Raw genomic sequence first — 230,686 nt, 5'->3', positions numbered from 1 at the left:
AGTCCGGATTGCCCGCGCCGGTGGGAAGACCGGCAATATGAAATAGATCCTTAACGCCGAGCCGCAGCCCTGCCAGGCTGCCGGTCGCCAGGGTCGGCGCGGGAAAATGACCGCGCCACGCATAGACCCGCTGATCAAACGACATCAAAACGTTTCCTGCCAAGGGGCCATGCCCGATGCATCGCCCACATCTTTACATCAGGTCGGCGCCAGTGGCGCCGACAAACAAACCGTTATTACAGATCCGCTGGCATAGGAGCCTTACAGGTCCGCTGGAGTAGGAACCTTGTCTTTGTAGACATCCCAGTTGCCAAGGATCTTGTCCAATACCGCCGTTCCTACAATATAGGCGGATTCGAGCGAGGCATCGAGTCCAGCGTAGCCTTCATTTTCCGCCAGCAGACTTTCCGCAGCGGTCACGCCCGGCGGCGGCATGGTGTAGTTGCTGCCGGTACGCAATACCATCACGCGGTTTTTATCCACCTTGCCGATGTTGTGCAAAAAGCTGAGTGATAAAAACGTCCCCGTATCTTCCATTGCCGAGGTGACAAATTCGCCCTTGCCTTCGCTCCAGTAATCCACCCACTTGTTGGCCCAGTCATTCATGATGGCGCCGTGCCAAAAGGTCATCGCAGCCAACTGGTCACCCTTCAATACAAACGGCGGCTTTTGTGCATTGGGATGTTCCGTGTAAAGCGCACGCGTATCCGCAAGGCCTGGTAAATCCGGCAAGCTAATGTCTTTGGTTAACTGATACGCCCACTCCGTTAATTCAGGATTCAAGCGCAGCATCTCACCCGTGGGTTCCGGTTTGTTCGGGTCATAAGGTTTTTTCGTATGACGAGCAAAATAGCCAGTCTCCCAACCCTCGGGAATTTCGCGTGCATCAATTTCGTGCGCGAGATCGCCATCCACCAAATATTCTGCCCAGGCCGCTGAACCGATAGACGCATCTTCCGGGTCTATGCCGGCAATACCTGCCACTAACCAATAGGCTTTGGATAAATCAAAACGCGGGTCCATACCCAGCGCCATGGTGGCCGAGGTTGAATAGGCCGTGCCAATACCTGTGACAATGGCTAACACACCGGTTTCCTCATTCATATAAATGTCATGAAAGGAATTGGGAAACGGAAATTTTTTGGTCAGCTTTTGCCGCTCTTTCCACAACTGGAATTCACCGGCTTTATCACCTTCGTCTTCACCAATTTCAAACATGGTGACAACCACAAACTTCACCGGAATCGGTGTTGGCTCTTTCGCCGATTGCGGTGCACAACCGGCCAGCAACAGGAACAACGACAGTATTACGGCAACAGAGAAACGCGGAGAGTTCATCATTCGTGATCCTTTTTCTTTTGCGAGGTCATTTCAGGGTGATTAATCAAGCCATCGGACACACGGGGTTTACCCTGTAAAGCCGCAACGCGTGGCAATGAGGCGAGAACGATGTCGAGGCTGAGCGGATTGATGCGCGGGTATAATTCTTCCATCAACGAAAAATCCCACTCACCCATCCCTTCTGCCGGGTTGGAGATCACAATGATGTTGGCGTAATTAATACCGAGCATACGCGAATAGGTTATCTCGGTACCGACACTCATGGTCACCATATCGCCGCCCCATTTTTGCATCATCTTGATCTCAGCTATGGTTTCAAAACGACCGCCACGGGTTTGTACAACCACACCGCCGTCATGAATTTTTATGCCTTGATACTGTTTATCTTTCTTTGTTGACTTGATTGCAGCCACTGCTTTTTTTGTTTCATCCAGCAGGATGTTGCGAATATCAGTATCCATAGCCGGCACATAACGCGGCAACGGAATCGCATTGGGATCGCGATAGACTTCGGTGGGAATACGCAAGGGACGGTCCACATTCATCTCAATAAAATCATCGGGAATGATGTAGTCGTACACGCCCATTTTTTTATTGATCGCACCGGCCGTCGCACCACCGATGGCCTCTTCTACACCGAGATCGTAAAGCGCTACCCAGGTTTCCAACCACTTACCTTCACCGTGAACATGCACGTAATAAAAGGGAATACCCTGCCATTCGGCATAATAAATTTTGGGGGAAGTGCCGACTTTGGTTTCAATGGTGAACTCCTGTTTAATCAAGCCTTCACGGTGAAAAATAATATCGTTCAAAAAAGTACCGCCAAGCACCGCAATACGCGCCTTGGGTACATCCGCGGGAACCGCGGCGCTGACGGCGAACGGGAAGAACAGGGTGAGTGCCATAACGGCCACAAAAGCTTTACATCGTGTTACCAGCATGGTTAGAGCCTTTTGATGAATACATTTCAGGCGAGCTATTACGCACTCGCCGAACGACTATGATTGGTTGCGAGTAATCCAGTTATGCTGACGGCGCAAGTCTTCGGCATATTTGAGCCAACTACTCGCTTGCTTTTCCGTGTAGGCGAACGCGCGCGCTTTCTTGAAGGCATCCATGCCCTGATCAAAGCGGGTCTGCTCCGTCATGGCAATGCCAAGAATTAACCAGGCTTTACCCGGCTCTTCCAATTTCATATCAAGCGCCTTACGCAACGCCGCTTCGGCTTTTTTCCACTCCGCTTTTTCAATATAGATATTTGCAATGCGCAGATAGGGGTCGCCCTCTTTGGTCAACTGCGCCAATTCTTCAAAGGCAGTGATAGCCGGGGTATTTTCACGCGCGGCCAGCCAGGCGTTCGCCAACAAGTCAATGTAAGTTTTATCGCGTGGCAATGCGTCTTTTTGCAGCGCTGAATCCAGCAGGCGCGCACCGTGCTCAGGAATGCCGTGCGTCACTGCTAACTGCACCATGGAACGAATGGAGTTCTCTTTTTCCAATACGCCCGCTTTCCAGGCCAGCTGCAACGTTGCAAGCCCTTTGATTTCGTTGTCCATCAGTACATAAACGCTGGCCAGCTGCTCCCAGTAATCCGCTTTAGCGGGCCACTTGATCAACGCGCCTTTCAAGGCTTCCGCCGCTTGCGGATAATCTTTCAATTCAAAGTTGCAGGCGATCAACAATTGGTACCAACTCTCACGCGGCTCTTTGCCGGATTCGATCGCCTGTTTCGCATAGGGAATCGCTTGTTTGTATTTACCGGTCTGCGCAAAAATATTCGCCATAAAAATCGCCTGATCGGGCGTAGGCGCTTCAAGGGTTTTAAACCACTCCTCGGCAAACACCAGCGCTTCATCATACTTTTCCTGCGCCGCATACAACTGCGCCACCATGTAGCCGACGTTGTATTTGACGTTTTCTGGCAGACGGTTTAAGGCAAGGCTGCGTTTGAGGTGGTCAATCGCCTGTTGATAATTGTTGCGGCCCATTTCGGTGTAGCCGAGCATTTGCAGTACCAGCGCTTCGTCGAGGGAGTCTTTTTCGACTTCGCTGTGAAGTGTCTTTAGCGCTGTGAAGGCTTGATCGGTCTGGTTGGCGGAGATCATCTCCTGGATGCTGGTGAGCTCTTTGTAGGTTTTACTACTGACGGAGTTGGGGGCTGACCAGCTGTAGGTTGTTAGCAACAATCCGCCGATGAGCAAACTGAGTTTTGCTACACGTTGGAAATTGTTGGTGATTGATGTGAGTTTGCTTGAATACATCTTTTATTCCCGAATAAATAAGTACGTTCTTACTTATAACTACAGAATTATTCCACTTGGTTAGTGTGGGCAGGGATCACGGAGAGGGGTGCGAGACACGCCGTGAATACATCCCTGTAGGCTCAACACCGGCATGCCTACGCGCTCCCGGCGCTTCGGCAAACTTCCCACATCCATGTGGGTCGTCCATGCGGGTGATGGTCTCGCACCCCTCTCCGCAATCCCTGCTGTGCCATCTGATTTAAATTTTTCTGCTGAACAGTAAAACTGCATTAAATTTTCCGACCATTTCCGCATATCCAATGAAGCACACAAACCCATTCCAATATGGATCTATTTCTTTAAACAAGAGCGCTACAGATGTGAATTACTAATACGCTTTTCACTTCAGAGTCTCGCGAGATACTTGCAGGAGGAATCCGGTGTTTTGTTCTGAGACCATCACCCGCAGGGATGCGGGTGTTGAGCCTACATGGATGTATTCACGGCGTGTCTCAGAACAAAACACCGGATTCCAAACACACCGCCCACTATTGCCCCAATTTAAACTCAATCGTCTGCCGCGCCCTCTGCGCCTCCGGCTTCCCATTCACAATCTTCGGCCTAAACTTCCACCGCTGCATCGCCTGAATCGCCGCCTGATCAAACAAACGCGGCGGATCAGACTCAATAACCGACACCTCAGCCACAGTCCCATCCGGACGAATCGTCACCGCCATGGTCACCGATCCTTCAAGCTTCGCCTGCTTCGCCCGCTGCGGATACGCCGGCGGCACACGCACAACCGGAATCACATCCGTATCGAAACCCGCCATACCATCGCCAGCCTGGAGCGTTCCCAAAAACGGACCCGAACCTTTATTCACCGGCACACCGATCTTTGGCATATCCATGCTCAAATTCGTGTTCATGTTCATCATCTGATTACTCAGGTCGGGTGCATCCGGCGGTGTCTCTGGTGGTGGCGGTGGATCGGGTAGACGACGGTCTTTGGTGTTGATGTCATCTTTTGAAGTATCCACACGCACAAAATTTAAATAGGTGTGATTTTTGTTTGGTTCTTCAAACAAACCGTCAGTCGCAATCAACACCTGCATCGCCACGAATATCACCAGGCTGAACAATACCGCCGCGACCAGACTGGAAGAATATTTCGCTAGCATCAGTCATTCTCCGCCGCCACAGACACCGAGGTTGCGCCCGCCATGCGCGCCTGATCCATCACATCAATCAAGGTGCTGGTATTGGAATCCTGGTCGGCGACGATGATGACCGCAGCACCGGGATTTTCTGCCAGGGATTTTTCCACGTTCGCACGAATCGCGCGTTTGTCGATCTGGCGTTTGTCCATAAAGATCTGGTTCGCGGCGCTGATGCCGATCTGGATGCTGTTGGATTCGGTTACCACAGCGGTTTCCGCTTCGGGACGCGTCACGTCGACGCCTGATTCTTTTACAAAAGTGGAGGTGACGATGAAAAAGATCAGCATGATAAACACCACGTCCAGCATGGGCGTTAAATCGATCTGGCTTTCTTCTTCGTCATTGAGTAAAAAACGGTTGTCACTCATACATGTCTCACTTGTCGTTAAGGCGAAGTTCAATATCGCTGTCAGTGATACGTGGGCATCTCGGCAGCGGCGGTGCGCAGTTCACGTTTGTAACGGCGGTCCAGTTCGGTGGCGAAGGGAATCGCGAGGAGCGATATCACCATGCCCGCCATGGTTGGAATCGTCGCTGCGCTCACGCCATTGGCCATCGCGCGCGGATTACCGGAACCGAGATAAGCCATGACTTCAAATACCTGGATCATCCCGGTTACGGTGCCAAGTAAACCGAGCATGGGCAGCAATGCAATCAAGGCCGGAATCAATTTCAAATGCCGCAGCATCTGGCAATCCAATTCCGATAACAGTTGACGACGATGCTGCTCGGCAAACCATGATGACTTATCGGCGCGTGCCTGCCAGATGTCGATGTTGCGTTTACGCAGTGGTTGATACTCGCGGTAAAAAAACCAGTAGCGCTCAAAGATCACACACCACAACCAGAAGGACACAAAAAAGATCACCCACAATACATTGCCGCCGGTGTTGAGAAAGTCAGTTAAGGAAGAGAATATTTCCATGACGGCGACCTCCCCGATCAAGCCTTGGCTTTGGCAATATCAACCGCTTTATCAGCGATCATGCCGGATGCTTGTTCACCGATAACTTTGCTGAGTTGCTGCGCGCGGCTGCTAAGCATATTGCTCGACAGCAACAACGGAATCGCCACACACAAACCTTGCACCGTAGTGATCAACGCTTGCGAAATGCCGCCGGCCATCAATTTCGGATCGCCTGTACCAAATAATGTAATTGCCTGGAAGGTGCCGATCATGCCGGTCACTGTACCTAACAATCCCATCAGCGGCGCGATAGCGGCCATGACTTTAATCGTGGACAAACCTTTACGCAGTTCCGCCAGATCCTTAAAGATCACTTCGTCCAATTTTTTACCCAGTACATCAAGGTCGTTGAGGTGTTTGTTCTCGAAGTACGCCTGCATCATGCGACCCAGTGGATTGTTGCTGGATGGGTGATCCATATCTTTTAACTGCGCATTCATGCGTTTGGAGATGCGTGATAATTTGATCATGCGTTCGATCACAATCAACATACCGATGATGCCGAGCAGGATAATGGCATAACCCACTTCCTGACCTTGTTGCACGCGTTCCATAAAGCTGGGCGATTGCACCAATAAACCCAGTAAGGCACCCCGTGAAGGATCAAGTGCAAACCCGACATCACCACCGCTTGCTGAACTCAATGACGCAGCGGTTGATCGAACACTGCCACTCGGTTGGCGCGCCAGCTCAACCAACTGCTGACTGTCCGCCACATAGTTAAGGTATTTATCATCGGTAACGATGTTGAAGGTGCCTACGCGGGTCACCGGTGCGGTATAGGCTTCACCACTGGGTTTCACCACGCTGGTTTCAAAGCGCGTGACATTGGCCGACTCGGAAATTTCCTGCAGCATCAATCGCCACAGTTGTTGCATTTGCGGAATCGTCGGCACTTCTTTGGTATTGGCTAATTCTTCAATTAACACTTTGCGTTCGGGATATTCCACAGAGATCAATGAATCGAACAACATTTGTTGGGTATCACCGGCCATTTGGCGAAATACACCGAAGAGCTCGCCCAGATTACCGGTGCGACGGTCCAGTTGGGTGGTCAACTCGCCCAGCTGAACTTCGTTTGCATCGAAGACCACTTTCATTTCATCGCGCAATTTTTCCTGCCGAACCAGGTCGGCCTGCACTTCAGCCAGCAAGGCTTTTTGATCGCTGGCGGCCGCGCGAAAACGTTGCTCACGCTCACTGTTGTGCGCTGCTTCGGCACTAACTTCTTTACTCACCTGTTGATAGAGAGTTTTTAATGAATCGCTAGTCTGCGCAGCACTTGTGACGGAAAAACCCAACGCACAGATACTTAAACAGCTACTGAAGGCAAATTTGACAATCGATTTCATAAACGGAATTCCTTACTGGGCAGGCGCGTTAACAGGAAGCGTCAGCAACTCCGGCGGAGTTTGCTTGCGCGCGATACGCAAACCATCGCGCACGCTGGTGCGATAACCTGAGTCGAGTAATTCCCAGGCGCCACGGCTGTTATTCCAGCGGCCACTTTCGTTCCCATCAAGGGTTTGGTAAAACAGGCCAACACGACCGATGCGCAAAAAATCAACCGTGCGCGCGTCGTTTTCAATCACCAGTTCACCGCGATAGGCTTCAATAGTGCGACCGTATTCCACTTCTACCAAATAGGCTTCCATGATGCGGCGATACTTTTCACCGGCGGTGACATCAGCGCGATCAATCAGCGTGCGCAGATTAGCGACGCGATCCTGGCGCTCTTCTTTCAGAAAAGGCACATCCGCGGCTAAGAGTTGTTCAAGGGTTTCGGTCATCTTCAACATCAACGGCAGTGCGCCGGTTTCAATGTTGTCGATCTCCGCTGTTTGCTTTTGAATACTGGTAATCTCGGCTTTCTGCGAGGCAATCAGTTTTTCCATTTGCTGGTTGTAAATCGTCAAGCTTTCCAAACGCTGTGACGCAATGCGGTAATTCTGTAAATCGTCAGTCGTTTGATCAGCCAGGCTATCAATACGTTTTTGACTGGCCACTGCATTTTTATCAATGCTTTCCTGTTTTTGCAGGCTATCTTCGACCGCCACCGCCGGCAGGGAAAACAGGGTAACTGCTATGAGCGCAGCTCCCAGGGGTTTACGAAAAACCATAATCGACCTCTGTTTTAGTAGGGGGCTTCAAACCTGAAGCCCCTTGACACGCAAACGATTAAAACTTGAATGACGCGCTGGCGACGAAGTGACGCGGCAATTCAGGCAGTACGATGGTGCTGCCGAACAGGTCCGGGAAGTTCGCGCGGAAGTATTTTTCGTCAGTCAGGTTTTTACCTTGCAAGCTCAAACTCCAGGTATCGGTGTTGTAACTGATGCCGGCGTTAAACAAGGTGTATGAAGGTAATTTCACCGCTTTGGAAAAACCTGAATAGGTTGAGTCGGCATGGACCGTACTGGCTGTAAAGCGATAGCCGTTACCAAAATCATAGGCACCGGTCAGGCTGTACATGTTTTCCGGAATACCGGATTTCAGTGCATCCGTTTCATTACCTACCAAGGTCAAACCTTGCATCACGTAACCGTAAAACAATGACGGATCAGTCACACCAGTCAGGTCACCCGCACCCTGGAAACCAAACTGAGTACCACCATCCAGTGCGGTCAGGTTGGTAATTTCCAGATGCGTCATTGCCGCCGTCAGCGTGAAATTACTGGTAACGAGGAAGCGGGTTTCAAATTCGTAACCCTCACTTTCCGTGGTGTTGTTACTCACCTGATCTTGCGCACTGAAGTTGGTGCGGGTTTGATTGAACCAGGCCGCCGAGAAGTACAGACGGTCATCCAGGAAACTGCCTTTGATACCGACCTCTTCCAATTCGGAATCAGCAATGGCATTGCCATCGGTAATCAGCCCGGGAGAAATCTCCGACCCCTGCCCCATCACGATGGTGGCCTGTTCAGACACAGTGACATAAGGCGTTAAACCAAACGGCAAGGTATACGACAAGCTCGCTGTCCAGGACACACCGTCATCGGTTTCGCTGGCTGTCACGCTGTCTGGCGTACCACGAATTTTTTCGCCGACCGAAGTGGATGTCATATCGAGATAATCGTAACGCGCCCCCAACAACACACCGACATTTTCAGCGATGGTGTAGTCCGCCAAAAATGCCAGACCGTAGTCGGTATAGTCCCCGACGAGATAATTGGAATAATCCGAATCCGTGACGGTTGCCAATAACTTCCGATCGAGAGCTGTAGAGGGTCCACTCAAATCGCGACGGTCAAAGTATTCGTAATCGAAATCGTCCCCTTGTTGGAAATCGGTGTAACGAATGCTGGGCGATATCTGGTAGCTGGCTTTTAACCAATCCGCATGTTCTGCTTCAAAAGCGAAGATCAATTGATCTTCAAACGCGTAGCTGTCGACAAACTGTGAAAAGCCGTAGGCATTTTCGTTGATGTTTTCCAGTTTTTCGTAAAAGGCTTTGTTGGTGATGGTGAAACTGTCGCTGACACTGTGAATGACATCGAAGTACAAGGTAGTAACGGTAGTTACCAATTGGTCCTCAGGGGACACCAGCGTTTGATTGCCTTTCAACTTGGTCGTGCCGGCATCTTCCAATGCCCAGGCCGGGTCCATATTTGCATCCGTTGCAGCACCGGCAGGAACGAAAAAGTTATTCCAGCCCTCAGCAAATGTATCTTTCCAGGCATCGTATTCGTCCGGTGAATTGTAACCATCACCATCCAGATCCACCGGTTGAGCCGTACCGGTAATATAGGTACCGTTATCAATGAGATCCTGGGTTAAACGGTTCCAACCTGCTACCTGATTGCCATCGTATTCGTGGTACATACCGCCGAATTCAATGCGGGTGCTGTCAGAAAAATCCATATTGAAGGAGGCTTGCAGGATATTCTGGTCGGTGCCGGAATTGTCGTAGTAACTGCCGGAGTTTTCGGTCTCAGCATAAATGTAATAGCCGAGACTTTTCTCACCAATTGCACCGGGACCACCCACTTCTGCAGACAAAACATTTTTATCCCAACTGCCACGCGTAATCGAAATTTCACCGGCCGGTTTTTCCAGATATTGTCCGGTTTCAGCGCGCGCAGACTTGGGCTCGAAGTTCAGATAACCACCAATTTTTGATGGACCATAAATCGGCGATGCCGGGCCACGCACAATATCGATACGGTCAGTTGCACCAATCGGTGTTGGATAGTTACCGGGGTTGTTCACGCGGCGTACGCCACGGAAATACACTTCACCCGGCGTACCGCGTACATCGAGAGAACCGGCAACACCAAAGAAGGATTGGGTAAACGCACCGGGTGAAATCAATACAAGATCATCAATATCGGTGATGTTGTAACTTTCCATCATGTCGGCGCTGACCGAGGTCACACCGCGGGGTGTTTCGAGGATGGTTTTTCCAAAACCAAAAACCGACTTCACTGGCTCTGTCGGCATAACACCCATGGTATCTTCCACCTGCCCTTCGGCGGTGTAAGTTTCCAGTTCAACAACGTCTTCCTGAGCCAGCGTAGCAGGTACAGCGAGCGCGCAACTGAGGCTTATCAGCAGCGCGAGTTCTTTACGCTTGAAACGGTTGTGTGTGGTCATAACATGTGCACTCCAGAGGTCTAATAATATTTACTGTGACGCTATTCATGGTTTAGCAAGCGCCATGCCATTTCCTGTCTAACTGGTTACGTTTTTAAATAAACGTATTTATTTCCTTTTAAATCAATAATATGCAACTTTCAAAATACGGTTCAATCGTTTATTAATCTGAAATTCCGGTGTCTTTCTGTTCTCCGACCGGGCCATCGCCCGGCCTTTGTTGAAGCATGATGCTGGGCCGTGCACCAAATCGTGGCTCGATTTTTTGCACGGCAAACTGATTACTTAAATGTGCACACCTGATAGCGCTTGCAGGTAAAGCTGTAGGTCACAGGCGCAACATTTTTCAGGCCGCTAACACCGCGTGCTTTAACGGTTTTTTCAAACTGGCTGATACGTTTGTTGTAGGTGTCGAGCAACCTCGCTTTTACCTCGTCTTCAACAAAGCTGTATTGCAAGGAGTTACGACTGAGCAGCATCAACTCATCCCAGGACAGATTAAATTCTTTCACCGCCACAAAAAATTCATCGGTAATATTGGAATCCCACATACCGCGATCATCGGTCGATAAAGCCACCGGAATACCGAGTCGCAAATACTCTGGAAAAGGATGCTGGGAATACTCACTCACATATTCCAGCAAGAGATTGGAGATCAGATTGATTTCAACCAGGTAGGGTCCGTGGCGCATTTGCCGCAGCAGATCATTGTCGGTAATCAGGTTTACGCCGTGGCCGATTCGATCAGCGCCGAGCATCAAGGTATCGCGGATGTGAAAATTGGGCTCATCCACCTCGCCGGCATGTACCGACAACCGAACATTGTTGTATTTTTGCCGCAATTCGCGCAGAGTTTTGGTGAAACGTAAAGGATGACCTTTGTCATTATCTTCACGCCCCACCATGTTCACAGCCAGATACAAATCGCGGTTGCGCGATACAAAGTCGTAGGCATTAATCAGTTGTTGTTCTGCGTTAGGTGAAAAACGCAGGATGGATTCCTGCAGCCTGACGGTTACGCCCGTCGCCTTCGCATCCGCTTGTGCGAGACGATTGCGATAGATCTCGGCAACTTCATCCGCAGGAATCGACGTACCGTCCGGTTTAATAAAACCGCCGGCTCCCATCATGGATTCGAGATAAATCAGCCCCTCATCGCCAAAGGCTTTCATATTCAGATACAGGATTTCAGCCATCATGTAAGGGCTGGCCATTAATTGATCGAGGCGCTGCCAATGGGTCTGAAAGAATTCATCGCGACCTTCGTGGTCATGGGTTAATCGAATACTGTCCAACCATCCGGCTTTTTCATCAGCACTTAGTTCTTCGAGGCGTTTGTATTCCTGTTTTTCACAATCGGGCAAAGCTTCATAAGTTGCTTCAAGCAAGTTGTTAAATAACAGCAAATAAGGACGGCGACCGAATTCATTGCCCCCGTAGGGACGGCAATTGTTGATTTTGACTTTGGTGTAGAACCGATAGCCATGGGCTTTTTGGCTCAGCGCCAGGTCGTACCACCACTCAGACAAGGCCGAACCACTCATGTGATTGTGCAGGTCGCCGCCTTTGGGCATGGCATACAAAAAGGTGTAAAGCTCCTGATCAGACGCGCTTGATTTGAACTCCTCAAACCATTCATTTTTTGCCAATGCAGCAGAACTGGCCATAATCAATAAACAACCAACGAGCCAATGCGCTGCCAGACTGTTTCTTAAAGACAGAGAAGATGACATAGGAAAATCCACACAAGAGAAGAGTTTTGTTAACAACAAAAGAATGGAGAAATGCGAGGTGGACTAATGCAATAGTGATACCAGATAGGTGATGCAGCGCCATTACTGATATAGCGCCGGCAATTAGTTGTCCAAACGGTCGAGATTTGATTAAAACTGGTGCATGAATCGAGCCTTTGCCCAGTAATATAGCGGGCACGCGCTTTTGGTTGAGGGAAATCCTGACCGGGGCGCTGGCATAGAATTTGATTAGATTGTGTTGAGTAAGCGTGTTAGATAAAAGGTGGTGTCGGATTGCACTGCGCTAATCCGACCTACGGGTAATATGCAAATCACTCAGTTAACATGTAGGTCGGATTAGCACAGCGTAATCCGACAAAGCACTCCAAAAGAGTCACAAAAAGCCAGTCAAACTGGCTCCTGATAAAACCCAACAACAACGGAAATCCCATGAACGAAAAAACACCCTACCCACGCGACCTCATCGGCTACGGCGAACACCCACCCCACGCCAATTGGCCCGGCGGCGCGCGCATCGCGGTGCAGTTTGTGATTAATTATGAGGAAGGGGGCGAGAACTGCGTACTCCACGGCGATCCGGCTTCCGAAACATTTCTCTCGGAAATCATCGGGGCACGCGCTTATGAAGCGCGCCATATGAGTATGGAATCTATCTACGAATACGGCAGCCGCGCCGGCTTTTGGCGATTGCATCGTCTGTTTAAAAAATATCAGATGCCGGTGACTGTGTATGGCGTATCCATGGCCCTGGAACGTAACCCGGATGCCGTAGCAGCCATGCTCGATGCGAATTGGGAAATTGCCAGTCATGCCTGGCGCTGGATCGACCATCAATTTATGCCGATTGATGTTGAACGCGAACAAATTCAAAAAGCGATAGACATTCACACACGTGTGACCGGTTCGCGCCCCCTGGGTTGGTACACCGGTCGCGACAGCCCCAACACCCGCGCACTGATTATTGAACAGGGTGGCTTTTTATATGATTCAGATTCCTATGCGGATGACCTGCCCTATTGGAATCATGACTATGGCAAGCCGCATTTAATTATTCCCTACACGCTCGATGCGAACGATATGCGCTTTGCTTCGCCCCAGGGGTTTAATTGCGGTGATCAGTTTTACACCTATTTAAAAGACAGCTTCGATGCGCTCTATGCCGAAGGCCACAGCACACCCAAGATGATGAGCGTCGGTTTGCATTGTCGCATCATCGGCCGGCCGGGACGCATCCAGGCACTGGAGCGGTTTCTGCAATATATATTGAAATTTCAGGATATCTGGGTCTGCCGACGCATTGATATTGCGCAGCATTGGCATGAACATCACCAACCGACTTAACTAGCTATAATCTAACTATTTATAACTTAACTACCTATAACTTAACTGCCAATAACTTAACTGCCAATAACGACAACAGCCCGGTGCCAACCGGGCTGTGAATTTTTGCTAACAGATCAAGCAACTTGCCGTGCGTGTTTCCCTTCCGCCAGTTCTTCCAGAACTTTTTTGTTAAACGCCTCAAGATCTTTCGGTGTACGACTGGTGACCAATCCTTTATCCACTACAACTTCTTTATCCACCCATTTTGCTCCGGCATTACTCAGGTCATCTTTCACTGATGGGTAAGATGTCATGGTGCGACCATCGACAACACCGGCACTGATCAACACCCAGGGTGCGTGGCAAATAGCGGCAACCGGCTTGTGTTGTTCAAAAAAATCGCGGGTAAAACGCAACGCATCCTGATTGGTGCGCAGACTGTCCGGGTTATACATGCCGCCGGGGATAACCAGCATATCGTAATCCTCAGCTTTCACTTCGGTAACCAATTTATCTACCGGACAAGTACCGCTCCAGTCTTTATTAGACCATCCGCGAATTTCGCCTTTTTCCAGCGAAACCACATCCACTTTTACACCCGCTTCGATCAATGCCGCTTTAGGTGATTTCAATTCAGATTCCTCAAAACCATTGGCGGCCAAAATAGCCACACGCTTACCTTCAACATGCCTTTTCATAAAAACCTCCTATGAAAATTAAGTGTAGTGTGCAAAGCGTGGGACAGAAGGTAAGGCTCATCGTTCACTGAAATACGTGGTATGAAATGTCACAGTGTCTTAGCGAACCAATCCGTCGTCGACTGCAAGACGGACTCGGGAATGGTCTGGTCTTCAGCCAAGGTATTTTCATTGCTGTCTGCCAACACGTTAAACATATGATCCGCATCCTTGACCAACATTAACGATGCTCTGGCCGGTCCGATTGAATTAACCAGACGCGTCGATGACACCGGCGGCACCAGCGTGTCCTCTGTGCCCGCTACCGCCAACAACTTTCCTTGATAATTTTTCATATCGGTAAAACTGGTATTATTTTTGATTTCATTAAACCACTGCAAACCAAAATTTAACGGCTCTTCCCGCCAAGGGAATTCCACCACAGCAAAACCATTGTCTTTAGCTTCTGCATAATATTTATCAAAAAAAGATTCGAATACCGTAACCCCGTCGCCCACCACGCTGGACCAGGTCACCATTGCTTTAATTCGCTCATCCTCTGCGGCAACCAGTTGCGCGATCAAACCGCCCTGACTGAAACCAACCAGTCCCATTCGATCAAGATCGAATATCTCCTGGCGCACTAAATAATTCAGTGCTGTTTTAGTGTCGTGTTTGGCAGTGGTTAAATTATAGAGTTTATAATCGGCGAGGCTGTCGCCAGTGCCGGCAAAGTCAATACGCAATGAGGCGTAGCCACGTTTGGCCAGTGAAACCGCGAGGCGTTGGTATAAATTGCCAACTTCATTTTTCTGGGAGGCCGTGCCGTGCAACATAACAACCACAGGAATTTTTTGACCGGCTTTGAGTTTTGGTTTGACGAGAATACCCGGCACATAGTACATACCGGCATTAAGTTGTACTTCCTGTTCGGTGTAGGTGTAGCTGGGCGTTTTTTCGACCGATGCGCAACTGACCAGCGCCAGTGCAACAATTCCCATTAACAGAGCAACTGCTTTTCTGATTTTCTTCATGGTTTGACTACTCGTAGCTGGATTGTTGATAGTGAAGATACCCGGATGCCGATTCCTGATACAGGGAGTCCTTACGAGAATTGTTCGGGATGGGTAGATCGAGAGTTGATTGCAAGAAGTATTCCTGAGATGGATGTGGCACTGAGCCTGGTGGACTGATGTCCTTCTGAAACCCTCACGTCAGGGATGACGTGAGGGAGCTACAGGGATGTATTTATGCGTTTTCAGAAGGACATCAGTTTATCAGGCGGCCTTGTTGGTGCCACGATGGAGGAGATCCAGACCGAAGAGGGGTGCGAGACACGCCGTGAATACCTCCTTGTAGGCTCAACAGCGGCATCCATGCCGCTGATGGTCTCGCACCCCTCTTCGGCCTGGTTCTTTGTGCCACTTTTAAACGGTGTGAATTAAATATTTATAAAAAATATCTATCCGGAAAAATCTACACTGCCCTCAACAATAATCATATTAGCTGTGGCATATTGATTTCGTAAGGCATGAATCGGTGCATATTCAGCGCAGGTGGCCCAATAGTGGGCAGTTTCTTTATTTGGGAATTCCATCACCACCAAACGTTGGGGTTGCCAGGTTCCAGAAATAATTTGTGCATCAGCACCGCGAACCAGATAGCGTCCACCGCAAGCTTTTACGGTTGGAGTAATTTGCGCGAGATAATCGCGGTAATTTTCATGATCGTGTACATCAATATCGACAATCACATAGGCAGCCACTTAATGCTCCTCCAACCATAACAAGAGCGCCTGGCGTTCTTCGTCTGTCATGGACGTGAAATTTCCAAGTGGCATATAGCCGGAGTTGATGGCTGGAATTGCTCGGGTTTTTACCACAGTTAAATGCTCCAAGGTATCAATCAGCAAACCCGCTGGTGGAGCATTGAAGCCTGGTTGCGTGGGAGAAGAAGCATGGCAATTGGAGCAATGAGTGGTGAGAATGGTTTGAATCTGCATTTCGCGTGACTCAGTCAATTGTGGTTGTTCACCAGCAGATTCACGCGCGGTTGTATTTTTTGTAAAGCCCATGATTATCGCAACCAACACCATACCCAGAGCAGCAGATATCAGAATGCTCGGCTTGATAATATCGCGATGTTTCAGGTTAAAGAAATGTCGCCCCCAGGCTAGCAAGCTGCCAATAGTAACCAAGGCCAACCAGTTGTAGGGATGCCCGTAAACAAAGGGGTAATGGTTGCTGATCATGCAAAAGATAACGGGCAAGGTCAGGTAATTGTTGTGGGTAGAACGGAGTTTGGCGAAGAGTGCGGTATTCAAATCCGGCTCGCGGCTTTCACTGACAGCAGCGATAAATTTGCGCTGCGCGGGCATAATGCCCCAGAACACGTTGCCAGCCATCCAGGTGGCAATCATGGCGCCTACATGTAAATAGGCAGCGCGAGCGGAAAATAATTGGTGGGCGAGCCAACTGGCCAAGGTGATCAGTACCAACAGAGCGAACGCAAACGCCAGGCCTTTTTTTACCAGCGGTGTGCGGAGCAGTAATTCATAAAGCAATTGTCCAACAGCAATAAAAAGTATGCTCGCCACAACGGCAGTGCCGGGTGATTGTAACCAGGTATTGTGACCCACCAGGTAGGATTGCGCTTGCACGTAATACATCAGGATCAGCAAGCCGGTGCCGCTTAACCAGGTGCTGTAGGCTTCCCATTTAAACCAGTGCAATTTTTGGGGCATGGCTTCCGGGCGCAAATGGTATTTGGCAACCTCGTAAATACCTCCGCCGTGAATAGCCCAAAGATCGCCTTTGATACCTTTATCCGTTTTCCATTGCGGCGGCTCGCGCAAACTCAAATCCAGCCAAATAAAATAAAAGGATGCACCGATCCAGGCAATTCCCGCCACTACATGAAACCAGCGAAATGCCAGGTTCAACCATTCCAGAATCATTCCATCCATTGCAGATCTCCCTGAGCGCGCGGCGAACGACGAAACGCCAATTTCCCCATTACATAGGTGCGCGCGATATTTTGTTCGTCGCCGAGCGTCATCAATGCAAACAGGACTTCGTTCAACGTAGTCGTTTTTTGCTGACGACTTTGTTGTAACAGTGTGGGAGCCAGATCCAACAAAATAAAATCCGCTTCTTTTCCCGGTACCAGGTTGCCGATATAAGCATCCAGTTGCAGCGCGCGGGCGTTACCCAGAGTCGCCATATAAAGCCCTTTTAACGGATGTAAATTCTGACCTTGCAATTGCAGCACCTTGTAAGCTTCGGCGAGAGTACGCAACAATGAAAAACTGGTTCCACCGCCGACGTCTGTCGCAATACTCAAACGCACGCCCGCGTCTTCCAGACGTTGGACATCCAGCAATCCGCTGCCGAGAAATAAATTGGACGTGGGACAAAACGCAATACCGGATTGCGTCTGTGCGAGGCGCTCAAGCTCTCGGTCACTCAAATGAAGACCATGGCCAAAAACACTGCGTTGCCCCAACAACCCGTAGCGATCATAGACATCCAGATAATTCACTGCATCCGGGTACAGGGATTTAATCCAGGCAATTTCCTGTACGTTTTCTGATAAGTGAGTTTGCAAATAAAGTCCGGGATAATCGCGGTAAAGCTGACCGGTAATCTTTAATTGCACCGGCGAACTGGTGGGCGCAAAACGCGGCGTCAACGCATAGTGCAAACGCTTGGTGTGATGCCAACCTTCAATCAACGCGCGGCAATCCCGTTCACTGGCTTCCGGTGTGTCCAACAATGCCTCCGGCGCATGGCGATCCATCATCACCTTGCCGGCAATCATGCGCAGGTTACGCTTGGCAGCCGCCTTGAAAAATTCTTCGGTTGATTGTGCAAAAACCGTGGTGTAAACCATGGCGCTGGTCGTACCGTTTTCCAGCAACAACTTTAAAAACTGATCTGCCGCTTGCGCCGCAAATGTTTTATCGGCGAACTGCAATTCTGTTGGAAAGGTGTAGTTATTAAGCCAGTCCAGCAACTGTTCCCCGTAAGATGCAATCACATCGGTCTGGGGATAATGAATATGGCTGTCGATAAAACCTGGCATCAACAAATGATCGGGAAAATATTGACATTGAGCCAAATCAAAGCCCTGCTCGATCATGGTTTCGACACTGGCAACCGTTTTTACCCGGCCGTGCTCAACCAGTAAAATACCATCATCAAAATATTCAACGCCCTGACCAGTAACAGGATCTGGCACATCGGTGAAATGCAAAATACGCGCACGAAAAGCGCTGATATCCGGTGAACTCATAGAAGCCCTTAACAACGCCTTAGCTCAACTGCCGCGATAGGTTGAATAACCATACGCATTCAATAATAACGGAACATGGTAGTGCTCATCTGCCCTCACCACATGAAACGAGATAACAATTTCCGGGTAAAAGCTGCTTTTTTCCTGTTTGGCAAACCAGTCACCTACAGCAAAATGCAGCCGATAAAAACCGCTTGTTAACGTGAATTTGTTATCCCATTGCGTCACACGACCATCGGCATCCGTTTTTGCTGTAGCCAGCGGCGCAGCAGAATCCGGTTCATAAAGCGTTACCCATACACCGGTAGCTGGCTTACCTGTATCCAGATTAAGAATGTGGGTGGTGATTGGTGGTTTATTCATAACATCTCACTGTAGTAACTGTTCAAGACGCAGACGGGTAATACTCCCCTGCTCGTGCGCACCATTCATTAGCTCCATCACCCGACCGTTATCGATGCGCGCTTTTAATAACATTAGCATTTCCTCAGCCGACTTCCCGGTAGCACACACAATAAAAATAAAACCATAGCGACGCTCGTATTCAATATTGAGATCGTAAAGCGCTTGCAAGACTGTCTCACTGGCATCCATAACCTGCCCCTGCTCCGCCGTTGCACGGCCCGCATAACGCGAACGCAATAATTCAATGTCGCCGATGCGTGCGTGGCCTTTAAACGCCTCAAGAATTTCGGCCTCATCCGCATCACGCCACACATCATCGGCCGCGCGCAGCAACTGTTCCTTACTATCAAACGGGCGCAAATCGGCAACACGCGACGCCCAGTTGTGGCAATGGCAGCACTCATAAAGCAGCGCCGTAGCGTCAGCTTCATTTAACGCATTAAATTGATCCAGATTCATCATCAATCCTCACCTCCCGTTATCCGCGCAGGCTGCTGAAGAATATGCTTAATCTCCTTCCAGGACGTAGACCGACCTTTCGTTGTCGACTGCCCCTGGTAATACAACCCCTGCAACTGCGCTGCAATAGAAACCGCCACCTCCATCGGCAACTTGCCCTTAACCTCGGGCAAACCAATCGGGCTGTAAATCTGCTGAACAACCGCCTCATCAAAACCTGCATCCGCCAACCGCTTGCGAAAACGTAACGCCTTGGTCTCTGAACCGATCAACCCCACATACCGCCAACGATCCTGATGCAGCAATTCTCTGCATAACTGAAAATCCAAACCATGATCATGGGTAAACACAACAAGCCAGGCGTTATCCGATAAAGACGCAACCGCCTCCACCGGATTCGCATACAACTCAAACCGACAATTAATCGGCAAAGGCATAACCAACTGATCCGCGCGACTGTCAACAATCGTCACCCGACACGGCAACCCCGCCAAAATCGTCACCAACGCCTGACTCACATGTCCCGCCCCAAACAACACAACCTGCCAATCACGCGCCGCAAAACACTCCAGCATCACCGTGACATGCCCACCACAACACTGCGCCGCCTCAGCAGCCAGCGGAAATGGCTTGAGCACCTGACAATTCTGATTCTCCTGCAACAACTCCCGCGCCTGCTGCACAATCAAAAACTCCAACTGGCCACCACCAATAGTGTCGTAACTCCGCTCAGCATCAACCACCATCTTGCTGCCACCATCACGCGGCGTGGAGCCTTGCGTGTTGATAATCGTTGCAATCACATAACCATTACCAGCTTGCTGACAATGTTGAATTGCGGATGACCAATTGAGATTTTTCATATCATATTTTCTCAATGTAAATAATCTTTGTTTTTGCTTTCAAAATCTCTCAACACGCACAATGCTCAAAGAGCACTGCGATATTCCCTCTGAGACCATCACCCGCATGGATGCGGGTGCTGAGCCTACAGGGATGTATTCACGGCGTGTCTCAGAGGGAATATTGCAGTGCGACTCTCACTGATCCGAGAGCATGAATTTCTCACATTCCTGCACTGCCCAAAACACCCTCTCAGGCGTCGCCGGCGTATCCAACCGCGGACTAAACCGATACCCCGTCAAACTGGAACACGCATCCCGCAACGCCGCCCACACCGAAATCGCCAACATCAGCGGCGGCTCACCCACGGCCTTCGACAAATGAATCGTATTTTCATTGTTAGCCTCATCATACAAAGCCACATTAAACACCGGCGGCACATCAAATGCCGTCGGAATTTTATAATTCGCCGGACTGTTGGAAATAATTTTTCCCGTGTCATCCCACAACAATTCCTCAGTGGTCAACCAGCCCATCCCCTGGATAAAACCGCCCTCAATCTGACCGATATCAATCGCCGGATTCAGCGAACGCCCCACATCGTGAATGATGTCCACCCGGTTTACGCGATACTCACCGGTCAATGTATCGATCGTTACCTCACTCACCGCCGCACCGTTGGCAAAATATAAAAACGGTTGTCCTTTGGCGGTTTGGCGATCGTAAAATATCTTCGGCGTGCGGTAGTAGCCTGTGGCAAATAACGGCACGCGATTCAAGTAAGCAAGTTTGATAAATTCTTCGAAGCTGTAAACCTCATCACCCACCAGCACCTGATTGCCAATAAACCGGATTTTCTCTGCTGGTGTGTCGAAATGTTCTGTTGCAAAGCCAATTAAATCTGCCTTCACTTTATCGCAGGCGTCTTTTGCGGCCATGCCGTTTAAATCCGTACCGGAGGATGCCGCTGTGGGTGATGTGTTGGGAACCTTGTCGGTGCGCGTTGACGTCACCATGACCCGTTCCACAGACACACCAAACGCACTGGCGACGATCTGCTGGATCTTGGTGTAAAGCCCCTGCCCCATTTCCGTACCGCCGTGATTGATCAACAGGGTTCCGTCGGTGTAAATATGCAGCAAGGCGCCGGCCTGGTTCAGGTGTTTGGCGGTGAAGGAAATACCGAATTTTACCGGCGTCAGGGCAATGCCTTTTTTTAAGGTGGAATGGGTGCAGTTAAATTCTGTGATGGTTTCCCGGCGTTCGCGATAATGAGATTTCTGCTCCAACCGTTCAACCAATTCCGGCAGCATGTGCTGTTCAACTTTTTGGCCGTAGGGTGTTTCATCGCGCCCCAGCTGGTAGAGGTTTGCTTTGCGCACATCCAGCGGGTCTTTGCCTAAATACCGGGCAATATCTTCCATCAAGGTTTCAACAGCCATCATACCTTTGGGTCCGCCGAAGCCGCGAAAGGCTGTGTTGGAAACTGTATGGGTTTTGCACCTCAATCCGAGGATGCTGGCGTTATTTAAAAAATAGGCGTTGTCCGCGTGAAACATGGCGCGGTCGACAATACCTTCAGACAGGTCCGGTGAAAAACCGCATTTTCCTGCCAGCACCATGTTCACGCCCAGCAAACGGCCATCATCGTCAAAACCAGCGTGCCAGCGATTTAAAAAATCATGACGCTTGCCGGTTTGCACCATGTCATCGCGGCGCGGCATACGGTAACGAATGGCGCGTTTCAAACGCTGTGCAAAGACCGCAGCCATACATGCCAAAGGCGCTGCCTGACTTTCCTTACCACCAAAACCGCCACCCATACGGCGAACTTCCGCCACAACACGGTGTAACGGAATGGCTAATACTTCCGCCACCAGTTTTTGAATTTCTGAGGGATGTTGCGAAGAACTGATGACATGAATACCGCCATCTTCGGTGAGCCGCGCTTCGCTGATTTGCCCTTCAAGATAAAAATGTTCCTGACCGCGTACATAAATTTCACCGCTGAGTTGATGCGGTGCTTTTTCAATAGCGGCATCGGGATCGCCCATGAATAACCGGTGCTGCGGCAGAACAAAACTTTGTGCTGCAAGCGCGTCGTCTATCGTGAGTTGCGCCGGCAGGATTTCATAATCGATAACGGCCTGGTTCACCGCGCGTTGCGCCGCGTCAAAACTGGTAGCGGCTACAGCAAAAATCGGCTGACCGATGTACTCCACAATATCGCCAGCCAAGAGTGGGTCACCACCGTAAACCGGTGCAACATCAACTTTTCCAGGAATATCACTTTGCGTAATCACATCGATCACGCCAGGAATTTTTTTTACCAGTGTCAAATCTATTTTTTTAATTCGTGCATGAGGCACAGTGGCTTGCCCGGTCGCCACAAACAGGGTACCTGGCAGTAGCGGTAAATCATCAACATATTCTGCTGAACCACTCACATGTTTGCGCGCAGATTCGTGCGCAATAGAACTTCCTACACCACCCTGCGCTCCCAGGCCAGTTTGAGGTGCAACCTCGATCAGCGGCTCGATCAGTTTACGCATGATCAAACACCCCCTCTGTTGCAGACTGGCCATTCATCTGTGCGATGAATTCATAGCAGGCTTTCTTCATCAAGTTGCACGCCATGGCCATACGGTAATCGGCGGAGGCGCGTACATCGCTCATGGGCGAGAATTCGCTGCGCAATATATCGCAGGCCTGCTCAAGCGTTTGCGATAAAACCTGCCCATCGCGTTGCCAGGTCGTTTGATTAAGAAATTTTTCCGTGGCGTAGCCACGCTTGGGAATTGCAGCCATACCACCAAATGCAATACGCAGTTGTTGTTGGTCATCGAGCAAAAAGGCGCCCATCACTGCCGAGATATCGTCTTCATAGCGTTTACTGATTTTGTAAAGCCTGATGGCATCACCCAATGCGCTGCGTTTGATGCGAATTTTTGCGAGGTATTCACCGGCAACCAGGGTCGTTTGTTTATAGGCACTATAAAAATGATTCACGGACTCGCTGCGATAATCTCCGGCTGCGTTACCGATGATCAATTCTGCCTCCAGTACTAACAGATAAGGCGGCGTGTCGGCGATGGGTGACGCATTACAGATATTGCCGCCGAGCGTGCCGCGATTGCGAATTTGGCGCGAACCCAGACGGCTGAGTAATCGTACAAACATCGGCGATATGTCGCGCAGCTGGTGCTCAACCTCGGTATAGGTAGCAGCAGCGCCTATCTCTACATAATCGCTTTGCACAGTGACGGTATTCAAACCGGACACGTTATTAAGATCGATTAATTGCGGCAGCGTCTTATAGAGTTGCGTTACCTCCAGCATCAGATCCGTGCCGCCGGCGACCAGACGGGCATCAGGGCATTGTCTTAACAATGCCTGGAGTTCTGCTTCATCGGACGGCTGAGCATAAAAACAGTCAACTTCTTTCAAGACCGGATTGCCCGCTAAAGGTGCATCCGCCTTCCACTCCTGCACAATATTGATCATTTGGGCAGGTTTTTTAAGGGACTGGATTCCCGCATCAATAATCGGCCGATAGCCGGTGCAGCGGCAGAGGTTGCCTGAAATTGCATCAATAACCGCGTGACGCTGTTCTTCAACAGGTTGCGCGCTCAATGCATCACTGTTCAGCTGTAAACCTGCCAGTGACATCACAAAGCCGGGCGTACAGAACCCACATTGGGAACCGTGACATTGCACCATCGCTTCTTGCACGGGATGTAACTGTCCTTCATTGCCCAGCCCTTCTACCGTGACAACATGCTTACCGTTCAAGCTTCCGAGCGGGCAAATACAGCTGTTGACGGCGCGATAAACCCGGCCATCAGGACCTTCACTGCCGACCAGAACCGTGCAGGCACCGCAATCCCCTGACGCGCAACCTTCTTTGGTTCCGGTCAGGTTTTGCTCGCTGCGCAGATAGCGCAGCAGCGTCATATCCGTTGCTACCGATTCGATAGTGACGGGGATATTGTTTACGACAAACTGCACGGGGTTTCCTCCGATCTGACCATCAGCATCACCTTAATAAATTCGACTTCTTATCAAGCAAAGCAAAAGTCTGGCCAAATAGACAATTTTTTGGGAAAGAATTTGCCAGGCCAGGTGGCATTTAGGCCGTGGCATATATATTGCTATACCAATCCTATCTTTTTTGTCCAGTTAGTCAGGTTTATGTCAGAGAAAAACAATACACGATTGGAGCTGCTGTCCGTCACCAAGGCCTACCCAGGCTGTATCGCCAATAATGCGGTGAGCCTGAAGGTGGCGCCTGGAGAAATTCATGCCCTGCTCGGCGAAAACGGTGCTGGCAAAAGTACCCTGATGAAGATTATCTACGGGGTGGTTAAACCCGATTCCGGGCAGATGATGTGGAACGATAAAGAGGTGGCGATTACCGGTCCGGCTCACGCACGCCAGTTGGGTATGGGTATGGTGTTTCAACACTTCTCACTCTTCGAAACACTGACTGTTACCGAAAATATCGCTTTGTATCTGACGCCAGCGGAATACGGCACCTTGGCAAAGCTGCGCGAACGAATTATCGCGGTGGGTGAAGAGTATGGCCTGGCGATTAATCCTGATCGCGAAGTGCATACTTTATCGGTAGGCGAGCAACAACGGGTGGAGATTATTCGCTGCTTATTGCAAGACATCCAGCTGTTGATCCTTGATGAACCGACCGCAGTGTTGACGCCGCCGGAAGTCGAACAATTGATTGCTGTACTGAAAAAACTTGCCCGTAAAGGGTGCAGCATTTTGTTTATCTCGCACAAATTGCACGAAGTTAACGCGCTTTGCGATCGCGCGACCATATTGCGCGGCGGCAAGGTGACCGGCTCTTGCGTCCCCCGCGAAACCTCCGCGAAAGACATGGCCCGCCTGATGTTGGGTGATGAACTTGAGTTGCAGGAATCCATGCCGCCAGGCACCGCCGGTTCACCTGTATTTGTTATGCAAAACATTGCGGTAAAACCGCAGGACACGTTTGGCATTCACTTACATGATATTGATTTGTCATTACACGCTGGCGAAATAGTCGGGCTCGCTGGCGTTGCCGGCAATGGTCAGGACGAATTGGTCGATTTAATTAATGGCGAGCTGGTGGCCGATAGTGGCACATTGTATTTTCAGGAAAAAAATATTGCGTCATTGAATGTACAACAACGGCGGCGGCTCGGTATAGGTACTGTGCCCGCTGATCGAATTGGGCGCGGTGCGGTTAGCACCATGAGTTTGGCTGAGAATAATTTACTCACCGGTTATGTCACGCACGGTGTGCAAAAAGGTTGGGTAAACTGGCACAGCATTCGCGCGCGTGCAGCAGATATTATTGCGCGTTACAACGTGAAAGCGACCGGCGTTGAGAGCAGTGCCCGCAGTCTGTCGGGTGGCAATTTGCAAAAATTTATTATCGGCCGGGAGATTATGCAGAACCCCAAGCTGTTGATCTGTTTTCATCCCACCTGGGGTGTCGATGTAGGCGCGGCGAATTTAATTCACCAACAATTAATCCGACTGCGCGATACCGGTGCCGCCATTTTGATCATCACCGAAGATCTGGATGAATTGTATTTACTGGCTGATCGCCTCGGTGCCATTTGCGGCGGGAAATTATCGCCCGTCCATAAAAAACAGGATGTTCCGCTGGAACGCCTCGGCCAGTGGATGACCGGTAATTTCCAGGAGGAGGCGAACCATGCGCATTGAAAAACGCTTGCAGGATTCGCGCACCATGCTGTACCTCTCGCCGCTACTGGCGCTGGTACTGACACTGCTATCCGGCGCCTTGTTGTTCGCACTACTTGGCCGCCCGCCATTGCTCAGCCTTTACACGTTTTTTATCGCACCGGTCAGCGATCTGTATGGCTTGTCTGAACTCGCCGTTAAAGTCACGCCTTTGTTGCTCTGCGCCATTGGTTTAACCCTGTGCTTCAAAGCCAAAATCTGGAACATCGGCGCCGAGGGACAATTCGTATTCGGTGCGCTTGTCGGCGGTGCTGTCTCGTTACAGTTAACAAACAGTGAAGGTTTTTGGGTGCTGCCGCTGGTGATCTTCAGCGGTGCGCTCGCCGGTATGTTGTGGGCCGCTATCGCCGCTTTACTGCTCACACGCTTTCAGGCTAACGAAATCCTCACCACCATCATGCTCAATTACATTGCGGTTAATTTATTGTTGTGGGGTGTGCACGGCCCGCTGAAAGACCCGGATGGTTTTAATTTTCCCGAGTCCGCTCTCTTTGCCACACAAACCTTGCTACCAGTCGTGTTTGAAGGTTATCGCATCAGCATCGCCCTGTTTATTGCACTACTGATGCTGGTTGTCATTTGGGTCATACTCGCGCGCACTTTGCTTGGCTTTCAATTAAGAGTCATGGGCGAAAACCGCACCGCCGCAAAATTTGCCGGCTTCAACAGCACGGCGTTGATCTGGTTGCTGCTGTTATTCAGCGGTGCCATGGCCGGCGTCGCCGCCATATCAGAAGTTAATGGCCCGGTCGGGCAACTGATTCCCACATTATCATTGGGCTATGGTTATGCCGCGATCATCGTGGTGTTTATGGGCCGCATGCACCCGTTGGGAATTTTATTAGCCAGCGCGTTGCTGGGCCTCACCTACCTCGGTGGCGAGATGGCACAAATAGAATTGGGTTTACCGAAATCCATTACCGGTTTATTTCAAGGCATGTTGTTATTTTATTTACTGGCCTGCGATTTATTGATTGGCTACCGGGTCGTGTGGAATAACAGCACACAAAAAGTTGGCGCAACAACCGCCATCACAAGTGAATAGGTTTTAGTGTTATGGATTTACTCTTGATCGAAAATATTCTTTTCGCCATGGTGCGCACCGGCACTCCACTGCTACTTGTTGCACTGGGCGCAATGGTATCGGAACGCTCCGGTGTATTAAATTTGGGACAGGAAGGCATGATCCTCGTCGGTGCCGCCTGCGCATTTATCGCCGCCTACAGCGCCGGCAACCTCGGCTGGGGCGTACTGGCCGGCGCCGTAGCCGGCGCACTGGTCTCACTCATCTTTGCCTTTATCGCCTTGACGCTCATCTCCAACCAGGTAGCAACCGGCTTGGCCCTGACAATCTTCGGCACCGGCTTAAGCGCTTTTCTCGGTGCAAGTTACGTGGGCCAATCGTTAATTGGATTAACACCGCTGCACATTCCTTTATTGCACCAACTACCACTCATCGGCAAAGCGCTGTTCGCGCAGGATATGCTGGTGTATCTCTCATTTATGTTGTTCGCAGCGATTTATATCGTAATGCGCTACACCCGTTTGGGTCTGATCATCCGCGCCGTCGGCGAAAACCCGGAAGTCGCCCACGCCCTCGGCTATAAAGTATTGCTCGTGCGCTATTCCGCCGTGGTATTCGGCGGCGCCATGGCGGGCCTGGCAGGTGCGTATTTATCTCTGGTGTATACACCTATGTGGTCGGAAGGTATTGCCGCGGGACGCGGTTGGATTGCGTTAGCCTTGGTGGTGTTTGCCAGCTGGCGAACGGAACGGGTTTTGTTAGGCGCCTGGTTATTTGGTTTTGCGAGTATTCTGCATTTGTTGTTGCAGGGTTATGGTTATGAAATTTCACCCAATTTATTGGCGATGTTGCCGTATGTGGTAACGATTTTGGTGTTGGTGATGATGATGCGTCGCAAGCAAGGTAACGGGTTGTTTGCGCCTCGGTCTTTGGGGCAGCCTTATTATCCTCAGAGGTAGTTTTTTGGTGTTTTTAATGTGGATTGGAGTGGGAATTGGGTAAAGGCCTGTGAGACACGCCGTGAATACGTCCCTGTAGGCTTGACGCCGGCATCCTTGCCGGCGACAGTCTCACAAACCTTTACCCAATTCCCTTTGGCCGATGGTGCATCATTCTAATGCTAAAAAGCCACGAAAGTTGGTCACCTGTTGTTCAACATACTTAGGTTTCCGTTACCTTTCTTGTTGGGAAATTAATACCCAAAGATTTAGAGATATGGCAGCGTAAAGAATTGATTTGAAATAGCAGCACAAGAAATTTCAGTTTCTTTTTTGTACTGCTTTTAAAAAAGTTAAGTGAACACTGAACTCGCAGCATGAGTTCGGTGGTTGTTATGGAGACCATCACCCGCATGGATGCGGGTGATGAGCCTACAAGGATGTATTCACGGCGTGTCTCCATAACAACCACCGAACTTATGCCCACACTGATACAGAAATTATTTTCCCTACAGAGGAATAAAACATGAAACTACGTCACTTATTCGGACTGGCAACCGCCACACTGATCAGCTGGAGCACCGTCCTCTACGCCGAACCACTCAAAGTCGGCTTCGTCTACGTCAGCCCCATCGGCGACGCCGGATGGACCTACATGCACGACGAAGCACGCAAAATAGTCGCCAACGAATTCGGCGATAAAATCGAAACCTCCTACGTCGAAAGCGTCGCCGAAGGCGCCGATGCCGAGCGTGTCATTCGCAATATGGCCTCACGCGGCTACGACCTGATATTCACCACCTCCTTCGGCTACATGAACCCCACTATCAAAGTGGGTAAGATGTTCCCCAAAGTAAAATTTGAACACGCCACCGGCTATAAAACTGCACCCAATGTCGGTAACTACCAGGCGCGCGATTATCAAGGTCGCTACCTCGCCGGCATGGTCGCCGGCGCCATGAGCAAAGATGGTGTGATCGGATACGTCGGCGCATTTCCTATTCCTGAAGTTATTCGCGGTATCAATTCATTTATGCTCGGCGCGCAGCAGATGAATCCGGATATTAAAATGAAAGTGGTGTGGGTCAATACCTGGCACGACCCGGCGCGTGAGCGTGAAGCGGCGGAGAGTTTAATTTTGCAAGGTGCCGATGTATTAACCATGCACACAGATTCGGCTGCCGTTGTGCAGGCCGCCGCGGCAAAGAATGTTTATGCCGTCGGTTTTAATTCCGATATGACCGCTTACGGCCCTAAAGTCCATTTGACTTCTTCTACCCAACATTGGGAAAGCATTTATCGCGCAAAAGTTCAAGCCGTGTTGGACGGCACCTGGAAATCGGAATCTATCTGGCACGGCCTGAAAGAAGGCGTCGTGGATATTTCGCCGATCAACCCTATCGTACCCAAAACCGTGGTGGAAAAAGTTGAACAATATAAAGCCGACATTATCGCCGGTAAGCGCGATGTGTATCAGGGGCCGATCTATAATCAAGCGGGTGAGCTGATGGTCGCCGAAGGCAAATTCCTGAATGACGAGGAATTGCACAAGCAAAACTGGTATGTGAAGGGTATAGAAGGCAAAATACCCCAGTAATATTTAATCGCCGTGCTTGTCGGGCCTCCTGGCCCGTCAAACAGAAAGGACACAGTAAAACTTCAGCGAGAAACAATAACGATGGCCAACAAGATTTTGGAAAAAACTCTGGATTTTGATCCCACTGGAACCCCGACCGGAAAATACAAGCCGGGTAAAATTCGGGATCGTAACCTGACAAATATTATCAACGCTGCCGAAGAAGAATTTGTCCAGAATGGTTACCGTGGCACCAGTATTCAGGCGATAGCAGATCGCGCTGCTATTCCCAAAGCGAATGTGCATTATTACTTCAAAAGTAAATCCAATTTGTACATTGCGGTGTTGGATAACCTGATTCACCTGTGGAATGACTTTTTCGACAATATCAAAGAAGAAGATGATCCCGCTGTGGTGCTCGATGAATTTATCCGTAAAAAAGTGGAGCTATCCTATACTCACCCGCGCGCATCAAAACTTTTTGCGATGGAGATGATTCAGGGAGCACCCCATTTAAAAGATTATATTCGTACCGAGATGCGCCAATGGGTGCGTACCAAAGCGCGAATTATCGAGAGCTGGATTGAACAGGGGCGTATGGCCAAAGTTGATCCGGTGCAGCTGATTTTTCTGATCTGGTCTTCCACGCAACATTACGCCGACTTCGACGTACAAGTACTCACCATCATGAACCGCGCCGAGTATGAACCGGATATGGTGCGCGACATTTCCAATTTTCTCAGCGATATTATCCTGAAGGGTTGCGGCCTGGAACCACCGGCCCGTGCACCCGTATTAACTGACGTCAATTCATGAATACAACGCTTGTTCGTGGCATCGCCTCCGATGCCACCTGGATCAAACATCCGCTCGCCTGCTGGACCGGGAATTCCCATGATGCTGGCAATGGCATTGTGATTCGCGGCAGCCGGATCGTCGAGTTGGTTGCGCGCGGCCAGGAACCGCAAACACTTTATCAGCACACCTTTGATGCATCCGGGCATGTCGTGTTACCCGGTCTGATTAATTGTCATCATCATTTTTATCAGACCTTGACCCGTGCACTACCTGCTGCTCTGAACAAAGAATTATTCCCCTGGTTGCAAGCACTTTACCCGGTGTGGGCCAATCTCGATGACGACGCCATCTTTGCCTCCACACAATTGGCGTTGAGTGAATTATTGTTGTCCGGTTGTACCACGACGGCGGATCATCACTATGTATTCAGCAGCATCATGCCTCACGCCATTGACGTTCAGGTCGCGGCCGCAGAAGCTATCGGCAACCGTGTGACGTTAACGCGCGGCTCCATGAGTCTCGGTCAATCCGCTGGTGGCCTGCCACCGGATTCTGTGGTGGAAAGTGATGCGCAGATATTATCCGAGAGCGAACGGTTGATTCGCGCCTATCACGATGCAACGGAAGAATCCCGATGTCAGATCGCCCTCGCGCCCTGCTCGCCATTTTCTGTTACGCCGGATTTAATGCGCGAGACTGCCAAACTTGCGCAACAAAAAAATGTGCTGCTACACACGCATCTCGGTGAAACAGAAGATGAAAATACATTCTGCCTGAAAAAATTCGGACAACGTCCGGTGGATTACCTAGGTGATGTCGGTTGGCTGAATGATCGCGTATGGTTGGCTCACGGCATTCATTTTAATGATGAAGAAGTGCAACGACTGGGTCACGCTTGTATCGGTGTTTGCCACTGTCCGTCATCCAATATGTTGCTGGCATCCGGCATGTGTTGCACCCTGGATTTACAAAAAGCCGGTGCCCCGGTTGGGTTGGGTGTGGACGGTTCCGCCTCCAATGACGGTTCAAACATGATGCAGGAAGTACGTCAGGCCATGTTGCTACAAAAACTGCGTTACGGTGCTGCGCAATTCTCCCACCTGGATGCGCTCGCTATGGCAACGCAAGGCAGTGCCCGTTTATTACACCGGCCTGAACTTGGTGAAATCGCGGTCGGTAAACAAGCGGATCTGGCGTTGTTCTGCCTCGATGAACCACGCTTTTCCGGTTATGGTGACGCCCTGGCTGCATTGGTGTTATGCGGCGCCCACAAAGCGGACTACGTCATGGTAGGTGGCGAATGGAAAGTAAAACAAGGTACCCTGCTGGAACAGGATATCCATGAAATTGTGGCTCGCCACACCCACGCTGCCAAACAACTCACCCGCCGCTTAACCGCTTGACCGCCCTGACGAATCCCGGCTTATGTTGGGATTCGCACAGCAGCACCCTGCGTCCAACCGTAAAGTAAAGAAAATTACTATGGCTGATTGGACGCAAACGTCACATCAAAGGTTATTTTTTTATTGATGACATTACGTCCCCTGCGCCTGAAAACTCAGGAAGCGTAATGATGGAAACGGATGTAAAGCAACTGCGCGAAAACTTTTTGCGCACGCGAAAACTTAGTGAGCATCTGTCAAACCTGTTAACGGCAGATGATCATATGCTGCAATCCATGCCAGACGCCAGTCCAACCAAGTGGCATCTGGCACATACCTCGTGGTTTTTCGATACATTTATTCTTAAACCCCGTCAGGCCAATCCCGCTTTTCCCGATGAATTTGCGTATTTATTTAATTCCTATTACAACGGCGTCGGCCCGCAATTTCGCCGCGCGCAACGCGGATTGATTTCGCGGCCCAGTCTTGATGAAGTCTGGCAATACCGTTTCGCTGTCGAAGAAAAAATACAACATGTATGGAATGCGTTAACGCATGAAGAATTGCAACTGGTTGAGCTGGGTATCCATCACGAACAACAACATCAGGAACTTATCGTCACCGATATCAAGCACGCGCTCTCTCATCAACCACAGTGTCCTGCCATCCTGACCTCGCCCACCGGGACACCAACAGGTGCGGTCGGTATGCAATGGCAAGATTTTCCCGCTGGTGAATACCGTATCGGCTGCGATAAAGGTTTTTGCTTCGATAACGAAATGCCTCGTCACCTCACGCATATTGCAGGTTTCCGTTTGGCGAATCGTCCGGTGACCAACGGTGAATTCCTGGCGTTTATTAAAGACAAGGGTTACCAGCAAGCGGCGCTGTGGTTATCTGAAGGTTGGGCGTGGGTAAACGAAACGGGCACAACAGCGCCCTTGTATTGGCAATACCTGGATGATGAATGGCATGTGTACACCCTGGCGGGTTTGCAACCGCTGCGTCTGAATGAGCCGGTGTGTCATATCAATTATTTTGAAGCCAACGCTTTCGCTGCCTGGTCCGGCAAACGCTTGCCCACTGAATTTGAATGGGAAGTTGCATCAACCATTGCTAACAACAACAGCCATTTTTTAGATCTGTCACGACTCCACCCACAACCGGCAGACAAGCAACCCGGCTTACTGCAAATGTTTGGTGACGTCTGGGAATGGACCCAGAGTGCTTACCTGCCCTATCCCGGTTATCGCCCTGCACCTGGAGCGGTCGGTGAATACAACGGCAAATTTATGGTGAATCAATGGGTGTTGCGCGGTGGCTCCTGCGCGACACCGGCAGACCATATCAGGGCCAGTTATCGTAATTTTTTTCCTGTTAACGCCCGTTGGCAATTTTCCGGAGTGAGGCTCGCTGATGAACTCGATTAATGCAAAAAAAATAACGGAAGGTGCAGCCTATTATAGGGACACGCAGTTTCTGCAAGATGTGATCTATGGCCTGAGCCAATCGCCAAAAACCTTGCCGTGCAAATATTTTTACGATGAACGCGGCTCTATTTTATTTACCGAAATTTGTAAAACCGAAGAGTACTACATCACCACCACCGAGCTCTCCCTACTGGATGAAATCTTGCCGGATGTTGCTCGACTGATCGGACGAAATGCCAACATTATTGAATATGGCAGCGGCGAAGGCCGTAAGATTCGTCACCTGTTAACGGCTTTGGATAGTCCCAAATCTTATACACCGATTGATATCTCGGCGGAAATTTTACTGCGCTCCACCAGTCAGCTGAAACGGGAATTTCCACACATGATTATTCATCCGGTGGTGGGCGATTACATGACGCACATCCGCTTGCCAGAGGTCGTGGCATCCGACCGATTCAACCCGCGGGTGGTGTTCTTTCCTGGCTCTACTATCAGTAATTTCAGTCGGGAAGAAGCAACCGAATTTCTGGACCGCATCAATGCGTTGTTAAAACCTGGTGACGGTCTGTTAATCGGTGTTGATTTATTAAAATCACCCAGTCGTTTACATGAGGCTTATAACGATAAAGAAGGCGTAACGGCAGATTTTAATTTAAACCTGTTACGCCGTATCAACAACGAATTGGGGGCTGATTTTGATCGCCACAAATTTGAGCATTATGCTTTCTTTAATATGGCACTGTCGCGCATTGAAATGCATTTGGTGAGCCTGGCAACCCAGACAGTAAAAATCGCTGACAAACGGTTTCATTTCAAATGCGGAGAAACCATTCACACTGAGAATTCCTATAAATACACGATTGAAGATATCGCCAAACTGGGCATTGCCTGTGGCTTCAACCACATTAAGGCCTGGACTGATCACCAGGCCTTATTCAGTATCCATTACTTGACGCGCGCGTGATCAACCTTTACTGATTGATCACCTGCCGAAATTCAGCAAATATTTTTTCGGGCTGCGTTTTACGACATACCTTAACCGCAGGATAGCGCGCATCCTTAATCAGGGTTCCGGCTGTCTTTGCATCCAGATGAACACGCGCTTTGCCATCCCACCGCTTATCCGGCATCCGCATATCAGTGGTTTGTTCCCAGGGTTTATCAGTCGCCTGGTAAGCCACTTTCAATGACTGCATATCCCCTTCACACAAGCTGCTATCCATCGCGATCAACACCGCGAGCGTGTCCCAGAAATAATATTCGCCAGAAGCAATAAACCAATCATTTTTATCCAACACCTGATCCCAGAATTTTGCCGATGTTGTTTTAACCGCTTGTTTAAAATCTTTGGCTACCTTATTCGTGACGCGCACCGAGTTAGTCACATCCAACCCCACCAGAACAACGGGTAATCCGGATTGCATTACCTTATCCGCCGCGAGCGGATCAACAAAGATATTCCACTCTGCCGTCTTATTCGGATGACCATCGGTAAAATTCGGCACAATAATATTTCCCGGCACATCAACATTACCGCCCATAATCACCAGCTGCTCCACCCGCGCTTTATCCGTTGGATAACGCTCCAGCCACTGCGCAATATTCGTCAAAGGCCCCGTCGCAACCAAGGTAACCGGCGTTGCGGAATCCTGCAGCGCCTTGTGAATCACCTCAACCGCATGTGCCTTGGCAACTGTTCGCTGACTTTTTTTCACCGGCACACCCGAAAGCGTATCCGAATCAACCCGCCAGGCCTCGGGAAAAACAAAATAACCATCCAACGGCCAATCATCACCGCAGGCAACAGCAATACCCTGAGCAACATTCCCCGGGAGATCCGACAACGAAAGCGTATTAGCAATACCCGGCTGACACCGGGTTTCACCGCTGGCAGAAATAGTAATCGCAATCACATCCGCCTCGGGATGATGCAGTAAATACAACAACGCCGCCCAATCATCAATGGCCATGTCGTTGTCGAAGATGATGGGTTTGGCTTGTGATACTGAAGAAAAACAACCTAGCAAAAGCAAACAAAACGTTATCCAGTATCGCCCCATAATTTTTTCCAAAAAAACCGTTAAGTAATTTAATGAATATGATTTTTCTTCAACACACTTGAAGCTCACACACTACAAGTTTGGCGTTAGGCCATTGGGTTTCGAAACCCTCAATTCAGGGATGAATTGAGGGAGCCACAGGGAAGTGTTTATGCGCTTTCGAAACCCAATGGCCTAACGACAAACGAACTACGAAGCACCGCTTCAACACTTATTTACCCGGAATCGTCGTTTTGTACTTATCCCAATCCCCCAACAATGCCTGCACCACACGACTACCTAACCCATAAGCCGCCTCAATAGCCGGCATACCCTTATCCGGATAAGGCGCCGTCGTACTCCAGGCAGCCGTTTTACCCGGCGGCGGAAAACTGTAATTACTCACCGTACGCAACACCAACACACGCTGCGTATCCACCAAACCGCTTTTAGCCAAACGATGCAACGCCGTCAGCGACCCATTGTCTTCCATATTCGTCGTCATGAAATTGCTATCTTTACCCGCGTGCAAATGCATCCAGTCATTAGCCCAGTTATTCAGCAACTCACCATGCCAATACGTACTCGAACCAATCGTATCGCCGATAGTGACAAACGGTGGCCGCTGTGCCTGCTCAAACCCTTTGTACTGCGCACGAAAACTTTTCATCGCCGGCGTATCAGCAACGGGATGATCCTTAGTAAGTTGATACGCCCAATCCACCAACTGCGGATTCAGGTTGTACACGATGGTATCAACCGTCCAACCGGTGGATTCCTGATTCGGCTCTTTCGCACCCAACGGAATCAAACCATATTCCCACTCCTTCGGAATTTCGCGGCCATCAATCTCGTAAAGTAAATCACCATCCACCACATGCTTCGCCCACACACCCGTACCAAGCGACACATCCAACGGATCACCACCACCGATGCCGGCAATCACCCAATAGGCTTTGGAAAGATCAAAACGCGGGTCCATACCCAAGGCCATCACCGACGCCGTGGCATTCGTCACACCACCGCCGGTGCACATTGCGAGCACACCTGCCTCATTCATGTGCAAATCGTAAGCACCCAAGGGAAACGGAAACACCTTGTCCAGCTTCTGCCGTTCAATCCACAACTGATATTCACCGGCCTGGTCACCCGTCACATCACCCGTCTCAAACATACTCACCACCACCACTTTCACAGGAATGGCGGCACTTACGCCGATACTGAGCGCTAGGCCCAGCACCAACAAAAAGGATTTACTGATCGAGTTCAACACACACTACCTCTGCTTTCGATGGTTTAAAGATTTGCACTGTCGCGACAGCACCCAAGCGGTTATGCAAATATTTGACCAATCGGACAGAAAATTTAGTTTGGAGACTTTAACCGGCAAGTTTGGCGTTAGGCCATTGGTTTCGAAAACGCATGAATACATCCCTGTAGCTCCCTCAAGTCGTCCCTGACTTGAGGGTTTCGAAACCAATGGCCTAACGCCAAACGGAGTACGAGGCACCTAAGGAATTAACGGACTTATGTCCAATTTCGAGATTTTTATCGCTATCTACAACCAAGGATTGTTGGCGTTTAACCGATATGACTGCTAGATTTTCAGGGCTGTCCCGTCAGCAATCCGAATAACGAGCAACGCCAGCAGATCTGGCCACCCCTTCGGGATCTATCAAAAAACCAACAGGAGCCGAGGATGCCGCCAAGTTCACCCGCCAGAACTGCCGTACCGCCTCACCAGAACGCGCCGGAAAACCCATCGACTATCGACCTCAGCACTTTCGACATCAGCGTCAGCCAATTACTGGGATACGACTATGTATTCCTGTGCAGTCCGGCCGCCGCGGCTTGCTTCAACCAACTACCAACCGCAAAAGACGCTATATCCCAACTCATTAAAGCCCTGGATATCACACCCCAGCAAACCGTGTTCATCACCCTTGCTGAACAACACGATGAAGGTAACCTCCACTTTACTCGCCACGATGTCACCTGGAACCAGGGTCAGATTGAAGCCTTGCAGCACACGGTGATTGAAAACCCTGAACAGCAGGACTTCATCAACATGATCTGGCAATGCAGTTCAGAGCAGACGCTTTAATCACCGCATGCCGCTCCTGTCTGGAATCTTGTGCTAGAGTAAATTCATTAAAACAATGAAAGAGCGCTATGGAGAATTGCCAAGAAAACAAATTAAAAAACATCGCGCCAAGAGTGATAAAGCATCATTGAATAACGGGGCATAGACACCCGAATCAACCACAGGAACACCAGCATGACTCTTCCCACCAGATCATTGCATTTGGTTTTTGGCCTATGCATGAGTATTTTTCTCAGCGCTCTGTCGTTTCATGCGAGCGCCCAGGAAAAATCTATCACCATCAATATGAAATCCAATGTGCAGACTGATTACATGAATGGTCTGCTCAAGCTGGCGTTAAGTTACAGCGGCAAGGAATATGTTTACCACAGCACCAGTGAAGTCTATTCGCGTCCACGCCTCATGGAGTCGGTAAAAAATGGCAGCGTCTCGGTGATGTGGGGCGGAACCTCGGAACAGATGGAAAAAGATTTTATCCCCATTCGCATAGATGCGTATCGCGGGTTGATGAATCACCGTTTGTTGTTTATCCGCGAAGGCGATCAGCCGCGCTTTGATGAGGTAAAAACACTGGATGACCTGCGCAAGATCAAGTTTGGCCAGGGACGCAGCTGGCAGGATGCGGCGATATTGGAACAGGCCGGATTCACCGTGGTAAAAGCCACCAAGAAACCCAGTTTGTATTACATGCTCGACGGTGGTCGTTTCGATGCTTTTCCGCGCGGCGCCAATGAAGTCTGGACGGAATTGTCGGCCTTCCCTGAACTGCCATTAACCGTCGAAAAAAATCTTGTCATTATTTATCCCTTACCCACCTATTTTTTCGTGAGCCCGCAAGATCCGGAATTAGCAAAAGACCTGGAAAATGGTCTGGAGGCGGCTATTGCGGACGGTTCCTTTGATCAGTATTTTTTTAACAGCCCGGAAGTCAAAGAAGCGCTGACTAAAGCCAATTTGAGCAAGCGCCGTGCGTTCCGTATTGATAATCCGTTTTTGCCTAAAGCGACGCCGTTAAACCGTAAGGAATTATTTCTGGATTTGACGAAGATTCAAAATGAAGAATCAGAAGCAGAGTAGATTTATCAGTAGGTCGGATTAACCAAAGGCGTAATCCGACCCCAGTTAAAAACTCAGGAGAGGCGGGTTTTGAAATCTTCGTAGCCGAATTCACGAATAACATTCAGTTCATCCGTGCGTGAATCCCACAGTGCGATAGACGGTAAATTAATACCATTAAAAGTCGTGGTCTTTACCATGGTGTAATGCGCCATGTCATCAAACATTAACCGCTGACCGGGATGCAGAGGCTCAGCAAAACTGTAATCGCCGATAACATCACCCGCCAGACAAGTCATGCCGCCCAAGCGATAGGTATAGGGAAATTCTTCCGGCATACCGGCGCCCAGAATATCGGCGCGGTAAGGCATCTCCAGCACATCCGGCATATGGCAGGTGGCTGACGTATCGAGAATCGCCTGGTGCATGCCATTCCATAAAACATCCAGCACCTCCGCCACCAACACACCGCTGTGAATGGCCACCGCTTCACCCGGCTCCAGGTACACCTGCACATCGTAACGGCGCGAAAAATCCTTAACCACCTGAATCAGTTCGTCGACTTGATAATCATCGCGACTGATATGGTGACCGCCACCGAAATTGATCCATTCCATCTGTGCCAGATAGGGACCGAATTTTTCTTCTACAGCAGCCAGGGTACGTTGGAGTGGCGGTAAATCCTGTTGGCACAGCGTATGAAAGTGCAAACCGGAAATACCATCCAACAAATCGGCATTGAATTGCGATAAAGGTACGCCCATCCGCGAACAAGGCGCGCAGGGGTCATAAAGCGCAACCTCGCCTTCCGAATGTTCAGGGTTGATACGAATACCGAAATGCAATTCAGGACGATCTTTCTTTGCCGCCATGGCCAAAGGTTTAAAACGTTGCCATTGTGAAAACGAATTAAACACAACATGATCAGCAACGCGCAGGATTTCAACCAGATCCGCTTCTTTGTAAGCAGCGGAATAGCAATGCACTTCCCCGCCAAATTCTTCGCGCCCGAGGCGCGCTTCATTCAAGCCACTGGCACAAGTGCCCGACACATACTGCTTGAACAAAGGCGCCAGACTCCAGCAGGAAAAGGCTTTTAATGCAGCCAGCACTTTCGCACCACTTTCTGTTTGCACGCGATTAAGGATTTTTAAATTCGCCTCAACTGCAGCAACATCCACCACAAAACAGGGCGACGGGACACGCGTGGGGTCAAAGCGGGAAAAGGTCTGGCGCATATCGCTATTCTTTCATTTCATCAATATTAACGGCGGATACATCGCCCACTTGCCAGGGCAACCCGTAAACATTCAAGTCTTCCATAAACGGATCAGGATCAAACTGTTCCATATTCCATACGCCGGGTTGTCTCCATTTGCCTTGCAAGATCATCTTGGCACCGATCATCGCCGGCACACCGGTGGTATAGGAAATCGCCTGGGATTTTACTTCCGCATAACAAGCTTCGTGATCACACACGTTGTAGATAAACATGGTGCGCTCAACGCCGTCTTTAATACCCGTGGCCATACAACCGATGCAGGTTTTCCCTTTGGTTAGCGGGCCGAGGCTGGCAGGGTCCGGCAGAAGCGCTTTCAGGAATTGCAGCGGAATAATTTCCTTGCCTTCAAACATGACCGGCTCAATGGAGGTCATACCGACGTTGCCCAGCACTTCCAGATGCTTGAGATAATTGTCGGAGAAGGTCATCCAGAAACGTGCACGTTTGATCTCGGGAAAGTTTTTGGCAATGGATTCCAGCTCTTCGTGGTACATCAAATAAATTTTCTTGGGACCGATCTCCGCCGGGAAATCATAAACGCGATTCACCGACAACGGATCTGTCTCACGCCATTCACCGTTTTCCCAGTAACGCCCTTTGGCAGTCACTTCACGGATATTAATTTCGGGATTGAAATTGGTCGCGAAGGGTTTACCGTGGTCACCGGCATTGCAATCAATAATGTCGAGGTAATGAATCTCGTCGAAGTAATGTTTTTTCAGGTAGGCGGTATATACATTGGTAACGCCCGGATCAAAACCGGAACCTAACAATGCCATCAAACCGGCATTCTTGAATTTATCCTGATAATCCCACTGCCAGGAGTATTCAAATTTGGCTGTCTCCGGCGGTTCGTAGTTGGCGGTGTCGAGGTAGTCGATACCGGCTTCGAGACAGGCGTCCATGATGTGCAGATCCTGATACGGCAGTGCCACGTTGATCACCAGATCCGGTTTTTCCTTGTTGAGCAAGGCAACAAGTTCCGGCACATTGTCTGCATCCACCTGGGCGGTTTTAATTGGCCGGTTTAATTGTGCGGCCAGGGCTTTGCATTTTGCTTCGTTGCGACTGGCCAACACTATCTCGGAAAACACGTCCGGCAGCTGCGCACATTTATGCACCACCACACCGCCGACACCACCTGCACCAATAATCAGGACTTTTGCCATCACTTTCTCCATTGACAGGATTTACTGATAAGTTAATAGAAATTTTTGCGCGTTTTATTCGGGTATGTTATGTCGGGTTAGCGCAGCGTAATCCGACAAGCATCCGCTTAACGCTCGAAATAGGTATAACCGCGCAAGCTATCGGTAAAGGCCGCCAACATCTGCTGGCGATCAGCAACGCTGATGCGGCCATCACGCACAGCTTGTTCTGCAGTGGTGCGGAACGATTGATACATGGCGTTAGGATCGTACTCGACATAACTCAATACATCAGCGATGCTGTCGCCATGCAGTTCGTGCACGAATTCAATACTGTTATCTGCATTGATGCGCACACTGGCCACATTGGTATCGCCAAATAAATTATGCAGGTCACCGAGCGTTTCCTGATAGGCACCGACCAGAAAAACACCGAGATAATATTCTTCGCCAGCCTTTACGGCATGCAATGGCAAGGTACTGGTTTCGCCTTCCGGACCGGCAAATTTTTGCAACTTGCCGTCACAGTCACAGGTTAAGTCCGCGATAATCGCCTGGCGTGTCGGTTCTTCGTGGAGCCGGTGAATCGGCATTACCGGAAACACCTGCTCGATCGCCCAGGAATCTGGCAAGGATTGAAACACGCTGAAATTACCATAGTAAATATCCGCCAATTGTTGCGGCAATGTTTCCAGCTCCTGCGGAATACGTTTCATCTGCGGTAATAGCTGCGCAATTTTTTGCAGACCGGCGAGATAAAGATTTTCGCCCAGCGCGCGGTGGCGCAAGGAAATATCACCGCGATGAAACAGGTCGCGAATCTGGTCGCGGTAATAAATCACATCGTTGTAACATTCCTGCAAGGTGTTGGGTTTAATCACCGAGAGTGAGTGCCACATATTCTCAATCATTTCATGAGAGTCGGCCGGCAAGTGTTCGGGCAGCGGCGCCGGTTCAAAATGCGTGACATCAAGAACGTTAAACAAGAGTACGGCTGTGTGCGCAACCGTCGCGCGCCCGGACTCCGTCACAATAATGGGATGAGTAATGTTATGTTCGTCGAGGGATTCCTGAATCGCCTCCACCACGTCAATACAATATTCCTGCACCGAATAGTTTCGGCTGTGGCCGCTGGTGCTACAGGTGCCATCGTAGTCAATGGCCAGACCACCACCCAGGTCGATATACCCCAGAGGCGCGCCCTCACCGACTAATTCAATGTAATAACGACAGGCTTCCAACACACCGGCACGAATGCTGCGGATGTTGGGAATTTGTGAACCAAGATGAAAGTGCAGCAACTGGAAACAATGCAACAAATCCGCCTCGCGCAGACTATCGACCACAGAAACCAATTCGTTGGTATTTAAACCAAACAGGCTACGATCACCACTGTCTTCGCTCCAATGGCCTTCCACTTTGGTGGACAGTTTCAGCCGCACACCAATCAAGGGGTCAACGCCCAGTGCGCGACTGCGCTCGATGACGATAGGCACTTCGGCCAGTGTCTCCAGCACGAAGAAACATTTGAAACCGAGCTTGCGCGCCTGCAAACCCAGATCAATAAATTCGGCGTCTTTGTAACCGTTGCAAATGATGACGCTTTCGCGATCCTTTAACGTTGACAAGGCGATCATCAATTCTGCCTTGCTGCCCGCTTCTAACCCGTGGTGGTAACGCTCACCGAAACGCGCGATCTCCGCAATGACGTGGCTTTGTTGGTTAACCTTGATAGGAAATGCGCCGCGATATTGGCCTTGATAGCCGCTGGCCTGAATGGCTGAGGCGAAAGAATCATTCAATGTGCTGATGCGTGTATCAACGAGGTTTTCAAGACGCAGTAACACCGGCATATCCAGGCCGCGCTGCTGTAACCCTTGGGTAATCTCCATAAGCGAGATGGATGATTCACCACCGTTGACCGGCACCCTGACAATAACCTCACCGGAATCAGAGACGCCGAAATAGCCATTACTCCACTCATCAATGCCGTAGAGTTCGGCGGATTTACGTGAGGTCCAGTTGGGAGGGTTGTAGGATTTATTCAACGATTGGATACCTTAAAGTTGAGTGATTGATGGAATAGCGTCAGCTGACTGACGCACGGTCATATACCGGTAACCTCAATGACACCACAGCGTCGCCAAGTTCCTGCAGCTTGCAACACAAGCTTATACAAATTCGGGGTTTATGCGGATTCGGGCGCAATTGTCCACATTCTCGTTCAAAAATAAAGCTTTTTCATGACGATGACGGGTAATTGCAGATGAAAATGGCTCTCAATAATGCGCCGCGCTATTCTGGCATTACCTTAAAGAGAGTGACAAGTGCAGAATACAATTGTTACAAAGCGAAGAGAGAGGATTACTGGAAAACCAGGTGTAACAATTCAGTGCAAGAATAATAATCGTGCAGCACCAATCAGTGTTCAGCCCAATCAGTGCGACGCCGATGAAGAATGAGCCCCAGCATGCCCACAGCGACCAGCATCAGGGTGGTCGGCTCAGGAATCGACGCGCGACTGCTTGATGTAGTGTCGACCTCGACAATCACGTTCAAGGCCGCCGTATCCAGCAAGGTCGCATCGGCGTCTTTTGAATGACCACTCATCGCGACCGATGACACGCTGGCAAAGAGTTCTCGTTCAAACACATCCATATCAAATAAAAAATCCCTGCCATACATGGGCGGTCTTTGATGCGTTAATTTAACAAAGGATTTTAATGAAAAATCCCGTACCGATTGCCCACCTAAGGCGAGGTCACGTGGGAATAGCGCCCTGTCACTTGCAGTTTCAAATTCGCTGCCGAACACAGGGCGAAGGGATGAAGGCTGACTCGCTACATCAATATCAGCTTGATCAACAAACGGACGAGCCTGAACGCTCATCATCACTAACGTGAATACCATGCCAACCAGATACCGCTGTAAATAATGCGGCTCCGTTATTTTCGTACAATGCCATTTCATGTTCATGCGCCGACTCCTGTCTTCTCGTATTCACCGGGCCTTTCAGGCAATAACAATTCAGGCAGTAGCAGTTTTTACACCAACCTGAAAAGTTAACCGTGAATCAATCAGTTAAAACCTGACACATATTTTTCTATTGACGCTTGCGTAAAAAATGTCGACTCACTTCCGTTTGTATTATCGAACCGGAAGCAACGCCAGGGATTGTCGGTGCATTTCATGGAGGGGTCAGTGTGTTCAGTAACATATCATGAGGCACCTGGACGAAAATAAATAACACGGTAAGTCAGTAACAGACTCGCCACAGTTAAACCCACACATAACGCAATCCAGAAACCAGCAGCGCCCATGGGCTCAACCAACCAATGGGTAAACGTGAGGACATACCCTAACGGCAAGCAAATTGCCCAGAACGACAACAGCATGATAAACATGGGAATACGAGTATCGCGGTAACCACGCAAGGTGTTAATCATCGTGACCTGAATCACGTCTGCAATTTGAAAAATCGCCGCAAATAAAAACAGCCTGACAGCGACATCAAGCACGGCGAGATCACCCGTATATAAGCTGGCAATAAATTCGCGGCCGAACAACAACACCGGCACATTGATCAGCGAAATACCCAACGCCAACACCAACACACTGCGCGCCAGTAATTGCGCGCGCGCCTGAGCCTGGGCACCCACCAAAAAACTGACACGTAACGTAAGCGCCATACCCAGACTCAAGGGCACCATAAACAGCAGCGAGATGGCATTAAGAACAATTTGGTGCCCCGCCACTACCTTCGGCCCCAAGGGTGCAAGAAATAGCGCAATGACGGCAAACATGCTGACTTCTACAAACATCGTAAAACCAATCGGCACGCCCAAACGCAAGACATGTTTTATCTCTTGCCAATCCGGCAGCACACGATCCGCCAGCAGGTGAAATGTCGCATAGGTTTTACTGCGATTGAGGTATACCAACAACGCGAGCACGGCGATCCAATTGGAAATAGCCGTGGCCCAGCCACAACCCACTCCACCCATTGCCGGCAAGCCGAGTTTGCCGTAAATAAAAATATAATTGAGCGGCAAATTAAACAGCGTACTCACCAGCGAGAACGCCATGATGACGCGGGTATGGCCGAGTCCATCGGTGAGCCCGCGCAACGCCGTTAACAACAATAATGCAGGTACGCCCCAGCAAAAAGCGTCAAGGTAACCCTGCGAAATTGCCGCGGTACGCGTATCGAGTTGCAATAAATCCAACACCGGGCGCGCATTGACCAATAAAAGAATCATCACCAATGCACAAACAGCCGCAATATATAAACCTTGCCAGGTAACCGGCATGATCCGCTGTAATTGTTCGGCGCCACGGTGCCCCGAGATAATCGGCTGCAACGCACTCAGGACGCCCATAAAAAATAACAGCACCGGCACCCATAAACTGGTGCCGATACCCACGCCCGCCAAATCTTCCGCACTGGCGTGACCGGCCATCACCGTGTCGATAACACCGTTGGCCATCTGCGCCAATTGCGCGACCAGAATCGGACCGCCGAGGATGGCCAGGGTTTTCCATTCATCGAGCACCTGCGTCAGCCAACTGGCTTTAAGATCAGCAGGTTTTAATTCAGGCATGGGTATTTCTGGCGTATGTATTTCTTGTGTAGATACATCGGGTTCTTGCACGGGTCGAATTCCTGATGACAGCAGATAGAAAAAAGCGGTGTTTATTACGGGGGAAAATTAACAGCACATAACAATCATGAAAATGCATACCAGAACGGCACAATGGAGATCGCCAATATAAATACGATCGCGATCACTTGCGCCAGAAAGCGTATCGGATGCGCGGCAATTTTTTTGGCTAAGGTAGGCGTTTCTCCCCGCGCTTCTAACTCCGCATAAAGCTGTTGTTGATGTGCTGTGCGTTGTTGTTGGTAATCGTCCAGTAATACCTTGGCTTGCTCATATTGCGTATCATCAGGTAACCAGATGGCGTCCAGCCCGACCCGCCACATGCCAGCATTGGTTTCGTAAAAAAAAATCTCGTGGTCACGCAGCAGCTGGCGAACCTCATCCGCTTCTTCGTTCGGAACATTATTGAGTTTAAAAAGCAGTTTTGACATGGTGTTTTCTTATTCAGCATTAAAATTGACGGCCAGCATTTTTACATTATTGTTACTTAACGTAAACGCACGCGCGTACCCGCTGCGATATCCTGACCGGGGTAAAGAATAGCAGTTTCACCTTCGGCAAGCCCATCTACTATTTCCATCATTAATCCACTGCGGCGACCGGGGATTATTTCACGCCGTTGCGCGCGGCCATCTTCTATGACATACAGTGCCCACATATTGCCCTCACGAAATATCGCGCTGGCAGGAATTTGCAGCACATCATCGCCTTCCCACAAAATAAAGCTCGCCTCCACCCGATAACCATCGCCCAGTGTTGCCCAGTGCTCTCGCTCAGCGTCAATATCCACGATGACCCAGACACGTTGTTCTTCTACGCCCAGGGCCGAGTAGCGAGTAAAACCGGCAGGGTCAATCCGACGAACACGACCGGGCAAACTTGCCTCGCCGCCCCACCGCTCTAATTCCACCCGCATACCGGGAGTGAGACGTACAGCATCCGGCGAAAGCACATCAACTTCCACTTCCAGACTAGCCAGATCGCCCAACATCAAAATTGGGTCACCCGCCTGCACCATGCCTTCGCTCTGCCGTTGACGGGCCAACACCAAGCCACCGACGGGCGCAGCCACTGCAAATGGGCGCCGGGATTGTTCTCCGCCGTCGATTGCCAAGGTCGCGCGCGCATTATCCCGCTCGTGGCGAGCCACCTCCGCAGCGAAGCGGCTGGAACGCAACGCCGCATCTGCCCGGCGAGCTTCCGCCTGGGCTCGATCAAGGTTGTCCACCGGCATATGGCCCGCCGCTACCAGGCGCTTCACACGGGTCAGTTCAGTGTCAGCCAACTCTGCCCGCGCCTGCTCGGATTCCACCTGGGTTAAGGCGGCCTCCAACGCTGCTTCAGTGCTTGCCAGTGCTGCTTCAGCCTGGGCACGACTGCGAGCGTCCAGAGGTGTTGTCGGGGTCGGGTTAATAGTGAACAACGGCGAGCCTTGTTGTACGGCATCGCCCGGCTCAAGTAGTACGCGATTTAAATAACCTGTTATCGGCGCTGAAACCTGATAACGATCCGGCAACCGTGTACGCCCCTCTTCCTCTACCATCACGCGAAAATGGCCGCGGGTGACAATGGCGTTATCCACCAATACAGGAGGGCTGCGGAAACCATACATCAGCGCAAGCAATATCAGAAAACCAATACCGCCTAAAAAAACGTTGCGCCTGTTAAGTCGAACCATGATAGCTCCTGGATTTTCATTTCCGTTGGGAGTTCGTTTTTATCAGCCAGATCATTCTGCCGCTTTGAGGGCCGACACCATATCCAGCTTCATTAGCGACCGGCCGATCATCAACGCAGACAGGAACGTCGCAATCAAGACCACCACGGCGGCCACTGCAAAAGTCTGCGGTGTCAGGATAAGCGGCACCCGATAAAGATCTGTTTGCATGCCCCAGGTCAGCAGCCAGCATAAGCCGGTTCCCAACACAAAGCCTACCGGCATTGCCAGCACGGTTAGCAGCAAGAGTTCACCCAGCAAAATAAACGCAATCTCAGCCCGGGTGAAACCTAATACGCGCAGGCTTGCCAGCTCCCGGCCCCGTTCGGCAAATGCGATACGCGCATTGTTATACACAACAGCGAAGCCAATAGAGCCAGCCATGAACATGCTGAATATCGTAAATACCAGGATGGTTTCGTCCATCATCCGGGAGAAGGCCCGAATGGTATTCTCGCGCAGGGTCACACCCGCGACACGCGGCACCTGATCCAGACGCCGATTCAGTGCCGGCAATGCCTCTGCATCCACTGCCAGAAAAACACCGCTGATGGTATCGCTCTCGCCGAGCAGGCGTGTCAGCGAGGTTTTATTCATATACGCACCGACTCCGACGAATTCGGTAACCAATCCCGTCACAGGGATTTCCAATAACGGCCGGCGACCTTCCTGGATTTTTACCTGCAACCGATCTCCCGGCTTTACTCCCAACAAATATGCCAGATGATCCGTAAGCAATATCCCCTCACTCGGAATCGCCGCGGGCTGCAATTGCGCGTCCAGCACCGTAAACAGCCGGCTATTCTGTGTGTAGCCTTGTACGGCGCTGCGATATTCGCTGTGACCGTAGTGAAGGATTGCAGGCGCTGTGCGGAAACCTTCCGCATAACTTACCCCAGGCATTGCCAGAAATTCATAAAGCGCGCGACCCGCTGCAGGCTCACTGAAGGTAACGGTGACATCCTGCTTCTGTGCGAGACGGAATTGCACGTCCAACATGTAAGCAATGGAGCCTTTCTGAAATCCAGTAAGCATCATCATGGCCACCGCCAGACCGATGCCCAAAATAGAGAATCCCGCTTTTAATGGCTGACGCTCGAGGTTCCTCAAAATAATTCGGGTAGGCTGGCTCAGCCACTGTATGCCCAACCGCTCTATCAAGGTGCGCCGGAAATGTGCCGGCGGCTCCGGGCGCATAGCTTCTGCCGGCGGCAAACGAAACGCGCGATAAACTGCGCTGAGAGTGCCTGCCACAGTAGCACCACCAGCAATCAAAACAGCGGTGATGACAACCGCCGGACGTAAACGGAATGCCAACCAGGGAAAGCGAAAGAACTCTTGATATATACCGGCTAATCCACTTGCCAACCAGGTTCCGAGTAACACCCCGAGAATCGCACCCACCATAACAACACATAAGACCAACGCCAGGTAGTGACTGGCCACCATAAGGCTGTTGTAGCCGAACGCTTTAAGCACGGCGATCTGTTCGCGCTGGGTACGAATCAGGCGCGCAGCGACCACGTTTAGCAGAAAAGCCGCCACACCAATAAAGATCAGCGGCAGAAAGCGCGCCATCACTTCTATTTGCTTCAGTTCCTGTTCCAGATAACGGTGAGAAATCTGATCTTCACGCTCGTAAGCACCCAAACCGCCCCATGGCTCCAACAGTTGGTCAAGGTTGCTGATCACACTGGCGTAGTTAAATCCCGGCGACAGGGTTAATACAACATTATTGAATGCGCCATCCATACCAAACGCCGCCTCTAAAGCGGTACGGTTCATCCACACGATGGCGTAGCGGGAAAAATCAGGGAAGAGATCACCGGGACGAATTTGGTAAATGTATTCCGGCGATAGAGCAATACCAGACACCAATAGGGCTTGATAACGGCCGTTAATTACTACCGCCAGGTGATCACCCGGTTTCAGTAGATGAGCTTCTGCAAAAGCCTCGCTGACAAGTACCTGGTCGTCTCGATAATCGCTGGGCAATTGACCTTGACGCAAAAATAACCGATTGAGTTGAGGCTGGTCGGCATCCGGGATGGAGATTGCCAAGCCAGTAATAGGCTCATCAAATCCAGCCATGCGAATATTTAAAGGTGCCTGTACCCGCGTTTCCAATGTAGCTACGCCGGGAATATCCCGCAGCTGTTGCGCCACCGCTTCAGGTGCACGTTTTAGATTGGCAAATACCTGGGCAAAACGCTGGCTCTGATAAACACTCTGCTGACTCAGGCGCAAGGACTCCAATGCGGTGTACGACATCACATACATTGCAACACCGGTAGCAATAACGGCAGCAATCGCCAGCCCCTGACCTTTAAGTGTCCATAGATTACGCAGCAGCTTGATGTTCAGGGCGCGCATTAGCGGTTACCACTGCAAGGTGTCCGGCGAGACGGGATGGGGATTCTCAATCACCTCACTCACCCGCCCATCACTGATGCGAATAGTGCGGTGAGCGATATCGGCAATGACTGCATTGTGTGTAATGACGGCGGTGGTGGTGCCCAACTCCCGGTTAATATTGCACAACACTTCCAACACCTTAATGCCGGTTTTGGAGTCCAGCGCCCCGGTCGGCTCATCGCAAAGTAAAACCTCCGGCCGCTTGGCAATGGCGCGAGCAATGGCTACTCGCTGTTGTTCACCCCCTGACATTTGGGCCGGGAAATGATCCATCCGCGTTTCCAACCCAACAAGACTCAAAGCCTCAGCAGGCTCCATGGGATCGCGCGCAATCTCGGTGACAATAGCGACATTTTCGCGCGCGGTCAGGCTGGGGATGAGGTTGTAAAATTGAAAGACAAAACCTACGTGGTACCGCCGAAACGCCGTCAGGGTCTTTTCATCCGCATGGCTCAGATCCGTATCGCGATACCAGACCTCACCCGATGTTGCCGCATCCAAACCACCCAGGATATTCAACAAGGTAGACTTGCCGCTACCGGATGCGCCCAACAACACCACGAACTCATCCGCATAAAGTTCGAGATCCACGCCACGCAACGCCCGAATCTCAACCTCACCCATGCGGAAAATCCGGGTAAGATTGCGGGTGCGGAAAACGGGTGCTGTTATTTCATTCATTGAAACCCATCCTATCCCGGGCTTTATTTAAAAGACTTGCGATGGATCAAGAATCCACGGTGGGTGTCAGGCGACTGTTAATTCCACTGAATTTTTTTGTCGACAATGTCTCTGACTTTACGTACTCAACAGACGTATACATACAAGCGGGCTAATGATGAATCTCGTTTTTCTTGGCACCTCTGCCGGCACCCCCACCAAACAGCGCAACGTCACTGCACTGGCACTGGAGCATGGCGATGATCGCGGCTGGTATCTGTTCGATTGCGGCGAAGGCACCCAACATCAGTTATTGCACACCCGCTTCTCCCTGTCGCGATTGCGTGGCATCTTTATTACCCACGTCCATGGCGACCACACCTTTGGATTGCCCGGCCTGCTGGCCAGCGCCTCCATGGCAGGGCGTACCGATCCCCTGCCCCTGATCGCCCCGGCGCCGCTCAAGCCGTTTGTTGAACTGGCCACCGGTGCTACCCAATCCCGCTTAAGTTATGAGCTGCAATTTATTCCTGTCGATGTTGACGACTTCCTATGGCAGGACAACGACATTACCGTTACCACGGCCGAACTTTCCCACCGGGTGCCCTGTTTCGCCTACCGCGTCACCGAAAAAAATCTGGAGAAAAAATTACTGACGGAACGCCTGGAACGAGACGGCATTCCTGCGGGACCCGTGTGGGGACAAATTCATCGCGGCGAAACCGTTATGCTGGAGGACGGGCGAATCATCCATTCTGCTGATTATGTTGCTGTCACCCGTCAACCCAGGCGTATTGTTGTTGGCGGTGATAATGACAAGCCGGAGCTGTTGCGCGATACGTGCGTCGACGCTCAATTATTGATTCACGAAGCCACCTACACCCAGGTAGTTTCCGACCAGGTTGGCCCCGATCCTCAACACAGCTCTGCCGCACAGGTGGCACGTTTTGCCCAATCCGTTGAATTACCAAACCTGATACTGACCCACTTCAGTTCCCGTTATCAATTCACGCATAAAAATGCTCCGTTGATTGATGAGATAGAGCAGGAAGCGCGGCAATTTTATGAAGGCAACTTACAGCTTGCACGAGATTTTGCGGAGTTTGAGTTGAGAAAGGATTTTAGCTTGATCAAAACTGAAAGCAGCAATGTTGGCAACAGTGTTGCCAACAACCGTTAACAACATTGGCAGCCCCGCTGATCGTTAGATAATTTTTTCCTCTTACCGCGAAAACACCACCGTTTTATTGCCATTCAACAACACACGATGCTCCGCATGCCAGCGCAAGGCGCGGTTAAGTACTACCGCTTCAATATCGCGACCGATCTCCGCCATGTCGTCCGGGGAATTAATATGCGAAACACGTTCGACGGCTTGTTCGATAATCGGGCCTTCGTCGAGGTCCGCCGTTACAAAATGCGCAGTGGCGCCGATCAGTTTTACGCCGCGTTCATACGCCTGGTGATAGGGTTTTGCGCCTTTAAAGCCGGGCAAAAATGAATGGTGGATATTGATCGCGCGGCCGTTGAGTTTGCGGCATAAATCATCGGAGAGAATTTGCATGTAACGTGCAAGCACCAGGCAATCGGCTTTCTGGTCTTCGATCAATTGCCAGATTTTTGCTTCCTGCTCCGCTTTGGTGTCGGCAGTCACCGGCAAATAGTGAAAGGGTAATTCGTACCATTCGGTAAGATCCTTCATTACCGTGTGGTTGGACACTACACCCACAATATCAATCGGCAGCGTGCCGCTTTTCCAACTGTTAAGCAGGCTGTTCAGGCAGTGGCCCCATTGCGACACGGCAATCAATACACGGGGTTTGCAGTCGCTGTCGAAGATGTTCCAGTCCATCTTGTACTGTTCGCCCAAGGGCTGGAAGATGGCTCTAATCTGTTGCAGGCTGTAACCCGCCGGGCATTCAAATACGGTGCGCATAAAAAAGCGGCGGCGGTCGACGTCTTCGAATTGTGAGGATTCTTTGATGTTGAAACCCAGGGTTGCGAAGAGTGTGGCCACAGCGGCCACAATGCCTTTGGAATCCTGACAGCTGAAGGTTAGAACAATTTCGTTAACGCCGGACATCGTGGTGGTTTCCCTGAATCATGTAGCCGCTGATGCGGTGAGTAAAAATTGCTGCCAAGCCTACGGGATTGCACCCCGGCTGTTCAAGTAGTGGTTTTCTGGAATGAGGGATTGGCCATTACCGGAAACTCGTCGGATTACGCCTTTGGCTAATTCGCCTACAATGTGCCCATTCTCATTCGGGCACAACCACGTGATTCGACAATACTTATGCAAGATTCCCTATTCAACGATGAACCAACCCCCAAGCCCAGCAAAAAATCCGGCAAAACCGTTGAGCCAGCCACACCCGACCCGGCGTTGATCGACCTGGCAGACAAGCTTCCGACGCATCTGCGACTGGGCACGTCCTCGTGGAATTATCCCGGATGGGCCGGCTTGGTCTGGGACGGGGAATATCCTGAAACGAGCCTGTCCCGCCAAGGCCTGCAGGCCTATGCACAACACCCGCTGTTCCGCACGGTCAGCATCGATCGCTCATTCTACCGGCCGTTAAACGTCGCGCAGTTTGCCGAGTATGCCTCACAGGTACCGCCGGATTTCCGGTTTGTGGTGAAAGCCCCAAGCCTGGTAACCGATGCATTAGTGCGCGATGAATCCGGCCGGGGCATGCGACCGAACAGCCACTTTCTCGATGCCGCGCAAGCGGTACAACTATTTGTCGAACCAGCGTTGGAAGGCTTGGGCCACAGGCTGGGGGCTCTGGTCTTTCAGATCAGCCCACTGCCCGGCCATTGGCTGATGCGCATGCCGGAACTGATCAATCGCCTGCACACCTTGTTGAAGGCCATCCCGAACCTGAACGCCATCGCACCTGATGGCGTAGTCGCGGTAGAAGTGCGCGATCCACAGTGGCTGACGCCAGCATTTGTGAATGCCTTGCGCGATACCGGCGCAACCTACTGCATGGGACTGCACGCGAAGATGCCACGCATTGCTGAACAATTGCCGATTCTGCGCGCGCTCTGGCCGGGACCGCTGGTATGCCGCTGGAACCTCAACCCGCTGCACGGCGCTTACGGTTACGAAGACGCGCAACAGCAGTATTCTCCTTACGACAAGATCATCGATCCCGACCCGGAAACGCGCGAGGTCCTAGCACGCGTCATTACCGGCACCGCCAACGCTGGCCACAACGTCTACGTCACCCTCAGCAATAAAGCCGAAGGCTCCGCACCACTGTCAGTGATCGAACTCGCCAAAACCATCCACTCAAGTAGGTCGGATTAGCGTCAGCGTAATCCGACGTTGACCTATCAAAAGCATTATCGGATTACGGCGCTTTCGCGCCTGATGCGACCTACGGGAGATAGAAACTCAAGCGTGGAATTCTCCCGTCAGGGTGATGTGAGCCTGCCCCGAAAGATGCACGCGATCGCCTTGCAACGTGAGGTTCAACAAGCCAGTACGTGCGGATGCCTGCAAGGCACGCAGACGTGTCTTGCCCAGTCGCTGACCCCAGTACACTGCCAGGAGGCAATGAGCCGAGCCGGTCACCGGGTCTTCGTTGATACCGACACGGGGCGCAAAGAAACGGGACACCATATCGAGGTCAGGTGCATCGCCGGGCGCCGTCACTATCAAACCGCGCATAGGCAGGCTGGCGAGCAGGCGCAAGTCCGGTTGCAACCGACGCACCTGCTCCGCCGAGTCGAACACCACTAACCAATCCTCTCGCCCCTGCCCAACCCACGCCGGGCGCTCACCCAGCGCATCAATCAATAGTGAAGGGGCGGACTCCATTTCCTGCGGCGAGTCAGACGGAAAATCGAGAGTGATACCGTCGTGCGTCCGGCTGGCGCTCAGTAAGCCGCTGCGGGTATGGAACTCCACCACGGACTCGGTTTCCTGGCCGCTATGCCACAACACATGCGCCGCGGCTAGGGTCGCATGACCGCAGAGATTCACTTCAGTGGTCGGCGTAAACCAGCGCAGAGTCCAGCCTCGCCCCGTTTGGAGGTTACGGGAAACAAACGCGGTTTCCGACAGGTTCATCTCTGCCGCTACCTGCTGCATCCACTGGGCCGACTTTTCCTGTTCCACAATACAAACAGCCGCCGGGTTACCGGTAAACGGCCCGGTGGCAAAGGCATCCACAATATATAAGGCTTGGCTCATCGCATTCTCTCCCAGCACAAAAACGCCACTCCAGGGGCTTCAATAGTTACAGTTTCAGATAAACGTCACCTGCGCAAGCTGTCGCGCGTATGACACTAGCCGTGTCGGATTACGCTGGCGCTAATCCGACGGCATTTAGGCTGGCAACAACACAGCCAGCAAAAACGGCAAAGTCACAAACGCCACTAGGGTAGAAATCACCACCATGGCCGCAATCTCCTGGGGGTTTCGGTCGTAGCGTAACGCCAATAAATAATTAAACACCGCCACCGGCATGGCGGATTGCAGCAGCACCACACTGCGCGAAACACCTTCCACATTCAGCAGCCAACAACTCAACCAACCCAGCGCGAGGCCACCAAAAATCCTGGCGATGCTGAAGCCGAAACTGCGACCCAAAGTGACAATTTTAAGTGTGGCGAGGGAGACACCGAGGGTGATGGTCATCAGCGGAATCGCAAAGCCGCCGATCAGGGTAACGGTGTTATCGATCCAACGCGGCAAGTGGGTGCCGGTCACCAGCATCGCCAGCGCGATAATCATGGAATGGATTACCGGCTGACGCGCCATATCTTTAAAACGATCACCCCAACCGCCTTCCGAAACCAGCAGCAATCCCACCGTAAAGGTGGCGATCATCATCACCATAAACGAACCGAGCGCCAGCGCAAGGCCGAGTTGACCGAAAGCAAACAGGCACAAGGGCAAACCCATGTTGCCGTTGTTGGGGAAGATCAACGGCGGCAGATAGGTGGGAATATCCAACTTGAAACTGCGCAACATCAACCATCCCAATACCCCCATGGCAAACATGGCCACGGCCGTGGCCAGCATCACTTCACCCATCACCGCTGCATCCACCTCCACCTTGCTCATTGCCGAAATAATCAAACAGGGCGTGCCCACATACATGACGATGCGCGAGACGAAGTCCGCCGGGTAAGCTGTGCCGGAGCGGCCCCAGATAAAACCGATCAAGACGCTGATGACGATGGGTGCAAGGATGGCGAAGAGTTCGCTGAGCATAATTCAACCTTGAAAAAACCGGGTGAGAAAGCTGCGCATCTTAACAGGCTAATGAGGGCCAGGGTTTTGCATCAGCGGAAATAGGCTGTCATCAAAGCTTCGTCATTTTGTCGCAGAACTGCCATATGCATGGCGTTTAATTCGCTGGTTAACAAAATCAAACAATACAACCGTCCAGCTGGAGTCCTCACCTCATGATTGAAAAAAATACCCCGCTTGTGATCGACAACAGTGGCGAAGAGCCGCTATCCAATTTTTCTGACAACCCCACATTTGCTGCCATTCTGGATGCGCGCCAACAGCGTCGTGCTTTCCTGAAAGGTGGCGTCGGTGCAGCTGTTGCCACCTTTATGGGTATCAGCCTGGTTGGTTGTGGTAGTGATGACGATGACAATAACTCCAGCTCTTCCTCGTCGTCTTCCAGCACGGCAAGTAGCTCAACCAGTTCCTCATCCTCATCTGCTGCACCAATGCTAGGATTTACCGCAATTGCCGCCGCTCGCCCGGACACCATCCTTGTACCTGAAGGTTATACCGCCACCGCTTTTGTACCTTGGGGCACTCCCCTGACTGGTAGCCTCCCCGCCTTTAATGACGATGGCAGCAACACTGGGGCAGATCAGGAACAACAGGTTGGCGCACATCATGACGGCATTTTCTTCCTGCCGATGGATGCTAAAACAACCGGCACCAATTCCGATGAAGGCCTCCTGGTTATGAACCACGAGTACTTTGACCCCAACGTATTTCATACCAACGGCCCTACCAGCGTTGACGGCAAAAGACCGACCGATGAAGTCCGCAAAGAAGTTGCTGGTCACGGTGTAAGTGTTATCCACATTCGCAAAACCGATAATGTTTGGGCAGTGGTAGAGGGCAGTGTATTTAACCGTCGTATTACCGGCGCAACACCTATGGATATTCGCGGCCCGGTTATGGCATCGGCCAAACTCTCCACCAAATACAGCCCCAACGGAACCGAGACCCGTGGCACGCTCAATAACTGCGGCAGCGGCCTGACACCCTGGAATACCTACCTGACGGCTGAAGAAAACTGGGCGGGTTACTTTGTCAATAAAGACGCCACTATGCCACGCGAACATTCGCGCTATGGCGTACCGGACGATCATGGTCGTTTTTATTGGGAAACAGCAGAATCTGGTGAAGATTTGTATGCCCGTTTTGACGCGAGCACGCTGGGCGCAACCGCAGCGGATGACTACCGCAACGAACCCAACACCTTTGGCTGGATGGTAGAAATCGATCCGTTTGACCCGGAAAGCAAACCGCAAAAACGTACAGCTTTGGGTCGTTTTGGCCATGAGGGCGTTATCTTTGCTCCGGCAGAAGAAGGCAAGCCCATTGTGTGTTATTCCGGTGACGACTCCACCAACGAATACATCTACAAATATGTATCGGCAGACAATTATTACGCTGCCATTGCTGGTGGTTATTTGCTGAATAACGGCACGCTGTACGTAGCTAAATTTAACGAAGACGGTTCTGGCGATTGGCTGCCATTGGATATCAGTAACCCGGACTTTATTGCCAAAGCGGCCGACGCTGAGGTGACCTTTGCTGATCAGGCCGATGTGCTTATCAACACCCGCCTCGCGGCCGATGTGATGGGCGCGACCAAGATGGATCGCCCGGAGTGGGGTGCCGTGCATCCGGACACCGGCGAGGTGTACTTCACACTGACCAACAACAGTGGCCGCACCGTTACCGATGCAGCTAATCCACGCCCTGAAAACCGCACTGGTCATATCATCCGTTGGCGCGAAAACGCCGATGCCAATACCTTTGAGTGGGATATCTTCCTGCTGGGTGGCGATGTAGGCACCACAACGGGCGAGATCAGCCTGACTGCCGACAACCACTTTGCCAGCCCTGATGGTTTGTGGATCGACTCACGCGGCGTGCTCTGGATTCAAACGGACATGAGCGGTTCGCAACAAGGCGACGGCCCATTCGGTAACAACCAGATGCTCGCTGCCGACCCTGTGACCAAAGAAACCAAACGCTTCCTGGTCGGCCCGATGGATTGCGAGGTGACTGGCGTTCACGCCACACCGGATCTCAAGACCATGTTCGTCAACATCCAACATCCCGGCGATCGCTCAGCGGTGGGTGATTTCACCAGCCACTGGCCAGGCGGCGGCACCTCTCGCCCCCGCTCTGCCACGGTTATCGTGACCAAAAACGATGGCGGAATGATCGGTAGTTAAAAACTCTTTAGGAAAGGATTGATAAGGGAAACATGGCATGGAAGCTGGTAAGGACGACACTTAAAAATTCACAATCAATGACCGACATGCGGGCTGATGGATCAGCCCTTTTTATTATGTCTTCTCCTGACTTACCCGCACTCCCCCATTGCCGCTTTAAACGCATCACGATATCGCCGCGACAGCGTTAACTCCTCTCCCGTATGTAAAAACACACCGTAATCTCCCGCTTCGGTGGGCTGAATATGGTTGATGCTGCCAAGGTTAACAATCAGTGAGCGATGTATCCGAATAAACATGTCCCGCGGTAATAAAGACTCCAGGCGACTAAGAGTGATTCGCATGGGGTATACGCTGTCTTTTACATGCAAATTAGCGTAATTGCCGGAGGCTTCAACCCAACGGATATCGGACACTGCCACCAGAAACTCCTTACCCAGCTTTTTGACCAACAGGCGGTCCGGTAGCGGCGTGGATGAAGTTTCGCTTTCATCCATGTAACTCGCCTCACCTTGCAAACGTCGGACGATAAATTGATAGCTGGTGCCTACCAATAAAATAATCAGGTAGGTCATGGCATCCTTGCGATATTCGTACAGCAACTCATAACCCAGATCGCCAAAGTTGTAATCAGAACCCATCATCCAGTACACCAACTCGCGCAGCCCCACCATGCCCGACACATGGATCAGGGAAAACGGCAGGGTCAGGAGCGCGTGAGCCACCAATAGGCCAGCCAAGCCCAAACGTGCCTGGAGCCAGGCGTGGATGCGCAGTATCGGCCAGACGCTCAGCAGGACGATAAGGGTGCTGGATGCTTCCCAACAAAAGGGTTCCCACGCGGCAATATTGCTGTCGTGACGGCGAATCTCCATCAACGAGGTCGTGGCAAGCAGCAGCGTGTTCAGAAATCCCCACGCTATCAATAGCACCGGTTGCCAGAGGTGCTGGTGGGCGAGGAAGTGGGTTTTTAACCGTGTGGCGGTGTTGTCGCTGGTGTTCACTCTAGATATCCAACCTTCGCATAAAAACTCTCCGCCGTTTGCCCCGGCTGGCTGCCGGTTATCACAACCCCTTGTCATTCAATCACTTACCGGGACGATCCAGGTTCGGTTGCGGGCACACTGCGCACTTGAGGCCGGCAATTGTGCGGGCATTCATCGTCCCCTGTCGGAGATTATTCATGACTATTGCTCTACCGCAAACCCCGGTTCATTGGTCCCAGCAACGACGTCATGCACTGGATTGGCTGCGTGTGCTGGCCTTTGGGCTGCTGATTGTGTACCACCTGGGCATGGCTTACGTGGCCGACTGGGGCTGGCATATCAAAAGCGTGTATCAGAGCGAACTTCTGCAATACCCGATGCTCTGGTCCAATCAGTGGCGCATGTCGCTGCTGTTTCTGATCAGCGGTGCGGCGGTATCCTACCAGCTCCACCGATACCACGGCTGGAGATTTATACTTGCCAGCACGCGCAAACTGCTATTGCCCCTGGTCGTGGGCAGCCTGGTGATTGTGGCACCCCAGTCATTTGTGGAGTCGAAGATGGCGGGTGCTATTCCTGACATGGGTTATCTGGAGTTCTGGCGCCACTACCTGGGGTTTCCATTCGGGTTCGGTGATCCTTTACCCCCGGCTTACGGCCGATTCTCCGGCTCCAACGTCATCTGGAACCACCTCTGGTATCTGCCTTACCTGTTTGTATACATCGTGCTGATCTGGATGATTTATCCGGTTTTCAATCGTCCCGCTGTTGCAAATCAAGCAAGGCTCTTGGCCGACAGGCTGCCCTTGAGCCTGCTCTATGTGCTCCCAATCCTGGTGCTCTTCGGCATAGGCGAATGGCTGTGGGAGCAGTTTCCCACTACCCATAAACTGGTAGACGACTGGTACAACCACGCTCGCTACTTTGCCGTTTTTCTGCTTGGCTTCGGGTTCGTTCGTAGCACACGGCTGTGGGACAGCCTAGGTAAGCTGTGCCTGCTGTCATTGATCCTCGCGCTCGCTAGCTACGCCGCCATTGTGTTTTATGTTCGTGGTGGCGAGCTCAGCCACTACTGGGCCGCACTGGCAACTGTGGAGGGTCCACTGCGTGGATTGATCTGGTCCGCCAACGGCTGGCTGTGGATTATGGCCATTATTGGCTACGCTCAGGTCTGGTTAAACCGGTCCTCGCCACAGGTTCGCTATGCCAATCAAGCCGTCTACTGTTGGTACATCCTCCATCAAACTTTTATTGTGTTGGGTATTTATTGGCTGCGCGCTTATTTCCTTGATTCGCCCTTCGGTCCGATCCTGGAGCCAATGATGGTGGCGGCTTTTACCTGTTTTGGATGCTGGCTTGGCTATGAAACGATCAAATGGATTCTGGGTGTTCGCTTGGCGTTTGGCATCTTCATTCGGCCCACAAGGACTGTGACGCCAAACACGCGTGTCATCATTGAGTAGCGTTGAATGAACAGTTATTCCGCTGCAGTAAAAGTTTGGGGAATAACTCACGATTTTGAGCATAAGTAAAAAGTCTAAATGGAGCCGGGATCGGGTATGTCTGCCCAATCCCCGTTATAGCGCGGTTACAACGAATTACCCACACTTTATCCACAACCAGCCCCCAGCTTTCTCCGCTTGCAATAAACAAAAAACCGCATTATCTTGTAGCCCACATGTGAAACACCCCTATATATGGGGTTTAGCTGTGGCGCAGTCACCCTGACTCCCACAATTGATTCACAGCCATTATTGCGTGTAAACCGGTCCTGCAAATTGAACTACTGGATCAGGTGCACGTGGTTTTTTTGAGTTGTATTAACCGCTTAGCACCCAAGACTTCATGCACTACTTGAACTTTGTGCATGGACATAAAGAAAGATACGCCGAAGCGCCACCCGGCGTGCCAGTACTCAATAGACGGATCTGCACCAGGCAACTCATACAGTGGTTTCCAATCCACAGTGATGACACGGCTAAAACACGGCTAAAGAGGTACCAGCCATGACCGCGAAACCCAACAATTAGCGCTGTTCAAGCGCTAACTGATTTAACAACTATTGATCCAGACGTTATTGACTCAACAGCTGTTGCTTAATCATTTTTATATAAACGACTTACAAACATTCACTCCCTCGACGGAATCAGGCGGAGCCACCTATGCATACAGAAACTGATATTACCCCGGCCACCGGCACCCAATCACAAGCAGAACACCACCACGGCACCAACCTTTCGGCCACCGCGCCGGGTCAGTTGCGCGTCATCAAGCGCAATGGGACTGTAGTTCCTTTTGATGCCAGCAAGATCGCCGTGGCCATGACCAAGGCGTTTTTGGCCGTTGAAGGCGGCACCGCTGCTGCATCGAGCCGGGTACACGAAACCGTCGACAATCTCACCAAGCAAATCACTGCGACCTTCAAGCGTCGTATGCCCTCCGGTGGCACCATCCATATCGAAGAAATCCAGGACCAGGTTGAGCTCATCCTGATGCGTTCCGGTGAACAAAAGATCGCGCGTGACTATGTGCTGTACCGTGAAGAACACGCCCGTATGCGCGCCCAGAAACGCGCCCAGGCCGTATCCGCCGACCCGGATTACCCAAGTATTAATGTGGTACTGGAAGATGGCACCCGCGCGCCGCTGGATATTGGCCGCATGCGCACTATCGTCAGCGAAGCCTGTGTGGGCCTGACCGGTGTGGATGAAAAAGCCATCCTCGATGAAGCCATGCGCAACCTGTATGACGGCGTGAACCTGAAAGACGTCAACACCTCGCTGGTGATTACCGCCCGCGCCCTGGTGGAAAAAGAACCCAACTATTCCTTTGCCACTGCCCGTCTTTTGCTCGACAAACTGCGCGCCGAAGCCCTGGGATTCCTCGGCGTGGCGACTCAAGCCACCCAGTCCGATATGGAGCTGTACTACGCCCGCGCCCTGCCCGCTTACATCCAGAAGGGTGTAGAGCTGGAATTGTTGTCGCCGGAGCTGCTGAACTTTGACCTGGAAGCGCTGGGCAAAGCACTGATCGCGGACCGCGACCTGCAATTCACTTACCTCGGCCTGCAAACCCTGTACGACCGCTACTTTATCCACAGCAACGACGTGCGCATTGAACTGCCGCAGGTGTTCTTTATGCGTGTGGCCATGGGCCTGGCAATTCAGGAAGAGAACCGCGAAGAACGTGCCATTGAGTTCTACCGCCTGTTGTCGTCCTTCGATTACATGAGCTCCACCCCGACCCTGTTTAACTCCGGCACCCTGCGTTCACAGCTGTCGTCCTGCTACCTGACCACCGTGCCCGATGACCTGCACGGCATCTATGGCGCCATGCAAGACAACGCCATGCTCAGCAAATTTGCCGGCGGCCTGGGCAACGACTGGACCCCCGTGCGCGCACTGGGCGCCTACATCAAAGGCACCAACGGTAAATCCCAAGGCGTTGTACCCTTCCTGAAAGTGGCCAACGATACTGCGGTGGCCGTCAATCAGGGTGGCAAGCGCAAAGGCGCCGTGTGTGCCTATCTGGAAACCTGGCATATGGATGTCGAGGAATTCCTCGAACTGCGTAAAAACACCGGTGACGACCGCCGCCGCACCCACGACATGAACACCGCCAACTGGATTCCCGACCTGTTCATGAAGCGCGTGTTCGACGACAAGAGCTGGACCCTGTTCTCGCCCAATGACGTGCCCGATTTGCACGACCTCTACGGCAAGGCATTCGAAGCGCGTTACGAGCATTACGAACAACTGGCCGCCCAAGGCAAGATCAAGGTCCACAAAACCATCCGCGCGCTGGACCTGTGGCGCAAGATGCTGGGCATGCTGTTTGAAACCGGCCATCCGTGGATGACCTTTAAAGACCCGTGCAACCTGCGCAGCCCGCAGCAACACGTGGGCGTGGTGCACTCGTCCAACCTGTGTACCGAGATCACCCTCAACACCAAGGCCAACGAAGAAATCGCTGTGTGTAACCTGGGTTCAGTGAACCTGGCGCAACACATTGTCGACGGCAAGCTGGACCAGGCCAAACTGGCAAGCACCGTGAAAACCGCGATCCGTATGCTCGACAACGTGATCGACATTAACTACTACGCCGTGGCGACCTCCAAGGCCTCTAACCTGCGTCACCGCCCCATCGGCCTGGGCCTGATGGGCTTCCAGGATGCGCTGTACCTGCAACGTATTGCCTATGGCTCCGATGACGCCGTGCAGTTTGCCGATACCTCCATGGAAGCCATCAGCTACTTCGCCATCAAAGCATCGTGCGAACTGGCGCAAGAGCGCGGTAAATACTCGACCTTCGATGGTTCCTTGTGGAGCAAGGGCACACTGCCCATCGACTCTATCGACCTGCTGGTACAAAACCGGGGTGAAAACTACATCAAGGTCGACCGCAGCCAGACCTTCGATTGGGACACGCTCCGCGAAGAGGTGAAAACCAAAGGTATGCGTAACTCCAACGTGATGGCGATTGCGCCGACGGCGACTATCTCCAACATCACCGGCGTTACGCAATCCATTGAGCCGACGTATCAAAACCTGTACGTGAAATCCAACCTGTCCGGCGAGTTCACCGTGGTCAACCCGCACCTGGTACACGACCTGAAAGAACGCGGCCTGTGGGACAGCGTGATGGTCAACGACCTCAAGTACTACGAAGGTTCGGTGCAAAAGATCGACCGCATCCCGGCCGACCTGAAAGCCATCTATGCCACCGCGTTTGAAGTCGAGCCGCGCTGGATTGTGGAAGCCGCCAGCCGTCGCCAGAAGTGGATCGACCAGGCACAAAGCCTCAACCTGTATATCGCGGGTGCCAACGGCAAGAAGCTGGACATCACCTACCGTATGGCCTGGTTCAGTGGTTTGAAAACCACCTATTACCTCCGTGCCCTGGCCGCAACCACCACGGAAAAATCCACCATTAACACCGGCTCGCTCAACGCGGTTTCCTCCGGTGGTGGCAGCAACGGCGTCGCCGCGGCACCTGCCAAGGAAGCCAGCAGCTTCAGCGAAGCCGCCCCGGTACCCAAGGCGTGCTCCATCGACAACCCCGACTGCGAAGCATGCCAATAACCCGGATTCGGTCGGATAACCCCGACCGCCCTCCGGTCAAACTAAAACGTAGGTCGGATTAGCCGCACAGCGGCGTAATCCGACAAATAAGCCCGATCAGGGCACAAAACACTTGCAACCAGGCCCAGGCCCTGGCGACTTAAAACCCTCAACAGAAAGGACCAAACCCATGCTGAGTTGGGACGATTTCAACAACGAAGAAACCCCCAAAGCAAAATCGGCCCCCGCCTACCGCGAGCCGAAAGCCCCCGCACGCCCGGCAGACACTGAAGCCCAGGCTGCCGCACCGGCAAACAACCCCAACGAAAAAGTCAGCCCCGAACTGGCCAAAGCCCGCGCTGCATTGGCTGACCTCGACCCAACCCCCGGCCTCGAAGAACTGGAAATGGGCGCCGCGCGCATCCAGGTTGACGACAAGATGATGATCAACTGCCGCGCCGACCTTAACCAGCTCGTACCCTTTAAATACGACTGGGCCTGGCAAAAATACCTGGACGGCTGCTCCAACCACTGGATGCCGCAAGAAGTGAACATGACCGCCGACATCGCCCTGTGGCGCAGCAAAGACGGCCTCACCGAAGACGAACGCCGCCTGGTCATGCGCAGCCTCGGCTACTTCTCCACCGCCGACTCACTGGTCGCCAACAACCTCGCACTGGCGATCTACCGCTTGATCACCAACCCCGAGTGCCGCCAGTACATCCTGCGTCAGGCGTTTGAAGAAGCCATCCACACCCACGCCTACCAATACTGCATCGAATCCCTGGGCATGGACGAAGGCGAAGTCTTCAACATGTACCGCGAATTACCCAGCGTTGCCAACAAAGCCGCGTGGAGCCTCAAGCACACCCAAAGCCTCGGCAACCCCACCTTCAAAACTGGCACCCCGGAAAACGACCAGGAACTGCTGCGCAACCTCGTGGCTTTCTATGTGGTCACCGAAGGCATCTTCTTCTACTGCGGCTTTACCCAAATCCTCAGCATGGGCCGCCGCAACAAGATGACCGGCGTCGCCGAGCAGTTCCAATACATCCTGCGCGACGAATCCATGCACTTGAACTTCGGCATCGACGTGATCAACCAGATCAAACTGGAAAACCCGCACCTGTGGACGCAAGAATTCCAGCAAGAAGTTATCCAGATGATCCTGCAAGGCACCGAACTCGAAATCGCCTACGCCCGCGACTCCATGCCCCGCGGCGTCCTCGGCATGAACGCCGCCATGATGGAAGAATACCTCCACTTCATCGCCAACCGCCGCTGCTCGCAAGTTGGCTTGAAAGAGCAGTATCCAGGTGCACAGAATCCCTTCCCGTGGATGAGTGAGATTATGGATTTGCGGAAGGAGAAGAATTTCTTTGAGACGCGCGTGATTGAGTATCAGACTGGTGGGGCTTTGAGCTGGGATTAAGTAAGGGCTAGCGGCGAACGACACAACCTGTGTCATAAGCGACGCATCCGATGTCATAGCGCGACACATCTCATGACATGAGAAATAAAAAGCCCTCCTTTTGGAGGGCTTTTTACCAATGGTGTAAAGATTTCAATAGATTCATGGAAAACTCGGCAATCCAAACCCCTACAACTATTTTAAAAGCCTCCTTATTCTCAATATGGGCAGCAGAAGCTCTGGTGTTAACAACTAACACTCAACACATATTATTTTTTAGAAAGAACCCAATCTTCTATTGTCTTTTTATGCCACATATAGTCGCAATCGTTTCCTATCACATCCTTAATTCGCTTTTGACTCGCTTCAGATGGATCTACAACTACCACCTCCGCAGGCCCCGTAGGTGCCTCTCGCGTACCATCGGCTTTGATAATCCCCTCTGTCTGATTATGAAAACCACATCTCAATATAAAACGTGCATGAAAATCTGCACTAGCCAAAGAATAACCTAGAAAATTAATTTCATGCGCCTCGCTAATGATATGAACTGTTTCTTGCCAAAGCCGCCTGTACAAAGCCCCTCGGAACTGCTTTATCTGTACTGGTGGAATAATTAAAGGCATATACGTACGCTTTGTTGAAAAAACGCCACGATAATGCATAAAAGCAAAGAATGGCTTTTCTTTGCTTCCTGTTAATCTGTATTTTTTATCTTTCTTTATATAGCGGCCCGTATCTCCCTCATACCAGTTAAGAGATCCATGAGGCTTAATTAAACGAACCCCATCACGACGTCGTCCAAATCCATAATTCCCCCGATCATGGGATTCACCAAATAGAAGCTCATCTAACACCAAATCCCAATTAAATGAAATAATCTGCGCCTGCTCTTGTTGAATTCTATCTACAAATTTTTCTAGCCATAATGGCTTATTTCTTAAAGATTTTTTTTGCAATTCATGAAACCAACTTGCCAATTCAAAGAGAAATTCTTGCCTTATATTGACCAAATCATCAGCTTTAAAATTTCCATCAGTAATCCTACTCGCTCTAAATAATTGTTCATTTGCCTGCATTTCAGATAACAACAATTCCACATTAGGGAAGGTATCTTTATCTTTTATATTAAATTTTGGATGATGAAAGCTAATTATTCTTTCTATCTCATGAAATAAAGATGAATTATCTAATTTTTTAAGAAATTTTGGCAGCAAATTAGTAATTGTTGGAAATCCAAGCCCAGCGGAGAAGCCAGCTCCAATCACATATACAACTCTTTTTTTTCTATTATTCTTCTTCATTTTTATCCGAACCAAAAAATTGTGCTAATTCAATTAAACTTTAATTCTAATATACTCACCAATATTGATTGCGATCCATCTCGCCTGATTTATTGCAGGTATTGATTGATCATATACAGTGGGCTATGAGGCATTCCCCCTAATTGTAAACAACAGCTATCTCTATCGTATAGGAAAGCTCACTTGGGCGAAGTTCAGGCATGTGAGCTTATCTTGAACAGCAGCTCTAACACAGCTCTAAATATAAGTATCATCCGCAACTAAGCCTGAATTCAACTCCTGCATGCCTTCCAAATAGTGCCGCCCAGCGGTCGTGGTAACTTCTTCTTGGCAGCTCTCTTTCTAATCTAACCTCGCCACATATTCCAACAAGATAGAGCTAAATTTAGCCACAATAACTAAAAATTATTAGCCAGCCGTAAAAATACCATATATTGTGTTTTGTAAGTATATATACACAATATATGGTATGAAATGTAAGTTTTCCTATTTCCCCTGAAAAGTAGGTGAAACCAAAATGAATTTTGCTCGCCCTGAGGAGTTTTTTCGGATGTTTCATCCTAGGGATGGGCAAGCTGGAAATCTTGTTTTGCACAGGAGGCGGCAAAAGTCTTATGTGCAAACCCAAATATCTACTATTGACCTTGCAAAAATATCGCGCCAAGCATGCGGATTAGAAGAGATATATTTTTCAACCGCAGCCTTTTCAGGCCAGCCACTACTACTCAATTTTTCTCACTCCAACTGTCTTCACCTACAAGTGCCAAAAGTGGAATGGAACACTTACATTCTGTTAACGTTAAGATTAGAAAATAAGGGTATTCCACTACCCACCGCCACGGTATTCGACGGGGAAAAATACACACTGCTTTGGATACTCGAAACCCCCATCAAGAACCATGAGTTCTACATATATACACTGCTTCAACAAGCTTTACATGAAGCTGCTATAGGATTTAATCCAGAAAAATGTAACCTTGACATCGCATTTTTGGTCAGGATGGTTGGCTCAGTTAATCGAAACACTCGAAAGCATGTCGGCTTGGTTAATGATTATGGAAAAGTCTATAGTCGTTCATATCTTGAAGGCGCTATCCTCAAATCGAAGCAGCTCACCGCAATCGAAGTTCTAAATCTACAAACTCAAGCAGGTATTACTTTAGAGTTGATGTCACTAATTGGTGATCGTTGGTTCAGCACAGCACAAAACCCTGAACTATTCTATGACTGGTTGATTTTTTTTGGATCATCGCTTTGCAACTTCTGCACACCTGAGCAGCTATTTAAAGAACTTTGCGCAATCGCAGAATCATTGGAAGCAAACCAATGGAAGAAAATCTGTGAAAAATATTTGGTGCTTATAAAATCAATCATTGAAACAGCACGGCTTGGTTATATCAACTTTGAAGGGATACATCTCTCCATAAACGAACCTAATTGGAGAGACATGATAAAAGGTAAACTTGCTATTACCTCGGCGGAGCAAGAACACCTAGGACTTCAAGTATTAGGTAATCAGTCAAGCATCTCGCCTCACTTGCATAGAATAAATAAATCTGTGCATCCTATAGGAACCACTGAATTTGTCCCTTTAGGGAGGTTTCTTCTTCAAAAGGTTTAGTTCGAGCCAAGATCGATTCTAACTACAAGTGAGTTAGAGCTTTAGGATAATTCAAGTACAGTTGTCCCTAACTAGATCCGTCATTTTACATAGCACTATTTACACCTGAGCTAATCAGTTAATAATCAGGGAAAGTAGCCTCGCCATTCATTGCCTCTTTTGAGATCTTTGAACACTAACCTAATACACTGTATCATTTCTCGACCAATACAAAAGTCATCTCCAATTGTACAGTCTTTCCTCTGTCTGATTTGACTCATCAGCCCTTCGGATGGATGTGACAATGAGGCCCACTATGTATCGCATTTTAATTTATCTCGCCTGCCTGCTCCTTTCTCTGCCCTGCTTCGCTCAATCTAACGAGAACGCACCGCTCATTATCGGGACCAAGGTAGCGCCACCGTTTGTGATAAAAGAGGAGGATGGCACATTCTCCGGAATCAGCATTGAATTATGGCAACGCATTGCGGAAGAGATGGGACTGCAGTATGAATTTCGCGAGACGCCCTTATCGGAGCTTATCAGCGGCCTGCAAGATGGCACATTAGATGTTTCCGTGGCCGCATTAACGGTCACGGCGAAGCGGGAACAACAAATAGATTTTACTCACCCTTTTCACACCACCGGTTTGGCTATCGCGGTTACCCGTCAGGAAAGCTCGGTCATCGATATGTTTCAGCGTTTCTTCTCCTGGAAATTCATGTTGGTTATTGCGGCTTTGTGTGGGCTATTGCTGTTGGTAGGCGTTTTTCTTTGGCTCGCCGAGCGCCATAAAAATCAGGCCATGTTTGGCGGTTCACCCGCCGAGGGTATTGGTTCAAGTTTTTGGTGGGCGGCAGTGACAATGACCACTGTCGGTTATGGGGATAAAGCACCCATTACCCTTGCCGGACGTGTCGTGGGTTTAATATGGATGTTTGCCGGTTTGATTATTGTGTCGAGCTTTACCGCCGCAATCACCACGAGCCTTACCGTCAGCCAACTGGATTCCCGTGTGCGCGGGTTGGATGATTTGCCGAACGTTCGTGTCGCAACAGTAAAAAATTCTGTCAGCGCTGAATTTTTGCGTGACAACGGAATAGGCTTTTCCCCACAACCCAATCTGGCAACCGCCACTGAGGGCCTCGCAAAAGGACAATTTCAAGCGGTCGTTTATGATCGGCCAATATTGTTGCACCTATCTCACCAACAATATCCAAAACGCACCGATGTGCTAGCAGAGACATTCGAACGCCAGGATTATGCTATTGCCGTACAGCAAGATAGTCCGTTGCGTGGCCCATTGAATCTGGCACTCTTGCGCGTAATTGCCAATGACGATTGGCAGACGGTGTTGACGCGGTATTTAGGCAATGATCGTCACTAGTTAATTATCACATTGACGGAACATTGTTGAACGATGAACCAGGGTAGTTGTATGTTGTTGTATAGAGACACACTGGACCGTTTCTTCGACTGGAAGATCAATGCCGCCCTATGAGCGGCATTGATCTTTTTCGATGTTATCTGTTCAGATACACTTTGAAAATTTCTTCATTGCTGTTGTTAGGCGTACTATCCTTGTCACCGTTGTTTGAGGTTGTCATCCATAAATCACCTTCAATACTTGGTTCTACAGTCCGTATCCTGCCGTAAGTGCCCACAAAAAGTTGCTGCGAATTGGTGAGGTCGCTGCCGTTAATGTCGTGGCGATAAACGCGGTTTCCGCGCAGGCATGCGATGTACAGTACGTCTTCCAGAATCGCTATACCACTACATGATGCATCTGCCGTTCTGTACGTCTTCCTGGGCGCTATGAAGCCCGGTGTAGCACATCCGCTACCGGATTTAGACAGCGTGCCTTCACAAATCGGCCAGCCATAGTTACCGCCTTTTTCCAGCAGGTTCGTTTCGTCAAGCGAGCCGTCGCCGAATTCCTGCTGCCATAAGCGACCTGAAGAATCAAACGCTAATCCTTGCGGATTGCGATGACCATAGGTCCATACATAATTACTGAAAGGATTATCGGAGGGTACGCTGCCATCGGGGTTCATTCGCAATATCTTGCCATTGAGGCTATTGATATCTTGTGCGCTGTTGGCTGCCTGGGCATCACCGGTTGCAACATATAATTTTCCGTCAGGGCCAAAGCGCAGTCTGCCTCCATCATGAAATTTATTGCGTAGAATGCCGGTTAACAAAACTTCTTGCGTTGATAAATCCAGTTCGTCGTTTATATATTGAATCCGCACAACACGATTGTCGGTAGCGCTGGTGTGGAATATATAAAGCCATGGGTCGTCGGCTGGGAAATCCTGGGTAACCGCAAGACCTAGCAATCCACCTTCGCCATCAGTACTTTCCACGTTCGGCACAGTGCCGACAGTTGTCTTGACGCCATCATGCAGTCGAATAATGTCGTGCGCATCGCGACGGCTATACAAAATGGAACCATCTGGCAGCGCTACCAATCCCCATGGGATATCAGTATCGGTTGTGACTTGTTCAACCGAGCAAACCGGGCTGGAACAAACGCTACCGGTGGTCACGCTAATATTGGCGCTACGTGCGGAAACATTTTCTTGCCCATCACGTGCTGCTATCGAGTATTGGTAGGTTGTATTAGCTGTTAATCCCGAATCAACGTAAGTCAGGTCAGGTGTGGTGCCGACTTTTGCGTTATTGCGATAAATATCGTAACCCGTCACTTGAACGTTATCGGTGGATGCCGTCCAGCTCAGCGTTATCGAAGTGCCGGTCGCGGCGCCTTCAACGTTTGTCGGAGTTGTTGGTGGCGTCACATCTGTTTCACATTGCGGAACGCCCACTTGAAGTGTGGTACTTGCTTGCGACACATTGCCAGCCGCATCAACAGCATTAACATATAAACCCCAGTTCGCTCCTGGCTCCAGGGTTAACGCAGCGGAAAGTTTTGTACCGTCTACGTTCACCATAAATTGACCATCGTGATAAACGTCATAGGCTGAAACGGCAATGTCGTCTGTCGCTGCATTCCAACTCAAGGTAGCCGATGTACAGGTGAGATTGGACAATCTCAGATTGGTGGGCGGCGTAGGTGCTGTGGTGTCATTCACCCCATTCGCGATTTGACAGGATTTAAAAGTGCCTACCGCCGGATCGCCAAATACGCTGTTTCTGCATTCCACTTGATTCGTAAATTCGCCTTGTCTCCACCGGGTATCAGCACCGTAGCGGACAATTTTTTTGCCACTGAATGTACATGTTTGATTTTCATTTGCACATGTTGTCCATTGCGGTTCCGCAATTTCGCAGCGCTTATACGTACCAGGTAAGGGATCGCCAAAAGTCGCGTTATTGCAGCTGACAGAATTGATCTGTAAACGCTGGGTCCACACTGTGCCAGCGCCGTAGCGAACTAATTTCGCACCTGAAAACGTGCATGTATTATTTTCGTTAGCGCAATACTGCCAAGAGGTAGCTTGGGCGTTGGCAAGGCTTGCACTCGCTAACAGAAACGCCGTAAGGCAACTTTTCAGGAATAGTATTTTCAAGAACAGCGCTGATGGTGTTAATCGCATTGGCATAAAATTCTCCGTAGTTAATCGGTGTTATTGCATGATTTGAAATAAAAAGCGGAGTGCAAAGAACGAAACGTAAACATCGGGGGGCTTTTCTTGTTAGGTAGAGGCATGATCCTCAAAGATCTTTTTAAAGACTGTGTGCAATGCCACATAGCGTGATGATTATTGAATCAATGCGTAAAAAACCCGGATTGCAAAATACGAGGAAAAGACCTGATGCTGGCCTGATGGTTCTAGCCAATATTCAGCTTGAATTGAGGTGCAGAGAATTTTGAAAACTCGATATGAAGATGCTGAAATCAGCCAGCTAATCGAAGTGGTATCTGCCTGGTTAATATATTAAGAAAAGTAAATTGCCAACTACTGATCATTTTCGGAATTCTGGATGTCCCGAGGAGATGTTAGTCACACACCACTTGATCACGACCATTCACCTTGGCTTCATAAAGCGCTTTATCCGCCCGTGCAATTAAACTTTCCAAGGTGTCATCTTCTCGCCGTGACGTGGCGCCGCCTGAGGCAGTCAATTTGCCTACCCCGGGAAACAGTTCTCGATTAATTGCATTGCGCAACCGCTCTGCCACCGTCAACACATCCTGTTCTGCAATCCCGCGAATCACAACCAGAAATTCTTCACCGCCCCAACGAATCAAATAACCGTCACTGCGTAGTGCGCCACTCACACGCGTTGCAAATTGTTGTAACACGCTATCGCCTATCAGGTGACCGTGGGTATCGTTAATCTGCTTGAAGTGATCAATGTCCAACATAATGATGCTGCCGGCGACGCCGCTACGCATAAAATCATCGAGCAATCGCTGGCCGCCCCAACGATTATATTGTCGCGTCAGTTCATCGCGTTCGGCCAGTTTGTGCATATGGGAATTATCATGTTGTAAGCGCTCAATTTGCAGACGCGCCCGGTATTGAAACGGCAGTAAAACCAATAACAATAAAATAGCCAAACCATAACTCATAAACATTTCCTGGCCGCGCGGTGACCAGAATTCCTCTTTATGTGTCAATAAATAACCCAGGATCGGCACCGCGTTTAACGCCCAGGCCGCGATCATAATCGGAAAGGCGCGCCGCGGTGGAAGTATGACCATCACCAGCACAATCAGAATAATGAGGAAGGAGGAAATAGGCGGGAAAATGTTAATCAGCAGAATATCGGGAGATTGATTCGCGCGCAGGCTGTAATACCAGGCCGGTAACGACAGTGCGGCAATGCCTACAACAAAAGCTGAATAGACGACGTGTAAGAGGCGCTTCGGCTGACATATTAGCCAAATCGCAAGTGCAAGATTCGCGAGACTAACCAGGGGCGGGATGACTAAATCCATAAGCTCTGGTTCCGGCTCCAGGTAGTGCAAAACGCTGGCTGCCAGGCCCATAAGCCCGGTCAGTGTTAGCAGCACCAGTACTCCCCGATAAAAAGTACGTTCATCAATAGGTTTGTTCTGCATTCTCTACCTGTTAAACCATCGAGCTGGAAATTGGGCCGCTTTACGCAATGCCGGACGTTATGGGCTGACGCCAAGCATCTTATAGCCTTAGGGTAAAATGACAAGCCATGAAGTAGGGATAATCGGGTAGGATTCTCTAAATGGGGCGGCCGGATTTTTGGACCCAGGGAGCATCGCTTTTGAAAGTGAGCTATAAATACGCATACCTGCCGAGCGAGCGACTCATATGAATATTGTCTATAGTATGCCGGATGAAAAGATAGCGGCGTTAGCCTTTGCGGAGCGGCTGCAAGATACCCTTGCCAAAAAAATCCTCGCAGCGGACGCCGTTGCATCCCGGGCAGAGGCAATCCACCTCAGCCGGTTTTATTGGCGACTGGTCGCTCATTCAGCACAAGGTGGAGCATCCCCGCCCTGCGAAAGCGGTACTGAATTTTGGATAGAGAAACTTCACGATTCGATTGGCGATTATCTCAAAAGAGCCGGGTACGCAGCTGAGTGGAATGAAGAAGAAAATAATGCGGGTAATCTTTAAAGAAACAGAAGATCACGCAAACCAGCTTTATGGTTTTCCTTGAACTTGTTGGGATAAGCCTATATTTTTTGTAGAATTCCGCTTATCTTACAAACAACAAACCGAGCAGATACCCATACGATGAACATCTACTCCATAAAGCCGGATACTGAACAATGGATCTGTTCGATACTGCGGGACGCGCTTCCAAACGTGTTGGCTGTATATGCCTTTGGTAGCCGTGCTCAAGATACTGCAAATGAACATAGCGATCTGGATCTTGCGGTTCTTGTTGAGGGTTATGCAGACCCTCTACTGCTTTGGGAGATGGCTAATCAACTGGCGAACAAGCTGGGTTACGAGGTGGATCTATTGGATTTGCGCGCCGCATCGACTGTTATGCAATATCAAATTATTACGACGGGGCGATGCGTCTGGGCAAAGGATGTTCAGGCGGGGCTATATGAGGCTTTCATCCTGAGTGAGAAAACCGATCTGGACACAGCCAGAGCAGAGTTGTTGCATGAAATAAGAGAAGACGGGGCTGTTTATGGTAAATGACGTTCTCATTAACAAAGCTTCCAGTATTGAGCGATGCATCAAAAGAGTACGCGAGGAATACGCGAAAGCAGGCCCCAACTTTGCCAATGACTATAGCCGCCAGGATGCAGCCATTCTAAACATACAACGCGCCTGCGAAGCTGCGCTTGATATGGGCCAACATATTATCAGACAGGAACGATTGGGCATTCCTCAAAGCGCCAGAGATGTATTTACGCTGCTGGCGCAAGCAAGCTGGATTGACGCCGATCTCGCGGATGTCATGAAGCGAATGATCGGGTTTCGCAACATCGCAGTTCATGACTACCAAACATTGCTACTGCCTATTGTTGAGAAGATAATAACGATTCATTTAAATGACTTTCTTCAGTTTTCATCATGCGTATTAACGAAAAATCATGCGCTGAATAAAGAATAAAATACTTTATCAAGTAAATTTTTATCATTGACAATCATTGTACCTAAAAATAACAGGATGACTATCATGAGTAAAAACCAAAAACTTGGCTGGGGTTTTCTGGCAATTGGCTTTTTGATTATTCCCTTATCCTATGCGCTTTTTAGCCGCGAGGCGTTTGTTATCGCTACCTGCGTCGGGTTGATGGCGATGACGTTTGGCGGTTTTCAGTTGTTGATCAACAAACCCTATGCTCCCCAGACAGCTACGGTGTCTAAAAGCCGTAAAGTTAACCGCCGCCGCTAAAACGGCAGCGGTTGCATTCAGAAGCTGGCTCGACACTGTATTCACTGAAGGATTCATCCATGAAATTTCTCTGTCTCGCTTATGAAGATGAAAACATTTTCCATCAAATGCCGCACGATGAATGGTTACGTTTGCGTGATGAAACCCTGGCTTATGTGGATGGCTTGCGCCAAAACGGTAAGTTGATTATGACCGAGCCGCTGCAAAGTGCACGCAAGGCTAACACCGTGCAAATTCGCAACGGCATTTCTTCCATTACCGACGGGCCTTTTGCGGAAACCAAGGAGCAGTTGGGAGGGTTTTTCCTGATTGATGTTAAAGATCAGGAAGAAGCTGTGCAGATCGCCTTGAACTGGCCGTCCGCCCGCTTAGGCAAGATTGAAGTGCGGCCAATCGAGTCAGGGCTGAGCACTGACACGCGGTATAACTAATTGATGCCCAGCATGAGAAAGAGCCCGCTATCAGGCTCTTTTTCTTTCAGGCTTTATAAATCTGCTTCAAACTGTATCACCTGCCCTGCTACCAACCGGTCACTTTCAATCGTCAGCACAGGCTCGCTGCCACCGGCATTAATCTCCACTTGCAGCGATTCATCGGGCAACAAGCCTTTTAATGATTGTTCAGCCCGCACACCATTGATTGCCACATAGGCGTCATAATAAATCGGCGCGATGCCGCGATTCTCAACAGTCACCACCGAATGCGATGATGATGCTTGAAAGGCTGTGATATGGAATTTATAACCGTTCGCCATGCCCGCTTGTTTGATGCGCTCATTGCTCTGGTATTCCGGCTGATCGTTGCCGATCATGTAGGTGATGTTGAATTCTTCGCTTAACGCCTCGTAGGTTCTGCCGTACATGCCCTCAACGTTGAGCGCATTTTCCTGATCATAATCGGAGTAGTAGCTGAGTTCACCGCCGTGGGGTGAATGTGCATAGCGAGCGGTATGGCTGAATACTCGCCACATATCCGCGTTGTAGTCCGCGTGTTCGCTGTGCATGAATGAATCGTCGAAGTTGCCGAACTGCAGCGCCCGCAATTCAGCATCGTTGGCGATCGGCGTATTGCTGCTGTCACCGGCGTCGATCGAGATACTCCAATGCAACTCATCGAAAACCGTATCAAGATGTTTTAGAAATGTTGTCTGGAAGGCTTTGGATGGAAAATTTTCTCCCAACCGGACCTCGGGATCGTAAATGTGGTACTCGCCCCACAATCCGAAGCCTACCTGCAAAAATGCGATACGCGGATCATGGTCGTAGCGCGCGGCAAAGGCGGTATAGAAATCCAGGTGTGCCTGTTGTAACTCAGGGTGCGACCAGTCGGGAAAACCTGTGTCCTCTCCTTCGCTGGATTCGATAGTTTCGTGGTAATTGCTATCGTCTTTGATGTAATCCGGCACCGCCGTTTCGCGCCCCGGATAAACGTAGTACCAGCGCAGGATTACCTGTTTACCGCGCCCACTCACTTGCGCCAGTAAATTATCCACCATGCTCCAGTCATACTGGTTATCACCCGTCACCACATCACTGGGGCGTACATAGGCGTACTCAAGTTGAATGTAGTCGTCTTCGGTTTTTAACACACTGCTATTGTGTGAATCCGCCCATAACACAATGCCGGTCATCGGTTGCACTTTGGTAATCTGGCTTTGCAGGGGAATATCAGATAGCGTACTGTCGGATGAGCTGGAGAAGCCTTGGCTCGCGCTGCTGATTGATGAGCTGAGCGAAGCACTACTCACTGACGATGGTATTGACACCGAGCTACTGACATCGCTGGAGGAGGCTGAAGACACGACAGGTGTTGAACTTGCGGAAGAACTGGAGCGTTCACTGGCAGGCGAACTTGATGAAGGGCCATCCGAGGATGAACCGCCGCCGCAGGCAAACAATGACAAAATACACACGGTGCCGATCAATCGGGTAATTGTTGAATACATGTTAATTCCTGTTATAAAAAGCTGTAGTCGATTAAGCTATGCCCAGTGTTTCAAATTCCGGCTTCTGTTGCTATGAACTGATCAACACAACACCCAAGGAATTTTTATATGCTGCTGGCGTCAATAAAACGATAGCCTTAACGCCTGTGGTGTTCATCATTGCCGCCAACAAAACCGACAATTATTGATAAGAGGTTTGCACAATGAAGCTGCTCGCATCGTCCCGCATGTCCGCACTTGTCAGCGTGTTATTTTTTTCCTGTGCTGCCTTCGCAGACACCTCACATGACATTACCGAAAAGACCAAGCAGGTTACCGAAAAACAGGTCACCATTACTGAATGGACGGTTCCCTGGGAGAAGTCCCTCCCCCGCGATCCCTGGGTCGGCGGTCCGAATACAATCTGGTTTGTCGGCCAAAACAGCGATTATGTAGCCACGCTCAACCCCGGCAGTGGCGAATTCAAACGCTACGCGTTGGATGCGGGCACCGGACCGCATACGGTGATCGCCAATAAACGCGGCGCCTGGTATGCCGGTAATCGTGCGGAGCACATCGGCCTGGTCAATCCCGAAACCGGTGCTATCGAGAAATTTATGTTGCCCGGCGAAGGGCCTCGCGATGTGCACACCATGGATTTTACGCGCGGCGGCGATATCTGGTTTACCGTGCAGGGCGGCAACCAGATTGGTTTTCTAAAAACTGACACCGAAAAAATTACATTGCACGAGGTGGCTACCAAAAATGCGCGTCCTTACGGTTTGTTAGTCGACAAGAATGATAAACCCTGGATTGCACTTTTTGGCACCAACAAACTCGCCACCATTGAAGACGGCAAGATTATTGAAATCACCTTGCCCCGCGCCGAAAATCGTCCGCGCCGGCTGGCGATAACCCCCGACGGCATGGTGTGGTATGTCGATTATGCCGAAGGTCATCTGGGGCGTTATAACCCCTCGACCGGCGCTATTGATGAGTGGCGCACGCCCGCGCAGGAAAAATCCCGCCCTTATGCTGTAGCTGCCGATCAACAAGGCCACGTGTGGTTTGTTGAAACAGGCATGCAGCCCAATCGCCTGGTGAGCTTTGATCCGTCCAGCAATACCTTTGGTACCCCAACGGAAATAAAAAGCGGTGGCGGTACCGTGCGGCATATGGTGTATGACGAAAAAGAAAATGCACTCTGGTTCGGTACTGATACCAATACGATTGGTCGAGCGACCTTGCCCTGATAATCAATTCGTTAATAAAACATGCTATGTCTACCGCGCTAAAACACAAACTGTATATCATCATCTTTGGCACCGACACGCCGGCGGGGAAACTCTTCGATGTGGTATTGATTTATACCATCCTGTTGAGCGTGTTAGTGCTGGTACTCGATTCTATTGAATCCGTCGCGTCACAATTTGGTAGCCTGCTGTTGGCCGCCGAGTGGTTTTTTACGATTGTGTTTACCATAGAATATGGTCTGCGCATCTACTGCTCACCGGGTCGCTGGCAATACATACGCAGCTTTTATGGCATCTGCGATCTGGTGTCGATACTGCCGACCTACCTCAGCATCTTTTTTCCGGGTGCAAATTATCTTCTGGTTGTTCGTTTACTGCGGGTGTTGCGCATCTTCCGAATCCTGAAGCTGGTGCGCTATATGTCCGAAGCGAACCTGTTGATCAATGCCATGCTCCACGCACGCCGCAAGATTTTTGTCTTTTTTGTGGCGGTACTCATACTGGCGATTATCTTCGGGTCCATCATGTATCTGGTTGAAGGCCCCGGCAACGGCTTTACCAGTATCCCCAAAAGTATTTATTGGACCATCGTAACGATTACCACTGTCGGTTATGGCGATATTACGCCGCATTCGGTCCTGGGGCAGATTGTCGCTGCTGCAGTTATGCTGACGGGTTATTCGATCATCGCTATTCCTACCGGTATCCTCACGGCCGAACTGGCACAGGAGATGGCGCGCGAGCGTCGTGCCATCAGCTGCCCCAGTTGTTTGAAATCAGGCCATGATAATGACGCAGCCTATTGTAAAGCGTGTGGGAAATCTCTGACGCGCGAGCCCTAGGGAAACGCTAAAAAATTACCAGCGTTGTCAGCACTGCGTTAAAAACTGACTGGAAAATAGTCTTGTAGTCAATTAGGCTGATAAAGCCCCTCTCGTTTATGACGAGGATGTATCTTGCTACCCGACCTCACCAGCCTCAGCATCCTGGGACAACTGATTCAGACTTTTGGAGTGATCAGTATTGCATTACTCTTCAATCTGCTCTTCAGGGTCCTGCCCCGTACTTACTTTCGCTGGTGGGTACGCGCTTGGTTAGCACTTTCCCTGGCACTGGTTGCCCTGCAAATCGCGTTTCGCTGGCCCGAACTGGCCTGGCTAACCTACGGGTACTTTTTTGGCGAATATCTCTTTGCTATCTTTCTCTGGCTCGGTTTCATCAGCTTTCCCACGGGTAAATATCCTTATTGGTCGCGCTTACGCTGGCTGCTGCCCCTAGCTATCATCTGGTCCGGTGTATTGCAGGCATATGGCGATGATTTCTCCGCGCAATTTCGTTTGCATGCCATAGCCTTTTCCCTCTCGCTGGTACCCGCATGGATCGCTCTATTAAATATGACCTTGCCGATACGCTACCCCTGGGTGAAATTGCTCGCCCTGCTCTCATTGTCGCTCTTGATCCTGGCATTTTTTGCGAATGGCCTTCGTTTATTCTCAGCTGAATATCTAGGTGAGATGCTGGCAAACAATTACAGCGCGTATCAGTCGATCTTCGATCTGATAATCGAAGTCATGCTGGCCTTCAGTTTATTGACAATTGCCGCCGTCAACATGAAAGCTACCCTTGAGCGGGCCAACCAATTATTACAAACCGAGCGGGATAATATGGCGCTACTGGCGCACCAGGATTCCCTGACCACCTGCTTTAACCGCCATGCCTTAACCGAACTCAAGAAACGTCTGCGCCAGCGCCACGGTGTGGTGGTGATGATTGATATCGACAACCTCAAACCGATCAATGACCTGCATGGCCACAGCGTTGGCGATCAGGCCATTTGCTGTATCGCGCGAACGCTCAGGGAATCCATGCGCGCCCATGACTATTTGTTTCGTTATGGCGGTGATGAATTTGTTCTGGTGTGTTTTGATTTACCGCTCGCCGAGGCTGAAAAGCGCATGCAACTTATTCGTGAACAGCTCAGTGTATTGTCCGAGCGGGATAAACTTACCTACTCCGTCTCCTGGGGCATAGCAACATTCACCGACGAACGTGACTTTGATTCAGCTATACTCACGGCCGATAAAGCAATGTACAACCGAAAAGCCGAAACACATCAACATCATTAATTTCCTATTTATCGGAGACTGTGACGAACATGACCCTTAGCCTGGGCGTATTTATTATTGTGGTGCTTATTTTTGCTATTCAGGGTTTGCGTAAAGGTTTCTTTGGTGCCTTGGGCGGCATCATCAGCCTGATCGCCGGTTACGCGGCTGCGATTTATGGGCTTAAACCAGTCGCTAAACTGCTCCAGGATATGACCGGGCTTGACGGATTGCTGCTGTATTTTTCGGCGGGATTAATCGCTTTCATCGTCGCAAGTTTGGTGGTGGGCGTCGTGTTCAGCTTTCTGGAGCAAGCGGTTTCTACCAACGCCGGCTTGTCCGGTATGTCACGTTTGGGTGGTATGTTGGTGGGTACCGGCGTTGGCTGCCTCCTGGGTGTACTGGTGGTCTATGGCATCAGTATTTACCAGGAATTAAAACACCCCGACAAATTTGATAACGATACGCTGATCGCACAAAAAACCCGCGGCCTGATGAGTCAAGCCACAGCAAAAGTCCTGGAACAGACCTACCCGGAAGCAGCACCTCTGGCCATTGCGTTTGTGGAAGATCCGGTGGAGATGGGCGAACATCTGAATCAGGTGCTAAGTAACGAGGCTTTCAAGCAGTTACTGCAAGACCCACAATTTCAATCACAGCTTGAAGAGGGAGATATTGCAACGCTGCTACAAAATCCGGACTTTCAACAACTGGCCCAGGACGAACATCTGCAACAGCTGTTACGCCACAGTGACATTGCCCATGCTGAGAATGTTGACGAGATACTGGCCATGCAGATGAGCAATATCTGGCAAAAAGTGCAGCGCAAAAAAAATGATGAACGCGTTCAAGCCATATTGAATGACCCTGACCTGCAACATAAACTCCAGAGTAATGATCGCATGGCCTTATTACGTGACCCACAAGTACTGGAATTGATGGAACTCTTGTTCACCGATGAGTCTACTGAAAAAGAATGACACTTCGCTCAAGAAGACAAACCATTAGCAGGCGGATTTGTGATAGAACAACATCCTTTTCATTATTTTTTACCGCAACACACGCAGCGTTTAATCATCGGCAGTTTTCCCTGCTTTAATGGTCGAGACTACGGCGAGTGGTTTTACAGCGGCAGCGGGCGAAATGAGTTTTGGCGATTATTGGGTGACGTGTTTAACATGCCGACGCACACCCTGGGTGATAAAAAAAATTTGTGCGAACGCCATGGCATCGCGTTGACAGATATTGCTTACCGCATCGAACGAAAGTCGAACAACTGTGCGGATGCTAACCTGCGTATCCTTGATATTAATCACACCGGCATAATCGCCTGCCTGGCTGCACAACCACGCATCATTTATTTCACCAGCCGGTTTGTTGAGCGACATTTTTTAAAGCACTACCCGCAGCCCCACTGTGAAACCTGCGTACTTTTATCGCCCTCCCCCGCTGCCAACCGGCATCTGGCAAGCCTCGTGGAATACAAGCAACTGCGTGCCGCGCAGTGCATCAACTCCCCCTATGAGTTTCGCCAGCGCAAATATCGCCAGGCTTTGCTTGATGATTCACAAAAATGCTGATGCCCCCCCGCTTTCTCGATTGTTTAAAACTGAACTTATGTCGCGAACAACCCACCAAGCTATTGCAGGATACCCACCGCTACGCCACTATACCCGGCAGTTTTTTATGATTTCACATCGCCATTAACGGGAGTGTTATGACGACGGCAAAAAGATTGATCCCCCTGTTGTTGCTCAGCCAGGTGTATACCTCTGCTTCAGCAGCCCCCACCACAGCAGAGGCCACGCTGTCCGCCGATGCGTTTGCGAATTGTTTAACACGTCTTGGTGAACGCGCAAAAGCTGAAGGAATTTCAGACGCCACCATTAACCAAAGTTTACTTAAGGCAACATTCAATACGCGTGTCATTGAGTTGGACAGACAACAACCGGAATTCACCACGACCTTCGCGGATTATCTGAACCGTCGCGTTACCGATCAACGTGTCATCCAGGGTCGGGAATTGTTAGCCAAGCATCGCGCCTTGCTGTCCCGCGTTACGCGGGACTATGGTGTGCCCGCACATTATCTGGTCGCTTTCTGGGGCTTGGAAACCAACTACGGCAGCTTCTTCGGAAAGATGTCGGTGGTGGATTCATTGAGCACGCTCGCGTGCGATGAGCGCCGCAGCGATTATTTTGCCGGTGAGCTCATGGCCGCCTTACGTATTCTGGATGAGGGTGCAATAGCACCCGAAAAAATGGAAGGCTCATGGGCCGGCGCCATGGGTCACACGCAATTTATGCCGTCCGCCTTTTTACGTTATGCCGTTGATTACGATGGCGACAAGAAGCGCGACTTATGGAACAGCACGCCGGACGCTATGGCATCGGCAGCAAAATTTTTACAAAGCCTGGGTTGGCAACAAGCGGATCGCTGGGGTCGGGAAGTGAAACTCGCCGTAGACTTTCCCTATCTTGAAGCCGGATTAAATCAACGCAAGTCACTTGCTGAATGGCAAAAATTAGGCGTCCGCCAAACGGATGGTTCGGCGTTACCGCAAGCGGATATGCAAGCCTCACTTCTGGTACCGTCGGGACATCGCGGACCAGCTTTTCTGGTTTACGATAATTTCCATGTCATCATGCGCTGGAACCGCTCGGAGTATTACGCCTTGGCCGTGGGTTATCTCGCAGACCGCATCGCCGGTACCGGCAAATTGATGCAACCGCCACCGGAAGATGCACCGCGCCTGAATCGCGCACAAGTGATGACGATGCAAGAGCAACTCAACAAAAAAGGGTTCGACACCGGCACACCCGACGGCATCCTCGGCCCCGGCACCCGCCGCGCCGTCAGCCAATTTCAACACCAACAAGGCATGATCGCCGATGGCTTTGTCGATAAAAGTATCCTCGGTTTGTTAGGTGTGGATTTATAAATATACAAACTTTCCTCTGTAACAATTTATTCATCAACCAATAAAAAACGCCGCGAGTATTTTCCTCGCGGCGTTTTTTATTGGACCATCATCCTCACGAATGACGGTTGTATCAAACGATTAACAACCCAGGTTGTTGCCCGGTGTTCCACCCAGTATCTGGATGAAGCTTTGATACGAGTTGATCCGGCTTTGCACTTGACCCGGATTACCGCCGTTACATTCCAACGAACCATTGATGGTGCGAATGGTTTCGCCGAAGCCGTAACCGCCGGTGATGGATGAGTGAGCCGGACGGTAACCAGCACCGCTTTGCGTCATCCAGAACCAGAGCGCGGTGCGCCATGCAGTCGTCGCGTTTTGTGAAACCTGATCAGGGTTAGCCCACAAATCCAGGCCGAGCGCTTGACCAGCGGTACAGTAGTTATAGTTCCAACTCAATTGGATTGGACCACGACCATAGTAGCGTTTGCCTGGTGCACAAACTCCGCAAGGCGTTGCACCACCGGAACAGTACTCACCTTGAGCAATCTCGTTGATATAAACCAGACCGCCGGTTTCGTGAGAGAAGTTCGCCAGTGCTGCAGCGGCTTCACGTTTTCTCACCTGAATATCACCAGTATTGGCAAATGCCGGGAAGGTGTTAGCAGCAGCAACCAGACCGCTGTAGGTATAGAACGAGTTGCGGTTCGGGAACATTTGATTGAATTGTGCCTGGTTCACGATTGCAGCAAAACCAGTACCACCACCAGTCGATGACGAAGAACTGGAATTGTTACCGCCCGAACAAGAGGCTACAGGCTCCCAGAACCAGGTGCTGATTGTTGGATCGTAACCGGGGTTGTCGTGCTCGGCCATGAAGTAAGAACCGTTGAAAACCACCACATTGCCAGCGTAGTAGTTCGTTCCCGCTGTCCATTGCGGACAAGAACCACCGTTGTTGTTGCTGGATGAACTGGAGCTATTATTGCCGCCCGGACAGGAAGCGACCGGCTCCCAGAACCAGGTGCTGATCACCGGATCATAGCCAGGGTTAGCGTTCTTAGCGCGGTAATAAGCGTTGTTGTAACGCACCACGACGCCAACATTGTAGTAAGTACCAGCTGTCCAGTTCGCACACGAACCACCACCATTATTGTTGCCAGAAGAAGAGCTGGATGAACTGGATGGGCCACCGGTGCTGCCGCAAGCACCGAGACTGCTCCAGGCATTATTCCAGGCCCAACCGGCACCTGGTGCATAGGGACCACCCACACTACACCAACCACCGACCGTACATTGATAGGCAACACCGAGATTTTGCACAATGTTGCCGTTGTTGTAACTGGCACCATCAGAATACTGTGCCACACCGGAACAGTTATACGCATAAACGTGACCAGCAAATAGCATAGTCGCCAGTAACCCTAGAGCTTTTTTTATATTCATCATCTTTTAATCCTTCGTATTTTCCCGTCTGCGCGGGAGAAAATTGAATCAATTGTGAATCGCAGTAACCACTCACGATTCATCATGGTCACAGCCATACCATTTTTATTTTTCAGTCCTGTGCAGAAAACTCCGTGGGGATACTGCTCTTATAAAAACGTACATCATGACTGTGCGAGAGGTGTGACTTGTTGCTTGACCGAATACCACACAAGACACAACAAGCAGGTAAACATAACTACCGCCAACGACATTAAACCCGGTGGACAACGTTGTCAATTAAAACCAATTCAGATTGCACAAGATTCATTATTCAAATAGTCCCACAATTAATCGTAAAAAAATGGGACAGAAAATTACGCGAACGCCTCATAACAAATGACAGTAAAAATTCTGCCAAATCAGGTTATGAGCAATAACAAAAAATGAAATTTTTATTAAAAACGAAAAGCCAGCCTTAGCTGACTTTTCGTTTATGTGTGTACCTTTATCTGTTACCTATATACCTGTTATCTGTATAACTACCTGATCAATTACAGCTGCGCAGATAACTCCAGGCATTGGTCCACGCCCAACCCACGCCGGGCTCGTAAGGACCACCGATGGTGCACCAGCCACCCACGGTACATTGATACTCACTGCCCGCATTACGTACCTTCGCCCCTGTTGCATAGGTTGCACCCTGTACAAATTGTGGAGAGGTGCAATTACCACCGCCAGTTGATGAAGAACTGGATGAACTGCTCACCACAGATGAACTGCTGGATGAAGAAGGACCACTGCCGCCACAACTGCCTTGGTTAATCCACACGTAGTTGGAACCCGTGCCTGCAGATGGGTTATCACCCTGCGTCCACCACTGTGCCTGATAGCGGATGTTGTTCAACTTGACCTGTTGCCCACCGGTATAAATGCTGTTGGCATTCCAGGTTGGCAAATTAGTACAGATGTTGGTTGGCGAACTGCTGGAGCTTGACGAGACGCTTGAGCTGCTGGAATTATTTCCGCCGCTAAATACAACGTCAGAGCAGGAATAAAATGCCTCCGGGCTATCGGAACGTTGCCATACACCGTAGATCACATGGCGGCCGCTACGCGAAGGAATATTGCAGGTGTGAGCGGGATTATTTAACGCACCTTCCGGTGGCGTTTCACAAATCAGGCTCAGGTCGCTCCAGCGTAAAGGCGTGGTGGGGTTGTAACCGTTATTGGTAATGTAATAACGATAATAAAGTGTTTGGTGAGCGGCTGAATTGTTCCAGCGAAAGGTGTAACTACCCGCCGAGATATTGGTGGCAGTCCAGTCGTTGCGTGCAAGATCCTGACCTTTGAAATAATTGGGATCGCCGCCACTACACAATTGTCCGTTGGGAACTTTTGATTGGTGATTGCCGTTGGCATCGCCCTGGCGAATCCCATTCCAGTCATACAAACTGGAGGCGCCACCCGCCGCGGAGATTGCCTGGCAGCCAGCAGATTGCGGTGTTTGCGGACCTTCCTGATAACAGCGCCAGATCCTGCTCGCCGGTGCTGTCATGGTGCCGTGTGCCACTACGACTTGGGTAGTACCAAGGAATAACCCGCCGACGCAACCCGTCAACACCAGGGCTCGGTTCAGCGATTGTAACAACGATATATATTTCATCTTACAATCTCCTGTCGATTTATAATTTGGTTTTTAAAACAGCTACGCATCACTCTCTGCAGCGCCAACCTAGCCCCGATGGACAACGTTGTCAATTTTACTATTTGATCCACTGCTCAAAACAATAAAATGTTGTGCCCAGCAATTCATTTCAGGTTCTTTCATACTGAACCTGAAATTCCGGATAGCCGATTCGTTCACGCTGAGGAATTCTGCATTCAATCCGCGTGCCATACACCGCGAAAAAACCTCGCAAAAATGTATTATTTTTCTGTTATTCCTTTTCTCTGCAATACTGACAGGTAGTTTATTTCATTAAATGCGTATAAAAATGATACTTTGTATCACACCAACAAAAAGATAAATGCGCCACATCAATTTGACAACGTTGTTTAAATATGAGGAAAAACAGCGGATTAGCGTGAAGCGACAGAACACTTGATGACACATGAACATCAAAGAAAATCAACGGCGAGTAAAAGCCTCCAGCCACGTCAGGCATGGGTTAAATAACAGGAACACTGGCCGCTCATTCAGAAATAAAAGCACTGCGAATGTGCAGTGTTATTGGAAACCTGCCGATTTGCACAGAAAAGTTACACTCGGTGCGGGAAATTTGGTAACAACTCCACAGAAAGCAAACAATGCATAACCTTCCGCAGAACAGACAGCCTGCACAGGCTTATAATTCTTCACAGTCTTTGGATGTAAATCCCGCTATCCTTCAACACCCAAACACTCTTCAAGGAGCTATTCATGAAGAAAATCGCTACTCTGATGTGCGGCTGTCTTTGCTTCAGCGCCCAAGCCGACAACGAACACCCGCTTATCAGCGCTTACCCCGAGGCGAAGTTACGTAAACAGCTGACCTACGATTACGAGCACTTTCAATTTCCCAACACGCTGGTCAATGAAAATAACGACTATGAAACCCTGGCCGTGACAGGAGATTTGTATCAGTATTTTTATATTATTGAGGGCGTATCAACCCTGAAGGTCTATGAAAACTATGCGTCTGCATTAAAAAAACTGGGCTTCACTATTACGTTTTCCTGTCTGCGCGATGCCTGTGGTAACGACCGCACAACCAAAGCCTTGGGCGAACACCTGTCGCCGGAAGGCGCCGTCTACAATTACTACCACAACCCCTATTATCTTCTTGCAGAAAAGGACGCACCCAAGGGTAAGGTTATCGGCGCCTGGTATATCGGCGGTTACGAAGATGAAACGGCCGTACAACAAGTGATTGTGGAAACCGAGCCTCTGGAAGATAACCTGATTACTGTCGACCCTTCTTATCTATCCGGTAAGCCGCAAGCGACATCACCCACGGAAACGGCCGACGCCAAAGAGCTGAGCAAGGATCATCAACTGTTCGCCCGTTATCCTGGTGCTTCGTTGCGCAACCACGAAATAATCGATTATGAAACCATGATGTTGCCGGCTGCTCCGGGCTCGGCGGACCAAACTCCACTGTCCCTCAGCGGGGATCTGGCGCGCCATTTTTATGTGGTAAAAGATACGTCCACGTTAAAGATCTATGAAAATTATAAACAGGCATTGGATAGCGCCGGTTTCAAGGTTCTGTCCCGCTGTGAACTGGACGCCTGCGGCAAGGACCGTGAAGCTCAGCAGTTGGGTAATAAAATTTCCGTTGAAGATAATGTTTACAACTATTATCGGAAGCCCTATTACCTGCTGGCTAAAAAAGTGATTGATGACCGCGAGGTCTATGTGGCGTTATTTATCGGCGCCTATGAAAGTGAAGCTGCTGTACAACAAGTGATTGTCGAAACGGAAACACTCGCAACCGATCTCATCAAGGTCGATGCGGACTCTCTCAAGCAACAGATCGATGCGACCGGAAAAGCACTTATCTATGGAATCTATTTTGATACCGGCAAGGCCTCCGTTAAACCGGAATCCAACGACACGTTGGTCGCTATTGCGACGCTGTTAAACCGCAACCCGGCCCTGTTGCTGTACGTTGTCGGCCATACCGATGATACCGGCACAAGGGAAAATAATCTGACACTGTCGCAGCAACGTGCAGCAGCGGTCGTTGATAGCCTTGTGAAGCAACACGGTATTGCAGCGGCCCGCTTGCTCGCGCAAGGTGTGGGGCCTTTTGCACCAGCCGCGTCGAATGATAATGAAACAGGAAGGCAAAAAAACCGCCGGGTGGAATTGGTCAAACGTTTGCAATAGTTTTTGAAGAGGATTTTTGAAGAGGCTTCCTGCTGACACGAGCCAGGTCTGCGATCTAGCCCGTGTCATCCCCCGATTCCATATCCGCATCAGGAAGCGAAAGATTTTTTATCGCCAATACCTTGTCGATACGCATACCATCCATATCGACAATCTCCAGCGTCCAGGGCTCCAATACCACCTTGTCGGTAGTGACTGGCACGCGACCCAATAAATACATAAACAGGCCATTCAGCGTTTCGTATTCACGGGTTTTTTCACCCGGCAAGTCGGTTAGCCCTAAACAATCTTTTAATTCAGGGGCAGACAACAAACCATCCAGCAACAAGGAACCATCCTCGCGCTGAATCACCATAAGATCGTTGCCGTGAGACGGATTAAATTCACCAGTCAATGCTTCCAGCAGATCCTGCAAGGTGACAATGCCTTTCAAATCGCCGTATTCATCCACCACAAAAACCATTTGGGTATTGGTTGCGCGAAAATGCTCAAGCAATGCCATGCCGGTAAAACTTTCGGCAATAAAATGACATGGCTGGGCAAGGGTTTTGATATCAATTTCCTGGCCGGAGATGGCCTGGGCAAATAATTGCTTGGCGTTTACCACGCCGATTAGCTCATCCATATGTCGGTGGCAAACCGGAAAGCGCGAATGAGGCGATTCCATGATGCGCTGCATATTTTGTTCAAGTGAGAGCGCGGTATCCAGAAAAACAATATCGGTACGCGGCACCATCATCGAGGATACCGGCCGCTCATCAAGGCGAAAGACGTTGCGCACCATCGTGTGCTCACTCTGCTCGATGACCCCGGACACCGAACCTTCTTTGAGCATTGCATGGATATCTTCTTCAGTGACGCTGGCATCCCCGACATCCTTAAAGCCGAGAACGCGCATCAACCATTGAGTTGACAGGGACAACAGCACCACGAAGGGTTTGGTACTGGTAGCCAAGAGCAACATCGGGCGCGCGACCAGGCAAGCAATTCGCTCAGCGCTGATCTGGCCGATCCGTTTGGGTACCAGTTCACCGACGATGATGGAGAGATAGGTCACCACAACGATCACCAGAACGGTCGACGTGATACTGCTGCTCTTGGCCGCCATGCCCAGCTCCTGCAGCCACAGCGCGAAGGGGTCAGCCAGCAAGGCTTCACCGAAGATACCGTTCATGAGACCGATGGAGGTAATGCCAATTTGTACCGTGGACAGGAACTGCGTAGGGTCTTCAGCCAAGCGCAACGCCGCTTTGGCGGAAGCACTTCCCTTGGCACTCAAGGCGGCAAGGCGGGACTTGCGCGCAGTCACTATTGCAATTTCTGACATGGCAAAAACGCCATTCAGGAGGATAAGACCAGCGAGAATCAGGAATTCCATAATGATGTTATGTAGCCCAGGAAGTCGGCAATCCTACCAGCAAACCTCCCCCACCTGTCAAAAATGAAGCTGGCTTCTCAATATCGCGCAGGAACAACGAATCGGTATAAGGAGAGGACTTGCGCGCTAAATCTACAGGCTTTAGACTCGACCGAGGTTTCAACACGAAACTCGCAGCGAAGGAATATCACCCTGCCAATAGTTGAATCAGATAGACGTTGTCATCTTTTTGATTGAACAGATGCGGTATGCTGAACCAATCACCTTGCAACGACTGCAACAGGCCGCCAGGCCATCCGGTTGACGGAACGACATTGAGTAGCTAATACGCGCCCACAAACGGCTGTTTGTGATCAGGAAAAACCTGTAAAGGTAAACTCCAACGGCGCCAGATAAATACAATAAAGGCGAATCATTGTGAATAACAAACCTATTGATCTAAAAAGTGTGCTCTTCACCCTCAGCCAGCTGCAATCTACGCTGGAAGTGCTCTCCCAACGGGTTCAACCTGTACCCCAAGGCGCCTATGACATGGGGACATCGCCACGATTGTCCGCTGAAAATCTGCAGACTTACCCGGCGCAGGAAAAAAATCGCTCCTGAGTAACGACCGCATGTTTGATTCACCCGCATGACTGTATGCCCATGTGAAATTTGCCCGTATGATGCGGGCAAATTTGATAGAGCTTGTCTATAATTCGGCGAAACATTCCTGCCCCGAATTGTATATGCATTATGTGGATGATCTCCTCCCATCAGGTTTTCCTTATTGCCGTTGGCAAACCAGCGACTGACGGAGTCGGTCATTGAAGACTGTCTCACCTGCTCGCCTGCGACCCGTCATGCTGGTGTTGTGGGCAATGGTGATCAGCATCGCCGGTGCAACCTTCGCGCTCAATGAAAAGTCCGTGGCTGAGCGTATGCATCATCGTTACGGCGACGATGGCCTCACGTTATTTAATACCTGGCGAACGCTTGTTAAAGACAGCGCAGGCTTGCCCGAACAAGAACAACTTAAACACGTTAATGATTTTTTTAATCGCCATATTACTTTTCGTGATGACCAGCAACAGTGGCACCAGCAGGACTATTGGGCCACACCGCTGGAAACGCTCGGCGTACGCGCGGCTGATTGCGAGGATTACACCATCGCCAAATATGTCACCTTGTTAAAGCTGGGTGTATCACGCGAACAACTGCGTCTGATATATGTAAAGGCGCAGATCGGCGGTCCCCACAGCAAGGTTTTTCAAGCCCATATGGTGCTTGGTTATTACCCTGCCCCGCAGGCTGAACCCTTGATACTGGATAACCTGGTATCCACCATTGAGCGGGCGGGAAAGCGTTCAGACCTGCGTCCGGTATTCAGTTTCAATAATGAAGGTTTATGGATTGGCAATCGTGGCGAATCCCGAGCCGACCCGGGAGCCCGGTTATCGCGTTGGCGTGATGTATTAAATCGCATGCAAGCCGACGGGCTCTATCCATGACTTTACCCGTAAGGTCTCGCGCGCATTTTTTTGGAGAGATGTATGTCCCTGATTAAACAATTATGGCTGGCTATTCTTGCCATATTATTACTGGCATTGGGTGGCAGTTTCGCCATTAGTATGATGTCGGCCAAAGCGTATCTGGAAGCGCAGCTGCACTTGAAAAACATCGACAATGCAACCGTGCTGGCATTATCCATGACGCAGATGGAGAAAGACCCCGTTACCCTGGAGCTGCTTATCTCCGCCCAGTTTGATTCGGGTCACTATCAACATATCGCCCTGGTTGATCCCGGCAACCAGGTGATGATCGAACGTCATTACGAAGGTGATACCACGCCCGCCATTCCCGCCTGGTTCACCCATCTTGTTTCACTCGACGCACCGCCGGGGGTTGCGCAAGTGCAGGACGGCTGGCAGCAGTACGGCACGCTCATCGTTGAAAGCCATTCCCGTTTTGCCTGGCAGGCACTCTGGGAGGGAACCCTTGATTTACTGCAATGGTTTCTACTCGTCGCCCTGGGTTGCGGCTTGATCGGTACCTTCATCCTGAAATACATCTCCCGCCCGCTGGACCTTGTTGTGCAACAAGCGGAAGCTATCGGTGAGCGGCGCTTTGTGACTTCCACCGAGCCGCGTACAACAGAATTTCGCCGTCTGGTGCGAGCGATGAATAGCCTGTCTGACAATGTAAAAACCTTGCTGGAAAAAGAAACCCGCCAATTACATATTTTGCAACAGGCATCGCAACAGGATTCACTCACGGGATTGGCTAACCGGGCGCACTTTTTAAATTTGCTCGACAGCCAGTTAACCCGCGAAGATGCGGAAACCCAGGGAACCTTGATCATACTGCGCGTTACTGAATTGGCCGCATTGAATCATCAAATGGGCCACAACTCGGTCGATCAATTTTTACGTGCTATCGCTGATTGCTTGCTGGCGTTCGGCCAGCAACTTTCCCATAGCCACGTCGGCAGATTAAATGGTAGCGACTTTATTTTGCTGGTGCCCGGCCACCTCAATGCGGAAAAAATCGCAAGCGATCTCGCGCAACACCTGGCGAAGGTGTTAACCGGACATTCATTGCAACATATTTCTTTGCCTGTCGCAGCCTGTCGCTACACAGCAAACGAAAGCCGCACGGTATTGATGAACAAACTGGATGGCGCCCTGGCTCAGGCAGAGATAAAAGGCAGCCACGCCGTCGTAACCTTGCAGCAGGACAGCACTTCCCGTCACCCCACACTTAACGAATGGCGCAGCGCCATTCTGCAAGCTCTCGCCGCAGAACAATTGGAGCTGGCAAGTTTTCCGGTAAAGCAGGTAGACGGATCAATCCTGCATTTCGAAGCACCCATGCGCCTTCAGCTCGACGGCCAATTACAGCCGGCAGGTTATTTTGTCCATTGGGCTACCCGTTCCGGCTTGATGCCGCGCATTGATCTGGCCGTCATCCGTATGGCGCTGCATCAACTCCGGCATATGCAATTGCCTCTGGCGGTTAACGTGTCTGCCGAATCGTTGTGTGATGCTGAATTTCGCACACAATTACTTGAACTCCTGCACAAGCAATCGACGCAGGCACAAGATTTATGGCTTGATTTCCCTGAATCCTGCGCGCTGCGCTATGCCGCTGAGTTTCGGGCATTCAACGCACAGCTGCGCCCCTTCGGTTGTAAAACAGGATTGGAACATGTGGGGGCTGAATTCAGTCGCATCCGTGAATTACAGGATATGGGGATACACTACATCAAGGTCGACAGCGCCATCGTGCGCGATATTCATGACAACAACGGCAATCAACAATTTTTACACAACCTGAATAAGATTGGTCACTCGCTAGGTTGTGTGATGATTGCCGAGGGCGTCATATCTGATGAGGAAAAGGCGGTATTATTTAAACTTGAGATTGACGCTGTAACCGGTCCGGGTGTGTAGCCCTTGCGAACACAAAATTAAAGCCCCAAATCGTCTTCATCATCAAGCAAGTCGATTGCTTTTGTTTGGCTGCGCCATTGCCGGCGCGAAAGGAGTTTTTGTTGTGCGGCGTCAGGCAAGTCGGTAAAACGGATGACGTTGCGCACGATCAACAATTCCACCAGATCTTCCATGACCCTGGCCATATCCAGATCAGATTTTTTCAACAAGCCTTGGTGATCCGACGCGGAGAGCTGGATGAATGTGTGCAACTCCTGCGCATCATCTGGCACATATTCGCTGATACCCTGCTCTTTCTCTTTGCTGACAATAATAATTTCACCTGCCGGATTACGTTTAACAAACATCTCACATCTCCGGCGAATGAAAGGAAAATATTGGCGGAAAGACTTTATACATACTGGGTTTAGTCTACCTGTAAATTATTCAAATTCTGCAACTGCGCAATAATTTCCGTATTGGTGCCACTCAGGTTAACTCCCTCCAGCACAACAATTTGATCGGTTGCGCTCGCATCGTAACCTGCACTGGCGTAACCACCACTGCTGCTGATATGCACGCGGGTATTACTGCCATCATTGTCAAAATGCAGGTAATCAGTCAATGGATTGCTTTCTTCGCCTTGCAGCAAATCTGCCAAATGCAATACATCACCCTGAGCCAGATTAAAATCGCCAACCTTATCAACCGCTGGCGCACCGGGAGAACCGGCATCACTGAGATTCCAGACAAACGTATCTGCTCCCAATCCGCCGAACAGGTAATCGTTGCCGGCTGCGCCGGTTAGGGTGTCGTCACCATTCAGGGCGTAGATAGCATCAGCACCCACCGAACCATTTATCGTGTCACTGCCTGGTGAAGCAACCATATTATTAAAATCATTCGATAATACTTCGAACATGAATGTATTGGTCACATCAGTGCTATCCGTGTCGTCCGTTGAACTTGCCGCAATATCCAGACTAAAAGTACCTGTGTAGGCAGAAGGTGGAATGACCTGAATACCCTCAATATTCCAGCTGGTAACATCTACCGAACTCAATAGCGAGGTAGCCGCAAAAGTATTGGCTCCATCCGTTAACACAACACCATCCGGCACAGAAGAGATGACCAAACCCAGTGTTTCGCCAGAGGCGCCTGCCGATGCGGCGATGTCCAATAAAAAATAGGTATATTGATTAGTCTCAGCCGGGTAGTAACCACCATCACCGTTGGGCATGAATGAGCCTGCGGCGATACTTCCAGAAAAGTAACTCGCATCCGGATAAAGGTAAAAATTTTCAGTACTTAACGCAACGGAGGCAGCCCCATCGACTGAAATGCTCAGGTTGAGATTACCGGCTTCGTTACCGTTGTATGCAACAACTTCAAATGAGTAATAACCAGATACCGTTACAGGAAATTCAAGCGCAGCACCAGACCAGTTACCTTCGCGAATTTCGCCGTTGATTGCGCCCCACTGATCGAAACCCGCGTTATAGACTATGCTGCCACCAATTTTCACCAGCAAGGTATCGTCACGACTACCGGTTAGCTGATAGCTGCTCCCCGCTTCGAGATAAATATAACCAGAATATTGATACGCATCATCAACACCCACAGTGGGCAGAAAAACGTCCTGAACAATATTTGAAGATGTGGGTGCTGTTGCTTCCACGGCCGCTTCAACAAGTTCCGGATCGGTTGCCGTGTTGCTGTCGACATTCGAAATATTGTCATAAAAATTCTGCGTCAAACCAACGCTTCCAGGAATAGGCAAAACATTCTCACCCGTTACCGGGGTGATATTGGCAGATAGTGTCGGGGCATCCGCAACAGGTGCAACAACAATGTCTACTGTGCTCGTGCTGCTGCCACCCTTCCCATCAGTTACCGTCACCACAAAATTATCGCTGCCGTTGTAATCCGCATCGGGCGTATAGGTAAATACGCCGGTATCCGCATCGATAACTACACTGCCGTTGGCCGCAGATGAGGTAATCGTATAACTAAGGCTATCACCATCAATATCTGTGGCTATTACCTGGTCGGTGACGGCAACATCTTCGTTCGTGGTGATATTCAAAGCAGTTGCGAGCGGCTCATCATTAACAGGATCAACAGTAATGTTCAGAGTGCTGGTCAAACCGGTATTGGTCGTGTAAGCAACCGCAGGTACCGAGCCGTTATAATTCAATACCGGCGTAAATACATAGTCACCGTTAGCAAACATCGACAATGTACCAACACCGTTAATCGTAGCGGTATCGCCAGCGTTATAATTTGTACCATTGATGCTGAAGTTGGTGACGGTCAGACTCGAATCCACATCATTATCGTTATCCAACACGTTGCCGTTGAGCGTGGTGTCCTCATCGATATTTTCCCAATCAGGCATCAACACACTCGGATCATCAACGGCATTGACTGTGACGTTCACGGTTGTGGTGCTGGTACCGCCTTGTCCGTCGCTAATAGTGTAGGTAAAACTGTCAGAGCCGTTGAAATCTGAATTCGGCGTGTAAATCGGGTTGCCGGATAACGCATCGATAACAACACTGCCATTAGTGCCTTGGGTGACGGCGACAACCGTCAGCGAATCACCGTCAATATCACTATCGTTAGCGCGCACATCAACCACAACTGATGTATCTTCATCTGTCGTGATTGCATCGGCTACGGCAACAGGAGCATCGTTTACAGGTGTTACACCCACGGTGACGGTGCTAGTGGTTGTACCACCATTGCCATCACTGATGGTGACTTCAAAACTGTCGCTGCCGTTGTAGTTTGTGTTGGGCGTGTAAGTAAATTCACCGGTGGCTGCATTTAATATCAGCACACCGTTTTGCGGTGCGGTGGTAGTGGTATAACTCAGTACATCACCATCAATATCATTAGCCGTTACTTGCCCGCTAACTGCAGCATCCTCATTTGTTGTGAGTGCAATATTGGCCGTGGTCGGTGCATCATTCACAGACAGTACTGTCAGTGACGCAGTGTTGGGTACGGTGGTGGTTCCGTCGAATACATCGAATGCAAAATCAACCGCGCCGTTCCAATTTATTGATGGGGTAAAAGTCCAGGTGCCGTCACCATTTTCTATCAGCGTGCCGTTACCTGAAGTGAGCGCTAGATTGACGGCCGTTAGCGCATCGCCATCAATATCACCGGCACCCGCCAGCAAATCATTTTGGGTGATGATCAGGTTGCCATCTTCGTTGATGTCACTAAGCGCAATAGGAGAGACGGTCGGGGTGTCATTTGCAGGTGCTACACCAACAGTAATTGTGCTGGTGGTGGTGCCACCACTACCATCGCTGATGGTGACCACAAAACTGTCGCTGCCGTTGTAGTTTGTGTTGGGCGTGTAAGTGAATTCACCGGTGGCTGCATTTAATATCAGCACACCGTTTTGCGGTGCGGTGGTAGTGGTGTAACTCAGCACATCACCATCAATATCATTAGCCGTTACCTGCCCGCTAACTGCAGCATCCTCATTTGTTGTGAGTGCAATATTGGCCGTAGTCGGTGCATCATTCACAGACAGTACTGTCAGTGACGCAGTGTTGGGTACCGTGGTGGTTCCGTCGAATACATCGAATGCAAAATCAACCGCGCCGTTCCAATTTATTGATGGCGTAAAAGTCCAGGTACCGTCACCATTTTCTACCAGCGTGCCGTTACCTGAAGCGAGCGTTAGATTAACAGCCGTCAATGAATCGCCATCAATATCACTGGCGCCCGCTAACAAATCATTTTGCGTAATAATCAGATTGCCATCTTCATTGATATTATCAAGCGCAATTGGAGTGACGGTTGGGTCATCATTTACAGGCGTGACGCCCACGGTGACCGTGCTGGTGGTGGTGGTGCCACCACTACCATCGCTGATGGTGACCACAAAACTATCGCTGCCGTTGTAGTTTGTGTTGGGCGTGTAAGTAAATTCACCGGTGGCTGCATTTAATATCAGCACACCGTTTTGTGGTACAGACGAGACCGCATAACTCAGCACATCGCCATCAACATCTGTAGCCATGATTTGTCCGCTAACCGCAACATCTTCTTCGGTGTTCAGATTCAAATCGGTCGTGGTCGGTGCATCATTTAGCGCTGCAACACCGATAGTGACCGTGCTCGAAACCTTGCCACCCTGACCATCAGAAACCATGACGATAAAGCTGTCAGTTCCATTGAAGTTAGCATCAGGCGTATAAACAAAAGCACCGGTAGCAGGATCGACTGTAACGCTGCCGTTAACCGGCGCGGTGGCCAAACTGTAGGCCAGCGTATCGCCATCCAGGTCGCTGGCCACGATCTGGCCTGCAACGGCGGCGTCTTCATCAGTATTCAGATTAAGGTCTGCCGTAACAGGGAGGTCGTTGACCGCCGTCACGGTTAAAGTCACCGTGCTACTGGTGCTATTGCCGCGCCCGTCGGTAATACTCACTTCGAAGCTGTCGGTGCCGTGGTAGTTAGCCGCCGGGACATAAACAAATTCACCGCTACGGGGATCGAGCACAACCGAACCGTGCAGAGGTTGATTCGCCATCTGATAGGTCAGTGCATCACCATCAGGATCAGACGCAGGGATGCGGCCAGTGATCGTGGTGTCTTCATCGCCTTGCAGGCTGACATCTGTACTGGTCGGAGGGTAGTTAATAGCCTGGGTTGTTTGCAGTGGTAACGCAGCGGGCGTGGCGGGGTTATCATCAAATTCAAATCGATTCACATCCGGTGTATCAATCACCAGCCGGGACAATTGCACAAAACTGATCCCGCCACCGCCTGCACCACCGCCCAGCCCCGCAGCGGTATCTTCCAGCTCCTCAAGCAGGTCACCGCCCTGTTCCAGTACGGCCAATGCCTGTTGGACAGATTCATCTTCCAGCGCAGCTTCATCGGCATCGGCGGCCAGCTCATCCCACAGGTCGCGCCCCATACTCACTTCCTGATTCCCGGCTATGGCGACCGGTATCCCGTCACCAAAGTCCAGCTCCACACTGGCACCGTCGGCGGTCACAATCACTTCATCCGCATTGACCTGAGCACCAAGGGTCAGTGCGCGCAGACTGCCGTCCGGTGCCTTGGCCCAGACTTGACCTTTGACATAGGTGACTGTGGCAACAGGATTACTCATGGTGTGCTCCGCAATATATAACCAGATGAAGTGGGCCCTGTCGCTGACATAGACGACGGGCAAAATATGGATGGCACTTTATGTTGAAATACATGCCGTGGGTATTGGACTAAAGGACAATGCATTGCGCGACAAACAGCTACGCTTGTCCAGCGAGTACCAGCACCAGATGCAACCGATCCCGCACGCCCAGTTTTTCAAAGGCTGCACTCAGATGAGCCTTCACCGTGCGTTCAGTGATGGATAGCTCGCGAGCCACTTCTTTGTTGTTTTTACCTGCCGCCACCGCTTCAGCCACCGCCCGTTCGCGGGGGGTCAGATCCTGTAGCCGAAGTCCAGGCACCCCCAATGGCAGACGTCTGGCGCTCCCCAGAACCAGCTGGCGCATCAGCTCGGCGCCAAGCCAGAGGCCGTTATGCCGCACCACCTGATGCACCTGGACCAACACGGCCGGGGTGGCCAGATAATGCAGGTAACCGCATGCACCCTCAGCGAGAGCCCACTGCGCTTCGGCGGCATCTTCGAAGCGAGTCAGTGCAACAACCCGCGCATTCAATGCCACACAAGCAGCCAATGCCGAGTCCGTTGTGTCATCAATCAGCAACCAGACAGTATCATCGGCAGATAAAGGAGGCAGTTCGGTAGGGGAATTCAGCAACCGCGCAGCAGGGAACGCCTGCTGCCAACGCGGTGAATGGACCGCTGCGGGGCTGATAAAGAAATGGCGCATCAGCGTTCCGTCAGCGCATTCTGTTTAGCGCGCAGTACCGGCTTCAACAGGTAGGCAAGCACTGTCTTCTTACCGGTGAGGATGTCTACCTGGGTTGTCATACCCGGCATAATCGGCAATGCCGGATCGAAGCCAGCACGCTCGGTGCGCACGCGGACCAGATAAAAAGTATTGTCGCGTTCATCGGTAATCGTATCGGCGCTGATGTGTTCCAGCGTGCCCTTTAACCCGCCGTACACCACAAAATCGTAAGCGGTAAATTTCACGATAGCCGGTTGTCCGGGGCGCAGGAAGGCGATGTCTTTGGGTGAAACCTTGGCCTCAATCAGTAACTGGTCATCCAGCGGAATCATCTCCAGCACCTGATTGCCCGGCTGCACCACGCCGCCCACGGTATTGACAAACAAACGCTGCACCGTGCCCCGCACCGGCGAACGAATCTCGGCGTACTTGATGCGATCCGCCAAGCCGCGACTGCCCTCTTCAAGACTGGCGAGCTTGCTCATGGTTTCCGATAACTCGTTGCGCCATTTGTTGTTGATGACCAGTTCCACTTCACGCAGTTTGCCCTTGGCTTCCGCCACCGCTGCCTCTGTGCGAGCCAACTGCGCCAATGCCTGCTTACGCGCCCCGTCAGCGTTGGAAACCTCGCCCTCAAGCCGCAGTATTTCCACTTCCGATATAGCCCCACTGGCCAGTAGCGGTTTGGTGACCTGTAGCTCCTGCCGAGCCAGTTCATAGGCGCGGGTCGTCTGGGTGACCTTGGCCTGGATTTCCTTGTATTCCTCTTCCCGTTGCACCTGTTGATCCTGTGCAATGCGAATCTGCTCGGCACGCTCCTGCAGACTGGTTTCAAACAAGCGCTGCTCATACGCGGCTACGTCGGGCGCCTCGGATATCACGTCCGACGGCAATACAAAGGGAGACTCACTGGTGAGCGCTTTCAGGCGCTCGGCCTTGGCCTGCAAGGAAAGATACTGCGCGCGGCTCTCGCGAAAGCTGGAGATAAACCGGGTGGGATCGATGCGCAGTAACAAATCGCCGGCTTCAACCACCTGGCCTTCGTGAACCAGAATCTCTTCTACTACACCGCCATCGAAGGACTGAATCACTTGCAGTTGCCGCGACGGAATCACCCGCCCCTCGCCCCGCGCCACTTCATCAACGCTGGCGAAAGCCGCCCATACCAACAGCACCACCAACACCAGCGCCACGCCATATAACAATGCCCGCGCGCGCAACGGCTCCTGCTGGACCCGGGCCCAGTCGGCTTCCGTTACCCAATCCGTTGACTCGTTCAAGGGCGTCAGCCAACGCCCGTAGACGCGTTCAATCACACGGCTGCAAGGTGCACCGACTTTAGTCAACCAGCGACCCACGCGTGTAAAAAAGCCTGCTGCTCCGCTCGTCATCAGGACGCTCTCCCGATACGACCCTGGCGCAAGGCTTCCACCACTTGGTCCTTACTGCCGTCAGCCACGATCTTGCCCGCGTCAATCACAATGATGCGATCAACCAATTCCAGCAATGAGGTACGGTGGGTAATCACCAGCAAAGTTTTGCCCGGCGCGTATTCGCGTATGTTGCGCTTGAATAATTCCTCGCTGGCGTGATCCATCGCGCCGGTAGGTTCGTCGAACAACAGTATCGACGGGTCGTTCAGCATGGCGCGAGCGATGGTCACGCCCTGCCGTTGGCCACCGGATAATAATTCACCGCGCTCACCCACCGGCATCGCCAAACCGGCCGGATGCGTCTGCACAAACTCAGCCAGGCCACTCAACCGCACTGCCTCCAATACACGCGCATCATCGACCTGGGGCGCACCCATCACGATGTTGTCGCGCAATGAGCCGAAGAATAAATTCACATCCTGGGATACATACCCTATGTTGCGGCGCAATTCAGCCGGGTCGAGCTGCCGGGCATCAATTCCATCAATCAACACAGCGCCCTGGGTCGGCGAATACAAACCCGCCACCAGTTTTTCCAGCGTTGTTTTGCCGGAGCCGTTGCGCCCTAAAATCGCCACATGTTCGCCGGGATTAATTTTGAAAGACACACTGCGAAGAACGTCGCGTTCATCATGCGGGTAGCGAAAACTCACCTCATTAAATTCAATCCCGCCTTGCAAACGCGGCCGGCTGATCCAGCTGGTACCCGGCGGACGCTCCACCGGTTTTTGCATCACTGCTTCCAATGTCTCCAGGGCTGTGGCTGCCTGGTGATACTGCATCAGCAAGGCCGCCGCCTGGCCTACCGGCGCCATCACCCGGGATGACAGCATGTAGGCCGCGATAAGCGCGCCCTGGCTGAGTTGAGCATCGATGATGAGATAAACACCGAGGATGATAATGGCCACCGCAACGGCCTGTTGAATCCACAAGGTACCAGCGGTGACCGAACCGGAAAGCATGCGCATCTTCACCGAGGTGCGCGACAACAGCAGCGTGGTTTTTTCCCACAGGGATTGCATGCGCCCTTCTGCTCCGAGGGTCTTCAGCGTCTCCAGGCCAACAAGGCTTTCCACCAGCACGGCATTACGCTGCGCGCTGGCCTGCATGCTCTGTTCGGAAAGTTGATGCATCTTGTGTTGCACGCCGGCGGTGTAAAGCAACACCAGGGCGATACCGATCAGCACGGGGATGACCAGTGGCCAGGAAATCAAACCCATTACCAGGGTAAATAACAGGACAAACGGCAGATCGATAAATCCGACCACCGTGGCTGAGCCGATAAAACTGCGCACCGACTCAAAGGCTTGCAAACCCGAGGCAAAAGAACCGATTGAGGCGGGCCGCTCGGTCATCTTCATGCCCAGTACGCGCTCCATGATGGTCGCGGACAGGGTAATGTCTGTCCGGCTGGCAGCCATATCGATAAACCAGCCTCGCATCATCCGCAGCGCCGCATCAGCGCACATCACCAGGACAATGCCCGCCGCCAGCATCCACAGGGTATCGGTAGCATGATTCGGTACCACCCGGTCATACACGTTCATCACAAACAGCGGCATGGCGACCGCAAACAGATTGATCAAAAACGCCGCGAGCAGGACATCGCGATACAACCCGCGATGCCGGCGAATCACACCCCAGAACCAATGGCCATCAGCGCCTTTGTCGATAGGCGCCGTGCGCGCCTCAATGCGCTCCTGGGGGCGCAAGTAAACGGCGCGCCCGCTGTAACGCGTATTCAATTCATTCAGCGCTATCCACACACTGGCCTCGCCCAATTCGGGGAAAACCACCTGGGCACGCTGATCCTGAATCGCCAGCAGCAGACAGGTGTCCTGGTTATCCAGCAACAGAATGGCGGGAAAGAGTGCGTTATTGAGACGGGTCAGCTCGCGTGTAGCGAGTTTGGTAGTCAAGCCAGCGCGCTGGGCAGCGCGGGACAAGAGCGCGGGAGTCAACTGCCCGTCGGTGAGCGGCAACCCGGCCAACAAGGTCTCGCGACTGGTGACGAGGTTATGGGCACGCGCCACCAGCAGCAGGGATTCGAGCAGCGAACCACCGGGCAGAGTTTCCTCCGCTGGCGCGTGAGGCATGGCTTGGCTCGCTGTTTTACTCATTAGGGAGATCCCGCGATCAGGGTTCGCGGCTGACCGTCACTTCAACGCGACGGTTTTTGGTGCGCCCGATGTCAGTCAGGTTATCGGCAACCGGCCGGGAAGCCCCGTAGCCTTCGACCTGAATATTCGCAGTCTCCAGACCATTCAATACCAGATAATTGCGCACCGTTTCCGCTCGCGCCCTGGATAGCGGGATGTTGATCATGTCGCTGCCGGTGTTGTCCGTATGGCCTTCAATACGAATCTCCACCACCTTCGGTGTTTGTTTGATTTGCTGCAGCAATTGATTCAGGCGCTGGGCGGCACCGGGACTTAAGTCAGAGCGACTGGTGGCAAAGAGCGCATCATTGCTGATAGGCGTCATCTCGGTAATCAAGTCAGCACGGCTCATCGCCACCGGCGCATCCGTCGGACAGGCCGAGTCAGCGTCTACCTTGACCGGATCAGCGTCTACCTGCTCAAACATCTCCAAACCGTCGCGCACAATACCCAGCGCCGGTAATAATTTACCCATAGCCGCCAAGGTGCGGGCGCGCGCCAGCGCGTTGTCACTCAGGGCGTTAACGTAGGCGCGGCTGGCCTGAAAATATTCATTCTCGGCGTCCAGCAGATCGAGCAAGGTGCGCTGGCCGATGTTGAATTGTTCGCTGTAGGCGATACGCACCTTGTCACTGGAGCGCCGATGTTGATCGAGGGAAATGAGTTGCTCAGCGATTCGCCGGGAGTCGTTATAGGCAATCTGGGTAGTCTGACGGAGGTTGATACAGGCCTGATCACGCAGATCTTTCGCCTGATTGACCTGCTCTAGCGAGCGGCGCACCGCTGCGCGATTGGAACCACCGCTGTAGAGGTTGTAGGTAATGGCCAGCTCAATAGCGCTTTCTGCGCCATAGCGGTCCGGATCAAAACGGTCATCAAATCCATTGGTGTTACGGCCGATATTCTGACGAGCCCGCAGTTCGGCTTTCGGGTAATAACCCGCACGCTCTACCTTGACCGCCGCCTGGGCAGCCGCGATATTTTTTATTGCTGCATGGAAACCCGGATTACCCTGATAAGCCAGATTTAACGCCTCCTGCACATTGGGCGGCAGCGAGTGATCCTCCAGCTGCGTAGGCGCCAATTCCGCCGCCGGTAATTTACCGACGATGCGCAGGTAACGGGCCGTCACATCGTGAAGATTGGAGGCTTCCGTCAACAGATTGGATTCTGCCAGTGCCAGACGCCCCGCTACCTGTTCCAGATCGACCCGACGACCAACGCCAGAGGTAACACGCTCTTCGATCTGGCTCAGGACATCGCGGTGTTTGGCGTAGTTATCGCGCGCCAGAACCACCAGTTGACGCTGACGCTGGACGTCCTCATAGGCAGCAACTGCTTCCAGCGCAATAGTTTCCACACTGTCCAGCAATTCGAAATAGCGCACCAGGCGGGCACTATCAAAACGGTTCACCTGGCTGCTGGTGCGAAAGCCATCAAACAACATCTGGCTTAATGAAATGCCAGCCTGGCCACTGTCATAACTGCCGCGACCGTCGTAATCACGGCTTGCCTTACCGGCGGCAGCTGTCAGATCTACGGAGGGCAGATAACCACCCCGTGCCACGCTGACATCCTCGGCGGCGGCGCGGAAGGCATGCCAGTTGGCTTGTACTTCGGGATTGGTTTCGATCGCTTGCAGGGCCACATCGCGTATCGTGGTTGTGTCCTGTGCGTGGGCTACCGTCGTTGTTGTCAGCACAGCGGCACCGGTCAAGGCCGCCATGACCACCGATACTACCTGGAGAAATTGTCTGCGATAGCCACGGGTTTGCAGGTTGCTCATCCACTTATTCCTGTTGTTACTGATATTGCTGGAAACGCCAGCGTCCTGCCTGAGCTATATAAAGCATCAGGCTTAACTAGGGGCGTAGGGGAAAATGGCGATCAGGTTGCTCGGGTCCGACCCGTCATTAATCGTCCTGGAGGAATTGCTCAACAAACAATCATGTCGCTTAAATCTACATCAATTTGGCGCGAGATGATACCTTATATTCCACCTGGTTCACAATAATTGTCATTACGTCGCTACCTGATATAACCAGATAAACCAAATTAACCGATTTACCTGCGCATCAGACTTGGAATTGAATAAGGAAATTGGCGCCAAAGCAATTACACAATATTACTTTGGCGCCATTGGCGTGGCGGGATCAGACCTTTCGCAGAACTATCCTGAAAGGCTGTTCAAAATCATTGGCGGGAAGGTTATCCGGGTTACAACGCTCGCGAATTCGCCAGGCATTGACTGATAGCTCAATCTCGCCGGTGCTTAAACGGCTGAAACTCACGGTCATAAAGTGTTCGCGGGTGCGCGCTTTGGGATAGGCCGACAACAAAAAACCCGGCTTGCTTTTCACTTGAAAGGACTTGTCGTAAGTGACCTTGGCTGGCACCCACTGCGGGATGCGAATGGTGCGCGGGTCAGGGAAAAAATCCGGGCTGGATTTTGCTTCAGCGGTAGCGATGCCGTTCAAGCCAGTCAGGTTAGACATCGGCGAAGAGACTACCTCAATCAGGCGACCGCCATTGTTGCCCAGGTTTACCCGGGCTATCCGCCCGAAGTGCACATCACCCGAGAGCACGACAATATCATTGCCGGTATGTGCCAACGCCTGCAGCAGCTCGCGATATTGGCGGGAAAAGCTCAGCAGATTACGCTCAGTTTTATCTTCCTCATCAATCAGCAATTGTGGAATCACCAACACACCGGGGGATTGCAAGGACCGCGCCCAGGACACCAGTTGCGTAAAGCCTTCCTGGGAAATGAATTGATGCTTGCTGCGATGGGAGCGTAGATCGGCGAAGCAAAGTGACAGGTCATTACCAATGGAAAAGGTCTCTACCAGCGGCGAGCGCTGAATGTTCTTCACACCATCACTCGCCGAGGCAGTCCAGGTGCTTCTCACCCGCGCCAGCTTCAGCGCCAACAAGGCAGGGATCAAACCATCGTAAAAAGGATAGTCGTTCCAGTACTCGTGATCATCCGGCAGCATCCAGGTGCCCCCGCAACCAAAGATGCTGCCCAACGCCTGCCAGTGCAACGCATAGTCATCAGCGATCCGCTGGCGGATTTCCGTATTGAGCAGGGAAAGTGAATCAAATCCGATATCCAGATACACCTGATCGCCAGCCAGCACGGTGATATCCGGCCGAACATCATCCGGCCCCCGTTCGTATAGCGTGCGGTAGGCCGCCGCCGCTTGTCCGCCATCGCGATGATTGTAGAAACAGCTACCAAGGCCAATGGTAAAGGGTTTACAGCCTTTTTCAGGAATACGGGTGGGCAAGGTGTCAAAACAACCCGAGCGCAAGGGTTGCCAGGCTTCTTCAATTAAACAGGGAATCGCTTCGATACGGCGGGAAAATATCACTCGGTAACGGGTTGCGGGCTGGAGACCATCAAAGCGGCAGAGTACATAAAAACGTTGATTCACCTTGCGAAACGGACGTTGCCAATCCGCTTTTACAATCGGGTGGATGCGCGTCGAACCATCCGGCAACACCAGCTCCACTTGCGCATGCAAAGGCATCTTCAACGTGGGAAATAATGTGCCCACCCAGACTTCTGCGCTGGTCGCCGTAACCCGATGGATCACCAACATCCATTGGCCGGTCGTGGTGTTGTAGTCTGCTATTGCTGTCATACAGCCTCCCTGTTTTTCCCTGAACCCTACGGAACCCTGAAAAATTACCTGCGTTGCCATCGCGGCGTTAAAAACAGGCCGCAGCGGCGGACCGTTCAAAATGCTCATTTACTCCGTGTAAATTCCGCTTTTTCACCTGTTTTTGCCTTGCGCTGGCTACCTCGCCAACATTTTTCAGAGGCTCCTTAACATCGGCTAGACTGCCGCGTTTTTGCGGTGAGCGCAAGCGGGCTTTTGTTAAGTTTCAAGCCCGGCGATAAAGGCTCACGGTGAAATCCGCTTTATCCCGCCAACCCGATGCAACCATTTCCCTGGAGGCTTCCTCCTTTAACCGCCAGGCAAAAGGCGTCATCTGCAACAGCGCTTCTGTGAGGGCGCCGGCAGATACAACCAGTTCAAAATTGAGCTGATGATTTTCCTCCAATACAAACCCGTCAGGTGCCTGCGGTTCTGGATGTGGGCGGACGTGTTGATAAAGGGTTTGACGCAACCCCAGCAGGTGATCCTGCCCCGGCGTGACGATGATGAGTCGCCCGTCGGGCTTCAGCACGCGCACCAGTTCGCTGTCCTTGCTGGGTGCATAAACACGCGTGATAACGTCAATACTGTGATCCGCAATAGGCAAGGCATAACTGGAAGCGACGGCGTAGAATGCACGACTGCCTTTGGCCGCGAGTCGCACGCCCTCTTTTGCTATATCAATACCGTAAACCTGCGCAGCGTTATTTAGCACCCTGGCCATATGATTGGTGAAGTAGCCTTCACCACAACCGATATCCAGAACACATTGTGTACTCATCGGAAGATGACGCTGTATTGCATTAGCCAATGGCGAAAAAAAACCGGCGGTAAGAAAACGGCGACGTGCCTGAAGTTGTAGCTTGGCATCACCCGGCTGACGGGAGTTTTTATGGTGGACTGGCAATAAATGAAAGTAACCTTCGCGCGCACGATCAAACTGATGTCCACGGCAACAACGCAAACCTTGCGGATTTTCAATCAGGGACTCGTGACACAGGGGGCAAATAAAACACAGCATGGGCAATAAAAATCGACGTGATGAAAAATCACAGCATGCCCATTGATGTGTGGGAATACAAGAGAGATGGGAGAAACGCGCTGCGTTAGCCGCAGCGCGTGTTGAACGCTACATCAATCCATCAACTCGTAGCGATCAATAATGTCACGCACCAGACCGCTGCGCACAATATCTTCACGCTCAAACTCATGGACATAAACACTGGGCAGATTGCTTAAGCGGCGCACAGCATCTTCGAGGCCATTGGGACCGCGAATATCACTTTGCTTTACGTCGCCATTAATAACCACTTTGCAATCTTCCCCAATGCGCGTCAGAAACATCTTCATCTGCGCAAGGCTGGTATTTTGTGCTTCATCAAGAATCACAAAGGTTTTGCTGTTGAAGGTTTTGCCGCGCATAAATGCCAGCGGCGCGGCAACGATGCGACCATGGCGCAGGCAGTAATCCACGGTGCCAGCGCCCAGGCGTTCGTTGAGAATATCGCGGAATGCATCGATATAAACCGAGAACTTCTGGTCCAGATCGCCCGGCAAAAAGCCGAGGTTTTCTCCCGATTCTACCGCTGGCCGCGTCAGGATAATCCGTTCGATACGTCCGGACTCCAATGCCTCTGCCGCCAGCGCACCCGCGCAATAACTTTTACCGGTACCGGCTGGGCCGATGCCGAATGTCAATGCGTGATTCTGAATGGCGGTGATGTATTGTTGTTGGGCGTGATTCTTGGCGCGGAGCGGTTGGGGAGAGCGAGGGGGGGAGTATGCGGTTTCGACTTGCTGGGAGCGGGATTTAATCTCGACGATGTTGTCGTCGTCTCGCTGCTTTCGTGATGACTTGTGTTTCGAGCTTCGGTAGCTATTGTCTTCGGTGAACATATGATGGTTATTGCGTCTAGCGTGAGATCTTTTCGCCATGGGTTAAAATCCCCTTCAGGTTCAAAGTTAACATTCGGCGGATTCACTCAGAAAACTCTTGATAGTTAATACTCTTCAAAAATTTCTGGTACAAACGCCTGCTCTGTTTTACGCAAACTTCTACACAAACTACACGTGTTTTCCAGCGTCTTCGCCCACACCCCTTTTTCAACGATAAGTGAGTTAATCACCGATTATCATGGATAACTTCTACAGCTTCACCATGACAAGCCTGTGACACCAGCACAACAAATCTGAACGACCTGTTGATTTTCAGGGGCATTCTTTTTAGCCACCTTGACTTGATACTATGCCCAAATTTAAAAGTGGTCAATGCGCAATACAAAAATATTTTCAGCCGATCATGGCCCTGATAAAAGATGTTTGACGAGAAACAAATTGCGGGAACTTAATCCTCGTCACCCAGATCGTGGGTATCGGTGCGCTTGCGCCGCAAGGGTGCAAAACCGTCACCCAATGTTTTGGTCTGGCTTACCGACTCATCCGTTCTTGCAGGATTGGCACTGGGTGCACGGCGTTTGCCCACATTCTTTTTATCCCGCTCACGCACTTTAACCTTATTGGCAACCGGTGTTTTAGTATCAACCGGTTTCTTCTTTTTGGTGCCCGAGGCTTTGCCGGATGCTTTTACTTTTTTGGGTCCGGTATAGCTGGCCACCAAACCCGGTAACGTAAGGCGCTCGAAGCTTACCTTTAAATAACGTTCGATACTGCTCATAAGATTCCATTCGTTTGCCGCTATCAGAGAGACGGCGCGACCACTTTTTTCGGCGCGGCCGGTACGGCCGATACGGTGGGTGTAATCATCACCGCTCTGAGCCATATCGATATTGATCACCAGGTCCACCCCGTCAACATCCAACCCTCTTGCGGCGACATCGGTAGCGACCAAAATACGTGTGTGCCCCAGACGAAAAATATCCAGCGAGCGCTTGCGTTGATCCTGGGTCATGTCACCGTGAAGTGCGCTGATGCTGTATTTGTTATACCGCAACAAACCATCCAGTTGAGCCGCTTTTATTTTTGTATTGGTAAACACAATCGCCTTTTCATAGGACGAGCGGCCCAACAAGGCAAGCAATAATTTTTCTTTGTGTTTGTCGTCATCGGCCAGAACAATCTGTTGCTGAATGCGGTTATCGGTATCCTCTATTGCAATCTCTTCGGCAGGTTGTTCCTGCATCACCTGCTTGATCAAATGCCGCAGTCCGCGTTGCTCAAGCGTTGCGGAGAATAATAAATTCTGGCGTTGTGGGTAGCAGGTCTCGGCAATTGCCAATACGTCTTCACTTAATCCCATATCCAGCATGCGGTCTGCTTCATCGAGAACCAGGATTTCCAATCCGGAAAAATCCGTCGATTTATGGCGAATGTGTTCCACCAAGCGGCCCGGTGTCGCCACCAAAATTTCAGGGTTTTTGCGCAATAAGGCTTTTTGATATTTCAGTTCGTCACCACCGGTGACCATCGCGACCTTAATGCTGGTGAAGCGACACAATTGCTGGGTTATTTTTACAATTTGTCGTGCCAGCTCCCGCGTAGGACTCAGGATCAGGATTCGGGTACTGACAGGATTTAATGGTGCAGCAGTCAATATTTTTTGCAGTGCCGGCAACAAAAACGCGATGGTTTTACCGCTGCCGGTTTTAGCGCTGACCAGCAAGTTTTTATTATCCAGTATTGCCGGAATGGTTTTTTCCTGCACCGGCGTGGCCTGAACCAACTCCAGGCTCTCCAAGGCTTTGAGCAATTGGGGATGATTGATCAATGTCGCAAATGGCATATTTTCCACAGGTAAATCCTCAGCACCATGCTGGTGTAAGCATAGTAGTCAAAATAAAGGGGGAAGAAACAAAAAAGCTCTTCCCGGTGTACGGAAAGAGCTTTCGCAAAACCGTTACTGCCATCAGCCCATGGCGGAGACCATAGAGATCATGACACCAGCCGCAACGGCTGAGCCGATCACGCCCGCTACGTTGGGCCCCATGGCATGCATCAACAGATAATTGTGGGGGTCAGTCTCCAAACCGACTTTGTTGGACACCCGCGCCGCCATCGGTACGGCAGAGACCCCTGCTGAACCGATTAACGGGTTGATCTTGTTTTTTGACAACAGGTTCATAAATTTGGCCACCAACACACCCATAGCCGTACCTATGGCAAAGGCGAGCATCCCCAGAATGAGAATACCCAGGGTTTTGGGATCAAGAAATTTATCCGCCGCCAATTTTGATCCCACCGCGAGCCCGAGGAAAATGGTGGTGATATTGATCAGCGCATTTTGGGCCGTCTCACTCAGGCGCGTTACCACGCCACATTCACGCAGCAGGTTGCCGAAACAGAACATACCCAATAATGCCGCCGCGCTGGGTAAGAACAAAGCGACCAGAACCAGCAAGACGAGCGGGAACAGGATCTTCTCACGCTTGGATACTTCACGTAGTTGCTGCATCTTGATCTGGCGATCAGCTTTAGTGGTCAATGCACGCATGATGGGCGGCTGAATCAGAGGAACCAAGGCCATATAGGAATAGGCGGCGACAGCGATGGCGCCCAGTAAATCCGGCGCCAGGATACTGGCCACATAAATAGCGGTCGGGCCGTCCGCACCACCGATAATACCGATGGCGGCGGCATCGGCGATAGAAAAGTCCATCCATCCCAGACTGGATAAACCCACCGCACCAAGCACCGTCGCAAAGATACCGAATTGCGCTGCTGCGCCCAGAAACAGCGTCTTGGGGTTTGCCAGCAGCGGACCAAAATCCGTCATTGCCCCAACACCCATAAAAATAATCAAGGGCGCGGCACCACTGGCTATGGCAACCTTGTAGAAGACATACAACATGCCGTCACTGAAACCATAGTCCGCCGCAATCCGATGAGTCTGCACCTGTACGGCTGTTGTGGCGTTCTTGTATAGCTCAGCCAGCTCAGCTGCTGTGACATCCTGGGCCGTACCCAATGCCTGGGCGAGCGCCTGGTAAACCTCCGTATGCCCAAAGGCGAGCGCACTTTCGAATGCGGTAAAGGACAAACCGGCGCCCGGGATATTGGAGAGAATACAGCCGAAACCAATAGGTACCAGCAACAGCGGCTCAAAGCCCTTGCGAATAGCAAGAAATAACAGCAGGAAGCCTACCAGCAGCATGACGAACTGGCCGGATTGCAGGTGATGGATGCCGGAGTCTTGCCACAGGCGGATAAAGTTTTCCATAGCGTTTCCTATCTCCGCAATCAGGCAATCGTCAGCAACACATCGCCAACCGCGACACTGTCACCCACTTGAATATCCACCGCGACAACCGTACCGGCCTTGAAGGTACTGATTTCCGTTTCCATCTTCATGGCTTCGAGTACACACAGGGTGTCGCCCACTTTGACTTTTTGCCCGGGCTTGACCAATACCTTACAAATAATGCCGCCCAGCGGTGCCACGATGGACTCACCACCGCTCACCGTTACATCACCATGGCTTTCGGGCGCCGCAGCGCCATTCAGTGGTACCAGACCAGTAATATCACCGCCTGCCGACACAGTAACGGTGTAGCTTTGGCCTTCGACGGAGACGGTATAGATTTCCTCGCCTTGTTCCGTGGTTGCCACAGCAGATGTGCTTTCCTGGCCGGGTACAGGCTCAAAAGCAGCGGGATTATTACGGTTTTCGAGGAATTTCAAACCGACTTGAGGGAAAAGCGCGTAAGTCAGGACATCATCAACCAATGCTTCGCCTTGCGCGAGGGTAATACCTTTTTCGGCAGCCAATGCCTTAAGTGTTTGGGTCAACTTCTCCATCTCGGGTTCCAGCAGGTCAGCCGGACGACCGGTGACAGGTGCCCCGCCATTGAGCACTCGTTGCTGCAACTCCGCATTCACCGGAGCGGGCGTCGCCCCGTATTCACCTTTAAGTACACCTTCGGTTTCTTTACTGATGTTCTTGTACCGCTCGCCGCACAGAACGTTCAGTACTGCCTGGGTTCCCACAATTTGGGACGTAGGTGTAACCAGAGGAATAAAACCGAGGTCTTCACGCACACGGGGAATTTCGGCCAGAACTTCATCAAAGCGATCTTGCGCATTCTGCTCGCGCAACTGGCTTTCCATGTTGGTCAACATACCGCCGGGCACCTGAGCAACCAGAATCCGCGAATCGACACCGCGCAGAGCACCTTCAAATTTTGCGTATTTCTTGCGGACTTCACGGAAATAAGCCGCAATATCTTCCAGCTTCTGGATATCCAGGCCAGTATCACGCGCGGTTTCTTGCAGAATAGCAACGACCGACTCGGTAGGACTGTGACCATAGGTCATGGACATGGAGGAGATAGAGGTATCGACATTATCAACACCTGCTTCAACGCACTTCACAATTGTTGAGGTGGACAACCCGGTAGTAGCATGACAGTGAAGGTGTACAGGAATCTGGCAGGTTTCTTTCAAACGCTTGACCAATTCGTACCCGGCGTAGGGTTTCAAGAGACCGGCCATGTCTTTGATACAGATGGAGTCAGCGCCCATCTCTTCAATCCGCTTCCCCTGCTCTACCCACAAATCAATGTTGTGCACCGGGCTCAGCGTGTAGGAAATAGTACCTTGTGCGTGCTTACCGTGTTTTTTTACTGCTTGCAGTGCCGTTTCGATATTGCGCATATCGTTCATGGCATCAAACACGCGAAAGACATCTACGCCATTGTGCGCAGCACGCTCAACAAATTTATTCACCACATCATCGGCATAATGACGGTAACCAAGAATATTCTGACCGCGCAGCAGCATTTGCATTGGCGTGCGCGGCATGACCTTTTTCAATTCGCGAATACGGTGCCAGGGATCTTCACCCAAATAGCGAATACAGGCATCGAAGGTTGCACCACCCCAGGTTTCCAATGACCAGTAACCCATCTCGTCCAGTTTGGCGGCGATGGGCAACATATCATCCAACCGCATACGCGTAGCAAATAAGGACTGATGTGCATCGCGCAAAACAACTTCAGTGATACCCAAGGGCTTTTTGACATCGCTCATGGTGCTTACCTTTCTCTATTCGTTTTTGTACTCATTCATGCACACAGTGTTGATTAACGTCGTTTTGCCCGATGCTGATCCAGTGCAGATTTAATAACCGCCAGCAAACGCGCATCGACTACATCGTGGTCTGCCTCAACCATCTTGACCGATGCAGCTTGTACGTCAGGTTCAGCAAAATAGCGCTGTACCATACGCGACATCAGCGTCGTGCAAACCACCAGAATGGCCAGAAATATCACCACAGTCCCCATACCGTAAAGCATGAGATCGACACCCTGTTGCATCAAAGAGTCCTGCATATGACCGCCCTTTTCCTGTGCCTGCAAATCAAGTTGCAGAGATTGAGACCCGACTTGGCGGGAATTTATATGAATTATTCATGAACTCTGCCTCGATCGCGTTAGCAACAATCGCTCCAGACAGGCGAGAGGGGCGACAATGTAGCTTGATTGCCTAACCACCGCAACCAAACCCATCGAGTTGGGCCTATTCCAACCCCTGACCTTCACTTACAAAACACTCAATTTTTCATTATTTTTCAATGTTTTATTGAAAATGTAGCTGCTAGTGTATGACCTTCCCATAACCGCCATTAAACTATTTATTGCCCAACAACCTGCACCCTTTTCCAATCAAGCGTAGAATGCGCACACGCCGCCATAGCGGCCTTCAACAATGATGTAAACGCAACGAGATCCACTTAACCCATGAGAATCATGCTGGCCCCGATGGAGGGCGTCGTGGACCACCATGTGCGAGCACTGCTTGCACAAATCGGTGGGCTTGACGGCTGTGTAACAGAATTTATTCGGGTAACGGAACAGGTTTTACCCTACAAGGTATTTTTTCGCTTTGCCCCCGAGCTTGAGCGCAATTGCCTTACCCCCAACGGCGTTCCGGTAAAACTGCAATTACTGGGAGGCAAGCCGGAGCCCATGGCGATCAATGCCATGGAAGCTGTGCGCGCCGGAGCTAAATCCATTGACCTCAATTTTGGTTGCCCGGCAAAAACCGTTAATAGAAGCGATGGTGGAGCCTGCCTGTTGCGGCAGCCGGATCGCGTATACAGCATCGTCAAGGCCGTGCGCGATGCTGTCCCCCAGGATATTCCCGTCTCCGCCAAAATCCGCCTGGGTTACGACGATCGCAGCAGCTATCTGGATAACGCGCAAGCCGTGGCCGATGCCGGAGCCAGTGAACTTACCGTTCATGCTCGCTCCAAGGCCGATGGCTACAAGCCGCCCGCCTATTGGGAATACATCGCCGACATTCGCCAACGTCTTGCCATACCGGTAGTGGCTAATGGAGAAATCTGGAACCTGGCGGACTATCATCGCTGCCGTGAGCAATCCGGCTGCGACGATGTGATGCTGGGACGCGGCCTTCTCGCCTGCCCGGACCTGGCTCGACGTATCAAAGCAGATTTACATGGAGAAGAATATCGGCCACTTTCCTGGGGCGATATTTGCAGATTATTGTTTGAATATTATCAGCAAACCAAGCCGTGCTATCTGGAAAAAAACTGCGGCAACCGAATCAAACAATGGCTGATGTATTTGCGCTTGCAATATCCGCAAGCTGACGTATTTTTTGAACGCATTAAACGGGAAAGAGAACCTGCTGCTATTGAGCAAGCATTCGCTGAAGTCTTGCCACACAACGCCGATGTGCAGAGGTACCCGACACTGGAGACCGAGGCGCTTTGAGAAATCCGCATTCAGTATGGAAAGCAACGAACCTTCAATATCACCACATCAATATCGAAAGTAAGAGAGCCTGGTGCAACACCAGGCGTTAAAACCAATAACCGTCTGCGCGCTTCCCTTCAATATTTAAGAACCCGGTCATTTTGCCCCTGCTGATAACCCGATGATTCAATACCATCAAACGCAATAAAGGAAACATGGCGCACTCCACATCAACTACTAAACGAAGGGATTATTGTCAGCGCAACCTGACAGGCATAAAAAAAGCCCACCCCCTGACGGGATGAGCTTTTATTATCGTTATCGCGCTGAATAACGTGAATTGTAATGGCTTAAAGCGGCGTTGTCTGCCAAAAATCTGATGGATTTGATTAAATTTCTTTGCTGAATTTTTGCAGGCGTTTAGGCAGAAATAAAAAAGGCCTAGCTGTTAAAGCTAAGCCTTTGTTTTGTATGGCGCCTCGGGATCACTTAAATAACGTTAATAATATATTGATTTACATATACTTTTATTTATTCGAAATAACCAAGAACCCCCATAAGTACCCCCAATTTTTTCTTCTAGAAACATAAAATCAAACGAAGAACAATCATCCATGTAATCGACGAGAGGAACAGTAAGCTCCACCATCTCGCTTAGAGGTGGAATAATTTATTTATCTAGCGGGACATTTTTGGCAATGAACACATAGTTTCAATTGGGTGTTCCGGCATTTTTCAAGCTGTCGCGTTAGCTGTTAAATTTATGCGGTTTTTTAATTGAGATCGCCCTTCGCTAAGCGCTCAAACATTGATGTTTTCTCCTGGGAAGTGCGGGAAACGTAAGATATGGTTATACATCGCATGTAAAATTATAAGCGAGCCTATTTAACCGACTCGCTTGTTATATGTAGGTTCTTTAGTGGTTATGGTTGGTATCAAAAGCTTCTTTAGTGTGAAAGATCGTGGGGTCCGCTTTACCTTTAACAACTAGTATCCCAGCCAAACCTTTTTCGGCCCGAGCCAAAGCATGATCCACGATGAGATAGTTGCCAGGATAATCAACCTTAAACTCCACCATCGTCGCTCCCCCTGGGGGAACCAGCGTTGTCTGAACGTTGGTAAGCGGAGGGCTGGTAAGCGAGGCTTGATCATAGACTTTATCGAATATCTCACCGATCACGTGAAAACTGGAGGTGAGATTGGGGCCGCCCACACCAAAAAATATGCGCACAGTTTCGCCCACATCAGCTTCAAGTTTATGGGTTTTTGTTAACGCAGCCATGTTGCCGTTAAACATCATGTGTTCAGGCTTTTCATCCAGCATTTTTTGTAATGAAAACTCGTGGCGCCCGGCGGAGCCATGTCGTTCTGCGGTGTAAAGCTCACCCTGCATAATATAGAACTCGCGATCAACGGGCTGCAAACCTTCTTCAGGCTCAACGAGAATCATGCCATACATACCATTGGTAATATGCTGGGCCACCATCGGTGTTGCACAATGGTATACATAAAGGCCAGCCTGTAACGCTTTAAACGTAAAACTTTTGGATTGTCCGGGGGGCGCCTGAGTAACCGCAGCACCACCTCCCGGGCCGGTTACCGCATGGAAATCCACCGAATGAATATGTGTACTATTAATGTCGTTTTTCATATTCACTGTCACCGTGTCGTTTACGCGCACGCGGATGAATGGCCCAGGCACCGTGTCATTGAATGTCCAGTACCGGTAGGTGCTGCCTTCAGCTAACTTACCCTCCACCTCTGTGGTAACCAGATCAACAACGACATGTTTTGGAGCCCGTTTACCTACGGATTTGCCAACTTCATTAGGATTTTTAGACAAGTCCCGCACATGACTATCGCTTACAACAGGGGCGTCGCCTACGATCAGTTTTCCAAACATTCCCGCCGCCTTGTGGCCTGGTAGTGTACACAGATATTCGAAGGTGCCGCTTTTACTCGCACGAAACACAATGGCGGTTGCGGCTCCCTTACCGATAACCTGTTCCGATTGCGCACCAAATTCCGGTACCGCAATGTCATGAATAGCGCCATCGCCATTGGTGACAGAAATTTGTACTACCGCATTTTCAGGTACGCGCAACTCTGGATTGACCTGGCCTTTAGTTGGGCCCGATTCGCTAACATAAACCAGGCGTCCCTCAGCGATATCTGTACGCAAAGTAAAACGGACATCTGGCCGGGGCTTAACATCCGTGTCCTGGGACTGACCAAATAGCAGCGAGCTATTTAGCATCCCGATTAACATTAATAGCATGACAGCATGTTTCATAAAGCGTCTCCTTTAAGGATTTACCTCACACAACCCAGAATATGATTGTGCATTAATATTCGGAAACGAATTATATTTTTTACAAGATCCGAACAATTAAAGCCTAGCCGTTTAAAAAGCCATCTGCCACACAATAAAAGTTAGAATCGGTATTTTTTTCCCTGTGATTTGTCTATGATCAAATCAACGATATTTTTTCTTTTTTTCATAAAAGTAAACACCCTAAACCTCTCGACAGGATTTATGAAATGCACGCTAAAAGATTGTTAAAAGCCGCGCACTGGTCAATGGCAGTTACATTAATTCTGTCTCTGTCTATCATCTATCTCGCCTATGGGTCAGCTGTGACTTTAAGCATCCCTGTTCAGGTGATACTTCATATTCTGCTTATCATCTTTCCGGCGATATTTAAGATAAGTTATGTGGCGCGATTAAATGCGCTTAAACAGTTAGGCAGGCCGATAAATTAGGGCAATCGGATGTGCAATAATTGCTAGATTTTATGGGAAAAACACTACTGTTGCCGATAATGAATCGGCAACAGTGCAGAAGAAATTTTAATAACACCTAAAGAGAGGACGAACCGCTAAATCAAACCAAACGCCAACATCGCTTCAGCAACACGTTTAAAGCCGACAATATTAGCCCCCACCACATAGTTGCCGGGAGAATCATATTCGGCCGCCGTTTCAAAACAGTTGGCGTGGATGTTTGCCATGATTTTTTGAAGTCTATCCTCCGTATACTCAAATGACCACGTATCACGACTGGCATTCTGTTGCATTTCCAGCGCTGAGGTAGCTACGCCACCAGCATTTGCCGCCTTGCCCGGCCCGTAGGCGATACCGGCATCCAGAAACAGCTTCACGCCCTTGGGCGTAACAGGCATGTTCGCCCCCTCCGAAACACCGATACAGCCGTTCTCCAGCAGTTTCCGCGCAGATGCTTCGCTTATTTCGTTTTGCGTTGCACAAGGGAATGCAAAATCACAGGGGATATTCCAGATAACACCCTCTGCATAATATTCCGCTTCCGGATGTATTTGGTGATACTCGCTAATACGTTTACGCTCCACTTCTTTAATTCTTTTTATTGAATCCAGATCGAGACCGCGCTTATCGTAAATTACACCGCCCGAATCGGAGCATGCAACGACGCGCGCACCCAATTGTTGAAGTTTCTCTATCGCATATATCGCCACGTTTCCAGAGCCTGAAACAATACAGGTCTTTCCTTCCAATGATTCCCCCCGAACCCTTAACATTTCCTGCGCAAAAAAAATGGCCCCATAGCCCGTTGCTTCACGACGAACGAGAGCCCCTCCCCACTGGGGACTTTTTCCGGTAAGCACGCCGGATTCGTACCGATTAGTAATGCGTTTGTACTGGCCGAACAGATAGCCGATTTCGCGGGCACCAACACCGATATCGCCTGCGGGCACGTCAGTCATTTCTCCGATATGACGATACAACTCTGTCATATAACTTTGGCAAAAACGCATGACTTCACTATCAGATTTACCTTTCGGGTCAAAGTCAGCGCCACCTTTTGCTCCCCCGATTGGCATCCCGGAAAGTGCATTTTTAAATGTCTGCTCGAATCCCAGAAATTTGATGATGCCCAAATATACCGAGGGATGAAAACGCAGCCCACCTTTGTAAGGTCCCAAAGCACTGTTAAAACCGACTCGAAAACCGCGATTAATTTGTACTTCCCCATTGTCGTCCATCCAGGGGACTCTGAAAATGATCTGTCGTTCAGGCTCGCAGATGCGCTCAATAATTTTCTGCTCTGCGTACTCAGGGTGTTTACGCAATACGGGACCAAGCGTTTCAATAACCTCCTTTACCGCCTGATGAAATTCATGTTCTCCTTGATTATGTCTTTTCACATGATCAAGAATTTTCTCCAGTCGCTGCTCTACATTACTCATGGACGACTCCACCGAGGTCTTAATATAAACTATACATCAATGAGAAAATTTACCCAGGGACACCGATGGAAACATATCCGTCGGTATCCACTGACGGGCAACAATCTATTTCAACGAAACAGCGCCTTTCATGAGGGCAATATGGCCCGGGAATGAGCAAAAGAAAGTGTAATCTTCGCCCGCCTTAAGTTTGTCAACTGAGAAGGTGACCGAGGTTTTCTCACCGCCTCCAATAATGTCGGTAAAGGCGATCACACGTTCGTCTTCCGGTTTAACATAGTGATTATCCAAGCCGGCCGCAATGGCATCATTGGCAACAGGGCGGGCATCCTCCGTCCTGGTAATGACAATATTGTGTCCCATGACGTTCTTGGCGAGTTTGCCCGAGTGCGTCAGGTTAATCGTAAATTCCTTGCAAGATTTATCTACGACAATTTGGTCTTTATCGAATTTCATTGCATCATTACTGTCGACGGTTACGCTGCAATCATCTGCCAGCACCTGCATGGTGAATGCAGAAAAAAGAATGGGAATCAGGTATTTCATCTTCATGGAAAAATCTCCGCATAGGTTGTAATCACGTTACTTGAAACGCTATCACCCGACAGGGCTCTATCGCCGGACATGCTAAAAAGGCTTTGGTTGCAACCCTTTTCGTTGGGCAGGCGTAAGACCGGCGATAAGTCCAAAATATCCAAATTATCTTAGGAGTGATCGGCACCACCACAGCTGCCACAACATATTTTCTCTGCCGGCGCCGAATCTTTTCGTGGATCAATGATCAGCGCGCCGGTTGATCCTTGACGCCCGAACACCCCTAATACTACCTGCCAACTCACCGCCAGGGCACCGATGATAAATACCACATCACCAAAGGTGCGGACCCAGCGCAGTGTTTGCAGTAAGTCCTGCTGCATAAATTCCTCGCTGCGCGCATACCACAGGCCTTCCGACACACTCGCATAAAACTGGATGACACCAATGGGCAACAGGCTGGTAAAAATCATTAACACCAAGCCGCCGTTCAACCACCAAAATGCCACTTTCATCAAGCGGTCGTTAAACACAAAGTCCGGACGAATGTAGCGCAGCACTAACAAGGTAAAACCAAGGGCTAAGAAACCATACACACCAAAGAGTGCGGCGTGTGCGTGCACCGGTGTGGTGTTAAGCCCCTGAATATAATAAAGCGCTACCGGAGGGTTGATCATAAAACCCAATACACCGGCACCCAACATATTCCAGAATGCCACCGCCACAAAAAAGATCAGCGGCCATTTAATGTGTTGCATCCAGACGGCACGATTTTTCAAGCGCCAGTTTTCCCAGGCTTCGTAACCCAATACCACCAGCGGTACAACTTCCAGCGCACTGAAGGTCGCGCCCACTGCCATGACCGGCGTGGTGGTACCGGCAAAATACAGATGATGGAATGTGCCAGGAATCCCGCCCAACATAAACAACGACGCTGATGCGAGGCTTGCCGCGGTGGCCATGGTGCGAGACACCAGGCCCATGCTGCAAAAGATAAAAGCCAGCGCGGCGGTTGCAAAGACTTCAAAGAAACCTTCTACCCATAAATGCACGATCCACCAGCGCCAATATTCCATCACGGATAACACTGTGCGCTCACCGTAAAAGAAACCTGCCCCATAAAACAGACCGATAGCCACCACCGATGCGGTCAATAGTGCGAGGAGGTTTTTATCGCCCGGTTTGTACAGCGCCGGCACAATGCCGCGCAACATCAGCACCAGCCATAACACGATGCCGGTGAATTTTCCGATTTGCCAGATGCGCCCAAGGTCGACATATTCATAACCTTGATGCCCCAACCAGAAGTTCAGGTTTGCCGGCATAATATGGGCAATTGCCAGATAGTTACCGACAAAAGAACCGACAACAACTGCTACCAAGGCCCAGAATAAAATATCAACGCCGAGCTTCTGGAATTTTGGATCTTTACCGCCGTTGATAATCGGTGCGAGAAATAAACCCGCTGCGAGAAAACCGGTGGCGATCCAGAACAATGCCGCTTGAATGTGCCAGGTGCGAGTCAACGAATAAGGAAACCATTGCGAGACATCAATGCCGTAAAACTCCTGCCCTTCTACGGTGTAGTGCGCGGTAAAGCCGCCCAGCATCACCTGAAAGCAGAACAGCGCCGCCACCAGAAATAGATATTTACCCAATGCACGCTGCGACGGCGTCAGCGATACCAATGAAATGGGATCTCTTTCCGGCGCGGCGGGTTCATGCTCATCTTCTTTACGCAGGAATGCCCACGCCCAGATCAGTCCGCCTACACCGGCGATCAGCAAGATCACACTGGCTATCGACCAGATAATATTTTCCGCAGTGGGCTTATTATCAATCAGCGGTTCATGAGGCCAATTGTTGGTGTAAGTGGCCTCACTATCAGGCCGCTCAGTAGCAGCCGCCCACGCCGTCCAGAAGAAAAACTCGGTCAATCGTTCACGGCGTTCTGCATCAGGCAAGGTATTTTCTTTCATTGCATAACTGACGCGGGTGCTACGCAACTCTGGCTCTGCACTGAACAGGCTGGCGTAATAGGCAGCGGTTTTTTCAATGGCCTGCGCGCGTCTATCACTGACCATCAGTGTATCGGTGTCAGGGTTATAGCGGTTGGTCCGGTAGTCCTTCTTCAAATCGTATTGCAGCGAGTGTTGTTGCGCACCGTCCAGTGCATCGTAAGGTTTACCGAATACATCGCGCGCCGCCAGATCCAGCCACATCATTAATTCGCGGTGCAACCAATCAGCGGTCCAATCGGGGGCCTGGTAAGCACCGTGCCCCCAGATCGATCCCAACTGCATACCACCCACCGATTGCCAGGCGGTCTGACCATCAAGAATACTGTCGTGGGTCATCAACACCCCACCACTATCGCTAATCACCTGCCCAGGAATCGGCGGTGCCTGGCGATACACTTCACGACCGAAGTAGCCCAGAATGCCAAAGGTAACCATGAGGATGGCGATCAACAGCCACCAGAGTTTGCGATATTCAGCCATGACGTGCGCCCTCAAGTTGGCCATCGATGCGATCAAATAAAATGTTGTTTTCCAGATGAATGTGGTTCATTAAATCCGTTCGCAGGGTGGCCAATCCCAGATACAGTGCGCGCCAGGTATTACATGCACCCTTAGGTAACGTAATGCCGCGGGTAACACGCTCAATCCTGGCCAAGGCCTGGCCATGGTCATCGTGTTCATGACGCATCATCGCCACGGGTTGTACTGCCATGCCTTTCATACCCTGGCTGATCATGGGAAATAGAATCTGCTCTTCTTTTCTCATGTGTTTTTCCAACTCCTGCTGCATCGCTTCCAGGTGTGCCGTTAACCCCACTGGACACTCCGTGTGACTGCCATGGACCAACTCAACCCGCTGGGCAAGGCGAATCAGTTCCGGAAGCTGCTGACGATGAACGTCGTGATAACGCGTCAGGATATGTTCAATCAATTCCACATCCGTCAAATTGTTCCAGTCCTGCCCTTCTGATGCAGGTGTAAGAGCTTGCAGTTCCCCTGCGAGTGACTCGGCATCCAGTGCACGCGCCGCTGCCGCTTCTCGCAGGCTGTGTTTACCACCGCAACAAAAATCCAGCTGGTATTTATGAAAAATGGCCGTAGCACCGGGAATACTCCGGGCAAGTTGGCCGAGGCTTTGGTCGAGGATGGTCATGTGCTTATCTCCGGTTGCGGATGTGAATATTGAAGGTACTGAAAAAAATATCGGCACACTTTTTAAGATTCATTGTAAATGCATCTTTTAAAGATGTAAAATGAATACATGTTTAAAAAGCCAAATTTTTTATCCACAGGCAAACCGAGCCAAACGTAAACCGAAGAAGGAGAAGCAACATGCTCAAGCAATGGCTAGCACAATCTATTCAAGCGGGTTACCTCACTGTAGGTATGTTGGCTTTATTGTTGGGGCTGATTGGTATCGTGACCCCGCTTCTGCCGACCACGCCCTTTTTAATACTGGCAGCCTGGGCTTCCGCCAAAGGTTCGTCCCGCCTTCACAACTGGTTGGTGAATCATCCACGACTACGCTCACCATTGGCCGCGTGGCGCAACGAGGGGGCGATACCCTCTTCTGCCAAGCGCATGGCGTTGGTTATGTTGTTCTTGAGTTGGCTGATGTTGATCGGGGCGGCGCTACCGCTCGTGGGGCTTGTTCTGTTATCAGGCGTGTTAATTACCATCGCGACGTTTATTGCTACTCGCCCGACACCAACCCATGAACAATCCACGCCGGTCGACAACATTCTGCTGTACCGGGATATGCCGGTGTATACCGAACTTCGCGCTTATAGTGATCCAGAGGCATTCCATGAATAATTCGCGCTTTGCATTATTCAATTTTCCGTTTCGCTTGTTCTTCCTGTTAACGGGCCTCTATGGCGTGATCACGGTTGGTGCGTGGATGAGTTATTTGTTTGGCGGATTGGCACTTCCGCTCGGCTGGTCCTCCGTGCACTGGCACGCCCATGAGATGCTGTTTGGTTTAACCAGTGCCGCCATCGCCGGTTTTTTATTGACCGCCATGTGCAACTGGACGGGCGCACCACCCTTGCGCGGCAGCGCGCTGTTGGGGCTGGCGTGCCTGTGGCTGGCTGGTCGAGTGATGATGTGGACGGCGAGTTGGTGGCCGGCGGGATGGGTCGCCGTGGTGGATTTGCTATTCTTGCCCTGGATGGCGATCTACGTCGCGCGGGTTTTGCTGGCCCATGGCAACAAACGCAACCTGATTATGGTGGCCATACTATTACTGCTCACCCTTGCTAACGGAATGATGCATGCAGGATTCATGACCGGCAGTGGATTCTGGCTGACCCTTGGCCAGTTAACAGCGTTCAATTTGATTACCCTGATGATGGTCGTCATCGGCGGACGAATTATTCCACTCTTCACCATCAATTGGCTGCGTAATAACGGCGGCGATATTGCGGCGGTGGCGCCCTCGGCGCGCCTTGATCGTGTAGCACTGATCACCACAGCCTTGCTCGTGCCCGCCGATTGGCTGATGGGATTTCCCTGGATAACGGGCTTCCTTGCGGTGATTGCCGGTGTGCTTCACGGTGCGCGGCTGGTGACCTGGGGCGGCTGGAAAACGGGCCGCGAGCCGCTGCTGTGGATTCTGCATCTGGGTTATGCATGGATTGTCGTTGCGCTCTTGCTCAAAGGTGCCGCAGCCTTTAACCTCGTCGCCGCCAGCGTCTGGCAACATGCGCTGGGAGTTGGCGCTATGGGCACATTGATTCTCGGCATCATGACCCGCGTCGCTCTCGGCCATACCGGGCGCTCGCTCGCGTTGCCGCCTTTCGGTGTATTGATTTATCTGGCCATTACCCTGGGCGCCCTGAGTCGCGTACTGACCGCCGTGCAGGTGATGGATTATCGTGTCGGCTTGTCTATTGCCGCTATCGGATGGACCCTGGCCTTCAGTTTATTTGTACTTATTTACTGGCCGATTTTGAGTCGCCCCCGTGCGGATGGTCGTCCGGGTTAATCCGCCTGGACGGCCTCCCCTGTTAAAGAGCTACCAAATGCATATCACCCGCTACACCGATTATTCCCTGCGCGTGCTGATGTACGTGGCATTAAAAGGCGAAGAGATTTCAACGATCCGTGAAATCGCGGAGAGTTACGACATCTCCAAAAATCATTTAATGAAAGTCGTGCAAGAGTTAAATAACAAAGGTTATTTAATTGCCTTGCGCGGCAAAAATGGTGGGCTGCGTCTGAATGGCCGACCGGAGGATATTAATATCGGCGCCCTGGTACGTCACACTGAGCAGGATTTTGCATTGGTTGAGTGTTTTGGCAGTGTTAACGGCTGCATCATTACACCCGCTTGCCAATTAAAGTTTGTATTGGCGGAAGCGCTTGAGGCTTTTTTTAAAACCCTGGATAAGTACACGCTGGCCGATCTGTTGCCAACAGCTCGACAGGGAGAATTGGTCCGGCTGTTGGAAATACCTGTTTAATGACATTTTCGTTTAACCGAATGCTATTGCGGTTTAAAAACGCGCAACCTGCCCATGCTTATTCCCCGTTAAAACCAACTTATTTGTTACCTATCACACATCGCCAGAAAATAATGGCGTTCCAGTTGTTATAAGCAATTGCAATACCGTTTTACTTTGCTAGCTTTTAATAAAAATCAAACAGCTAAGTGAGGCATTATGCGACACCGACAATTCTATCGCCCCCTCAAAATCCTCAGCTTTATTGTTCTTTTAGCCATGGCAACAGCAATTTGTTATGCCTTTTCAATTTCCCTTTTGTACTGGGCAGGCATCGGCGTATAGAAAAGGCGGCAGCTATGAATAATCGTCAAGCAAGAATGTTTGCAATCGCATCCACCGGCATATCGGTATTGGTATTTCTTCTCTTAACCCTGGATAGCCACCGACAGTTCGATGAACTCACTAACGCCGAAAACATTACACCAGAGGTTACTCACGGAAAAGATGTGTGGCACAAATACAATTGCATTAACTGTCACACGCTGTTTGGTGAAGGGGCCTACTACGCGCCGGACCTCACCAAAATAACGCAACATCGGGGCGAGGCTTACTTACAGGCTTACATGCGCGATCCCTCAAAGTTTTATGATGAAGACAAACACCGGCGGTTGATGCCTAAACAGGATCTGAGTGAGAAAGAAATTTCTGATTTAATCGCGTTTCTGGATTGGGTGAGCAAAGTCGATAATCAGGGATGGCCACCGCGCCCTATTCTGGTAACCGGCAGCTTTGTGCCAGGAGCAGATGCTGTCGGTGCGATATCGGCTGAAGAGGGTGATGACCCTGCGGCTATTCGCCCGGTAACCCCTGACGACGACCCTCGTGCGCAGGGTGAGCACGTATTTCGCACCGCAACACCCGCGTGTAACGCCTGCCATTCCACTGCTCCGGGCGCGAATATGGCTGGCCCTACTCTGGCAGGGCTTGCGTCGCGCGCCGCCGATATCCTGGCATCCGGCAATTACCAGGGCGAGGCAACCGATGTTGAAGGTTACATTCGCGAATCAATTATTTCACCCAGCGCCCATCTCATTCCTGGAGAGATGTACTCCGCTAACGGCACTTCATTCATGCCTACCGGTTATGAAACCAGCCTCAGTGCCGACCAGCTCGATCATTTGGTTGCTTACTTGGCAACTTTAAAATAAATCAATCCAGTATCCGGACGGAGAATAACAATGCAATATAAATCGCAATCAGTGGCTTACTGGTATTTTGCGGTAGCGATGGTGCTATTCGGATTGCAACTTGTCTTCGGCTTGCTTTCCGCGTCCAAATATCTCGGACCTGATCCCCTACTGTACATCCTGCCTTTCGACGTCACCAAAGTTATTCATACCAATTTATTGATCGTGTGGGTATTAACGGGCTTTATGGGAGCCACCTATTGGATGGTACCCGATGAATCACGCACCGAATTACACAGCACTAAATTAGCTTATATTCAACTCGGTTTGTGGACCTTAATGGGTGTTACGGCCATCATCGGGTATTTATTTCGTTACGGTACGGGAAATAAATTACTGGAACAGCCATTACCCCACAAAATTGTCATCGTCATTTGTATGCTGATCTTCCTTTACAACATCGGCATGACAATAAAAAAATCCGGCCGTTTTACCACGACGGAAGGCGTGCTGATGATAGGCTTGGTCAGCTCTGCTATTTTATTTTTCCCCGCCCTGTTGCATTACGAAAATTACACCGTTTCGATTTTTTATCGCTGGTGGACCATTCATCTTTGGGTCGAAGGTGTGTGGATGATGATCATGGGCGCTTTCCTCGCTTACCTGTTAATTCGGTTGTCCGGCGCTGATCGGGAGGTTATGGAAAAATGGCTCTATGTGATTGTGGGCCTGGTGTTTATCGCTGGTATCCTCGGCACAGCGCATCATTATTACTGGGTAGGCGTACCGACCTACTGGTTACCTATCGGCGGTTTTTTCAGTGCGCTTGAACCCGTTGCTTTAGTTGCCATGGCGATCTATGCCTATGGCGCGATTCGGCGTGCAGGTATGGGCCATCCCAACAAATTGGCATTGCATTGGACCATAGGGAGCGCCGTCTTCACCTTGTTCGGTGCAGGGTTACTCGGACTCGCGCATACCTGGCCAAGTGTTAACAAATGGACCCATGGAACACTCATTACGGCGATGCATGGTCACGCAGCATTTTACGGCGCATATGCCATGATTGTTTTAGCGATGATCACTTACGCGTTGCCATCGTTGACACGTGACCGACCAGAGGAAGGAAGTAGCCTTGGCTACTGGGCATTTTGGTTACAAATCACCGGGATGTTTGGTATGACCTTGTCATTTGCTACTGCGGGAATCGGACAGGTGTACCTAGAGAGAATTATGGGTATGGGCTACCTTGATGCGCAACTCAAAATTCAAGTGCACTTTTTAATGCTTATTGCAACGGCATCTTTGTTTACTGTGGGAGTTGCCTTGTTTATTTATGATTTTTTCCGTTATTCACCACGTTTTATCACGGAAGATAACAGGGTGAGCGACGGGTCGGCGCGGAGCAATCTATGACGGCGAGTCAATCGTTACACACCCGCGGAACGAATCTTGAAAAACCTTATTATTTACCCACTGCAAATGAGGTTGACGTCTTCGAACAATGCCATAAACAAGCTCTTGCGATAATGCTGAAAGGACCGACTGGCTGCGGAAAAACCCGGTTGGTTGAACATATGGCGTGGAAGCTGAATCGCCCCTTGATTACCGTAGCGTGTCACGATGATCTCTCAGCCAACGATCTTATTGGTCGCTATTTAATTCGCCATGACGGTACCGTGTGGCAGGATGGGCCACTCACCCGGGCAGTTCGGGAAGGTGCTATTTGTTACCTTGATGAAGTGGTAGAAGCCCGTCAGGATACAATCGTTGTTCTCCACTCCCTCACCGACCATCGCCGTATATTACCTATTGATAAAACGGGTGAGCTTTTAACGGCAGCACAGGGATTCCAGTTAGTCATTTCCTATAATCCTGGTTATCAGCGAATGTTAAAGGATTTAAAACCCAGCACACGGCAGCGTTTTGTTGCCATTGAACTGGGATATCCTCATATCGACAGCGAAGTGGAGATAGTCAAACGCGAAAGTCATACAGATCACGCCACTGCCCATGCTTTAGTCAAGCTCGCGCACAGGATTCGATGCTTACATGACCGCGGCCTGGCAGAAGTGCCCAGCACTCGTTTACTCATTGCTGCTGCGTTGCTTCATAAGCGAGGCGTGGATATCCATTCAGCCTGTCGATCAGCAATCGTTGCCCCCTTGTCGGACGATGCAGCACTGACCGCTGCAATGAATGATCTTGTCGACGCGATATTCACGTAAGGTTTTCTGTGGCTGAAGCTGAAGATGTATTAACTGATATCGCTCGACACGCGACGGTCTACGCGCGCGACCTTTGGCAACGACATCGCCGGCCGGAACCTGGCGCAGATCTTCTTTTAACAGATATAACACACCGTCTGGATCTATTTGTTCTTTCCACCACCGGGCAAAATTTTCTCATTCGACCAGCCCAGCCGCCCACACACCCCACCCTGTTAGCGCGTGTATTTCGTCATACCCAATCACCTTGGTGCTTACAAGCCATTCCGGCCACCGATGGGCACCATCTTTGGTTACCGCCTCATCTCCCGTTGACAACTGATAACATGGCGGCCCAGCTATTTCGCACCCTTGCCTTGCAACAAGCTACACGAGCCATGCGTTACAACGTAAATCTACTACACCAATTGCCAAACCCTGTGGTACGGGATATTTTCCTGCTTGTTGAAGCCTATGCGGTCGACGAAATAATCATCGGCGAATTTCCCGGCATGCGCCCGGCAATTAATCAACTCCGCCAGGTTTCATTGCAGGCACGCCCCCCATTGTCACGTTTTTCCATGGCTCGCCAACCCTTGGAAAATTTTTATCAAAACATCTTGAAACACCCTTGTGGTAGCGCGGAAAAATTTTTGCCCATAGCTGAATCGCCAGCCCAATCGTTGCTGATTGCAAATAAGCTTTTGCCGGCATTAATGACTACCGCTAATTACTCCATGCAAACTTATAGCAGCGCCCCTTTGCTTAAAGATCTTTGGACCGGTGAATTTCGCCTGCCAGAGGCCGAAACCCCTATCGAAGTTCTCCAGGCAACCGAGGACATTACGTCACAACATCGCCCCCAGTCTGCCCGTTTGCCTCGCCGACCTCAGCGCCGCCAAGCCACAGAAGATGAGGATAAAAAACGCAAAAAAAATGATGCCTGGATGGTCCAGGGCGATGAATCTCATCCGAAAGCAGAAGACCCTATGGGTTTGCAACGGCCCGTCGATCAGGAAGACACAAAAAAAGCCGACGAATACGCTGATCTGGTTTCCGAACTTTCAGAAGCTCGATTGATTTCTACCCCCGGCCAATCTCGTGAAGTGTTGCTCTCGGACGATCCACAAGAGAAACGATCCCGCCTCCTTTCATCAATGACCACCACAGCTGTTTCGGAACTGATTTATCCGGAATGGGATTATCTGAAAACTCTCTATTGCGTCCCAGGCGCGAAAGTTCTAGTCGTTCAAATGGAAGGAGGCTCACAGCAATGGGTAGACGATATTTTACTGCAACATCAACTCCTCATCAGGAATATCCGCAGGCAGTTCGAGTTGTTACGCGCGCAGAGAGTTTTGCAGCATCAGCAATTGGATGGTGAAGAACTGGACCTGGACGCCTACATTACCAGCTATACCGATTTTCGCGCTGGCGGCATCTTCAACCAGGCTATCTACCAAACACAGCGCGCATTGAAAAAAAATGTAGCGATTATGCTGCTCGTTGATATCAGCGGTTCTACCGACTCCTGGATTGCCAACAACAAACGTATTATTGACGTGGAACGTGAAGCGCTATTGCTAGTGACGATTGCCTTACAAAGTCTGGGGGAGCCTTACAGCGTGCTCGCATTCTCCGGAGAAGGTATGCAAGCGGTCAGAATATGGGACATAAAACACCATACGGAATCCTTCAGTAACGAGATTGCATTGCGCATCAGTGCGTTACAGCCAGAACGGTATACCCGGTCGGGTACGGCTCTACGTCATGCGACAGCAGAACTGATGAAAGTCGCTGCGACCCATCGGCTCTTAATCGTGCTATCTGATGGAAAACCAAATGATAACGATCATTACGAAGGGCGGTATGGCATAGAGGACACTCGTCAGGCAGTACAAGAAGCGAAAAACCAGGGCGTCCGAGCGTTTTGCCTGACCGTAGACCGGCAGGCGGCGAATTATCTTCCGTATATTTTTGGTACGCACGATTATGCATTGTTACCCCGTCCTGAGCAGCTGCCCCCAGTATTAGTCGAATGGATGAAACGCTTACTGATTACCTGAATAGCGGGTACTTAATTAATAGGAAGTTGTTTAACCGGAATCAAATCGGGCAAGCGATATGTGTAACTCAGCACCCGATAAAAATCAGCGAGTGAACAATCCTCTCCATCGCGTTTCTTCAAACCCAACTCGGTTAACTCCAGATACCATTTAGGGGTTACACCGTGCAACGCCAGGGTATTTTTAACACAGGCCAAGCGGCAACCATCAATCGCTAAAATATCGCGCCCGGATCTTGCGATGTTAACAAGCTTTTTCACTTGCCCGCCCACACCGGCTATACAGGACATTTGTGCCAGCCCTTCGCGGTCCATCAGTACCGCAACATCATTCGCCAACTGAGCTACATTCGAACAGCCGGAACATGAATAAACCAAAGGTTTGACGGTAGTCACCATTTTTTCTCCCACGCATAAGAGGGAATCAACTGTCACGGCCATGTTAATCCTGGCGCCTAATGGACAGTTTGACTTCAATCAATTATTTCGAACAGAGTTACCCACTGCGATGGCGGTTAACCACATTTTGAATTGCCACAGCTTAGGCAGGTTTTACAACCATCCATAACAATGACTGCCTTTGTATGGCACTTCAAACATAACTCAGCGGATGAGGGATATTCGTTATTCGCTGTTACAAGGTTATGACGATCTTCATATTCCTTACGCTTTTCCTGTAACAACTGCTTTTGGTATTCGCTTGGCTCCTCCGGGGTTATCAGACCAATATGTTTCATATGAGCTTCAATGGCGTCCCCTATCTCAGCAACAAGTGACGGCATAAAACGGCCACCGGATTTGAAGTATCCGCCTTGGGGATCAAATACCGCTTTCAGTTCCTCCACCAGGAATGTCACATCGCCCCCTTTGCGAAACACGGCGGAAATAACTCGTGTCAATGCAACCACCCATTGAAAATGCTCCATATTCTTTGAGTTAATGAATATTTCAAAAGGCCGACGTGTTTCATGATCAGTGCCCGCATTCAGGATCACATCATTGATGGTGATGTATAGAGCATGATCTGACAAGGGCGTTTTAATTTTGTAAGTCGACCCTGTGAGCATCTCTGGCCGCTCGAACTTTTCATGCATTTGCTCTATCGCGTCCGCGCCATCATCCGCTTTGGGCTTTACATACACACCCGTAATTTTCTGGTAGATCCTCGCTGTCATAGACTCACCTTAAAATTTCCCATAATAGCCTTCTTTAAGTGCATCATAGAGGTTTGCAGCCATGTGCAATTCTCCCTCGTACTCCACCATCTCGTTGCCCTTGAATTCCACCTTGGAACCATCAGCCAATTCGAAGACATAAGTGGTGTTTTCCAGATCCTGTTGCTTAACCAGCACACCCTGGAATGCCTCCGGGTTATACCGAAACGTGGTACACCCCTTGAGCCCTTTTTCATATGCATATAAATAAATATTCTTGAAATCTTCATAGGATATGTCGGTAGGCACATTGATTGTTTTGGAGATAGAGGAATCAACCCATTTTTGTGCGGCAGCCTGAACATCGACATGCTGCTCAGGTGTAATCTGATCACTTACCACAAAATACTCAGGCAAGCCCGTTTCACCCTTTTGCGGATGAGGTTTTGCCTGGGGATCACAAAGTTCACGATACCGAAGAAGCTCATAAGAAAACACATCCAGATTTTCCTTTGTCTTACGACCTTCGCGAATAATATTGCGCGAATAATGATGCGCAAAGCTTGGCTCGATGCCATTGCTGGCATTATTAGCCAGCGACAATGAGATAGTTCCGGTGGGAGCAATAGAGCTATGGTGAGTGAACCGACAGCCATATGTGGCGATATCTTCTACCAATTGGGGATCTTCGTCAGCCAACAGATTCATGTAGCGACTGTAATAAGCCAATAACACCTTCCCCGCTACACTGTCTCCCTCTTTGTAGTGCTGCTTCAACGCAGGACGCATAGACAACATGCCCGGCGTTAATATGAACTCCTCATTAAATATCGGTGCGGCACCTTTCTCTTGGGCAAGGGCGACCCCGGCACGCCAACCGGTCAGCGCCAGTTCTTTAGTTACCTCTTCGGTGAAGGCTACTGATGCCGGGCTGCCGTAAGCAATGCGCAGCATCGTTAATGCCGAGCCAAGTCCCAGGAACCCCATACCGTGGCGTCGCTTGCGATAGATTTCCTGTTGCTGTTCCGGTAAAACCAGGCCGTTAATCTCCACAACATTATCCAGCATCCGCGTAAACACGCTCACTACCCGCCGGAATTTTTCCCAATCGAAGGTCGCTTGTTCGCTAAACGGCTGATCAACAAATTGAGTCAAATTCACCGAACCCAGCAAACAACTTCCATAGGGCGGTAAAGGTTGCTCACCGCAGGGATTGGTGGCACGAATCGTTTCGCAAAACCAGTTGTTATTCCACTCATTAACCCGATCAATCAAAATAAAACCGGGTTCGGCAAAATCATAAGTGGCGCGCATGATCTGATCCCACAATTGCCGCGCTGGAATCTTTTTATAGACTTTACAGGCCACCTCACCTATCGCATTACGCCGATATTGTAGGGACAAGTGATCCAGGCGGCGCCATATAACCTGACTCGGATCATCCAATGCTAGCGCTGTTCGCTCAAGGTCCCGCTCCGTTAATGGAAAGGACAAAGGCCAGCTGGCATCAGCTTTCACGGCCTGGATAAATTCATCGGTAATGAGAAGGGACAGATTGAATTGACGCAAGCGCCCGTCTTCACGCTTTGCATGAATAAATTCTATGACGTCCGGATGACATATATCGAAGGTCGCCATCTGCGCACCGCGCCTACCTCCCGCAGAGGATATTGTGAAACACATCTTATCGAAGATATCCATAAACGAAAGCGGACCCGATGTATTGGCACCCGCACCGGCAACATAGGCACCTTTGGGGCGTAATGTCGAAAATTCATAACCAATGCCACAGCCAGCTTTTAAGGTCAGCCCGGCTTCCAGATTCTTCTCCAGGATGCCATGCATGGAATCCTCGATCGTCCCGGATACCGTGCAATTAATGGTAGAGGTTGCCGGTTTCCAGGTTTGCGCCCCCGCATTGGAAATAACCCGGCCCGCAGGAATAGCACCATGTTCCAGCGCCCACAGGAACTCTTTCTCCCAATGTGTTTTGCGTTTCGGCTCGACCTCGGCTAAAGCTTTTGCAACGCGGCACCAGGTGTCCGCAATCGTTTGATCGATACAAACATCGCCGTCTTTCAAACGATATTTCTTATCCCAAATATCGTAAGACGCCGATTGTAAATCCGTGATATCCGAGGACATCCCCATGTCAGCAGAATCTTGTTGAGTCATCATATTTACCTTTTTGTAGAACGACTGTGGCAAACAACATCAATCACCCGTAAGTTGGCGAATACCAGCTAAACGATGCCAATAACCATTACAATCATGTTCCGCTAATGTAGTCGTAACGCCATCCTGGTAACGCAGCCGAAAACGCTCAAGCCATTCAAACGTCTCTTCCGATTGCGGACTCAGCCGGACTACATCAACGAGTCCGGTCATTGTGTGCACGGCATTAATCAGGTTGTAGCGGTCGCCGGATTGCGTCTGAATACCATTAAGCAAAAATAGCCGTTCGCCGTCCTGATTATTGACCACTCGACCTTGCGGGTAGTTGATACAACACAATTGGCATTCATCTTTTGGTCGATCTTCAGAGCGGGCGGTAAAACAACGAGCAGACCACGCGAGTGGTAGATGGCCAAAACTGAAAATCTCCACCTCAAAACAATCGCGTACATCCTGGATCTCCGGTTGCATCAGAATAGCCTCCAGCCATTCCTGCGATAGCTCAACAGGCATCAGCCAACGCTGCATGCCCATGGCAACCAATCGGCGCAAGCTGTGATGGTTGTAACAGTTGATGGCAGCACCGGCAACAAACGGCAAACCTTGCTCCTGTAGCAGACCGATTGCTCCGAAATCGTTCGCCTCAACAAGAAATTCACCATTATCGCAATAGCGTCGCAGTTCCCGAAGGTCAGCCGGCGATTCGAGTAGGGTCATTGTTGACAACACCACTTCCTTGCCCGCTTCACGCAATTGATGCGCAATAGCCAGATAGTCCGCCAGCCGCAGTTCACGCCGCTTTGAGCAAACCGTCTCTCCCAGATAAATAACATCAGCAGAGGACTCCGCCGCAGTTTTATAAAACGCCAGCACTTTTTGTTTAGGCCAAAAATACAGTATGGGCCCCAAGGAAAATTTCATGGTTTAACCATTGTTGAGTGATTTTTACTTCCCTAACGCCAGTGCCGATGGTAGGCGCCCAACGTGGTTTGACTGCCTTCAGAGAGTTGTGCAAGCGCCCTGTTCCACTCCTCGGCTGCAACATAGCCTTCAGGGTTCGCCAGCACGCGATCAATCGCGGCGCGCCAAATATGTGTAACCTGAGCAACGTAGGCCGGGCTGCGCTGCCGGCCTTCGATCTTTACTGCCTTAATTCCTTCACGATATAAATTCGGCAACAAATTCAAGGTGTTCAGGCTGGTGGGTTCTTCCAGCACGTGATAACGCTGGTCATCAACCGTAAAACGCCCTTTACACAATGTTGGATAACCAGCGTTTTCATCGGGATCAAACCGATCAATCAAATAGTTGTTTAGCCGCGACTCCAGTTTTCCGTCACGCTCCTCCCATCGTACAAACTTTGCGGGCGAGCAGGCACCGGAATTATTGGGTGACTCGCCGGTCATGTAAGAACTCAAATAGCATCGCCCTTCCGCCATGATGCATAAACTTCCGAATGCAAATACTTCCAGTTCTGTGCTGCACGAATGCGCCAGTGCAGCAACCTGCTGCATGGATAATACGCGCGGTAAGACAACGCGGGAGACCTGGTACATGCGCTGGTAAAAATCTATAGCCGCTGCATTGGTCGCGGAAGCCTGCACAGACAAATGCCGATCAACATGGGGATAACGTTCTGCCGCATAACCTAACAACGCAATATCGCCGAGAATCAGCGCATCGGCACCGGCCTTTACCGCAACATCGACAGCGGATTGCCAGCGACTATAGTGCCCAGGATGTGCAAAGGTATTGATCGCCACATGCAGTCTCCGCCGTTGACGATGAACGTATTGCGCGGCCTGATTTAATTCATCCTGCGTAAAGTTGAGACCGCTGAAATGCCGTGCGTTAGTCTCATCGCGCAATCCCACATAAATTGCATCAGCGCCTTTTTCGAGCGCAACCTTGAGCGTTGGCATGCTGCCTGCGGGGCATAAAAGTTCCATAGCTTTACCTGATAAAAAATCTCTGCGGCGGCTGTTTCTGTTCTGCTAGTATAAATTTTTTATTATCGAGGTATGCATGATGTTTAAACGCAAATGGGTTACCCAGAAAGTGGTAGCTAGGCTACCTAATGCAACCAAAACCCTGGTGACGCAAACACCCTCAGCGTTACTGCGATTCTCCCTTGCGTACTGGCTAAATTTCGCCTTTCGCGATCCCATAAAACAGGGAGAGCTGGATTTTATTAAGCAGCGCAGGATACTTATTCAGGTTACTGATATCGCTTTTCATTTTTCGGTGGGCCTGGAAAAAAGCCGCTTGGTGGTCAACATTACAAATGATAAAGCTGATGTTCTTGTGGCGGCGGAGTTAAAAGACTTTATGTTATTAGCCGCTGGAAAAATTGACCCGGATACCTTATTTTTTCGACGAAGATTGCGGATTACCGGCGATACGGAATTGGGGCTCGCTGTCAAAAATTTACTTGACCGAGTGGAGGTTACGAAAATATTGCCATCGCTGTTGTATCGCGGCCTGCTGGAGTTGACAGAGGAATTGGCGGAGCAAGATATTAAACACCCCGCGTGAAAAGCATACGTTTTATGTGGCCAATTGCTCCCATAGGATTCAGTCCTTTGGGACACACCGCAACACAGTTGCCGATGTTGTGGCACCGAAAGACAGAAAAAGGATCTTGCAGATTTTCGAGCCGTTCAGCGGTGGCGCGGTCACGGGAGTCATTCAAGAAACGATACGCCTGGAGCAAACCAGCGGGCCCTACGTATTTCTCAGGATTCCACCAGTAGGATGGACAGGCTGAACTGCAGCACGCACACAGAATACATTCATATAGGCCATCCAGTTTTTCCCGGTCTTCGGGGGATTGCAGCCGCTCTCTGCCTACTGCCACCTCATCATTTATCAGATAGGGAGCGATGCGTTCGTATTGTTTAAAAAATAGCGTCAGGTCTACCACCAAGTCGCGAATAACGGGCATGCCAGTTAATGGTCTCAGCGTTAATATTCTGTCACCAGCGAGCACATCTTCTACGCGATTGATACAGGCAAGACCATTTCGACCATTAATGTTCATCCCGTCAGAGCCGCACACGCCTTCACGGCATGATCGACGAAAGCTTAATGTTTCATCATGCGTCTTTACATATTCAAGAACATCCAGAACCATACGGGTGCGGAAAGCGTCGTCCACCGTATAAGACGCCATATAAGGCACATCGTCTACCTCGGGATTGTAACGATAAATTTCTACCGTAAGCATTTTGCTCTCCAACAATAGGTAAATCGGGTTAATTTACTTTTCACTGGCACCCACTATAGTAATACATTCCAGCTACCACAAACGCGTTATAGGTAGAGGATGCTGCATAAACTATGCTTCTTGTGTTGCTACCCATTTAGTGAACAGCATTCAGCCATTACCTTCAAGTGATCTATTCGTCCTGTTACTGTTTATATTGAGGTATTTTATGACGACGAAATCTGATGATTGGAATCCACGCGCCGAGCAGGTACTCGATGACCCTCTTCACGCCTACGATAGAATGCGCAAGCAGTGTCCGGTGGCCTACAGTGATTATTTGCAATGGTCTTTATTTCGCCACCAGGATATCTCCCAGGTATTGCACGATCACAATACCTTTAGCAGCACGGTATCGGCCCATGTTTCTGTGCCCAATAGTATGGACCCACCGGAACACACCGTTTACCGCGCAATAATCGAGCCCTACTTTTCCTCTGACGCCATACAACGCTTTGAACCGCTGTGCAGGAATTTGGCCGACCAATTGCTGCGCGGACAATCAAAAGTAGCGTCTTTTGATTGTGTCGCGCAATTGGCTGAACCTTACGCACTTGATGTTCAATGCGCTTTTCTTGGTTGGCCGGAAGATAAACGAGACGATTTGCAACGCTGGATGAAACGCAACCAAGCCGCCGTATTGGCGGGGGATCGCACGGATATGGCAGAAGTGGCTGAGCATTTCCAGCATATGGTGAGTGATATTCTGGCGAGCAAACGTCTTTCAGGCGCAACGGATGTGATGGGTTCGCTAACCCGCGCGGAGGTGCATGGTCGACCGCTGCATGACGATGAAATCATTAGCATCGTGCGCAACTGGACTGGCGGCGAGGTAGGTACAATTTCCGCAGCGATAGGAATTATTATTTACTTTTTGGTCAGCCGACAAGACATACAGTTAACGCTGCGCCAGCACCCGGAAAAAATTCCTGAGGCTATTGAAGAGATCCTTCGAATTCATGGGCCACTATTAACCAACCGGCGCCTGACTACCCGGCCGGTTGTTATCGGCGGACGGGACATTCAAGCGGGTGAACGGTTAACGTTATTTTGGGCCTCTGCAAACCGCGACGATAGCGTGTTCGAGAATGCTTTAAATTTTCAATGGAATAGAGACCAACAGAAAAACTTACTCTATGGTAGTGGCATTCACATTTGTCCCGGCGCCCCACTGGCGCGATTGGAGTTACGTATCTTGCTGGAAGAATTACTGGCACATACCGACCAGGTAATCTCAATGCAATCCGAACCACCGTCTCATGCGGCTTATCCCGCCGGCGGATTCGTTAAATTACTTGTTTCGTTTGCTCATCCGTAACAACCATCAATTTGCCAGGGACGGCAAAAAAACTCACGTCCTTGTGAGCGTTCAAGGGGAGAAGGAGTATTCCACAGAGCACGAAATGAAATACTCGATCAGCGAACTAGAGTAACTGTATCAAGGCAGCAGCACTATGCGCCTTTTTAGGTAGTTGTATGGGTAGATCCCTGGGTGTCCGATGATAATGACGCAGGGCGTGCTCTTTTCTTCGCCCACTACTAAAGGCCGAAACACGCTTGAGGTAGCCGATGACACGAGTACCATAATCGATATCCTGCGAACGACACGCCGGGCATTCGCTCAGGGTGCGTTTATCAATATGGTCACATTGGTTACAGATGGTGATTTTTACGTTTACACAAAAATAATTACAGCCACTACGCGCCGCAATATTCAGCAAAGATATGAAGCCCTGTTTATCCAATGCTTCCTCTAGATTCAGGTGTAATGCGGAGCCACCGTCCAGATAGTCGACAAGCTGACGCCCGTGTAATAAAAACTTGTCAATCGTATTGATAGTTTCGTCTTCCACCGGATAGAAATAGGAATTGTAACAATCACGCGGGACAAAATAGCCGTCTGCCCTATCCCACTTTGCATTTTTAACCCCGAGATTTTCTGCGGGCACAAATTCCGTGTTAAACAAATAACCCCAGCGTTTCCTTGCGGTCTTGTTCGCTTCAAAGATGATCCTCAGGTGGCGCTGGACAAAGGCGATGTAATCAGGGTTATTACCAGGCAATAAGCCTTGGGATTCAGCGGCCTCAACCATGCCATTAATACCAATGGTGAGAAATTGTTTGTCCAGGCTGATAAATCCGGCGTCGTATACACTTAATATCCCTGCCGCCAGATACTCCTCCATCAGTTGTCGATACGCTACCTGGTATTGATGGACCTTATGCACTTCCTCAGCAAGATCTCGACCGTCTTGCACCAGGCGATTCATATTCAGCGTAATGACGTTGATTGAACCCGTTGCCACACCACCGGCCCCCAAGGTGTAGGAAAAGGTGTGATCGTTAATCTCACTGCGCAACCGGCAGCAGGATGCCAGTGAATCGGCGTTATCTGACAGATAAATAAAAAAAGAATTTCCCTGGGCCAGTTGTTCCGCCATACGATTGGCAAATTGGCTATCCTTGCACCCACCCTTCTCTGTCAACATCGCAACCGTGACCACTGGAAACGTCAGGATGGCTTTTGTACGCTCCTGATTAAACCATCCCATAAAGAAATCCTGCAAAGCACACACGGATGTCCAATCTGGTTTGGTAAAATCCGGGAAGACAAAATTACCAAACATAGCCTCAAAGTAATAACTGTCGTAGAGCGAGATATTCCAGAAAACGCTTTGGTAACCCCGGGCTGCGGCAGGTTGATTCAGCGCATAGACCACATGCTGTAGATGATTGCTCACTTCGCGGGTATGCGTGATCAGATAGTTATCCCCATAATCGCGGCGTGCGAAGTAATCAAAGTATGTCAGAAACTCAACGGTTGCTACTGCGCCGGCAAATTGCGCGCTTACCGCGAATACCAGGTTTACAAAACTGCCACAGAAAGATTCGAGGTGTTGGGGTGCGCGGGACTCCCCACCTAATTTGGTTAAGCCGTCGCGCAGGAAGGGATAGAGCGTGAGAGATACACAATAAGGCTTCAGGCTGGTTTCATCGTGCACATAAATTTCATGGTGTTCTATTTGGCGTAGGTATTCATTAGCCAACGCGTCGCCAAATAATGCTGATATTTTTTGTTTCACTTTAGCACGGTTGACTTGGACAAAAAAATCTTTCATCAACTCGGTTTCCAGTGTCGCAATATTTTTCTGCGTCACATTGGCATTAGGGTCCATCCTTGAACTATCAGCAGCATTGTCAGCCGCGAGATAATCCGCAATAAAATTCAGCTTATGGTCCAGCTGCTCCGGATTGAGACGTAACATGTCATTCTCCTTAAAAGGTTTGGGTAAATTTATGGTTCAGGATTTCGTTGGTGCGCAGATCAACAAAGCGTTGATTCGTCTTCGGACTGGTCAGTCCGCCGAGTTCGGGTCGCCATGGACCTGTCTTTAGGTAAGTGAGGTGTTCTTGCAAAGAAGGAGAAATGTGTTCCAACCCGGTGTAGAGACATCGATGTAATCCAGCGTTACGAACGAGGATCAATAGCGGCAAGAGCGCACGTGGTTGCCACTCACCGCCCAGAAAAAGCACGCAGGTGATCATGTCGCGATATTCCTGAATTCGGCGACTGAGGTAATCGGCGGTAAGCAGTTGACCTGCGTGTGGGTTCCAGGTGTGGTTGCTGTGACAACCCGCGCATCCCACCCGGCAACCACTGATGGTATAAGCCAGGCTCGTCTCTCCCGGTACTTCCTGCCAGACAATATATTCGTTAGTAAAGCGAAGATATTCCATGCAATCACCACATATAGTGTTTTTTATTTATACGCCTTCTATATGTAGTAAAACATAAAACACAGAGCATGACCCTACCCCATCGGAGGTAGGCCGGGAGAACATGCAGCAGCAGAAAAAACGCCGGGAACCGGCGTCATGATCGTGAAAAAGCAAGAGGAAACGACGGAGGTAAAACGATGATCAGATAACTTTTGAATAGCGAATCTGGTTGCCTTTTTTCAAATACTCATCGAATACCATACAAACCCTACGAATAAGTAAACGGCCCGCGTTATGGACCTGAATGCCTGTAGCACTCACGGAGAGTAGTCCGTCTTCAATCATCGGAGTCAGCTCGGCCAACTCTTCTGAAAAATGTTGTTGTGCATTAATGCCAAAATTTTGTTGAACATCGTTAAAGTCCAGAACAAAGTGGCAGATCAATTGGTTGATGACAAATTGCCGCAGATGATCCTCTTCACTCAAGGCAAAACCTTTCACAGAAGCCAATTTCCCACTGTCAATTAATTGCTGGTATTGCTCAACTACCTTGGCGTTTTGCACATAAACTCCACCAAATGCACTGATGGATGACACACCAAACGCTACCAGATCGCAATCGCCATGGGTTGAGTAACCTTGGAAATTTCGTTGTAACTTCCCGGCGCGCTGAGCTTGCACCAAACTGTCTTCGGGTTTGGCAAAATGGTCCATACCGATGTACACATATCCCGCCTGCTGCAATGTCTCGATAGACATTTGCAGGATGTCGAGCTTCTCCTGCGCTGAAGGCAATTCTTTTTCCTTGATCAACGCCTGGCTTTTAAATAGGTGCGGCAAATGCGCGTAATTAAATAAGGATAAACGATCCGGTGAGAGATCAATGACTTGTGCCAGGGTTGCCGAAAAACTTTGCTTTGATTGCAGCGGCAATCCGTAAATTAAATCCATGCTGATTGAGTGGTAATCTTGCGCACGTAATGCATGCACCAACGTCCTGACATCATCGACTGTATTGTACCTGTTAACCGCCTTTTGGACGCGCGGGTCAAAGTCCTGCACACCCATGCTGACCCGATTAAAACCCAATTGACGCAAATGCCCCATGGTACCGGCACTTACCCGGCCAGGATGAATCTCGACACTGTATTCACCGCTGTCATCATGCAACAAATTGAAATGGGTTCGCGTGGCTGACATAAGCAAGGTCATTTCGTCATCGCTGATAAAGGTCGGGGTTCCGCCGCCCCAGTGGAGTTGCTTCACCGGACGACGGGTATCAAACCATTGCGCTTGCATCGCCAGTTCTTTTTCGACTCGTTGCAAATAGGGTTCTGCACGTTTCTTATTGTTAGTGACCACCTTATTGCAGCCACAATAGAAACATAAGGTGTCACAGAACGGAAGATGGAAGTACAACGACAGAGATCGCTGGCTGGCGTTGCTGCGCTCCACCGCAGCGGCAAAATCGGCAGGAGAAAAATGAACGCTGAATTGAGGCGCAGTGGGATAAGACGTATAACGCGGCCCAGCCAAATCATATTGACTGATCAACCGGGTATTCCAATGTAGGGGAGTATCAAATGAAGGGGAAGATGATGACATGGTGCCTCACGGAGCTAGGGTTTGTTTTCAGACTAACAAACTGGTCATTTAATCGATTGATTTATATCAATATTTCCTTCGATCCAAACGCCCTGCTCCCTGCCTTCAGGTAACATCACTGCATCAATGGCGAAGTGGATACATCAAACGTATAACCTTCAATATCCGCTTGCGCAATCAACCTGTGAATGTACTGCGCAATCGCTTTGGTACGGACTTTTTCATTCAGATAATCGGCAATCCGATCTTTTACTGCACTGTAGGGTAACTGGGTGCCGGGAATATTGCGCTCAATCCACACCACATGCACACCGTAACGGCTTTCTATCGGATGAGATAGCAATCCGGGCTTGGCTGCAAATACGTGACGCTCAAATTCCGGGATTGTTTGGCCGCGCGTAATCTGGCCGAGGCTGCCGCCCAATGCCCGGGACGGACATGCTGACGCCTGCAGTGCCAGCGCCGAAAAATCCTCACCGGATTGCAAAGCGACAAGGAGTTGCTGCGCGCGCGACTTTGCTGCGATGCGAGCTTCATCATCATCGGGCGCAGCGGCGATTAAAATATGACGCAATTCCAACAGTGGTGAGGTAACGAAACGTGCTGTGTTAGCGTGATAATACTGGGCACATTCCTTGTCCGTTGCTTCCGGTGCTGTCACTTCAGCATTCAGCAACACCTCGAGCAACTCATCTTCGGAAGTTCCGGTATTGTCTAACTGTAAGGACGCCGCGCGCTGGCGAAGTAATTCACCGATAATGAGCGCTTCAGCGGCTTTGAACATGGCTTCCCGTTGCGTTGTGGCCGGGTGATATTGCATCTCGGCTGCAATATTTTCCCCCGAAATGTGATGATGATTAACCCGTATAGTCGGTACGCTGTGACGCTCGCTGGCCATCAATGTATCGCTATGAATAATCTTCAACGCCGAGTTAATTTGTGCTGTGGTGTCCTGGGCAGGTGTGTGGTGATGTATGGTCATTATGCATTCCCCCGGCGACGCACGACTTGGTAATTACGATTGAGGTACTTCAATGGAACACTGAGGATATGAACCAACCGGCTGAACGGGAATACGATAAACAGTGTCATGCCCAAAAAGACATGTGCTTTAAAAATCCAATGCACACCTTGAATGGCCTCTGCCGCCGCAACACCATGAAAAGTGACGATGTTCTGGGCCCAAGCCATCAACTTCAGCATTTCTTGCCCATCAAGATGGCCCAGTGAAACAAAGATTGAACTTAAACCCAGCAGCAATTGCGCCAGTAATAGCAACAACACAGCGATATCCATTCTACTGCTGCTCGCACGTACGCGTTCGTGCATCAAACGCCGATGAACCAGAATAACCAATCCGTAAAGACACAACACCCCAAATAATCCACCCGCCACAATGGCAACCACCTGCTTCATGGCAGGAGTAATGCCGAATACATGCCACACGCTTGCAGGTGTCAGCAATCCGACAAAATGACCGAATAAGATACCCAGGATACCGACATGGAACGGAAGGCTGCCACGGCGAAGTTGCTTTTTCTCCAGCAATTGGCTGGAGCTGGCTTTCCAGGTGTATTGTTCCCGATCATACCGCGCCCAGGTGCCGATAATGCATACCGCCAAAGCAATATAAGGATAAACACCGAAAACAAAAAAAAGACTATTAGACATGATGACTCCTTAAAGCGCGCGTATAAAATGACTTCACGCAACGCGGTTATTAGGCGGTATTACTCCGTACGCACAGGGATAGTGGTTGCCCCTGCACGAGCAAACCCACTCAGATCCAGCACCTGTTCCTGATCGCGCCGTTGATCGCCAGTGGGCCGATAGTTCGCCGCAGAACAGGCATCACCCGCACTTTGAGCGGTAAATGTGACAGCCTCTTCCTCCCACACTTTATCCAGGGCTTCCGGCGTATCGTCGCGTTTTTCAGTGGCGAGTTGTTTGCGCAGATCGACTAAATCAACTTTTGCACCAGACAGCTGTAATAGCGCAGCAAAAACTGCAGCATAACTATTGCTACGATCCTGCAAGCGACATAACAACAGCGCTACTATATGTGCTATCTCCTCTAGCCCCAGGCGCGCATTCTCTTCACCTTGCGTGGATAAAAACTCAAGATATAACGGAATATAATCCGGCAGCTCTTTTGCTGTCAGTTGCAGGCCGGCTGTTTTATATTGCTGTAGCAGATCCACCATGGCCTGGCCGCGATCGCGTGATTCACCATGAATATGCTCAAAAAGCAATAGGGATAATGAACGTCCCCTCTCAAAAAGACCGTCATACTCTGCTTGCCAATCCAGCAGGTCCCCTGCGCAACGCTGGTTGATAAAATCTGCGAGGGACTCGATCACATTCGACGTCACCGGCAATTCCTCAATTAACTCAAGCAAGCCTGCGCGAGCGTTGTGTAGATCTGCCGTTGGATAATCCAGCAGCAGCGAAAGAACTCGTAGCGACTTCATTGTTTACTCCTTATGGTTTGCCGGAACAACCTGACGCACAACGGTTGACTTAGCACCAAATAAATTCACATTATTGTTGCCATCACTACAGCCATTGCCAAAACTGAAGCCACACCCGCCCTTCAAATCATAAGCTTCTTCCGCATAGGCGCGGTGGCTGGTGGGAATAACAAAACGGTCTTCATAATTGGCCAGCGCCATGTAGCGATACATATCTTCCACCTGGGCGACGCTCAAACCAACTTGTTGAAGCACGTCCAGATCCTCTACACCATCGACTTGTTGCGCGCGCTTGAAGGCTCGCATAGCAATCATTTTTTCAAGTGCTTCAATTACCGGCTGCTCCTCTCCGGCCGTCAGCAAGTTAGCCAGATAACGCACCGGGATGCGCAGCGATTTGAGGTCCGGAATTTCACCGTTCATCCCCACATGGCCCGCCTGCACGGCGCTTTGAATCGGTGACAGTGGCGGCACATACCAAACCATGGGCAAGGTGCGATATTCCGGATGCAATGGCAGTGCAATCTTCCAATCAATTGCCATCTTGTAGGTTGGTGAATTTTGCGCGGCAGTGATCCAGGACTCGGGTATACCTTCAGCCTGTGCAGCGGCAATCACACCAGGGTCGTGGGGATCAAGGAAGATATCCAATTGAGCTCGATATAAATCCGCTTCGTTGGGCACACTGGCTGCCTCCTGAATTCGGTCGGCGTCATAGAGCAGAACGCCCAGATAGCGAATGCGGCCGACGCAGGTTTCAGAACAAACCGTCGGCTGCCCTGCTTCAATGCGGGGGTAACAAAACGTACATTTTTCTGACTTGCCACTTTTCCAGTTGTAATAAATTTTCTTGTATGGACACGCCGACACACACATGCGCCAGCCACGGCACTTATCCTGATCGATTAGCACGATGCCGTCTTCTTCACGTTTATAGATAGCACCGGATGGGCAGGAAGAAACGCAGGCCGGGTTAAGGCAGTGCTCACACAGTCGCGGCAGATACATCATAAAGGTCTGCTCAAACTGGCCGTAGATATCTGCCTGAACCTTGTCAAAATTCTTGTCTTTGCGACGCTTTTCAAATTCCGTGCCGAGGATCTCTTCCCAGTTTGGACCCCATTCGATTTTCTCCATACGCTCACCGGTAATCAGCGAACGTGGGCGCGCCACAGGCTGGTGCTTTTTCGCACCGGCGGTGTGCAGGTGCTGGTAATCGAAGTCGAAAGGTTCGTAATAATCATCGATTTCGGGCAGATCCGGATTGGCAAATATATTGGCCAGTACACGTAATTTCCCACCGACGCGCGGTTGTAATTTACCCTTGCTGGTTAACTTCCATCCGCCATTCCATTTCTCCTGATTCTCCCATTCTTTTGGATAACCAATACCGGGTTTGGTCTCAACGTTATTGAACCAGGCGTACTCAACGCCTTCCCGAGACGTCCAGACATTCTTACAGGTGATCGAACAGGTATGGCAACCGATGCATTTATCGAGGTTCAGCACCATGCCGATTTGGGCTCTGACTTTCATGGGTTACTCCTCATCCATCCAATCGACGTTATTCATCTTGCGTACGATGACGAATTCATCGCGATTACAACCGACGGTGCCGTAATAGTTAAAACCGTAGGCTTGTTGCGCATAGCCGCCAATCATATGCGTTGGTTTCATCACCGCGCGGGTCACCGAGTTATGAATACCACCGCGGGTTTTGGTGAGGCTGGAACCGGGCACGTTTACGATGCGCTCCTGGGCGTGATACATCATGCTCATGCCTTGCGGAACCCGTTGGGAAACCACGGCTCGTGCGCTGATTGCACCGTTTACGTTAAAGACATCAATCCAATCATTGTCGACAATACCCGCCGCTTTAGCATCAACTTCGCTAAGCCACACGATTGGGCCACCACGTGATAACGTCAGCATGAGCAAATTATCGGAATAGGTACTGTGAATACCCCACTTTTGGTGTGGCGTAATCCAGTTGAGGACCAATTCTTTATTTCCGTTCGGGGTACGATTGTGAACCGGTTCGATGGTTTTCAGATTTACCGGTGGTTTGTAAACACACAGCGTCTCGCCAAAATCGCGCATCCATTCGTGATCCTGGTAAAACTGTTGCCTCCCGGTAATGGTGCGCCAGGGAATTAACTCGTGAACATTGGTATAACCCGCATTATAAGAAACGTGTTCGTCTTCCAGGCCAGACCAGGTCGGTGCGGAGATAATCTTGCGCGGCTGCGCTACGATATCCGCAAAACGAATTTTTTCATCTTCTTTAGGACGCGCCAGATGCGTATGATCCAAACCGGTTTTTTCAGATAAGGCAGCCCAGGCTTTCACCGCGACTTGCCCATTGGTCTCTGGCGCCAGCGATAAAATGACTTCACAGGCATCAATAGCTGTCTCAATTTTTGGTCGTCCTTTATTCGCGCCTTCCTCGTGGTGAACGCGATTAAGCTGCCCCAAAAATTTCACTTCATCTTTTGTATCCCATTTAATGCCTTTACCGCCATTGCCGAGTTTTTCCAGCGCCGGGCCGAGGGAGACAAAACGGTGGTAAGTGTTGGGATAGTCACGTTCTACCTGATGGATATTCGGCATCGTTTGCCCGGGAATTGCCGGACATTCACCTTTCCACCAGGCTTTTACCCCATAGGGTTGTGCCAGTTCTTCCGGCGTATCATGGAGCATGGGTGTCGTAACGACATCCTGTTCTACTCCCAGATGCCCCGTACTTAACTCGGAGAATTTTTTGGCGATGCCTTTGAAGATATCCCAGTCACTGCGGGATTCCCACACGGGATCAATTGCTTTGGATAACGGGTGAATAAACGGATGCATATCCGAGGTATTCATATCGTCTTTTTCGTACCAGGTGGCAGTAGGCAGGACGATATCGGAATACAAACACGTGGTGGACATGCGAAAATCCAATGTCACCCACAAGTCGACTTTACCTTCGGGGGCTTTGTCTCGCCACACCACATCTTCCGGCTTTTTTCCACCGAATTCGCCCAGGTCTTTTCCAAGCAAACCATGTTTCGTACCAAGAAAGTGGCGCAACATGTACTCATGGCCTTTGCCGCTGGACCCCAACAGATTGGATCGCCAAATGAAAATATTGCGTGGGAAATTCTGTGGGTGATCCGGATCTTCACAAGCAAACTTCAACTCACCGCTGGTGAGCTGGTCCACCACGTAATCTTTTACCTCTTTACCGGCCGCTTTAGCCGCAGCACTTATTGTTAAGGGATTGACCGCCAACTGCGGTGCAGAGGGCAACCAACCCATACGTTCTGCGCGGGTATTGAAATCAAGAATAGTACCCGTCCATTTTTCTTTATTGGCCAGAGGCGATACCACCTCACTCATATCGAGTTTTTCATAGCGCCATTGATCAGAGTGATTATAAAAAAACGATGTGCCGTTCATCTGACGGGCGGGACGTTGCCAATCCAGCGCAAATGCCAAGGGCAGCCAACCATTTTGTGGCCGCAGTTTTTCCTGGCCAACATAATGCGCCCAACCACCGCCGCTCTGACCGACACAACCGCACATCATCAACATATTGACGAGACCGCGATAGTTCATATCCATGTTATACCAGTGGTTTAACGCTGCACCGACAATCACCATGGAACGGCCATGGGTTTTATGGGCGTTACGCGCAAACTCACGCGCTACACGGATGACATCGGCGGGATTAACGCCGGTAATTTTTTGTTGCCAGGTGGGAGTATAGGGTTTGTCGTCTGCAAAACTGCTCGCACAGTTGGCGTCGTTTAATCCATTGTCCACGCCGTAGTTAGCAAGCAACAGGTCATAGACAGTAGCCACCAACACTTCTTTTCCAGTCGCTAACACCAAGCGGCGCGCGGGAACCTTATGCAATAAAACGTCACTGTGATCGGTGTGTTGAAAATAATTGTATTCGTGCGTGTTGCAGCCGAAGTATGGGAAAGCAACATCCGCAATTTCATCTGCATTTTCTTGAAGTGACAGTTGCAAATCCACTTCCGTATTTTTTGCTCCCTCCTTCGCTTCCAGATTCCACTTTCCTTCTTCACCCCATCTGTAACCGATTGAACCTTTGGGGCTGACAAGGCGTTGGTCTGCACTGTTGACTGCAATCGTCTTCCAATCCGGATTGTTATGTTCGCCGAGGTTATCCACCAAATCAGCCGCACGTAAAAAGCGCCCCTGGATTAAATGCTCGCCGATTTTTTCCAGGATGACCAACATGGGCATATCGGTGTAACGTTTCACGTAATGAGTGAAGTAGTCACTCTGGCTATCGACATAAAATTCTTTCAATATCACATGACCAAAAGCCATGGCGAGCGCTGCATCAGTTCCCTGCCGCGGCGCCAGCCAGGTGTCACCGAACTTGGACGCTTCGGAATAATCGGAGGTGATAACACACGTCTTGGTGCCCTTATAGCGCACCTCGGTAAGGAAGTGCGCATCCGGCGTACGTGTCTGGGGTACGTTTGATCCCCATACAATAATGTAATTTGAGTTATACCAATCCGCGGACTCAGGGACATCAGTTTGTTCACCCCACACCTGGGGCGATGATGGCGGAAGATCACAGTACCAATCGTAAAAACTTAAACAGTTGCCGCCTATCAAGGATAAATAACGCGCACCCGCCGCGTAAGACACCATGGACATAGCCGGTATGGGAGAAAATCCGGATATACGATCCGGCCCATAAACTTTAGCGGTATAGATATTGGAAGCGGCGATAATTTCATTCACCTCTTCCCAGTGAGCGCGAATAAAACCACCCAAACCACGCCGCTCTTTGTAGCGTTTTGCCTTTGCCGGATTTTCAACAATGAACGCCCATGCATCGACAGGGTCGGTAAATTGTTCACGGGCTTCGCGCCATAAGCGAATCAACTCCTGCCGGATTTTGGGATATTTCAAGCGGTTGGCGCTGTAGATATACCAGGAATAACTGGCACCACGTGGGCACCCACGCGGTTCATGATTAGGTAAGTCGGGACGGGTGCGCGGATAATCCGTTTGCTGAGTTTCCCAAGTCACAAGGCCATCTTTTACATACACTTTCCAACTGCACGAGCCGGTGCAGTTAACGCCGTGTGTGGAACGTACAACCTTATCGTGCTGCCAACGCTGGCGATATGCACGTTCCCATCGACGGTCTTCGTTGGTGGTAACGCCGAGACCATCGGCGAAACTCTCCTGATGCGTTTTAAAAAATCGCAACTTGTCGAGAAGATGACTCATGTATAACTCCTGCTGATGAATCCTGGAATTCGGGAAAAAACGTTTCATCAACAGTATGCTTTACCCCATGCAATCCTGCGCCACCACCGATAAGCACGAAAACCGCACACATACCTCCAAAGTGGTAGTAGAACGATTGAGGTAAAGAGTTGATTTACTGAGAAATTTTTACGATTTGTTGCAAATCGGTCAGACGAAACGGTTAACCGGACACAAAAGGGGTATCCCTTCAGCTCGCCCTGCTTTTTACAGTTTCTGTTCAGCAATACATCCTCTATGATGTCTGGATGAGTGGATGAACCACCGGTACGTCCTTTTTCTATGCTTTTCGTGGCGGCCTTCGAGATTTTTTATGCGTCAATCATCTATTGTGATTCGAATCAGTATTGCCTTGGCGGGCATCGTGGCGTTGTCCATGGCAACCATGATGACGTCTTACTGGATTTCAGATAAAGCGGACAGCGATGCCGCCGCGGTAAATATTGCCGGTTCACTACGCGCGCAAAGTTATCTCTTCGGCATGCTGATCAGTCAGCCAGATAGGGATGAACAGCAGCTCGCGGTAGTGACTAATAAATTGACGCAGACTTGGCAACACCCGATTTTCAACAGCCTGCGCCATGACAATCCACAGTTGCGTGAGACCTACCGCGCCGCCCGTAACTATTGGCAAACAGTGCAGCCACAATTGCAAGCCGGGGCAGCCTTGCAAGATATCCAGCCCGTGCTGGCCGAACAGGTCGACCTACTTAACCAATTGGTCGCCAGCATTCAACATCATGCGGAACGCAATGCACGCAACCTGCGCATGGTTCAGGTTACCGCGTTATTCTTGATTTTGTTGCTTTCAGCGGTTGTCATCTACTGGTTAAAAGCCAAGGTTGAGCAACCCTTATCGGAATTAACCCAAGCAGCAAAACGCGTTGGTCAGGGCGACTTCAGTTACCGTATTGCACCAAAGGAACTTGATGAACTGGGCATACTCGCTCAAACCCACAATCGAATGAGTGAAGCTATTGCGCACATGCATGAGCGCATGGAGGAACAGATTGACCAACAAACCCGGGCATTGCAGCGTAGCAACACGACACTGCAATTTTTGTACGACACAGCAAAGAATATTATTGAGCATGAGCCGCTTGGAATTGATTATGACCGTATCGTGACACGCCTTGCGCAGCTGATTGAAGCCGATGATATTGAATTATGTTTGATGACAGAGATTGGTAACAGTCCATATCTTCAAATCAAACCAGTCGATGATACTGCAACGCCGTGCGCTGCAAAAAATTGCTTCAGCTGCCTAAAAGGCGAAATTATCCGCGATGACAGTAACGGGATGGAAGCCAGCGGGATCGACACTATCGGCGCTTGTCGCTACAGCTTTCCGATGCTTTACGAACAACAGCATTACGGGGTATTGGTGTGCCGTATGAATAACGGCAAAACCCTGGAGCATTGGAAACAGCAGTTAATTCAATCCGTAGCGGACCAACTTGCCGTTGCCCTGAGTTTGCAAAGTCAGGAAGACAATGCGCGCCGTTTGGCACTGGTGCATGAACGTACCGTCATTGCGCGGGAATTGCACGATTCACTGGCGCAGGCATTGTCTTATCTCAAAATACAAGTGACTCGTCTGAACCGCGCGCTTGAAAAAAATGACAAGCCGACCTTGGAAGATGTCTCCGCAGAATTGCAAGAGGGATTGAGCTCTGCTTATCGCCAGTTAAGAGAGTTACTGACCACCTTCCGATTAAAAGTCGATGGACCAGGCCTGCTAAGCTCTTTACAAACCAGTGTTAAGCAGCTCAGCGAACAATGTGAAATAGAAATTACGTTGGACTATCACTTGAATAATCTTCCCTTGACACCCAATGAAGAAATTCACTTGCTACAGATAATCCGCGAAGCAGCCCAAAATGCGATCCATCACAGTGAGGGGAACCAAGTATTGATAAAAGTAGTTCAGGACGAGTTAAAAAATGTTCGTGTCAGCATCGAAGATGATGGCGTAGGCATTTCCCAATCGCCAGAAAAACTCAATCATTATGGTTTGGCTATCATGCAGGAACGCGGCAAAAATCTTGGCGGCGAGTTAACCGTTCGCCGCCGCGATAGCGGTGGTACCGGCGTGTACTTTCGCTTCACACCGGATTATTTACAGCAACGTAATCTCATTGCCCGGCAGTTATAAATTCAGACATCAACAGGGCACAATGGCATTGCGTCGCGCGTAATACCACCATGTCAGAACGAGGCAACTGATATAAAACGCAATAAACCCCATCAAGGCCGCATCGACACCCCCAGTGAGAGCAAACGAAGTACCGTAAGCTTTCGGGATAAAAAAACCGCCATAGGCTGCAATGGCCGAGATAAACCCAATCACCGCCGCCGCTTCGCGATTGCCTTCGATGTCTGCCTGTTCACCTGCGCCCACAGCGCGCTGACGCAAGGTAAGAAACATCACCGGTACCATGCGGAAGGTTGAGCCGTTGGCAATGCCAGCCGCAACAAATAGCAGCAGAAACATTGAAAAGAATCCCCAGAAATGCCCTGTACTACCCTCACCCGGCAAAAACGCTATCACACCGATTACGCCAATGATCATGGCCACAAAAACCCATAATGTCACGCGTGCACCACCCAACTTATCTGCCACTCTGCCACCCACCGGACGCGCCAATGCACCCAGTAACGGACCGATAAAAGCGTAATGCATGGCATTTATATCGGGAAACAACATACCTGACAGCAGCGGAAATCCGGCAGCAAAGCCTATAAAACTACCGAAGGCGCCCAGGTATAACCAACACATCAGCCATGTATGTTTTCGCTTAAAGATGACTGCCTGCTCACTAAAAGATGATTTGGCAGATGCAATATCATTCATACCGAACCAGGCGACGACAGCACCGATAACAATAAACGGAACCCATATCAAAGCTGCATTTTGCAACCACAGCAATTGCCCTGCCTGCGGACCGCTGATGGATATCAAGCCTTCGCCGCCCAGCGGACCGAACACACTGCTCGCAATAACCAAGGGAGCCAGCAATTGCGTCGCGGAAACCCCCAGGTTGCCTAAGCCGGCATTCATACCCAAAGCCCCGCCCTTATCTGCCTTGGGAAAAAAGAAACTGATATTGGCCATGCTTGATGCAAAATTACCGCCGCCAAAGCCGCACAGCAATGCCAATATCAACATCACGAGATACGAGGTTTGGGTATTTTGTAGCGCGACGCCAAGCCACAAACACGGCAGGAGCAATGAAGCAGTAGATATGGCGGTCCAGCGTCGACCACCAAAAGCAGGCACCATAAAACTGTAAAAAATGCGTAGCGTAGCGCCGGACAATGCCGGCAAGGCCACAAGCCAGAAGAGCTGGTTAGGTGTGTAAGGAAAACCCAGTTGCGGCAACTTCACCACCAGGATGCTCCACAAAGACCAGACGGCAAACGCGAGGAATAAGTTGGGAATGGAAATCCACAAATTACGCCGAGCAATCCGCCGACCTTTGCTCGCCCAAAACACTGGGTCTTCCGGATGCCACTCGTGCAATACCAGGGAGTCAGGCGTTGCAAGTTCCGGCAGATCCGTGACGCTCCGCCCTTTGGACCACTCATGCCGCTCCGCCTGCCGAATGGCGTAGTGCATCCAGCCCAGTGAAGCACTGGAGATGAGGAACAGCAGCATAAAGCAGCTTTGCCAGATGCCTACGACATCGTTGAGCATGCCGAAGGTCAGCGGCAAAAAAAATCCGCCCAAGCCTCCAATCATGCCCACCATGCCGCCCACCACGCCAACGTGGCGGGGATAATAGACGGGAATATGTTTGAATACAGCGGCTTTACCAAGGGACATGAAAAACCCCAGCACTGCGGTGAGCAGCGTAAATGCTGTCAAACTCACGGCCAGGCTAAAGTGAATCTGATGGTCCACACCGTGGACGACATAATCCGTTGGGGGATAACTCAGCAAAAAGGTGCTGACCACCGAAGCCACCAATGTCCAGTACATCACTTTTCGCGCACCGTATTTATCCGACAGCCAACCGCCAAGAATACGAAACAGAGAGGCAGGCACGGTGTACAGCGCGGTCACAATACCGGCAGCCACAATCGTCAAGCCGTAAACCTCCATCAGATAATGGGGTAACCATAAGGCCAGTGCGACAAAGGCCCCAAATACAAAAAAATAATAGAGCGCAAAGCGCCACACCCGCAATTCGGTCAGTGGTTGTAATTGTTCATGCAATGGCGTCTTGGTCTGTTGCCGCGTCTTCGCCGCCGGATCAGGCTTCGCCAGCAGGATAAATCCCACCCCCGCTATCGCCATAACCGCTGCATAGAATTGTGCTGTACCTTTCCAACCAAATAACAACAGCAAAAACGGCGCGCCGAAGTTGGTCAGCGCCGAACCCACGTTGCCGGCTCCAAAGATGCCAAGCGCGGTGCCCTGCTTGCCTTGTTCGTACCAGGCCGAGGTATAGGCCACCCCGACAATAAACGAACCGCCAGCAAGACCAACCCCCAATGCGGCCAGCAGCAACATGGCATAACTGTTGGCAAGACTAAGGAGATAAACACAAACGGCGGAGAGGAGCATCAATGAGCCAAATACCCAGCGCCCGCCAAAACGGTCAGTGATGATACCGAGAAAGATGCGGCTGACAGAGCCGGACAGGATCGGGGTAGCCATCAGCAAACCGAGTTGGGTATCACTCAATCCCAAATCCTGCTTGATACTGATACCAAGGATCGAAAATATCGTCCAAACGGCGAAGCAGAGTGTGAAAGCCAGGGTTGATAACCCTAAAGCCCGATACTGCTCAGATCGGGAGACACCACTTACGTTGTTCATCTAATCCCTCCATCAAAACCCTATGGCTATAGGGGTTAATTTGATAGTAGAGAGCTGATGAGGCTAAAACTATGATGCCTTGGTGGAAGAACTCATACCTCGCTGGAGGTAGATTCATTGTGATCAAGGGTTGTAAAAAGTACCTTCACGCCGCAGGTAAAACCAGCCGTTGAGAAGCAAGCACAGTGCATAAAATAACGCGAAGCTGACCATTGCTTGCTCCGGCGTTCCACGTTGTAATTGCTCGGCCAGCAGACCGGGAATATAAAACATACCGTACGCGGCAATGCCAGCCATCCAGGTATTTAAATGGCGCTGCTGACTGGCAGGAAATAAACGTTCGACCGAGAAAAGTACCGACGCATGGCCAGCCCCTGCCGCCGAAAAAAGCACAAACATCAGAAGACAAAACGGAAAAAAATACTGTTCCGGTTCAGGCGCCCGATAGGCGGCACCCAGGTAGAAAGCAGCACCCGCTGCCGCCAACATCATCACCAACGCACAACATTGAGTGGTCCGTGCGCCGCCAAACCGGTCAGCCACCCAACCACCTACAGGCCGCATCAAAATGCCAATGAATGGGCCCATCCAGACATACGTAAAAACGCCCGGCGCATTGGGATTGGGCTGACGCATACCATCCGCAGCCAACACGTAACCAAAGGTCCACTCCAGGGTAAGTGGCAAGGCCGCTGCCAAGCCCAGAAATGACCCGAGACTCATGGAACACATCACGCTCATAACCCATGTGTGTTTGTTATTGAAGATGCTGTAAGGTGAGTGGGCGTTGTCCTGTCGTACCTGCGGAAACAGGCGCAGTAACGCCAACATGATGATCAACATAGCCGCCATTACCAACTCGCGGGATACTTGCAGTCCCATGCCATTGGCCTCTGGTGGCAAGGTCAACCAACAGCCCAGCATACTCACGAGCAAGCCAACCCCTATTGCCCAACTGGTAGAAGCCATTCCCTGCGCAACCGTATTATGGGTGCGCCTGGACTGTTCCGGTGCCAGACCACCGTGACCGCCGCCCCACCGTTCCCATCCAGAAAGCGCTGCCAGCACAAGCAACAACCCCGTCAGCAGTAAAGACCAAGCCCATCCGATGTTTGAAATCCATACCCTGTCCCCTGCAACTGAGCCAAGTAAAGTACTGCTTTCCTTACCGTCGACCAGGATGTGACCGGGCGATTGCCAGAAGCCGAGGGTTACCACCCAGGGCAGGAGTATCAGGCTCGCCGCCATGCCCAGTTGCCCAATGCCGATGCCCAGCCCCAATACCCTGTGCCGTTGATGGTGATGCAAAGAGGTGTCGAGGCGCTGCAAATACAGTGAATAGCAACCACCACCCAGCCCGCTCAACAACGCCAGCACCTGCAACGTCTCTAGCGTGGCGTGGTATTGCAAAGCCACCGCCATGCCAAGGGCTGGAAGTACCAGCAAAGCCATAGACAACCCCAACACCCACGGCGAGGTAAACTGGGGCAGCAGAAACCCCAAGGCAATCCGCAGGCTGCCGCCCGCCATCCCGGCAATCGCGATAAGGGAAAAAAGTCCGTTCAGGGAATAGGGGTAACCGACTTGCAGCAACATGACAACCACAACGCTCCAGCTAAACCACACGCCATGCCCACACAATACATAACCGCTGATTAAACCGGCCCGTAGATGGATGGATGTAGAATTTCCTCCGTGTCTGAGTTCCTGATGCAGCATCGCAGATGGGTCTCACCGTTGGGGATAAGGAGGAAGAGATTCAGCACATATCACTATGCAAGCTCTGCGGAGAAGGCTCAATTGCTCTTAAGGGTTAACCAACTTCGCTTGCTATTTTTTTAGTAGTACCTATTTCGGGGTAATGCCAAGTGGAGTAAAAACTCTTTGGAGATATCATCGATTTATCCAACCACTTTCGCCCTTGCCAAGCCTCCTTCCCTGCCATCACAATGAAGCGCAAGGGATTTTTTCTTTTTCCACCGGAGACTAACCATGACGCAAACCTCCACTGTTTTACTTGTCGACGACCACCCTTTGTTGCGCAAAGGCTTACAACAACTGCTCAGCCTGGCAGACGATCTGGAGGTGGTTGGTGAGGCGAGTAACGGAGCGGACGCTGTCACATTGGGCGTTGAACTGGACCCGGATCTGATTCTGCTGGATCTGAATATGCAAGGTATGAATGGCCTGGAGACCTTGAGTCGTTTGCGGGATCAAGGCGTCACCTCCCGCATCGTCATGTTGACAGTCTCGGATGCCGATGAGGATGTTCTGGAAGCCATCGGGCGTGGCGCGGACGGCTATTTGCTGAAAGATATGGAACCGGAACAATTACTTGAACACATCCAGCGCGCTTTGCAAGGCAAGCTGGTCATGAGCGAAGCTGTAACCCAAGTCCTGGCCAGCGCCATTCGTAAACCACAAAAAAATCCGCTCACCTCGCTAGAAAGTCTCACCAGCCGCGAGCGCGACATTATCAAGCTAATTGCAAAAGGTCTTAGCAATAAACTGATCGCACGAGAGTTGGACATATCCGATGGTACGGTAAAAGTTCATGTCAAACATCTACTGAAAAAATTGGGCCTTCGTTCACGGGTTGAAGCCGCCGTATGGATGGTCAACCACAAATCTGGCGAGTGAGCCGTCGTTATAGGTAGGAGGTAAACTCAGTGAAAAGCTGTTGCGACGAGCATCATTTATTACCCATTGAAGATGCCTTAGCGCAGATGAAGACCCGCGTGAGCTCGGTGACTCATATTGAGCGAATCGGTCTCACACAAGCGCTTGATCGAGTATTGGCACACGACCTCATCGCGCAGTTCAACGTGCCCGCCCAGGCAAATTCTGCAATGGACGGGTACGCGATACATCTTGATGACACACACGCGTTACCCAAGAGCCTGCGTCTGATCGGAAGCGCCTTGGCCGGCCATCCGTTTGACAGCGAAGTGGTACCGGGAACCTGCATACGGATCATGACTGGCGCTCCCATTCCTGCTGGTGCTAATTGTGTCGTCATGCAAGAAAATGTCGACGTTATAAACGCAGGTGATCGTCAATTCATCAAGCTGAACCAACATCCACGCCCCCTGGAAAACATTCGTCAACGCGGTGAAGACATCGCCGAGGGTGATGTAGTTATAGCGAAAGGAAAACGCCTGAATCCGTTGGATATTGGATTAATCGCTTCATTGGGCATGGCGGAAGTCGATGTGTTTCGGCGGCTTCGCATCGCCGTGCTTTCTACCGGTGATGAACTCATACCACCTGGCGAGGCCTTACCCTCCGGCAGTATTTACGACAGCAATCGCTACAGCATCATTGCCCTGCTCCAACGTTTGCATGTGGAGGTCATTGATGTGGGATTGATTCCGGATCAGCCCGACACCCTTCGCAACGCTTTTATTGATGCAGCTGAACAAGCCGACGCCGTAATATCCACTGGCGGGGTTTCTGTCGGCGATGCGGATTATGTAAAAGACGTGCTGGGCGAGCTAGGGCAAATAAATTTTTGGAAAGTGGCGATCAAACCCGGAAAACCTTTTGCCTTTGGCCAATTAGGGCAGAGTTATTTTTTTGGTTTGCCGGGAAATCCGGTCTCTGCCATGGTCACCCTTCATCAACTCGCGCTTCCTATACTCCGACATATGGCCGGAGAATATATTCCTCCCTCAATAACATTCACGGTAAAAGCCGAATCAGCCATAAAAAAAAGAATTGGTCGCACTGAGTATCAACGCGGCCGACTGACCAACAGCGAGGGTAATCTTTACGTGAACACCACTGGAGCGCAAGGCTCGGGCGTGATGACCTCCTTTAGTGACGCGAATTGTTATATCGTTTTGGAATGCGAACAAGGTTCGGTGGATGCACACGATCTCGTTAACATTCTTCCCTTTGATCGCTTTATTCAATAAATGAAATCTGCTTCTTGCAGACCCAGCCATACCTCTAAAGAGGTATGGCAACTGTCACTTGAGGTGAATAAAAAGCCCGTCACTTTGGCGCTATCCTTACAACTAACGCCGAGCCTTTCGTACCTAACGGGATACCTTTAGCGGAGTTCTGATAATAGAACTTGATGGTTCCCCAGACTCTGGTGAAAAGGCCGCGGACCCTGTGATGTCCGCCGGGTTTACCGGGAAACGGGTAGACCTCCTGCATTTAGCTCTACCTGAGCTACGGAAAGGTGCCCGCTTATGTTGATTGATCAGTATGCTCGCCGTTTTACCTATTTACGTTTATCCGTCACTGAAGCATGTAATTTCCGCTGCAATTATTGTCTTCCCGAAGGCACCGATTGCGATACCACTCGCCGCGCACAGGATCTCACGTTGCCCGAAATTCGCCGCTTGGTAACGGCATTCGCACAGCTGGGAACATGCAAGATACGAATCACTGGCGGTGAACCCTCTTTACGCCGCGACTTGGCTGACATTATCGCAACCTGCAAAGCCGTTCCCGGAATTGAAAAGGTTGCGCTTACCACCAATGGCTATCGCTTGTTACAAGATTTGCCCGCCTGGAAAGCAGCGGGACTAGATGCAATTAACGTGAGTGTGGATAGCCTGGACACCGCCCGTTTCGAAATGATTACCGGTCATGACAAATTGCAAAAAACGCTAAAGGGCCTGGCGCTGGCTGAAGAGCTTGGTTTCTCAAACATAAAAATCAACAGCGTTTTAATGCGCGGATTTAACGACGATACATTGGATGATTTTTTTGAGTTCGTTCGCACGCGCCCGCTAACCGTTCGTTTTATTGAATTAATGCAGACCAGCGACAATCGTGAATTTTTTGATCGTCACCATCTAAGTGGTATGAGCATAGTCGAACGTTGCCTTGCTCGTGGTTGGCAGGAGCGTGAGCGTTCATCACATGCGGGCCCTGCTCGGGAATTTTTTCACCCTGCTTATCGCGGTGGCATTGGGCTAATCATGCCCTACAGCAAAGACTTTTGTACCACATGTAATCGCTTGCGTGTATCCAGTGATGGCAAATTGTTCCTGTGTCTTTTCGCAGACGACCATCAAAACATCCGTTCATTATTGCAAGCAGATCGGCATCATGTAGAACTGTTGAATTACTTGCAAAGTACAGTCAGCGAGAAAAGTATTTCTCATAATTTACACCAAGGCAATACAGGATCGACCCGTCAATTAGCGATGATCGGCGGTTAAACACAGTATTCAGTTGTGGAGTTTTTATGGCACATTCATGTTCAAATGAACACATTCCTTTGGGAATTGCAGTACTCACTGTTTCCGATACCCGCAATTTTGAAAACGATACCTCTGGTGCTTATTTGATTGATGCCCTGAAAACCGGAGGGCACCTACTCGTCGAACGAGCCTTAGTAAAAGATGATATTTATCAGATTCGTGCGCAGGTATCGCAATGGATCGTTAATGAAAAGGTACAGGTAATATTGATTACCGGTGGAACAGGTTTTACTGAAAGAGATTCAACGCCGGAAGCCGTAGTGCCTTTGTTAGATAAGCGAATTGAAGGTTTTGGCGAACTATTCCGACAACTTTCATGGGAGGAAATCGGTACATCGACGATTCAGTCCCGCGCAATCGCCGGCCTCGCCAATCGTACGCTGATTTGTTGTCTACCGGGATCTACCGGTGCGTGTCGCACAGGATGGGAGAAAATACTCGAAAAACAACTCAACGCGCGGCAAGGACCTTGCAATTTTGTCCCACATTTAATCCAGCAACCGATTTGCTCAAGCCGGGGATAGACTAGATTGAAAGTCTTATTTTTTGCGAATTTGCGAGAACAATTAGGCATGGATGAAATCGAGCTTGATAGCTTTTCGGGAAACACTGTTGCTGATGTTCGCAGACACCTTCTCCGGCGTTATCCAGATTGGGAAATATTCTTCGAAAGAAGATTGTTATGTTCCCTTAATTATAAATTGGTCTCACTAGAGGAGTCAGTTTTTCCTAATGATGAAATAGCATTCTTTCCAATGGTAACAGGCGGATGAACTAAGTTTACTTTCCCAATAGAAGGCAGACGTCTGCGACTAATACAAATTAGGGGATACTCCTAATTTAAATCACAAGAATCTTTTTAATTCTATACTTTTCTTAATAAAATTCAGATTCAGGCCTCATCTTCATGCTTATCTCCTGTATTCGAGATCATTGGATCGGCGGAAGAAGTGACACGATCAAATTTTTCGAACCACTCAAGAATACCTAGCTGCTCTTCCACTTTCGTTATGCTCAACATTACAATGTTGATTCAAGTTTTAAAGCGTTTGGCCACTTGTAATAAGGGCTCGATGGGCTAGGCCATATGCCTTTTTACGAAGATTATGACGTTTTTATTAAGGCATTTATGACGGCAATAAAACCTTAACCTGAAGTGGTCTAATTAGACCGGACACCAAGTTAAGCGGATAATACCGTAAAACATCAAGGTGTCCTATGACCAAGCAAACACGAAAGAAATATACGCCTGAATACAAACTTGAAGCCATCGCCCTGGTTCGCGATCAAGGCTTCAGTATAGGTGAGGCAGCGGCCCATCTGGATATCAATCACAATATGCTACGCCGCTGGCTAAAAGAGCATGAAGCTCAGCCTTTTAGTGATTACCAGGGAAAAGCCGGGATGACCCCCGAGCAAAAACGTATCCGTGAACTTGAAAAACAAGTGCGCGAGCTACAGTTGGATAATGATATTTTAAAAAAAGCCAGCAGCTACTTCGCGAAGCATATGCGGTGAGATTTGCGTTTATCCGAGAGCATGCTTCGCGCTGCCGGGTAAAACACTTGTGTCGCATGCTAAGTGTCAGTCGCAGTCGTTATTACGAGTGGCTGGGACAGCAACAGGATAAGCCTGATCCGGAACAGCAGAGGTTTGAAACCTGCATGCGCGCATTGTTTGTTGAATCCAACAGCAGCATGGGCAGCAGACGCATGGCGCGGCGATTACAGGCACAAGGTTTTGCGGCGGGGCGGTATCGGGTACGACGACTGATGAAAAAGCTGGGGCTGGTAGTTAAACAGAAGCGTAAGTTTCGTATTACCACCAACAGCAACCATAAATTGCCGGTAGCGGAGAATATACTTGATCGGCAGTTCAATCCGGTTACACCGAATCAAGCCTGGGCTGCAGACATTACTTATATTTGGACAGCAGAAGGATGGCTGTACCTGGCGGTGGTGATTGACCTGTATTCGCGGCGGGTTGTTGGCTGGTGCATGGATAAACGGCAAACGAAATCGCTGGTGATTCGCGCATTGATGATGGCGGTGAATATGCGCAAGCCATCGGCGGGACTCATTCACCATTCGGATCGTGGTTCGCAATATGCGAGCCTGAAGTATCAGACTTCATTGAAGCAGCACGGTATTGTGTGTTCCATGAGCCGCAAGGGAAATTGTTGGGACAATGCTGTTGTGGAGCGCTTCTTTAGCAGCCTGAAACGGGAGTGGATCAGGGATAATTTGTATCGCCATCGAGAAGATGCAATTCGGGATGTGCGAGCTTATATTGTGACCTGGTATAACTCGCGAAGACCACATTCAACTCTGGGCTACAAAAGCCCGATTGAATTTGAAAAGTGTGCTTAACTTTTTGTCCGGTTTTTGTTGACCATTACAACCTTCTGTCCTGTAGTGGCATAGTGAATTTGGCCACCTAATTGGAAGTGATATTATCACTTCATCCAACTAATAGGTGTCCAATGAGCAAACGTACCAGACCCACATTTAGCCCTGAATTTCGCCATGAAGCCGCGCAATTGGTCGTAGAAAAAGGCTACACCATCCGCGAAGCATCTGAGTCGATGGGCGTCGGCTTATCAACGATGGATAAATGGGTTAAACAGCTTCGTGCAGCACCAGGCGGACAGCCCGTAAAGGGTGCTCCTGTAACGCCCGAGCAACAGCGCATTAGAGAGTTGGAAAAGAAAATAAAACGTATAGAAACGGAAAATGAAATTCTAAAAAAGGCTACCGCTCTCTTGATGTCCGACTCGCTGAACAATTTGCGATAGTTGAAGAACTCAAGCAGAGCTACAGCGTAAAGGTTTTATGCAATGCGTTTGGCATTCATCGGAGCAGCTACCGATATTGGTCGAAAAGGCCGGACGATGTTGATGCCGAAACGATTCATTTAATGAGTGAAGTACGCGCTGTGCATGCTGAAAGCAACGGTTCTGCGGGTGCCAGAACTGTTGCAAACATGGTGACGACCAGAGGCATCCCCTTGAGCCGTTATCGCGCGGGAAAGCTGATGAAAAAGCTGGAACTGGTTAGTTGCCAGGTTCCAACGCACAACTACAAAAAAGCAGAGCAGGAGCATGTGGCAATTCCGAATAAATTGGATCGGCAATTTACCGTTAACAAGCCGAACCAAGTCTGGTGTGGTGATGTGACTTACATTTGGATCGGTACACGCTGGGCTTATCTTGCCATTGTGTTGGATTTATTTGCACGAAGACCGATTGGCTGGGCGCTTTCTTTGTCGCCCGATAGTGAGCTGACTAAACGTGCATTAGCGATGGCATTTGAGGTCAGAGGAAGACCGAAAAGCCTAATGTTTCATTCAGACCAGGGCTGCCATTACACCAGCAAAAGTTATCGGCAATTATTATGGCGCTATCAGATTGAGCAGAGCATGAGTCGTCGCGGCAACTGTTGGGACAATGCGCCAATGGAACGGTTCTTTAGAAGTTTTAAAACCGAATGGGTGCCAACATTCGGCTATCGAAATTTTAAAGAAGCTGAATTTTCAATAACGGATTATGTGCTGGGTTATTACAGTCAAACGAGGCCGCACAGTCACAACGGAGGTTTATCGCCAGTGATGGCTGAACGAGCATACGCGAGTATCTCTTAAACTGTGGCCAAATTTACTTGACCACTACAGTTACGAGGGACAAGGTTAGCAATCAGAAAGAAGTTATCGACCGCTCCCTCTATTGTCTTCTCTGTTTTTATTAAACAGACAGTCTGAATCGTTGGCACAAGAATCTACTTAATTGCTGCTATATCAAATAGCATAAGACTCACTGCCATAGATAACTGTCCTGGAGTACGGCCAGAGGTTGATCCGGAGATGCGGTTCATATCGGAAGATACGTGTGGATGGATAGCTTCAACCATCACAACCGCATTCACCGCACCATATCGCCCACGAAAAAGATAAACAGCCCAGAACGGCGGCGTCAGGTTAAATCCTCACCTCTATGACATCAGAATCAATGGCCCGGATAACGGCGCTTGGATGCCCAGAGCAAATGTCGATAGGACAAATTTCTTATTTCAAATGATTTAAGGTAAAGAGGTCATAAGTGCTACGTTGATGCGTATTCGATGCCGGGGACGGCAAACAACTCAAGCGGTTTACTGAGCGGAAAGATGTTGGCTGGAGGCCTCCCCTATGACGATATATAAAATACTCCCAGATTACGAAAGATACTGCGTATTCACACTCCCAATGAAAGACATTTTGCTCGCGTTGAGGAATAAGATTTCTCCGACCCGGCTTATGCATTTTTACAAACATAACCTTTCACTTGAGAACGTATGGGTCGACATTTCTGCTACTTTCGAATCTGTTGCAGGAACCGCCACAACCGGGGCGCTTCCAGATGTCACGGTTTGGATACCAGGGACGCTTGTGTTTTCGGCCCACGCTATCGAAGTACTACCCGGCATTGAAAACTGTGGCGAATTGCTGCCAGTAAAAACCCTTTCAGGACGGTACTGGATTCTTAACTGCATGAAACTGGTAAATGCAGACGAACAACATAGCAAATACATCACTGAGGCGGATCAGGTTCTCGACGTCGAGGTTCTTCAATTTAGCGACGAAGAGGCTAAGCGTGCCGGACTATTCAAGTCACCATTTGATGGCTGTAGAAACGTATTTTGCTCCGAGCAATGGATGAAGGCTATCCAGCATGCGAAGCTTGGCGGTCTGAATTTCTCTGAAAATCTGGCGGGGGGATTGGAATGAACAAACACGACATGTGCGTTTTCAATCATTAAGTTACCCACCAATAGAATCATGTAACACCAACAGTACATCTTCACCAACACTCCAGTCGGCATGATATTTTCTCTTTAAATGAAATGAGGCTGTGCAGGCATCAGTCTCAAATTTTATGAGACAAGGAAGCCCAGCTGGTTGGATCAAGCGAATATTATCTCTATTCTCAAAACTGCCCCACAGGATGATTTTTTGATTATCCTCGGTAGAACGACTCAATCAAAGTGAGCCGCCATCAGGTGGAGCATCTGGTGTCGAAGAAATTCTTCAATACAGTCATATTACAGCTCACTTTAATCATTGTTGCTCTATGCCTTCTTCACAAATATCGACTTCAACATCATCGCTCCTATACCATCAATGCGACAGTCAATATCGTGATCGCCATCAACCAGGCGTAATATTTTTACCTTTGTTCCCACCTTGACCACTAACGATGAACCCTTGATTTTCAAATCTTTAATGACGGTGACAAAATCCCCGTCAGCAAGTAAGTTGCCATTGGCATCGCGCACTTGTTTAGCAGTGTCGGTATCGTCGCTGCGTTGTGATTGAGGGGACCATTCATGTGCACATTCCGGACAAATCAGCAGTTCCTGATCAGGATAGGTATAGGGTGAGTTGCACTGTGGACAGGGCGGCAGTTGGGTCATGGGTAAATCTCCGGCTGGAATTGGGAATAAAAAGTTTTACTTTTGAAGGACAAAGGAAGGCAGTGTCCATTGTGCCTTAACTGCCCAAAGTCGCAATGATAAAACGCAGGACATGCTAAACAGGGTGTTGGGGAAAACAGCGGTTTCAAACAGATCGAGGACACAGTAAACAACTCCGCCGAGGGCACTTGCTGTAGCATAAATCTCTCGTCTCAGGATAAGGGGAATTTCATTACAGATAATGTCGCGGATAACACCACCAGCGGTACCAGTTACCACACCCATCACGATAGCAATGGGGACTGAGACAGCCATTTGATTCAGTGCCACCTGTACGCCAATAACGGTGAAAACTGCCAAACCGAAGGCATCTGAAACGAGCATGATGCGTTGGTCAAATCGATGCGTGATACGTTGCCCTGCTACAGCAAGGGCGACCGCGATGATAACCAATAGGAGATATATCGGGTTACTGATCCAACTAACCGGATGTATGCCCAGCACAAGATCACGTAAGGTTCCGCCGCCTAGTGCCGTGATAAAGGCGATGACCAACACACCAAAAATATCCATCGAGCGACGCCCGGCGGCAAGTGCGCCACTCACTGCGAATATCAGCACACCAAAACAATCACTCAGGTAGAGCCAACTCGTCCCGGTCATTCATGGTTGCCATTACTGTTTTGCGCCTGGTTAGCATAAGTGACTCCATGCTTTTCAAGGTATTCACGAATTAATTGGCGTACTACTTGAGAGGGAGTGACGTCTTGAGAGGCACACAGCTGCTCAAAGGCATCCTTTTTGGTGGGGTCAATCAGCACCGTGAGGCGCGCAGTTTTTTGTTCCATTTCCGCTATCTCATCATCAAAAGGTTTGTTGCGGGGTGCGCGTTGCTTGCTGAACAAGACACACGCCCGTTTCCTATGCTGCATTCTGGCAGATCGGAGGATCATGACTCGCATATTGTCGTTACTCTTCGCAGGATACACCACAGATCATAAATTATAACCACATTATAATGTTATTAGCATAAAATGCTAATGGTGATTATACTGGACGAGTCGGGCACTTTTAAGGGGAGTCACATGCCACACAGAGCCCATTTGTTTTCCCTACGTATCGGGCATGCCCTCCGAGAGAGTTGTTTTACACAGCCATACACAGGCTTGAGGTTTCGAAAAGATTTGCTGGCAGGTCTGACGGTGGGGATTATTGCGATTCCACTGGCCATGGCTTTGGCAATTGCCAGCGGTGTCGCACCGCAATACGGGTTGTACACAGCGGCCATTGCAGGCTTTGTTATTGCACTCACTGGTGGCTCTCGCTTCAGTATTTCCGGACCGACCGCCGCCTTCGTTGTTATTCTCTATCCCATCACCCAAAAGTACGGGCTTAGCGGTCTGCTGCTCGCCAGCCTGATGGCGGGGGCAATGCTGGTACTGATGGCACTTTTGCGTCTGGGGCGGCTTATTGAGTACATACCAGAGCCAGTGACACTGGGCTTTACAGGTGGTATTGGGGTGGTCATTGCGACTCTGCAGATAAAGGACTTCCTCGGTCTGCCTATCGTCGCAATGCCTGTGCACTACATCGACAAAATCAACCTTCTCGCGCATTCTCTGGGGCATACCCATTGGCCGAGCGTGTTCGTGGCCACCCTGACATTAGCGACAATGTTGTCATGGCCGCGCCTGAAGATACCGGTACCCGCGCATCTACCCGCCGTAATTGTCGGCAGCCTTGTTGCATTGGTATTGAACGATGCCGGACTGGACGTTGACACCATTTACTCTCGCTTCAGCTATACCGCCGCCGACGGCAGCACAGCTCAGGGAATTCCGCCCATATTGCCGAGTTTTGAATGGCCCTGGTTGCAATCAGGCGCTGATGGTAACCCGCTAGATATGAGTTGGGGGCTGGTGCGAGACCTGCTACCTGCCGCCTTTGCGATTGCCATGCTGGGGGCGATTGAATCACTTTTGTGTGCGGTTGTATTGGATGGCATGACTGGTAAGCGTCACAGCGCGAACAGCGAACTGCTCGGTCAGGGCATTGGCAATCTCGTTGCGCCATTTTTTGGCGGCATCACGGCGACGGCCGCAATCGCCCGCTCGGCAGCCAATTATAAAGCCGGCGCCGAGTCGCCTGTTGCAGGCGTGGTTCACGCCCTTGTTGTAGTGCTGGGCTTGGTCAGCTTCGCGCCACTGCTCGGATACTTGCCCATGCCTGCGATGGCTGCCTTGTTGATGGTGGTGGCGTGGAATATGAGCGAAGCACCCAAGAGTGTGCATTTACTCAGAACCACGCAAGTCAGCGACATTCTGATATTTCTGTGTTGCTTTTCGCTAACCGTGTTATTCGATATGGTGATTGCTATCACCGCCGGTATTGTGCTGGCGGCAATCCTGTTTATGAAAGAAATTGCCGCCATGACCCGCGTAATCGAGATTACTCAAGACAAGCAGTATTTGCAGACGGCGGCACCGGAACATTGCCGGGTCTTTAAAATTACTGGCCCCTTGTTTTTTGCCGCTGCCGATAAAGTCTTTGGCGAGCTGACGCGTTACTGTGAGCGTGACAAAATCGTTATTTTATATCTCGATAACGCCGTCATGCTGGATGCGGGCGGCTTATCAGCGCTCACCAAACTGATTACCCACTGCGAGCGCATGGGCGCTCAGCTCGTGCTCACGGATCTGCAATTTCAACCGTTAAAAACATTGACGAAGGCCAACATCAAACCTGTCGATGGTGTCTTTCGTTTATATTCACGTCTTGGTGACGCGCTCACATCACTTAATACGTCCCCACCTGCTACTTGTTTTTTACAGAGTTCGACTCCCCATGAAGATATCTGAATTAAAAGAAAAACTCACAACCAATGAGACTATTGCGATTGAAATGATGCGCAACCCGGCTGAATTATCGGAGTGGGTTATCTGGATTCGTAACAGCGATGGAAAAAGCTTTCTGTTAACGAATGAATTTGATGTAGTGATCGCCATGACAGATGCAAATCCATTGTTGTTGCTATTGAGTACGCTTGGCATCAAACAAGCCACTATCGTGCTTTAAAGATCCTGCTATGAAACATAAATTTTGGCTCACGGGTGCCTCAGCAATGCCAGATGGAAAAATTGTACACAGCACAACCGATACCTACGGCAATATTTTGGTGGTGGACTACCCCAATTATCGTGCATTGAGTTTTGATTCTATTCATGAACAGAGCGGATTTTATGTGGAAAAACCCTACGCGCTTGTGCATGAATATATACGCATCATGATGTTGGTGTTGGGTTTTATAGAGCCGCGCCACACCACATTACTCGGGCTTGGTGGCGGCAGCTTGTTGCGCAGTTTGCATCATTATCTGTCGCACTGCGACTTCCATGTGGTGGAGCTGCGCTACAAGGTTTATGAAATCGCCAGGGACTATTTTGATATTCCCGATGACGAACGCGTGTGGGTATCTATTGAAGATGCAGAATTACAAATGAGTTCCAGCGAAGATGCCAGTACCGACATTATCTTTGCCGACATGTATGACGCTTACCATATGAGCCCAATACAAGGGCAACAGCAATTTGTGCGGGAATGCTGGCGAACCCTGAGCAAAAAAGGCTGGTTAGTAATTAACTACCATCGTTTGCCTGGCTCAAATTCTCCCTTTTTTGAGTGTTTGATTGATCATTTCAGCACTATCATGGTGTGCTCCGGAAAATTCGGCAATCACATTCTGTTTGCCTGCAAATCCCCGAGCGTGGATTATGAGCGCGCACCAGTGAAGCTGAAAAAAATGGAGAGAATATTGAATGAAACCTTTATGCCTCTGTTCAAGCGTCTTGAGCATGTTACTGCCTAATCAGGCTGCCCCAGGAGATTATTATTATGGCTCAAATCATTACCGTTATCAAAGGGGACGGCATCGGCCCCAGTGTCGTGGATGCGGCAATTCAAGTGTTAGACAAAATTGGTTGCGAGTTTAACTACGTCTTCGTAGATGCAGGGATCATCGCACTCGAAAAGCATGGGAGCTTGATTCCCGAGGCAACAACTAATGCGATTAAGGAACACAAACTCGTCTTAAAAGGCCCTATTACAACCCCGATTGGAGCTGGCTTTACGTCCGTGAATGTCAGCTTACGGCAGATGTTCAACTTATATGCGAATATCCGTCCCGCAATATCCTTCGAAGGGACACAAGCTCGTTATGAGAATATCGACATTATTACGGTGCGTGAAAACACTCAGGGTATGTATTCGGGTATCGGTCAGCGCCTCTCAGATGATGGTGAGGTTGCCGAGGCAATTAGCCGAATCACGCGGGAAGGTTCACGTAATATCGCCACGTTTGCCTACGAACTGGCGCGCAAACAAGGACGAATGAAAGTCACCATCGTTCACAAAGCTAACATTTTAAAATCCACATCCGGCTTATTTTTAAACACGGCGCGGGAAGTGGCAAAGACTTATCCCGACATTCAAACTCAGGAAATGATTGTTGATAATGCCTGTATGCAGTTGGTGATGAATCCCGCGCAATTTGATGTGATATTAACCACCAATTTGTTCGGCGACATCATTTCTGATCTTTGTGCCGGCTTGGTCGGCGGCTTGGGTATGACACCGGGTGGCAACATCGGTAAAGACTGTGCCATCTTTGAGGCGGTACATGGGAGCGCCCCGGACATCGCGGGACAAAATATCGCCAATCCCAGTGCAATGATTCTCGCTGCCGTGCAAATGTTGCAATACCTCGGGATGTTCGAGAAGGCCCATAATGTATTGGCTGCTCTACGTGACACGATCAAATCTGGTGACTGCGCAACGCGCGATTTGGGCGGTACCCACGGTACGATGGAGTTTACACGGGCTCTGTTGAGTCGATTGTGATAAAGCATTGCTGTCATTTGAACCTAGGATACTCAATCTTTTCCACATCATAGGGGTGATGTTATGAATCATGAGCAAAAAATCACAAACACAGACAGCGACAGTCAGCCACGTCCTGCCCAGCACTGGGGGCAGATATTTCTCAGCGTTATCGCTGCGGCAGTAGGTGTGCAAAGCGACAAGAACCGCGAACGAGACTTTACCCACTTTAGCCCATGGCCTTATATTTTTGCAGGCATTATCTTCATGGTACTCTTCGTTGCTCTTATCATTGGGGTCGTACAACTGGTGCTACCCTAGATACAGGGTCGTTAAAGACTGATGCAATACGTTCGAGCAGCAGAGGAGCTGAATCATAATCGGAGTCATTGATTGAGTTGCTCTTTATATAAATTCTGGGACGGAGTACCGGCCACAGATACACGCATAGCCTGTGCTCAAAACTCGAACTATATAGAACCAGCATTCACCGACTACCTCGCGAGTTGTAGTGGTCAAGTAAATTTGGCCACAGTTTAAGAGATACTCGCGTATGCTCGTTCAGCCATCACTGGCGATAAACCTCCGTTGTGACTGTGCGGCCTCGTTTGACTGTAATAACCCAGCACATAATCCGTTATTGAAAATTCAGCTTCTTTAAAATTTCGATAGCCGAATGTTGGCACCCATTCGGTTTTAAAACTTCTAAAGAACCGTTCCATTGGCGCATTGTCCCAACAGTTGCCGCGACGACTCATGCTCTGCTCAATCTGATAGCGCCATAATAATTGCCGATAACTTTTGCTGGTGTAATGGCAGCCCTGGTCTGAATGAAACATTAGGCCTTTCGGTCTTCCTCTGACCTCAAATGCCATCGCTAATGCACGTTTAGTCAGCTCACTATCGGGCGACAAAGAAAGCGCCCAGCCAATCGGTCTTCGTGCAAATAAATCCAACACAATGGCAAGATAAGCCCAGCGTGTACCGATCCAAATGTAAGTCACATCACCACACCAGACTTGGTTCGGCTTGTTAACGGTAAATTGCCGATCCAATTTATTCGGAATTGCCACATGCTCCTGCTCTGCTTTTTTGTAGTTGTGCGTTGGAACCTGGCAACTAACCAGTTCCAGCTTTTTCATCAGCTTTCCCGCGCGATAACGGCTCAAGGGGATGCCTCTGGTCGTCACCATGTTTGCAACAGTTCTGGCACCCGCAGAACCGTTGCTTTCAGCATGCACAGCGCGTACTTCACTCATTAAATGAATCGTTTCGGCATCAACATCGTCCGGCCTTTTCGACCAATATCGGTAGCTGCTCCGATGAATGCCAAACGCATTGCATAAAACCTTTACGCTGTAGCTCTGCTTGAGTTCTTCAACTATCGCAAATTGTTCAGCGAGTCGGACATCAAGAGAGCGGTAGCCTTTTTTAGAATTTCATTTTCCGTTTCTATACGTTTTATTTTCTTTTCCAACTCTCTAATGCGCTGTTGCTCGGGCGTTACAGGAGCACCCTTTACGGGCTGTCCGCCTGGTGCTGCACGAAGCTGTTTAACCCATTTATCCATCGTTGATAAGCCGACGCCCATCGACTCAGATGCTTCGCGGATGGTGTAGCCTTTTTCTACGACCAATTGCGCGGCTTCATGGCGAAATTCAGGGCTAAATGTGGGTCTGGTACGTTTGCTCATTGGACACCTATTAGTTGGATGAAGTGATAATATCACTTCCAATTAGGTGGCCAAATTCACTATGCCACTACAAGTGAGCTGGCACAAGGACAGACGCAACGATTAGCGAAAAAATCATTAAGGACAGACATGACCATACATCACATCAACAATGATGGCTGGAAATTTCGAGATCCGGGTATTGATCTGGAGCAGTCATTGCCATGATCTTGTCTTTGCAATAAGGATTGGCCTTGTCGGCCTTGCTAACACGTGCAGGATTTCCACTAAAGCTGATTACCTGCGCCAGTTTTAAAAAGTGCCTACGGATACGCCAAGACGGTGATAGATACCGTCAACGTTGGCGTCCACTTCGGTCGCCTATACCAAACAGCTAAAACCAAGTACCTCTATAGAGAGTGACGACAACAAATACCGATGCGCCTCGGCTTAAGTTATATATGCGTCAACTTCTTTATGGTAATAAAGAATAAAAAATTCATTACGCATCAGAAATATTCAATTAGAATTTAATGCAACTTTTTATGAAAAACTTATTCTTTATCTCACAGATCCTAATTTCTATCTAATATGGAACACCTTGAATGCGTTAGAGGAAACATAATTGAAACTAACGAGGCCAGTTGTGATAAAGAAACGATTACGCTCGCAATTGAAAATCTGGAACATCTTCACCACCACTAGAAGGAAGACTTAAGAGCGAAACACTCAATTTGCGAATTTTGACGATAAAATCTTTAGAGCAGATGAAAATACACACCGCTACAAACTGAATTGATGTCCTTATACCCTTTGAATCATTACGCTATCTGCAGCACTTTTGCAAGCCATAGAATTTTCACACCGTGCGTTCATTTCTGTATTAATGAAACACATGCCGGGGAAAATCTGAATGAAGACATATAAAGTTTTAGCCAGCCAAGAAAAATTTAGGAAGTTCTCTCTGAGCCCTTACGCGCTCTTACCTTTATTTCCGACCAGCTATCCATTAGCCAATATCATTAGCTTTTATCGCTGCGATTTAACGCTTACTCCACACTGGCGAATAGTATTTGGAAAATTTATTGATCCCATCGACACTACAGATTATGAAGTTCCCAACCTCAGTCTTTGGATTGGCCCTACGTTAGTTCTTTCACCGGAAGCCAATCGCAAAATTGGACATGAACTATTACGCTTCGGTGAGTTGTTGCCGGTGTATTGTGGTGGAGATATTTTTCATCTCTTTAATTGTTTGAATCACGCACACATTGATCGATCAAACATTGAATCTGAGGAAGTCTATGATGGCAACAGAAGATTATTGGTGGAAATACGAAACCCACACCCAGAATTAATTTTCAAAACAAGGAAAAACAACTATGAGACGTTATTTTGCAACGTGAATTTAATAAGTTTGATTGAAACAAATGGTCTCACTGGATTATGCTTTCAGGAGGACAAACATAATATTTACTAACAACTTTTTTCGGCATTATTGAACATTTAATTACGAACAACAGCATGCTCTTTGCCAGATAGCAGCACAGTTGTGTGCTGTACTATATAAGGTTAGCTTTAAACAAAGCTCAAATTCTGCTCACGGCAACGCGTTGAAAGCAATGAATTACAGGAATTAGTAGCTCCCGAAAGAGTGCCCAATGATCTCGCTGTTCTTTGGGAAAAGAAAGTGCACCTAAATACCCGCATTACATATTTTTCGGCCTTCCTGCGAAAAAAAATTGATCTTTGTTTAAAGTTAACTAATAGTTGTGATTAATGGGGTTAATCTAACGAACCATCTGAAGCTTGGGATCTGCTACTTTTTCTTCCTCTCAAATAGATACTATCATCCGGCAAATCTTTTATGATTGACGACTTTTCGATATTTAAACTCACCAATTGTGGCTTGTTGAATTCGTCGCGGAAAATTGCGTACGCCATGCTCCCTAACTGCAATATCATTTTCCCCTTCCTGGAAGTGCAAGTGTCTTCAGTCTCAATTTCAATTATGAAGTTCGGCCAGGATCGGCATTGTCTCTGCGCATCGACAGCAACAAAATCTATTCCGCCACCGATGTTTAATTTCCTTAGAGGAATTTCCGCCACATATGATGATATCGGCGGGAACAGAGAGCCTATAAATAATAGAGCCATAAACAAATATGCTGGCGTTACGTGGGAGTTCTGTACAAGCTGCTCGGAAGTGAGTTTTTCTTCAGCTTCGTTAAGTTCAGAAAACTTCTTACTAGAAAAGAACTGGACTACACAGGCAGCATTCAATGCGATGTAAATCGTCAGGACGGCAAGCATTGAAAGATTATCGATCTCTTTGGCTCTTGGCAGTAGGAGTGCCAGCAATACTGCGAACGATGCCAATGAAATAATTTGCACAATAAAAATATGTATTGTTAATTTAATTGAAAAACATACTATTTCCTTCTTTTTGTTAAATCCATTAACTGATACAGCAACACTGTACAGAAAAGCCCAAGCTATATATCCCGCCATGAGGAAATTGAACATGTTGAGTCTTTCAAAGTCATGGAATGCCATTAACGCAAGTGTGAACACAAATGGTAGAACATAACTAATGAGCACATAATATATGTGATTTTTTATCCTGGGAGCATATATTCCACTTTTAGACGTATTTATAACTCTCAAATACCCCGTAGAAAACAAATCTACATTAGCAATGGCGACTAAAAAAATGTAAACAACGCCTAAAACTACAAAGCCGATAGAGAGCGCCCCCACAACAACTAGCGTTGTAGGTAAGACGCCAACATCCAGTGGAAACGGAATTCCAAATTCGCTTAAATAAGCATTTAAATAGATAGCTCCTGCAATTAACCCCAAAGCAAATAATGGCTTTTGATACATGCCGCTCAGCGCATTAAATTTTATGAGCACTTCTTCTCGAATCAAAGGAATTCTCCATACCAAAGCAATGGGACAGAAATCAGTTTAAATCAGGAGCTCTTGAGAACTATTCGATGATCACAACATATTTCCATAACTGTATTTAAGTACAGTATCAATTTTGAAGTACAGTGTCCACATTATCCCGTCGTCGTTACGAGGAAAAATCGTTGCACCGCAACATTGCGTAGAGAAATTTCGAAAGGGACTACAGAAGAGCGAAAGTGAAGAAATGCCCGGGATAGCCGGTCGATTATTAAATTGCTGATGCATTGATGGGCGAATTCAATGCTAACTCTTTATACCATCATAAAACTTTACAGTAACGTTTCGAGTGCGCCCTGGATTCGTTCATGCTCGAAAGATATTGACTTTCCGGTTGATATATGCCATTTGGGCTGCCGACATGAGGGCAGCAAAGGAAAGCAGAAGTAAACGAACGATTGAGATTTTATCATCGTTGAAGCGCTGATATTTAAAGATGAGGTCGTTCACAGAACTGGTTTCCTACTCACGACTTCGCGGTATGATGTTTAATCCCGACCTTGTTCCAGGCCCGCAATATTACATCCAGTGGGGACTATCGAACCGTTGACAGACGGGAAATCTCCGAATATTAAGTTGGGCCTGTCGACAGGGAGGGCGGAATGTCAGCCTCTCGAATCGCCAATTCATATTCAGACAACTGCTCTCCGAAAGTAGTCGTTGAAGAAAAAATGACTGGGCACGACCTAGCGCACTGAACTATGTTCTCAAGAACGAGCAGCATGATCACCTGAATAGCCCGAACGGCTTAGAATAAATTTTGCACTGAGAATAGATATTTTTCACATCCAGTTTTTAAAACAATTGCTTTGTCGCCTCGCTTCGCACATTTACTTCATGTAAAACCACACTTCAAAACGACAACAAAATTTAACAATTATTCGTAAATTTTATGTGCTAGTTTCCCCTTGCTTTAGCCACTTATCGCCACAGTACTTGGCTTCCCTATTTTGTATTTACATACATGGAATAAAGGAGAGAAGGTATGTCGAAGGTAAAACGAGCTGTTATTTTAATAGGAATTTTGTCCACTATTGGTGGGCTGTCCTATGCAGGAAAACATATCGCTTATGGATTTCACCCTGAAGAGGCGAAATCTTCAGGGGTCCCGCCAAAAAATCTCAAAAAACAAAACAGTGTAGCGCACGCCGAAAATTTGCAATTCAATCATATCTCCGCCCCACCAGCGCTTCGAAAGCCGGATGAGCTTGCACTGCGACCGCTCGATCCAACAGCACAAAAGACGCTTGAGCGAAAAAGCCGTCACGCACATTAATTTTTAAGTAAATTCTTTTCCTTCAAGGAGTTTCATATGAAGACTCTCGGCTATCTATTGCTTTCAGTTTTGCTTGTGAGTGCTAATCAGGTGCTCGCTAATACGATTCGTGATTACTATGAAGAACCAGGCATCAATCCTTTTAAGCACCTTGCTCATCAAGATTTTATCGAGAACGTGGATACCTTCTCGGGCATGTTGCTAGTGGGTATCACCAGTATTCACATCCCCGGGAATGGGGGGTTTGACTTGAGTATCCGTCACACCTACTCAACACCTGCGGTTATTGGTGGAGAACGTACGGCTTATGGCTACGGCTGGAATGTACATTTCGGTCGTATCGTCGCGAACACCGCGGATGCAACAAAGATCTGTAGCCAGAGCCTCTGGGCGACATCAACAACAGACAATCCATCGCTGGAGCTACCTGATGGTAGTCGTCAACTGCTCGTCTTGGCCGATAACCACAGTCCTGATTTAATCACAAAGGATTGGTGGTCAGCCGACTGCGTTTCGGGAGGGCTTGTTGTGAGATCGCCCGAGGGTACCGAATATCATATGGACTATGTCAATACGGTTGGCGATGTCCATAGCATTTATGCGACTTATGTGGAGGACACCAATGGTAATTCGATGTCAATTGATTATGGTTCGAATTCAGCTGGGTTTGTTTATATCGAAGATATCACAACGAGCGATGGCCGCTCTGTGCAGTTTTCCTACGATGATGTAAACAACGGAGACATTCGTCTTTCAGAAATCCAGGCTAATGGGCAAGTATGGGAATTTGACTATGCCTTTCCCAGCGGCGCATCGCAGCCGCCACCCCAACTGACACGTATCACTCGCCCGGATAATCTTGATTGGGAGTTTGATTACAATGGTGTATCAACTAGCGGTAATCCTGGTGAACTTGCGATCAACAAAATTACGTCGCCCTACGGTGGCGAAATCGACTACACCTATGATTACGTCGTCTTCGCTACAGGTGTGTGGAATACACCGACCACCGTGGTTGCGACGAAAGAGATGAGTGGACCGGGAATCGACTCAGGCACCTGGTCTTACAGCTATGTACCGGGTCATTCAAGCGGAACAGGATATGACGAAACAACGGTATATACGCCGGACGGCATCCAGCAACACTACCATTATGGTTACTCATCGGTGGGTAGCGGCAATGTCTGGGCGACTGGATTGAAAGCGGCAGAACGGTTATACACCAACACCGGAAGCGTTATTGAACAGATTCAATACAACTATACAGCGCTACAAATTTCCACGGAAAATTTCTGGCATGGTCGCGACACGCTTCGAGTAGATACCGCGACCTATCTTCCGCTTTTGTCTGAACGTATTCACTATCGCGAGTCTCGCGGCACAACGACAACCTATTCCAACTTTACCAGTTATGGTGATCCACAAACCGTCGTTGAGACCGCCACAACCACGGGGGCATCGAATCGGGAGAAATCTTATGTATATAGTAATAATTCGTCCCGCTGGATTTTAGGGTTGGTATTGGAAGAAGAAATCACGCGTGTTACTGATGCGCCCATCGATACCTGGTTGAATGAATACACCTACGATGCGAATGGCAATATGTTGACAGAGAGCAAACTGGGTATCCTGACGACCTATACCTACACATCGGAAGGAGACGTCAGCACAGTCACTGACGCAAACAATAACACTACAACCTATAGCAATTACTATCGTGGCATTGCTCGCTCTGAACTCTTGCCCGAAGGCGTATCCATCAGCCGCACTGTAAACAGTGACGGTACGTTAGCCAGCGTCACTGATCCCAGAGGTTATCTATACAGCTATACCTGGGATTCATTGAATCGCCTTACCGGTATTGACTATCCGATCAATGCTGACGTCAATGTTGACTATTTTGCTGACCGAAAGGAACTGACTCGCGGGAATTTCAAAGAAACGATCACAATGGATGGGTTTGGTCGCGATCTAAATGTGAAGCGAGAAGACATAGTGACGCTTGATACGGTTGAAGTCACCAAAACGCGCGACAGTTTGGGAAGAGTGGTTTTCCAAAGCTATCCAAACAGCACCAACGGAACGACCACGGAATACGATGAATACAACCGCGTTGTTCGGGAGGCCCACGCTGATGGTGCTGATAAAACCTACGCTTATCCTAATGCCAGTGACGTGATCGTTACAGACGAAAATGGTCATGTGACAACCCGGCGATACGACCACGTAGGAACCATGTCAGGATCAGAGGAGCTAAGCGCTATTTATTCGCCCGAGACCATTAATACATTGATAGCTCGAAATGGTATTGGACAAATTTGGCGGGTGTTCCAGGGTGCAGCACAATCCGGTGGCGGTACGTTGGGCTTGGCCCGCTACTACCGTCATAACAGTCAAGGCTTACTGATAGAAGAGGAACATCCGGAAACCGGCATCACGGTGTATACCTATGATGCAGCGGGTAATGTTCTGACAAAAGAAGTGGGTATCAGCGGTATTATTGAAAGGTTCACATATGACGATCTAAATCGTTTGGATACCGTTAGTTATTCTGATTTAACACCTGGCGTAACCTATCAATACGACAATGCCTCTAACGTTACTAATATCGATAACACGCTTGCTGAGCGCGCCTATGCGTACGATCAGAACGGCAACCTAACAGCAGAATCGTTATTAGTGGGTGGCCGAGAATACGAAATCGTTTACGGTATTGATTCGCTTGATTTCATCGATACCGTCACCTACCCGAGTTCGCGCATTGTTACCTACAGCCCAAATGCGTTAGGACGAGCAACGGCAGCTTCACCTTATGTCACTCAGATAACCCACCATCCTAATGGCATGCCCGCGCTAATGACATTATCGAACGGTCTCTCGACGAGCTATTCACAGGATTTGCGCCGGCGGCTCAGTAATATCAATACCGGCAATATCAGCGGGGACGTCGTAGATCTCATCTATAGCTACGATGACGGGTTTAACGTGACAGCAATTACTGACGGGATAGGTACTCTTCACGACCGAACGTTGACCTATGACGATATCAATCGATTATCGACGGCAGCAGGATTGTGGGGCAACGAAACGCTTACGTATGACGCCCTGGGTAACATAGAAGTTCGGGATCGCAATGGAATCTATCAAGAGTACTACTACAACAACATGCTGTTGACCAACAGGGTGTTCCCTACGTATTTCTTGAATGTAACGCACGATGACCGAGGGAATGTCACCAGCGATGGGATCAATTATTTTGACTACAGCGGTAATGGACGTTTAACCACGGCCTATGTTGGTACGGCCACTATAAATTATCAATATGATGGTGCAGGCATGCGAACGCTACGATCAGATGCCAGCTCAACAACCCACTACCTTTACACCAAAACGGGCTTGCTTTTGGGTGAATACAACCCCGCCGGTGGATTTGATGAGTATGTGTATGTAGGTACCAAACCTGTTGCGAAGATCAATGAAGACACTGCCATCGTTGGCGTACCCTGAATCTCACGGAGGACTAACAAATGAAAACGCTACACTTCATTGTAATCACATGTCTGCTGATGTTTGCGACGTCAGCGAGCGCTGTTGAGCAGATCACCTTCTATCACAACGATGCGGCAGGATCACCGATTGCCGCCACAGACGACTCCGGAAATTTATTATGGGATCAAGCTTATGATGCTTGGGGAGTACCCATTCCCAGCCCATCCGGTGATCCCAGAGGCTTTACCGGGGCGTCGCGCGATTCAGATACTAGGTTATCTGATTTACAAGCCCGGTGGTACAGCCCTGAGCTCGGACGCATGCTGGCGATGGACCCTGTCAGCTTCCATGAAGGGAACATCCAAAGTTTTAACCTTTATGCTTACGGGAATAACAACCCCTATCGCTACGACGATCCAAACGGCGAGTCACCCAAAGAATTTTTATTTGAAACAGTCCCTGCCTTTGGGCAGTCCATGTATGCGATGGGACAAGTATTCGTCGGATTAGCGACGAATGACTGGGCAATGTATTATGCAGGTGGTGACAGGTTACGGGAGTTACAATCCAGCAATATTGATGCGCTTGTGTCCGGGGTTTCGCCACCCTTAGTGGGTGATGCATTTAAGTTAGCAAGGAATGCCGACAAGATTCAAGATAGGCTTCCAGACAACGCGCTGGTTTGCCGTGGTGGAACATGTACAGCCGATAGATTTGCCAGTGGATCAGGCGTAAAAACCGACGCCGCAGGTAAACTTGATGGCGTATCAGTTAATAGTGCTTCAGGGCGGACATTGGAGGATTTAACTGTCGGGATTCCTCATCCGCAGGTTGGGGTCACTACAGTTGGGGATGTTCGAAGGGCGGGTGGAGACGTTGTGCCATCGCCCACAAGGAACAATCCGTATCATGCAACAATGAAGGGTATCACTCCTCAGCAGGCTCAGGACTTGATGACTCCAACGAAAAAAAATCCACACAAGAGATAAAGTAATGCCTTTGACTGAAAGAGAAATTGAAGAAATCAAACGTCGATGTGATGCGGCAACACCAGGACCCTGGAAGTCCTACATTGAAGGAAGGGACCATACCAGTGGCTCAGATTTCATCATGACTTCGATCGTTGATGATCGTGGTGAAAGTATAGAGCTGACAGGAGCTACTGTTGCAGACTATGATTTTATTGCGCATGCTCGGCAGGACATTCCGAGATTGCTGGAGGAAATCGAGCGACTAAAAAAGGGAAGGTCTTAAGCTTTATGTGAATAAATTATGGCGACCAAATGGTCGCCATAATATGGTTCACTTTAAACAAAACTCAATTTTTGTCCATTGGTTCTTGGGTGAAAGCCTAAAAAATCAATACGTTGCGGTCTAAACTATTTCCCAAAATAGTGACCATCTGTAAGTCCATTTTTTGGGAAAAAGTTGAGTTATCTATCTGTATTGCATGAACTTTTTACGTTTATAATGGATAAAATTCACGCTTTGTTTAAAGTTAACCAAAGCGCGTTGACTGATGCTGTACGGCTCAAATCCGCCTATAGACTTCCCAGTTTTTGCTATTCTTTGCTCACCCCTGCTGCTGTGTCTTTACGAGACGTGCCATAAGCACTGACACCTCAATTTATCTTGCCGCCTCAGCTTGATCATCTATAGTGGGCTCTTAAATCCAGCGTCCAATCTAAGGTATGCTCTGTCAGGCAACAAATTTAAGCCATTCAGTGGTGCACAGAAGGCATAAGCAAGGTGTTTAGACTCCGTAGTCCCGTCTCTAACAATGGTTGGCTAACGCTAGGAACTTTCAATACATGTCTAAACTTTCATCGCTAGAGATAGTCAGTTCAGGGATAATCTGTCCCCTTGGGGGCAATACGAGAATGACTATAGCCGCAGTTAACGCTGGTATCAGCGCGTATGGTGACGTGGACATTTATGGTCGTACTTCAACACCATATCGCATGGCATTGGTTCCGAATGATGCTATTCCCCCCCTCCATGATGAGCTACTCAAACTCCCTCTTCACCACAAGCAACGCAGAATGCTTCGCTTATCCGAAGTTGCGTTGGCAGAAGCGTTAGCGGGCCTACATGCAAACGCCCCAATACCCATTTTCCTAGCAGGTCCAGAAAGTCTACCCAATTGCCCAACAACGATGACGGCCAAGTTCATTAACTATCTAGCAGTTCAGACAGGTGCCAATATTGATTTAACCAGCAGCAGAATCATTGCGTACGGAAGGTCGGCTGGAATCTATGCGGTGGAATTAGCTTTTAGGTATTTGGAATCAACCGGCGCCAATTACGCGATCATAGGCGGTGTCGACTCATATTTAGATCTAAAAGTGCTAGGTTATTTGAATGCACAAGACCGAGTGATGGTTGAAGGAGCAAACGATGCATTCATTCCAGGGGAAGGTGCGAGTTTTTTACTACTTTCAGCAAATGAACAAAACAGTCCAGAAAAGGCGAGGATATACAAGCCGGGTTTCGCTATGGAGCCAGGCCATATGTATAGTGAAGAACCTTATTTAGGTGAAGCCTTATCGGCAGCATTCGCAGTTGCCATCAAGAATCGCAATCACAATATCCAGACAATCTACTCCAGCCATAATGGTGAAAGCATAAACAACAAGGAGTTTGGCGTGGCGCTGACAAGAAACAACAGCCACCTAGCAGATAATGTTAACCACCAGCACCCCGCTGAAAATTTTGGCGATTTAGGTGCTGCGACTGCCAGCACCTTGATTGCGCTGGCTACCGCCAGCCGACATACGAGCTTAGTATATTGCGCGTCCGACAACGGACAACGTGCAGCGCTGTGTGTAAATTAATCGTCTAGTGAATTCTCATTCAAGAGACTAAGTAAGTATCACTTCATGCGCAATAATTCCGTATCCTCCGGGCGGTGAAAATACATCCAGCACATTCCACAACCGCTCCGAAAAAATAAGATTGCCACCTATGGGCTCGCGAAACATATCAAAAGAATGAAGCTTTTCCTCTTTCAGCGCCAGCACTGTAAATGATCCTAGCGCCGGCATGCCCTCGTCATTCCCCCCCATGATTTCATCGTAGTGTGAGTTATCAAGATCTGTAGCATTTACCATACCGATCACATTTAGAGCATAATAATTTTCCCATACACTCCCCTCAGCGAAGTTCTTTAAGATCGCGGGAAAAGCTTGAAAATTGTCCACTCCGGCCTTCTGCAACGCCTTCAAAAACATCTCGCCCACAGCAGGAATACAGGTACCATAATCAAAATATTGGTGGGGACTATCACCTGATTGATAGGTTGTTTCGAACTCTACAGGCATTTTGAAATTCTTAAGAATCGGAACACCCAACAAAAAATCGATTTCGTCATCACCAATATCAGGAGTACCTATGACCGTATCACTGCGCCGCCAATCTTCGCGTATCCAAAAGTACATAGCATCACCCTCTATTTGCTGTCTGCCTTTCTACCAGGAATGGGGTGATCACAGACCTGAGCATGATAATTTAATGCTAATCGGGACAAGAATATAAACCACATTTTCCTAGGCGCTGTCAGCTGCTCTTGAGCGTGGTATGAAAGTTTATTTAGTGCTTTGTTTATCTTTTCGTTCGGCTGGAATGGTGGTTTTTTTCGCTCACCATTTTCACTGCATAACGGACACTTTCGTGACCATCCCCACATTCTCAAATTAATCTGAGTAAGCTGTTTCTTTAACCAATTATCATACCGCATGTGCTTGGTCTGACCAGGATCAAGAGGATCACCGATATTATGAGCCCCCAGATGGAACTGACATTTAGCCGCCTTCATTACATGATCTGCAACTTCTTGTATATCGACTTCCCCGGTCGTCCATTGCCCTTCAAACGCTCCGGAACGAAATTCCTTGGGCCACGACGGCGCCCATATACCGTTAAGAGAACCGTTAACTGTATAGCCAGTATCTTCCTCAATTTTACCCTGAGATTTATCGATCCATTGTTCGACTTTGTGGCCTTGTAAGGCCTGCTTTCCCGAAATTAGATGGTGGGCTTGAAATTCATAGAACCCGTAAGTGGGATGTTTATATCGCGACTCTATGTCTTCTCGACTAGAATGTACCTTTCCATCGTGGGGCCAAGCGTTCGCTTGATGCTGATTAAGATTGGCAGGCTTCTCCATTATCTTTTCAAGAGTTTCTGATTTATTGTCCGATCCTTTATACGTCTTGTATTGCTTGCCCTTTTCGATAGGACAAAAAGGACAATCATCATTCATTCCTACTTGGTGCGGCACCGGTATGGCGATAGACTCACCGACTTGCATATATACCTCCTAGTAATGTCTACTGATTGTTCAGTTAGGCTAATTTACTGTTTCAACGTGAAGATGGCTACCGAATTTCGCTCATGAGGCGTCATAACGACCCATGCTAGCCTTTGTCGGGCGGACGATGCGACACCCAAGGACTGTGCCGCGTGGGTTACAGCATTTACCGCGATTCTATAGTTCCAAAGGTTAACAATTTCATCTAAAAGTAAAATTGCATCACCATAATTTTCATTATCTGCAAGTAGTTTATCAATTTCTGGCTTAAGCTTTGTCCACTCGTTTAGTGCCCTATGCACAGGGATAGCCGCAAAATATTCGGCGGCCATGTCTCCTGGCTCAGACTTTATCTCAACACCCGGTATATCTTTCGGCCCCAAATCTGTCTTCGATAAGGTCCCTTTTGTTTTAAATTCCTCATACCCGTAGGCCAGAGCTTCACCCGTAGGCCTGCCAGCGTAGTACCAAGAAAAATCCACCGCGATCACGCTCGGATTGTTGCCACAATATTCAAACATCCGCGAAAAACCAGATACAAACCCCTCAAAAATTTCATCTTCAGGAAGCGCCACTAACAAAGATTGTATTGCGGAGTGAATCGCCCCGATATCTTTAGCACCGAACCAGGCTTTTATTGCATCTTCTCGGTGAACCACTCGCTTCAAAAATCTGTCCATCTTAAACCTCCCCTATCACTTATCTCGCAACGTTCATATATGTGACCATCGTAGGGCTTGATCAGCTATTGAGCAAGCTGTACACATATATTCGCTTGCCGCGCGGTCTTGTGTATCTGGTGGCGATTATAGATTGGAATAGCCGCAAAACGTGACCGTGGCGCTTATTTAACAAACATGGACGCCATGTTTTAGGGATTGTTTTCTAGAAGCGCGTACTCATTCAGGCAAACCAGACGTCTTCAACAGTGAGCGAGGCTCGCAATTTACCAGTGAATTATTCACGGACGCTGCCACCGTAACGTCAGTCGACTGCAATGCATCAGCATAAAATGCAGCACAACCTTGATCTATGGAAAATAACTAAATCCAGAAAATTTCACCTCTATATCACTGTCACGAAGCTAAGTAGACATCTAGATAAATAACGAGGTGAATATGATTTTACAATGCCCGAGTTGCGAATCGGTGTGCATTAGCACCCTGAATCGAGGACGCAGGATTGGTGGAATAGTTGGTGCAGTTGGAGGGATTGTCTACGGCTGGAGAGTTGGAGCGCTGCTGAGTGTAATGGCCGGTCCGGTTATAACCGGACCCGTCGCTGCATTGCCCCTACTGGTTCGCTGCATAGCGGTCGGATACGGCGTTGGGGCTGCGATAGGCACCGTGATCGATACAGAGATTCTTGATAACCACCAATGTCGCTCATGCGGCTGTTCCTTTAGTTCCACACCCATCAACTATATCTAAAAAACTCACCCACAAATTTAGCAAAGGGCCTCCCATCTGATGATGGGAGGCCCTTTGCTTGTGCACGGAGAAAAACCAATGAAACGATCCGTAGAGAAAATTTGCTCGCCCTTCACACCAGAATCTAACGAGGTCCAAATCACACCCGGAATTTCAGACACCCAAATTCTTTATTGGGCAGAGCGAATACTCCAGAAACGCTTCGAACGCAGCAATTACCTGACTAGTCCAGATGCGACAAGAGAGTTCTTGCGGGTCACATTTGCCGATGATCATCGAGAGTTATTTGCGATGATCCTTCTGGACAATCAACACAGCGTAATCGGCTACGAGATATTGTTCCTCGGCACCATCGACGGTGCAGCTGTTTATCCGAGAGAAGTCGTTAAGACTGCGCTCAACTACAACGCCGCTGCCGTCATCTTTACTCACAACCATCCAAGCGGTGTAGCAGAGCCCAGCCAAGCCGATAGGGCGATCACGGCTCGATTGAAGAACGCACTAGATATAGTAGATATTCAGACTCTTGATCATCTGGTCGTCGGCGGTACGCACATCGTCAGCTTCGCAGAGCGGGGGCTGATAGACGCATAGCCAGTGCTCCAACTTTACTCTGTTTAATGTGTATTAAACCTCGATTGCCATAGCACCCCAGTCCCCCCATTAATTAGTGCCTCGAACAACCATTGCTCAAAAGCCTTCCACCATGATAGGAGTCCTTATGGCTACACAATCAGCAAAAACCAAATTATCAAAGATAGAATTTAAAGTTGAAAGCAAATCAGCCTATTCCATTTACCTCAATAGCCTGGCAGCGACTGGAAGAAAGTCCATGAAAACTTTACTACATCAGTCTGCGTCAATTCTTGGGAGCAAAGGATTGGTTGAGCATCACGATTGGAGCATGCTGACTTTTGAAAAGGTTCATCTTATTAGATCTGTGTTCACCGAAGCTGGATATGCAGTTAATAGTGTCAACTTGGCTTTAGCAGGGTTGAAAGGTATAGCAAAAACGGCATTCAACCTAGGTCAAATCGATGCAGACACTATGCTGCGTATAAATTCGGTAAAGTCCCTGAAAGGAAATGCTGTAAGAACCGGTAGACGACTATCAAAAGATGAAATTGCTAAGCTACTTGGGGCTTGCAATACCATCCACTGCCCCGCCGTGAGAACACGTAATCACGCGATTTTACTCGTTGGCATCGGTGCCGGCCTACGTTGCTCAGAAATCTGTGCACTTAATTTATACGATATTGATTTTAAAAATGGCTTATTAATCGTAAGAGAGGGAAAGGGAAGGAAATCTCGTCAAATTTATTTAGCGAAAGAAATATTACATGCATTAAATAAATGGAGGGAATATCGGAGTGAGGTCAGCGGCCCGCTGTTTTGCAAAATCACTAAAAACGGGGAAGTTATTGGCAATAGATTATCACCGAGTGGACTTAATTATACATTGTATATTCTACAGCAACTATCCGGTGTCGAGAAATTTACGCCGCACGATCTGCGTAGAACATTTATAACCCAATTACTTGAAAAGGGAATTGATCTAAATACCGTTAGACAATTAGCTGGACACAGTGACGTAAGTACGACGGTAACCTATGACAAACGGGACGAGGACTGGCAGAAAAACGTTTCCCAAGCAATAAAAATCTAAACCCCGTCAACATACTCAGTAAGTACGATTCGTGGAATTTTCAAATTACTTATAGGAGAAGTACAACCGTTCAGCAACAACCCATAGATCTGAGGGGCTACAGTCCAATGCATTAGCCAATCGCCATACACTCTCAATAGAAGCTTTTGTAGCACCCCGTTCAATCCCCGAAACAAATGATCTCGCCAGACCCGCCTTGTCAGCCAAAGCCTCTTGGGTCAGATCCACCTCAACTCTCCGCAGTTTAACTGCTTTCCCAAAACAGACAAGAATATCCATAGATCACCAACAGCCATTAAATATAGTGAGCTTGTTGGGAAAAATATGGACATTCCACGCTTGATAAACTACATTTTGACCTATATAAAGGTCAAAATGTAGTAATGGTTATTTTTTGTTCTACCAAAGGGAGGGTCTAGGGGGTAGCTCACCTAATCAGACGTCCTATTCATGCCAAAAAGTGTTTTATACCCAATCGCCATAGACCTTGCGCGGATATCTAACGGGATCAAGCAGCGACCTGTTTGCTATAGGCTGTTTCAAGTGAATTTGAAAAATTAATGCTCAATTTTGGAGAGAAAAACTATGGTATCCGAAAATCAAAGCTTTTTGTTTTATTAGTATGTGGCTTTTACGGAGCGATTTTATTGCAACAGAAAATCCCGTTATATAGGCCACGGTTAGCTATTGAATCTCATGAGAGGTATTACAATTTTTTAATTTATTCCTTTTATCTGTGTTTGGCTTTCTTGATCATGGGATAGCCGTATATTCAACATTACTTTTTTTAATTAACAGTCAGCGAAGTGAATGAGCATTCAGATAAATCGAATGATTTATTGTCTTTGCCACCTAAAATCTAGCTATTATCAAGTGGAGTGTATTATGAAATCATTTTCCCATCGCCATTTTCTAGTGACCATATTAACTCTTTTAGTTATTGGCTGTTCCGTAAACGACGAACCAGAAATTGAAGTAATCTTAGATTACTACCAAGTCCCAAATAATTCTGTAAGAGTAGCGCGAGTAAATGTCCAATCACTTGTTGACGAAACGACCATACACGAAGTTATTATTAATCGAGGTAATTGTGTTAATTATGATAAAGCGAAAACTGCGAAAACTGGGAGAACTCTAAAATATGGTGAGATACTTAAATCACTAACATCTTGCAATCTCGACAATATACGTGAGGTGGAAGTAACAACGGAAAAAAACATTTATACCGTTACTTTCGACTAAATTTTCCCTCAATACAAATCTTACAATATTAGGACTTTCAACAGAAATAACTGTGTATACAATCAAAGTTATTGCCCTCGATCCAATCCGACATTTCTGCTTGAAAAAAGGGAGTTACCGGCGTTGAATAGAAATGTAAAATCCTAAAACAAAACCACAAAGTAACTCTCCTGCTACATACTAATAATCCCACCATAGTCTTAAAGGTACAGTATGAACACACAAGAACAACCCTCAATCCAACCCGAAGCAAAACCCTGGTTCTACGAAAAGAACGGCCAACGCATGGGAGGTATTTCAGAGGAGAAAATTATCGAATTAATAAACAGCCAATCACTGTCTTACGGCACCGCTGTATGGCGCCAAGGCTTTCCAGAATGGATGGCCATTGAAAATACTGAATTGCGCGCACATCTGGAAAAAGTGGTCCCACCACCATTGACGGGAGATAAAGTCGACAGCACGGTCGTATGGATACTGGCCTTCGCTCCAATCCTGGGGCTCGTGCTTGAATACATGGTTGCCTTCGCCATGAATTCCGGTAACGAGTATCTAGCAGAATACGCCATGCAAAACGCCGAGTTCTGGTATGTCACCGTGATTCTTAATATAGCGCTGTCAATCTGGGATGAAAGCAGGCTGAAAAACGCAGGCATAAATACTACTGCTTTTAGAGGCTGGGTATGGCTCGTACCGGTATATCTTTTTCAAAGAGCTAAGATACTGAAGCAAAATAACGCATACTTTATCGTTTGGATAGTGTGTTTTATTTTATCCCTCTTAAGCATTTAGCCCATCTAACTAGTATGTCACAACAGCACAGGCCGGCATCTTCTATACAGGTTGGCCTGCGCTTCCTACATTCTCCTGCATTGAATGTGGACCAATAGTAAAAATTAACATACCGATGAAAACGATAAACATGGGAGAAAAAATGGTGCAAACAGAAAATAACAACGGTTTGGCTGCTTTCCTGGGTGCGCTCGTCGTTGCTGGCGGATTGCTCTACGTGAGCGGTTGGTATATTGCATGGGATGATTTTATTGCGACAAAAAATCTCTTTATATTGGGCATGGTCTCGCGGCAGAGTTCAATAATAAATACTATGGAGTTTTGTTTACTTCCCGCTTCTTTGACTCTCCGGTGGTTTCCTGGATTATAAGGCTAATTGCTGCCTCAACGTTCTCGGCTGGACTAAACGCTTTGCTCGAAGAGAGCGAAGAAGACGACGATGAAGAGTCGCTCCAAAAATCAGAGGATAAATAAACTTCTTCTACATCCTGACAACACCAGCGGCCAATAAAATGGATATCAAACAAGGAGTAGACACCTTCCCCCGTTTATTAGCAGTCCACTAAACAATTATCAGCGTATATTTCATGGAGCGTGATATTTAATGAAAAACCTATTTGTTACAGTTGTTGCGATATTGGCTCTTATTGGATGCGACACCCGTCAAGACAAAATTTACCATTCCTTTAAATGCGCAAAAGCTGCCACCTATTTGGAAGACCACGTCAATGCGCGCATTGCGCTTCAAAAATCAGAACTATATTTCGATGACATCCACACCAACGAAGCATACTTTTGGATACAACTTAATCAGAGGTTCCAGGAGGATCTTGAACTTTATAAACATACGCATAGCGGGCAAATGGAAATTCTTTCCGCCTTATATAACTCTCGTGAATGCAAGATTAGTTATGAGAAAACAGGGACTTCTGATACAAAATCCTATAATCAGCCAGTCAAGAAAAACACCCGCCACAGCCTTGAGGATATTTTCCAGAATTTCAATACCTGCGACTTCCCAAAAGTTAGCTATAACCTATTCAGCGAAGTTACCTCACACCCCTACTTCAGCGAAGCCAAAGTTAGGCCTTATAAAATCGAACAAAGTCTTGCCTTTTATTCCGTAAATGATTCTTTGTTTGGAATGCCGGTCTCGCACATTATATTACCAGTGACTTGGTCGCATTATTCGGTAACTTTCGATTTACCAATAAATGAAGTAAGACTTAGGCTTGAAGCTGTGTTTGGCGAGAGCTTCGAAGCGGTGGATGTTTCTGATGCTGGCTATAACCATTTTTAATGGCAAGGAGAGATGATTCATCGAAGACTGTCATTTATTGCGATGAACCTGAATACGATGAGTAATTGAGGTTAGATTACGCTAATCAGTAGGCACATCATTATTTTATTCATCATAGCCGGCCTGTAACCAAACGCAGGCACCTGAGCCTGCGTTTATGGAGAAAACATCACTCTAATAGTTTTAACCACTTCCGCCCCCGCGACGCCATGAACGTCGAGCAGCCAGTAGGACCGTAATTAATGGCCTAGTTAGCCTATTTGGACGAGAAAGAGGGAGCATGCCCCATATCCCATTGTACCTTTTTGCCTAAGCCCACGCCATAATGACACATTGATTCCATTTCACACTGCGCGAACCACCCACTATGACCACAAAAATAAAAATTGCGTTCATCTTCGATTACAAAAATTTTTCTATGAGATAGTCACTGTCGGAAACCAGAAAATTGTATATCATCGGATGTAGTTAGAAAAACAGAATTTACATATATATCCATCTCCAACTCTATAAGTAGGAATACCGCACCCTTTCTTCGTTATGGTAAGGTTGCAACACGTATGCTTTACCTTCTTGGTTACTCTGTAAAGCTAAATAGTTAAATAGCTAAGCCCCTGTAGATCTGCATATTGTTTTACGCAAGATTAAATATTCTATTAAGTATTTCTGCTTGCACATAGGGATGAAACTCTTCGTACATTGTATTTAATCTAACGTTGTTTTTTTCGGTTGGTTTCGGAACTCGAAACATTTGTGTAACTAACCACTTTATATTTCTTCCAGCAGAAACGACATTTCCTGTAGTGACGACCTCGTCATTTGCAATGACTCCAATTCCCTTAACAATAATGTCAGAACTAGAGGGGGATGCAGACTTAATATACACAATATCACCGACTTTTAAACACCTAATAAATTGATGCAGCTCTGGTGCTTCTTCCAATCCCCATCCGGGTCCAGCGATATTATTGGAAATAAAGTCACCACTAACATCTTCATCGTAATATGCACCAATTGCAAATATAGCCATTTTATATTCCTACAGTCTCGACAAAACGAATAAGTGCATAACAGTTAAATAGTGCGGACGCTGCGGTTCGCTTATTAGTTTTTATGCATTAAACTGAACCACCACTGCATTACCGCTCAAAGTGCAGCTCACATGGCCTTGATGCTGTAAAACTGCACACAAGAATGATGCGTGTCGTGGAGTTAAGTTATTGCTCAATGAAGCTAAGAATTCACCAACGCCTCCCGGTGTCGGTTCAGTCATTGAAAAGCCACCCCTGACAGATTGGCCGCGAAAGTGATCGATGACATTTTGAATAATATGAGAAGGAATCAGGAAATCTCCACTTTCAAACTCTAACGTCACACCACTCTCTACATCCCCGCTATATGTAAAGGTCGTTCTTTTGCTTTCATTTCCGCATGTTTCTATTGTTGGCATAAACTTTCCTTCATTGCATAACGTTTGAAATAGTCGGCTCGCTCTAGCGAGTCCGGTTGATTGATTTGTTGGGCTCTTCCTCAAAGCCCCGCATGTCGTAAGCACCAACAACGCGAAAGGTGTACAGTTCGTTTTGATTGATTACTGCCAATGTCTCTTTTTCTTCAAGCTCAAGAATTTGACCGCTAAGAAGCATGTTGACGTAGCTTGGCAAAATCTTGTTATCGTGAGGCTCGGCAGATTCAGTTAGTGCTGAAAAATAGCTCGCAAAGTAATGGCCAGATTGAGTTAGTGGGCAACAGAAAATGCAATGAAATGGATTGGACTCCTTAAGTATTTTGTTTTTTGAGACTCTCTTTCCATACACTCCATCAGCAAACTTCTTTACCGTATGAGCGTCAGCCATAAATATGGATGTATCAGATATTTCGTGTGCGCCACACATAGTTTGCGTATTTTTATCAGGAAGGCTGTAAAATACATAGAAGGGAAGTTTCTTATTGGCCTTTGCATGAGCCAATAGCTTTTTTAACTGAGATTGCGTGCTTTTGGGATAGTTCAGCTTAGTAACATAAGAGTTATTCTGTTTGACAAATTTCTTAGCTTGGAAAATTAACGGAAAATGGAATTTCCTTCCGACAAGCCATAATTCAAGTTCAAAGTCGACCCCAGTCTTATTTTCCTCTTGACGAGTAAAAGTTGAGACGTTTATGTATTTGAACCTCGCATCCAATTCACGCCATTTCCAAACGAGATAGTCAGTAATTGATTCTTCCTTGACATCTGGAACATTCAGCATGAAGTTCTTAACTTCCAGGGAAACTGCTTTGTTTGACTCGCAAAGGTTCATCTATTATGCCTCAATTTAATGCACAAAACAGCGGCCGAGAGTAGCGAGGTCCAGCCTCTGTAGAGGCGATGCTGCCTTTGCTTGTTAGCAATTTAGCCTCCACGATAGCGTCCAGTTGGAGCTGCATTCGATAAGAACTGATCGTGACCGTTGTTAAAATCTATTTTGACGCCTTTCAATACAGAAAAAATCAGACAAATTATACCTCCAATAGAAAAAAACAAACCTGGTGCAGCATTAATTAATTGCCCACTTACGGTATTAGATTCGACACTCAAGCTTGCTTGCCCTGTGACACCAAGGATGAAAAGTTTATAACCTAGATAAATAGACATACCAGAGAAAAACATAGGTATTGATTTAAGGGCAAAATACAGACAAAGAACTAAGTTTGGATTAGTTCTACTTCCGGGTATTTGTTGCATATTCTGACTTCCTCTGTATTGCTAACAGTTAAATAACAGCAAGAAAATTTAAAATCAGAGCTATCAGACAGTACTAGCTTTTTCATGGGCAAGCGCAAATACCACAGGTCTACGTAAAGAGCGATAAGTGCTACCTGCGCTTCAACACTACAAATCATGAAGCTGCATTTAATCCGCTGTTAATGTGAATCGGGGGCTGAGGTAGGAGTATATAACAAAAAGCCTAACCTTCTTTTCTATTATTTGTTAGGTACAGAAAAACCAGCACTCCCATAGCACTGCCTAATAAAAACCCAACCTGCGGCAAGATCAGCGAAAGCCTGTTGAGGCTTTCAAAGCCAAGCATTTTGTTCAGAACTTCAACACCTTCGCAGTTTTGATGAAACGAAAGAAACTGCGAGGCTGCCAAATGTGCATTTACGATTGCAGACCGAAAAGACCAAAAGCAAATCACATAGAAAGACAGGAGAACAGAAGCTGTCGCTAATGAGGTCGATGTAACGTGAAATTTACCGATTTTAGTCAGCTTGCTCGACGTCTTGATAGGAAAGCTTGAGGCAAATGCAAAGGAGCCAAACAAAACAGTAATGAATAATTTAAATAAACCGTCAGCATAACCGTGATAGGTTTTGGCAAGATCTAAAAACAGGTCAGCCATAGCGGGATCAGAAACACATGCCATATCTTATTACCGTTACATGAATGAGCGAGAGCGCGTACAAAGCACCACAGAATCGGGGGCTCATATTCCTCACCGTTTTTTACACCATCAGGGCCCACAATAATATTACTCGCCCCAGATATCAGTTAGGCAGTTTTCTTCATGTTTTCTACGTCTTCCTTAACCTCTTTAAGCGCCGCGAGGATTGCGGAAGGTTTTGCTGCATTGATGGCTGCAGCTAACACGATAAGATCCGCCGTGAGGTCAATGAACGCGGTGATATCTTTAATGTTTTTAAGTTTCTGTTTGGCTGTATCGATGGTTGCCAGCAGGCTTTTTTGTGTTTCAGCCAAGCCCTCCACCACACAATTGGCGGCATCAATATACAGCCCATTGGCTTTTTGACGCAGGATCACTTCATCCTGAAAAATCAGTTGCGCTTCGTGTAGTCCTATTTTTTTTCGTTTAACCTCGTGCATGATGCGTTCATGCACAACATCAGCACATTTGGTCAATTCAGCGGCAATGGCTTCAATTTGAGCCCGGTTTGCTAAGGCCATGATGGTCTCCTGTTATGTCCTTTTAGTGTCCATGGATCACATGGATTCGATGTGATTGTTGATTGCTCTGACGTCCTTTGAAAATTGACGGAGAGAATCTTTGATTTCCTGCTTCGAAAGTTTGTCTAGGTTGTCAACCAGTAGCTGGTGTCCCTTCGCAATCGTTTGGACACCCTTCTTGGCTTCCGTGTACTTTTTACTTGCCAGTTGGTATTCGGCAGCTTTGTCCTGGGTATGCGCACGAGCAAGCGTGGCGAGTAGCTTACTTTCGGGCTGATCGGTAAATAACAGCTCCACCTCCAGAAGTCCCTTAATGGTTTTCCATTCATTGTCATTGGTTTTTTGGTAATAATCGATCAACCGTTCCATACCGGCCAATGTCGTTTGCAAAGGCTCATTTCCTTCCTGGATAAAATTCCGTACCGCACGCTGTTGGTAGGACGAGGTTGCCCATTTTGAGATGACTTTGGCTAGCCCCGAGATGGCATCCACCTGTGCCTTATCAATCCCCAGATCCGGGTGGGTTTTTATGCCCGACGACAGTGAATCGATGCCCGGTGATAGGTCAAATGAATCGTCTCCAGCCAGTGTGGCTAATGTCTGCATGTAAACTGTCACGCTTTGGTGAACGGTTAGCAGATCCTTGTAGGCCGCTTTACGGCGCGCGTCGTTTTCCTGCGCGATACGATCTGCTTCACAGGATAGATAGGGTTGTTCCCGGTAGTAGGTATCCCGGAAGCGGGTTGTCAGCTCCGTATAGCCCGAGAGTTTGGCGGACTGACCCGCGAAGTCCTGAACCTCTTTGAGATTGGTGCACCCAAACAACCCCATAGTGAGGGCGAGGGTTAGTGTTACCTGGATAAACCGCATGATTCGTCTCCTTGTGTATCACGTTTGTCGATTGTCCTACCAAAGCGCTGTCTGTCTCTCCGCTTCAATAATGTCTTGTATGGCCGGTGTTATATTGCTCAGCAGATCGATTTTTGCCTGTTGTTCAATCTCATCGATCGATGCCAGATAGCGGGTTATCTGATGCGCTGTGTTTTTCTCCTGCGGCATCCAGAATGCAATGGATTCCAGGGTGGCGGGATCAACAATGACACGATAGAAGTGCGAGGGAACAGCAACACCCTGACCGATCGTCAAGGCTTCCTCGCCAGGGAAAGCGCCCATGATAATGACGAGCTCACCGCGCTGCTCAATCCAGCGGCGCTCATACTTCTCCAGCCGCCCCCAAACCCCGGTGCTTCCGTGAGAGTCCCGATTAAAATCGGGCAGTTGCGGCGCAATGTTGCTGAAGAGGAAACTTTCCAACTGGGCGTTCACACTAAAATCCATTGAAGCGTTCGGGGCCATATGCCCCCGGTCGTAGCCTGAGTTGAGGTAGTCGCTGTTTTTTGAACGGAAGTCGCTGGGTATGGTTTTGTCCTGCCTGAAACTGATGCCTTGTCTATCACTGCCGGTCGTCAGGATCTGCTCGCGAGTAATCCGGTAGGTCACCCACAGCGGTATTTTGTACGTGTAGCTATACCCGGCCGCATAGCCTTCCCGACACAGCACCTGGTCTGCTGGCTGAGGCATTCCATACACCAGGTGCTTTTCGCACCCCATGTCCATCGCGAGAGGGCTATGGTCGGTATCCTCGACGAAGGTGGTCTCGTCGGTAACCGTGATCCGCCCAACAGTTCGGTATACATAGCCTTCATAACCGTCCTGGGTGGCAACGTAATAATAGCCGTTAGTTTGTCGGCTCCCCTCCAGCACCTCTACCCGCTCACCGACCTCGATTTTCGTTAGGCTGATACCGTTGACGCTCGGCTGCTCTTTCAGGTGCATGGAGCGTCTGGCATCAATATAGTCAGCAAGTGCGGGTTCAACACTGAAGAGACAACCCAAGAGTAAAAGGTAAATTCTGCGTTTCATGTTAGCTGTTGGCCGCTGCGGGTGTCTGAGGGGAACGATTGGCTAGCTTTGCTTGCGTCTCAACAGCTTTGTCTTCCTGATATTGCCGATAGGCCGAACTTTTGAAACCGAGAATGTCCCGAAATAACTTGATGGACCCCTTGCTCCCACCGGCCACGACACCCGCTGAGATGATGGTGCCGAAATAGGACGGTGACGGGGCCTGGCCAATCACAGCCAGGATATCGATACCTGTGGCCAAGCAGGTGACGACAGACAGCGCAAAGGCAATGGGCACTTTGAAATTACCCTTCCCCTGCGCATCCCATACTCTTTGCTTATTGATGTAGAAGTCCGACTCAAACACCGGGGCGAGAAATCGCTCAACGATAATCGACAGCAGAACAATAGCGGCGGCGACTTCAAAGACCGCATCCCATTGCAATGCAAACAGATCCGGTCGATTGTCGCCCAAGGCGGGAAGTAGATTCATGTCCATGACAAGTTCCTGTGGGTTTAAGGCTGTCGGCCGGATGACTGCAAGGGATACGCGGGCTTGTCTTTGCCTTCGCACACCCAGTTCACCCAGAGCTTTTTGTCCGTACCTTCGAGCAAGGTGACAAAGTTTCTCGCCCGAATGTACTTATTTGATCCATGAGGCTTGATCATGTCCGCTGTGATGGATCGGGTCTCATCCAGGTATTCCAGGTCATCATTTGTGATCGCAAGAATACCGAGCCACTCAAGATAAGTTGGTGCCGGATGGACAATACCTGAGGACACAACCTGATGAATATTGACGGGGTGTTCTTTTCGCTTGTCCTGAATAATCCCCAGGCAACCAACGTGAACATCACCTGACAACATCACGGTTTTTCCCTTTCGCTTGTGTGCGTTTGTCAGCAGGTTCATGATCAGTTTTAAACGCTCTCCTTCATGCTCCTTGGCCCGCCAGTGATCCTTGAGATCATCCTCAAGCGCCTCTTCCCACGGGGTCGCATCAACCGCACTTTCCGCGAAAGAAAAGTCCCGGTAAACCACAGGCACCGCGCTGAGTACAAGCAGATCGCCTTTCGGGCATTTGTTTTCCAGGAAACCCGTAATATCTAACCAGTGGTCCTGACTCATGACCTCGGTAAGGCGTCGGTCGGAACGGTTATCCAGCGAGAGGATGGTGTAGCCGCGAAAGGTGACCGCTGAGGAATAGTGCTCTGGGTTCTCTTTGTCTTTGGCAAGCAAACTGGTATTGCGTCCCCGGACCTGAAGTAACTCGTAGTGCTTTTTGGCGGCTGCGAAGATGGCCTGGTAAACCTCGCAGGATTGCATCTCATCGGGATAGCTTCCCCAACCGTCAAAAATATCGTGGTCGTCCCACATCATAATCGAGGGAATGGAGGCGAGCATGGTGGCTAGCGGTTCTTTATTCCAGCGGCTCACATAGAGTTCGCTGTAGAATTTGTCGATCTGCGCACGCATGTCCTTGGTTGCAGAGCGCTTTATTTTTTCTGCCCGCGGAAGCTCGTTCCAGAGCTTGAGAGAGTTGATCTGCGTCCAAATTGAATCAGCGTAGACCTGATCCCCTCCCATCAAAAGAAGTGAGAAAGCGCTTTCAGCATGTTCACTCTTCATCTGCTCCCAGAGTCTGTATGGTTGCTCCGTAGCATTCATGAGTTTGTAATCAGAGAATCCATTGCAGGAAACGTAAGCCATCTTGGGCTTTTCGCTTTTCCCCGGAACATAAAAGGACCAGCACGATCTACCACTGCTGTCCGTTACTTCAATTTCGTCCGTTAAGACGTTGTATGAAATATTCTTCGAATCTGCTCCTGCCTCAATCTTCAACTCGGCCCGCCATACTGATCCAGAGCGGATGCCTCCCAATGAAGAAGCTGGTACTTTATCGTCACCAAACTTTACCCACGCTTTTTCCACTGAACTGTTTGTAACAAAGGTTACGGTATACAGGGAATCGCTTTCCAATCCCAGAATGGGTCCAAGCACCAGTTTATTTTTCATAATTTATTATCCGTAAAACAATAGCGTGTTAAGCCGACCTATTTTTTTGATCAGAATCATTAGAGCATCCAATGAATATCGTTAAGACATTAGGTTTCGAAGATTGGAATGTTAGCCATCACAGGCACATCCTCTTGGCTTATGGCAGGCATAAGAGCGAGAAATGCAGCTGTTTCCACACGCTTTACCCGTCGAGCAGATCTTGCAGCACCCTTGAAACTCCGTGGCTTCATCTGCAGTTGTCGTGATAAGTGGAGCGAAATTAAGCTGGAGGTTGAGGTCATCTAGCGTGGCTGATGCAGGTTGTTTTTCAGCAGGAGGTAAAAGCAATGTATCTGCGTTAGCGGTAATTGCGCAGAACAATACCGATAGCAGAACCAGTAAGCATCGATTCATGATGTCAATCCTTGGTTTCCTTGATGGATAATATTTATCCTTTTTATTAAAGCGCAATGAAGGTTTCGGTGCCAGCCGATAAGAGCGATTTTAAAGATCAATTTTTCATAGATTTTTAATTTTTAGCATATTTTTGAAAAAATATTACACCGCATTACAGGTCTATTGCAGTTTTGGATTCTCTGTGCTTAGAGATGAAATTAACAGAATAAATTCTGATGACCCCCTTACAGCCCACCTCACAACTCAACAACCTGTCGAATTGGCTTCGCAGCCACTGCAGATAAAACAAGGAGAGATCTATAAAACCCATTACTAATTTGATGAGGATTTATGCCTACATCAGTGATTAAGTTTATCCAATCAACCTTTTTCTCTTGCTACACTGCAGATCATTAAGCAGTTTTCTTTCCGACTTTTCTCAGCGATTGTAAGGTCGTCGATTTTGACAACGGGTTCGCCTTCACAACGCCTCATCAAAGGTTCACTTGCGTTCGTCTCCGTTTATCTTACCTGCCGAATTTATTTCCGACTTTTCTTCAACGTTCCGACAGAGACTCTTAATCTATGCCACTTGAAGTGGTTTACACTCTCTTACTGCAAAGCGAATGCGGTGGGCCTACCACCATCTCTTGCAAAGTTACGTAAATAGTAATATCACTACGCGATATTACTATTTACTCTCGGCACACATTACAAACTGTCGAGCCGCGTAACGGCGTGTTACTGCGCCTTCTTAGACTTTTATTTTACTTCTTTCCAATGAAAACATTTTTTAGCGTCAATTTGAAAAGTTTTATTTGTTTTTGCATTAACGTAGACGGCTTTACCATTTTTTTTATTAAGGTTTAACTTAATTGTATTTCTTATTTCTCGCCAACTAGCACTAGCATTAACCCTAAGAGTTACCGCAGTTTTTATACTTACATTTTTAACTTTACCATGCTTTTTTAAGCTGCTAAGCATTTTAGATGAATTAGCTGGTATTGGATTATCCCAAGAAATAAAAAAATCATACCTTGCATGTTTTAACTTTGACATTTTAATTATACCTAAAATAGTTATTCGACCGATATTGGTCAAAAGTTATTTACAGTGTTTTTAAAGTAAAAGTTAAATACTTATAAATCCATTGTTTTAAAGGGTTTTGGGTAAATTTAAAAACAATTAATAATATAATTTTTGGATATCATAACCTAGCGCCGCTCTCACCGGCTTGTCCGGTGGAGCGCTTTGTATGATTGATTTCGACAATTTCCATTACATTCATAAAGCGATAAGGTGGAGCCCATACCTGCGCCAACAGGTATTCAGCAAGGTAGCCCGGTAAGCACTGGCCCCAAGCAACCGAGCCCGTTAACAAGCGTGGCCACCTTGCTGATTCTACTTTTAACTCGAACAGTAAAATGGGCTCCAAGCCCGAATGTAGCAAGGGTGAGTTATGAATACAACTACCGCCACACACATTGATCGTAGTGAAAGAAATGTAGGAATCGATATCGGTAAAAGCATGCTGGATGTCTGCATTTTTGAACTCGATATTTATTTGCAATACCCCAACACACCAGGAGGAATTCGAGAACTGCTGAAAAAACTTTCACGTTACAGGTTATCACGCATTTTGGCTGAGGCAACCGGTGGTTATGAACGAAGCCTAATTGAAGACTGCGCAGAAAGAGAACTACCAGTCATCATCGTACAACCAACCCAGGTGCGCCAGTTTGGTAAAGCTCAAGGCTGAGCTGGGTCAGCTATCGCCACGTTAGATTGCTTCACTCTGTGGATTAGCCCCTTTTAATCGGGATAGTGGCATCATGAAGGGGCGACGCAGAATCAAAGGCGGGCGAGCAACGATCCGCACAGTGCTGTACATGTCCATGTCATGCGCAATTCAGTGCAGCCCAGTAATGAAGAAATTTTACAAGAAGCTTGTTGAACAGGGTAAGCACAAGAAAGTTGCGCTTACCGCTTGTATGCGAAAAATGGTGACTATTTTAAATGCCATGGCGCGGGATTATTGCGAGTGGCAAATTAACTAAATTTGCGTCGCAGGTATTGATTTTTTACCACAGTCGCTTGTTATACAATTACTGCAAGGTAAGTTCTTTTGCATTGTGTTCTTTACACCACTCAACCAAGTGCTCTGAGTTCAAGGTTTCACTAAAAACTACAATTGCCTTTTTTGAAGTAATGGCTTCAATTCTGGCCATTAGATCGGAAGACGGAAACAAAGCCAAGTACACTTTAGCATCAGGAAAATGATAGTTAGCTTTTATAGTTTGAAGAGACTCTAATTTGACTTTTATACCATTTCTTGAAATTTCTTCCCTGCGCAACAACTTCTTAGCTTGCGTCCCAGGGAAACACTTTTTAAGAAATTGCTCACAGCTGCTTAGATTGTGAACACATATAACAAGCCCAATACCTAGCTTTTGCGCTCTTTGTATCGAAAACTCAACTACGGATTGATGAGCGCCGTCCTGAAGTTTTTCCCATGGCTGCACAAAATAATACCTTTTCATTTTTTCTCCATGCTCAAAATGTTTAACGCCAGCTAAGCCGCCGAAACGGAGTTGATTGTTTTGTGCGAGCGTAGCGGAAAATCACAAAACGAGCAACGCAGTGAAGGTCGGATTGAGCTGTTTTTTATAACGTGCTAGTAAAGTTGAACAGGGCATTTTGTACTGTCCCCTTCGCTTAATATTACCGTAGGCTTGCGATCAAAATCTTTAGCATTACCATCACGTGTAATGTATGTTTCGTACCCTTCTTTAGTAACGCACCAGTTCCAATAGTATATTTCCATTCCGTGCATAACCATAACTTCCATTCGCCATTCCTTAGAACTAGGAAATCGAGCCTCACCTTTAGAATTTGTTACGACTTCCATTCTGGTTTTTTCATGACCATATGGATAGGCATTCGCCACCAGAACGACAACGGCTCCTTGAATCGGCGCCCCAGATTCATCCAAAACCAAAATGTGCGATCTTGGCTGCAATGTCTTATATACCGGATAACAACCGGTCAAAGAAAACACTAATAGTAGAGCTACAATAGTTTTCATCGAATTAAGCTATAACAGTTAAATAGTGCGGACCTTCTGGTCCGCATATTAGTTTCTATACGACGCTTTTTCTGAATAAACTTTACCCTGTTGTTCAACTCGTTACTAACTTTTTAATATTTAACGTTTCGCAAAAGGCGGACCAAATGGTCCGCCTTTTTCATTTTGATGCTCTTTTCGGTATTTTCCCTTCCGCTCAATAACTTAGCCAACTGCGGATAAAACCTATGGAACAATATACGGACTCACAAAAAAACCCAAAACTATTGGAGCAAATGCGAATCGATTTGAGACGGAAGCACTATAGTCAGAATACCGAAAAGACCTACCTGTACTGGGTACGCTACTACATCCATTTCCATCAATTGCAAACCCCCAAAGACCTAAACCACTCCCACATCGAACAATTTCTCAATTATCTGGCAGTCAACAAGCACGTCTCGTGCGCCACTCAGAATCAGGCCCTAAATGCTATCGTCTATCTCTATCGGCAAGTCGTAAAGCAGAATGTTGGTGGCTTGAATTACTTGCGCAACGCCCGCACTTTTAAAAATATTCCTACAGCCCTTAGCGGACCAGAAATTACCGGCTTCCTCTCACAGATGAGCGGCTTTTATGGAGGTGAATGTCTGCAGTGGGCGCGGAAGTGATCTTACCTTACTTGCGCCGGAGCCCAATATCCATTACTTCGCATGACGGCTAAAAGCGGACATACATCATTTTGATTATAGCCATCATTTGACGCAAGTTTATGTAACCTGTACCCACGCAGGTGTAGCTTAAAACGCATTACCGTTGTGCTGCTGAAACGCAATACAGAGCTTCTCTATTTCATTGCTGAGTATTTCACTGGATTGTTGGTCGGCTGTCTTGCGTTGTTGGTCCAATTCAGCGATGCGATGAAGCATCCAACGTCCGAGAGTGTCAACACTGTCTTCGATCCCCTCACGCCGCACCAGAACCCGGCCAAGACTCCGCCGTTCTCGTTCATATCGAGTCAGTACTCCGTTTGCATCGAATACATAAAGTAACCATTTAGGTCGATTATTATAGACATCCTCATCTTTCAATTTACGTGAAATCTCAACGAGAAGGATCAAACTTCTATTTTTTTTGCGAAGTAGATTGGCAATGAATGCTTGATCAGATGTTGCGCGCCAGCCGTAACCATTTGTACTATTGTCGCTGCCCCATTGTGAAAAATTTATTTTGTATTCGTCTGATGTTGATTTCCAAGAGCTACAAGTTACATTAAACACGCGCTCCTCATTTTCTGTAACTTCGATAGGTTTTACCGGTATTCCAAAAACTGCGCCGCGACGAACATCAAAATCGTCAGCTTTTGTTTCGCGCGCAATCTCATGTAACCATGGTTCAAGTTGAAATCCCGGGATGTCAATATCGTGTCCGTACGAGCCATTCGGTAAAGCAAAGTCCCAGCGATCACGGGTATTGGCGAGCGCTTGAGCAAGTGCTTTTGCAGTTGAGGGTGAGACTAAAGCAGAATGAACTTGAACACTGTGGATGGCATGATTCCACCGAACTTCGAAATCTGCAGCCACCACTAATTCGTTGACCCCATTGATTTCTAAATCGAAATCGGCAGGCACGAGCGTTTTACTCCATGCCAGTGTTTGCACTTCCCTATCTTCGACTTTGTCATACTGTTCAGAAAGATCTATTGGATCTATTCCCCAGAAGCGGGATTCGAGAGGAGGAGCTGTCCGCAAATCGCTTAGCCAATGTGGCGATATAGTTGGTAAATTACGATCTATCCATTCATCCAGCGCAGCGTTGACCTCGTCGACCGAAGTTGTCAGCGGTACTTCGGCAATCAATTCACCCACAGCGCACATCATGGCTTGCCATTCCACATAGTGACTCAGTCTCTCGATAGTTGAGAGTGAACCATGTCGGCGTGACGTGTACTCATGCTGACCATTCAAGCGATCGAGACGTGGCTCTTGGTCCCAATGAGTCGCAGTTTCGCCATAACCCCATTTGTCATGAACCCACGTTTCAAGTCGATCTAGAAAGTCATCCATGCCCATTCCGAACAATCGCGAAATAGGATAATACCAGTAAGGTATAGCGTCGGTGCTGTCGAAGTGGTACTTACGTTGTTCACTCCTGTCTTGCCTTTTGCTTAGCCAGTTGGAATTTTCAGGCTCGATTGGATCTAGCTGACTTCGATTAAGTTGCTCCACAAAAATGTAGTCTTCTTCAGAGGGGAGCCATACTTTAGCCTCTTCAAGTGCCATAAGCACCGAACGTCCCAATTCCCTAATAATTACGTGAGAGTCAGTCCGAATCGTTTCCAAAACAAGAGGCGCATAGCGAGCAACGTCTAGTGCGCTTTCTGCGGCTGCGCGTAGTAAAACAATCAAAAGTTGCTCACGAGCCGCATAGTGATAAAAGGGTGCGCCAGCAAATACGGGCTCTTCAGTTTTAGCCAAACAAGCTACTAACCTATCCCATGCAGGATCATTTCCTCGCATCAGTATTAATGCGGAGTGGCTTGCTCGCCAGCGCACCCGGCGATCCATATCTCCCATTGCTCCAAACAAACAACGTGCAACGCTATCGATGATATCTTGAGGTGGTGTGATACCGATGAGGTGAACACGTGGAGAGTGTGATGTGCGGCTCTCAACCCTTAGTAAGAGTGCATCGAATAATCCTGCGCGATCTTCATCCGGGGTACGCGCTGCAATCATGCCAGTTAAGGTGTAGAGAAGATCCGCAGAGATTCGACTCCTATGCTGCTCAATTCCAGAAAGAAGGACATTTGCTTGTTCAGCAGCGCTAAGACCAGTCAACTTAAGTACTTCATCGAGTGTATCGGTCTCGCTGTAATTCCAGCGAAATAAATGAGGTAACGAGCCAGCGATATAGAATGGAAATTGCGTACGCATCCACTCGGTTACCGGAGGGTAACTCGTCCAATGACTGAGGATTTCGAGCATAGCTTCACCAAATTCCCCTCGCTTTTTGTCAAGCTCAACTGCGATATTGAGAAAGGCTACTCTAAGCGAGATGCTTGCAAGTTTTTTTGCTACCTGACAAAACTGATAAGCATTTGGTCCGTATTCTCCAGATCCTGTTTCTAATGCCAAACGTATCTCATCTGAGGTCCGAAGAGTGGCGGTCAGATTCTCATCAGGAGCGTCTTGCGTTACGTCAGTAGATCCTTGTTGTGCCCCAACAGCATCGAGCCATTGCTGGAAAGTGTCACGATGTAATCTGGCTGCTTCAATAGCAGGTTTAGCATCATGTGCAGAGTTGTTCTCCAGCACATCAAATTCAGAAATAAAAGCTTCGATATCGCCTTCACATAACTTTGCTTTCAATAGTGGTTCGACCACCCAATTTGGAAGCAGCGTTCTATCATCAACTATTGCAGCCGCATCAACAGAACCATCAGAAGCTAACAATCTGAGAGCTACTCTCTGAGCGAGCGACATTGTTGTGTCGGTCGCTGTGACATTTGGCAAGCTGTAATCAAATGGGACAATTCCACGATCATGCCATCGTGCAGCAGCAACCAAACCCATAGGAAGGCTTGCCGCAGTAATCCAGCCAACCACCTCTCCCCAATCGAAGTCACCTGCGAGACCAAGCGATTCTACAACTGCGCCGGCGGCATCCCCGAGCCGAGCGGCGTACACGGTTCGTTCAGCATGGCTACCTGTGAGGCCAGTTCTTGCGATAGCCCCTGCAGCTGCAAGTGCATTCCTTGCTTCGTAGTCAACAGACCCAGTTGCCTCGACTGCCTTATTGAAAAACCATTCTGCGAGAGCAGGATCAAGTGGTAGTGCAATCCGGGTATTCTCAGTTAACAATTCGACACGATCTGAGGCAGCGAGAGAAGCGTTTTCGATTTTACTTACAAGCTCTGTCAAAAGTGTTAATACAGCATCGCGCGCACTTGGTAACAATGTCAGTGTTCTTGCCAGATGATGAGCAGTTTTAGTGTCATCTGCCCGCCAGTTTTGTAATACTTTACGCATTAAGGGTATCAATGTTGTCACATCTCCCCCATCAATGCCTACATGCACAAGATGTTGCCGTATGAGAAAAAACGCTTGGTCAGAGTCCCTCTCAACTGACCGATTAAAGCTTCTGGATATATCCAGCACGTTGGCAAGCTTTGGCCATGACACAACTGATTTGTTCGTAACAGCAGCTAAGTTAACCCGGCCAGCCTCAACGAACCGCGAAAATGCGTTTATTGCATCCGCGAGCGATTCATTCCAACGAGCCTCTGTAGATTTCTCCTGTCGTCGTGCCAAGCGCTCTTCGTTGCGCGGTTCTTCGCGCTTTGGCGGCAACCATTTTTCTACAGGAATAACTATCCCAGATATTAGTTCGCGTAGTGCGTAGGCTCGCGCTTGTCTCGCACCAGCCGAGCGTAGCCGATAAAGATGATGCGCTTCAATGAACTCAGGTTTTGGAAATGCGCGCTCAAGAATATTTGAAATGAGGGGCTTGAACTCATCATAAATAACGGAGCGCTCACAAATCAGAAGTACAGCTTCATGCCAATCCAGAATCGTCGAATTCGAAATGCCCATTTCAATAGGTTTGTTCCACCTGGCTCTAGTTGCTTTTGCTAAACGCGATAACGCATTAACCATCACAGGGTCACTCATTTTTGCACCAGCCAACAGAGCTGCGGCCATAAATGGTGCGAGCGCAAAGGGTGACCACTTTCGGGAATCGATCACATTGAGCAATGTTTGGATATTGCGTCCTGCAGCTTGCGCTGCAAGTATGCTAAATACGGAAAGTAGAGCGGGTTTTGGTCGCCAAGCGAAAAGATGATGGAGAGCTGCCTTCTCACCAAACAATGTCGTATAAGTGGCATATTCGGATGCGATATCGGTTGCTGACACTTTGAAGTCGTTGCGACTCTGGTTATGCCGCAAGTCGTCAAGATAACCATGCCACCATTGAAGGTGCATTTTTGCGGTCTCGGGGAGATTCTGTGCTGCTTGAGAGGCAAGCTCAATTCTTAAGCTCGGGCGCTTGGCTTTATGATCCTGTCCTACCATTACGAGCCTATTTGCTTCATCTGCCGCAAATTGCACTGACAAATCTAAATTTTTGACAATCAAATCCTCTAGGAGCTTGGCCCGTCTAATTGCATCGGCCGAAGTGATAAGTAAACTACAAGCATTTGTTATATCCGAGGCCGTTCGGCAACAACGAATCGCAAGAGCAAGATTTCGGGACCAGACAAACTGAGCCTCAAGCGAAGTTAGGACTTCAGATGGTTTTTCCTCTTTGGTAACCAAATCATAAAGTTCATTAAGGCGATTGGAGGCTACTAGTACTTCGGCAACATTTGTGGCGGCGTACCTATCACTACGGCGGATTTCCAAGAGCAAATCAGCACCGCGATCAAGAACGATATTTCCATTATTGTCGGGGCGCTCAATTACAAAAGCCTCAAAGTCCTCATCATGAAAGGACCATCCCTCCTCTCGTTCAATAATGCCGCCTACATCCGCAGCTATATCATGAATATCCGCCGGAGCCAGGCTTGTTAGCGTTGCGAGCGTTTGCGCGGGAACAGGACGAGGTAGGCGAGACAATGCATCGAGAACCTGCCAGACCTTCTCGGTGGAACCCAAATGCTTACCGGCTTCGGCGACGCGCTGTTCAAATAATGGATTTATACCCTCAGCTCTCGGAATCAGACGCTCAATCGCACGCGCAGCGCCATCATTTGGCAGGCCCTCAATCGCGTATACAATACGTCGAGGATTGCCCCATGTTAAATTTTCAAATGTCGCTGCTAATTCGGGATTCCATTCTGGGTGCCATAGGGCTACAAGCTTGCGAACCTCATCGACATCGAAACTCGGAATCTCAAAGTCATCATATAGATTCTTTTCTCCTACTTCTTCTCGTCGTGAAGTCCGACAACTGACCACGATACGAACATTGGTCGGCCAGCTTGATGCCTGGGTCAAAACATCAAGGAAACAATGCTCTTGCCAATGTCGAGCGCCAGTTTTTGCATTATCAACAGCATCAAAGCACAACACCAACTTTGCATCTGGGTTACGAAATTTCACGAGATCGGCAGCGATCAAAACGCGGTTTCGAAATGCTTCGAAAATATCAATACTACCCTGTCGCCGTATTACAAAAGGAGTTTTGAGGCGAACCGCGAATTCGTTACCAAGTTGCGTAAATGCTTGCTCAGATAGGTGACGTTTTTGATCAGAGGCTAAAAACAAACCTCCACCATAACAATCGTAAATGAATAATTCAGAGCCTGAAGGTAGAACGGAGGTCAGATCGGAAATCAGGCTTGTTTTTCCGCACCCACCACCTGCATGTATACGCAAAGGTTTTGATTGAAAAGAGTTGAGTTTCTCACTGAGGCGATCAATTAACGTTCGACGCAAATATGGCTGTGCTGGCTTGATATGGGGTGGGGCTGGAAATAAGATATTTGTGCTGCCAACGCCCAGCCAAATTAACAGAGTTTCTCGCGTTATCGCCGGATGGTTCCTGTTCTCAGGAAGCATCAAAGTGGATACCTTCCGTTGCAAAAGATTGGCATCATCGCGAGCGTCAGCGTCGGACATACCGGCAAGGCGTTGAATAACTTCACTTTCTAAAATCAGCCTTGAAACTGAAGAAAAGCCCGTTGTATCCCACGTCTTCAGGAAAGTTATTAGCTGTTTGGGAGTGAGCCTGAGTGCCTTGGTTAGGGTATTAAATAATTCTGCATCTTCAGGGATAGGTTTACTGCCATTACTAATCAGCCGCGCGACATCGTCAGCCACTGTGGTGGACAAGGGTTGATTAGTAACGATGGCAAAATCACCTTTAAATCCAACAGCCTTCATCAATCCTGCGAGCTTCCCTAGAACACTACTTAAGGGCTTGGTTTTCGCTCTGCGAGTGAGCAATCGTGACCAGCTCCATCCTTCTTTTGGAGTTGATGCTGAGTATTTGAGTTGGAGATAGGTGTTGGTTGCCCCGTTCTTAGTGTTGCGGGCCAAGTGGATATCTACTGCTTGGCCATGCTCACCAACATGAGCATGAATTTCATCTAGTGGAAGACCTTCAACTTTGATCGCGGTTACATCGCCATTTGCATCAAGCAGCCGCAGAATCTCACGGGCCGCCCAAAGAGTGTGGAAATCATCACCAGCATTTGATGCAATAGCGCCTAGAAAACCCTGAGTGTCTAACTCTAATGGAGTAATAACCAATAATAAATCTCCTATAATCCGGTCTTCAAATCAGATACAGTCCTCTGCCATAAACGGACATTAGGCAAAAGGCAAGACTTGACCCCGTCTTCTTATTCATCGACTAAAAATAAAAAATGAAGCCATGGCGCAAGCTAACAACTAGTTACCACGCGCTTTATTGCCTCTTCCAGACCACTGGATGTAACCTCTCCCATATCTACCTTATAGCACTTCACTTGTGGACCAGACTCTGGGCTCCAATCTTCAAACTGAATTACCTTCATCGACTTTCCTTGCGGCGGGAGCAGAAAATCAAGAAGCCTGTTTGTTAGGTCTTCGTGATGACTGGTAACAAAAACCTGCCGCTTCCAACCATCATTAGCATCGGCATACGCGAGTTTGCGGAGCAGTACAGCGGCGGGAATCAGTTGGTTCATATCAAGGGATGTAGTGAAGTCATCAAATCCAATAACTTGATGCCCCAGCTGTTTAGTCATGGCCAAGTTAAGGTTGATCGTCCAACAAATAGCTAGCTGTGATTTTTGACCCGTCGACAAGTCATCGAACTTCACTCCTAACTTAGTCGCAAACGACCATTTCGGGGATTTTTCAGTGCCATTATTTTCAAGCACTATGGGTAGAAAATCTTCAGGAAAATGGAAGCTTGCTAGAAGCAAATTCATATTGCTTAATAGCTGCTCAAGCTCAACCTGTGGTATTACTCCGACAACTGACAGTAACTGGCTTCTTGCGCTTGACTCCTGTTTACATATCGCCAGTGCGTCTGAGATCATTTTCTCTGCTTGCTCTAAACTAACCAAGTCTGTTGAATTGGCATCATCTTCTACTTTCTGAATCTCTAATGCAGACCAATCAGAAAAAACCTTGCCAAGCTCTTGAATTACTGCCTCTCCATTACTGGCAGAAAACCCTGTTGTTTCGGGAGTCTTTAGCTTTTCTAGATAGTCACTAACATAGTCAGTCAGCCCTTCGACGGTAAAAGCAGGTCTATCTATAAGATGTGAAAGTTTTTTTGAATGAGCATTAATATCTTTAGCAACACCTTGAAACCGCCTCATCTGGTTCAGTTTATCCGTAACGGCCTGTCCTTCCCTAGTGACGTTCTCTATCTGACCGTTGATTTCTGCGTAGCGCACATTTGCCAAATCTGACAATCCCTCTAACTGATCCTGCAACCTTTGCTTCAACTCCGAAACGCGTTTACTGTCAGGATGAGCATCCCAAACTCTCAGCCAGTTATTAACATTCTCACTAAAATCGTTAACCCAGCCTAAAAGTGATCGCCCATCACCCTTCAATTGCCCTTGTAGATTAGCGAGTCTATGGTAATCTGAGGCTAGTTCAGAACGCTTTTTCTCCAGCTCGTCAACTGCCTCTATATAAATATCACCATCAAAACCAACAAATAGTGTATTTTCTAGGCCAGAAGGAACAAACGCTGTACCTGTAGACCATCTCTTTATCGGGAGGTCGGCAGGCAATGATTGAACTGTAGACAAGAAGGCATTTGTAAAAGCTGGCGAGTCACTTCCTTTCTCCGAAGTATCAACCGGCTTCCCTCTATACTCTAATAAACTATGCCCTATATGGCTTAGCTGGTCCGGCAGGTGCGAGCCGACTGGTTCGGACAGATTGGAAATCCCCCCGATGGAATTTGAAAGATTTCGTATTTGCGATTCCCATTGATTCTGCAAGTTTCCGTTCTTTAAAGTTAACGTGCTGTCGACTAATTCCTTCCTCAGGGGAAACTCTTGCGGAATTCTAGCGACCAGCTCATTAACTCTTCCCGCAAGTAACTTTCTTTCCTCCTCATAATTTTTTCTATATTTAAGACTATTGAGTTGACGCTGCCAGCTTTCCAAGCGCATTTGTAACGACTTCAAGCCACGTTTTATTTCCTCTCCCGGTTTGTTTTCAGGCTCTAATAATTGAATTATTTCATTGCAAGCTAGCTCAGCTATGTTTTCCTGGTAGAAAAATGAGGCAACCGTAGTAAGCTTTCTATGATCGGTTTTAGTCTTACCCTGAAGCTCTAGCCTCCGGCCATTTACTGAAACAGCCCCTTGGCTCTTGTCAGTAGTCAAAAAGCCACCAGCACCGACATCAGCCTGATTGAGCACCCAGTCCATTGCTTCTAACAAAGACGTTTTGCCGACACCATTTTTACCCGTTACCAAGATAAGGTCGGCCGGCTGTCCATCGACCGTCATATCTATAGTCTTAGTGACACCATCTCCAGACCTTCGGTAACCTTTGAAATTTTCCAGTTCAATTGACTGGATGGTATTGATGCTATTAGCCAAGTGATGACACCTCCAATACCGGCTTTCCTATTAGGTTATTTATGTCTTTAACCAATTCCTCCTGCCAATTCTCTGCAACGCCATAACTCGTTCCGCCCGCAACAGAATCTTTCAAAAGATCTGCGTACCGAGTAAATAGCTGCGGTTCAATCCCTCTAGGTGGCTTAGCCATTTCAACAGCATTAGTCAGGGCAGTAGAAAAATCAGCGGTTGTTATCCTTCTCGGTTTGTATTCACTTATTGAGGGCGCCCCCAACCAACGGCTCTTTGCTTGCTCAACACATTTTCCCTCAAAAGTCCTTACAGCCTGGAGAACGAATCGGCCACGGTGCCAATCCTGATCACCCATAAGCTGCAACCAATAGTCGGATTTCACTTGCAAGTCAATCAATGCGACAAGGGGGGAAAATTTCTGATAGTCATGCATCAGATCAGCCAAGCGATCCATCAGGCGAGCAACGTATTTTCTTATTTCTCCCCGTTCTTTCTTTGGATCGGACTCCGCCCTCCAAACAACCAGATTGCAGGAGGAATGACAATGAACAGACACAGGGTAAATATCTTTCCTTGCTTGCTCACGTTCTCCAAATTCTATATTCAATAACGCATCCATTCTTATTCTTCCCGTAAGTAAGTGCGCCGCTTGATGCTCGGCTGATTTGCATAGAAATAATTTGTAGGCGAATCAACAGCATCAAGAATCATATTAACAACTGTATCTTTGTTTCCGTCGTATGGCTTTTGATAAAAAATGTGCTGCCACCCCAAGGTCACTATTGTTTTAGGGGCAATAGAGGCCGTTGCAGAATTCTTATTAATAACCCTTCGCAGACTTGGCCTAATATGCGAACCAGACTGACCCAGGGCAAGAGCTAAATGGTTATTTCCACGCGGAACACTCACTTCATCACAGGATGATACAAAGGAAGGATCTGCATTGAGATAAAGAAGTTTAGTACTAGGCTCGCCATTAACTGATGATTTGAATGAGAGAGCCAAACCACCTTCACGTTCCTCTTCCGAACAGGGAGATAGACGATCCTCAAACAAATAAAGCAAGGTTGAAAGCTCAGAAATAAGCGCCTTGTTTTCATTAATCGGATCATACTTACCCGATGGACTACCATTTAGCCTGGATAAGCCAGCCGCCAAAATCGAGTATGGATTGCCCTCTCCTTTACCGACATCAATAAAATCATCTATAGAATGTAACCAAGAGGGATTCGCTGTGTGGTGATCTAAATCATTTTCAGCAGAGCCTTCAATTGTTGATATAAGCTGATGAAGAATCACCTCCGAAAATGGCAATACTGCAGTAAAACTTGCATTCATTGACTGAATACTGGTTTTCAAGGCATCTACAATTAGTTCCCTTGCCACTCGCTCATAAATCTTTTCCCACAACTCATCTGCGGACAGGCTCTTTTCTCTATCAGGGCTTCTAATTATAAGTTTATCGCCTTCCTGTGGGCTCCTTTTGTGGTGCAGCGCATAGGTATTAACGATTTGCTGCTGGTGAAAAGTGGGATATGCGTCAAAGACTGCCACCACTGGTGCGGAATGAGTTGCCAATACGTCTTGATCATTAACCTCAAGCTCATCAGTGTACTCATCCAAAACCGTCTGAAGGGTATGATGCACTTGGGGCTCATCACTTCCGAAGCCTATAAACAACAAGGACTTACTTCTCAGCCGATCCCTAAATACATCAGCGGCCCATTGTCTGTTCCGCCATTTTTGCAGCTGGCGCTCCGTTAGAAGTATAGACTCGTACCTTTTTCCGAAATCCACATCATTAAGCCGCTCAGCGCATCCATTAACTTTGAATACTTTTAATCGTTTTATCGCCCCAATCTCCGCACCTTTCTTACGGTAGTCGTCGAGAGAGGATATAACGTCGGAGTTACTGCCACCACTCAGATCAACGTACGACTTTTCAAAGTTACAATCGTAATTGGTTGTTATTACTTCGTTAATCAGACCCTCACGTGACAATTTAGCGATGAATTTGTGGGCAGGCGTCGGTAGAAGTTCGGGATACAGTTCAATTTTAAGCAACCGTATTAACTCAACATAACCATTGCCCGGCTCAGAAAACTCCCACAAATAAAGCTCAGAAAGGTTGCCCAACTTTAAGTATTTAGCTGCATGCCTTACATCACAGAAAAAACAGGATGTTTTATTCAGAACCCAATCATCAAAACTATATCCAAGTCTTTCCAGCGTGACATCGCAACCCCACTTACAAACTGGACCATGCTTTACTTTTTCATATCTGTTAAAACGCAATCGAAAAATTTCATTTTCAAGCCTATCAACCATCCATTTTACATTGTGCACATCCCAACCAAGTTCATGCTTGCTAAGCGTAGATATCCCAGCACCAACCACAGGCACACATCGACTTTTCAAAATCCTATCAACGGCATACTCAAAAGCGTTCCTTGCGATCATAAGATTATAACTCTCTGGAAAAAGCCTTTTGGCTTATTGAAAGGAATAGGTCTGTAGATTCACTTGCCTTATCTCTCATTTTTAACACAATACCATCTGCAACATAGAGTTTAGGGACACAGTAAAATTCAATGTCCGCTTTGTGCTGTGGATTCAACCGGTCAACGCCCCCCATGCAGCACTAGGTGAATCGCTAAATGGGTCCCGAAACATATGTGAATTGACCGCGCAAGATGAGTTATTCATGAAAACATCTCTTCTCGCTTAAACTGTTCAGATCCTTTCAATTTAGCTTGTAATTAAACCTTAAGTTGTCCAATAAGAACATTACGCTCCATTTCAACCTTATCCTCTTCCTGTGCAAGCTTTTCTTCTAAGGAGGGAGTACAGAACGTTAAATCTTCTTCTTATGGCTTGCAGCGATTTACAGGTTGCAGTGATCAGGATCTTATTAATCCAGTGCTGGGGGACTGCCTTGCTTCAATGATCCTTCCCATGACTATCTCGCTTTAGCCGAGGAGCTTCGTAGGCAAGGTCGACCAGCATCTGAGGCAGATCAACTTCGAAACCTATGAAGGCAGGCCATTGAAGCTCTGGCAGCACAGGGAGCTAGCTACCAGGAAATCTATTAGCACTGATAAGGTGTTAACAAGAGTGCGGACAAATCCATCCTTTACTGATAAATAAAATGCCGCAACCCGACGACCAATCTAGGAATACATTAGCTCAAGCGGAGAAAATATCAAACCCTGCTACCACCAAACACATGAAACCCACCATCGAAATCTTTTGTTGCTATCTTCGTAAGGTAACTAGTCCGAAGGAATAACTCTTCTAACTGTTCCCGGCAACCAGAATTTACCGAATATTGGCCCTTAATAGGAAATGGGGCGTAACTAGCTCCCTCCGCAACATGCAGTCCTAATGCATCAGCCCAAGCCTCCCCTATCCTGTTATAGAGGCTGTCATGCTTAGTGGAGAAGCTACCCAATCCTCGAAAAGCATGGCCATTGAACAACAGGAGTAGATGGAAATGAGGTCTACCATTTTTATCACCAACCTCTCTTGCCCACACATAATCAAACTCAACATCATGTACTCGCTGCCCTACACGCTGCTTACTGAGTCTGTATTGCCGAAGCCTATGCCTTAATGCTTTAACGAATGATTGCAGATATTGGTTCGACAACGCTTCCTGCTCAATTGGATGATAATAATGGGGAAAGTGTAGATCTACCCTAACCGCTAAAACCCTTGAGCGCTTCTGAAGAGAGTGTTGAATGACGCTATATAATCTATCCAGGTACTCGACTACTAAACCACCGCGACACCGGAGCACTGGCAGCCCGTTATAATTATCGCCAGTAAACAGCTTTAAATGATATTGGTTTGGAACTCGTTTGTTTGAGGGACTTTGTATCACTTCATACTCCTAAAGATTGGTTAGTCCATATCTTTAGGAGAAGCTGTAAAAGTTTATCGGCCCACTACTCTTGCTTCGCTATTCAGCTAACGACTATTAACTAACCATTCATTGGATTAATTTAATATTAATTAAAATTGATTCACTGATTGTTTATATTAATAATATCCTACATTTGCTACGGCTGCCTGGGTCTAATTTTGCCGTGATCACCGCACTATTTGAGTAATTATTCTACTAATCAGCAGTTCCAAAATTTACAAACTTGGCGACCTCCAGCCCCACCTGATTGGCATAAACAGAGGGGCTCTGCCCCTCTGTTCGCTATGCAATTGCTCGCTCAAAAAACGGCATCCCCGTGTCCCGCTCCTCAATTCGAGCCAATACCCAATCTTGCACTTCACTTTCTACCCAGCCAACCGCTCTATCTCCCAATGAAACTGGTTTAGGGAACCTGCCCTCCCCTACATATTTATAAACAGTCGAACGGGCTAAACCGGTACGCGCCAGCACTTCAGATAAACGAATGATTCTCATGACTACCTCCAATATTTGAGTCATGAAATAGGGGAGCTATGTATTTTTTTACTTAAATTTTGCCCTGCCACGCTTACAAAGCATTGGCCTGAAAGCCTTAAATAACCCCTTATAACTCCAAAAATTAACTGCTCTATTTATTATCCTTGCTTATTTTTAATTACCTTTAAAAATCAGAAAGATAGAAGTTATTATCATTGATAACGTTACTTAATTTATATTAATATCCATTATGTCATGGTTGCTTATTGTGGATATAAGTACTTAGTAACGTTAGTATGTTTTTAATAAGGATTCTTGCTATGCATAACTAAATAACGTTATTGATTATAAATAGTTTTTTTATATTTAAAATATATGGGTAATAGCTATGAAGAATAAATGGCACATCGAGCCAGAAAACGACGATATGTGTAATTGGGCATGTGTCTATTTATTTCATAAATTTGGTGTATTGTTGCCAAGGAAGTGGAGCGAAAGTGACTACGAATATTGCGTAAGAGTCATAAATCATCAGAAGGAGGGAAACGACAGAGATAATCTGTTAAAAAGTATGCAGGCAGCGTGGCGTCAAAAAAAATATAAACAGAAACAAATACTTAAAGGAAAAGTTCCTTGTTCATTTCTGCTCCATGCCTCTACTCATAGAAATCTTGATAGGTTAGCAACAAGCTTTGGTGAAACAATCAATGTGACACTAGAAAGCATCATCAATGGGACCTACCTAAGTGACAAGGAGTACAAAAAGCAGCTACAAGCAGAAAAAAAACAGCGAAAAAAAACAGCTCCAGCCACCCCGTTACCCGACTATCGACAAAGAATCAATGATGTCATAACAAAAAATGCAATAAGCGCCGCACAAGGAGACTATGACTGAAAACTTCTCTTACGCCAGAAACTAACCTATACCCATTAAAAAGCAGACGATCAGCGATAAGCCGACATAAATTCCGTCGTACTCACAAACCATAAAGAAATGGAGAAGCTTTCGAATGGGATACCATGTAGTTATGCAGCTATTTCAGATCCCCCCGATGTAAAGCCTTGCCTTCAACCGTAAATCGCCCGGATAACTCTCTAAGTTTGCATCATCTGCTTGCACTCAGACAGGCTAACGAGACAAGTTCTGATTCACCTGGCACAACAGAAGCCTAATTTTATCTAAACAGTACCGCTATGCCGCAGCCCATCTAGATAATCTGCCCACGCCTGCATCATTTCTTTACGTTGCCTCAAGTGCTTAGTACGGTTGTACGCATTGCCTAATGGGTCTTTAACCTTGTGCGCTAACTGGTGCTCAATCCATTCCGCAGGAAAATCCAGCTGCTCATCGAGAATCGTCCGCGCCATTGCCCGAAAACCATGTGGAGTCATTTGCTCATTGGTGTAGCCGATAGTCCGCAATGCCACCCTGACCGCATTCTCTGACATTGGGCGAGAGGCACCACGGGCAGAGGGAAAGACATAGACACTACGCTCTGTATAGGGGCGCAGCTCCTGCAGGATAGTTAAAGACTGCTTAGCCAACGGAACAATGTGCTGCTTGTCAGTTTTGGTTACCAGATACCGCCACTCTGCAGACCCCCAATCAATGTGGTCCCAGCGCATTTGGCGGATCTCTCCTGGGCGCTGAAATAACAGCGCAGATAGCTGCAAAGCGGCCTTTACAGCAGGAGAGCCTTTGTAACCATCTATGGCAAGTAAAAGCCCTGCAACATCTTGCGGCGATGTGAGGGCGGAAAAGTGTGTGACTTTGGGGGTAGTGAGTGCCCCAGCCAAATCACGGCTTGGGTCGCTGGTGAGCTTCCCAACGTGCACAGCGTAGCGAAATACTTGGCTAGCAGTCTGCTTGGCCCTTTTTGCAGTTTCTAATAAACCGCGTGCCTGGGCGCGATGTAAAACGGAGAGCAGTTCAGGTGGTGTTATCTCGCTAATCGGGCGCTGCCCTAGCCAAGGGAACAAGTGGTTCTTCAGGAGGTTCTTTGTTCGCTCGGTATGGGTAGGTGACCATTTCGGGGAAATAATTGCAAACCAGGCATTAGCAAGACACTCGAAGGTATTCTCATGTGCGGCATGCAATTGCATCTTTTGCAATTTACGCTCGACCATAGGATCACCCCCTTGGGAGATCAGCAGTTTGGCTTCGGCAGACTTGGTCCGCGCTTCTTTCAAACTTACCTCAGGATAAACTCCCAAAGGCATCAGTTTCTCTTTCCCAGCAATTCGATATTTTAATCGCCAATATTTTCCGCCATTGGGCTTCACAAGGAGGTGCATACCGCCTGAGTCGCCCATCTTGTATGCTTTTTCACGAGGAGCAGCGTTTTTAACTTGATTATCCGTGAGTGCCATATCGCCACCTGTACGCTTGGGGGTACCAGATTCAGGGGCCTTTTATATACCCCCAGATATACCCCCAAAAACCTGTAGCTTCTGGGGGATCTTATCGGACTTTATGGGACGGAGTATAAACAAAAAACCCCGCAATTACGCGGGGTCTCGGACGATATTGGACTTCATCGTACTGTAAGGTGGCGCACTCGGGAGGATTCGAACCTCCGACCGCTCGGTTCGTAGCCGAGTACTCTATCCAGCTGAGCTACGAGTGCGTTGTTTGGAGGCGCGTATATTAGTGATCCGATTTAGGGGAGTCAAGCTTTTCATTGCAAAAGAGATGAAAACTTTTCTTATCTTTTTCAATAACTTCCATGAACTGCGAGTTATTGAACAAGGTGCGCAAACATTAATCACTTTGTTTGACGCCAATGAAAAAGCCCGGACCAGCCGGGCTTTTTTAATGTGGCGGTGAGGGAGGGAGTCGAACCCTCGATACCTTGCGATATACACACTTTCCAGGCGTGCTCCTTCGGCCACTCGGACACCTCACCATATAAAACCTTTGCGTCATTCCCAGTTGAATTGCCTCCAACTGCTCGCACGCCTGCGCGCTCGTTACCGCCCCAGAGGGGTTTCTCGAAGGGGCGCTAATGTACACAAGTGATTTATCAAACGCAATCTTATTGCGCAGGCCAATTTGCAAAATAATCATTCGTCGGACGTGGGCTGGCTTTACCCAAGGGACTGGTCGGTGTTCCGATATAAAGGTAACCAATGATCTGCTCGTTCTCCTGCAAACCCAGCCCCCGGATCACTTCGCGATGATAGGCCATGGCACCCGTTTTCCATATGGCGCCAAGCCCGAGGGCGTAGGCGGCTGTGATCATATTTTGTGCTGCGGCACCAGCGGAAACCACCTGCTCAATCTCCGGCACCTTGGGGTTAGCCTGGCAAGTGGCAATAACCACAATGATCATCGGCGCCCGGTACGGCATTTTACGGTAAGAGTCCCGAACTTCCGGCACCAGATCAGGGTCATCGCTCACAGCCGCCGCGCAAAACAGCTCTCCCAGGGCTGCCAACCCCTCTCCCTCGACAACCAAAAAGCGCCATGGTCGCATTTGGCCATGATCGGCAGCACGCAATGCGGCTTTGAATAGTGCTTCACGCTGCTCTGCATCAGGCGCAGGCGCCGTGAGCTTACTGACAGAAACGCGCTGATGAAGTGCGTCCAACGCATCCATAATTACCCCCTCAACAAACAAAAAGCCGATTGTATCAGCCCGCCCGCCAGTAGCCAGCGACTCGCATATAAGAGAAGGCTGTACCATACTCAATGACACGAGCGAAAGGGCCAGGTTCATGCCCGAATCGTCGGTCAAATACTATCGAGAATACCCATGCAGGTATCCAATTACATTCTTGTAGCAGCCTTGGAAGTCTATCTTCTGTTGATGCTGTTATGTGTATTTCTGTTGCTGTATCTCCGCAACCAGAGAAAATTAATTCATCGGCAACAGGGGAAGCTGCGTGAACTGCTGGCGCACCAAAACAAGCTAGCGCCGAGCAGCCACCCGACGCCAGCTCCGGCACAGAAGGCAAACCATTATCGCGAACACCTTGCCCGCCAACTTGAGATCACGCGCCTTCAATACCAGGGTATTACCGGGAACAGTGAGATTACCGCGGCGCAAATGCCCGACGCGCCAATGATGCAAAAAATTCTCGCTCTCCGGCACCAGTTTTTGACAGCGGAAGAATCCGCCGTGTCTTTTGAAGGCGATAAACCCATTGTTCACTGGGACTCACTGGAGCAGCAATTAGCTCATCTGCTAGCCGCTCAAACTGATACAGATGCATTAGAAACTGAGCTGGCAAACTGCAAAAAACGAATTGAGAATCTGGAAAAATTCAAGCAGCTGTTTTTTGATCTCGAACAACAATGGCAAGAAGCCCAGGAGAATGCCCAGGATTACTACCAACAGTTATCGGATATGGCTGAAAGTGTCGAGGACAAAGCTTACTTCACCGACTTGCTTGATCGCTATCACAATGTTTATCACGATGTGCATCAAGGCATGCTCACCGGTCGCCAGACATTGGAGAAAAACCCCGCCGTACTTTATCAAACTGTTCGTGCCACGCGAACAGATCCAACTATTGCCAACGAAATTATCAAGCTGCGCAATGTAGCCGTTGACCAGCACCGCATCATCAATCAACTGCAACGTAAACTGGAGGATGCCAAAACCGCCGAGGAAAAAGAGCTGGCGATACAGGATCTGCAACAACAATTGCAACGACAAATTCGTTTTGTACAAGAGGCTGAAACCTGTGTGAAGCTGATAGAGGATGAGCTGAAAAATTCACAGGAAAAACTCCACCAACAAGAATTCTTGCTCGATAAAGCCCAGGTTACACAAGAGGAAAACCAGCGGATTAAAGAACTCTTACACAACTTTGCATTTGAGAGTAAAACTTTAATGGCGAGTATTATTGAATTGGAACAGGAAAACGATAAATTGAAACTTGCTTTGTCGGACAATCCCAACCTGCAAACCGGCGAAGCGCTAAAGAATCTTCAAGCGGATCATTTGATCCTGCAGACCCAATATGCAGAGTTGGAAGAGAAATACCTTCATCTAAAATTAAAGAAGTAACCCCATGGTTGAATACTGCGCCAAGCAAAAGATTTGGCACTCTACGGCAATAGACTTTTGTCGTGAAAAAACGTTTAATACCAAGCCTTTACATGAATTTGTTGAGGAACAGTCTTTATCTTTAGGGATGGCTACTTATCGGCAGCATAAAACTAAGGTTTTTTATAACAAATGAACAGCAAGACTCCCTCTGTGAATGCCCATACCGAGTCACCTCTACAGCAGTACTACTTCCGGGCGCTGATATGCTTTGCTGCTGCGGGCACCTTGGCATCTCATACAAACTGGGAAGATATAAATCTCTTGTATGTTATTGTCGTCGTCCTGCTGTTGCTCTATCCCTATGCCACTTACCACTTCACCCATAAACGTCCCCCGGAATCGACAACCAGCCTCTTGCGCTGGCTCTCCTATGTCGATGCCGGCCTGATTGGCCTGGTTCTGAGTTTGATCAATTTCAGTATCCTGCCCTGTGTCCTCTTTCTGACAATCATCCAGTTTAACGCACTGTTAAGCGGCGGTATTCGTCGCTGGATGGAAGACAACGCAGCCTTTGCAGCGGGTGTACTGGTCAGCCTGTTATTGCATAAGCCACAATTAATTCTCAGCACCAGTGTGCAGATCAGCGCCGCCAGCCTGATCGGCATTGTGTGTTACTTTCTGGTTCATGCTGTGTATATGCACCAACGTTTTCGCAAATTGGTGATGAGCCAGAAACAACTGGAAAACGAGCAGAAGTGGCACAAGATCCGGGCTTATAAATTTTCTCGCTATCTACCACCAACCGTATGGAAGGCCATCAATCAAGGCCGCGATGAAACCCTGCAAGCCGAACGAAAAAAAATCAGTGTGTTCTTTTCAGACATTAAAGATTTCAGTCAGCTGTCAGAAGAAATGGAAGCTGAGGCACTTACCGATTTGCTCAATCATTACCTGACAGAGATGTCCAAGATCGTGACGCACTACGGCGGCACCATCGACAAATTTATGGGTGACGCCATCATGGTGTTGTATGGCGATAGCAACAGCCAGGGTATAAAAGCTGATTGTCTGCGCTGCGTGTCCATGGCTATCGCCATGAAGAAAAAAATGAAATCCCTGCAGCTGGAATGGTTCAACCAGGGTATTAAAAAGCCTCTGCAAATTCGTATGGGCATCAATACCGGTTTCTGCACGGTAGGCACCTTCGGTACGTCCAGCCATCTGGATTACACGGTACTCGGTACCCAGGTAAACCTGGCCAGCCGCCTGGAATCGGCCGCCGACCCGGATGAGATTCTTATCTCCCACGAAACCTGGTCATTGGTAAAAGACTCGATCATGTGCCGTGATAAAGGCGAGATACAGGTCAAGGGTTTTGCCCTGCCAGTCAAAGTGTATCAAGTCGTGGATTTCCGTAAGGAATTAGGTAAAAACCAGAGTTACTTTGAAGAGCGCGCGGAAGGTTTTTCCATGTACCTGGATCTCGACAAAATCCGCAATTATGATAAAGAAAAAGTTATCGATTCCCTCGAAAAAGCCGCAGAGCGTCTGCGCGATAAAGTGATCGTCTAGAGACTGCCCTGGTTACTGACGAACCAGACGCACTGAGCTCGGCTGCTCTGCCGGTTCTGTGGTGCGAAACGGATTGATATCCAAACCTCCCCGCCGGGTATAACGCGCGTATACACTCAATCGTTGCGGCTGGCAACGCGCCATAATATCCACAAACATCCGCTCGACACAGTGTTCATGAAAATCCTGATGTTCGCGAAATGACACGATATAGCGCAACAATCCTTCATGATCAATCTGCGCACCAGCATAACGAATCTGCACACTCGCCCAATCCGGCTGACCGGTCACCGGGCAGTTACTTTTCAGCAGATGACTGACCAGCGTTTCATCGACCTGGGTTTGTGGATCAACCTGCAATAAGCCAGGCTCGGGATGGTAGGCATCAATAGTTACCGGCAACTCATCAAGACAGCAACCTTCCAGTACCTCAATGTGCATCCATTTGTCAGCAGACAATTTACCATTGAACAATGGCTTGAGAGAAACCTGAACAACGGCTTCCACCGCAGCGGATAAATCTTTTTCCAGTGTTGCGCAAACTTCGGCAGCATCAGTAAACCGGGTTTGATTAAAAGAATTCAAATACAACTTAAACGATTTGGATTCGACAATCGCCTGGCTGGTACAAGGAATCCGAAATTCCGCAATAGCCACAACAGGCTTGCCTCGCTCATCCAGCCAGGAAAGCTCATAGCCAGTCCACACATCAACCCCATAAAACGGCAATGCGTCACCTTTCAACAACAATGATTCACGTGAGGCCGCTCGCAGAATAGGAAACAGGAGTTCGGGCGAATACACAGACACATATTGCGTTTGCTGCCCCAAAGGACTATCGATGATACCGTGACTCATAAAGATAAACTCAACATTGTTTACGCGCGCAAACGTTTACCCACGCGCAGTAGATGTAAACCAATCATAAACAACACTGCCAAACACACCAATAAACCGGCGAATGCGCCTGCAACATTGATATCCGACACGCCCAACATGCCGTAACGAAACGCATTGACCATGTACAAAATCGGATTTAACTGCGACACACCTTGCCAAAAATCCGGCAGCAGATGAATAGAGTAAAACACACCGCCAAGATAGGTTAAGGGCGTAAGTACAAAGGTGGGGATAATAGAGATATCATCAAAACTATTGGCATAAACGGCATTAATAAAACCGGCCAGCGAAAACAGCATGGATGTGAGAACAACAATAGCAACGGTAACCACCCAGCTGTGAATATGCAGATCGGTGAACACCAACGACAACAAAGTAACCAATACCCCGACCGCCAAACCGCGGGCTACACCACCCATACAATAACCGAGCAGAATAATATAATTAGGCGTGGGCGATACAAGAATTTCTTCCACGCTACGCTGAAATTTGGCACTAAAAAACGACGACACCACGTTGGAATAGGAGTTAGTTAACACCGACATCATGATCAAGCCTGGCGCAACGAACTGAATATAGCTGAAGCCATCCATTTCACCGATACGGCTACCAATCAATTTGCCGAAGATCACAAAATAAAGGGCCATGGTAATCGCCGGTGGCAATAAAGTTTGTACCCAAATGCGAGTAAAGCGTTTAATTTCTTTGCGCAGGATAGTACGGAAGGCAATCCACTGTTGATTAAACTCCATCTTTCACCTCCTCCACTGCTTTGTTATTGCTTACCATGGATACAAACAACTCCTCCAGACGATTTGCCTTATTACGCATGCTGATAATGTTGATACCCAATTGCGTAAGTTGGTCAAATAAATGGTTAAGCGATTGACCTTTTTCTATGTCGACCTCAAAGGAATGCTCATCCAGGCGGCGCACCTGATACCCCTTCACCGAAGGCGCTTGCTCAATAACAGCCTGGGTATCAAAAATAAAAACCTCTTTGTTCAGCTGCTGCAACAGATTGCGCACACTGGTATTTTGCACAATCACTCCATGATCAATAATCGCCACATTTCGACAAAGGCTCTCCGCCTCTTCCAGATAATGGGTCGTTAGAATGATCGTGGTTCCGGCCGCATTGATGTCGCGCAAAAAATCCCACATGGAGCGACGTAGTTCAATATCCACACCAGCCGTGGGCTCATCAAGAATCAACAGGCGGGGTTCGTGCACCAGCGCACGAGCAATCATCAGTCGCCGCTTCATTCCCCCCGACAGCATACGGGCCGGCGTTTGCCGCTTGTCCCACAAACTCAATTGGCGCAAATATTTTTCGGTTTGCGCCTTAGCCTGACTGCGCGGCAAACCATAGTAACCGGCTTGCTGCAGAACAATGTCTTCCACCTTTTCAAACATACTGAAGTTGAATTCCTGGGGAACCACACCGAGGAATTTTTTGGCAGCCGAAAAGTCGGCATCAATATCTTTACCGAAGATGTCCACCTGCCCCGAGGTTTTGCGCACCAGCGAACTGATGATGCCAATCGTGGTAGATTTACCCGCACCGTTGGACCCTAACATGGCAAAAAAATCGCCGGGCGCTACATCCAGGGTGATCCCCTTAAGCGCCTCAAATTTGTTGTCATAGGTTTTACGAAGATTTCTAATCGAAAGCGCAGCTGTCATAATAGCTCCATCACATTTACCACAATCATGCCTCGTGCTGAATCAACCGTCAGGCCCGCCATGTCAGATACAAAGTCACCTGAACAAGACTATCAACTATACCACCTGCAACTCTTGCATGCGTTTATTGAGCAAATCGAACAGCAACCACCTTTCACGGCTGTTGATTGCAGCGAAGATGACCAACAATTTCTGTCAGATGTAAAGTCACTGCATCAACAGATCGGCCAGGATTTTCTCCACACCGGCCAATTACTACTGTGCCGGGTAGTAACGTCATATCCACACCTCATGCCACTACTCTATCGCGACCTGCTCTGGTTTTTTGGTGGTGACTGTCTGCATTTTATGCCCGATGAAGAAATAGCACGCTACCAGCAGCTTGATGAATTGCGCCATGAAGCGATGCGCGCAGGAAAAGATTTTTCGTACCGCGACGAACGGGCCAAATGCTTTGGCTTACATTGATTTTTAGTAACCATTAACAACCAATAGCAAACGACTAAAGGTAGCAACTAATTAAAGGGCAGATATAAAGAGGAGAGATTGGAGCGGGAAACGAGACTCGAACTCGCGACCCCGACCTTGGCAAGGTCGTGCTCTACCAACTGAGCTATTCCCGCTTATTGGTACACCCGAAAGGGTTAATGCTGACATGTCCGGGCGTGGCGTCCCCTAGGGGACTCGAACCCCTGTTACCGCCGTGAAAGGGCGGTGTCCTAGGCCACTAGACGAAGGGGACAACTATTCTGCAAAGCAGAGAAAGCACACATTCGGACTAGATCTGGATAACACTGATATTGGAGCGGGAAACGAGACTCGAACTCGCGACCCCGACCTTGGCAAGGTCGTGCTCTACCAACTGAGCTATTCCCGCGTATCAGTTGCTCTACCTGAGCTGAAACTTTCCTGAAATTGGCGTCCCCTAGGGGAGTCGAACCCCTGTTACCGCCGTGAAAGGGCGGTGTCCTAGGCCACTAGACGAAGGGGACCCAGAAACCTTCTGTCATCAGCGACGTCAGAAGTGGGGCGCATTCTAAGTAGGGAAGGATGCACTGTCAACACTTTTACTTCTTTTTTTATAACAGTGGAAACAAGCACTTAGCGAACCACGACACAACTTTTCGACATAAGGGTGCGTCGCGCTTTGGTGCTATACTTTGAGACGTGTGTCATATTTTAAAGCTTGATAAGCAGCCGTCTACCTATGTCCATTTATATCGTTTCATCCATTATTTTACTTCTGGTGCTTTTGGCTGCCTATGCACTCATATCGCAAGCTATTGAAAGAAGACGAGTTCATCAAAAAAGGTTGCTAACGGCATTGAAAGTGCGGCAGCGCAACTTCCGCCACATGCTCACTGGCTTTCCCCCTCATTTCCTCAGTAGCGATCTGACAGCCGTCGTGTACCGGGCATTGATCGATACATGCGAACAATTGAACAAACTTGAGCCCCATGACGCAACCCATGCCGCTGACTTGCAGTTATTGACGGACCAGCTCAATGCGATCAAACAAACAGCCAACACACAACGCGTGCGATTGGAAAATCCCGAACAAATCAAGGAAATCCGCCAACATTTGCAGGAGTTGTATCGCTTTGTTGCCCAACAGGAAGCGCTCAAAGCGCTAACCAAAGTTCAGGCCGCTGCGTTTACTGATCAAATCAAACGTCTGGCACTACAAAGCTCGGTTGATGGCCATGTCGCCCAAGCCAAAAAAGCACAGCAACTAGGTAAGCCTCGTCTGGCGGTTCACTATTACGGGCTTGCGCGTAAACTTCTGCTACCCGAAAACGCCAACCATGCCTACGATAAACAAATTGCGCAGCTTTCAGCTCTCATCGACAAACTCGAACAAAAAGCAACACAGCAGACAACAGCCGATGTTAATAGCGAAGAAAAAATGTCCGCCGAAGAAGACCCCAACAAAGCCCCTACATCGCTGAATAAAGAATGGGACAAATTCGGGGATGAGGACGAATGGAAGAAAAAACAACTTTACGATTAATCGGTGCGCGATAACGCGCACGCTGACATCATTCTTTTTTATCGGTGTCCTCTTTCAACAATATCGAAGCCGAATTAATACAGTAGCGCAACCCGGTCGGCGCAGGGCCATCCGGAAATACATGCCCTAAATGACAGCCACATCGACGGCAAAGCACTTCAGTGCGACGCATACCGTGGGTTGCGTCAAACTCTTCCTGAATTTTCTCTTCCTGGATCGGGGCATAAAAGCTGGGCCAACCGCATCCCGCATCAAACTTCGTTCCCGACTCAAACAATGGCTCTCCACAACAGCGACAGCGATAAATGCCGTCCGCGAAGACATTCCAATACTCACCGGTAAACGGTGCCTCCGTGCCTTTAAGCCGGCATACACGGTATTGCTCGGGTGTTAGGTGCTCACGCCAGTGAGCGTCGTCATAATTTTCTTTATCGGACATAACGATTTCCTTGACACAGTAGCCTGCGAACCACGATGATTTAGTGCTTATTTCTGCATAAAAGGCATATTACTGCAAATGAGCAATATTAAGAAATCCGATAAGCTTAACGGTGTTTGCTACGACATCCGCGGCCCGGTTCTGGAACACGCCTACCGCCTTGAAGAAGAAGGCCACCGTATCCTGAAATTAAATATCGGCAACCCTGCCCCGTTTGGCTTCGCAGCACCCGATGAAATTATCCAGGATGTCATCTACAACCTGCCCAATGCAGAAGGTTATACCGCATCGCGCGGACTCTTTGCCGCACGTAAAGCCATCATGCAGGAGAGCCAGCGCCTGCAAATCCCCGGCGTGGAGATAGAAGATATTTTCCTGGGCAACGGTGCCAGTGAGCTTATCGTGATGGCGATGCAGGCCCTATTGAATAACAACGATGAAATTTTAGTACCGGCACCCGATTATCCGTTGTGGACGGCGGCCGTGAATCTCGCCGGAGGCAAGGCTCGTCACTACCTGTGCGATGAAGAGTCGGGTTGGTTCCCGGATATTGCGGACATCGAAAGCAAAATCTCTGACAAAACGCGCGGGATTGTGGTTATCAACCCCAACAACCCTACCGGCTCCGTTTACAGCAAAGATGTCTTGGAACAAATTGTTGAGCTGGCACGCCGTCACAACCTGATTATTTTTGCCGATGAGATTTACAGCAAAATTCTGTATGACGACGCTGAATTTCATCCGATGGGCCGCCTGGCGCAGGACGTACTCTGCGTAAGCTTTAATGGCTTATCAAAAGCTTATCGCCTGGCCGGTTTTCGTTCAGGGTGGATGGTAATCAGTGGCGCAAAGCATCGCGCCAAAAGTTATATCGAAGGGCTGGAGATGCTGGCATCCATGCGCCTGTGCGCCAATGTACCCGCCATGTTTGCCGTCCAGACAGCCTTGGGTGGCTATCAAAGCATCAACGAATTGATCGTGCCTGGCGGGCGCCTGCGCGATCAACGCGATGCAGCGATGACAGCCATTGAAAAAATTCCCGGCCTCTCTTGTGTCAAACCGCGCGGCGCAATGTATCTGTTTCCGAAACTGAATCTCGATATGTACAAAATCAAGGATGACGAACAGATGGTGCTCGACTTCCTGATCCAGGAAAAAATTCTGCTGGTGCAAGGTACCGCATTTAACTGGCCGACCAATGATCACTTCCGCATTGTATTTTTACCGCGCGAAGATGACCTCACTAAAGCCATCCACCGTTTCGGTGAATTCCTGCAACGTTACTCGCAATAACCTGTTTGCATTGTCATTCTCAGCCGCTGCTGAGGATAACAATGCACAGCGCCGCCATCCGTTTGATATCAGGAAATCGCCCATGGCTGATATTCACATCGCAGATTTCTATAAAGATGTTGCGCGTATATTTGCTCAGCTTTACCTCAGTTTTCCGCGCAAGATAACACTCTTTGTCGAGGATATTTCAGGTCCGGATTCACCGGATGAATTCGGCTTGCACTGCACTCGTTTTCAATCTTGCTTCAGTACAATGATCTGGCTGGCAGAGACTGGTTATATTCATTATGAAAGCACCATTCGCCAAGAAGCACTGGATCAGGTGACACTCTCTCACAAAGGTTTTACAGTACTTTATTCGCGGTTGGATATGGAAGAACTGTCCGGCATTGCGGTAGATGCGGACAAAGAACTGCCACCGTCAGTGCAGGAAACTTATGCCAGCAGTATTTATCTTGTACGCCAGGCACTGAAAAGTGGTTCGTCCCATGCCATTGAACAGGTTGTTCAAACCTTGCTACGCAAATAATACGGAATCAGCAGGAAAATCACTTGCAACGGCAGGTGTAAAAGCTTTAACAACGTCCGTTGCGATTTTCCATCAAACCGCCACTGGTGGTACACGAAATACTAATAGTTTTAATTGTTGCTCCGGATTTACATCGGGAAAATCAGCTGAAGGAACAAGGCGCTCTTCATAAGTACCGGTTGGGCACTCGTGACTAAAGACATCAATCAGGAATTCAGTGGTTAACTCCGGGGCATTCAAACACGCCAGGACCAACCCACCTTGCGGCATCAATTCCGGCAGCCGGCGCACCAGACGCGCATAATCTTTTTGCGCAACAAAACTGCCCGGTTGATAGGAAGGTGGGTCGAGAATAACGATGTCATAGGGCCCGCGCTTCTTGATACGCCCCCAGGATTTTAAAATATTCTCTGCTAAAAACTCACTGGATTTTTTATTGAGCTGATTGAGCATGTGATTATCACGCCCGATTTGCAGCGCCCTGCTACTCATGTCTACGTTGACAACCTTCTCTGCACCGGCAGCAATCGCCACAACAGAAAATGCACAGGTGTAGGCGAATAAATTCAGTACCCGTTTATCTGCCGCCTGCTGCTTCAACCACCGCCGGCCCGGCTCCATATCCAAAAAAAAGCCCGTGTTTTGTTGTTGCCCCGGATGCAGAACAAACTGCAACTCACCCCGACGCGCATAGATCTTCTCGGGTAATTGCCCCCAAATCACTTCAGCGGGTGCGCCGGCGATATAACGATGCTGGACAAGAACAGCGTGAATGTGTGGCGACAACAGCGGTGTTGCCTGTTGCAAAAATTCATCGAGCCAATGCGCAGGCGGCTCCTGATAACAGGTCAACAAGAGTAACGGCTGGAAGAAATCGATACATACAAACTCCAGGCCCGCCACTGTTTTTCCACGGCCATGGAGTAAGCGGTAACTGTCTATGACGACTGAAGATTCACTACTTGGGGCAGATAAAAATTGATCTTGTAATGCTTGCAGGCGGGCTAATATGGGTTGCATAACTCTCACTAGGCAGGCGATTGACCTGCGGTTTGATCTTGAATACCCACCGGGTACATAATTCGTTCGCGATAGCCGGTAATCACCGGCAGGTATCCGGCGAAAGTTTTGTCCAGTACCGGATCATGACTATCAACCAATAAAGGGCGACCTTGTAAGGCGAGAATTTTTTCACGAGTGGCGATGACTTGAATATTTTCTTTACCGACACGACGCAAG

196 protein-coding genes, 6 tRNA genes and 1 riboswitch (2 of these 203 only partly in view) are annotated in these 230,686 nt (G+C 49.0%); of the genes, 83 read left to right on the top strand and 119 right to left on the bottom strand.

What is annotated here, in order from left to right; genetic code table 11:
• From CBR65_RS01560 to CBR65_RS01510, 11 genes are all read right to left on the bottom strand, one after another.
• Positions 1-145 carry the 5' end (the start) of an amidase gene (locus tag CBR65_RS01560; RefSeq protein WP_087465233.1) on the bottom strand. 1,058 nt of this gene lie to the left of the window's left edge, so the window shows 145 of its 1,203 coding nt (coding positions 1-145); its start codon is at positions 143-145; its stop codon lies beyond the left edge, outside the window.
• A gap of 116 nt (positions 146-261) precedes the next feature.
• On the bottom strand, positions 262-1,338 hold the full coding sequence (locus tag CBR65_RS01555; protein WP_369825655.1) for a purine nucleoside permease: 1,077 nt from the start codon (positions 1,336-1,338) through the stop codon (positions 262-264).
• On the bottom strand, positions 1,338-2,285 hold the full coding sequence (locus CBR65_RS01550) for a hypothetical protein (RefSeq protein ID WP_198300855.1): 948 nt from the start codon (positions 2,283-2,285) through the stop codon (positions 1,338-1,340). Before CBR65_RS01550 ends, CBR65_RS01555 begins: the two co-directional genes overlap by 1 nt.
• 57 nt (positions 2,286-2,342) lie before the next feature.
• Positions 2,343-3,605 (bottom strand): lipopolysaccharide assembly protein LapB, encoded by a 1,263-nt coding sequence (locus CBR65_RS01545; protein ID WP_087465231.1) that lies wholly within the window; start codon positions 3,603-3,605, stop codon positions 2,343-2,345.
• Between the two features lie 530 nt (positions 3,606-4,135).
• The gene (locus CBR65_RS01540) at positions 4,136-4,768 is read right to left on the bottom strand and encodes an energy transducer TonB (RefSeq protein WP_087465230.1); all 633 of its coding nucleotides are present in this window, start codon (positions 4,766-4,768) and stop codon (positions 4,136-4,138) included.
• Complete coding sequence (locus tag CBR65_RS01535; RefSeq protein ID WP_087465229.1) at positions 4,768-5,175, bottom strand: biopolymer transporter ExbD; 408 nt, start codon at positions 5,173-5,175, stop codon at positions 4,768-4,770. Before CBR65_RS01535 ends, CBR65_RS01540 begins: the two co-directional genes overlap by 1 nt.
• A 41-nt stretch (positions 5,176-5,216) precedes the next feature.
• Positions 5,217-5,732, bottom strand: a complete 516-nt coding sequence (locus tag CBR65_RS01530; protein WP_087465228.1) for a MotA/TolQ/ExbB proton channel family protein — start codon at positions 5,730-5,732, stop codon at positions 5,217-5,219.
• Positions 5,733-5,749: 17 nt separating this feature from the next.
• Complete coding sequence (locus CBR65_RS01525) at positions 5,750-7,126, bottom strand: MotA/TolQ/ExbB proton channel family protein (protein ID WP_087465227.1); 1,377 nt, start codon at positions 7,124-7,126, stop codon at positions 5,750-5,752.
• A gap of 12 nt (positions 7,127-7,138) precedes the next feature.
• Complete coding sequence (locus tag CBR65_RS01520; RefSeq protein WP_087465226.1) at positions 7,139-7,894, bottom strand: DUF3450 domain-containing protein; 756 nt, start codon at positions 7,892-7,894, stop codon at positions 7,139-7,141.
• Positions 7,895-7,952: 58 nt separating this feature from the next.
• Positions 7,953-10,367: a TonB-dependent siderophore receptor gene (locus CBR65_RS01515; protein ID WP_087465225.1), complete on the bottom strand. Its 2,415-nt coding sequence runs from the start codon at positions 10,365-10,367 to the stop codon at positions 7,953-7,955.
• Between the two features lie 281 nt (positions 10,368-10,648).
• Positions 10,649-12,100: an adenosine deaminase gene (locus CBR65_RS01510; RefSeq protein WP_232461307.1), complete on the bottom strand. Its 1,452-nt coding sequence runs from the start codon at positions 12,098-12,100 to the stop codon at positions 10,649-10,651.
• A gap of 450 nt (positions 12,101-12,550) precedes the next feature.
• On the opposite strand from CBR65_RS01510, the gene puuE reads away from it, so the two are divergent.
• Complete coding sequence (gene puuE, locus CBR65_RS01505; RefSeq protein ID WP_087465224.1) at positions 12,551-13,462, top strand: allantoinase PuuE; 912 nt, start codon at positions 12,551-12,553, stop codon at positions 13,460-13,462.
• A gap of 116 nt (positions 13,463-13,578) precedes the next feature.
• On the opposite strand, the gene CBR65_RS01500 is transcribed toward puuE, so the two are convergent.
• Together CBR65_RS01500 and CBR65_RS01495 are read right to left on the bottom strand one after the other, a co-directional pair.
• Positions 13,579-14,142, bottom strand: a complete 564-nt coding sequence (locus CBR65_RS01500; RefSeq protein ID WP_087465223.1) for a type 1 glutamine amidotransferase domain-containing protein — start codon at positions 14,140-14,142, stop codon at positions 13,579-13,581.
• A gap of 89 nt (positions 14,143-14,231) precedes the next feature.
• Positions 14,232-15,155: an alpha/beta fold hydrolase gene (locus CBR65_RS01495; RefSeq protein ID WP_087465222.1), complete on the bottom strand. Its 924-nt coding sequence runs from the start codon at positions 15,153-15,155 to the stop codon at positions 14,232-14,234.
• 216 nt (positions 15,156-15,371) lie between these two features.
• Here CBR65_RS01495 and CBR65_RS01490 point away from each other — a divergent pair, with 216 nt between their 5' ends.
• Positions 15,372-15,566 carry a hypothetical protein gene (locus CBR65_RS01490; protein ID WP_087465221.1) on the top strand — a complete coding sequence of 65 codons (195 nt, stop codon included), beginning with the start codon at positions 15,372-15,374 and terminating at the stop codon, positions 15,564-15,566.
• Between the two features lie 17 nt (positions 15,567-15,583).
• On the opposite strand, the gene CBR65_RS01485 is transcribed toward CBR65_RS01490, so the two are convergent.
• The 8 genes from CBR65_RS01485 to xdhA all read right to left on the bottom strand — a co-directional run bounded on the left by CBR65_RS01485 (position 15,584) and on the right by xdhA (position 24,129).
• Positions 15,584-15,886, bottom strand: coding sequence for a DUF1330 domain-containing protein (locus CBR65_RS01485; protein WP_087465220.1), 303 nt, complete (start codon positions 15,884-15,886; stop codon positions 15,584-15,586).
• Positions 15,887-17,086: a urate hydroxylase PuuD gene (locus tag CBR65_RS01480; protein ID WP_087465219.1), complete on the bottom strand. Its 1,200-nt coding sequence runs from the start codon at positions 17,084-17,086 to the stop codon at positions 15,887-15,889.
• On the bottom strand, positions 17,074-18,414 hold the full coding sequence (gene guaD / locus CBR65_RS01475) for a guanine deaminase (RefSeq protein ID WP_087465218.1): 1,341 nt from the start codon (positions 18,412-18,414) through the stop codon (positions 17,074-17,076). The genes CBR65_RS01480 and guaD overlap by 13 nt, the downstream gene beginning before the upstream one ends.
• A 24-nt stretch (positions 18,415-18,438) precedes the next feature.
• Positions 18,439-18,777 carry a hydroxyisourate hydrolase gene (uraH, locus tag CBR65_RS01470; RefSeq protein ID WP_087465217.1) on the bottom strand — a complete coding sequence of 113 codons (339 nt, stop codon included), beginning with the start codon at positions 18,775-18,777 and terminating at the stop codon, positions 18,439-18,441.
• Positions 18,778-18,783: 6 nt separating this feature from the next.
• On the bottom strand, positions 18,784-19,281 hold the full coding sequence (gene uraD, locus CBR65_RS01465; protein WP_232461305.1) for a 2-oxo-4-hydroxy-4-carboxy-5-ureidoimidazoline decarboxylase: 498 nt from the start codon (positions 19,279-19,281) through the stop codon (positions 18,784-18,786).
• Positions 19,281-20,141, bottom strand: coding sequence for a xanthine dehydrogenase accessory protein XdhC (gene xdhC, locus CBR65_RS01460; protein WP_087465215.1), 861 nt, complete (start codon positions 20,139-20,141; stop codon positions 19,281-19,283). The genes uraD and xdhC overlap by 1 nt, the downstream gene beginning before the upstream one ends.
• A gap of 177 nt (positions 20,142-20,318) precedes the next feature.
• Positions 20,319-22,673 carry a xanthine dehydrogenase molybdopterin binding subunit gene (xdhB, locus tag CBR65_RS01455; protein ID WP_087465214.1) on the bottom strand — a complete coding sequence of 785 codons (2,355 nt, stop codon included), beginning with the start codon at positions 22,671-22,673 and terminating at the stop codon, positions 20,319-20,321.
• Positions 22,666-24,129, bottom strand: coding sequence for a xanthine dehydrogenase small subunit (gene xdhA, locus CBR65_RS01450; RefSeq protein WP_087465213.1), 1,464 nt, complete (start codon positions 24,127-24,129; stop codon positions 22,666-22,668). The genes xdhB and xdhA overlap by 8 nt, the downstream gene beginning before the upstream one ends.
• Positions 24,130-24,312: 183 nt before the next feature.
• On the opposite strand from xdhA, the gene CBR65_RS01445 reads away from it, so the two are divergent.
• The 8 genes from CBR65_RS01445 (at position 24,313) to egtD (ending at position 34,002) form a co-directional block, all read left to right on the top strand.
• Positions 24,313-25,848: an ABC transporter ATP-binding protein gene (locus CBR65_RS01445; RefSeq protein ID WP_087465212.1), complete on the top strand. Its 1,536-nt coding sequence runs from the start codon at positions 24,313-24,315 to the stop codon at positions 25,846-25,848.
• Positions 25,838-26,932, top strand: a complete 1,095-nt coding sequence (locus CBR65_RS01440) for an ABC transporter permease (protein ID WP_087465211.1) — start codon at positions 25,838-25,840, stop codon at positions 26,930-26,932. Before CBR65_RS01445 ends, CBR65_RS01440 begins: the two co-directional genes overlap by 11 nt.
• 11 nt (positions 26,933-26,943) lie before the next feature.
• Positions 26,944-27,870, top strand: coding sequence for an ABC transporter permease (locus tag CBR65_RS01435; RefSeq protein WP_087465210.1), 927 nt, complete (start codon positions 26,944-26,946; stop codon positions 27,868-27,870).
• 505 nt (positions 27,871-28,375) lie between these two features.
• Positions 28,376-29,446 (top strand): BMP family ABC transporter substrate-binding protein, encoded by a 1,071-nt coding sequence (locus CBR65_RS01430; RefSeq protein WP_087465209.1) that lies wholly within the window; start codon positions 28,376-28,378, stop codon positions 29,444-29,446.
• An 81-nt stretch (positions 29,447-29,527) separates the two neighbouring features.
• A complete protein-coding gene (locus CBR65_RS01425) occupies positions 29,528-30,241 on the top strand; it encodes a TetR/AcrR family transcriptional regulator (RefSeq protein WP_087465208.1) in 714 nt (237 codons plus the stop codon).
• Positions 30,238-31,626, top strand: a complete 1,389-nt coding sequence (locus CBR65_RS01420) for an 8-oxoguanine deaminase (protein ID WP_087465207.1) — start codon at positions 30,238-30,240, stop codon at positions 31,624-31,626. Before CBR65_RS01425 ends, CBR65_RS01420 begins: the two co-directional genes overlap by 4 nt.
• Positions 31,627-31,793: 167 nt before the next feature.
• Complete coding sequence (egtB, locus tag CBR65_RS01415; RefSeq protein WP_198300854.1) at positions 31,794-33,035, top strand: ergothioneine biosynthesis protein EgtB; 1,242 nt, start codon at positions 31,794-31,796, stop codon at positions 33,033-33,035.
• A complete protein-coding gene (egtD, locus tag CBR65_RS01410) occupies positions 33,022-34,002 on the top strand; it encodes an L-histidine N(alpha)-methyltransferase (RefSeq protein ID WP_087465206.1) in 981 nt (326 codons plus the stop codon). The genes egtB and egtD overlap by 14 nt, the downstream gene beginning before the upstream one ends.
• A 7-nt stretch (positions 34,003-34,009) precedes the next feature.
• On the opposite strand, the gene CBR65_RS01405 is transcribed toward egtD, so the two are convergent.
• The gene (locus CBR65_RS01405; protein WP_198300853.1) at positions 34,010-35,071 is read right to left on the bottom strand and encodes a nucleoside hydrolase; all 1,062 of its coding nucleotides are present in this window, start codon (positions 35,069-35,071) and stop codon (positions 34,010-34,012) included.
• A gap of 238 nt (positions 35,072-35,309) precedes the next feature.
• Positions 35,310-36,350, bottom strand: a complete 1,041-nt coding sequence (locus CBR65_RS01400) for a purine nucleoside permease (protein ID WP_087465204.1) — start codon at positions 36,348-36,350, stop codon at positions 35,310-35,312.
• Positions 36,351-36,776: 426 nt separating this feature from the next.
• Here CBR65_RS01400 and CBR65_RS01395 point away from each other — a divergent pair, with 426 nt between their 5' ends.
• Together CBR65_RS01395 and CBR65_RS01390 are read left to right on the top strand one after the other, a co-directional pair.
• Entirely contained in the window at positions 36,777-37,181 is a 405-nt protein-coding gene (locus CBR65_RS01395) for a hypothetical protein (protein WP_087465203.1), read from the top strand.
• A gap of 174 nt (positions 37,182-37,355) precedes the next feature.
• Entirely contained in the window at positions 37,356-38,258 is a 903-nt protein-coding gene (locus tag CBR65_RS01390) for a transporter substrate-binding domain-containing protein (protein ID WP_157671941.1), read from the top strand.
• 53 nt (positions 38,259-38,311) lie between these two features.
• Here the strand turns inward: CBR65_RS01390 and nspC are convergent, their stop codons facing one another.
• The 9 genes from nspC to CBR65_RS01345 form a co-directional block, all read right to left on the bottom strand.
• Positions 38,312-39,475: a carboxynorspermidine decarboxylase gene (gene nspC / locus CBR65_RS01385; protein WP_087465202.1), complete on the bottom strand. Its 1,164-nt coding sequence runs from the start codon at positions 39,473-39,475 to the stop codon at positions 38,312-38,314.
• Between the two features lie 4 nt (positions 39,476-39,479).
• Positions 39,480-40,688 (bottom strand): saccharopine dehydrogenase family protein, encoded by a 1,209-nt coding sequence (locus CBR65_RS01380; RefSeq protein ID WP_087465201.1) that lies wholly within the window; start codon positions 40,686-40,688, stop codon positions 39,480-39,482.
• Between the two features lie 107 nt (positions 40,689-40,795).
• Positions 40,796-42,715 carry a biosynthetic arginine decarboxylase gene (gene speA / locus CBR65_RS01375; RefSeq protein WP_087465200.1) on the bottom strand — a complete coding sequence of 640 codons (1,920 nt, stop codon included), beginning with the start codon at positions 42,713-42,715 and terminating at the stop codon, positions 40,796-40,798.
• A gap of 373 nt (positions 42,716-43,088) precedes the next feature.
• Entirely contained in the window at positions 43,089-43,643 is a 555-nt protein-coding gene (locus CBR65_RS01370) for a PEP-CTERM sorting domain-containing protein (RefSeq protein ID WP_087465199.1), read from the bottom strand.
• Between the two features lie 242 nt (positions 43,644-43,885).
• Positions 43,886-45,268, bottom strand: a complete 1,383-nt coding sequence (locus CBR65_RS01365) for an MATE family efflux transporter (protein ID WP_087468858.1) — start codon at positions 45,266-45,268, stop codon at positions 43,886-43,888.
• 125 nt (positions 45,269-45,393) lie between these two features.
• On the bottom strand, positions 45,394-45,759 hold the full coding sequence (locus CBR65_RS01360) for a DUF6164 family protein (protein WP_087465198.1): 366 nt from the start codon (positions 45,757-45,759) through the stop codon (positions 45,394-45,396).
• Positions 45,760-45,815: 56 nt separating this feature from the next.
• Positions 45,816-47,006: an efflux RND transporter periplasmic adaptor subunit gene (locus CBR65_RS01355; RefSeq protein WP_087465197.1), complete on the bottom strand. Its 1,191-nt coding sequence runs from the start codon at positions 47,004-47,006 to the stop codon at positions 45,816-45,818.
• A gap of 51 nt (positions 47,007-47,057) precedes the next feature.
• Positions 47,058-49,418 carry an ABC transporter permease gene (locus CBR65_RS01350; RefSeq protein WP_087465196.1) on the bottom strand — a complete coding sequence of 787 codons (2,361 nt, stop codon included), beginning with the start codon at positions 49,416-49,418 and terminating at the stop codon, positions 47,058-47,060.
• 6 nt (positions 49,419-49,424) lie between these two features.
• Positions 49,425-50,141 (bottom strand): ABC transporter ATP-binding protein, encoded by a 717-nt coding sequence (locus tag CBR65_RS01345; protein ID WP_087465195.1) that lies wholly within the window; start codon positions 50,139-50,141, stop codon positions 49,425-49,427.
• Positions 50,142-50,295: 154 nt separating this feature from the next.
• Here CBR65_RS01345 and CBR65_RS01340 point away from each other — a divergent pair, with 154 nt between their 5' ends.
• Positions 50,296-51,300, top strand: a complete 1,005-nt coding sequence (locus CBR65_RS01340) for a ribonuclease Z (protein ID WP_198300852.1) — start codon at positions 50,296-50,298, stop codon at positions 51,298-51,300.
• A gap of 42 nt (positions 51,301-51,342) precedes the next feature.
• Here the strand turns inward: CBR65_RS01340 and purU are convergent, their stop codons facing one another.
• Positions 51,343-52,203 carry a formyltetrahydrofolate deformylase gene (purU, locus tag CBR65_RS01335; protein WP_087465194.1) on the bottom strand — a complete coding sequence of 287 codons (861 nt, stop codon included), beginning with the start codon at positions 52,201-52,203 and terminating at the stop codon, positions 51,343-51,345.
• A 210-nt stretch (positions 52,204-52,413) separates the two neighbouring features.
• Here purU and CBR65_RS01330 point away from each other — a divergent pair, with 210 nt between their 5' ends.
• Complete coding sequence (locus CBR65_RS01330; protein ID WP_087465193.1) at positions 52,414-53,433, top strand: DUF72 domain-containing protein; 1,020 nt, start codon at positions 52,414-52,416, stop codon at positions 53,431-53,433.
• A gap of 87 nt (positions 53,434-53,520) precedes the next feature.
• Here CBR65_RS01330 and CBR65_RS01325 read toward each other — a convergent pair whose 3' ends face one another.
• Positions 53,521-54,321, bottom strand: coding sequence for a PhzF family phenazine biosynthesis protein (locus CBR65_RS01325; protein WP_087465192.1), 801 nt, complete (start codon positions 54,319-54,321; stop codon positions 53,521-53,523).
• A 135-nt stretch (positions 54,322-54,456) separates the two neighbouring features.
• Complete coding sequence (locus CBR65_RS01320) at positions 54,457-55,347, bottom strand: AEC family transporter (RefSeq protein WP_087465191.1); 891 nt, start codon at positions 55,345-55,347, stop codon at positions 54,457-54,459.
• Positions 55,348-55,541: 194 nt separating this feature from the next.
• On the opposite strand from CBR65_RS01320, the gene CBR65_RS01315 reads away from it, so the two are divergent.
• Positions 55,542-57,575, top strand: a complete 2,034-nt coding sequence (locus CBR65_RS01315) for a PhoX family phosphatase (RefSeq protein WP_087465190.1) — start codon at positions 55,542-55,544, stop codon at positions 57,573-57,575.
• Between the two features lie 131 nt (positions 57,576-57,706).
• Here the strand turns inward: CBR65_RS01315 and CBR65_RS01310 are convergent, their stop codons facing one another.
• The gene (locus CBR65_RS01310) at positions 57,707-58,579 is read right to left on the bottom strand and encodes a LytTR family DNA-binding domain-containing protein (protein ID WP_232461304.1); all 873 of its coding nucleotides are present in this window, start codon (positions 58,577-58,579) and stop codon (positions 57,707-57,709) included.
• 179 nt (positions 58,580-58,758) lie between these two features.
• Between CBR65_RS01310 and CBR65_RS01305 the strand changes: the two genes are divergently transcribed.
• From CBR65_RS01305 to CBR65_RS01295, 3 genes are all read left to right on the top strand, one after another.
• Complete coding sequence (locus CBR65_RS01305) at positions 58,759-60,024, top strand: acyltransferase (RefSeq protein WP_087465188.1); 1,266 nt, start codon at positions 58,759-58,761, stop codon at positions 60,022-60,024.
• Positions 60,025-60,723: 699 nt separating this feature from the next.
• Positions 60,724-63,642 carry a ribonucleoside-diphosphate reductase subunit alpha gene (locus CBR65_RS01300; protein ID WP_087465187.1) on the top strand — a complete coding sequence of 973 codons (2,919 nt, stop codon included), beginning with the start codon at positions 60,724-60,726 and terminating at the stop codon, positions 63,640-63,642.
• Positions 63,643-63,811: 169 nt separating this feature from the next.
• On the top strand, positions 63,812-65,053 hold the full coding sequence (locus tag CBR65_RS01295) for a ribonucleotide-diphosphate reductase subunit beta (protein ID WP_087465186.1): 1,242 nt from the start codon (positions 63,812-63,814) through the stop codon (positions 65,051-65,053).
• A 248-nt stretch (positions 65,054-65,301) separates the two neighbouring features.
• On the opposite strand, the gene CBR65_RS01290 is transcribed toward CBR65_RS01295, so the two are convergent.
• Positions 65,302-66,336 carry a hypothetical protein gene (locus CBR65_RS01290; RefSeq protein WP_087465185.1) on the bottom strand — a complete coding sequence of 345 codons (1,035 nt, stop codon included), beginning with the start codon at positions 66,334-66,336 and terminating at the stop codon, positions 65,302-65,304.
• Between the two features lie 517 nt (positions 66,337-66,853).
• On the opposite strand from CBR65_RS01290, the gene CBR65_RS01285 reads away from it, so the two are divergent.
• Positions 66,854-67,957 (top strand): hypothetical protein, encoded by a 1,104-nt coding sequence (locus CBR65_RS01285; RefSeq protein ID WP_157671940.1) that lies wholly within the window; start codon positions 66,854-66,856, stop codon positions 67,955-67,957.
• Positions 67,958-68,252: 295 nt separating this feature from the next.
• Positions 68,253-69,323 carry a transporter substrate-binding domain-containing protein gene (locus CBR65_RS01280; RefSeq protein WP_198300851.1) on the top strand — a complete coding sequence of 357 codons (1,071 nt, stop codon included), beginning with the start codon at positions 68,253-68,255 and terminating at the stop codon, positions 69,321-69,323.
• 136 nt (positions 69,324-69,459) lie between these two features.
• Here the strand turns inward: CBR65_RS01280 and CBR65_RS01275 are convergent, their stop codons facing one another.
• Together CBR65_RS01275 and CBR65_RS01270 are read right to left on the bottom strand one after the other, a co-directional pair.
• Positions 69,460-71,031, bottom strand: a complete 1,572-nt coding sequence (locus CBR65_RS01275; RefSeq protein ID WP_198300850.1) for a PQQ-dependent sugar dehydrogenase — start codon at positions 71,029-71,031, stop codon at positions 69,460-69,462.
• Positions 71,032-71,900: 869 nt separating this feature from the next.
• Entirely contained in the window at positions 71,901-72,968 is a 1,068-nt protein-coding gene (locus tag CBR65_RS01270; protein WP_087465181.1) for a GGDEF domain-containing protein, read from the bottom strand.
• Positions 72,969-73,194: 226 nt separating this feature from the next.
• Between CBR65_RS01270 and CBR65_RS01265 the strand changes: the two genes are divergently transcribed.
• The 5 genes from CBR65_RS01265 (at position 73,195) to CBR65_RS01245 (ending at position 75,177) form a co-directional block, all read left to right on the top strand.
• Positions 73,195-73,503 (top strand): hypothetical protein, encoded by a 309-nt coding sequence (locus tag CBR65_RS01265; protein WP_087465180.1) that lies wholly within the window; start codon positions 73,195-73,197, stop codon positions 73,501-73,503.
• Positions 73,504-73,623: 120 nt separating this feature from the next.
• On the top strand, positions 73,624-74,043 hold the full coding sequence (locus CBR65_RS01260; protein WP_087465179.1) for a nucleotidyltransferase domain-containing protein: 420 nt from the start codon (positions 73,624-73,626) through the stop codon (positions 74,041-74,043).
• Positions 74,033-74,461, top strand: a complete 429-nt coding sequence (locus CBR65_RS01255) for a DUF86 domain-containing protein (RefSeq protein WP_087465178.1) — start codon at positions 74,033-74,035, stop codon at positions 74,459-74,461. The genes CBR65_RS01260 and CBR65_RS01255 overlap by 11 nt, the downstream gene beginning before the upstream one ends.
• Positions 74,462-74,527: 66 nt before the next feature.
• A complete protein-coding gene (locus CBR65_RS01250; protein ID WP_087465177.1) occupies positions 74,528-74,746 on the top strand; it encodes a hypothetical protein in 219 nt (72 codons plus the stop codon).
• A 59-nt stretch (positions 74,747-74,805) separates the two neighbouring features.
• The gene (locus CBR65_RS01245) at positions 74,806-75,177 is read left to right on the top strand and encodes a YciI family protein (RefSeq protein WP_087465176.1); all 372 of its coding nucleotides are present in this window, start codon (positions 74,806-74,808) and stop codon (positions 75,175-75,177) included.
• Between the two features lie 53 nt (positions 75,178-75,230).
• Here CBR65_RS01245 and CBR65_RS01240 read toward each other — a convergent pair whose 3' ends face one another.
• A complete protein-coding gene (locus tag CBR65_RS01240) occupies positions 75,231-76,691 on the bottom strand; it encodes a DUF4832 domain-containing protein (RefSeq protein ID WP_157671939.1) in 1,461 nt (486 codons plus the stop codon).
• Positions 76,692-76,729: 38 nt separating this feature from the next.
• Between CBR65_RS01240 and CBR65_RS21965 the strand changes: the two genes are divergently transcribed.
• From CBR65_RS21965 to CBR65_RS01205, 7 genes are all read left to right on the top strand, one after another.
• On the top strand, positions 76,730-76,879 hold the full coding sequence (locus CBR65_RS21965) for a hypothetical protein (RefSeq protein ID WP_157671938.1): 150 nt from the start codon (positions 76,730-76,732) through the stop codon (positions 76,877-76,879).
• Positions 76,880-76,894: 15 nt separating this feature from the next.
• The gene (locus tag CBR65_RS01230) at positions 76,895-77,923 is read left to right on the top strand and encodes a lyase (protein ID WP_087465173.1); all 1,029 of its coding nucleotides are present in this window, start codon (positions 76,895-76,897) and stop codon (positions 77,921-77,923) included.
• A gap of 26 nt (positions 77,924-77,949) precedes the next feature.
• Positions 77,950-78,765 carry an ion transporter gene (locus CBR65_RS01225; RefSeq protein WP_087465172.1) on the top strand — a complete coding sequence of 272 codons (816 nt, stop codon included), beginning with the start codon at positions 77,950-77,952 and terminating at the stop codon, positions 78,763-78,765.
• Between the two features lie 114 nt (positions 78,766-78,879).
• Positions 78,880-80,049 (top strand): GGDEF domain-containing protein, encoded by a 1,170-nt coding sequence (locus tag CBR65_RS01220; RefSeq protein ID WP_087465171.1) that lies wholly within the window; start codon positions 78,880-78,882, stop codon positions 80,047-80,049.
• Positions 80,050-80,078: 29 nt separating this feature from the next.
• Positions 80,079-81,008: a CvpA family protein gene (locus tag CBR65_RS01215; protein WP_087465170.1), complete on the top strand. Its 930-nt coding sequence runs from the start codon at positions 80,079-80,081 to the stop codon at positions 81,006-81,008.
• Positions 81,009-81,047: 39 nt separating this feature from the next.
• Positions 81,048-81,608, top strand: a complete 561-nt coding sequence (locus CBR65_RS01210; RefSeq protein WP_087465169.1) for a hypothetical protein — start codon at positions 81,048-81,050, stop codon at positions 81,606-81,608.
• Between the two features lie 137 nt (positions 81,609-81,745).
• Positions 81,746-82,969: a lytic murein transglycosylase gene (locus tag CBR65_RS01205; RefSeq protein ID WP_087465168.1), complete on the top strand. Its 1,224-nt coding sequence runs from the start codon at positions 81,746-81,748 to the stop codon at positions 82,967-82,969.
• Positions 82,970-83,089: 120 nt separating this feature from the next.
• Here the strand turns inward: CBR65_RS01205 and CBR65_RS01200 are convergent, their stop codons facing one another.
• Together CBR65_RS01200 and CBR65_RS01195 are read right to left on the bottom strand one after the other, a co-directional pair.
• Complete coding sequence (locus tag CBR65_RS01200; protein WP_087465167.1) at positions 83,090-84,400, bottom strand: glycoside hydrolase family 19 protein; 1,311 nt, start codon at positions 84,398-84,400, stop codon at positions 83,090-83,092.
• A 526-nt stretch (positions 84,401-84,926) separates the two neighbouring features.
• Entirely contained in the window at positions 84,927-86,042 is a 1,116-nt protein-coding gene (locus CBR65_RS01195) for a lytic polysaccharide monooxygenase (RefSeq protein ID WP_087465166.1), read from the bottom strand.
• Between the two features lie 756 nt (positions 86,043-86,798).
• Between CBR65_RS01195 and CBR65_RS01190 the strand changes: the two genes are divergently transcribed.
• Positions 86,799-88,250: an OmpA family protein gene (locus CBR65_RS01190; RefSeq protein WP_087465165.1), complete on the top strand. Its 1,452-nt coding sequence runs from the start codon at positions 86,799-86,801 to the stop codon at positions 88,248-88,250.
• A gap of 55 nt (positions 88,251-88,305) precedes the next feature.
• On the opposite strand, the gene CBR65_RS01185 is transcribed toward CBR65_RS01190, so the two are convergent.
• Positions 88,306-89,628: a hemolysin family protein gene (locus CBR65_RS01185; RefSeq protein ID WP_087465164.1), complete on the bottom strand. Its 1,323-nt coding sequence runs from the start codon at positions 89,626-89,628 to the stop codon at positions 88,306-88,308.
• Positions 89,629-90,045: 417 nt separating this feature from the next.
• Between CBR65_RS01185 and CBR65_RS01180 the strand changes: the two genes are divergently transcribed.
• The 3 genes from CBR65_RS01180 to CBR65_RS01170 all read left to right on the top strand — a co-directional run bounded on the left by CBR65_RS01180 (position 90,046) and on the right by CBR65_RS01170 (position 93,059).
• Entirely contained in the window at positions 90,046-90,231 is a 186-nt protein-coding gene (locus CBR65_RS01180) for a hypothetical protein (RefSeq protein WP_087465163.1), read from the top strand.
• Positions 90,232-90,434: 203 nt separating this feature from the next.
• Positions 90,435-91,118 (top strand): transglutaminase-like cysteine peptidase, encoded by a 684-nt coding sequence (locus CBR65_RS01175; protein ID WP_232461302.1) that lies wholly within the window; start codon positions 90,435-90,437, stop codon positions 91,116-91,118.
• 42 nt (positions 91,119-91,160) lie between these two features.
• Positions 91,161-93,059 carry a LapD/MoxY N-terminal periplasmic domain-containing protein gene (locus CBR65_RS01170; protein ID WP_087465161.1) on the top strand — a complete coding sequence of 633 codons (1,899 nt, stop codon included), beginning with the start codon at positions 91,161-91,163 and terminating at the stop codon, positions 93,057-93,059.
• Positions 93,060-93,076: 17 nt separating this feature from the next.
• Here the strand turns inward: CBR65_RS01170 and CBR65_RS01165 are convergent, their stop codons facing one another.
• The 13 genes from CBR65_RS01165 to CBR65_RS01105 all read right to left on the bottom strand — a co-directional run bounded on the left by CBR65_RS01165 (position 93,077) and on the right by CBR65_RS01105 (position 113,472).
• On the bottom strand, positions 93,077-93,406 hold the full coding sequence (locus CBR65_RS01165) for a hypothetical protein (RefSeq protein ID WP_087465160.1): 330 nt from the start codon (positions 93,404-93,406) through the stop codon (positions 93,077-93,079).
• Positions 93,407-93,465: 59 nt separating this feature from the next.
• Positions 93,466-98,181, bottom strand: coding sequence for a retention module-containing protein (locus CBR65_RS01160; RefSeq protein WP_087465159.1), 4,716 nt, complete (start codon positions 98,179-98,181; stop codon positions 93,466-93,468).
• 139 nt (positions 98,182-98,320) lie between these two features.
• Positions 98,321-98,911, bottom strand: coding sequence for a LuxR C-terminal-related transcriptional regulator (locus CBR65_RS22620; protein ID WP_087465158.1), 591 nt, complete (start codon positions 98,909-98,911; stop codon positions 98,321-98,323).
• Entirely contained in the window at positions 98,911-100,323 is a 1,413-nt protein-coding gene (locus CBR65_RS01150; protein ID WP_087465157.1) for an HlyD family type I secretion periplasmic adaptor subunit, read from the bottom strand. Before CBR65_RS01150 ends, CBR65_RS22620 begins: the two co-directional genes overlap by 1 nt.
• On the bottom strand, positions 100,323-102,485 hold the full coding sequence (locus CBR65_RS01145; protein WP_087465156.1) for a type I secretion system permease/ATPase: 2,163 nt from the start codon (positions 102,483-102,485) through the stop codon (positions 100,323-100,325). Before CBR65_RS01145 ends, CBR65_RS01150 begins: the two co-directional genes overlap by 1 nt.
• Positions 102,486-102,501: 16 nt before the next feature.
• Complete coding sequence (locus CBR65_RS01140) at positions 102,502-104,310, bottom strand: TolC family outer membrane protein (protein WP_232461301.1); 1,809 nt, start codon at positions 104,308-104,310, stop codon at positions 102,502-102,504.
• Between the two features lie 367 nt (positions 104,311-104,677).
• The gene (locus tag CBR65_RS01135; RefSeq protein WP_087468855.1) at positions 104,678-106,171 is read right to left on the bottom strand and encodes a hypothetical protein; all 1,494 of its coding nucleotides are present in this window, start codon (positions 106,169-106,171) and stop codon (positions 104,678-104,680) included.
• Between the two features lie 244 nt (positions 106,172-106,415).
• Positions 106,416-107,210, bottom strand: coding sequence for a putative RNA methyltransferase (locus tag CBR65_RS01130; protein WP_087465155.1), 795 nt, complete (start codon positions 107,208-107,210; stop codon positions 106,416-106,418).
• Between the two features lie 113 nt (positions 107,211-107,323).
• Positions 107,324-108,124 (bottom strand): PhoH family protein, encoded by an 801-nt coding sequence (locus tag CBR65_RS01125; RefSeq protein ID WP_087465154.1) that lies wholly within the window; start codon positions 108,122-108,124, stop codon positions 107,324-107,326.
• 409 nt (positions 108,125-108,533) lie between these two features.
• Complete coding sequence (locus CBR65_RS01120) at positions 108,534-109,928, bottom strand: DEAD/DEAH box helicase (RefSeq protein WP_087468854.1); 1,395 nt, start codon at positions 109,926-109,928, stop codon at positions 108,534-108,536.
• A 123-nt stretch (positions 109,929-110,051) separates the two neighbouring features.
• Positions 110,052-111,362 (bottom strand): sodium ion-translocating decarboxylase subunit beta, encoded by a 1,311-nt coding sequence (locus tag CBR65_RS01115; RefSeq protein WP_087465153.1) that lies wholly within the window; start codon positions 111,360-111,362, stop codon positions 110,052-110,054.
• Between the two features lie 20 nt (positions 111,363-111,382).
• Positions 111,383-113,170 carry a sodium-extruding oxaloacetate decarboxylase subunit alpha gene (oadA, locus tag CBR65_RS01110; protein WP_087465152.1) on the bottom strand — a complete coding sequence of 596 codons (1,788 nt, stop codon included), beginning with the start codon at positions 113,168-113,170 and terminating at the stop codon, positions 111,383-111,385.
• 53 nt (positions 113,171-113,223) lie between these two features.
• Positions 113,224-113,472 carry an OadG family protein gene (locus tag CBR65_RS01105; protein WP_087465151.1) on the bottom strand — a complete coding sequence of 83 codons (249 nt, stop codon included), beginning with the start codon at positions 113,470-113,472 and terminating at the stop codon, positions 113,224-113,226.
• Positions 113,473-113,880: 408 nt separating this feature from the next.
• Here CBR65_RS01105 and CBR65_RS01100 point away from each other — a divergent pair, with 408 nt between their 5' ends.
• Positions 113,881-114,879, top strand: coding sequence for a tRNA-dihydrouridine synthase (locus CBR65_RS01100; protein WP_087465150.1), 999 nt, complete (start codon positions 113,881-113,883; stop codon positions 114,877-114,879).
• A gap of 898 nt (positions 114,880-115,777) precedes the next feature.
• Here CBR65_RS01100 and nirK read toward each other — a convergent pair.
• The 5 genes from nirK to ytfE form a co-directional block, all read right to left on the bottom strand.
• The gene (gene nirK, locus CBR65_RS01095; RefSeq protein WP_198300849.1) at positions 115,778-117,154 is read right to left on the bottom strand and encodes a copper-containing nitrite reductase; all 1,377 of its coding nucleotides are present in this window, start codon (positions 117,152-117,154) and stop codon (positions 115,778-115,780) included.
• 586 nt (positions 117,155-117,740) lie between these two features.
• Positions 117,741-119,087 (bottom strand): NADP-specific glutamate dehydrogenase, encoded by a 1,347-nt coding sequence (gene gdhA, locus CBR65_RS01085; RefSeq protein ID WP_087465148.1) that lies wholly within the window; start codon positions 119,085-119,087, stop codon positions 117,741-117,743.
• A gap of 105 nt (positions 119,088-119,192) precedes the next feature.
• On the bottom strand, positions 119,193-119,639 hold the full coding sequence (azu, locus tag CBR65_RS01080; protein WP_087465147.1) for an azurin: 447 nt from the start codon (positions 119,637-119,639) through the stop codon (positions 119,193-119,195).
• A gap of 152 nt (positions 119,640-119,791) precedes the next feature.
• Positions 119,792-122,122 (bottom strand): nitric-oxide reductase large subunit, encoded by a 2,331-nt coding sequence (locus CBR65_RS01075; protein WP_087465146.1) that lies wholly within the window; start codon positions 122,120-122,122, stop codon positions 119,792-119,794.
• Positions 122,115-122,795 carry an iron-sulfur cluster repair protein YtfE gene (gene ytfE / locus CBR65_RS01070; protein ID WP_087465145.1) on the bottom strand — a complete coding sequence of 227 codons (681 nt, stop codon included), beginning with the start codon at positions 122,793-122,795 and terminating at the stop codon, positions 122,115-122,117. Before ytfE ends, CBR65_RS01075 begins: the two co-directional genes overlap by 8 nt.
• A gap of 179 nt (positions 122,796-122,974) precedes the next feature.
• Here ytfE and CBR65_RS01065 point away from each other — a divergent pair, with 179 nt between their 5' ends.
• The 7 genes from CBR65_RS01065 to CBR65_RS01035 all read left to right on the top strand — a co-directional run bounded on the left by CBR65_RS01065 (position 122,975) and on the right by CBR65_RS01035 (position 130,548).
• Positions 122,975-123,457, top strand: coding sequence for a YbaN family protein (locus CBR65_RS01065; protein WP_087465144.1), 483 nt, complete (start codon positions 122,975-122,977; stop codon positions 123,455-123,457).
• Positions 123,450-124,628 carry an NnrS family protein gene (locus CBR65_RS01060; RefSeq protein ID WP_087465143.1) on the top strand — a complete coding sequence of 393 codons (1,179 nt, stop codon included), beginning with the start codon at positions 123,450-123,452 and terminating at the stop codon, positions 124,626-124,628. Before CBR65_RS01065 ends, CBR65_RS01060 begins: the two co-directional genes overlap by 8 nt.
• Positions 124,629-124,665: 37 nt before the next feature.
• Entirely contained in the window at positions 124,666-125,106 is a 441-nt protein-coding gene (locus tag CBR65_RS01055; RefSeq protein WP_087465142.1) for an Rrf2 family transcriptional regulator, read from the top strand.
• A gap of 338 nt (positions 125,107-125,444) precedes the next feature.
• The gene (locus tag CBR65_RS01050) at positions 125,445-126,296 is read left to right on the top strand and encodes a c-type cytochrome (protein WP_087465141.1); all 852 of its coding nucleotides are present in this window, start codon (positions 125,445-125,447) and stop codon (positions 126,294-126,296) included.
• A gap of 30 nt (positions 126,297-126,326) precedes the next feature.
• Entirely contained in the window at positions 126,327-127,691 is a 1,365-nt protein-coding gene (locus tag CBR65_RS01045) for a cbb3-type cytochrome c oxidase subunit I (protein WP_087465140.1), read from the top strand.
• Complete coding sequence (locus CBR65_RS01040; protein WP_087465139.1) at positions 127,688-128,503, top strand: CbbQ/NirQ/NorQ/GpvN family protein; 816 nt, start codon at positions 127,688-127,690, stop codon at positions 128,501-128,503. Before CBR65_RS01045 ends, CBR65_RS01040 begins: the two co-directional genes overlap by 4 nt.
• Positions 128,504-128,511: 8 nt before the next feature.
• On the top strand, positions 128,512-130,548 hold the full coding sequence (locus CBR65_RS01035) for a nitric oxide reductase activation protein NorD (RefSeq protein ID WP_087465138.1): 2,037 nt from the start codon (positions 128,512-128,514) through the stop codon (positions 130,546-130,548).
• A gap of 11 nt (positions 130,549-130,559) precedes the next feature.
• Here the strand turns inward: CBR65_RS01035 and CBR65_RS01030 are convergent, their stop codons facing one another.
• The 5 genes from CBR65_RS01030 to CBR65_RS01010 form a co-directional block, all read right to left on the bottom strand.
• Positions 130,560-130,988 (bottom strand): putative zinc-binding protein, encoded by a 429-nt coding sequence (locus CBR65_RS01030; protein ID WP_304441685.1) that lies wholly within the window; start codon positions 130,986-130,988, stop codon positions 130,560-130,562.
• A gap of 74 nt (positions 130,989-131,062) precedes the next feature.
• Positions 131,063-131,722: an NrdJb gene (locus CBR65_RS01025; RefSeq protein WP_087465137.1), complete on the bottom strand. Its 660-nt coding sequence runs from the start codon at positions 131,720-131,722 to the stop codon at positions 131,063-131,065.
• Positions 131,723-131,731: 9 nt separating this feature from the next.
• Entirely contained in the window at positions 131,732-133,879 is a 2,148-nt protein-coding gene (locus CBR65_RS01020) for an adenosylcobalamin-dependent ribonucleoside-diphosphate reductase (protein ID WP_232461298.1), read from the bottom strand.
• 36 nt (positions 133,880-133,915) lie between these two features.
• Positions 133,916-134,797 carry a U32 family peptidase gene (locus CBR65_RS01015; RefSeq protein WP_087465135.1) on the bottom strand — a complete coding sequence of 294 codons (882 nt, stop codon included), beginning with the start codon at positions 134,795-134,797 and terminating at the stop codon, positions 133,916-133,918.
• 32 nt (positions 134,798-134,829) lie between these two features.
• Entirely contained in the window at positions 134,830-135,825 is a 996-nt protein-coding gene (locus CBR65_RS01010) for a peptidase U32 family protein (protein WP_087465134.1), read from the bottom strand.
• 76 nt (positions 135,826-135,901) lie between these two features.
• On the opposite strand from CBR65_RS01010, the gene CBR65_RS01005 reads away from it, so the two are divergent.
• A complete protein-coding gene (locus CBR65_RS01005; RefSeq protein WP_087465133.1) occupies positions 135,902-136,411 on the top strand; it encodes an SCP2 domain-containing protein in 510 nt (169 codons plus the stop codon).
• Here CBR65_RS01005 and CBR65_RS01000 read toward each other — a convergent pair.
• Positions 136,395-137,102 (bottom strand): succinate dehydrogenase iron-sulfur subunit, encoded by a 708-nt coding sequence (locus CBR65_RS01000; protein ID WP_087465132.1) that lies wholly within the window; start codon positions 137,100-137,102, stop codon positions 136,395-136,397. The genes CBR65_RS01005 and CBR65_RS01000 overlap by 17 nt on opposite strands.
• Before the next feature lie 208 nt (positions 137,103-137,310).
• Between CBR65_RS01000 and CBR65_RS00995 the strand changes: the two genes are divergently transcribed.
• A complete protein-coding gene (locus CBR65_RS00995; protein ID WP_087465131.1) occupies positions 137,311-138,459 on the top strand; it encodes a cytochrome P450 in 1,149 nt (382 codons plus the stop codon).
• Positions 138,460-138,565: 106 nt separating this feature from the next.
• Here the strand turns inward: CBR65_RS00995 and nrdD are convergent, their stop codons facing one another.
• From nrdD to CBR65_RS00955, 8 genes are all read right to left on the bottom strand, one after another.
• Positions 138,566-140,407, bottom strand: a complete 1,842-nt coding sequence (nrdD, locus tag CBR65_RS00990) for an anaerobic ribonucleoside-triphosphate reductase (RefSeq protein WP_087465130.1) — start codon at positions 140,405-140,407, stop codon at positions 138,566-138,568.
• Between the two features lie 10 nt (positions 140,408-140,417).
• Positions 140,418-140,879 carry an anaerobic ribonucleoside-triphosphate reductase activating protein gene (gene nrdG, locus CBR65_RS00985; RefSeq protein ID WP_087465129.1) on the bottom strand — a complete coding sequence of 154 codons (462 nt, stop codon included), beginning with the start codon at positions 140,877-140,879 and terminating at the stop codon, positions 140,418-140,420.
• A gap of 183 nt (positions 140,880-141,062) precedes the next feature.
• Positions 141,063-142,466, bottom strand: coding sequence for an oxygen-independent coproporphyrinogen III oxidase (gene hemN / locus CBR65_RS00980; RefSeq protein WP_087465128.1), 1,404 nt, complete (start codon positions 142,464-142,466; stop codon positions 141,063-141,065).
• 115 nt (positions 142,467-142,581) lie between these two features.
• The gene (locus tag CBR65_RS00975; protein WP_232461297.1) at positions 142,582-143,448 is read right to left on the bottom strand and encodes a peptidylprolyl isomerase; all 867 of its coding nucleotides are present in this window, start codon (positions 143,446-143,448) and stop codon (positions 142,582-142,584) included.
• The gene (narI, locus tag CBR65_RS00970) at positions 143,448-144,137 is read right to left on the bottom strand and encodes a respiratory nitrate reductase subunit gamma (RefSeq protein WP_087465127.1); all 690 of its coding nucleotides are present in this window, start codon (positions 144,135-144,137) and stop codon (positions 143,448-143,450) included. The genes CBR65_RS00975 and narI overlap by 1 nt, the downstream gene beginning before the upstream one ends.
• Positions 144,138-144,196: 59 nt before the next feature.
• Positions 144,197-144,937, bottom strand: a complete 741-nt coding sequence (gene narJ, locus CBR65_RS00965; RefSeq protein WP_087465126.1) for a nitrate reductase molybdenum cofactor assembly chaperone — start codon at positions 144,935-144,937, stop codon at positions 144,197-144,199.
• A 3-nt stretch (positions 144,938-144,940) separates the two neighbouring features.
• Positions 144,941-146,473 carry a nitrate reductase subunit beta gene (gene narH / locus CBR65_RS00960; protein ID WP_087465125.1) on the bottom strand — a complete coding sequence of 511 codons (1,533 nt, stop codon included), beginning with the start codon at positions 146,471-146,473 and terminating at the stop codon, positions 144,941-144,943.
• A gap of 3 nt (positions 146,474-146,476) precedes the next feature.
• Entirely contained in the window at positions 146,477-150,202 is a 3,726-nt protein-coding gene (locus CBR65_RS00955) for a nitrate reductase subunit alpha (protein ID WP_087465124.1), read from the bottom strand.
• Between the two features lie 352 nt (positions 150,203-150,554).
• Between CBR65_RS00955 and CBR65_RS00950 the strand changes: the two genes are divergently transcribed.
• Positions 150,555-152,396 carry a histidine kinase gene (locus CBR65_RS00950; protein WP_087465123.1) on the top strand — a complete coding sequence of 614 codons (1,842 nt, stop codon included), beginning with the start codon at positions 150,555-150,557 and terminating at the stop codon, positions 152,394-152,396.
• Positions 152,397-152,405: 9 nt separating this feature from the next.
• Here CBR65_RS00950 and CBR65_RS00945 read toward each other — a convergent pair whose 3' ends face one another.
• Positions 152,406-155,066, bottom strand: coding sequence for an MFS transporter (locus CBR65_RS00945; RefSeq protein WP_087465122.1), 2,661 nt, complete (start codon positions 155,064-155,066; stop codon positions 152,406-152,408).
• Between the two features lie 123 nt (positions 155,067-155,189).
• On the bottom strand, positions 155,190-156,671 hold the full coding sequence (locus tag CBR65_RS00940; RefSeq protein WP_157671937.1) for a nitrate/nitrite transporter: 1,482 nt from the start codon (positions 156,669-156,671) through the stop codon (positions 155,190-155,192).
• A 387-nt stretch (positions 156,672-157,058) separates the two neighbouring features.
• On the opposite strand from CBR65_RS00940, the gene narL reads away from it, so the two are divergent.
• The 9 genes from narL (at position 157,059) to CBR65_RS00895 (ending at position 165,049) form a co-directional block, all read left to right on the top strand.
• Positions 157,059-157,706, top strand: coding sequence for a two-component system response regulator NarL (gene narL / locus CBR65_RS00935; protein ID WP_087465120.1), 648 nt, complete (start codon positions 157,059-157,061; stop codon positions 157,704-157,706).
• Between the two features lie 29 nt (positions 157,707-157,735).
• The gene (glp, locus tag CBR65_RS00930) at positions 157,736-158,983 is read left to right on the top strand and encodes a gephyrin-like molybdotransferase Glp (RefSeq protein WP_255377174.1); all 1,248 of its coding nucleotides are present in this window, start codon (positions 157,736-157,738) and stop codon (positions 158,981-158,983) included.
• Between the two features lie 95 nt (positions 158,984-159,078).
• Positions 159,079-159,274: riboswitch (molybdenum cofactor riboswitch) on the top strand.
• A complete protein-coding gene (gene moaA, locus CBR65_RS00925; RefSeq protein WP_087465119.1) occupies positions 159,266-160,246 on the top strand; it encodes a GTP 3',8-cyclase MoaA in 981 nt (326 codons plus the stop codon). Its footprint overlaps the riboswitch before it by 9 nt.
• A gap of 26 nt (positions 160,247-160,272) precedes the next feature.
• Positions 160,273-160,812 (top strand): molybdenum cofactor biosynthesis protein B, encoded by a 540-nt coding sequence (gene moaB / locus CBR65_RS00920; protein WP_087465118.1) that lies wholly within the window; start codon positions 160,273-160,275, stop codon positions 160,810-160,812.
• Positions 160,813-160,818: 6 nt separating this feature from the next.
• Entirely contained in the window at positions 160,819-161,061 is a 243-nt protein-coding gene (locus CBR65_RS22670) for a MoaD/ThiS family protein (RefSeq protein WP_198300848.1), read from the top strand.
• Between the two features lie 445 nt (positions 161,062-161,506).
• On the top strand, positions 161,507-161,806 hold the full coding sequence (locus CBR65_RS00910) for a transposase (protein ID WP_012486016.1): 300 nt from the start codon (positions 161,507-161,509) through the stop codon (positions 161,804-161,806).
• A complete protein-coding gene (locus tag CBR65_RS00905; protein ID WP_157671936.1) occupies positions 161,803-162,657 on the top strand; it encodes an IS3 family transposase in 855 nt (284 codons plus the stop codon). The genes CBR65_RS00910 and CBR65_RS00905 overlap by 4 nt, the downstream gene beginning before the upstream one ends.
• Before the next feature lie 113 nt (positions 162,658-162,770).
• A protein-coding gene (locus CBR65_RS00900) for an IS3 family transposase (protein WP_087465116.1) occupies positions 162,771-163,927 on the top strand; the annotation gives its coding sequence in 2 pieces (ribosomal slippage) (positions 162,771-163,029 and positions 163,029-163,927; 1,158 coding nt in all).
• A gap of 543 nt (positions 163,928-164,470) precedes the next feature.
• Positions 164,471-165,049: an imm11 family protein gene (locus CBR65_RS00895; protein WP_087465115.1), complete on the top strand. Its 579-nt coding sequence runs from the start codon at positions 164,471-164,473 to the stop codon at positions 165,047-165,049.
• Between the two features lie 341 nt (positions 165,050-165,390).
• Here CBR65_RS00895 and CBR65_RS00890 read toward each other — a convergent pair whose 3' ends face one another.
• The 3 genes from CBR65_RS00890 to CBR65_RS00880 are packed head-to-tail and all read right to left on the bottom strand — an operon-like array spanning position 165,391 to position 166,640.
• A complete protein-coding gene (locus CBR65_RS00890) occupies positions 165,391-165,735 on the bottom strand; it encodes a zinc ribbon domain-containing protein YjdM (protein WP_087465114.1) in 345 nt (114 codons plus the stop codon).
• A gap of 36 nt (positions 165,736-165,771) precedes the next feature.
• Complete coding sequence (locus tag CBR65_RS00885; RefSeq protein ID WP_087465113.1) at positions 165,772-166,398, bottom strand: trimeric intracellular cation channel family protein; 627 nt, start codon at positions 166,396-166,398, stop codon at positions 165,772-165,774.
• Positions 166,395-166,640, bottom strand: coding sequence for a ribbon-helix-helix protein, CopG family (locus CBR65_RS00880; RefSeq protein WP_232461295.1), 246 nt, complete (start codon positions 166,638-166,640; stop codon positions 166,395-166,397). The genes CBR65_RS00885 and CBR65_RS00880 overlap by 4 nt, the downstream gene beginning before the upstream one ends.
• A 129-nt stretch (positions 166,641-166,769) precedes the next feature.
• On the opposite strand from CBR65_RS00880, the gene dauA reads away from it, so the two are divergent.
• The 5 genes from dauA (at position 166,770) to CBR65_RS00855 (ending at position 170,931) form a co-directional block, all read left to right on the top strand.
• Entirely contained in the window at positions 166,770-168,593 is a 1,824-nt protein-coding gene (gene dauA, locus CBR65_RS00875; protein WP_369825636.1) for a C4-dicarboxylic acid transporter DauA, read from the top strand.
• Complete coding sequence (locus tag CBR65_RS00870) at positions 168,580-168,810, top strand: hypothetical protein (RefSeq protein WP_087465111.1); 231 nt, start codon at positions 168,580-168,582, stop codon at positions 168,808-168,810. The genes dauA and CBR65_RS00870 overlap by 14 nt, the downstream gene beginning before the upstream one ends.
• Before the next feature lie 10 nt (positions 168,811-168,820).
• A complete protein-coding gene (locus CBR65_RS00865; protein ID WP_087465110.1) occupies positions 168,821-169,600 on the top strand; it encodes a methyltransferase domain-containing protein in 780 nt (259 codons plus the stop codon).
• 26 nt (positions 169,601-169,626) lie between these two features.
• The gene (locus tag CBR65_RS00860) at positions 169,627-170,631 is read left to right on the top strand and encodes an isocitrate dehydrogenase (RefSeq protein ID WP_198300847.1); all 1,005 of its coding nucleotides are present in this window, start codon (positions 169,627-169,629) and stop codon (positions 170,629-170,631) included.
• 63 nt (positions 170,632-170,694) lie between these two features.
• Positions 170,695-170,931: a DUF2970 domain-containing protein gene (locus tag CBR65_RS00855; protein ID WP_087465108.1), complete on the top strand. Its 237-nt coding sequence runs from the start codon at positions 170,695-170,697 to the stop codon at positions 170,929-170,931.
• A 215-nt stretch (positions 170,932-171,146) separates the two neighbouring features.
• Here the strand turns inward: CBR65_RS00855 and CBR65_RS00850 are convergent.
• A protein-coding gene (locus CBR65_RS00850) for an IS3 family transposase (RefSeq protein ID WP_087465107.1) occupies positions 171,147-172,303 on the bottom strand; the annotation gives its coding sequence in 2 pieces (ribosomal slippage) (positions 171,147-172,045 and positions 172,045-172,303; 1,158 coding nt in all).
• An 892-nt stretch (positions 172,304-173,195) separates the two neighbouring features.
• On the opposite strand from CBR65_RS00850, the gene CBR65_RS00845 reads away from it, so the two are divergent.
• Positions 173,196-173,762 (top strand): hypothetical protein, encoded by a 567-nt coding sequence (locus CBR65_RS00845; RefSeq protein WP_087465106.1) that lies wholly within the window; start codon positions 173,196-173,198, stop codon positions 173,760-173,762.
• A gap of 305 nt (positions 173,763-174,067) precedes the next feature.
• Here the strand turns inward: CBR65_RS00845 and CBR65_RS00840 are convergent, their stop codons facing one another.
• The gene (locus tag CBR65_RS00840; RefSeq protein ID WP_087465105.1) at positions 174,068-175,213 is read right to left on the bottom strand and encodes a hypothetical protein; all 1,146 of its coding nucleotides are present in this window, start codon (positions 175,211-175,213) and stop codon (positions 174,068-174,070) included.
• Positions 175,214-176,237: 1,024 nt separating this feature from the next.
• Here CBR65_RS00840 and CBR65_RS00835 point away from each other — a divergent pair.
• From CBR65_RS00835 to CBR65_RS00815, 5 genes are all read left to right on the top strand, one after another.
• Positions 176,238-176,528, top strand: coding sequence for a hypothetical protein (locus tag CBR65_RS00835; protein ID WP_087465104.1), 291 nt, complete (start codon positions 176,238-176,240; stop codon positions 176,526-176,528).
• 36 nt (positions 176,529-176,564) lie between these two features.
• Entirely contained in the window at positions 176,565-180,035 is a 3,471-nt protein-coding gene (locus CBR65_RS00830; RefSeq protein ID WP_087465103.1) for an RHS repeat domain-containing protein, read from the top strand.
• 20 nt (positions 180,036-180,055) lie between these two features.
• Positions 180,056-181,006, top strand: coding sequence for an RHS repeat domain-containing protein (locus CBR65_RS00825; RefSeq protein ID WP_087465102.1), 951 nt, complete (start codon positions 180,056-180,058; stop codon positions 181,004-181,006).
• A gap of 4 nt (positions 181,007-181,010) precedes the next feature.
• Positions 181,011-181,271 (top strand): hypothetical protein, encoded by a 261-nt coding sequence (locus CBR65_RS00820; protein WP_087465101.1) that lies wholly within the window; start codon positions 181,011-181,013, stop codon positions 181,269-181,271.
• A 626-nt stretch (positions 181,272-181,897) separates the two neighbouring features.
• Positions 181,898-182,851 carry a hypothetical protein gene (locus CBR65_RS00815; RefSeq protein WP_157671935.1) on the top strand — a complete coding sequence of 318 codons (954 nt, stop codon included), beginning with the start codon at positions 181,898-181,900 and terminating at the stop codon, positions 182,849-182,851.
• Between the two features lie 27 nt (positions 182,852-182,878).
• Here CBR65_RS00815 and CBR65_RS00810 read toward each other — a convergent pair whose 3' ends face one another.
• From CBR65_RS00810 to CBR65_RS00800, 3 genes are read right to left on the bottom strand one after another with little or no spacing between them, the layout of a single operon-like run.
• Positions 182,879-183,454, bottom strand: a complete 576-nt coding sequence (locus tag CBR65_RS00810; RefSeq protein WP_087465099.1) for an imm11 family protein — start codon at positions 183,452-183,454, stop codon at positions 182,879-182,881.
• 11 nt (positions 183,455-183,465) lie between these two features.
• Positions 183,466-184,326 (bottom strand): AHH domain-containing protein, encoded by an 861-nt coding sequence (locus CBR65_RS00805; RefSeq protein ID WP_087465098.1) that lies wholly within the window; start codon positions 184,324-184,326, stop codon positions 183,466-183,468.
• A 44-nt stretch (positions 184,327-184,370) separates the two neighbouring features.
• Positions 184,371-185,006 carry a hypothetical protein gene (locus tag CBR65_RS00800; protein WP_087465097.1) on the bottom strand — a complete coding sequence of 212 codons (636 nt, stop codon included), beginning with the start codon at positions 185,004-185,006 and terminating at the stop codon, positions 184,371-184,373.
• Positions 185,007-185,834: 828 nt separating this feature from the next.
• On the opposite strand from CBR65_RS00800, the gene radC reads away from it, so the two are divergent.
• Positions 185,835-186,350 (top strand): DNA repair protein RadC, encoded by a 516-nt coding sequence (gene radC / locus CBR65_RS00795; RefSeq protein WP_198300846.1) that lies wholly within the window; start codon positions 185,835-185,837, stop codon positions 186,348-186,350.
• Positions 186,351-186,477: 127 nt separating this feature from the next.
• On the top strand, positions 186,478-187,422 hold the full coding sequence (locus CBR65_RS00790) for a site-specific integrase (protein WP_157671934.1): 945 nt from the start codon (positions 186,478-186,480) through the stop codon (positions 187,420-187,422).
• Positions 187,423-187,467: 45 nt separating this feature from the next.
• Here CBR65_RS00790 and CBR65_RS22665 read toward each other — a convergent pair whose 3' ends face one another.
• Positions 187,468-187,701: a helix-turn-helix domain-containing protein gene (locus tag CBR65_RS22665; protein WP_087465094.1), complete on the bottom strand. Its 234-nt coding sequence runs from the start codon at positions 187,699-187,701 to the stop codon at positions 187,468-187,470.
• 606 nt (positions 187,702-188,307) lie between these two features.
• On the opposite strand from CBR65_RS22665, the gene CBR65_RS00780 reads away from it, so the two are divergent.
• From CBR65_RS00780 to CBR65_RS00765, 4 genes are all read left to right on the top strand, one after another.
• Complete coding sequence (locus CBR65_RS00780; protein WP_087465093.1) at positions 188,308-188,664, top strand: hypothetical protein; 357 nt, start codon at positions 188,308-188,310, stop codon at positions 188,662-188,664.
• A 213-nt stretch (positions 188,665-188,877) separates the two neighbouring features.
• Entirely contained in the window at positions 188,878-189,456 is a 579-nt protein-coding gene (locus CBR65_RS00775; protein ID WP_087465092.1) for a DUF4339 domain-containing protein, read from the top strand.
• A gap of 142 nt (positions 189,457-189,598) precedes the next feature.
• Entirely contained in the window at positions 189,599-189,826 is a 228-nt protein-coding gene (locus CBR65_RS00770; protein WP_232461294.1) for a hypothetical protein, read from the top strand.
• A gap of 234 nt (positions 189,827-190,060) precedes the next feature.
• Positions 190,061-190,756: a hypothetical protein gene (locus CBR65_RS00765; RefSeq protein WP_087465090.1), complete on the top strand. Its 696-nt coding sequence runs from the start codon at positions 190,061-190,063 to the stop codon at positions 190,754-190,756.
• Positions 190,757-191,390: 634 nt separating this feature from the next.
• Here the strand turns inward: CBR65_RS00765 and CBR65_RS00760 are convergent.
• The 11 genes from CBR65_RS00760 to CBR65_RS00720 form a co-directional block, all read right to left on the bottom strand.
• Positions 191,391-191,786, bottom strand: coding sequence for a hypothetical protein (locus CBR65_RS00760; RefSeq protein ID WP_087465089.1), 396 nt, complete (start codon positions 191,784-191,786; stop codon positions 191,391-191,393).
• Between the two features lie 81 nt (positions 191,787-191,867).
• Positions 191,868-192,206, bottom strand: coding sequence for a hypothetical protein (locus CBR65_RS21960; protein WP_157671933.1), 339 nt, complete (start codon positions 192,204-192,206; stop codon positions 191,868-191,870).
• A 43-nt stretch (positions 192,207-192,249) separates the two neighbouring features.
• Positions 192,250-193,056 carry a DUF6615 family protein gene (locus CBR65_RS00755; protein ID WP_087465088.1) on the bottom strand — a complete coding sequence of 269 codons (807 nt, stop codon included), beginning with the start codon at positions 193,054-193,056 and terminating at the stop codon, positions 192,250-192,252.
• A gap of 92 nt (positions 193,057-193,148) precedes the next feature.
• A complete protein-coding gene (locus CBR65_RS21955; protein ID WP_157671932.1) occupies positions 193,149-193,481 on the bottom strand; it encodes a hypothetical protein in 333 nt (110 codons plus the stop codon).
• A 223-nt stretch (positions 193,482-193,704) separates the two neighbouring features.
• A complete protein-coding gene (locus CBR65_RS00750; RefSeq protein WP_087465087.1) occupies positions 193,705-194,163 on the bottom strand; it encodes a hypothetical protein in 459 nt (152 codons plus the stop codon).
• A 125-nt stretch (positions 194,164-194,288) separates the two neighbouring features.
• A complete protein-coding gene (locus CBR65_RS00745; RefSeq protein ID WP_087465086.1) occupies positions 194,289-194,702 on the bottom strand; it encodes a hypothetical protein in 414 nt (137 codons plus the stop codon).
• 36 nt (positions 194,703-194,738) lie between these two features.
• Positions 194,739-195,572 (bottom strand): hypothetical protein, encoded by an 834-nt coding sequence (locus CBR65_RS00740; RefSeq protein WP_087465085.1) that lies wholly within the window; start codon positions 195,570-195,572, stop codon positions 194,739-194,741.
• A 36-nt stretch (positions 195,573-195,608) separates the two neighbouring features.
• Positions 195,609-196,625, bottom strand: coding sequence for a DNA/RNA non-specific endonuclease (locus CBR65_RS00735; RefSeq protein ID WP_087465084.1), 1,017 nt, complete (start codon positions 196,623-196,625; stop codon positions 195,609-195,611).
• Between the two features lies 1 nt (position 196,626).
• Positions 196,627-197,103 carry a hypothetical protein gene (locus tag CBR65_RS00730; RefSeq protein WP_087465083.1) on the bottom strand — a complete coding sequence of 159 codons (477 nt, stop codon included), beginning with the start codon at positions 197,101-197,103 and terminating at the stop codon, positions 196,627-196,629.
• A 17-nt stretch (positions 197,104-197,120) separates the two neighbouring features.
• Positions 197,121-198,620 carry an alkaline phosphatase D family protein gene (locus CBR65_RS00725; RefSeq protein ID WP_087465082.1) on the bottom strand — a complete coding sequence of 500 codons (1,500 nt, stop codon included), beginning with the start codon at positions 198,618-198,620 and terminating at the stop codon, positions 197,121-197,123.
• Between the two features lie 1,140 nt (positions 198,621-199,760).
• A complete protein-coding gene (locus CBR65_RS00720; protein WP_087465081.1) occupies positions 199,761-200,057 on the bottom strand; it encodes a hypothetical protein in 297 nt (98 codons plus the stop codon).
• Between the two features lie 400 nt (positions 200,058-200,457).
• Here CBR65_RS00720 and CBR65_RS22660 point away from each other — a divergent pair, with 400 nt between their 5' ends.
• A complete protein-coding gene (locus CBR65_RS22660; protein ID WP_369825635.1) occupies positions 200,458-200,757 on the top strand; it encodes a transposase in 300 nt (99 codons plus the stop codon).
• Positions 200,758-200,830: 73 nt separating this feature from the next.
• Positions 200,831-201,055, top strand: a complete 225-nt coding sequence (locus CBR65_RS22655) for a hypothetical protein (protein ID WP_369825634.1) — start codon at positions 200,831-200,833, stop codon at positions 201,053-201,055.
• A gap of 48 nt (positions 201,056-201,103) precedes the next feature.
• On the opposite strand, the gene CBR65_RS00710 is transcribed toward CBR65_RS22655, so the two are convergent.
• Together CBR65_RS00710 and CBR65_RS21950 are read right to left on the bottom strand one after the other, a co-directional pair.
• A complete protein-coding gene (locus CBR65_RS00710) occupies positions 201,104-201,538 on the bottom strand; it encodes a hypothetical protein (RefSeq protein WP_087465080.1) in 435 nt (144 codons plus the stop codon).
• A 134-nt stretch (positions 201,539-201,672) separates the two neighbouring features.
• Entirely contained in the window at positions 201,673-202,083 is a 411-nt protein-coding gene (locus CBR65_RS21950; protein ID WP_157671931.1) for a carboxypeptidase-like regulatory domain-containing protein, read from the bottom strand.
• A gap of 227 nt (positions 202,084-202,310) precedes the next feature.
• On the opposite strand from CBR65_RS21950, the gene CBR65_RS00705 reads away from it, so the two are divergent.
• Positions 202,311-202,733, top strand: coding sequence for a site-specific integrase (locus CBR65_RS00705; protein ID WP_087465079.1), 423 nt, complete (start codon positions 202,311-202,313; stop codon positions 202,731-202,733).
• Positions 202,734-202,862: 129 nt separating this feature from the next.
• Here the strand turns inward: CBR65_RS00705 and CBR65_RS00700 are convergent, their stop codons facing one another.
• The 6 genes from CBR65_RS00700 to CBR65_RS00675 all read right to left on the bottom strand — a co-directional run bounded on the left by CBR65_RS00700 (position 202,863) and on the right by CBR65_RS00675 (position 216,038).
• The gene (locus tag CBR65_RS00700) at positions 202,863-209,318 is read right to left on the bottom strand and encodes a hypothetical protein (protein WP_087465078.1); all 6,456 of its coding nucleotides are present in this window, start codon (positions 209,316-209,318) and stop codon (positions 202,863-202,865) included.
• Positions 209,319-209,452: 134 nt separating this feature from the next.
• Entirely contained in the window at positions 209,453-211,624 is a 2,172-nt protein-coding gene (locus CBR65_RS00695; RefSeq protein ID WP_087465077.1) for an AAA family ATPase, read from the bottom strand.
• Positions 211,617-212,237: a hypothetical protein gene (locus CBR65_RS00690; RefSeq protein ID WP_087465076.1), complete on the bottom strand. Its 621-nt coding sequence runs from the start codon at positions 212,235-212,237 to the stop codon at positions 211,617-211,619. The genes CBR65_RS00695 and CBR65_RS00690 overlap by 8 nt, the downstream gene beginning before the upstream one ends.
• A gap of 2 nt (positions 212,238-212,239) precedes the next feature.
• Positions 212,240-214,021: an SIR2 family protein gene (locus CBR65_RS00685; protein ID WP_198300845.1), complete on the bottom strand. Its 1,782-nt coding sequence runs from the start codon at positions 214,019-214,021 to the stop codon at positions 212,240-212,242.
• Between the two features lie 799 nt (positions 214,022-214,820).
• Entirely contained in the window at positions 214,821-215,417 is a 597-nt protein-coding gene (locus CBR65_RS22650; RefSeq protein ID WP_369825671.1) for an inovirus Gp2 family protein, read from the bottom strand.
• Between the two features lie 408 nt (positions 215,418-215,825).
• Positions 215,826-216,038: an AlpA family transcriptional regulator gene (locus CBR65_RS00675; protein WP_087465073.1), complete on the bottom strand. Its 213-nt coding sequence runs from the start codon at positions 216,036-216,038 to the stop codon at positions 215,826-215,828.
• A gap of 370 nt (positions 216,039-216,408) precedes the next feature.
• On the opposite strand from CBR65_RS00675, the gene CBR65_RS00670 reads away from it, so the two are divergent.
• The gene (locus CBR65_RS00670; RefSeq protein WP_087465072.1) at positions 216,409-216,915 is read left to right on the top strand and encodes a hypothetical protein; all 507 of its coding nucleotides are present in this window, start codon (positions 216,409-216,411) and stop codon (positions 216,913-216,915) included.
• A gap of 284 nt (positions 216,916-217,199) precedes the next feature.
• Here the strand turns inward: CBR65_RS00670 and CBR65_RS00665 are convergent, their stop codons facing one another.
• From CBR65_RS00665 to CBR65_RS00650, 4 genes are all read right to left on the bottom strand, one after another.
• Positions 217,200-218,390 carry an integrase arm-type DNA-binding domain-containing protein gene (locus CBR65_RS00665; RefSeq protein WP_087465071.1) on the bottom strand — a complete coding sequence of 397 codons (1,191 nt, stop codon included), beginning with the start codon at positions 218,388-218,390 and terminating at the stop codon, positions 217,200-217,202.
• 180 nt (positions 218,391-218,570) lie between these two features.
• Positions 218,571-218,647, bottom strand: a tRNA-Arg gene (locus tag CBR65_RS00660).
• A 191-nt stretch (positions 218,648-218,838) separates the two neighbouring features.
• Positions 218,839-218,926: transfer RNA gene (locus tag CBR65_RS00655), tRNA-Ser, on the bottom strand.
• Positions 218,927-219,055: 129 nt separating this feature from the next.
• Positions 219,056-219,739 carry a nitroreductase family protein gene (locus CBR65_RS00650; RefSeq protein WP_232461292.1) on the bottom strand — a complete coding sequence of 228 codons (684 nt, stop codon included), beginning with the start codon at positions 219,737-219,739 and terminating at the stop codon, positions 219,056-219,058.
• Positions 219,740-219,775: 36 nt separating this feature from the next.
• Between CBR65_RS00650 and CBR65_RS00645 the strand changes: the two genes are divergently transcribed.
• Together CBR65_RS00645 and CBR65_RS00640 are read left to right on the top strand one after the other, a co-directional pair.
• Entirely contained in the window at positions 219,776-221,035 is a 1,260-nt protein-coding gene (locus tag CBR65_RS00645) for a hypothetical protein (protein ID WP_087465069.1), read from the top strand.
• A 171-nt stretch (positions 221,036-221,206) separates the two neighbouring features.
• Positions 221,207-222,589 (top strand): adenylate/guanylate cyclase domain-containing protein, encoded by a 1,383-nt coding sequence (locus CBR65_RS00640; RefSeq protein WP_087465068.1) that lies wholly within the window; start codon positions 221,207-221,209, stop codon positions 222,587-222,589.
• Between the two features lie 12 nt (positions 222,590-222,601).
• On the opposite strand, the gene queF is transcribed toward CBR65_RS00640, so the two are convergent.
• From queF to CBR65_RS00625, 3 genes are read right to left on the bottom strand one after another with little or no spacing between them, the layout of a single operon-like run.
• Positions 222,602-223,447 carry an NADPH-dependent 7-cyano-7-deazaguanine reductase QueF gene (gene queF / locus CBR65_RS00635; RefSeq protein ID WP_087465067.1) on the bottom strand — a complete coding sequence of 282 codons (846 nt, stop codon included), beginning with the start codon at positions 223,445-223,447 and terminating at the stop codon, positions 222,602-222,604.
• Between the two features lie 20 nt (positions 223,448-223,467).
• The gene (locus CBR65_RS00630; protein ID WP_087465066.1) at positions 223,468-224,241 is read right to left on the bottom strand and encodes an ABC transporter permease; all 774 of its coding nucleotides are present in this window, start codon (positions 224,239-224,241) and stop codon (positions 223,468-223,470) included.
• Positions 224,231-225,175 carry an ABC transporter ATP-binding protein gene (locus tag CBR65_RS00625; RefSeq protein WP_087465065.1) on the bottom strand — a complete coding sequence of 315 codons (945 nt, stop codon included), beginning with the start codon at positions 225,173-225,175 and terminating at the stop codon, positions 224,231-224,233. The genes CBR65_RS00630 and CBR65_RS00625 overlap by 11 nt, the downstream gene beginning before the upstream one ends.
• A 60-nt stretch (positions 225,176-225,235) precedes the next feature.
• Here CBR65_RS00625 and CBR65_RS00620 point away from each other — a divergent pair, with 60 nt between their 5' ends.
• On the top strand, positions 225,236-225,643 hold the full coding sequence (locus CBR65_RS00620) for a PA2817 family protein (protein ID WP_232461291.1): 408 nt from the start codon (positions 225,236-225,238) through the stop codon (positions 225,641-225,643).
• 79 nt (positions 225,644-225,722) lie between these two features.
• Here CBR65_RS00620 and CBR65_RS00615 read toward each other — a convergent pair.
• From CBR65_RS00615 to CBR65_RS00600, 4 genes are all read right to left on the bottom strand, one after another.
• Positions 225,723-225,798: transfer RNA gene (locus tag CBR65_RS00615), tRNA-Gly, on the bottom strand.
• 43 nt (positions 225,799-225,841) lie between these two features.
• Positions 225,842-225,917 (bottom strand) — tRNA-Glu (locus CBR65_RS00610).
• 59 nt (positions 225,918-225,976) lie between these two features.
• A tRNA-Gly gene (locus CBR65_RS00605) sits at positions 225,977-226,052 on the bottom strand.
• Between the two features lie 39 nt (positions 226,053-226,091).
• Positions 226,092-226,167, bottom strand: a tRNA-Glu gene (locus CBR65_RS00600).
• Positions 226,168-226,382: 215 nt separating this feature from the next.
• Here CBR65_RS00600 and CBR65_RS00595 point away from each other — a divergent pair.
• Positions 226,383-227,186: a hypothetical protein gene (locus CBR65_RS00595; protein WP_087465064.1), complete on the top strand. Its 804-nt coding sequence runs from the start codon at positions 226,383-226,385 to the stop codon at positions 227,184-227,186.
• Positions 227,187-227,214: 28 nt separating this feature from the next.
• On the opposite strand, the gene msrB is transcribed toward CBR65_RS00595, so the two are convergent.
• Positions 227,215-227,625 (bottom strand): peptide-methionine (R)-S-oxide reductase MsrB, encoded by a 411-nt coding sequence (gene msrB, locus CBR65_RS00590; RefSeq protein WP_087465063.1) that lies wholly within the window; start codon positions 227,623-227,625, stop codon positions 227,215-227,217.
• A gap of 78 nt (positions 227,626-227,703) precedes the next feature.
• Between msrB and CBR65_RS00585 the strand changes: the two genes are divergently transcribed.
• Together CBR65_RS00585 and CBR65_RS00580 are read left to right on the top strand one after the other, a co-directional pair.
• Positions 227,704-228,918 carry a pyridoxal phosphate-dependent aminotransferase gene (locus CBR65_RS00585; protein ID WP_087465062.1) on the top strand — a complete coding sequence of 405 codons (1,215 nt, stop codon included), beginning with the start codon at positions 227,704-227,706 and terminating at the stop codon, positions 228,916-228,918.
• 82 nt (positions 228,919-229,000) lie between these two features.
• Positions 229,001-229,447, top strand: a complete 447-nt coding sequence (locus CBR65_RS00580; protein WP_087465061.1) for a hypothetical protein — start codon at positions 229,001-229,003, stop codon at positions 229,445-229,447.
• Between the two features lie 72 nt (positions 229,448-229,519).
• Here the strand turns inward: CBR65_RS00580 and CBR65_RS00575 are convergent, their stop codons facing one another.
• Both CBR65_RS00575 and CBR65_RS00570 read right to left on the bottom strand, forming a co-directional pair.
• The gene (locus tag CBR65_RS00575; protein WP_087465060.1) at positions 229,520-230,467 is read right to left on the bottom strand and encodes a class I SAM-dependent methyltransferase; all 948 of its coding nucleotides are present in this window, start codon (positions 230,465-230,467) and stop codon (positions 229,520-229,522) included.
• Between the two features lie 8 nt (positions 230,468-230,475).
• Positions 230,476-230,686 carry the final stretch of an ATP-NAD kinase family protein gene (locus CBR65_RS00570; protein ID WP_087465059.1) on the bottom strand. It continues 941 nt past the right edge of the window, so only the last 211 of its 1,152 coding nucleotides appear in the window; the start codon falls outside the window, past its right edge — the gene reads right to left on this strand; it ends in the stop codon at positions 230,476-230,478.

The sequence above is a fragment of the Cellvibrio sp. PSBB006 genome (genome assembly GCF_002162135.1).
Lineage (GTDB): Bacteria > Pseudomonadota > Gammaproteobacteria > Pseudomonadales > Cellvibrionaceae > Cellvibrio.
Note: the sequence above shows the minus strand (reverse complement) of the source record. Positions and strands in the feature narration are given on the sequence as shown.

Bases quoted from the DNA above. Each gene is read 5' to 3' on its own strand.
- CBR65_RS01555 (WP_369825655.1), bottom strand. From the start codon at position 1,338: ATGAACTCTCCGCGTTTCTCTGTTGCCGTAATACTGTCGTTGTTCCTG.
- CBR65_RS01550 (WP_198300855.1), bottom strand. From the start codon at position 2,285: ATGCTGGTAACACGATGTAAAGCTTTTGTGGCCGTTATGGCACTCACC.
- CBR65_RS01545 (WP_087465231.1), bottom strand. From the start codon at position 3,605: ATGTATTCAAGCAAACTCACATCAATCACCAACAATTTCCAACGTGTA.
- CBR65_RS01540 (WP_087465230.1), bottom strand. From the start codon at position 4,768: ATGCTAGCGAAATATTCTTCCAGTCTGGTCGCGGCGGTATTGTTCAGC.
- CBR65_RS01535 (WP_087465229.1), bottom strand. From the start codon at position 5,175: ATGAGTGACAACCGTTTTTTACTCAATGACGAAGAAGAAAGCCAGATC.
- CBR65_RS01530 (WP_087465228.1), bottom strand. From the start codon at position 5,732: ATGGAAATATTCTCTTCCTTAACTGACTTTCTCAACACCGGCGGCAAT.
- CBR65_RS01525 (WP_087465227.1), bottom strand. From the start codon at position 7,126: ATGAAATCGATTGTCAAATTTGCCTTCAGTAGCTGTTTAAGTATCTGT.
- CBR65_RS01520 (WP_087465226.1), bottom strand. From the start codon at position 7,894: ATGGTTTTTCGTAAACCCCTGGGAGCTGCGCTCATAGCAGTTACCCTG.
- CBR65_RS01515 (WP_087465225.1), bottom strand. From the start codon at position 10,367: ATGACCACACACAACCGTTTCAAGCGTAAAGAACTCGCGCTGCTGATA.
- CBR65_RS01510 (WP_232461307.1), bottom strand. From the start codon at position 12,100: ATGTCATCTTCTCTGTCTTTAAGAAACAGTCTGGCAGCGCATTGGCTC.
- puuE (WP_087465224.1), top strand. From the start codon at position 12,551: ATGAACGAAAAAACACCCTACCCACGCGACCTCATCGGCTACGGCGAA.
- CBR65_RS01500 (WP_087465223.1), bottom strand. From the start codon at position 14,142: ATGAAAAGGCATGTTGAAGGTAAGCGTGTGGCTATTTTGGCCGCCAAT.
- CBR65_RS01495 (WP_087465222.1), bottom strand. From the start codon at position 15,155: ATGAAGAAAATCAGAAAAGCAGTTGCTCTGTTAATGGGAATTGTTGCA.
- CBR65_RS01490 (WP_087465221.1), top strand. From the start codon at position 15,372: ATGCGTTTTCAGAAGGACATCAGTTTATCAGGCGGCCTTGTTGGTGCC.
- CBR65_RS01480 (WP_087465219.1), bottom strand. From the start codon at position 17,086: ATGGATGGAATGATTCTGGAATGGTTGAACCTGGCATTTCGCTGGTTT.
- guaD (WP_087465218.1), bottom strand. From the start codon at position 18,414: ATGAGTTCACCGGATATCAGCGCTTTTCGTGCGCGTATTTTGCATTTC.
- uraH (WP_087465217.1), bottom strand. From the start codon at position 18,777: ATGAATAAACCACCAATCACCACCCACATTCTTAATCTGGATACAGGT.
- uraD (WP_232461305.1), bottom strand. From the start codon at position 19,281: ATGATGAATCTGGATCAATTTAATGCGTTAAATGAAGCTGACGCTACG.
- xdhC (WP_087465215.1), bottom strand. From the start codon at position 20,141: ATGAAAAATCTCAATTGGTCATCCGCAATTCAACATTGTCAGCAAGCT.
- xdhB (WP_087465214.1), bottom strand. From the start codon at position 22,673: ATGCGTAAACTGATCGAGCCGCTGATCGAGGTTGCACCTCAAACTGGC.
- CBR65_RS01445 (WP_087465212.1), top strand. From the start codon at position 24,313: ATGTCAGAGAAAAACAATACACGATTGGAGCTGCTGTCCGTCACCAAG.
- CBR65_RS01440 (WP_087465211.1), top strand. From the start codon at position 25,838: ATGCGCATTGAAAAACGCTTGCAGGATTCGCGCACCATGCTGTACCTC.
- CBR65_RS01435 (WP_087465210.1), top strand. From the start codon at position 26,944: ATGGATTTACTCTTGATCGAAAATATTCTTTTCGCCATGGTGCGCACC.
- CBR65_RS01430 (WP_087465209.1), top strand. From the start codon at position 28,376: ATGAAACTACGTCACTTATTCGGACTGGCAACCGCCACACTGATCAGC.
- CBR65_RS01425 (WP_087465208.1), top strand. From the start codon at position 29,528: ATGGCCAACAAGATTTTGGAAAAAACTCTGGATTTTGATCCCACTGGA.
- CBR65_RS01420 (WP_087465207.1), top strand. From the start codon at position 30,238: ATGAATACAACGCTTGTTCGTGGCATCGCCTCCGATGCCACCTGGATC.
- egtB (WP_198300854.1), top strand. From the start codon at position 31,794: ATGATGGAAACGGATGTAAAGCAACTGCGCGAAAACTTTTTGCGCACG.
- egtD (WP_087465206.1), top strand. From the start codon at position 33,022: ATGAACTCGATTAATGCAAAAAAAATAACGGAAGGTGCAGCCTATTAT.
- CBR65_RS01395 (WP_087465203.1), top strand. From the start codon at position 36,777: ATGCCGCCAAGTTCACCCGCCAGAACTGCCGTACCGCCTCACCAGAAC.
- CBR65_RS01390 (WP_157671941.1), top strand. From the start codon at position 37,356: ATGACTCTTCCCACCAGATCATTGCATTTGGTTTTTGGCCTATGCATG.
- nspC (WP_087465202.1), bottom strand. From the start codon at position 39,475: ATGCGCCAGACCTTTTCCCGCTTTGACCCCACGCGTGTCCCGTCGCCC.
- CBR65_RS01380 (WP_087465201.1), bottom strand. From the start codon at position 40,688: ATGGCAAAAGTCCTGATTATTGGTGCAGGTGGTGTCGGCGGTGTGGTG.
- CBR65_RS01370 (WP_087465199.1), bottom strand. From the start codon at position 43,643: ATGAACATGAAATGGCATTGTACGAAAATAACGGAGCCGCATTATTTA.
- CBR65_RS01365 (WP_087468858.1), bottom strand. From the start codon at position 45,268: ATGCCTGAATTAAAACCTGCTGATCTTAAAGCCAGTTGGCTGACGCAG.
- CBR65_RS01360 (WP_087465198.1), bottom strand. From the start codon at position 45,759: ATGTCAAAACTGCTTTTTAAACTCAATAATGTTCCGAACGAAGAAGCG.
- CBR65_RS01355 (WP_087465197.1), bottom strand. From the start codon at position 47,006: ATGGTTCGACTTAACAGGCGCAACGTTTTTTTAGGCGGTATTGGTTTT.
- CBR65_RS01350 (WP_087465196.1), bottom strand. From the start codon at position 49,418: ATGCGCGCCCTGAACATCAAGCTGCTGCGTAATCTATGGACACTTAAA.
- CBR65_RS01345 (WP_087465195.1), bottom strand. From the start codon at position 50,141: ATGAATGAAATAACAGCACCCGTTTTCCGCACCCGCAATCTTACCCGG.
- CBR65_RS01340 (WP_198300852.1), top strand. From the start codon at position 50,296: ATGATGAATCTCGTTTTTCTTGGCACCTCTGCCGGCACCCCCACCAAA.
- purU (WP_087465194.1), bottom strand. From the start codon at position 52,203: ATGTCCGGCGTTAACGAAATTGTTCTAACCTTCAGCTGTCAGGATTCC.
- CBR65_RS01330 (WP_087465193.1), top strand. From the start codon at position 52,414: ATGCAAGATTCCCTATTCAACGATGAACCAACCCCCAAGCCCAGCAAA.
- CBR65_RS01325 (WP_087465192.1), bottom strand. From the start codon at position 54,321: ATGAGCCAAGCCTTATATATTGTGGATGCCTTTGCCACCGGGCCGTTT.
- CBR65_RS01320 (WP_087465191.1), bottom strand. From the start codon at position 55,347: ATGCTCAGCGAACTCTTCGCCATCCTTGCACCCATCGTCATCAGCGTC.
- CBR65_RS01315 (WP_087465190.1), top strand. From the start codon at position 55,542: ATGATTGAAAAAAATACCCCGCTTGTGATCGACAACAGTGGCGAAGAG.
- CBR65_RS01305 (WP_087465188.1), top strand. From the start codon at position 58,759: ATGACTATTGCTCTACCGCAAACCCCGGTTCATTGGTCCCAGCAACGA.
- CBR65_RS01300 (WP_087465187.1), top strand. From the start codon at position 60,724: ATGCATACAGAAACTGATATTACCCCGGCCACCGGCACCCAATCACAA.
- CBR65_RS01295 (WP_087465186.1), top strand. From the start codon at position 63,812: ATGCTGAGTTGGGACGATTTCAACAACGAAGAAACCCCCAAAGCAAAA.
- CBR65_RS01290 (WP_087465185.1), bottom strand. From the start codon at position 66,336: ATGAAGAAGAATAATAGAAAAAAAAGAGTTGTATATGTGATTGGAGCT.
- CBR65_RS01285 (WP_157671940.1), top strand. From the start codon at position 66,854: ATGAATTTTGCTCGCCCTGAGGAGTTTTTTCGGATGTTTCATCCTAGG.
- CBR65_RS01280 (WP_198300851.1), top strand. From the start codon at position 68,253: ATGTATCGCATTTTAATTTATCTCGCCTGCCTGCTCCTTTCTCTGCCC.
- CBR65_RS01270 (WP_087465181.1), bottom strand. From the start codon at position 72,968: ATGCAGAACAAACCTATTGATGAACGTACTTTTTATCGGGGAGTACTG.
- CBR65_RS01265 (WP_087465180.1), top strand. From the start codon at position 73,195: ATGAATATTGTCTATAGTATGCCGGATGAAAAGATAGCGGCGTTAGCC.
- CBR65_RS01260 (WP_087465179.1), top strand. From the start codon at position 73,624: ATGAACATCTACTCCATAAAGCCGGATACTGAACAATGGATCTGTTCG.
- CBR65_RS01255 (WP_087465178.1), top strand. From the start codon at position 74,033: ATGGTAAATGACGTTCTCATTAACAAAGCTTCCAGTATTGAGCGATGC.
- CBR65_RS01250 (WP_087465177.1), top strand. From the start codon at position 74,528: ATGAGTAAAAACCAAAAACTTGGCTGGGGTTTTCTGGCAATTGGCTTT.
- CBR65_RS01245 (WP_087465176.1), top strand. From the start codon at position 74,806: ATGAAATTTCTCTGTCTCGCTTATGAAGATGAAAACATTTTCCATCAA.
- CBR65_RS01240 (WP_157671939.1), bottom strand. From the start codon at position 76,691: ATGTATTCAACAATTACCCGATTGATCGGCACCGTGTGTATTTTGTCA.
- CBR65_RS21965 (WP_157671938.1), top strand. From the start codon at position 76,730: ATGCCCAGTGTTTCAAATTCCGGCTTCTGTTGCTATGAACTGATCAAC.
- CBR65_RS01230 (WP_087465173.1), top strand. From the start codon at position 76,895: ATGAAGCTGCTCGCATCGTCCCGCATGTCCGCACTTGTCAGCGTGTTA.
- CBR65_RS01225 (WP_087465172.1), top strand. From the start codon at position 77,950: ATGTCTACCGCGCTAAAACACAAACTGTATATCATCATCTTTGGCACC.
- CBR65_RS01215 (WP_087465170.1), top strand. From the start codon at position 80,079: ATGACCCTTAGCCTGGGCGTATTTATTATTGTGGTGCTTATTTTTGCT.
- CBR65_RS01205 (WP_087465168.1), top strand. From the start codon at position 81,746: ATGACGACGGCAAAAAGATTGATCCCCCTGTTGTTGCTCAGCCAGGTG.
- CBR65_RS01200 (WP_087465167.1), bottom strand. From the start codon at position 84,400: ATGATGAATATAAAAAAAGCTCTAGGGTTACTGGCGACTATGCTATTT.
- CBR65_RS01195 (WP_087465166.1), bottom strand. From the start codon at position 86,042: ATGAAATATATATCGTTGTTACAATCGCTGAACCGAGCCCTGGTGTTG.
- CBR65_RS01190 (WP_087465165.1), top strand. From the start codon at position 86,799: ATGAAGAAAATCGCTACTCTGATGTGCGGCTGTCTTTGCTTCAGCGCC.
- CBR65_RS01185 (WP_087465164.1), bottom strand. From the start codon at position 89,628: ATGGAATTCCTGATTCTCGCTGGTCTTATCCTCCTGAATGGCGTTTTT.
- CBR65_RS01170 (WP_087465161.1), top strand. From the start codon at position 91,161: ATGTCCCTGATTAAACAATTATGGCTGGCTATTCTTGCCATATTATTA.
- CBR65_RS01165 (WP_087465160.1), bottom strand. From the start codon at position 93,406: ATGTTTGTTAAACGTAATCCGGCAGGTGAAATTATTATTGTCAGCAAA.
- CBR65_RS01160 (WP_087465159.1), bottom strand. From the start codon at position 98,181: ATGAGTAATCCTGTTGCCACAGTCACCTATGTCAAAGGTCAAGTCTGG.
- CBR65_RS22620 (WP_087465158.1), bottom strand. From the start codon at position 98,911: ATGCGCCATTTCTTTATCAGCCCCGCAGCGGTCCATTCACCGCGTTGG.
- CBR65_RS01150 (WP_087465157.1), bottom strand. From the start codon at position 100,323: ATGACGAGCGGAGCAGCAGGCTTTTTTACACGCGTGGGTCGCTGGTTG.
- CBR65_RS01145 (WP_087465156.1), bottom strand. From the start codon at position 102,485: ATGAGTAAAACAGCGAGCCAAGCCATGCCTCACGCGCCAGCGGAGGAA.
- CBR65_RS01140 (WP_232461301.1), bottom strand. From the start codon at position 104,310: ATGAGCAACCTGCAAACCCGTGGCTATCGCAGACAATTTCTCCAGGTA.
- CBR65_RS01135 (WP_087468855.1), bottom strand. From the start codon at position 106,171: ATGACAGCAATAGCAGACTACAACACCACGACCGGCCAATGGATGTTG.
- CBR65_RS01130 (WP_087465155.1), bottom strand. From the start codon at position 107,210: ATGCTGTGTTTTATTTGCCCCCTGTGTCACGAGTCCCTGATTGAAAAT.
- CBR65_RS01125 (WP_087465154.1), bottom strand. From the start codon at position 108,124: ATGGCGAAAAGATCTCACGCTAGACGCAATAACCATCATATGTTCACC.
- CBR65_RS01120 (WP_087468854.1), bottom strand. From the start codon at position 109,928: ATGCCATTTGCGACATTGATCAATCATCCCCAATTGCTCAAAGCCTTG.
- CBR65_RS01115 (WP_087465153.1), bottom strand. From the start codon at position 111,362: ATGGAAAACTTTATCCGCCTGTGGCAAGACTCCGGCATCCATCACCTG.
- oadA (WP_087465152.1), bottom strand. From the start codon at position 113,170: ATGAGCGATGTCAAAAAGCCCTTGGGTATCACTGAAGTTGTTTTGCGC.
- CBR65_RS01105 (WP_087465151.1), bottom strand. From the start codon at position 113,472: ATGCAGGACTCTTTGATGCAACAGGGTGTCGATCTCATGCTTTACGGT.
- CBR65_RS01100 (WP_087465150.1), top strand. From the start codon at position 113,881: ATGAGAATCATGCTGGCCCCGATGGAGGGCGTCGTGGACCACCATGTG.
- nirK (WP_198300849.1), bottom strand. From the start codon at position 117,154: ATGAAACATGCTGTCATGCTATTAATGTTAATCGGGATGCTAAATAGC.
- gdhA (WP_087465148.1), bottom strand. From the start codon at position 119,087: ATGAGTAATGTAGAGCAGCGACTGGAGAAAATTCTTGATCATGTGAAA.
- azu (WP_087465147.1), bottom strand. From the start codon at position 119,639: ATGAAGATGAAATACCTGATTCCCATTCTTTTTTCTGCATTCACCATG.
- CBR65_RS01075 (WP_087465146.1), bottom strand. From the start codon at position 122,122: ATGGCTGAATATCGCAAACTCTGGTGGCTGTTGATCGCCATCCTCATG.
- ytfE (WP_087465145.1), bottom strand. From the start codon at position 122,795: ATGACCATCCTCGACCAAAGCCTCGGCCAACTTGCCCGGAGTATTCCC.
- CBR65_RS01065 (WP_087465144.1), top strand. From the start codon at position 122,975: ATGCTCAAGCAATGGCTAGCACAATCTATTCAAGCGGGTTACCTCACT.
- CBR65_RS01060 (WP_087465143.1), top strand. From the start codon at position 123,450: ATGAATAATTCGCGCTTTGCATTATTCAATTTTCCGTTTCGCTTGTTC.
- CBR65_RS01055 (WP_087465142.1), top strand. From the start codon at position 124,666: ATGCATATCACCCGCTACACCGATTATTCCCTGCGCGTGCTGATGTAC.
- CBR65_RS01050 (WP_087465141.1), top strand. From the start codon at position 125,445: ATGAATAATCGTCAAGCAAGAATGTTTGCAATCGCATCCACCGGCATA.
- CBR65_RS01045 (WP_087465140.1), top strand. From the start codon at position 126,327: ATGCAATATAAATCGCAATCAGTGGCTTACTGGTATTTTGCGGTAGCG.
- CBR65_RS01040 (WP_087465139.1), top strand. From the start codon at position 127,688: ATGACGGCGAGTCAATCGTTACACACCCGCGGAACGAATCTTGAAAAA.
- CBR65_RS01030 (WP_304441685.1), bottom strand. From the start codon at position 130,988: ATGGCCGTGACAGTTGATTCCCTCTTATGCGTGGGAGAAAAAATGGTG.
- CBR65_RS01025 (WP_087465137.1), bottom strand. From the start codon at position 131,722: ATGACAGCGAGGATCTACCAGAAAATTACGGGTGTGTATGTAAAGCCC.
- CBR65_RS01020 (WP_232461298.1), bottom strand. From the start codon at position 133,879: ATGATGACTCAACAAGATTCTGCTGACATGGGGATGTCCTCGGATATC.
- CBR65_RS01015 (WP_087465135.1), bottom strand. From the start codon at position 134,797: ATGAAATTTTCCTTGGGGCCCATACTGTATTTTTGGCCTAAACAAAAA.
- CBR65_RS01010 (WP_087465134.1), bottom strand. From the start codon at position 135,825: ATGGAACTTTTATGCCCCGCAGGCAGCATGCCAACGCTCAAGGTTGCG.
- CBR65_RS01005 (WP_087465133.1), top strand. From the start codon at position 135,902: ATGATGTTTAAACGCAAATGGGTTACCCAGAAAGTGGTAGCTAGGCTA.
- CBR65_RS01000 (WP_087465132.1), bottom strand. From the start codon at position 137,102: ATGCTTACGGTAGAAATTTATCGTTACAATCCCGAGGTAGACGATGTG.
- CBR65_RS00995 (WP_087465131.1), top strand. From the start codon at position 137,311: ATGACGACGAAATCTGATGATTGGAATCCACGCGCCGAGCAGGTACTC.
- nrdD (WP_087465130.1), bottom strand. From the start codon at position 140,407: ATGTTACGTCTCAATCCGGAGCAGCTGGACCATAAGCTGAATTTTATT.
- nrdG (WP_087465129.1), bottom strand. From the start codon at position 140,879: ATGGAATATCTTCGCTTTACTAACGAATATATTGTCTGGCAGGAAGTA.
- hemN (WP_087465128.1), bottom strand. From the start codon at position 142,466: ATGTCATCATCTTCCCCTTCATTTGATACTCCCCTACATTGGAATACC.
- CBR65_RS00975 (WP_232461297.1), bottom strand. From the start codon at position 143,448: ATGACCATACATCACCACACACCTGCCCAGGACACCACAGCACAAATT.
- narI (WP_087465127.1), bottom strand. From the start codon at position 144,137: ATGTCTAATAGTCTTTTTTTTGTTTTCGGTGTTTATCCTTATATTGCT.
- narJ (WP_087465126.1), bottom strand. From the start codon at position 144,937: ATGAAGTCGCTACGAGTTCTTTCGCTGCTGCTGGATTATCCAACGGCA.
- narH (WP_087465125.1), bottom strand. From the start codon at position 146,473: ATGAAAGTCAGAGCCCAAATCGGCATGGTGCTGAACCTCGATAAATGC.
- CBR65_RS00955 (WP_087465124.1), bottom strand. From the start codon at position 150,202: ATGAGTCATCTTCTCGACAAGTTGCGATTTTTTAAAACGCATCAGGAG.
- CBR65_RS00950 (WP_087465123.1), top strand. From the start codon at position 150,555: ATGCGTCAATCATCTATTGTGATTCGAATCAGTATTGCCTTGGCGGGC.
- CBR65_RS00945 (WP_087465122.1), bottom strand. From the start codon at position 155,066: ATGAACAACGTAAGTGGTGTCTCCCGATCTGAGCAGTATCGGGCTTTA.
- narL (WP_087465120.1), top strand. From the start codon at position 157,059: ATGACGCAAACCTCCACTGTTTTACTTGTCGACGACCACCCTTTGTTG.
- moaA (WP_087465119.1), top strand. From the start codon at position 159,266: ATGTTGATTGATCAGTATGCTCGCCGTTTTACCTATTTACGTTTATCC.
- moaB (WP_087465118.1), top strand. From the start codon at position 160,273: ATGGCACATTCATGTTCAAATGAACACATTCCTTTGGGAATTGCAGTA.
- CBR65_RS00910 (WP_012486016.1), top strand. From the start codon at position 161,507: ATGACCAAGCAAACACGAAAGAAATATACGCCTGAATACAAACTTGAA.
- CBR65_RS00895 (WP_087465115.1), top strand. From the start codon at position 164,471: ATGACGATATATAAAATACTCCCAGATTACGAAAGATACTGCGTATTC.
- CBR65_RS00890 (WP_087465114.1), bottom strand. From the start codon at position 165,735: ATGACCCAACTGCCGCCCTGTCCACAGTGCAACTCACCCTATACCTAT.
- CBR65_RS00885 (WP_087465113.1), bottom strand. From the start codon at position 166,398: ATGACCGGGACGAGTTGGCTCTACCTGAGTGATTGTTTTGGTGTGCTG.
- dauA (WP_369825636.1), top strand. From the start codon at position 166,770: ATGCTAATGGTGATTATACTGGACGAGTCGGGCACTTTTAAGGGGAGT.
- CBR65_RS00870 (WP_087465111.1), top strand. From the start codon at position 168,580: ATGAAGATATCTGAATTAAAAGAAAAACTCACAACCAATGAGACTATT.
- CBR65_RS00865 (WP_087465110.1), top strand. From the start codon at position 168,821: ATGAAACATAAATTTTGGCTCACGGGTGCCTCAGCAATGCCAGATGGA.
- CBR65_RS00860 (WP_198300847.1), top strand. From the start codon at position 169,627: ATGGCTCAAATCATTACCGTTATCAAAGGGGACGGCATCGGCCCCAGT.
- CBR65_RS00855 (WP_087465108.1), top strand. From the start codon at position 170,695: ATGAATCATGAGCAAAAAATCACAAACACAGACAGCGACAGTCAGCCA.
- CBR65_RS00845 (WP_087465106.1), top strand. From the start codon at position 173,196: ATGAAGACATATAAAGTTTTAGCCAGCCAAGAAAAATTTAGGAAGTTC.
- CBR65_RS00835 (WP_087465104.1), top strand. From the start codon at position 176,238: ATGTCGAAGGTAAAACGAGCTGTTATTTTAATAGGAATTTTGTCCACT.
- CBR65_RS00830 (WP_087465103.1), top strand. From the start codon at position 176,565: ATGAAGACTCTCGGCTATCTATTGCTTTCAGTTTTGCTTGTGAGTGCT.
- CBR65_RS00825 (WP_087465102.1), top strand. From the start codon at position 180,056: ATGAAAACGCTACACTTCATTGTAATCACATGTCTGCTGATGTTTGCG.
- CBR65_RS00820 (WP_087465101.1), top strand. From the start codon at position 181,011: ATGCCTTTGACTGAAAGAGAAATTGAAGAAATCAAACGTCGATGTGAT.
- CBR65_RS00815 (WP_157671935.1), top strand. From the start codon at position 181,898: ATGACTATAGCCGCAGTTAACGCTGGTATCAGCGCGTATGGTGACGTG.
- CBR65_RS00810 (WP_087465099.1), bottom strand. From the start codon at position 183,454: ATGTACTTTTGGATACGCGAAGATTGGCGGCGCAGTGATACGGTCATA.
- CBR65_RS00805 (WP_087465098.1), bottom strand. From the start codon at position 184,326: ATGCAAGTCGGTGAGTCTATCGCCATACCGGTGCCGCACCAAGTAGGA.
- CBR65_RS00800 (WP_087465097.1), bottom strand. From the start codon at position 185,006: ATGGACAGATTTTTGAAGCGAGTGGTTCACCGAGAAGATGCAATAAAA.
- radC (WP_198300846.1), top strand. From the start codon at position 185,835: ATGAAACGATCCGTAGAGAAAATTTGCTCGCCCTTCACACCAGAATCT.
- CBR65_RS00790 (WP_157671934.1), top strand. From the start codon at position 186,478: ATGGCTACACAATCAGCAAAAACCAAATTATCAAAGATAGAATTTAAA.
- CBR65_RS22665 (WP_087465094.1), bottom strand. From the start codon at position 187,701: ATGGATATTCTTGTCTGTTTTGGGAAAGCAGTTAAACTGCGGAGAGTT.
- CBR65_RS00780 (WP_087465093.1), top strand. From the start codon at position 188,308: ATGAAATCATTTTCCCATCGCCATTTTCTAGTGACCATATTAACTCTT.
- CBR65_RS00775 (WP_087465092.1), top strand. From the start codon at position 188,878: ATGAACACACAAGAACAACCCTCAATCCAACCCGAAGCAAAACCCTGG.
- CBR65_RS00770 (WP_232461294.1), top strand. From the start codon at position 189,599: ATGGTGCAAACAGAAAATAACAACGGTTTGGCTGCTTTCCTGGGTGCG.
- CBR65_RS00765 (WP_087465090.1), top strand. From the start codon at position 190,061: ATGAAAAACCTATTTGTTACAGTTGTTGCGATATTGGCTCTTATTGGA.
- CBR65_RS00760 (WP_087465089.1), bottom strand. From the start codon at position 191,786: ATGGCTATATTTGCAATTGGTGCATATTACGATGAAGATGTTAGTGGT.
- CBR65_RS21960 (WP_157671933.1), bottom strand. From the start codon at position 192,206: ATGCCAACAATAGAAACATGCGGAAATGAAAGCAAAAGAACGACCTTT.
- CBR65_RS00755 (WP_087465088.1), bottom strand. From the start codon at position 193,056: ATGAACCTTTGCGAGTCAAACAAAGCAGTTTCCCTGGAAGTTAAGAAC.
- CBR65_RS21955 (WP_157671932.1), bottom strand. From the start codon at position 193,481: ATGCAACAAATACCCGGAAGTAGAACTAATCCAAACTTAGTTCTTTGT.
- CBR65_RS00750 (WP_087465087.1), bottom strand. From the start codon at position 194,163: ATGGCATGTGTTTCTGATCCCGCTATGGCTGACCTGTTTTTAGATCTT.
- CBR65_RS00745 (WP_087465086.1), bottom strand. From the start codon at position 194,702: ATGGCCTTAGCAAACCGGGCTCAAATTGAAGCCATTGCCGCTGAATTG.
- CBR65_RS00740 (WP_087465085.1), bottom strand. From the start codon at position 195,572: ATGCGGTTTATCCAGGTAACACTAACCCTCGCCCTCACTATGGGGTTG.
- CBR65_RS00735 (WP_087465084.1), bottom strand. From the start codon at position 196,625: ATGAAACGCAGAATTTACCTTTTACTCTTGGGTTGTCTCTTCAGTGTT.
- CBR65_RS00730 (WP_087465083.1), bottom strand. From the start codon at position 197,103: ATGGACATGAATCTACTTCCCGCCTTGGGCGACAATCGACCGGATCTG.
- CBR65_RS00725 (WP_087465082.1), bottom strand. From the start codon at position 198,620: ATGAAAAATAAACTGGTGCTTGGACCCATTCTGGGATTGGAAAGCGAT.
- CBR65_RS00720 (WP_087465081.1), bottom strand. From the start codon at position 200,057: ATGTCAAAGTTAAAACATGCAAGGTATGATTTTTTTATTTCTTGGGAT.
- CBR65_RS22660 (WP_369825635.1), top strand. From the start codon at position 200,458: ATGAATACAACTACCGCCACACACATTGATCGTAGTGAAAGAAATGTA.
- CBR65_RS22655 (WP_369825634.1), top strand. From the start codon at position 200,831: ATGAAGGGGCGACGCAGAATCAAAGGCGGGCGAGCAACGATCCGCACA.
- CBR65_RS00710 (WP_087465080.1), bottom strand. From the start codon at position 201,538: ATGAAAAGGTATTATTTTGTGCAGCCATGGGAAAAACTTCAGGACGGC.
- CBR65_RS21950 (WP_157671931.1), bottom strand. From the start codon at position 202,083: ATGAAAACTATTGTAGCTCTACTATTAGTGTTTTCTTTGACCGGTTGT.
- CBR65_RS00705 (WP_087465079.1), top strand. From the start codon at position 202,311: ATGGAACAATATACGGACTCACAAAAAAACCCAAAACTATTGGAGCAA.
- CBR65_RS00690 (WP_087465076.1), bottom strand. From the start codon at position 212,237: ATGGATGCGTTATTGAATATAGAATTTGGAGAACGTGAGCAAGCAAGG.
- CBR65_RS00675 (WP_087465073.1), bottom strand. From the start codon at position 216,038: ATGAGAATCATTCGTTTATCTGAAGTGCTGGCGCGTACCGGTTTAGCC.
- CBR65_RS00670 (WP_087465072.1), top strand. From the start codon at position 216,409: ATGAAGAATAAATGGCACATCGAGCCAGAAAACGACGATATGTGTAAT.
- CBR65_RS00665 (WP_087465071.1), bottom strand. From the start codon at position 218,390: ATGGCACTCACGGATAATCAAGTTAAAAACGCTGCTCCTCGTGAAAAA.
- CBR65_RS00650 (WP_232461292.1), bottom strand. From the start codon at position 219,739: ATGAACCTGGCCCTTTCGCTCGTGTCATTGAGTATGGTACAGCCTTCT.
- CBR65_RS00645 (WP_087465069.1), top strand. From the start codon at position 219,776: ATGCAGGTATCCAATTACATTCTTGTAGCAGCCTTGGAAGTCTATCTT.
- CBR65_RS00640 (WP_087465068.1), top strand. From the start codon at position 221,207: ATGAACAGCAAGACTCCCTCTGTGAATGCCCATACCGAGTCACCTCTA.
- queF (WP_087465067.1), bottom strand. From the start codon at position 223,447: ATGAGTCACGGTATCATCGATAGTCCTTTGGGGCAGCAAACGCAATAT.
- CBR65_RS00630 (WP_087465066.1), bottom strand. From the start codon at position 224,241: ATGGAGTTTAATCAACAGTGGATTGCCTTCCGTACTATCCTGCGCAAA.
- CBR65_RS00625 (WP_087465065.1), bottom strand. From the start codon at position 225,175: ATGACAGCTGCGCTTTCGATTAGAAATCTTCGTAAAACCTATGACAAC.
- CBR65_RS00620 (WP_232461291.1), top strand. From the start codon at position 225,236: ATGTCAGATACAAAGTCACCTGAACAAGACTATCAACTATACCACCTG.
- CBR65_RS00595 (WP_087465064.1), top strand. From the start codon at position 226,383: ATGTCCATTTATATCGTTTCATCCATTATTTTACTTCTGGTGCTTTTG.
- msrB (WP_087465063.1), bottom strand. From the start codon at position 227,625: ATGTCCGATAAAGAAAATTATGACGACGCTCACTGGCGTGAGCACCTA.
- CBR65_RS00585 (WP_087465062.1), top strand. From the start codon at position 227,704: ATGAGCAATATTAAGAAATCCGATAAGCTTAACGGTGTTTGCTACGAC.
- CBR65_RS00580 (WP_087465061.1), top strand. From the start codon at position 229,001: ATGGCTGATATTCACATCGCAGATTTCTATAAAGATGTTGCGCGTATA.
- CBR65_RS00575 (WP_087465060.1), bottom strand. From the start codon at position 230,467: ATGCAACCCATATTAGCCCGCCTGCAAGCATTACAAGATCAATTTTTA.